The sequence below is a fragment of the Ramlibacter sp. GCM10027632 genome, from assembly GCF_042675325.1.
In the GTDB taxonomy this organism is placed as follows: domain Bacteria; phylum Pseudomonadota; class Gammaproteobacteria; order Burkholderiales; family Burkholderiaceae_C; genus Ramlibacter.
Map to the genome: position 1 here is coordinate 278196 of NZ_JBHTGW010000002.1, position 219566 is coordinate 497761.

The window sequence follows — 219566 nt, forward strand, 5'->3', positions numbered from 1 at the left end:
CGCGCCGGGACACGGCCCGCGCGATCGCGCGGGCGGGCAGCTGCCAGGGTTGCGTCATCGCCTCGCTCCCGTCACGTGGGTTGCCACAGCGGGCCGCGGTGGCCGCGCCCGCGCACCTGCGCGGGGGCCGGGCGGTCGCAGGCCAGGAACTGGCCATGGCCCTCGCGGCCCAGGTACTGGCCGTCCTTCCAGACCACGGCGCCGCGCGACATCGTCAGCGCCGGCCAGGCCTTGACCTCGATGCCCTCGTAGGGCGTGTAGTCGACCGCGTGGTGCAGCTGCTCGTTGCGGATTTCACGCGGGCTGTCCATGTCCCAGATCACCAGGTCGGCGTCCGAGCCGACGGCGATCGTGCCCTTGCGCGGGAACAGGCCGTAGATCTTGGCGGCGTTGGTGGCGGTGAGGGCGACGAAGCTGTGGATGTCGATGCGGCCGTCGATCACGCCGTGCGACATCAGCAGCGGCATGCGCGTCTCCAGCCCGGGGATGCCATTGGGCACCTCGCTGAAGGGGGCGTCCTTGCCGTGGACCTGCTTGCCGTTCGGGCCGGCGAAGGCGAAGGGCGCGTGGTCGGAGGAGAACACCTGGAAGGTGCCGTTCTCCAGGCCGCGCCAGATCACTTCCTGGTTGGCCTTGTCGCGGGGCGGCGGGCTGCAGATGCACTTGGCGCCCTCGAAGCCTTCGAGGTCGAGGTTCTCCGCGGTGAGGAACAGGTACTGCGGGCAGGTCTCGCCGTAGACCTTGAGGCCCAGGCCCTGCGCGGCGCGGATCTGCTCCACCGCCTCGCGGCCGGAGACGTGGACGATCAGCACCGGCACATCGGCCAGTTCGGCCAGGGCGATGGCGCGGTGCGTGGCCTCGCGTTCCACCAGCATCGGGCGGGCATGGGCGTGGTAGCGCGGCGCGGTGAGGCCGGCGTCCAGCATCTGCTCGGTGAGCCAGGCGATGCAGTCGCTGTTCTCGGCGTGGATCATGACCATCGCGCCCTCGCGCCGGGCCACCGCCAGCAGGTTCAGGATCTGGCGGTCGCCGAGCTTCATGTCGTCATAGGTCATGTAGACCTTGAACGAGGTGTAGCCCTCGCCCACGAGCCGCGGCAGTTCCTCCTTCAGCACCGCGGGCGTGGGGTCGCTCACGATCAGGTGGAAGGCGTAGTCGATGGCGGCCTTGCCCTCGGCGCGGGCGTGGTAGTCGTCGACCGCGGCCTGCAGGCTCTGGCCCTTGAACTGGCAGGCGAAGGGGATGAGGGTGGTGGTGCCGCCGCAGGCCGCCGAGCGTGTGCCGGTGAGGAAGTCGTCGGCCATCTTCGAGCCGTCGGACATGGGCTGGTCCAGGTGGCAGTGGGCGTCCACGCCGCCGGGGGTGACGAGGCGGCCCGCGGCGTCCAGCGTCTCGCGGCCCGGGCCCAGGTCCTGGCCGATGGTGACGATGCGCCCGCCGCGGATGCCGATGTCGGCCAGGTAGCGGTCGGTGGCGGTGGCGATCTCCGCGCGGCGGATCACGGTATCGAATTCGGTGTTCACGTGACTTCCTTGAAAAGGCGGCCCCAGGCCTGGATGCGGCGGGTGTCGATGCCCGCGAGCTGCAGCGCCTTCCACACCACGGTGGCCACGCTGTCGTAGACGGGGATGCCGAGTTCGGCCTCGAGCTCGGGTACCAGCGGGCCGCCGCGCAGGTTGGTGCACAGGATGGCGATGGCGTCGGGCCGGGCCTGCGCCACCTCTTGGCACATGGCGCGCAGCTGGCCGGCGGTGACCTCGCTGAAGGAGAAGTTGTCCTCCAAGCCCAGATGGCGCTCGGCCACCACCTCGATGCCGGCGGCGGCGTAGTTGGCGATGATCTTCGCCTGCACGTCGTCCAGGTAGGGCGTGACCAGGGCCAGGCGGCGCGCGCCGGTGCGCGCCAGGATCTCGTTGAGCGCCAGCACCGAGGTGCAGCCCCTGGCGCCGGTCTCGGCCTCGATCGCCTGCACCAGGCGCTCGTCGGCGTCGAACCCGAGCCAGGAGGAGGAGGTGCCGCTCCACCCGATCACCTGGCAGTGCGCGTGCGAGAGCAGGGTGGCCGCCTGCATCACGCCCGGGGAGGCGAACTGGGCGAGGGCGCCCTCGCTCAGGGCGATGCGGGTGACGGCGAAGCGGCCGAAGTGCGCGCTGGCCTCGGGCACTTCCCGCAGCATGTCGCAGGTGACCGGCTCCAGCACCGTGTTGGACGAGGGGGTGAGCATGCCCAGCAAGGTGCGGGTCATGAAACGTCTCCTTGAAATGTGGGCTGTCTTCTCGCAATCTTCGAGCCAGCGCGTCTTCGGGCGCCGTCCCGCCCCCAAGGCACGGAGTTGGTGCGGACGCCCTGGATTGGGGACATTCCTTGGTGCATTTTGGACGCAAGCCACTTTAAATCTTGTATCCAAAATCTGCAAACCCTGTATCCTGCCTGCAGCGGCGCCGGAACACGGGGTCCGGTTGCCTGGCATGCGAGTTGCAAGAGAGGAACCATGGGATCCACCCGAACCGAATCCGCTGAACGACCGGCCGCACGCGCCGAGGGGGGCGATGTCGCCGCCCGCACCCAGCGCATGTATGACCAGATCGTCTCTGGCCTGACCGAGCACCGCATCGCGCCCGGCACCCGCCTGCGCGAGGAAAAGCTGGCCGGCCTGTTCGACGTGAGCCGCACCCAGGTGCGCAAGGTGCTCCTGCGCCTGGAGCACGAGGGCCTGGTCGAGCGCCAGCCCCATCGCGGCGTGACCGTGGTCGCGCCCGACATGGACGAGACCCGCGAGATCTTCGAGGCGCGCCGCCTGATCGAGCCCTGGGTCGTCGCCCGCCTGTGCTCCCACTGCACGAAGAAGGGCGCGCTGGGCCTGCGCCGCATCGTGCGCGAGGAGCAGAAGGCCCACGAGGCCGGCGACCGCCGCACCGCGGTGCGCCTGTCCGGGGAGTTCCACCGGGCGCTGGCGCAGGCTGCGGGCAACCGCGCCATCGCCAAGTCCATGGACGAACTGACCCTGCGCACCTGCCTGGCCATCCTGGCCAACCAGGCGCCCACGCCCGCCACCTGTCGCGACGACGAGCATGACCGGATCATCGAGGCCATCGAGCAGGGCGATGCGAAGCTCGCCGCCCGCCTGATGGTCAGCCACCTGGAGCACATCGAGTCCTCGCTCGAGGCGCCGATGGAATCCGCCGCCGGCGACAGCCTCGATGCGCTGTTCGCCGAACTCTCCACCCCCGCCCCGCGCAAGCGTCCCGCCAGGAAGCAGCCATGAACGCGCCCGACAAGCTCCAGACCGCCGCCTACGACCTCACGCTGGATGGCATCGTCCAGCGCTATCGTGGCGCGCCGGTCGCCGCCGTCGACGGCGTCACCCTGGAAATCAAGGCCGGCGAGCTGGTCGCCCTGCTCGGTCCCTCGGGCTGCGGCAAGACCACGCTGCTGCGGATCATCGCCGGCTTCGTCGAGCAGACCGAGGGCCGCGTCGTGGTTGGCGGCCGCGCCATCGACGACCTGCCGCCCAGCGCGCGCGAGGTCGGCGTGGTGTTCCAGAACTACGCGCTGTTCCCGCACATGACCGCGCTGGACAACGTGGCCTACGGCCTGGCCTGCCGCGGCGAGCCGCGCGCCAAGCAGGTGGCCCGCGCCAGGGAGATGCTGGAGATGGTGCAGATGTCGCACCTGGCCGAGCGCCTGCCGCGCGAGATGTCCGGCGGGCAGCAGCAGCGCGTGGCGCTGGCCCGCGCGCTGGCGGTGAGCCCGCGCATCCTGCTGCTGGACGAGCCCTTCGCCGCCCTGGACAAGAGCCTGCGGCTGGACATGCAGATCGAGGTCAAGCGCATCCAGCGCATGGCCGGCATCACCTGCATCATGGTCACGCACGACCAGGAGGAGGCCCTGTCCATGGCCGACCGTGTGGCCGTGATCAACAAGGGCCGCCTGGAGCAGTGCGCCCCGCCCAACACCGTCTACGACGAGCCGGCCTCCCTGTTCGTGAACCAGTTCGTGGGCACGGCCAACAGCCTGGCCGGCCGCGTGGCCGGCCCCGGCGAGGTGGAGGTGGGCGGCACCCGGCTGCCAGCGCGCCTGGTCACGCCGGGCCTGAAGGCCGGCGACGCCGTCACCGTCTGCATCCGGCCCGAGCACCTGGCCCTGGTGGCCGACGGCGCCGGCCTGCCCGGCGAGCTCGAACTGAGCCTGCCCCAGGGCGCCCACATCATCCAGGACGTGCGACTGGCCGGCGGCGACGCGGTCAAGGTCGTGCAATCGCGCAGCGCCGGCGCGCCGGCCCTCGAGCCGGGCGCGCGGGTGCGCGCGCAGCTGTGCCCCGGCGCCCTGGTCAACGCGTTCGCGGCCTGACGACCGCAGACATTCCCCTCGTCCTCAAGGAGCCTCCCATGACCTCACGTCGTCAACTACTCCAGGCCAGCCTGACGCTGGGCGCCATGCACCTGTTCCCGGGCATGAGCCACGCGCAGGCCAAGCGCCTGGTCTTCGCCACCTTCACCGGCAGCTGGGAGGAGGCGCACAAGGCCGTCCTCGTGCCGGCGTTCCGCGCCGCCACCAAGGCCGACATCACGCTGGACCCGATGCTCTCGGTGGACCAGATCGCCAAGGTCAGCGCCGCGCGCAACAACCCGCCGATCGACGTGATGCTGCATGACCCGGGCCCGGCCCTCACCGCCATCGGCCAGGGCCTGACCGAGGACTTCCCGGTGGCCCAGAGCCGCAACTACAAGGACCTGATCCCCGAGGCGCAGGAGGCCACCGGCCCGGCCATCTTCTTCCAGGTGGTGGGCCTGACCTACAACCCCGAGAAGATCAAGACCGCGCCCACTTCCTGGCGCGACCTGTGGAAGCCCGAGTTCAAGGGCCGCGTGGGCATCACCAACCTGAACTCCACCCTCGGCACCGGCTTCCTGGTGGAGATCGCCCGCATGTTCGGCGGCAACGAGGGCAACGTGGAGCCCGGCTTCAAGGCGCTGAACGACCTCAAGCCGAACCTGGCCGCCGTCGCCGCCAACCCGGGCGCCCTGGCGACGCTGTTCCAGCAGGGCCAGATCGACATCTCCCCTGGCAACTTCAACGCCATCCAGATCCTCAAGGCGCGCGGCGTGCCGGTGGAATTCGTCACGCCCAAGGAAGGCGCCATCGCCTTCAAGACCACCATCCACGTGGTCAAGAACGCGCCGAACCGCGACCTGGCCGTGGCCCTGATCGAGGCCGCCATCTCGCCCGAGGTGCAGGCCAAGCTGATGGACAGCCCCTTCCTCATCGTGCCGACCAACTCCAAGGTCAAGATGGCCGGCGAGATCGCCAAGGTGCTGGCCAAGGACCAGGCCGACATGAAGAAGCGCTTCGTCTTCCAGGACTGGAAGAAGATCAACGAGCACCGCGCCCAGTGGATCGAGCGTTTCAACCGCGAAGTCAAGGTCTGACGAAAAGGTGAGCCCCATGCTGCGTCGACTGCCCGTCACCGCCTACTCCCTCTGGCTCGCCTCGCCGCTGGCCGTGGGCATGATGCTGTTCTTCCTGGCGCCCCTGGGCATGCTCGGGGTGGTCAGCTTCTACGGCGACGCGGCGATGACGCAGTGGGGCTCGCTCGCCCAGTGGTCCAAGATGTTCGACGCGTTCGGCCTGCTGGTGCTGGCCGACACGCTGTGGCTCGGGATCCAGGTCACGCTCCTGAGCCTGGTGCTGGGGTACGCGCTGGCCTGGGTGTTCGTGCGCATGCCGGCGCGGCTGCAGCCGGTGGTGATCTTCATCATCATGCTGCCGCTGCTCACGAGCGTGGTGGTGCGCACCTTCGCCTGGATCGTGATCCTGGGCCGCCAGGGCATCGTCAACGGCGTGCTGATGAACCTCGGCTGGATCGAGGAGCCGCTGAAGATGCTCTACACCCGCGGCGGCCTGGTGGTCGCCCTGGCCAACGTGCAGCTGCCCCTGATGGTGCTGCCCCTGATCAACGCGCTGCAGAAGGTGGACGTCAACCTCGCCGACGCCTCCGCCTCGCTGGGCGCCAGCGAGTGGCAGACCTTCCGCAAGGTGACCCTGCCGCTGTCCCTGCCCGGCATCGTGGCCGGCTCGCTGCTCACGTTCGCGGCGGCGATCACCGCCTTCATCTCGCAGTCGCTGATCGGCGGCGGCCAGATGCTGTTCATGCCGATGTACCTGTACCAGCAGGCCTCGGCGCTCTCGAATTACCCGTTCGCCGCCGCCATCGCGCTGACCTTCCTGGCCACCGTGATCGTCTGCGTCAGCGCCTTCAACATGCTGGGCCGCGCCTCCCGCGTGCCGACGAACTGAGGAGGGGACCATGGCCCGCCGAATGACCCTGTCCACCGTCATCTTCCGCGGCTCGCTGGGCCTGCTGGCGCTGGTGACGCTGCTGCTGCTGGTGGCGCCCACCCTGGTGGTGGTCACCGTCTCCTTCACCGACAGCTACTCGCTCAAGTTCCCGCCCCCGGGCTACTCGCTGCGCTGGTATGCCGAGCTGCTGGAGTCCGAGCAGCTGCACTTCGCCGCCTGGAACAGCCTGAAGGTGGGCGTGGCCACCACCGTGCTCTCGGTGGTGCTGGGCGTGGCGGCCTCGCTGTCCATCGCCCGCTCGCCCACGCGCAGGGCGCGGGTGCTCGACTCGCTGTTCATGTCGCCGCTGGTGCTGCCGGCGCTGGCCTTCGGCATCGCCGCCCTCATGGCCTTCAGCGCCGCGGGCCTGCCGGTGTCCACCGCCACCCTGGTGATCGGCCACACCGCCGTCTGCGTGCCCTACGTGATCCGCACCACCACCGCCGCCCTGGCGCAGATGGATCCCTCGCTGCTGGAAAGCTCGGCCAGCCTGGGCGCCTCGCGCTGGTACGGCTTTCGCCGCGTCACGCTGCCCCTGATCCGGCCGGGCGTGCTGGCGGGCGCCTTCATCGCCTTCATGTCCTCGTTCGACAACGTGCCGGTGTCCCTGTTCCTGCGCGACGCCCGCACCGACATGCTCCCGATCCGCATGTGGCAGGACCTGGAGGGCAAGCTCGACGTGACCATCGCCGCGCTCTCGGGCGTGACCATCCTGGTCACCCTGGTGATGATGATCGTGATGGAGCGGGCCACCGGCCTCTCGCGCCGCCTGCGGGGCTGAGCGGGGTCCGCCCGTGAGCCACGCCGGCCGCTCCAGCCTGCCCGTGGCCGCCTGGCTCGGCGCGGTGCTGGCCGCCTGCTCGCTGTCCCTCATGGGCGTGGCGGCGCTGGCGCCGCGCATCGCCGCCGACACCGGCCTGTCTCGCGAGGCGGTGGGCCTGTTCTCCGGCCTGGTCTGGAGCTCGGCCCTGCTCGCCTCGCTGGCCACCGGCGCGCTGGTGCAGCGGGTCGGCCCCTGGGCGGTGGCCCGGTTCGCGCTGGCCGGCTGCGCGCTGGGCCTGGTCGCGATCGCGGCGGGCGAGCCGGCGCTGTTCTGGGGGGCGGCGGTGTGCATCGGCATCGGCCATGGCTTCGAGGCGCCGCCGGCCTCGCAGCTCCTGGGGCACCATGTGCCGACCGAGCGCCGCCCCTTCTACTTCTCCCTCAAGCAGACCGGCGTGCAGGTCGGCGCGGTGACGGCCTCGCTGCTGCTGCCGGCGCTGGCGCTGTGGGGCGGCTGGCGGGCGGCGGTGCTGGGCGTGGCCGGCCTGCTGGCGCTGCTGGCCCTCGCCCTGGCCGGGCCCTCGCGCCGGCATGCGATGCCGGTGGCCGCGCCGCCTGCGGGCGCGGGCGCGGCGCATCCGCTGCTGTCGTGGGTCTCGGTGCTGCGCGGGCGTGCCGACCTGCAGCGCCTGGCCCTGGCCGCCGCCGCCTTCGGCGCCACGCAGGTGTGCATGAACACCTTCCTCGTGACCTGGATGGTGGCGGTGCGCGACGTGCCCCTCACCACCGCCGGCGCGCTCGCCGCCACCGCGCAGGGCGCGGGCCTGGTGGGCCGGCCGCTCTGGGGCTGGGTGGCGAGCCGCTCGGGCGGCGCGATCCGGGTGCTGCGGGGCCTGGGCGCGCTCATGGCCGTGTGCGCGCTGGCGCTGGGGCTCACCGGGGCCAGCCTGCCGGGGCCGGCCCTGGCGCTGCTCGCGGCGGCCTTCGGCCTGAGCGCCAGCGGCTGGAACGGCGTCTTCCTGTCCGAGGTCGCCACGCGCAGCGGCGGCGAGGGCATCGCCGCGGCGACGGCGGCGGCCATGGTGCCGATGTACCTGGGGCTGGTGGCTGGCCCGGTGGCCTTCGCGGCGATCAGCCGCGGGCTGGACCTGTCGGCCGGGTTCGTGGTGCTGTCGGCGGCGGCGGCCGTGGGCGCGCTGCTGGTGCCGGCGGCGCGCCGGTGAATTCAACTTCGAGGAGCGAAGCGATGGCGGGTGGCATTTCCCTTCACGCGGTCGATGTGGCCGCAGGCGTTCCGGCGGCCGGCATGCGGGTGCGCCTGCTGCGGCTGGAGGCGGGGTCCTCCCGCTGCATCGCCGAGGGCGCATTGGGCGCGGGCGGGGCGCTGGACCATCCCGTCACCACCGGGGCCGGCGTCGAGGCCGGCACCTACGAGGCGCACTTCCACCTCGGCGACTGGTGGCGCGAGCGCGAGGCCACCCAGGAGCGCTTCTTCCAGGAGGTGGCGGTGTTCCGCTTCGAGGTGCTGGACGTGGCGCAGCACTACCACCTGCCGGTGAAGTTCACGCGCTGGGGGCTGGCGCTGTTCCGCGGGGCGTGAGGGGATGGGGTCAGGTCTTGCATCAACGCGACCATACCGACATTACAGGCGCCTCTCGGCGCCGCAGGTCAACTGCCGCGTTGATGCAAGACCTGACCCCTTGCCCTTGCCCGCTTCGCCTTCGCCGCCTTCGCGGGGTACTGCTGTCGGGCCCGCTCCAGCCACTGCAGCGACTCCACCTGCGCGAGGAAACGGCGCAGGTAATCGGGCGAGAGGGCCCGCATCACGGCGAGCGACTGCAGCACCAGCGCGTGCGAGTTCAGCGGGCCGGCATTGGCCGGCTTGCGGGCCACGGCCTGTTCCACGCGCTCGAGGCTGCGCTGGCTGGTCCAGGTGCGCCGGAAACGACGCACGCTGGCCAGCTCGTCGCGGCGCGCCGGCTCGCCCGTCGCCTGCGCCTCGCGCAGGGAGGGCGAGGCCTCGCGCAGCCAGGCATTGAGCTGCGCCAGCGGCTCGCAGCCCGCGGGCTGCGCCGCACGGGCCGCGAGGCGGCGCACGCCGTGCACGTCCCCGGTGGCCTGCAGGCGGCGCAGCTCGCGGGCCAGCGCCGGCTGCTTCGCCGCCACGCGCGCGGCCTCCTCGCCGGATTGCCGGCGGGCCTGCGCGAAGCGCTGCGCGTAGTCGTCCACCCCCGCCAGCAGGCGCGCCAGCAGCGCGGCCTGCACCGCCTCGGGTTGCGCCGGCAGGCGGCGGGCCAGCGCCTCCAGGTAGCCGAAGCGTGACGGGTCGAGCCGCCAGGCGCCGTCGCGGCGCAGGTCGGCCAGGCGCGCCTGGGCGGCGGCGGCGTCCTGCAGTGCGGCAGCTTCGGTGCCGGCGGCGTCGGGAGCGGTCATGGCCTGGCGGCCGCCCCGGCGGCGCGCGGCACGGGCGCGATCTCCACGCGCCGGTTCTTCGCGCGGCCGCCCTCGCTGTCGTTCGGGGCCACCGGCTGCTCCGCGCCGAAGGCGGCGGCAAAGACCTGCGAGGCCGGCAGGCCCTCGGCGATCAGCGCGCGGGTCACGGTGAGGGCCCGCTGCGCGGACAGCTCGAGGTTGTCGTCGAAGCGGCGGTTGCCGCCCTGGATCGGCTTGTCGTCGGTGAAGCCGCTGACCATCAGCACCTCGCCGCGCTCGCCCAGGTACACCTGCAGCGGCTGCACCAGGCTTTTCAGCAGCTGCCGGCCCTCGGGCCGCAGCTGGTCGGAGTTGAGGGCGAACAGCACGCTGCCGCTGATGCCGATGCGGCCGTTGGCCAGCGTCACCCGGCCCGAGGCCAGCGGGATCGCCAGCGCCTTCTCCAGCGCCATGCGGCGCTGCTCCTCGACGCGGCGCTTCTCCACTTCGGACTTGAGGCTGGCCACCAGGTCCATCTGCACCACCAGCACGCCGGCCAGCACCAGGACGAAGGCGCCGAGCAGGCCCGCCATCAGGTCGCCGAAGACGGCCCAGACCGGGGCGACCTGTCCCCCGTCGTCGTCGCCGTCCGCGAACTCCGGGCCTGTCATGCCCGCGCCCCTTCCGCCAGCGCCGGCTGCAGCTGCCGCAGGTTCTCCACCAGGCCCTGCTGCGAGGCGATGCTCAGGTCGATGACCTCGCGCGCCTGCGCCACGTAGTAGGCGAGCTGCTCGTCGCTGCGCGCGCTGGACTGGGTGATGGAGGCCTCCAGCCGCTCGAGGCTGTCGACCAGGCGGTCGTTGGTGGCCTGGAAGGCCTGCACGCCCTGGCCGAAGGCCTCGGCCAGGCTGGCGAGTTCGACCGCGCTGGCGCCCACCTGGGTGGACACGCCGGCGGTGTGCTCGGCCTGCGCCTGCAGCGCCTGCGCGAAGCGCTCGCCCGCCTCACCCAGCACCGAGGCGGCCGAAGCCACCAGGGTCTCGATGGCGGCGCGCTGCTCGCCGGTCGCGGCCTGCACCGACTGCAGCAGCTGCGCCAGCTGCGAGAGCAGGGCGGTGCGCTCGTCCAGCGCCGCGTTGTCCCGCTCGGACATCCTCGCCATTTCCTCGCGCAGCTGGGTGATCACGCCGGCCGCGGCCTGCGGCACCTCGGCGGCGGAGGCCAGCAGGCGCGACAGCGGCGCCTCGAGCGCCGCGCCCAGTGTGGCCAGGTGCTGGCCGACGGCCGACTCGAGCTGGCCCAGGCGCTCGACGGCGGCCTGGCCGCGCGCGGCTTCCTCGCCGCGCAGGGCGGACAGCTCGCTGCGCCAGAGGCCGGCGAGTTCGTCCATGCGCCGGCCCTGGTCCTCGGTCCAGCGGGCTTCGGATTCGACCCGCGAGCGGACCAGTTCCTCGCTGCGCGCCACGAGCTGCGCGGCGTCTTCCAGCGTGCGGCCGGCCTGCGCGCCGACGCGGGCGGTGATGTCGTCGGCAGCCTGTTGCAGCGACTGGCCGATGGCCTGCTGCTGCGCGAGGGCCAGTTCGCCGGCCTGCTGCCACCGGGCCTGCAGGTCGGCGGCCAGGGCCTGCAGCGCGCCGGTCCAGGCCTGCAGGCGCTGTTCGTCGGCGCCGGCCTGGGCGCTGGCGCGGGCCGCGGCCTGGTCGGCCACCTGCTGCAGCGACTGGCCGATGGCCTGCTGCTGCGCGAGGGCCTGCTCGCCGGCCTGACGCCACTGCGCGTGGACGTCGGCGGCCAGGGCCTGCAGCGCGCCGGTCCAGGCCTGCAGGCGCTGTTCGTCGGCGCCGGCCTGCGCGCTGGCGCGGGCCGCCATCTGGTCGGCCAGCTGCTGCAGCGACTGGCCGATGGCCTGCTGCTGCGCGCGGGCGAGTTCGCCGGCGCGTTGCCACTGCGCCTGCAAGTCGGCGGCCAGGGCCTGCAGCGCGCCCGTCCAGGCCTGCAGGCGCTGCTGCTCGCTGTCGGCATGCAGCGCCTGCGAGCGGGCCATGCTGTCGTTCACCGCGGCGACCAGCGCCGTGCCGCGCTGCTCGAAGCCTGCGCTGAAGCCGGCCAGGGCCTGTTGCAGGTCGGCGGCCAGCGCCTGGCTGGTGCGGGCATGCGCCTGCAGCGCGGACTGCCAGCCGGTGGCCACCTCGCGCGCCGAGCCCTCCAGCCGCTGTGCCAGGGCATCGGCCTGCGCCTTCGCGGCGTCGCCCAGGCGGGCATGCAGGCCCTGCGTGTCCTGCGCGATGCGGGCCATCGCGGCCTCCACCACCGGGGTGATGCTCTCGCCCGCGGCGCGCGCGCCGGCGGCCAGGCTGTCCCGCAGCGACGCGCCCACCGACTGCGCCAGCTCGCCGTAGGCGCGGGAGGCGCCCTCCTGGAAGCGGGCCTGCCGATCGAGCAGCTGTTCGTCGAGCTGCTGGCTGCGCTGCTCGATGCGGTCCATCAGCGCCTCGAGCCGGCGGGCCACCTCGGGCAGGGCGCCGGCCTGGGCCTGCAGCGCGCGCAGGGCCTCCTCGCGCTGCGAGGTGGCGGAGAAGGCGCGCAGCGCGCCGGCGGTGCGGCCGTCGAGGGCGCGGCCCGCCTCCATGCGCTCGCGCCGGCAGATCGCCGACATCAGGCCCAGCATGGCCGAGGCGGCCACGCCGGCCACCGAGGTGCCGAATGACAGGCCCAGGCCCCGGATCGGCTCGGCCAGCGCCGAACGCATGGCCTGCAGGTCGCCCGAGCCTTCGAGCGCGAAGACGGTGCCCTTGAAGGTGACCACCATGCCCAGGAAGGTGCCCAGCATCCCCAGCATGACCAGCAGGCCGACCAGGTAGGGGGTGAGGGCCGGCGCGGGCAGCGCGACGCGCTCGCCCTCGACGCGCAGGCGCACCGCGTGGCGCAGCGAGGCCGGCACGCGATCGAGCCAGTCCGACAGCCGCTCCAGCGGTTGGGGGATGTCGTCGAGCGCGCCGGCCAGGGCGGCGGTGGCGGCGCGGTACTGCCGCAGCTCCCAGGCGCCCGCCAGGTAGGCGCCGCCGATCACGAGGGTGATGGCCAGGGCCAGCCCGTTGTTGCCGGCGAAGCCCAGGCCCACCCAGGCCACGGCCGCCAGGCCGGCCGCGAAGGCGGCGATGAAGGATCGCTTGTTCATGCTTGTTGCTTCGATGCGTTGTCCAGGGCCTCGACCAGGCCCTTCACGGGTTCCAGGCGCAGGTCCACCTCGGCGAGCAGGGCTTCGCGCCACTGCGGCTCGAAGGCGGCCAGCCAGCCGCCGGGCGCGCGCCAGCGGGCCGGGTCGTCCGGCGCGCCCGCGGCGTCGAGGGCCTGGCGGTGCGCCTGGCGGAGTTGTTCGAACCGCCGCTGCAGCAGGCCGGCCGTGGTGGGCATCAGCGCCTGCTCGCGCGCGGCGAGGGTCTGCTCCAGGGCGGCGTCCAGCGCGGCGAGCTGGCGCAGCGCGGTGGAGGCCCGGGAGATGGCCTGGCGGACGTGGTCACGCAGGCCGGAAATCAGTTGCTCCATCTGGCGCTGCAAGGCCAGGTGGCGGTGGTGGTAGGGCTGGAAGCTGCCGTCCTCGGCCTCGGCCAGGTCCAGCGGGCTGGGCGACTGCGCGATGGCATGGGCCAGCGCGCCGCGCACGCGCTGCACGTCCGCCGCCAGGTCGGCGGCGGTGGGCGCGCGCCCGCTGCGGGGGCGCGCCGGCGCGGGCGCGTCGATCGCGCGGATCGCCTGGTGCGCGGCTTGCAGGCCGATGGCGTCGAAGGCGTTGAGCCACAGGCTCAGGCGCTCGGCGAAGTCCATCGCCGACGCGTCCGCCTCCACGGGCGTCCAGTCGCCGAGCAGGCGAACGAGCGTCGAACTGCCGAAATCGCTGCGCAAGAAAACTTCCTTCGCACCGCGCGGGTGCTGGCCAGGGTGGAGGGGCGGGACGGGGAGCGGTTCGCACCCGCGGGGGGCCGCGGAACGGGCCGCGGACGGTGCGCCGGGCGGGCCGCAGGCCGAAAGGCGGCGCCGCGGCCTGCGGCACGACCCGCTATTTTAAGAAGGCCCGGCCGCCCGCCCCGAAGTTACCCACGGCGCCTGTGGGCGAGGCTGTGGATAGAAGTGGGGGCAACTCGCGCAAGCCGCGCCCCGCCTGGGTTTGCGGGCGATGCCTAAAAAACGGGCAGGCTCCGGGCGGCCCGACGTTCACGATCGGGAAACATCGGATTTCGCCGGCGAACCCTGGCGCCCGGAGGGCGACTTCCATAATCGCCGGCCATGCCCAGCCGCCCTTGCCTGCCTGTTCCCCGCACCGTCGACGGCTGCTTCAGCGTCGAGGACCTGCGCAGGCTGGCCCGCCGGCGCCTGCCGCGCGCCATCTTCGATTTCTATGACGGCGCCGCCGAGGACGAGCGCACCCTCGCCGCCAACCGCGAGGCCTACGCGCACCACCGCTTCGCCCCGCACGTGCTGGTGGACGTGAGCGCCCCGCGCCTGGGCACCACCCTGTTCGGCCGGCCGATGGGCCTGCCCCTGGCCATCGCCCCCACCGGCGCGGCCGCCTTCGGCTGGCGCGACGCCGACCTGCACCTGGCGCGCGCCGCTGCGAAGCATGGCGTGCCCTTCACCCTCTCGAGCAGCGGCACCGCCTCGATCGAGGCGGTGGCCCGCGAGGCGCCGGGGCGCCTGTGGTTCCAGGCCTATGTGCTGAAGAACCAGGACTTCTTCTGGAACATGATCGCGCGCGCCCAGGCCGCCGACTACGAGGCGCTGGTGATCACCGTGGACCTCGCGGTGGGCGGCAAGCGCGAGCGCGATTTCCACAACCGCTTCTCGGTGCCGTTCCGCCTGACGGCCCGCAGTGCGCTCGACTTCGCGCTGCACCCGCGCTGGACGCTGGACCTGCTGCGCCGCGGCATCCCCGCCTTCGAGAACCTGCGCGGGCTGGAGCTGGCCGCCAAGAGCGCCACCGCCATCGCCTCCTCGGTGGGCCGCAATTACGACCCGGCCTTCGACTGGGACCGGCTGGCCCGGGTGCGTGAGCGCTGGTCGCGCCGCCTCATCGTCAAGGGCGTCTGCCGCGGCGACGACGCGCGCCGGCTGGTGGCGCTGGGCGCGGACGCGATCGTGGTCTCCAACCACGGCGGCCGCCAGCTCGATGGCGCGGTGGCCACGCTCGACGCGCTGCCCGAGGTGCTGGAGGCGGTGGGCGGGCGCGTGCCGGTGCTGCTCGATGGCGGCATCCGCCGCGGCGGCGACATCGCCAAGGCCCTGGCCCTGGGCGCGGCCGGCGTGCTCACGGGCCGCGCCACGCTGTATGGCGCGGTGGCCGGCGGCGGGCCCGGCGCGCTGCGCGCGCTCGACATCCTGCGCGACGAATTCCAGCGCACCCTGCAACTGTGCGGGGTGCCCGGTGCCGAGGGGTTGCGGACCGACCTGCTGCGACCGGTCAGGTAGCGGCAGACGACAGATCGACAACAGACAGACAACATTCCAGGAGACAAGACATGAACCGCATCCATCGCGCCGTGAAGGCGCTCGTCGTCGCGGGCGCCGCACTCGCCGGCCCCCTGGCCATGGCGCAGGACGCCTTCCCGAGCAGGCCGGTCAAGCTGGTCGTGGGCTACGCCGCCGGCGGCCCCACCGACGTGATCGCCCGCGTCGTCGGCCAGGACATGAGCGCCACGCTGGGCCAGCCGGTGGTGGTGGAGAACCGCGCCGGCGCCAACGGCAACATCGCCACCGAGGGCGTGGCGCGCGCGCCGGCCGACGGCTACACCGTGATCGTGAACACGCTCTCGCACAACGTGAACGCGCTCCTCAGCCCGGACAAGGTCAAGTACGACCCGGTGAAGAACTTCGCCCCGGTGAGCCTGGCCGTGGTGCTGCCGCAGCTTTTGGTGGTGGGCTACAACTCGCCTTACCAGACGCTGGGCGACCTGGTGAAGGCCGCGAAGGCCGCCCCGGACTCGGTGAGCTACGGCTCCGCGGGGACCGGCGGGTCCGCCCACCTGGCCGCCGAGCTGCTGGCGCAGCGCGCCAGCGCGAAGATGACCCACGTGCCGTACCGCGGCAACGCGCCCGCGATGACCGAGGTGATGGCGGGCCGCGTGAGCTTCATGTTCTATCCCATGATCGGCGTCAACGCCTTCGTGGCCGACAAGAAGGTCCGCATCCTGGCCGTGACCACCGCGGCGCGCCACCCGGACTACCCCACGGTGCCCACCATGGCCGAAGCCGGCTACCCCGGCTTCGAGGCCTATGTCGGCCCGGTGGGCTTCATGGCCCCCGCCGGCACGCCGCCCGCCGCGGTGCAGAAGCTGGCCGGCGCGATCCGCACCGCCCTGGCCAAGCCGGCGATCCGCGACCAGCTGGTGAACCTGGGCGGCGTGGTCGTGGGCTCCACCCCCGACGAGTACCGCGACTGGCTGCGCGGCGACGCCGAGCGCTGGGCCCAGTTGATCAAGGCCGCCGGCATCAAGGGCGAGTGATTCAGGGCTGGGTCGCCCCCGCGGGCGCCCAGGCCGGCGGCCGGGCCGCCCAGTCCTTGAGGAACTCCAGCAGCGCCCGCACCCGGGTGGGCATGTTGCGGCGGGTCGAGAAGACCACGCTGATGTCCAGCTGCTGCGGGCGGTACCCGGGCAGCACCACCGCCAGCGCGCCGCTGCGAAGCTCCTCGGAGACCATGTAGTACGGGTGCAGCGCGATGCCCGCACCCAGGAGCGCGCCCTTCTTCAGGACCTCGCCGATGTTGGAGCGCAGCGTGCCGCGCACCCGCACGTCGCGCGGCGTGTCGCCCTCGAAGTGCCAGATGTTCCCTGACGACTTGATGGTGTGGACCAGGCAGTTGTGCCGGCGCAGGTCCTCCACCGAGCGCGGCGTGCCGGCGCGCGCCAGGTAGGCCGGCGAGGCCACCAGCACCTGCGGCGCCTTCATCAGCGGGATGGCGATGAAGCTGGCATCGTCCAGCTGCGGCGCGATGCGGATCGAGAGGTCCAGCGCGTCGCCCGCGGCCGGCGTGCGGCCGTCGTCCAGGACCACCGTGACCTCGATGTCCGGGAAGCGCTCGGTGAACTGCGCCACCACCGGCGAGAGGTGGTGGATGCCGAAGGCCGGCGGCGTGCCCACGCGGATGCTGCCGCGGGGAAGGTTCACCGAATCGCGAACGTCGGACTCCAGGCGTTCGTAGCGCTCCAGCATCTCCTGGGCGCCCTCCAGCACCCGCGCGCCCGCCTCGGTCAGGGTCACCTGCTTGCTGTTGCGATTGAGCAGCTGGGAGCCCATGTTCTCCTCGAGCCAGGCGATGTGCTTGGTCACCGTGCCCTTGGACAGCGAGAGCTGCCAGGCCGCGCGCACGAAGCTGCGGCAGCGCGCAACCTCCGAGAAGATCTGCAGGCAGCGCAGGCGGTCCATGGGGGTCTCCGGTTTCTTGTTTGGAAACCTCGGATTATCGATCGGCGTGTCCCGCCCGCGCCGCGCGTTCCTACACTGCCCGCCATGACCACGACCCTGGTGACTGCCTCCTGCGCGGGCGAACTCACCCAAGCCCTCCACGCCTTCATCAGCCACCTCGACGAGCGCCGCTACGACGAGCTCCTCGCCGCCTTCGCCCCGCAGGGCCGCTGGCTGCGCCAGGGCCGCTGGCTCGAGGGCCGCGACGCCATCCTGCAGGCGCTGCAGGCCCGCCCCGCAGGCATGCGCGTGCGCCACGTCATGAGCAATGCCTGGGCCTGGCACGGCGAGGGCGGGGTGGTGCACCAGGAGGCCTACATGACGGCCTTCCGCCAGCTCGAGGGCGAAGCCGTGGCCTCGCTGTTCCGGATCAACCGCGTCACCAGCGTGTGGCGCCGTCGCGGCGAGGGCTGGGAACTGCTCGAGCAGCAGCTCCTTCCCGACCTGGAGTTCGGCGCATGAGTGACGCCGCTTCGACCCCGCGCGTGGCCCCCTTCGTCCAGCGACTGCCGCTGATGCGCGTGATCCTGCGCGAGGGCGCCGTCGACGCGCTGGGCGCCGAGCTGGCCCTGCTGCGTGCCAGCCGGCCCCTGCTGGTGTGCAGCGGCAGCGCCCGCCGCAGTGCCACCTTCGCCCGTGTGCAGCGCCAGCTCGAGGGCCTGGCGGTGCTGGCCGGCGACGACGTGCCGCCGCACTCCGCCACCGACCTCGTCACCGGCCTGGCCGGGCGCGCCGCGCAGCATGGCGTGGACTGCATCGTCGCCTTCGGCGGCGGCAGCGCCTCCGACACCGCCAAGGCGGTGGCGATCCTGCTGGGGGAGGGCGGCCGCCTGGAGGACCACGCGGCCCGCTTCACGCCGCCAGCCACGCTGCACGTGCCCTCGCTGACGAAGCCCAAGGTCCCCATCGTCACCATTCCCTGCACCGCCTCGGGCGCCGAGGTCTCGGCCGGCCTGGGCGTGCGCACGCCCGAGGGCCACAAGCTGCTGTTCACCGATTTCCAGGTGGCCAGCCGCGTGGTGCTGCTGGACCCGGTGGCCAACCTCGAGGTGCCGGCCGGCGTGATGCTCTCCACCGGTATGAACGGCCTGGCGCATTGCCTGGAGGGCCTGTACTCGCTGGAGCGCGCGCCGCTGGGCGAGACCATGGCGCTCGACGCGATGGCCCGCTTCGCCCGCGCCCTGCCCGCGGTGCGCCGCGACCCGCAGGACGTGGCCGCCCGCGCCGACCTGCTCTACGCCGCCCACCTCTCGGGGCTGGTGATGATCAATGCCCGCACCGCGCTGCATCACGCCATCTGCCATGTGATCGGCTCGGTCACCGGCGTGCCGCACGGCGAGGCCAATGCGGTGATGCTGCCCTACGCGCTGGAATTCAACCGGCCCGTGGTCGCCCCGGCGCTGGAGCGCGCCGCGCTGGCCCTGGGCGCCGCGAGCGCCGACGCCGTCGCCTGCATCGAGGCCGTGCGCGGCCTGGGCCGCTCGCTGGGCGTGCCGCAGCGGCTGCGCGACATCGGCGTGCCGCGCGAGGCCCTGGCCCGCATCGCCGAGAAGGCCATGGGCGAGCGCGGGCTGTACTTCAACCCGCGCCGTGTGGCCGGCCCGCACGAGATCCTGGCGCTACTCGAGCAGGCGTACTGAGAGGCGCGTCGAGCGCCGCCCCCTTCCCCTTCCACGGAGAGACACCATGACCTTCCAGATCATCCCGAACGACGCCACGCTGGGCGCCCGCGTCGAGGGCCTCGACCTGTCGCAGCCGCTGTCCGACGCCGACCTGGCCACCCTGATCGAGGCCCTGGGCCGCCACGGCGTGCTCAAGTACCCCAAGCAACAGCTCACCGCGCGCCAGCTGCGCGACTTCTCGGCCCGCTTCGGCGAGCTGGAGGTCAACGTGGCCAATGCCTACCAGGAGCCGGGCCTGCCGGAGGTGATGATCCTCTCGAACATGGTGGAGAACGGCAAGCCGCTGGGCCTGTCCGACGCCGGCCAGGACTGGCACACCGACATGTCCTACAGCCGCATGATCGCCTTCACCAACGTGCTGTATGGCACCGTCATCCCGCACCGTGACGGCAAGTCCCTGGGCAACACCGAGTTCTGCAACATGCATGCCGCCTACGAGGCCCTGCCCCAGGCCTGGAAGGACCGCCTCGAGGGCTGCACCGCCACCCACGACTTCAACAAGTTCTGGGAGATGATGCGCCGCGAGCGGGGCAGCTCTCGCCCGCCGCTCACCGAGGCCCAGCGCGCGGCCAAGCCGCCGGTCTCGCACCCCGTGTTCCTGACCCACCCCATCACCGGCAAGAAGGTGCTCTACGCCAACCCGGGCTATGCCATGCACATCGACGGCTGGTCCCAGGAGGAGAGCGACGAGGCCCTGGCCTTCCTGTTCGCGCACCAGCTGCGTCCCGAATTCCGCTACGCCAACAACTGGGAGGTGGGCGACGTGCTGATGTGGGACAACATGGGCACCATCCACAACGCCGTGGCCGACTACCTGCCGCACGAGCACCGCTACATCAAGCGCTGCCAGGTCGCCGCCACCCGCTTCTTCCACGCCGACGGCAGCCCGCGCGAGCGCGCGGCGGCCCTGGCCTGAGCCTTTCCTCCATGAAGCTGCTTCAATTCGAGATCCCCGGCCACGACACGGGCCGCCGCGCCGGCGTGCTGCACGAGGGCCGCATCGTCGACATCACCGACCTGCTCGCCGGGCTGGCCCTGCCCACCGAGGCCGCGCAAGCCCTGCGCGTCCGCGGCATCGAGCCCGCGGCCGGCGGCCTGGTGCGCTGGCTGCAGGCTGGCCCGGCCGCCCGCGCCGCGCTGGCGCCGCAGATCGCGCAGCGCCTGGCCTCGCCGCAGGCCGTGCGCCACGACCCGGCCGCCGTGACCTTGCGCGCGCCGGTGGCGCGCCCCGGCAAGGTGGTGGCCATCGGCCGCAACTACGCGGACCATGCCAAGGAGACCGGCGTCCAGCCGTTCGAGAAGCCGCGCATCATCTCCAAGCTGCCCTCCTCGGTGACCGACCCGGGCACCGTGGTGCGCAAGCCGCCGCCCGTGACCAAGTTCGACTTCGAGGGCGAGCTGGGCGTGGTGATCGGCAGCTTCGCCCACGCGGTGGACGAGGCCCGCGCCCTGGACCACGTGGCCGGCTACACGCTGCTCAATGACCTGAGCGCGCGCGAGTTCCAGTTCGACATCAGCCCGGCGCAGACCACCTTCGCCAAGAGCATGGACGGCTTCTGCCCGCTGGGCCCGGTGCTGGTTTCGGCCGACGCCATCCCCGACCCGCAGGCGCTGGACCTGAGCACCCGCGTCAACGGGGTGGAGGTGCAGCACGCCACCACTGCGGACATGCTGTTCCCGGTGCGCACGCTGATCGCCTACATCAGCCAGTACATGACGCTGGAGCCGGGCGACGTGATCGCCACCGGCACGCCGGCGGGCATCGGCGCCTTCCGCACGCCGCCGGTGTGGCTGGCGGCGGGCGACCGCATCGAGGTCACGATTCCCCAGATCGGCACGCTGGAGACCCGCATCGGCTGACGCGGGTCGGGTGGAGGTTCAGTCCACCCGCAGCAGCACCTTGCCGGTGACGCGCCCGCTCTCCACCTGCTCGTGGGCGGCGGCGATCTCCGCCAGCGGCAGGCGCGCCGCCACCTGGTGCTGCAGGCGGCCGCGTGCCAGCATTTGCGCCAGCACGCCCTCGGCGCGCTCGCGGTCGGCCGGCGCGAGGTTGTAGACCACGAAGAACTTCAGCTGGATGTTCTTCTGGATCAGGGGGAAGAAGGGCAGCGGCATCGGCGTGGCGCCGCTGCCATAGACCACGCATTCGCCGCCGGTGCGCAGCATCTCTAGGTTGGCGGCGGCGTTGGCCGCCATGTCCACCTCGATGATGCGGTCCACGCCGCGCCCGCCCGTGAGTTCGGCCACGCGCCGGGCCAGGGGCTCGGTCTTGTAGTCCACCACGTCGTCCGCGCCGGCCTCGCGGGCCAGGGCGGCCTTGGCCTCGCTGCTGGTGGTGGCGATCACGCGCGCCGCGCCGAGCTGGCTCGCCATCTGCACCGCGTAATGGCCCACCGCGCCCGCGCCGCCCGAGACCAGCACCGTCTTGCCGGCGACGCCGCCATCCATCAGCACCGCGTGCAGCGCGGTCAGCGCCGGCACGCCCAGGCAGGCGCCGACCTCGTCGTCCACCGCGTCGGGCAGGAGGACGGCCTGCGCCTGCGGCACGCACACGCGCTCGCAGGCCGTGCCGTGCGCGCGCTTGAAGGCGGTGTTCCACAGCCACACGCGCTGGCCGATGCGCGCGGCCGGCACGCCGTCGCCCACGGCATCGACCACGCCCATGCCGTCGCTGTGCGGGATCACGCGCGGGAAGGGCATGACGGGGTTGCGCAGGCCCACGCGGGACTTCACGTCGGAGGGGTTCACGCCCGACCATCGAATGCGCACGCGCACCTCGCCCGGGGCGGGCACGGGATCGGGCAGGTCGGCGATTTGCAGCACCTCGCGCGCGGGGCCGAGGCGGTCGTAGAAGGCGGCTTTCATGCGGGCCAGTCTATCGGCCGACGCCGCGGGCCGCAGTCACGGACGGGTCTTCCCGTCCGCGCCGCCTCACTCGGCCTTCGCGCCGGAGTAGCGGATCGGCCCCGCGCGCGAGGCCAGCTCCTGGCGGATGTGGCGCGCCAGCTCCTGCGGCGTGCCGGCCACCAGGTCGTAGCCCTTGGCATCGACCTCGCGCTCCTTGAAGCCGGGCTCGCGCAGCACCGCCGTCACGTCGCGGTGGATGCGGTCCACCGCGGCGGCCGGCATGGCCTTGGGCGCGAACAGGCCCACCCACACGTTGGCATCCACCTCGGGGAAGCCGAGCTCGCCGACGGTGGGCACGTCCGGCAGCGCGGGGTGGCGCACCTTGCCGCCATAGGCCAGCGCCTTGATGCGGCGGGTCTGCAGGTGCGGGCGGGCGGAGGGGATGCCGGCCCACGTGAGCTGCACCTCGCCCGAGACCACCGCCGTCACCGCCTGCGGGATGCCGCGGTACGGGATATGGACGATGTAGAGGCGCGCCTTCTGCTTCAGCGTCTCGGTGGCGAGCTGCGGCTGGCTGCCCGGGCCGTAGGAGGCATAGGCCAGCTGGCCGGGCGACTTGCGGGCCAGGGCCACCAGCTCGGGCAGGGTGGAGGCCGGCAGCGAGGCGGGCGCGACCAGCAGCTGGCTGAAAGACACCATCCGCGTCACCGGCGCGAAGTCGCGCTCCAGGTCGTAGGGCAGCTTCGCGTACAGGTGCGGGTTGATGGTGAAGGTGGCGTCGGTCGTGAACAGCAGGCTGTGGCCGTCGCCGGCGCGGGCCGCGGCTTCTGTGCCGACCACCGTGTTGGCGCCGGGGCGGTTGTCCACCGTCACCGGCTGCTGCCAGGTCTCCTGCAGGCGCTGGGCGAGGGCGCGCGCCAGCACGTCGACGCCGCCGCCGGCGGGGTACGGTACGATCAACCGCACCGGGCGCGTGGGCCAGTCCGCCGCGTGCGCGGCGGCCGGAAGGCCCAGGCCCGCGACGAGCAACGACAGCAGCAGGCCCTGGATCCGACCCCGATGTTTCACTCCATGCTCCTCGTGTATTGAGTCGCGGGGATTCTATGCACGCCGAACCGACCGCTTTCCGCGTCCCTCCCGCGTGGCCCGCGCTGCCCGAGCTGCAGCTGGCCCGCATTCCCACCTCCGCCGCATCGCGCTACCTCGGGGATCGCTGGTCCTTCCTCGAGGCCGGCCCCGCCGATGCGCCCTGCCTGCTGATGCTGCATGGCATCGGCGCTTGCGCCGACTACTACCGTTTCCAGCTCGCGGGGCTGTCCGGGCGCTGGCGCGTGGTCGCCTGGAACGCGCCCGGCTACGGCCTCAGCGACGCGCTGCGCACCGAGTCGCCCGGCTGGACGGACTACGCCCAGGCGGTGGCCGATTTCCTCGACGCGCTCGCCATCCCTCGCTGCGTGGTGGTGGGCAACTCCTTCGGGTCCGCCGTGGCCCAGGCCTTCGCGATCGCCCACCCGGCGCGCGCCGCCGGCCTCGTGCTCACGGGGACCGGCATCGGCCAGCGCGCGCTGGAGCCCGCCCGGCGCGAGGCCTATGAGGACCGCATCCGGCGCATCCGCCTGGGCGGCTACCAGTACGGCGACCGCGGCTCGGACCACCTGGTGGGCGAGGGCGCTTCGCCCGCGCTGCGCGCCTGGCTGACCCGGATCTCGCGCAGCCTGCGCGCCGAGGGCGTCGAGCGCGCCGCGGCCTTCCGCACCAGCGATTTCTTCAGCCCCGACCACGCGGACCGCCTGCGCCTGCCGGTGCTGATGGTGCAGGGCGACCGGGACCGCGTGAACCCGCGCGAGCAGAACGCCGACCTCCTGCGCGAGGCGCTGCCGCACGCGCGCCTCGAGGCCTGGCCCGGCATCGGCCACCTGCCCGACGTGGAGGACCCGGCCCGCTTCAACCAGGCCTTGTCGGACTTCGCGCAAGGCCTGGAGGGCTTCGGCCCATGACGGTCGACGCCAGCGCCACCGGGGTCTGGCAGGGCCTGGACCAGGCGGCCCTGGACCGCGCCTACGACCAGGCCGCCTGGGCGCCGAACATGCACGCGGTGCTGGCCCGCTATGCGCAGCGCAGCCAGGCCGCCCGGGAGCGCCTGGGCGAGCCCCGGCGCATCGCCTATGGCGCCGGGGTGAACGAGGCGCTGGATTTCTTTTCCTGCGGCGGCCAGGGCGCACCCCTGGTGGCCTTCATCCACGGCGGCGCGTGGCGCAGCGGCAAGGCCCGCGACTACGCCTTCGTGGCCGAGCCCCTCGTGCGCCGTGGCGCGCACGTGGCGATCCCGGACTTCGACTGGGTGCAGGACCGCGACGGCGATCTCGCTGTGCTGGCCGACCAGGTGGTGCGTGCCCTCGCCGCGCTGCTCGGACAGGCGCATGTCCTCGGCATCGACCCGGCCCGCGTCCACCTCGTGGGCCACTCCTCCGGCGCACACCTGGCCGCGCTGGCGGCCACGCGCGCGGGCGAGCCGGGCCTGCCGGCCGGGGCGGTGCGCAGCCTCGTGTGCTGCAGCGGCCTGTACGAGCTGGAGCCGGTGCGGCGCTCGGCGCGCAGCCGCTACCTGCGCCTGGACGATGCCGCGGTGGAGGCGCTGAGCCCGCTGCGCCGCACGCACCGGCTGCAGGCTGCGGTGCGGGGGGTGTGCGGCGCGCTGGAGAGCCCGCAGTTCCTCTGGCAGGCGCAGGCCTGGGCGCAGGCCGTGCAGGCCGCCGGGCTGCCCGTGACGCACGAGGTGGCCGCGGGGCTGAACCACTTCGAGGTGCTGGAGGCGCTGGTGGATGCGGCGCATCCGCTCGGCGCGCGGCTGCCCGGGTGGCTGGGGCTGCCGGCCTGACGCCTGCGCGTCACCGGCCGCGGGTCACCCGAACCGCGCCGGCGCGTACGGCGCCGGGTCGACCACCGTCGCCTCGCCCTCGATCAGCTCCGACAGCAGCCGCCCGCTCACCGGACCCAGCGTGAAGCCCTGGTGCGCGTGGCCGAAGTTGAACCACAGGCCGCGGTGCCGCGGCGCGGCGCCGATCACCGGCAGCATGTCGCCGGTGCAGGGCCGGGCGCCGAGCCAGGGCCGGGCCTCCACCGGCTCGGGCAGCTCGAACAGCTGGCGCGCCAGCACCTGCGCGCGATCGAGCTGCACCGGCGTGGGCGGCGCGTCGATCAGGGCGAACTCGGCGCCGGTGGTCAGGCGCACGCCCTGGACCATGGGCGCCAGCACGTAGCCGGCGTCGGCATCGAGCAGGGGCAGGCGCGGCGCGACGCCGCCGCGGTAATGGCGGTGGTAGCCGCGCTTGACGAACAGGGGGTAGCGGTAGCCCAGGGACCGCAGCAGCGCGTCGGACCAGGGACCCAGCGCGATCACCGCATGCTCGGCCTCCACCTCGCCCGCCTCGGTGCGCACGCGCCAGCCCGCGCCGGCCGGCCGCAGCGTCGCGGCATCCCCTGCCAGGAAGCGGCCGCCCTCGCGGGTGAAGAGGCCGGCGTAGCGCCCGCCCACCAGCTCGCCGGGGTCGCTCACCGTCCAGGGATCCAGCCAGTGCAGTCCGCCCGGCAGGCGCAGGCGCAGGCCGGGCTCGGCGTGCGCCAGGGCGTCGGCGTCCAGCACCGCAAGGCGCAGCCCGTGCAGGTCGGCCAGCGCCTGCGCGTGGGCCACGGCGTCGCGCATCGTGGCAGCCTCGCGGAAGACGAAGCGGAAGCCCTCCCGGCGCACCAGGTCGTCGGCGCCGGCGCGGGCCACCAGCGCCTGGTGCTCGGTGAGCGCATGCGCGATGAGGCAGGCGTAGGCCCGGGAGATCGCGGCATGGCGCTGCGGCCGCGAGTTGACCCAGTAGCGGGCGAGGGCGCGGGCCTGCGGCAGCAGCGCGCCCAGGTGGTAGCTCACCGCGGCGCCGCGCTTGAACGCCGCGCGAGCGACCTGGGCCCACGCCTGCGGGAAGGGGTAGGGCTCCACCGCCTCGCGCTGGATGATGCCGGCGTTGCCGTAGGAGGTTTCGCGCCCCGGCTCGCGGCGGTCCACCAGCGTGACCGCATGCCCGCGCAGCGCCAGGTGCAGCGCGGTGCAGGTGCCCACCATGCCCGCGCCGAGCACGATCACGCTGCGGGAACGGGCGGGTGCGTCGCCTGCGATCATGGCGCGGCTCCCGGCGCCGCGGCCGCCCGCGTGCCTGCCAGCACCTGGGCCGCCATGGCGCGGGCCAGTGCGGTCTCGCCCACCAGCACGGTGGCGCCGGTGTCGCGGGCCAGCTGCTGCGCCTCCTCCTCGTTGTGGCTGCGGAGGATCACCGCGACCCCGGGGTTCAGCGCCCGCGCGGTGTCCACCATGCGGCGCATGTCGGCGGCCCGCTGCGTGGCGACCACCAGCAGGCGGGCCCGCGCGATGTGGGCCTGCACCAGCGTCTCGGGCTGGGCTGCGTCGCCGAACACGGCGGCCTGCCCGTCGCGGCGCAGGGCCTCGACCTGCTCGCGGTTGTCGTCCACCACAACGAAGGGCAGACCCTGCTCGCGCAGCACCTGCGCAATGACGCGGCCCACGCGCCCATGGCCCACCAGGACCACCTGGCCGGCGAGGAAGCGCTCGTCGGTGGACATCGGCAGTTCCGCCAGCGGGTCGGCGCGGCGCTCCAGGTCCCGCGCCAGCTGCGAGCGTTCACCGAGCCAGCGCTGCGCCGGCCCGATGGCGGAGAACAGCAGCGGGTTCAGCGCCATCGAGATCAGCGCGCCCGCCAGCACCAGGCTGTGGCCCGCCTCGGGCAGCAGGCCCAGGCCCATCCCCAGGCCGGCGAGGATGAACGAGAACTCGCCGATCTGCGCCAGGCTGGCGCTCACCACCAGGGCGGTATTGAGCGGGTACTTCATCAGCAGCACCAGGGCCGCCGCGGCGAGCGACTTGCCCACCACGATGATGGCCACCACCAGCAGCACCCGCAGCGGCTCGTCGACCAGCACCATCGGGTTGAACAGCATGCCCACCGAGACGAAGAACAGCACCGCGAACGCGTCGCGCAGCGGCAGGCTCTCCTCGGCGGCGCGGTGGCTGAACTGCGACTCGCGCAGCACCATGCCGGCGAAGAACGCGCCCAGCGCGAAGGACACGCCGAACAGGTGGGCCGAGGCGAAGGCGATGCTCACCGCCGCGGCGACCACGCACAGCGTGAACAGCTCGCGCGAGCCGGTGCGCGCCACCTGCCACAGCAGCCAGGGGAAGACGCGCCGGCCCACGCCGAGCATGAGGGCGATGAAGCCCGCCACGGCCAGCACGGTGGTGCCCAGCGAGGCCCACAGCGACCGCCCTGGCTCGGCGGCGGCGTGGCCGCCGAGCACGCCGGCCAGGGGCGGCAGCAGCACGAGCACCAGCACCATGGCGAGGTCCTCCACCACCAGCCAGCCGACGGCGATGCGGCCGTTGCCGGTCTCGAGCGCGCCGCGCGCCTCCAGCGCCTTGAGCAGGACCACGGTGCTGGCCACCGACAGCGCCAGCCCGAACACCACCGACTCGCCCGGCGACCAGCCCCAGGCCAGGCCGGCGGCCAGGCCCATCGCGGTGGCGGCGCCGATCTGCAGCAGCGCGCCGGGCACGGCGATGCGCCGCACCGCCATCAGGTCGGCCAGCGAGAAGTGCAGGCCCACGCCGAACATCAGCAGCATCACGCCGATCTCGGCGAGCTCGGAGGCGACCTGCATGTCGGCCACGAAGCCGGGCGTGGCCGGGCCGATCACGATGCCGGCCAGCAGGTAGCCCACCAGCGCCGGCAGCTTCAGCCGGACGGCGACGAAACCGAGGGCGAGCGCCAGCGCGAACGCGGCGGCCAGGGTGGTGATGAGGGGAATGGCGTGGGGCATCGACGCCCTAGCGTAACCGCAACGGGCATCGGCGTGAGGTCATGCCCGGCGGCGCGCGAGGGCTTGGGCGCGGGCATGAAAAAGGCCCGCCACGCGAGGATGGCGGGCCTTGGAGGCCGGCGGACTGCGGCGCCGGCGCGGGGCTCAGGACTTGGGCGCGGAAGCGGCCTGCTTGGCCTCGCCCTTGGACGTCTTCTTGTCCTTGCCCTTGGCCTCCTTGGTCTCCTTGGCCTTGCCCTTGGCATCGCCGTCCTTCTTGGCGTCGGCCTTCATGTCGGCCTTGGCGGAAGCGGCGGCGGCGGGAGTGGCAGGCGTTGCCGGCGTGGCCGGTGCCGCCGCCGTGGCGGGAGCCGCCGGGGTGGCGGGCTTGGCAGGGGTGGCCGGCGTGGCCTGTGCGAATGCGCCCGCAGCGAAGAGGCCGGCGATCAGGGCGGAGAGGAGCTTGTTCATGGTCGAGCCTTTCAGGATAGTCGAGGTTTCTGGATCTCGTGATCGCTGCGCAGCGGCACGCTCCTATAACTGCCCATCCATGAACTCGGTTGACACGCAGCCCCCCTGGAAATTTGTGTCAAGGTGCGTCGCCGGGCGGGCCCCGCCGGCCCGGCCAGTGTTGTGGCATCGCGGCAACGTCACGCTGCTGCCAATTGATTGTCAATGTAAGATTGATATTCGGATTGACCATTAATTGAAGACCACAGACTGGAGAAACGCATGAAGAAGAAACTCTCGGTGATCCTGGTTGCCCTGGCCGGGTTCGGCTCGGCCCACGCGCAGCAGGCCTCGTCTCCCTGGTACGGCGAGCTCGGCTACACCGCCACCACGATCAAGGCCGAAGGCTACAAGCTCAAGCCCGGGATGCTCCGCGGCATCATCGGCTACGACGCCCACCCGAACGTGGCCATCGAGGGCATGGTCGGCGTCGGCGTGAAGGACGATTCCATCAACATCCCCATGTTCGGCACCACGGTGAACCTGAACGGCGAGATCAAGCACGCCTACGGCCTCTTCGTGAAGCCGAAGGTCGCGGTCTCCCCGGCCCTGGAATTGTTCGCCCGCCTCGGCTACACGGAAACCAAGGTCAAGGCCACGGCGAGTGCGCTGGGCGTCAGCCAGTCCGAGTCCGACAGCGATGGTGACGTGTCGTACGGCGTCGGCGCGGCGTACAAGTTCTCCAAGGCCGGCTTCGCCACCCTCGATTACATGAACTACTACAAGAAGGACGGGGTCAAGGCCTCCGGCATCACGCTGGGCGTCGGCATGCGCTTCTAAGCTGCCGGTACGCTGGATCTACCGCCAAGGGGGCGCGGCCATCCGGGATGGTCGCGCCCCCTTGTCACGTCCAGGCCCGTGGACTCGGGGCACCGCCTGCCGCGGGGCCGGCAAGGCAGGCGACCGGAGCGATCGTTCACGCAGACGGCATGGACCCCGGGCCAGGGAAGCCCTGCGGGTAAGTCCCGAACCCTTGGTCAGGTTGCTCATGGAAGATGTCGGCTCCCGATCCCCGCCCCCAAGGAGTCCGCCGCATGCGCAAGCGCCCCTTCCTCCAGGCCCTCGGTTCCAGCCTGCTGCTGTCCGCCCTGCCTGCCGCCGTGCGCGCGCAGGCCAGGCCCGTGGTGGTGGGCAGCACCCTCTCGCTGACCGGCCCGCTGGCCGGCACGGCGGTGATGCACCGGCTCGCCGGGGAGATCTACCTGGAACAGGTCAATCGCCGGGGCGGCTGGCTCGGGCGCCCGGTCGAATGGCGGATCAAGGACGACCAGTCCAAGCCGGACATGGCGCGCACGCTGTACGAGCAGATCGTCACCGCCGACAAGGCCGACCTGCTGATGGGACCCTACGCCACCGCCAACAGCCTGGCCGCCATGGGCGTGGCCCAGCGCTATGGCAAGGTGCTGGTGACCAACTCCTTCGGCATCCCCTCGCTGGCCAAGTACGAGATGCACTTCCCGGCCTACGTGATGGGCGCCGACCCGGGAACGACCGCGCCCAACACCCTCCTCGACGCGCTGCAGGCCGGCGGCGCCCGGCCCCAGACCGTGGCCCTGGTGACCAGCAAATTCCCCTCGGTGCACTTCATGTCGCTGGGCGCGCGCGAGGTGTTCCGCAAGCGCGGCCTGCGCGAGTCGCTCTGGCTCGAGTGGGAGTTCGGCAACCGCGACTTCGGCCCCATCGCCTCGCGCCTGAAGGATGCCAACGCCGACTTCCTCTGGCTCGGGACCATCGGCCCGGAGAGCCTGCAGCTGCTCGACGCGATGAACAAGATCGACTACCGGCCCAAGCTGCACTTCCACCTCTACCCCACGCCCGGGCCGCTGGCGCAGTCGCCGCTGGCCGCGAACGCGCTGTCGCTCACCACCTTCGAGCAGCATGCGCCGTTCACGAACAACCCGGTCCACGCAGAACTGATCAAGACCTACAACCAGCGCGCGACCGCGGCCAACTTCCCCGACCCGGCCTTCGAGCTGCAGGCGGCCAATGCAGTGGCCGGCTGGCAGATCCTGGAGGCCGGCATCGTCGGCTCGGGCAGCTTCGAGGACAAGAAGATCGCCGACTGGCTCAGGAAGAACCGCGTCGACACCCTGGTCGGCAAGGTGCGCTTCGACGGCCCCAACAACTATGGGGACGACTTCAACCGCGTCAAGCAGCTGCAGGGGGGCAAGTGGGTGGTGATCCACCCCAGGGACATGGCCCTGCCCGGCAGCCGCATGGCCCTCTGACAACACCAACGAACGGATCCAGGAGACTTCATGACACGCAATCCCGTCGAGCATGTCTACGACGCCAGTGACCTCATCACCCAGGAGGTGCTCAAACGCTACGAGAGCACGCCCGACCCGCGCCTGCGCGAGATCATGCTCTCGTTCATCCGGCACATGCACAGCTTCGTGCGGGACATCAAGCTCACGCCTGACGAGTGGATGGCCGCCATGAACCTGCTGCAGGAGACCGGCAAGTGGTGCGGCCCGGGGCGCAACGAGTTCATCATCTTCTCCGACGCGATGGGCATTTCCATGCTCACCATCACGCAGGACTACCAGCGCCCGGCCCACGCCACCGAGCCCACGCTGATCGGCCCCTTCCACCTCGAGGATTCGCCGAAGTTCGAGATGGGCGCCGACATCAGCGCCGGCGCGCAGGGCACGCCGATGTACGCGTGCGGCCGGGTCCTGGACCTGGACGGCAAGCCGCTGGCCAACGCGGTGATCGATGTCTGGCACAGCGACGACCGCGGCCTGTACGACGTGCAGGAGGACCTGGCCACCAAGGGCCCCTGGGCGCGCGGCACCCTGACCACGGGGCCCGATGGCGGCTACAGCTTCTGGTCGGTTCTGCCGGTGGACTACCCGGTGCCGCAGGACGGCACGGCGGTGACCATGCTGCGGGCCACCACGGGCCGCGGCTGGCGGCCGGCGCACCTGCATTTCCGCATCCAGGCGCCGGGCCAGCGCGAGCTGGTCACGCACATCTTCGACCGCAACAGCAAGAACCTGGACGCGGACGCCGTGTTCGGCGTGCGGCCCTCGCTGGTCGGCGACTTCGTGCGCCACGAGGCCGGCACTGCCCCCGACGGGCGCGAAATGAAGCAGCCGTTCTACACGCTGGACTACGACTTCGTGATGGTGCCGCCCAGGGATTGAGGCGCGGGAGGTCCAAAGAAAAAGCCCGCTATGAATTCCATAGCGGGCTTTCCTTTATCGGGTTGGTGCCGGTGAGATGAATCGAACACCCGACCTTCTCATTACGAATGAGCTGCTCTACCGACTGAGCTACACCGGCAACCGAAGCCTCGCATTATAGCGGGGCTTCAGGGCTCATTTACCGAGGTGGTAGCCGGTGACCCGTTCGACCTCGTTTTTCGACCCCAGGATCACGCTCACGCGCTCGTGCAGCTGGGTGGGCTGGATGTCGAGGATGCGCTGCTTGCCGTTGGTGGCCGCGCCGCCGGCCTGCTCGACCAGCCAGCCCATGGGGTTGGCCTCGTACATCAGGCGCAGCTTGCCGGGCTTGTTCGGCTCGCGCTTGTCCCAGGGGTACATGAAGATGCCGCCGCGGGTCAGGATGCGGTGCACGTCGGCCACCATGGAGGCGATCCAGCGCATGTTGAAGTCCTTGCCGCGCGGGCCTTCCTTGCCGGCCAGGCACTCGTCGACATAGCGCTTCACCGGGGCGTCCCAGTGCCGCATGTTCGACATGTTGATGGCGAACTCCTTGGTGTCGGCGGGGATCTGAACGTGCTCCTGCACCAGCACGAAGGAGCCCTGCTCGCGGTCCAGGGTGAACATGGCCACGCCGTCGCCCACGGTCAGCACCAGGGTGGTCTGCGGGCCGTAGATGCAGTAGCCGGCGGCCACCTGCCTGTTGCCAGGCTGCAGGAAGTCCTGCTCGCTCACGCCGGGGTGCTCGTCGGACTTCTTCAGCACCGAGAAGATGGTGCCGATGGAGACGTTGACGTCGATGTTGGAGGAGCCGTCCAGGGGATCGAACAGCAGCAGGTACTCGCCCTGCGGGTAGCGGTTCGGGACCATGTAGATCCCGTCCATCTCCTCGGACGCCATGGCCGCCAGGTGGCCGCCCCATTCGTTGGCCTCGATCAGCACCTCGTTGGCGATGATGTCCAGCTTCTTCTGGACCTCGCCCTGCACGTTCTCGCTGCCGGCCGAGCCCAGCACGCCACCCAGGGCGCCCTTGTTCACGGCGTGGCTGATGCTCTTGCAGGCGCGGGCCACCACCTCCAGCAGCAGGCGCAGCTGCGAGGGAATGTGGCCCTGCTCGCGCTGCTGCTCGACGAGGTAGCGGGAAAGGGAAATCTTGTTCGACATCGTGGGTTCCTTCAGTCGGGGCCTCAGTCGGCCAGCGCGCGGGTGACGACCTCGCGCACGTCGTTGGACAGGTCGGGCTTGGCGGCGACGCGGGCGATGGCCTCGCGGGCGGCGCTGCGCAGGGCGGGCACCAGCTTCTTCCAGCGGTCCAGTGCGCGGGCCAGGCGCGCGGCGACCTGCGGGTTGATCGCGTCCAGCTCGATCACGCGCTCGCTCCAGTACACGTAGCCGGCGGCGTCGGTGCGGTGGAAGGCGCCCGGGTTGGCGCTGCAATAGCTGAAGATCAGGCTGCGCGCGCGGTTCGGGTTGCGGATGTTGAAGTCGGGGTGCGCCATCAGCTGGCGCACCACCGGCAGCACGTCGCCGCCGCGGTCCGGCGCGCCGGCCTGCAGGGCGAACCACTTGTCCAGGACCAGGGCCTCGTCCTTGAACAGCGCATGGAACCGCTCCAGCGCCGGCGCCGCCAGCTCATGGCCGCTGACCACCAGGGCCGACAGCGCGTTGAAGCGGTCGGTCATGTTGCCGGCATCCTTGAAGCGCTGGTAGGCGCGGCCCGGCCAGACCGGGTCGCCGCTGTTGCGGGCGGCCAGGCACAACTGGGTGAGCGCCAGGCCGGCCAGGGCGCGGCGGCCGCTGGAGACCGCGTCGGGCCGGTAGCCGCCGTTGTCCTTGTGCTGCTCGAAGGCCCACTCCCAGTCGTGGCGCAGGGCAGCGGCCAGCTGCTGGCGCATGGCCTCGCGCACCGCGTGGATACGCTGCGGGTCCACCTCGTCGAGCTGCTCGGCGATGTAGGTCTCCGAGGGCAGGGTGAGCACCAGCTCCTTGAAGGCGGCATCGAGCTGCGGGTGGCGCAGCACGCCGCGCATGGCTTCGATGAAGGGCGCGTCGAGTTCGACCACGGCGCCGTTCTTCACATAGTGCAGGGCGCGGTGCATCGCCAGGCGCTGCGCCGCCTCCCAGCGGTTGAACGGGTCGGTGTCGTGCGCCAGCAGGATCAGGAGCTCGGTGTCCTGGTAGTCGTACTCCAGCACCACCGGCGCGCTGAAGCCGCGCAGGATCGAGGGCACCGGCTCGCCGGCCAGGCCGCTGAAGGTGACGGTCTCGCTGGCCTGCGTGAGCACGTGCAGGCCCTCGCTGACCTGCGCGCCATTGGCGTCCAGCAGGCCCAGGCGCACCGGGATCACGAAGGGCTCCTTGGTCGGCTGGCCCGGCGTGGCGGGGCAGGACTGGCGCAGGGTGAGGCTGTAGGTGCCGGTGGCCGCGTCCCAGTGCGAGCTGGCGTGCAGGCGCGGCGTGCCGGCCTGGCTGTACCAGCGCTTGAACTGCGGCAGCAGGGCGGCCAGCGGAGAGCCGGGGTTGGCGTCGGCGATGGCCTGGGCGAAGTCGTCGCAGGTCACGGCCTGGCCGTCATGGCGCTGGAAGTAGAGCGCCATCCCCTTGGCGAAGCCCTCGCGCCCCAGGGGATCGGACTCACTTGCGGTGAGGGTCTGCATCATCCGCACGACCTCCGCACCCTTCTCGTAGATCGTGACGGTGTAGAAGTTGTTGATCTCGAGGTACTGGTCGGGCCGCACCGGGTGCGCCATCGGGCCGGCATCCTCGGGGAACTGGGCGGTGCGCAGCACGCGCACGTCCTCGATGCGCTTGACGGCCCGGGCCGATATGCCGGGGGAAGGGGCCCCGGCATGGCCGGGTCCTTCACCCGCCAGGTCCTGCGAGAACTCCTGGTCGCGGAAGACGGTGAGGCCCTCCTTGAGCGAGAGCTGGAACCAGTCGCGGCAGGTGACCCGGTTGCCCGTCCAGTTGTGGAAGTACTCGTGGCCGACCACGCTCTCGATGTTGGCGTAGTCGGTGTCGGTGGCGGTGGCCTGGCTGGCGAGGACGTACTTCGTGTTGAAGATGTTCAGGCCCTTGTTCTCCATCGCGCCCATGTTGAAGTCGCTGGTGGCGACGATCATGAAGCGCTCCAGGTCCAGCGGCAGGCCGAAGCGCGCCTCGTCCCAGGCCACGGAGGCGATGAGGGAGTTCATCGCGTGCTCGGTCTTGTCCAGGTCGCCCGGGCGCACGTAGACCTGCAGCAGGTGCTCGCCGCCGCTGCGCGCCTTGATGCGCTGCTCGCGCGCCACCAGCTTGCCGGCCACCAGCGCGAACAGGTAGCAGGGCTTGCGGTGCGGGTCCACCCAGCGGGCGAAGTGGCGGCCGTCGTCCAGCGTGCCTTCCTCGACCAGGTTGCCGTTGGACAGCAGCACCGGGTACTTCGCCTTGTCGGCGCGCAGCGTGACGGTGTAGCTGGCCATCACGTCAGGACGGTCCAGGAAGTAGGTGATGCGCCGGAAGCCCTCGGCCTCGCACTGCGTGAAGAACGACTCGTTGCTCACGTACAGGCCCATGAGCTTGGTGTTCTTCGCCGGCGCACAGGTGGTGAAGATCTCCAGGTCGAAGGGCTCGTGGCCCTCGGGCAGGTTCTCCAGCACCAGCTGGCTGCCCTCGAGCTTGAACGAGGTGCCCTGGCCGTTGACCATCACGCGGGCGAGGTTCAGCTCCTCGCCATCGAGCTTGAGGGGCTGGGCCGGCACGTCCGGGTTGCGGCGCAGGCGCATGCGATTGAGCACGCGGGTCTTGGCCGGGTCCAGGTCGAAGGTGAGGTCGACGCTGTCGATCCAGAAGGCCGGGGCCTGGTAGTCCGCGCGGTGGATCACCGCGTTCTGTCCTTCACGCATGATGACTCCCTTGCTTGTTGTTGGATGCCTCAGACGCCCTGCTTGAGCGAGGCCTCGATGAACGCATCGAGGTCGCCGTCCAGGACCTTCTGGGTGTTGGAGATTTCGACGCTGGTGCGCAGGTCCTTGATGCGGCTCTGGTCCAGCACGTACGAGCGGATCTGGTGGCCCCAGCCCACGTCGGTCTTGGTCTCTTCCAGCTTCTGCTGTTCTTCCATGCGCTTGCGCATCTCGTGGTCGTACAGGCGCGAGCGCAGGCGCTGCCAGGCCACGTCGCGGTTGGAGTGCTGGCTGCGGCTGTCCTGGCACTGCACCACGATGCCGGTGGGGATGTGGGTCAGGCGGACCGCCGAGTCCGTCTTGTTGATGTGCTGGCCGCCGGCGCCGGAGGCGCGGTAGGTGTCGGTGCGCACGTCGGCGGGGTTGATGTTGATCTCCACCGAGTCGTCGATCTCGGGGTAGACGAACACCGAGGCGAAGCTGGTGTGGCGGCCGCCCGAGGAGTCGAACGGCGACTTGCGCACCAGGCGGTGAACGCCGGTCTCGGTGCGCAGCAGGCCGTAGGCGTACTCGCCCTCGATGCGGATGGTGGCGCTCTTGATGCCGGCCACGTCGCCGGGGGTCTCGTCCTCGACGTTGGCCTTGAAGCCCTTGCGCTCGGCGTACTTCAGGTACTGGCGCAGCAGCATGCTGGCCCAGTCGCAGGCCTCGGTACCGCCGGCGCCGGCCTGGATGTCCAGGAAGGCGTTCATCGGGTCGGCCGGCTTGTCGAACATGCGGCGGAACTCCAGCGCCTCGACGTCCTTGGTCAGGCGGGCCGCGTCTTCCTCGATCGTGAGCAGGCCGGCCTCGTCACCGTCCTCCTTGCTCATGTCATAGAGCTCGAGGTTGTCGGCGAGGTCGCGGTCCAGGTTCTGGATGGTGACGACGATGTCGTCCAGCTGCTTCTTTTCCTTGCCCAGTTCCTGGGCTTTCTTCGGGTCGTTCCACACCGCCGGGTCTTCCAGCGATGCGTTCACCGTCCTCAGTCGTTCAGCTTTTGCATCGTAGTCAAAGATACCTCCGTAGGTCCGCGGTGCGAACCTGGAGGTCGGAGAGGGTGCTGCCGATGGCGTTGATGCGTTCTGCGTCCATGTCTGTGCTCGGTGTCTGGGGTGTCAACCTTGCATTTTCGCACGGGGCCGCTCGCCGGCAGCCCCGGCCTCAGCGCATGCCCGCCAGCCGCGCCTGGGCGTTGCGGTGCCCCGCGCCGGCCGCCTGCTCGAACCAGCGGATCGCCCGCGCCCGGTCGGGCGCCGGGGCCGTCACGCCCTCCAGCCAGGCCACGCCCAGGAAGTAGCTCATTTCGCCGCGCCCCTGGCGCACGCCGTCGTCGGTGGACTTGCCCGAGCGCCGCACGATGGCGGGCACGTCGCCCCGGCCGCTGGCGTAGGCGTCCATCTGGTCCAGCGTCGCGGCGAAGAAGCGGTCGCGGGCCGCCGTGGCCGCCGCCCGGGCCGGCTCGGGCTCGGCAGCGACGAGCTCGTCGGCCAGCACCGGCAGCGCCTCGAACGGGGTCATGCCCCCGCGCATGCGCGGGGAGTACCAGGCCCGCAGCATCACCCGGTCCAGGGGCAGCAGGGCATCGACCCGGGTCGGGAAGTAGCTCAGGACCGTGCGCCCGCCGGGATGCCCCCGCACCCCCATCACGTGCATGGCCTCGTGGTGGGCGCAGCGCCAGACGTCGCGCCCGCGCATCTGCATGCGGGCCGAGTCGATCCGCGTTTCCCGGCGGAACTCGAGCATCGTCACGCAGGGCTGGCTGTCCTCCAGGGCGGTGTCGGGGGTGATCTCCACGTCCAGGTTGGCGGGCTGGCCGGGCTGATCGGTCACGTCGACCAGGCGCACGCCGGCCTCCTGGGTCACCGCGCGCATGGCCTTGAGCACCGACTCGCGGTGCGCCGCCAGGTTCACCCCGCGCACCCGCACCTGGATGTCGCCCTCCCAGCGCACCACCCGGGTCGGCACGCCGCTCTGGTGCCACAGCACCTCCCACAGGGTGGCCAGGCCGTCCTCCACCTCGTCCCCGGCCCGGGCCGGTCCCGCGCCCAGAACCCCGAGCGTCCCCAGCGCGAGCAGGGCGCACACCATTCGCTTGTTCACTGCGATCACCTCAGCATTCGGAGGCCGCAGCGTACGGGTAGGAGCGCTCCTACGGGGCGCCATTCCCGCTTCCTACGTGAAGCTCAGCGCGTTTCCGAGAAGAAAGTCTCGATCGCGTGGGCCACGGCGGCCGGCTGGTCGTGGTGCAGCATGTGGCCGGCGTCCTCGACGCGGCGGCGCCGGAGGTTCGGCACGGCGTTCAGGCGCAGTTCGACCTCGGCCTGGACGGCCGGGGCCTTCCACCAGCGGGAGCCCGCGTCACCCTCGTCGCCGCTGGCCTGCACCCACAGCACCGGGGCGGTGATCTGGCGGTACACCTCCATCACCTCGTCCGCCCGGAACAGGTGGGCGCTGACGATCTTGTGCGCGGGCTGGCCGAGGATGTGCCAGGCGCCGTCCCGCTCGCGGGCCCAGTGGCGGGCCAGCCACTGGGCCTTGTCCTCGGGCAGGCGGCGGTTGTTCTTCATGAGGCGGTGCGCCACCGCCTCGGCCGAGGGGTAGGGGCGCAGGCCGCCCTCGCCGCGGTGCAGGGCGCGCACCTCGTCGAGCCAGCGGGCGTAGCGGCCGGGGGCCTGGGCCGGCCGGGTGGGCGGCATGCCGAAGCCCTCCAGGTTCACCAGCCGGCGGATGCGGTCCGGGCGCACGCCCGCGTACTGCATGGAGGCGATGCCGCCCATGCTGTGGCCCACCAGGTCCACCGGGGTGTCGGGCAGGTAGTGATCGAGCAGGGCGTCGAGGTCGGCCAGGTAATCGGGGAACCAGAAGCTGTCGGCGCCGGGCACCTCGGTCAGGCCGAAGCCGCGCCAGTCGGGGGCGATCACGTGCCGGTCCCGGGCCATCGCATCGACCACGAACTGCCACGAGGCCGACACGTCCATCCAGCCATGCACCAGGACCAGCGATGGTTGCGCGGGCGACGGCGTGCCCCAGGTGCGCACGTGGTAGGTCAGGTTGCGAATGGGGACAAATTCGGAGTGGGATTCGCGCCGGGGTTGATACATTCGGCTGATCATAAGGAGACGCCCGATGGTCGCCCGTCACGCGAAGGACAAGCCCCAGGACGCCAACGCCATGGACCCCGCCCCCCTGCAGGACCGCCACGCGGCGATGCACGCCGGCTTCGGCTGGGAGGTGCCACCGGACTTCAACATCGCCCAGGCCTGCTGCGCGCGCTGGGCCCAGGCCCCCGACGCCGCCACGCGCACCGCCGTCATCGCCCACGGCACGCCGGCGCCGCAGCAGCGGCTGTCCTACCGCGAGCTGCAGGCGCGGGCCAATCGCCTGTCCAACCTGCTGGCGGCGCTGGGCGTGCGCCGCGGCGACCGCGTCGCCATCGTCCTGCCCCAGCGCTTCGAGACCGCGGTGGCCTACATGGCGGTGCTGCAGATGGGGGCGGTGGCCATGCCGCTGTCCATCCTGTTCGGGCCCGAGGCGCTGCAGTACCGGCTGCAGGATTCCGAGGCGGTGGTGGCGATCTGCGACGAGAACGCGGTGGGCGCCCTGGTCTCGGTGCGCGCCACCTGCAGCCACCTGCGCTCCCTGGTCGGCGTGGGCGCCGCCGCCCTGCGCGCCGACCTGGATTACGAGGTCGGCCTGTCGGCCCAGAGCGACCGCTTCCCGCTCGTGTCCACCACCGCGGACGACCCCGCCGTCCTGATCTACACCAGCGGCACCACCGGCGCGCCCAAGGGGGCGCTGGTGCCGCACCGCGCCCTGGTGGGCAACCTGCCGGGGTTCGTGTGCAGCCAGAACTGGTTCGGGTTCGACCCCGCTGGCGGTGCCCGGACTCCCTCCCCCGTGAGGGGGAGGGCTGGGGTGGGGGCGGGCCCAGGACGGGCAGGGCCCAGCGCCGGGGGCCAGAACACGCCAGTGTTCTGGTCCCCGGCGGACTGGGCCTGGACCGGCGGGCTGATGGACGCCCTGCTGCCCACCCTCTACTTCGGCCGCCCCATCGTCGCCTTCAACGGCCGCTTCTCCCCCGAGCTGGCCTTCACGCTGATGCAGCAGCACGGGGTGACCCACACCTTCCTGTTCCCCACCGCGCTCAAGGCCATGATGAAGGCCTTTCCCTCGCCGCGACGCCAGTTCCGCCTGAAGCTGCAGGCGATCATGAGCGCGGGCGAGGCGGTGGGCGACGCGGTCTTCGGCTGGTGCCGCGACGAGCTGGGCGTCATAGTCAACGAGATGTTCGGCCAGACCGAGATCAACTACATCGTCGGCAACTGCGCGATGAACCACCGCGCGGCCCCGGTCGGCTGGCCCGCGCGCCCCGGCAGCATGGGACGGCCCTACCCGGGCCACCGCGTCGCGGTGATCGACGACGAGGGCAACGAGTGCCCGCCCGGCGTGGCCGGTGACGTCGCGCTGCACCGCTTCGACGTGCACGGCCGGCCCGACCCGGTCTTCTTTCTCGGCTACTGGAAGCGCGACGAGGCCACCGCCGCCAAGTTCACCGGCGACTGGTGCCGCACCGGAGACCTGGCGGTGCGCGACGCCGACGGCTACCTCTGGTACCAGGGCCGCGCGGACGACGTCTTCAAGGCGGCGGGCTACCGCATCGGCCCGGGCGAGGTCGAGAACTGCCTGGTCAAGCACCCCGCCGTGGCCAACGCCGCCGTGGTGCCCAAGCCCGACGCCGAGCGCGGCGCGGTCGTCAAGGCCTACGTGGTGCTCGCGCCCGACGCGCTGACCCAGCGCGCCCGCGAGGCCGACGCCGCAGCCTGGGACGCCCGGCTGGTGGCCCAGCTCCAGGCCCATGTGAAGGGGCGGCTGGCGCCCTACGAGTACCCCAAGGACATCGAGTTCATCGAGCAGTTGCCCATGACCACCACCGGCAAGGTGCAGCGCCGCGTGCTGCGCCTGCAGGAAGAGGCGCGGGCCCGGGAGGGCCCGCGGGAAAGAGCCGCCGCATGACCCACGCCGCCCCCGCCTTCACCCCGGCCACCGGCCGCGCGCTCCTGCGAGACCTGTTCGATGCCGCCCTGCGCGCGGTCGACCCGCTGTTCTCGGTGCCGCGCCACCTGCCGCCGCGGCCGCGAGGGCGCACCGTGGTGGTGGGGGCGGGCAAGGCGGCGGCACGCATGGCGCTGGCGCTGGAGCAGGCCTGGGACGGCCCGCTGTCCGGCCTGGTCGTCACGCACCGCGGCCACGGCGAGCCGTGCCGGCGCATCGAGGTCCTGGAGGCCGACCACCCGGTGCCCGACGAGGCCGGCGTGCAGGCCGCGCACCGCATCCTCACGCAGGTGCAGGGGCTGGGGCCCGACGACCTCGTGATCGCCCTGGTCTCCGGCGGCGGCTCGGCCCTGCTCGCCGCACCGGCCGAGGGACTGACCCTGGCGGACAAGCGCCGGGTCACCAGCGCGCTGCTGCAGTCCGGCGCCACCATCGCCGAGATGGACTGCGTGCGCCGGCACCTGTCCGCGGTCAAGGGCGGCAAGCTGGCCCAGGCCTGCGGCCCGGCCATGGTCTGGACGCTGGTGCTGTCCGACGTGCCCGGCGACGACGCCCGCACGGTGGCGGCCGGCCCCACGCTGGCCGACGGCTCCACGCCGGCCGACGCGCTCGACGTGCTGGCGCGCCATGGCATCGCGCTGCCGCCCGCGGTGGCCCGGGCGCTGCAGGCGCCCCCGGCGGCGGCCTATGCCGGCCCCGTGGGCGAGCGCCACTGGCGCGTGATCGGCACCGCCCAGGGCGCCCTGGAGGCCGCCGCGGCCCTGGCGGCCGCCCGCGGGCTGCGCGCGCTGATCCTGGGCAACGCCATCGACGGCGAGGCCCGCCATGTCGGCCGGGTGCAGGCCGGCATCGCGCGGCAGGTGGCGCGCCACGGCCAGCCGGCGCCGGCGCCCTGCCTGCTGCTGTCGGGGGGGGCGACCACCGTCACCGTCACCGGCCCCGGGCGCGGCGGGCGCAACGCGGAGTTCCTGCTGGGGCACCTGGTCGGCGTCTGCGAGCCGGGCGCGAACGCGCACCGGTTCTGGGGGCTGGCGGCTGACACCGATGGCGTCGACGGCAGCGAATCCAACGCCGGCGCCGTCTTCGGGCCGGACAGCTGGCAGCGCGCCCAGGCCCTGGGCCTGTCGGCGCAGGACATGCTGGCGCGCAACGACGCGTTCAGCTTTTTCGAGGCGCTGGGCGACCTGGTGGTCACCGGCCCCACGCGCACCAGCGTCAACGACTTCCGCGCCACCCTGGTCGCCTGAGTCGCCGCCCCCGCGGCCGTAAACTCCCGGCCCATGAAACCCGTCCGCCTCGGCCAGTCCGACCTCCACGTCAGCCCCATCTGCCTGGGCACCATGACCTTCGGCGAGCAGGTCGCCGAGCCCCTGGCCCATTCCATCCTCGACCGCGCCGTGGAGCGCGGCATCGACTTCATCGACACCGCCGAGATGTACTCGGTGCCGGCCCGCGAGGCCACCTACGGCGCCACCGAGACCTTCATCGGCAACTGGTTCGCCAGGAATCCCGCCGCCCGGTCCAAGGTGACCCTGGCCACCAAGGTCGCCGGCCCCTCGCGCGGCATGCCGTGGATCCGCGAGGGCGCGGGCATGACGGCGCAGGACATCGTGCGCTCCTGCGAGGCTTCGCTGCGCCGCCTGCAGACCGACGTGATCGACCTGTACCAGATCCACTGGCCCGAGCGCCACGTGCCGATGTTCGGCAACCTCTACTACGACCCGGCCAAGGAAACCAGCCGCACCCCCATCTTCGAGCAGCTCGAGGCGCTGGACCGGCTGGTGCGCGACGGCAAGGTGCGCGCCATCGGCCTGTCCAACGAGACGCCCTATGGCGTGCACGAGTTCGTGCGCCTGGCCGAACAGCATGGCCTGGCCCGCGTGGCCACCGTGCAGAACGTCTACTGCCTGATCAGCCGCCACCTGGAAAACGGGCTGGACGAGACGATGCACCGCCTCGGCGTGTCCCTGCTGGCGTACTCGCCGCTGGGCTTCGGCCTGCTCACGGGCAAGTACGACGCCAGCGGCACCCAGGGTCCCGGCGCGCCGCAGGATGCGCGCATCGCGAAGTTCGAGTCGGTGCGCGCCCAGCGCTGGGGCCGCCCCGACTCGCTGGCCGCGGCCCGCCGCTACAACCAGCTGGCCCGCGACCACGGCCTCACGCCCACGCGCCTGGCCCTGGCCTTCTGCTACACCAAGTGGCAGGTCGCCAGCACCATCATCGGCGTGACCTCGCTGGCGCAGCTGGACGAGGACATCGACGCCTGGGGCACCACGCTGTCGCCCGAGCTCCTGGCCGAGATCGACAAGATCCGCTGGGAGATGCGCGACCTCGCCAACTGACGCGCCGGCCCGCACCGCGCCGATGGCGAAGAAGCCCCACGTCAGCGAGACCCCGGCCACCGCCTTCCTCAGGGCGAACGGGGTCGCGTTCACCGAGCACCCCTACGAGTGGCTGGAGCATGGCGGCGCGCAGCACAGCGCGCAGGTGCTGGGGCTGGACCCGTTCACCGTGGTCAAGACCCTGGTGATGGAGGACGAGAAGGCCCGGCCCCTGATCATCCTGATGCACGGCAACCGTACCGTCTCCACCAAGAACCTGGCGCGCCAGATCGGCGCCAAGTCGGTGGCGCCGTGCAAGCCCGAGGTGGCCAGCCGCCACAGCGGCTACCTGGTGGGCGGCACCTCGCCTTTCGGCACCCGGCGCGAGATGCCGGTGTACGTGGAGGAGGCCATCCTGTCGCTGCCCCGCATCGTGCTCAATGGCGGCCGGCGCGGCTACCTCGTGGGCATCGACCCGCAGGTGCTGGTGCGGCTGCTCGATGCCAGGCCGGTGAACTGCGCGCTGGCCGAGTGAGCCGGCGCTGACGGCCCGGTGAACGCCCGGTGGCGGGGCAGGTCCTTGGGGCAGAATCCCGGCCCATGCAGAACGCCTTTCCCCTCCTGGCCGCCGCCGGCGCCTACCTCCTGGGCTCGCTGGCCTTCGCGGTGATCGTCAGCCGCCTCATGGGCCTGTCCGACCCGCGCACCTTCGGCAGCGGCAACCCCGGCGCGACCAACGTGCTGCGCTCGGGCAGCAAGGCGGCTGCCCTGGTCACGCTGCTGCTGGATGCCTGCAAGGGCCTGGTGCCGGTGCTGCTGGTGCGCGCCTACGGCGGGCCGCTGGGCCTGGGCGAGGGTACGGTGGCGATGGTCGCCCTGGCGGCCTTCCTGGGCCACCTGTACCCGGTGTTCTTCCGGTTCCGCGGCGGCAAGGGCGTGGCCACCTTCATCGGCGCCGTCTTCGGCATCCACCCGCTGCTGGGCCTGGCCACCGGCGCGACCTGGCTGATCATCGCGTACTTCTTCCGCTACTCCTCGCTGGCCTCGCTGGTCTCGGCGGTCTTCGCGCCGGCCTACTTCCTGCTCGGCGACCGCATCGCCTGGCAGGCCGAGGCGCCGGTGGTGATGGCGCTGGCGGTGATGGCCATGCTGCTGGCGTGGCGGCACCGCGAGAACATCGCCCGGTTGGTGGCGGGCACGGAATCGAGGCTGGGGTCGAAGAAGAAGGCCTGAGCGCCGGCCGGCCCGGCGCGTCAGTCCTGTTCGATCACGTAGCGCGTCACCCGGGGCGGCTCCTCGCCCAGGTGGAAGGACATGCGGCGGTCACGCAGCTGCGCGTCGTCGGCGCTGATGCGGTCGAACCGGCGCAGGTGCTCGGTCCAGGACTCGTCGATGATCTGCTCCACGTAGCGGCCCGGCTCGGCCACGTCGTGCAGCAGCTGCCAGGCCAGCGCGCCCTGGCGCAGGCGGCTGCTGCGGCTGTCGTTCATCAGCGCCATGAAGTCCTCGGCGCGGGCCGGGTCGATGCGGTACTCCACCCGCGTGAGGATGCGGCCCGATCCCGGGCGCACCGGCACTTCGGGCAGCACCAGGCGCTTGGCGGGGCTGAGGTCCTCCTCGGTGCCGCGGTCGGGGGTGAGGCGCTGGGCCGTCACCATGAGCACCACCGACGTGACCGCCGCGATCTCCAGCGCCGCGGTGATTCCCAGCCAGGTCGCCACCTGGCCCCAGAGCGCCGCGCCGAGCGCGGTCGAGCCCATGATGGCCATCTGGTACATCGACATGCCGCGCGCGCGCACCCAATCCGGCAGCGCCATCTGGGCGGCCACCGTGTTGGTGTTGGCCACCGAGATCCAGGCGACGCCGCAGACGAACATGCCCACCGCCGCCACCGCGGCATGGGGCGACCACGCCACGGCCACCGCGCTGAGCGACTGCACCACGGTGCCGGTGATCACCAGGCGGTCCCCCGGCAGCGCCTGGCGCAGGCGCGGCATGAACAGCACGGCGACGATCGCGCCCGAGCCCATGGAGGCGAGCAGCAGGGTGAAGGTGCCGGCGTCACCGCCCGGCAGGCCCTTGGCCACCAGGGGCAGCAGCGCCAGCAGCGCGGTGCAGTGCAGGAAGAACAGCGAGATGCGCGCCAGCACGCCGCGCATGCGGTGGGACTCGCGAACGAACTGCAGGCCCACACGGATCGCGCTGCCCAGGGGCTCGCGGCCCAGCGGGCTCTCCTTGTGCTCGCGGTGCCAGCGCATCACGCCATAGGCCGCCATCAGCGACAGGAGGGTGTTCAGGACGAACACCCAGGCACTGCCCAGGCTGGCGATGATCGCGCCGGCCACCAGCGGGCCGATGATGCGCGCGCCATTCATGCTGATGCCGTTCAGGGCCAGGCCCTGCGCCAGCAGCGGCCGCGGCAGCACCTCGGGCATGATCGCGGCGAATACCGGCCAGCGCAGCGCCAGGCCGATGCCGTTGAGGAAGGTCAGGGCCAGCAGCAGGGGGGCGGTCATCCACCCCAGGAGCACCGTGGTGCAGGTGATGGCGGCGATGGCCGCGAGCCACAGCTGGGTCGCCAGCAGGAAGCGGCGCCGGTCCACGATGTCGGCCAGCGCGCCGCTGGGAAGCCCGAGGAAGAACACCGGCAGCGTGGAAGCCGCCTGCACCAGCGCCACCCACAGCGGGGAGGGCGCCAGCGAGGTCATGAGCCAGGCGCCCGCCACGTCGTTCATCCACATCGTGGTGTTCGCGGCGAACCACGTGAGCCACAGCAGCCGGAACACCGGCAGCTGCAAGGGAGCGAGTGCGGTCGGGAGCGTGGCCAAGGGCGGCGGCGTCAGTCGCGGAAGTTGTTGAACGACAGCGGCAGGTCGGAGATGTCCTTGCGGATCAGGGCCATGGCGGCCTGCAGGTCGTCGCGCTTGGCGCCGGTGACGCGCACCGCGTCACCCTGGATGGCGGCCTGCACCTTGAGCTTGCTGTCCTTGACGATGCGCTGGATCTTCTTGGCGGCCTCGCTCTCGATGCCGTTGCGCACCTTCACCACCTGCTTGACCTTGTCGCCGCCGACCTTCTGCACGTCGCCGGTGTCGAGGAAGCGCACGTCGACGTTGCGCTTGGTCAGCTTGTTCACCAGGATGTCCATCACCTGCTGCAGCTGGAAGTCGGCGTCGCCGAACAGGGTGATCTCCTTGTCCTTGATCTCGATCGCGGCCGAGGTGCCCTTGAAGTCGAATCGGGTGCCGATCTCCTTGGCGGCGTTGTCGACGGCGTTCTTGACCTCGACGAGGTTGGGTTCGCAGACGGTGTCGAAAGAAGGCATGGATGGATCTCCCGGGGAGGCGCCTGGGGCGCAAGGTGTTGGTCTCGAATGCGACAATTCTCCCATGATCGTCGAGCACAACGTGCCCCTGCAGGCCCACAACACCTTCGGCATTGTCGCGAAGGCGCGGGAGTTGGTGCGCGTGCGCTGCGACGACGACCTGCGCGCCGTGCTGTCCGACCCGCAGCGAGCCGGCGCGCCCAAGTTCGTGCTCGGGGGCGGCAGCAACATCGTGCTGACCGGCGACGTCAAGCCGCTGGTCCTCAAGATGGAGATCCCGGGCATCCGGGTGCTGGAGGACGGCCCCAGGGCCACTGTCGTCGAGGCTGGCGCCGGCGTGCCCTGGCACGACTTCGTCACCTGGACGCTGGATCACGACCTGCCCGGGCTGGAGAACCTGGCCCTGATCCCCGGCAGCGTGGGCGCCTCGCCGGTGCAGAACGTGGGCGCCTACGGGGTGGAGGTGCAGGACCGCTTCGAGTCGCTCGACGCGATGGACCTGGCCACCGGCCGCATCTTCACGCTGGACGCCGCCCAGTGCGCCTTCGGCTACCGCGACTCGGTGTTCAAGCACGCCCCGGCGCAGGAGGGCGACTTCGGCCTGGCCGGCCGCGCCGTGATCCTGCGGGTGCGCTTTCGCCTGCCCCGGCCCTGGAAGCCGGAACTGGGCTACCTCGACCTGCAGCGGCGGATGGAGGAGGCGAGGGTCTCGCAGCCCACGGCGCGCCAGGTCTACGACTGGGTCTGTGCCATCCGCCGCGCCAAGCTGCCCGACCCGCGCGTGATCGGCAACGCCGGCAGCTTCTTCAAGAACCCCACGGTTACGCCGGAGCAGTGCAGCGACATCATCGCCCGCGAGCCGAACATCGTGCACTACCCCATGCCCGATGGCAGCGTGAAGCTGGCCGCGGGCTGGCTGATCGACGCCTGCGGCTGGAAAGGCAAGACGGTGGGCCATGCCGGCGTCTACGAGAAGCAGGCGCTGGTGCTGGTGAACCGGGGGGGCGCCACGGGGGGCGAGGTGGTCACGCTGGCCCGGGCGATCCAGACCAGCGTGTACGAGCGCTTCGGCATCCGGCTGGAGCCGGAGCCGGTGGTGGTCTGAGCCACCACGGGGCGCGGGCCGTTGCGGCCCGCGCGCGGGGACCGGGTTACTCCTTGGTGCCGGTCAGGCGCAGCAGGTGCGCGCCGTCGCCGGCGGCCAGCAGGCCGGTGCTGCTGTAGACGCCCAGCTTCTCGCGGGTGTCCACGATGTCCAGGTTGCGCATGGTCAGCTGGCCGATGCGGTCACGCGGCGAGAACATCGACTCGCCCTTTTCCATCGTCAGGCGCTCGGGCTTGTACGTGAGGTTGGGGGACTCGGTGTTCAGCAGGCTGTAGTCGTTGCCGCGGCGCAGCTCCAGGGTCACCTCGCCGGTGATGGCGCGGGCCACCCAGCGCTGGGCGGTCTCGCGCAGCATCAGGGCCTGCGGGTCGAACCAGCGGCCCTGGTACAGCAGGCGGCCCAGCTTGCGGCCGTTCTCGCGGTACTGCTCGATGGTGTCCTCGTTGTGGATGCCGGTGACCAGGCGCTCGTAGGCGATGTGCAGCAGCGCCAGGCCGGGGGCCTCGTAGATGCCGCGGCTCTTGGCCTCGATGATGCGGTTCTCGATCTGGTCGCTCATGCCCAGGCCGTGGCGGCCGCCGATGCGGTTGGCCTCCAGAATGAGTTCGACCGGGTCGGCGTACTCGCGGCCATTGAGGGCGACGGGCACGCCTTCCTCGAAGCGCACGGACACTTCCTCGGCCTTCACGACCACGTCGTCCTTCCAGAAGGCCACGCCCATGATCGGGTTCACGATGCGGATGCCGGAGTTCAGGTGCTCCAGGTCCTTGGCCTCGTGGGTGGCGCCCAGCATGTTGGAGTCGGTGCTGTAGGCCTTCTCCACGGACATCTTGTAGTCGAAGCCGTTGGCGATGAGGAACTCGCTCATCTCGGTGCGGCCGCCCAGCTCGTTGATGAAGGTCTGGTCCAGCCAGGGCTTGTAGATCTTCAGCGAGGGGTTGGTCAGCAGGCCGTAGCGGTAGAAGCGCTCGATGTCGTTGCCCTTGAAGGTGCTGCCGTCGCCCCAGATGTGGACGTCGTCCTCCTTCATCGCGGCCACCAGCATCGTGCCGGTGACGGCGCGGCCCAGGGGCGTGGTGTTGAAGTAGGTCACGCCCGCGGTGGAGATGTGGAAGGCGCCCGATTGCAGGGCGGCGAAGCCTTCCTGGGCCAGCTGGCGGCGGCAGTCGATCAGGCGGGCGAGCTCGGCGCCGTAGGCCGAGGCCTTGCGCGGGATCTCGTCGTAATCGGGCTCGTCGGGCTGGCCGAGGTTGGCGGTGTAGGCGTAGGGCAGGGCGCCCTTCTTCTTCATCCACAGCAGGGCCGCGGAGGTGTCCAGGCCGCCGGAGAAGGCGATGCCGACCTTCTGGCCGACGGGGACGTTTTCGAGGATGGTGCTCATCGCGGGCTCCGCGGGATCAGCCGAAGTGGCAGATGTAGTGGTAGGCCTCGGTCACGCGGATCTCGAACTTCGAGTTGCCGGGAACCGAGAACTTCTCGCCGGGGCCGGACTTCTGCCAGGCCTCGGTGCCGGCCATGCGCCACTCGCACGAGCCCGCCACGCACTCCATGATCTCGGGCGCGCCCGTGCCGAAGGTGAGGGTGGAGGGCAGGATGACGCCGACGGACTTCTTCGTGCCGTCGGCCAGCGTGATGCCATGGCTCACGCACTTGCCGTCGAAATAGACGTTGGCCTGGGTGTTGACGGAAACGCCGTCGAATTTTTCGGTGGTCATGTCGATGTCCGGTTGGGCGCGCGCGTCCGGCGAAGGCGGCGCGGTGGAAAACCGGACATTTTAGGCGGTGGCGGGCGGGCCGCCGCCCGGGCGTTCAGCGCCAGTGCCCGTGGACGTGGCCGCCGTGGCTCCAGCCGCGGTGGTGCGAGGCGCCGATGAAGCCGGGCGCCACCACCGGGTAGCCGGCGGGCGGGCCGTAGAAGACGGGCGCGGCGGCCACCACCACGGCGGGCGCCTGGCTCACCGGGCGCACCGGCAGGGGCGAGGGGATCACGGCCGGCTGCGGCGTGGCGGCCGGCAGCACCGGGGTGACCTGCACGCGGATCGTCGGGCCCGGGTCGCTGGGCGTCTGCACCTGGTACTGCCTGCCGGCGTACTCGTAGGTCACGTTGTAGCCCACGGTGCGGTTCTCGTAGACGGTCTGGGTGGTGCAGGTGGTCTGTTCCTGCATGCGGGCGGCGGGCTGGCCCTCGATGTTGTTGCCCAGCATGGCGCCGCCGATGACACCGGCCATGGTGGCGACGGCGCGGCCCGAGCCGCCGCCGATCTGGTTGCCCACGGCGCCGCCGGCCACCGCGCCGAGCAAGGCGCCGGCGCCGGACCGGGGCTGTTCGACCATCACCTGCTGGGTGGTGCAGACCTGGCGGGGCACGCCCACCTGCTGGATCATGGGGATGCTGGAGACGACGCGGGCCACTTCCTGCGCGTGCAGGGAGGGGGCGGCGAGGGCGAGGGCGGCGACGCCGCCGGCGATCAGGGATTGCTTCATGGGACCTCCGTTGAGGTTAACGGTGCCATTGTCCGCCACGTTGACGCGGCGGCCGGGGCGAAAAAGTAAACCAGCCGTAAAGGGTCAGGCCCGCGCGGCGCGGGCTTCCCAGGCGGCCGGGTCGAACCCCACGGTGATGCCGTCGTCCCACTCCACCACCGGGCGCTTGATCACGCTGGGCTCGCGCAGCATCAGCGCCTGCGCGCTGGCGTCGTCCTGCACCGCGGCCTGGTCCGCGGGGGCGAGCTTGCGCCAGGTCGTGCCCTTGCGATTGACCAGGGTGCCCCAGCCCGCCGCGGCCAGCCAGGCGGGCAGCCGCCCGGCGTGCACGCCCTCCTTCTTGAAGTCATGGAAACGGTGCTCGACGCCGCGTTCGGCCAGCCAGGCGCGGGCCTTCTTCACCGTGTCGCAGTTGGGGATGCCATACACAACGATCATGGTCCGATGGTAAGGCCCGACAATCACGCCCGATGAACGCCGACAACATGACCCTGCAGGACTGGCTGGCCCACTGCGAGCGCCTGCACCCCAAGACCATCGACATGGGCCTGGACCGCGTGCGCGAGGTCGCCGGCCGCATGGCGCTGCGCTTCGATTGCCCCGTCATCACCGTGGCGGGCACCAACGGAAAGGGCTCGACCTGCGCCATGCTGGAGGCCATCGCCCTCGAGTCGGGCTGGCGCACCGGCGTCTACACCTCGCCGCACCTGGTGCACTTCGAGGAGCGCTGCCGCCTGCACGGCGAGATCTGCGAGCCCGGCGAGCTGGTGCCGCACTTCGCGCGGGTCGAGAAGGCCCGCCAGGACGTGCCGCTGACCTACTTCGAATTCACCACGCTGGCCATCCTGAGCCTGATGGCCACCGCCGGCTTGGACGTGGCCATCCTCGAGGTGGGCCTGGGCGGGCGGCTGGACGCGGTCAACGTGGTCGACGCCGACTGCGCCATCATCACCAGCGTGGACCTGGACCACATGGAATTCCTCGGCCCGGACCGGGAAACCATCGGGCGGGAAAAGGCCGGCATCCTGCGCGCCGGCCGCCCGGCCGTGGTGAGCGACCCGGTGCCGCCGCAAAGCGTGATCGACCGCGCCAACGAGCTGGGCTGTGACCTGTGGCTGCTGGGGCGCGACTTCAACTTCTCCGGCGACAAGCAGCAGTGGGCCTGGGCCGGCCGCGGCCGGCGCTACGCGGGCCTGGCGTACCCGGCGCTGCGCGGTGCGAACCAATTGCTCAATGCCTCGGGCGTGCTGGCGGCCCTCACCGCCCTGCGCGAGCGCCTGCCGGTGACGGCGCAGGCGGTGCGCAACGGTCTGGCGCTGGTCGAACTGCCCGGGCGCTTCCAGCTCGTGCCCGGCCAGCCCGCCCTGGTGCTGGACGTGGCCCACAACCCGCACGCGGTGGGCGCCCTGGTGGCGAACCTGGATGCCATGGGCTTCTACCCCACCACCCACTTCGTCTTCGGTGCCATGGCCGACAAGGACCTGGACGCCATGTTCCGGCGCCTGGCCCCGCTGGCCGATCGCTGGTACTTCTGCGACCTGCCCACCGCGCGCGCCGAGACCGGCGCCGGCCTGCTGGCGCGCTGGCAGGCGGTGGCGTCCTCGCTGCCCCCGCGCGAGGTGGCCGCCAGCGTGCATGCCAGCCCGCGCGCGGCCCTGGAGGCGGCCGCGGCCGCTGCCGACCCCGCTGATAGAATCGTGGTCTTTGGTTCGTTCTTCACGGTGGGCGGCATTCTCGAGGGCGGTGTGCCCCGTCTGCAGGCCCAGCACCTGCGCCCCGGGGCCTGACCCGGACGCACCTGAATCCACCGGGCACGACGCAGTTCCATGGCCTTCTTCAAGTTCCGCAAGGGTGGCGAGGATCCCTCCGCCCCGTCCCCCCAGTCCGGCCAGCCCGAGAGCGTGGAGGCGATGCGCCGCCGCGCGCGCCAGCGCCTGATCGGCGCGGCCGTCCTGGTGCTTGCGGGCGTGATCGGCTTCCCGCTGGTGTTCGACACCCAGCCCCGCCCGATCGCGGTGGACATCCCCATCGACATCCCCGACCGCGCCAAGTCCAAGCCGGCCGGCGCCGCCGCGCCCGCGGCCACGCCCGCTGCCGGCCTGGTCGAGGCCGCGCCGCCGGTGCCCGCCAAGGCCGAAGCTGCCGTGCCCGCGCCTGCCGCGCCTGCCGCGCCTGCGGCGGCCGTCGCGCCCGTGGTACCGGCGGTGTCCCCCGCTGCGTCGGCGCCTGCCGCGGCGCCCGTCGCCAAGGCGGCCTCGAAGGCCGAGGCACGCGTGGACCCCAAGGACCACAAGGATCCCAAGGCCGATGCCGCCCACAAGCCGTCCGGCGACGGCGATCGCGCCAAGGCACTGCTCGAGGGCAAGCCGGCCGCCGCCGCGCCCGCCGCCGCGGCCTCCGCCGCGGACGCCCGCTTCGTCGTCCAGGTCGGCGCCTTCGCCGACCCCGCCAAGGCCGCTGCCGCGCGCAGCAAGCTGGAAAAGGCCGGGCTCAAGACCTATACCCACGTGGCCGAAACCAAGGAAGGCAAGCGCACCCGCGTGCGGGTCGGCCCGTTCGGCACGCGCACCGAAGCCGACAAGGCCGCTGCCAAGGTCAAGGGCCTGGAATTGCCGGCCTCGGTCCTCACCCTGTAAGCTGAGGCCGCGTGATGACGCTGGCCCCGCTGGACTGGGTCTTCCTTGCCGTGCTGGCGCTGTCGATGGCGCTGGGCGCCTGGCGCGGCCTGGTGTACGAGGTGCTGTCGGTGGCGGGCTGGGTGGCCGCCTTCGTGCTGGCCCAGTGGCTGGCGCCCGACATGGCGGCCTGGCTGCCGATGGGGCAGTCGACTTCCGAAGTGCTGCGGTATGCCGCGGGCTTCGTGGTGGTGTTCGTGGGTGCGCTGTTCGCGGCGGGCCTGCTGGCCTGGCTGGCCAAGAAGGTCATCGAGGCCGTCGGCCTGCGGCCGGTGGACCGCGTCCTGGGTGCGGCATTTGGCCTGGTTCGCGGCGTGGTGATCGCGCTGGCCGCCACAGTGGTGGTCCAGATGACGCCGCTGAAGGACACTGCGGCATGGAACGAGTCGGCCGGCGCGGGCATCGCGTCCCGGCTGCTCAAGGGATTGAAACCGATACTGCCCGAGCGATTCGGCCAGTATCTACCGGGGTAACAGGGAATGTGTGGAATCGTCGGCGTCGTCAGCAACGCCCCCGTCAACCAGCTGATTTATGACGCGCTGCTGCTCCTGCAGCACCGCGGCCAGGATGCGGCCGGCATCGTGACCCAGCAGGGGCACAAGTTCTTCATGCACAAGGCCAAGGGCATGGTGCGTGACGTGTTCCGTACCCGCAACATGCGCGCCCTGCCGGGCAGCGTGGGCCTGGGCCAGGTGCGCTACCCCACCGCCGGCAACGCGTACAGCGAGGAAGAGGCGCAGCCCTTCTACGTGAACGCGCCCTTCGGCATCGTGCTGGTGCACAACGGCAACCTCACGAACGCGCAGGCGCTCAAGGCCGAACTGTTTTCCACCGACCACCGCCACATCAACACCGAGAGCGACTCCGAGGTGCTGCTGAACGTGTTCGCGCACGAGCTCGATCGCGCCACCCGCGGCGTGCCGCTCAAGCCCGAGGACATCTTCACCGCCGTGGGCAACGTCCACAAGCGCGTGCGCGGCTCCTACGCCGTGATCGCGCTGGTCGCCGGCTACGGCGTGGTCGCCTTCCGCGACCCCTACGGCATCCGCCCGCTGTCGCTCGGCCGCGGCAAGGACGGCACCGTGATGGTGGCCAGCGAGTCGGTCACGCTCGAGGGCACCGGCCACCAGCTCGAGCGCCACGTGGCGCCGGGCGAGGCGGTGTTCATCGACCTGCAGGGCCAGGTCCATGCCCGCCAGTGCGCCGAGAACCCGAAGCTCATGCCCTGCATCTTCGAGTACGTGTACCTGGCCCGCCCGGACTCGGTGCTCGATGGCATCTCCGTCTACCAGGCCCGCCTGAACCTCGGCGAGACGCTGGCCAAGCGCGTGGTCTCCACCGTGCCGCCCAGCGAGATCGACGTGGTCATCCCCATTCCCGAGTCCAGCCGCCCCAGCGCCACGCAGCTGGCGCACCTGCTCGGCATCCCGTACCGCGAGGGCTTCGTCAAGAACCGCTACGTGGGCCGCACCTTCATCATGCCGGGCCAGGGCGTGCGCAAGAAGTCGGTGCGCCAGAAGCTCAACGTGATCGGCAGCGAGTTCAAGGGCCGCAATGTGCTGCTGGTCGACGACTCCATCGTCCGTGGCACCACCAGCCGCGAGATCGTGCAGATGGCGCGCGACGCGGGCGCCCGCAAGGTCTACATGGCCAGCGCCGCGCCGCCGGTACGCTTCCCCAACGTCTACGGCATCGACATGCCCACCTCGAAGGAACTGGTCGCCTATGGCCGCACCCTCGAGGAGGTGCGCGAGATCATCGGCTGCGACGCCCTGATCTACCAGGACGTCGATGCGATGAAGCGCGCCGTCAGCAGCCTCAACCCGTCGCTGGACGGCTTCGACGCTTCCTGCTTCGACGGCGTCTACGTCACCGGCGACGTCAGCCCCGAGGACATCACGCGCCTGAACGAGGGCCGCGTGGGCCAGGAAGAGGCCGAGTCCGACACCTCCCGCCTGGCGCTGCCCAACGCCCAGGAGGCCTGAGTCCCATGACCCGCAAGCTGCCCGAGGGCCTGCACCTCGACACCCTGGCGGTGCGCGCCGCCGTCGACAAGAGCCAGTACGGCGAGAACGCCGAGGCCCTGTACCTCACGTCCTCCTTCACCCAGCCCGATTGCGAGACGGCCGCGCGCCGCTTCGCCGGCGAGGAGGAGGGCTTCATCTACTCGCGCTTCACCAACCCGACGGTGGCCAGCATGGAGATGCGCCTGGCCGCCCTCGAGGGCACCGAGGCCTGCGTCGCCACGGCCAGCGGCATGGGCGCGATCCTGCTGCTTTGCATGGGGCTGCTGAAGGCGGGTGACCATGTGGTGTGCTCGCGCTCGGTGTTCGGCTCCACGATCAAGCTGATCGCCTCCGAGTTCGGCAAGTTCGGCGTACAGAGCACCTTCGTCTCGCAGACCGACCTCGCCGAGTGGCAGGCCGCGGTCAAGCCGAACACGAAGCTGTTCTTCGCCGAGACGCCGACCAACCCGCTCACCGAGGTCTGCGACATCCGCGCCCTGGCCGACATCGCCCACGCCGCCGGCGCGCTGCTGGCAGTGGACAACTGCTTCTGCACCCCGGCGCTGCAGCGCCCGGCGGACCTGGGCGCCGACATCATCATCCACTCGGGCACCAAGTACCTCGACGGCCAGGGCCGCGTCATCGCCGGCGCGCTGTGCGCCAGCAAGGCGCTGGTCAAGGACAAGTTCATTCCCGTCATGCGCAGCGCCGGCATCACGCTGTCGGCCTTCAACGCCTGGGTGGTGCTCAAGGGCCTGGAGACGCTGGGCATCCGCATGGAGGCGCAGTCGGCCCGCGCGCTGGAGCTGGCCCGCTGGCTCGAGGCGCACCCGAAGGTCGAACGCGTCTACTACCCCGGCCTGGAGAGCCACCCGCAGCACGCGCTGGCCATGAAGCAGCAGCGCGGCCTGGGCGGCGCGGTGCTGTCGTTCGACGTCAAGGGCGACACGCCCGAGGCCGCGCGGCGCAACGCCTTCACGGTGATCGACTCCACGCTGCTGATGTCCGTCACCGCCAACCTGGGCGACGTGAAGACCATCATCACCCAGCCCGCCAGCACCTCGCACGGCCGCCTCACCGAGGAACAGCGCCAGGCCGCCGGCATCCGCCAGAACCTGGTCCGCGTCGCCGTGGGCCTGGAACACCTCGATGACCTCAAGGCCGACCTCTCGCGCGGCCTGGACCTGCTCTGATCCCCACGTGAAAGTCCGCACCCGCTTTGCCCCGTCGCCGACGGGCTTCATCCACCTGGGCAACATCCGCTCGGCGCTGTACCCCTGGGCCTTCGCGCGCTCGCAGGGCGGCGACTTCATCCTGCGCATCGAGGACACCGACCTGGAGCGTTCCTCGCAGGCCGCGGTCGACGTGATCCTCGAGGGCATGTCCTGGCTGGGCCTGGACCACGACGAGGGCCCGTTCTACCAGATGCAGCGCATGGACCGTTACCGCGAGGTGCTGGCCCAGATGAAGGCGCAGGGCCTGGTCTACCCCTGCTACATGTCGGTCGCCGAGCTCGACGCGCTGCGCGAGCGCCAGATGGCCAGCAAGGAGAAGCCCCGCTACGACGGCACCTGGCGCCCCGAGGAGGGCAAGGTCCTGCCGCCGGTGCCCGAGGGCGTGCAGCCGGTGCTGCGTTTCCGCAACCCGAAGGAGGGCGTGGTCGCCTGGGACGACAAGGTCAAGGGCCGCATCGAGATCGCCAATGCCGAACTCGACGACCTCGTGATCGCCCGTCCCGACGGCACGCCCACCTACAACTTCTGCGTGGTCGTCGATGACATCGACATGGCCATCACCCACGTGATCCGAGGCGATGACCACGTGAACAACACGCCGCGGCAGATCAACATCTTCCGCGCCCTCGGCAAGGAGCCGCCGGTGTACGCGCACCTGCCCACCGTGCTGAACGAGCAGGGCGAGAAGATGTCCAAGCGCAATGGCGCCAAGCCCGTGACGCAGTTCCGCGACGAGGGCTTCCTGGCCGACGCCGTGGTGAACTACCTCGCGCGCCTGGGCTGGTCCCATGGCGACGACGAGATCTTCTCGCGCGAGCAGTTCCTGCAGTGGTTCGACCTGGACCACCTGGGCCGCAGCGCCGCGCAGTTCGACGAGGCCAAGCTGCGCTGGGTGAACGCCCAGCACATGAAGGCCGCGAGCGACGGGTCGCTCGCGCAGCTGGTGGAGGCGCAACTCGCCGCGCGCGGCATCGCCGCCGACGCGCGCCTGCCCGCCATCTGCGGCCTGTTCAAGGATCGCTGTGACACCACCGTGATCCTGGCCGACTGGGCCGCGAAGTTCTACCGCGAGGTCCGGCCCGACGCCGATGAACTGGCCAAGCATGTGACCGAGGGCGTGCGTCCCGCGATCTCCATGCTTGCGAAGATGCTCGAGACCTGCGAGTGGGACAAGGCGGCGATCAGCGAGGCCATCAAGGAGACGCTGCGCGCCACCGGCCTGAAGATGCCGCAGCTGGCCATGCCGGTGCGGGTGCTGGTCATGGGCACCGCGCAGACGCCGTCGCTCGATGCGGTGCTCGCACTCGTCCCGCGAAAAGAAGTTTTGGATCGGTTGTCGAGCAGCCAAAAAACGTTGTAGAATCTCGTTCTCGACACCGGACGGGGGTATAGCTCAGCTGGGAGAGCGCTTGCATGGCATGCAAGAGGTCATCGGTTCGATCCCGTTTACCTCCACCATCCACTGTGTCGACGGATGAAAATCCAAGGTTTTGACCCTATCGTCTAGAGGCCTAGGACATTACCCTTTCACGGTAAGTACCGGGGTTCGAATCCCCGTAGGGTCGCCAGAGTTTGGTTGCACTTGATTCCTGCATCTGCAGGGCGAAGCAACCCCGACGCGGAGTGGTAGTTCAGTCGGTTAGAATACCGGCCTGTCACGCCGGGGGTCGCGGGTTCGAGTCCCGTCCACTCCGCCAAGAGTTTGACAAAGGTTTGCTTCAGGGCAGGCCTTCGTTGAAGCAGAACACCCGGGGGGTATAGCTCAGCTGGGAGAGCGCTTGCATGGCATGCAAGAGGTCATCGGTTCGATCCCGTTTACCTCCACCACGTGTTCTGGTTCAACAGTCCGTCCAGGTTTGACCCTATCGTCTAGAGGCCTAGGACATTACCCTTTCACGGTAAGTACCGGGGTTCGAATCCCCGTAGGGTCGCCAGAGTTTGGTTGCACTCGATTCCTGCATCTGCAGGGCGAAGCAACTCCGACGCGGAGTGGTAGTTCAGTCGGTTAGAATACCGGCCTGTCACGCCGGGGGTCGCGGGTTCGAGTCCCGTCCACTCCGCCAACGAATTTCAAAGGCCTCCTTCGGGAGGCCTTGTCGTTTTCCCCTGTTCCCTTCTTTGCTAAGACGGCTAAGATCGCCCATCTTTTTTTGAACGTATGTGCAGGAAGGTGGCAGCGGTGATGGCAGTAACGACCGGGTGCGGGCTTTGCTTGGCCCTTCAGGTAGCGGATCTTTGAGCCGCTGGATGCACCATGTCGAAACGTCTTGCACAGACTTCTCCTTCCGTTGCCTACCTGCGATTCCTGAGCCAGCTCAGCGCGGCGAAAGGTGGTGATCGCCTGCCGGACCTCGTGCCGGACGAGCGGGAAATCATCGAGGTGCTGGCCACCTACTGGCTCAACCAGCAGAACATCACCGTGGTCGGCCTGATGCGCCACCCGGCCCTGTCCCGCTCCGCGAGCACGGTACACCGCCGGGTCAAGGGCTTGATCGAGCGCGAGATGATCGCGCTGCAGACCTCCACCGCCGATTCCCGGGTGAAGTTCGTCATGCCGACCAAGAAGGCCTTGCGCTACCTCGACCAGCTGGGCCGCTGCCTGCTTGCGAGCGTCGGCGCCAGCGAGCTCGAGGCGTCCTGACGGGGCGGAGCGGGCATCCCCGAGGTGCCCGCGTGTCGCGCATGCGACACTTCGGCGATTCCACGGGGCTTGTCGCCCGTCGGTGATCCGAAGACAATGGTCAAATCGCTTAACATTTCCATTAAGCGATAAGCGTCAACGCCGACCTGGACGGACCACCTCCCATGCAGACCCGCTGCAGCCCTGGCTCTCTTGCCCTGGTGATCGCCGAGCATCCTGGATGCGAGGGCAACATCGGCCGGGTCGTCGAGGTTCTCGGGCCGCTGGAGTCCGATGACGGCCGGCCCTGCTGGCACATCCAGCCGTCGCAATCCGCCCCCTGGCTGATCCTCGAACGCGATGGCACCGTTTCCTGCGAGCGGGTGACCTGGGCCTCGGGGGTGATCCATCCGGATGCCTGGCTCACGCCGCTGGGCGAGGCCGATGAAGCCGTCGAGGCGGCGGCCGCCGGCGCGGCGCGCCCGGCCCGCGCGGACGCCCAGGCCTCGGGCGCCACCGCTCCGCGCTGACCCGCTCGCTTCCCCAACGAATTCACTACCCGCCGCGGTGCCCTCGTGACAGCGGGTGGCACGCGGATTGCGATATGGTTGCGCCATGAACGCACCGATCCCTTCCTCCGCCCTGCGAAGCGCGCGCGCCGCCGACCTCGCGGCGCTTCCCCTGATCGAGCAATGGGTGGCCTTCGCCTCCGTCTCGCGTGACAGCAACCTGCCCCTGATCGACTGGACCGAGGCACGCCTGCGCGCCCTCGGCCTCGAGTGCCGCCGCACCTACGATGACAGCGGCAAGAAGTGCAACCTCTGGTGCACCATCCCCGCCGCCGACGGCGAGACGAAGGTGGGCGGCATCGTCCTGTCCGGCCACACCGACGTGGTGCCGGTCGACGGCCAGCCCTGGGACACCGACCCGTTCAAGGCCCAGGTGATTGGCAACAAGCTGGTCGGCCGTGGCGTCACCGACATGAAGGGCTTCGGCGCCACCGCCCTGTGGCTGGTCCCCGAACTGGTGCGCCGCCGGCTCAAGCGCCCGGTGCACCTGGCCTTCAGCTACGACGAGGAGGTGGGCTGCATCGGCGTGCGCCGCCTCATTGCCGACATGGTGGAACAGGGCTACCAGCCCGCCGGCTGCATCGTGGGCGAGCCCACCGGCATGCAGGTCGTGATCGCCCACAAGGGCAAGCACGCCTTCAAGACCACGGTCCAGGGCTTCGAGGCGCACTCCTCGCTCACGCCGCTGGGCGTGAACGCGGTGGAGATCGCCTGCGAGTTCGTCGCCAAGCTCAAGTCGATGCACCGCCGGCTCGCGGCCGACGGCCCGTTCGATCCGGTGTACGACGTGCCCCACACCAGCGTGCACACCGGCGTGATCCAGGGGGGCACTGCGCTGAACATCATCCCGCGCCTGTGCGAGGTGACCTGGGAGATCCGCCACCACCACCTGGACGACCCGCAGGTGTTGTTCGCCGAGGCCCGGGCCTTCGCCGACAGCCTGGTCCCCGCGATGCGGGCCGTCGCGCCCGACACCGGCATCACGCATGAAGTGAAGTCGGTCCTGCCCGGCTTCGCCACCGCCCCCGACAGCGAGATCGCGCAGCTGTGCTTCCACTGCGCCGAGCTCGACCCGGCCAGCGGCGCGGGCAAGGTGTCCTTCGGCACCGAGGCGGCGCTGTTCCACCAGGCCGGCGTGCCCACCATCGTCTGCGGCCCCGGCCACATCGCGCAGGCCCACCAGCCCAATGAATGGGTGGCCCTGGAGCAGCTCGCCTGGTGCGAGCGCTTCATGCGCCGCCTCGCCGACCAGATCTGCATCGACTGACTCCAGGAAGGAAGCAAGCTCCCATGATCCAACGCCGACAGCTCCTGGCCACCGGCCTCGCCGCCGCCGTCCTCCCCGCCGTGGCGCAGGTGCCCTCGGGCAAACCCATTCGCATCATCGTGCCCTTCGCCGCAGGGGGCGTGCAGGACATCCTGGCGCGCTCGCTGTCCACCGAACTCGGGCAGGCCCTGGGCCAGACGGTGATCGTCGAGAACCGCGCCGGCGCGGGCGGCACCATCGGCACCGGCTTCGTGGCCAAGGCCGAGGCCGACGGCACGGTGATGGTCATGGCCGCGGCCAGCCACAACATCGCGGCCCACCTTTACAACAAGCTGCCCTACGACCCGCAGAAGGACTTCACGCCCTACGCCCATGTGGGCCACGCCAGCTATGTGATGATGGTCCACCCCGACGTGCCGGCGAAGACGGCCGCCGAGTTCATCCGCCATGCCAAGGCCAACCCCGGCAAGATGAACTACGCCTCGGCCGGCATCGGCAGCGCCACGCACCTGGCCATGGCCTCGTTCTGCGGCAAGGCCGGCATCGACATGGTGCATGTGCCGCTCAAGGCCACGGGCGAGGCGATCAACGAGGTGATCTCGGGCCGCGCCCAGGCCGTGATCGCCGCCAGCATCGGCGCGCTGGCCTTCGCCAAGGACAGCCGCCTGCGCCTGCTCGGCGTGACCTCGCCCAAGCGCAGCAAGCACATCCCCGAGCTGCCGACGCTGTCGGAGACGGGGCTGCCCGGCTACGAGTTCGATTCCTGGTTCGGCCTGCTCGGCCCGGCCGGCACGCCGGCGGCCGCCGCCAACCGCATCAACGCCGCGATGGCGAAGCTGCTGGTGGATCCGGTGATCCTCGAGCGCCTGGACAAGCAGGGGATCGAGCCGCACGCCGTCAGCAACGGCGACTTCGCCAAGCTGCTGGCCGCCGACTACCAGCGCATGGCCGGCGTGGTGAAGGCCGCGGGCACCAAGCTCGACGCCTGACCCCCAAGGGGGCGGCTGCCCCCGGCGCCGGCCCGCGCCTGTGCCCGACGTGACAGCCTGCGGGTAAGCCCGGTGCCGGCGGCGGCGCCCGGCTTCCTAAGCTCGCGGCAACCCACGTTGCCCGCGAGCCTTCCTTGAACGCCTCCCCCGCCCGCAGCGGCGCCCACCACTTCCTCGAGGGCCTCGCCGACCTCGACATCCAGTACGTCTTCGCCAACCTCGGCACCGACCATGTGTCGCTGATCGAGGAGCTCGCGCGGCGCGACCGTGAGGGCCTGCCGCATCCGCAGCTGGTGCTGTGCCCGCACGAGAACGTGGCCATGCACATGGCCGCCGGCTATGCGGCCGTCACCGGGCGCGGGCAGGCGGTGATGGTGCATGTGGATGCCGGCACCGCGAATGCGGCCATGGGCATGCACAACCTGTTCCGCGGCCGGTTGCCGGTGATGCTGGTGGCGGGCAAGGCACCCTACACCCTGCGTGGCGAGATGCCCGGCTCGCGCGACAACTACGTGCACTTCGTGCAGGACCCGTTCGACATCGGCAGCCTGGTGCGGCCCTATGTGAAGTGGGAGTACACCCTGCCCACCGGCCGCATCGCGCCCGAGGTGCTGCGGCGCGCGCACTCGGTGATGCACAGCGACCCGCCCGGTCCGGTCTACCTCACGCTGCCGCGCGAGGTGCTGGCCGAGGACATCGACGCACCGGTGCAGGCCTTCGGCGCGCCGCGCTACGGCCCGGTGGCCGCCGGCGGCCTGGACGCGCAACGCGTGGACGAACTGGCGCAGCGCCTTCTGCAGGCCGAGTCGCCCGTGGTCGTCACCTCCTACCTGGGCCGCAAGGCCGAGGCGGTGAAGGCGCTGGAGGACCTCGCGCTCCTGTGCGGCCTGCGTGTCGTGGAGTTCATGCCGAGCCACCTCGCGATCTCGCGGGAGCACCCGTGCTTCGCCGGCTTCGACCCGGCCAAGGGCCTCGAGGGCGCCGACCTCGGCCTGCTGCTCGATGTCGACGTGCCCTGGCTGCCCAAGTTCGTGCAGCCGTCGCCCCAGACCTGGTGGGCGCAGGTCGACGTGGACCCGATCAAGCAGGACTTCCCGATGTGGGGCTTTGCCACCGACTGGCGCGCCCAGGCCGACTGCGCCACCGCGCTGCGGCAGGTGGCGGCGCGCGTGCGCGAACTTGCCGACGACGCCTTCCATGCGCGCGTGGTCGCGCGCATCGCCGGCTGGGGCGAGACCCGCACCGCGCGGCGCAAGGCGGTCGCCGCGGCGGCCGCGGAGGCCGGGCGGCGTGGCGCGGTCTCCGCCGCCCATGTGTGCGCTGCGCTGGGCCGCGCCATCGATGCCAAGGACATCGTGATCAACGAGGCGATCCGCAACTCGCCCGCGGTGCTCACGCAGATCCCGCGCAGCGAGCCGCTCACGCTCCTGTGCGGCGCGGGCGGCGGACTGGGCTTCGGCGGCGGCATGGCCCTGGGGGCGCGCCTGGCCTGCCCGGACCGGCGCGTGGTCCATGTGGTGGGCGACGGCAGCTTCCACTTCTCCACCCCGACGTCGGTGTACGCCACGGCGCAGCGCTACGGCCTGCCGGTGTTCACCGTGGTCCTGGACAACGGCGGCTGGCAGGCGGTGAAGGAAGCGGTGCTGCGCGTCTATCCCGACGGCGAGGCGGCCAAGGCCAATGAATTCCAGGCCCGCCTGCAGGGGCAGGAGCGCCGCTTCGAGAAGGTGGCCGAGGCCTTCGGCGCGCATGGCGAGTATGTGGACGACCCCTCGCAGCTCGAGGGCGCGATCGCGCGCTGCCTGCGGGCCGTCGATGCCGGCCGCAGCGCGGTGATGAACGTGCAGGTCGGCCTGCAGTGACGACAACCAGACCAAGGAGACGACGATGAACGCAAGACGACGACTTCACCTCCTGCTGGCCGCCGCGGGCACGCTGGCCGCCGGCGCGATGCCGCTGGCCGCGAGCGCCCAGGCCTGGCCCTCGAAGCCGGTCACGATCGTGGTCGGCTATGCCGCCGGTGGCGGCGTGGATGCGACCGCGCGCATCGTCGCCGAGAAGCTGCCAGCCCTGATCGGCCAGCCCGTGGTCGTGGAGAACCGCCCCAGCGTGGGTGCGGTGGTCGGCTCGGCCTACGTGGCCAAGGCCAGGCCCGATGGCTACACGCTGATGATGGGCGCGCCCGGGCCTGTGATCTTCAACCACGCCCTGGGCGGCAACCTGCCGTACGGCCCGAACGACTTCACCCCGATCTCCTGGGTCAGCAACTCGCCGCTGGTGCTGCTGGTGAACGCCAACAACCCGGCGAAGACCGTGCAGGAGCTCGCGGCCCAGGCCAAGGCCAACCCGGACAAGGCCAACTACGCGGCGAGCTCGGCCTCGTTCCAGCTCATTACCGAGCTGTTCAACCGCAAGGTCGGCGCGAAGTTCGCGCACATCCCCTACAAGGGCGCCAACGAGTCGGTGATGGCCGTCATGACCGGCGACGTCACCATGGCCCTGGCCGATGCCGGCCCGGCCTCGGTGGGCCTGCAAAGCGGCCGGGTGAAGGCGCTGGCCGTCACCACCGCGGAGCGCCTCAAGCAGCTGCCCAACGTGCCCACGCTGGCCGAGCAGGGCATCGACCTCAAGGTCTCGCTGTGGATCGGCCTGCTCGCGCCCGCCGGCACGCCGGCGGACATCGTGAAGAAGCTCGAGGACGCGGTGGCGAAGATCGTCGCCATGCCGGACGTGCGCGCGAAGCTGGAGGGCATGTCCGTCATCCCGCAGGCCACCACCTCGCAGGACTTCGCCCGCCTGATCGCCGCCGAGATCCCGATGTGGCGGCAGGTGGCGCAGGACAACAACATCAAGGCCAACTGACGCTGCGGTCCTGTCCGCAGGGTCAGACCAGCACGATGCGGCCCTTGGCGCGGCCCTCGTTCAGCATGTAGACGGCCTCATTGGCGCGGTCCTTCTCCATGCGGGTGATCGGCAGCGCCTTGAGCTTGCCGCTGCGGGCCAGCTCGGCGACATCGCGCAGGTCCTGCGGGTTGCCGGTCATGCTGCCCATGACCGTGCGGGGCCGGAAGATCATGCCGGCCAGCGACACCATCAGCTCGCCGCCGCCCACGCCCACCAGCACCAGCCGGCCGGACTTGCCGAGGATCTCCAGGCCGACGGTGGCCGTGGAGGAGATGTTCACGAAGTCCATCGCCGCCATCACCGGCCCGCCGGTGACGGCATGGATCGCGGCCACCAGGTCCGGCGCGTTGCCGTCGACGACGGCGGTAGCGCCCATCTCCAGGGCGGCCTCGCGCTTGTCCGCGCCGATGTCCACCGAGACGATGCGACGGTGCCCCAGGGCCTGCAGCATGCAGATCGCCGCCAGGCCCAGGCCGCCGGCGCCGAACAGGACCACCGGCGTGTCGGGGTCCATGGGCATCAGCTTGCGGATCGCGGAGTACACGGTGATGCCGGAGCAGGCGAGGGTGGCGGCGAAGGCCGGGTCGATGTCGCCGAAGTCCACCAGGAAGCGCGGATGCGGCACCTTCACCTCCTTGCCGTAGCCGCCGTCCTGGCGCACGCCAAGGGCGCAGGGCTGGTTGCACAGGTTGTCCTGTCCCGCGCGGCACACCTCGCACTGTCCGCAGCCAAGCCAGGGAAACACAATGCGGTGGTCACCCACCTTCACGCCCTGCGCGTCGGGGCCGACGCGCACCACCCGGCCCACGATCTCGTGGCCCGGCACGCGCGGCAGCGTCACGCCGCGGTCGGCCAGCATCATCCGCTTGCCGCCGCCCATGTTGTAGTAGCCGTGCCAGAGATGGAGGTCGGAATGGCAGACGCCGGCATGCGTGACCTCCAGCACCACCTCGCAGCCCTGCGCCTGCAGCGGCGCCTGTTCGATCGGTTGCAGTGGTTCGTTGTTGGCAACGATGGCCCAGGCGCTCATGGGATGTCTCCTTCTCGGTGGGGGATGGGGAATGGATTTTTTACGTAGCCATTCATATGATATGGTAGCGAACTAACTTGATGCAATCCCTGGAGAAACCATGAGTGCGACCCCCCTGGCCGGCCTGAAGGTGCTGGACATGTCGAAGGTGCTGGCCGGCCCGCTGTGCGCCCAGTACCTCGGCGACATGGGCGCCGAGGTGATCAAGGTGGAACCGATCGAGGGCGGGGACGACACCCGCCAGTGGCCGCCCCTGCGCAAGGTGGACGATGCCGCCCCGACCGGCGCCATCTTCCTGAGCGCCAACCGCAACAAGCGCAGCATCGCGCTGGACCTGCGCAGCCCCCATGGCCGCGAGGTGGTCGACCGCCTGATCAAGCAGGCCGACGTGATCATCGAGAGCTTCGGCCCCGGCGTGGCCGAGCGCCTCGGTGTCGGCGCGCAGCGCCTGGCCGAACTCAACCCGCGCGCGGTGTGCTGCAGCATCAGCGGCTTCGGCAGCGTCGGCCCGATGAAGGAGGGCAAGGGCTACGACGTGATCCTGCAGGCCTACTGCGGCATGCTGTCCATCACCGGCGAGCGCGGCGGCAAGGCGGTGCGCAGCCCCTTCTCGCCGGTGGACCAGGCCACCGGCCTGCATGCCCTGATCGGCATCCAGGCGGCCCTGCTGGAGCGCGAGCGCACCGGCCTGGGCGGCCGCGTGGAGGCCTCGCTGTTCGACACCGCCACCGGCTTCCTCGGCTACTTCCTCCAGAGCTTCTGGGAGCGCGGCACCGAGCCCGAGCGCCCGGGCTCGGGGCACGAGTCGCTGTGCCCCTACGAGGCCTTCGAGACGCAGGACCGGCCCCTGATCCTGGGCGTGGCCAACGAAACCCTGTGGCGCGCCTTCTGCGAGGTCGCCGGCCTGCAGGACATGGTGGATGACCCGCGCTTTCGGACCAACCCCGACCGCGTGGCGCACCGCGCCGAGACCGTGGGCCGCGTGCAGGAGGTGCTGCGCACCCGCCCGCGCGACACCTGGATCGAGCAGCTCTCGGCCAAGGGCATTCCGTGCTCGCCGCTGCACTCGCTGGGGGAGCTGTCCGCCAACCCGCACACCGAGGCCAGCGGCATGGTGTACGGCTACCAGCACCCGCAGCTGGGTGCGCTGCGCTCGGTGGCGCAGCCGGTGCGCCTGGACGGCGAGCGCACGAAGCTGCGCCGCCCGCCGCCGATGCTGGGCCAGCACTCGGCGGAGATCCTGCGCGAGCTGGGCTTCGGCGAGGCCGAAGTCCAGGCGATGGCGCAGGCCGGGTCAGTACGACTTGGGTAGGCCCAGCGCCTTCTCCGCGATGTTGCACAGGATCAACTGCGGGGAAATCGGCGCGATGCGCGGGAGCATGGCCTCGCGCAGGTAGCGCTCCACGTGGTATTCCTTGGCGTAGCCGAAGCCGCCGTGCGTGAGCACCGCGGTCTCGCAGGCGGTGAAGCCGGCCTCGGCGCACAGGTACTTGGCGGCGTTGGACTCGGGGCCGCAGGGCTGGCCCTGGTCGTACAGCCAGGCGGCGCGCTGGTACATCAGGCGGCCCGCTTCCAGCTCCACCCAGCGCTGCGCCAGCGGGTGCTGCACGCCCTGGTTCTTGCCGATGGGGCGGTCGAACACCACGCGCTCGTTGGCGTAGCGGGTGGCGCGGCGCAGCGCCGCCACGCCCAGGCCGATGGCCTCGGCGGCGAGCAGCACGCGCTCCGGGTTCAGGCCGTGCAGGATGTAGTCGAAGCCGCGGCCCTCTTCGCCGATGCGGTCCTCCACCGGGATCTCCAGGCCGTCGATGAACAGCTCGTTGGAGTCCACCGCCTTGCGGCCCATCTTCTCGATCTCGCGCACCTGCACCTTGGTGCGGTCCAGGTCGGTGTAGAACAGGCTCAGGCCATGCCGCGGGTTCTTCACGTCCTCGATCTTCGTGGTGCGCGCCAGCAGCAGGATCTTGTGCGCCACCTGCGCGGTGGAGATCCAGATCTTCTGGCCCTTGACCACATAGCGGTCGCCGCGGCGCTCGGCGAAGGTCTTGAGCTTGAGGGTGTTCAGGCCGGTGTTGGGCTCGGTCACGCCGAAGCAGGCCTGCACCTCGCCGCGGATGATGGGCGGCAGCCAGCGCTTCTTCTGTTCCTCGGTGCCGTACACCACCACCGGGTGCAGCCCGAACACGTTCATGTGGATCGCGGACGCGCCCGACATGCCCGCGCCCGAGCCCGAGACGGCCTCCATCATCATGCAGGCCTCGAGGATGCCCAGGCCCGCGCCGCCGTACTCCTGCGGCATGGCGATGCCGAGCCAGCCGGCGCCGGCCATGGCGCGGTAGAAGTCCATCGGGAAGCCGCCTTCGCGGTCACGCTCCAGCCAGTAGTCGTCGGTAAAGGTCTTGCAGATGTCTTCGACCGCGGTGCGGATCGCGGTCTGGTCTTCGGTCTCAGCGAAATTCATGGGTACGGTGAATGGGGTTGCAGGGAAATCAGTCCGCCTCGGGCACGGTGGACAGGGCGAAGCCGGCATAGCCGTCGCGGGCGATCTCGTCGCACTTGCGGCGGAACACGCCGACGCCGCCCATGTAGGGCATGAACACCCGGGGCTTGCCCGGGATGTTGGCGCCGACATACCAGGAGGCGGTGTCCGGCAGCAGCGACCGGCTGGCCAGCTCGTCGACATGCCGGCCCCAGTCCTCCTGCGCCTGCGCGGTCGCCTCGATCCGGTTGATGCCTCGGGCCTTCAGGTTCTCAAGGCAGTCGGCGATCCAGTCCACATGCTGCTCGATCGAGACCACCACGTTGCTCAGGACGGAGGGGCTGCCCGGGCCGGTCACCATGAACAGGTTCGGCAGGCCGGCGGTCATCAGGCCCAGGTAGGCGCGCGGGCCCTGGGCCCAGGCGCTGCGCAGGTCGCCGCCGCCCTTGACCCGCATGTTCACCGAGAGCAGGGCGCCGGTGATGGCGTCGAAGCCGGTGGCGAAGATGATCGCGTCCAGGTCGTGGTGCGCGTCCTTCGTGCGGAGGCCGGTGGGCGTGATGGCCTCGATCGGGTCGGCCTTGAGGTCGACCAGGGTGACGTTGTCGCGGTTGTAGGTCTCGAAGTAGCCGGTGTCGCCGCACAGGCGCTTGGTGCCGATCGGGTAGGTGGGCGTGAGCTTCGCGCGCAGCGCCGGGTCGCGCACCGGCGCGAGCATGCGCGGGACCACGAACTCGCGGGCGATGCGGTTGGCCTCCTCCTTGAACAGCACGTCGTTGAAGGTGCGGGTGAAGCCGATGCCGCCGAAATCCCAGCGGGCCTGGAAGGCCTTCTCCACCTCCTCGGGCGGCGTCTCCAGCACGCCGCGGGTGGGGACGGTGAAGCCGGCCACGCCCGAGGGGCTGGTGCGGGCCTGCTGCCGCACCTCGGCGTAGCGGCGCTTGACGGCCTGGTCGGCCTCGTCGGTCAGCGGGCCGTTGCGCAGGGGAATGCTGTAGTTCGCCGTGCGCTGGAACACGGTCAGGTGCGCGGCCTGCCTGGCCACGATCGGGATCACCTGGATGCCGGTGGAGCCGGTGCCGACGATGCCCACGCGCTGGCCGGTGAAGTCCACGCCCTCCTTCGGCCAGAAGCCGGTGTGGAACCAGCGGCCCTGGAAGCTGTCCAGGCCGGGGAACTTCGGCACCTGGGCGTTGGACAGGCAGCCGGTGGCCATGACGCAGAAGCGCGCCTGCAGCACCTGGCCGTTGCCGGTGGTGACGGTCCAGCGGTTCGCGGCGGGGTCGAACTCGGCGTCGGTGACGCGGGTCTCCAGGCGGATGTCGCGGCGCAGGTCGAAGCGGTCGGCCACATGGTTGATGTAGCGAAGGATCTCGGGCTGGGCGGCGTAGCGCTCGCTCCAGCGCCACTCCTGCTGCAGCGCCTCGTCGAAGGAGTAGGAGTACTCCAGGCTCTCGACATCGCAGCGCGCGCCGGGGTAGCGGTTCCAGTACCAGGTGCCGCCGACGTTGTCGCCGGCCTCCAGCACGGCCACCTTCAGGCCCTGCTTGCGCAGGCGGTGCAGCAGGTACAGGCCGGCGAAGCCGGCGCCCACGACCACGACGTCGAAGCGCTCGGTCCGGGGTGCATTCATGGGGGTCTCCTCGTGTTGTCGGTCGGTCTGTCGGTCAGGGGGCGGCGCAGCGGCGGCGGATCTCGGCGGCGGCCCGGGTCACCACGGCGTCGGCCTCGGGAATCAGGTTCAGCATGCGGGCGAAGCCGTGCGGCAGGCCGTCCGCGCGCTCCAGGGTGACGGGCACGCCCGCGGCGCGCAGGCGTTCGGCATAGGCCACGGCTTCGTCGTGGAGCACGTCGTACTCGGCGACCGCGATCCAGGCCGGGGGATGGCCCGCGAGGTCGTCGCGGCGCACCGGGGCGATGTCGGGGTGCTGCCAGAGCGACGGCGGCGCGTAGTGGCGGAAGAACCAGTCCATGTCGGCATCCGTCAGGGGCATGCCCTGGCTGTGCGCGCGGTAGCTCGGGCGGGTGAAGTCGCTGTCGGCCACGGGGTAGAAGAGGCACTGCAGGGCCACCTGCGCGCGCCCGGCCAGGCGGGCCACGGCCACGGTGGCCAGGTTGCCGCCCGCGCTGTCGCCGGCCACGGCCAGGCGGCCAGGGCCGCCGATCAGGCTGGCGAGGTGGTCGTGGGCCCAGGCGATCGCGTCCTGCGCATCCTCCAGGCCGGCGGGGAAGGGGTGCTCCGGCGCGAGGCGGTAGTCCACCGACAGCACGGCGCAGCCCGACTTGTCGACCAGCGCGCGGGTCAGGACATCGAAGTCGTCCACCGAGCCGCAGACCCAGCCGCCGCCGTGGAGGTAGACCACCAGCCCGGGCTCGGACCCGCCGGCGGCCCGGTACAGGCGCGCCGGCACCTCGCCGGCGCGGGTGGGAATGCGCAGGTCTCGCACCTCGCCGACCTGGGGCCCGGCGCCCAGCGCGGCGCGGGTGGTGGCGACCAGCTCTCGCGACTGCTGCGGCGTGCCGGCCGACAGCGCCGGGCGGCCGGCGGCGCGCGCCGCCTCCAGCATCTTCTGCACGAAGGGATGTAGTGCCATGGGGGACTCCGCGTGGCGGCGCCGGGGCACGGTCGCCCGGCAAGCCGATGGGGTGGGATGCTATCGACAAACTCGTATGCATGTCAACGATATGCATGTGGTCTAAATCAGGGATAACACCTGATAGGCCGTATTGAAGCAGACGATATGCTTCGCCAAAATTCAACCCGCCCCTCAGGAGACACCCATGAACGCAAGAGACGCCCAGGCCTACCCCGTGGTCCGGCAGTACATCGCCGGCGCCTGGCGCGCGGGCGGGCAGGGCGTCGCCGGCGAGGTCCGCAACCCGGCCACTGGCGAGGTGCTGGCCGAGGTGCCGCGCGCCAGCGCGCAGGACCTGGACGATGCCCTGGCCGCGGCCGCGGCGGGCTTCGAGCTGTGGCGGCTGAAGTCGCCGCAGGAGCGCGCCGCGGTGCTGATGCGGACCGCCGCCCTGGTGCGCGAGCGGGTCGAGGACATGGCCCGCCTGATGACCCTGGAGCAGGGCAAGACCCTGGCCGAGTCGCGCCTGGAGTTCACCCTCAGTGCCGAGACCTTCGAGTGGTACGCGCAGGAGGCGCTGCGCTCCTATGGCCGGGTGATCCCGGCGCGGGTGCGGGGCACCCGGCAGCTGGTGATCCCGCAGCCGCTGGGCCCGGTGGCGGCCTTCACGCCCTGGAACTTCCCCGCCATCCTGCCGGCGCGCAAGATCGCGCCGGCGCTGGCCGCCGGCTGCAGCGTCGTCATCAAGCCCTCGGAGGAGACGCCGCAGTCGACGATGGTGCTGGCGCAGGCCCTGGCCGACGCCGGCCTGCCCGCCGGCGTGCTGAACGTGGTGTTCGGCGTGCCCGCCGAGGTCTCGTCCCACCTGATCACGTCGCCCGTGATCCGCAAGGTCACCTTCACCGGCTCCACCGGCGTGGGCCGCGAGCTGGCCCGCCTGGCGGCGGTGGGGCCCAAGCCCTGCACGCTGGAACTGGGCGGCCATGCGCCGGTGCTGGTCTTCGACGACGCCGACCTCGAGCGCACCGTGGCCACCTGCGTGCAGGGCAAGAGCCGCAATGCCGGCCAGGTCTGCACCTCGCCCACCCGCTTCCTGGTGCAGGAGGGCATCCACGACGCCTTCGTCGCCCGCTACGCGCAGGCGCTGGACGCGCTCAAGGTCGGCCCCGGTCTGGACCCCGCCAACCAGATGGGCGCGCTGGCGAACACGCGCCGGGTCGAGGCGATCGAAGGCCTGCTGGCCGACGCCGTGGCCGGCGGCGGCCGCGTGGTGGCCGGCGGCAGCCGGGTCGGCGACCGCGGCAACTTCTTCCGTCCCACCCTGGTGGCCGACACGCCCGAGTCCGCGCAGGCCCTGCGCATCGAGCCCTTCGGCCCGCTGGCCCTGGTGCGCCGCTTCTCCACGCTGGAGGAGGGCCTGGCCCGCGCCAACGATACGCCCTACGGCCTGGCCGCCTACGCCTTCACCCAGTCCGCCGCCACCGCGGTGGCGGTGGGCGACGAGCTGCAGGCCGGCGGCATCGGCATCAACACCTTCTCGGTCTCCGCCATCGAGGCGCCCTTCGGCGGCCTCAAGGACAGCGGCTATGGCCAGGAAGGCGGCCCCGAGGGCCTGGAGAGTTACCTGCACAGGAAGTACGTGCACCACGCCTGAGGCCCCACCCGCAGCCGACCGCGAACGTTCACCCCCGAGTTCCCACCCGCGTCACGGAGACATGACCATGAAGAAGACCCCGACCACTGCCCTGGGCCGCGCCTCGCGCCGCTTCACCCTCGCGGCCTGCGCCGCCGCCTCGCTGGCCCTGGCCGCCCCCGGCGCCTGGGCCCAGGCCGCCAACCCGCTGAAGATCGGCATCCTGACCGACATGTCGGGCTTCGTGGCCGACCTCTCCGGCCCGGGCTCGGCGGTGGCCGCCAAGATGGCGATCGAGGACTTCGGCGGCCGCGTGCTGAATCGCCCCATCGAGCTGCTGGAGGGCGACCACCTGAACAAGCCCGACACCGGCCTGACCATCGCCCGCCAGTGGTACGACTCCGGCGTGCGTGCCATCTTCGACATCGGCATCACCACCGTGGCCCTGGGCGTGCAGGACCTGGCCAAGGAGAAGAACCGCATCGCCATCTTCAACAGCTCGGCCAGCTCCGACATCACCGGCAAGAACTGCTCGCCCAACGGCATCCACTGGACCTACAACTCCTACTCCCAGAGCCTGGGCGCGGTGAAGGCCACCCTCGATGCGGGCGGCAAGACCTGGTACTTCGTCACGATCGACTACACCTATGGCAAGAACGTGCAGCGTGACACCACCGGCATGATCGAGGCCGGCGGCGGCAAGGTGGTGGGCTCGACCACCCACCCGGTCAACTCCTTCGAGTTCTCCTCGCAGCTGCTGCAGGCCCAGGCCTCCAAGGCCGACGTGATCGCGATGGCCACCACCACCTCCCACGCCGCCGCCATGATCAAGCAGGCCGAGGAGTTCGGCCTGCGCAAGCGCGGCCAGCGCCTGGCCGCCCTGAGCCTGACCCTGCACGACGTCAAGGCCCTGGGCCTGAACAACGCGCAGGACCTGTTCGTGACCGAGCCCTATTACTGGGACCAGAACGACCAGACCCGCGCCTTCGCCAACCGCTACAAGGCCCGCTTCGGCAAGATGCCCAACTTCGTGCAGGCCTCGGTCTATGGCTCGGTGCAGCACTACCTGAAGGCCGTGGCCGCCGCCGGCACCGACGACACCGCCGCGGTGCTGGCCAGGATGAAGTCCACCCCCATCAACGACATGATGACCAAGAACGGCTTCATCCGCGAGGACGGCCGCGTGATCCGCGAGGGCTACGTGTTCCGCGTGAAGAAGCCCGCCGAGTCCAAGAACGAGTGGGACCTGTACACCCTGGCCGCCACCATCCCGGCGGCCCAGGCCTTCGCGCCGGCCGACAAGACGGTCTGCCCGCTGGTGAAGTGAGGACCGGGTGACGGCGAGCGTTTCCAGCGCCGACACCCTGGTGGAAGTGCGCGGGCTGCGAAAGCAGTTCGCGGGCTTCACCGCGGTCAACGGCGTCGACCTGAGCGTCAGGCGCGGGCACATCCACGCGCTGATCGGACCCAACGGCGCAGGCAAGACCACCTGCTTCAACCTGCTGACGAAGATGCTCGAGCCCACCTCGGGCAGCATCACCTTCAAGGGGCGTGACATCACGCGCCTGCCGCCGGCGAGGGTGGCGCAGCTGGGGATGGTGCGCAGCTTCCAGATCTCGGCCATCTTCCCCACGCTCACCGTCCTGGACAACGTGCGCGTGGCGCTGCAACGCAAGCAGGGCGGCTCGATGCAGTTCTGGCGCTCGGACAAGTCGCTGGCCGGGCTGGAGGCGCCGGCGATGGCGCTGCTCGCCGATGTCGGCCTGCAGGACGCGGCGCAGGCCGTGGCCGGCGACCTGTCGTACGGCCGCAAGCGCGCGCTGGAGATCGCCACCACCCTGGCGCTCGATCCCGAGATGCTGCTGCTGGACGAACCCACCTCCGGCATGGGCCTGGAGGACGTGAGCGCCACGGCGGCCCTGATCCGCCGGGTCTCGAAGACCCGCACCATCCTGATGGTGGAACACAACCTCGGCGTGGTCGCCGACCTGGCCGACCGCATCACCGTGCTGGCCGCCGGCGAGGTGCTGACCGAGGGCAGCTACGACGAGGTCTCCCGCGACGAGCGCGTGATGGCGGCCTATATCGGCCGGAAGGCGACTGCATGACCGCGAACCCACCCACCGTCCAGGTCAAGCCCGCCCTCGAGGTGCGCGACCTGCACGGGCACTACGGCCCCTCCCACGTGCTGCATGGCATGGACTTCAGCGTGCCCACCGGCCAGGTGGTGACCCTGCTGGGGCGCAACGGCGCCGGCAAGACCACCACGCTGCGCGCCATCATGGGCCTGCTGCGCCAGCGCACCGGCTCCATCCGCGTCAACGGCACCGAGACCGTGGGCCTGCCGCCCGAGCGCATCGCGCCCCTGGGCATCGCCTACTGCCCCGAGGAGCGCGGCATCTTCCCCTCGCTCAGCGTGCGCGAGAACCTGATGCTGCCGCCGGTGCTGGCGCCCGGGGGCTTCACCACCGAGGAAGTGTTGGCGCTGTTCCCGCGCCTGGCCGAGCGCCATGCCAGCCCGGGCACCAAGCTCTCGGGCGGCGAGCAGCAGATGCTGGCCATCGCCCGCATCCTGCGCACCGGCTGCCGCATCCTGCTGCTGGACGAGCCCACCGAGGGCCTGGCCCCGGTGATCGTGCAGCACATCGGCCAGGTGCTGCAGGAACTGAAGCGGCGCGGCTACACCGTGCTGCTGGTGGAACAGAGCCTGGACTTCGCGATGTCGGTGGCCGACCACCACTACGTGGTCGAACACGGGCGCGTGGTCGACCAGCTCTCCAACGACGACCTGCGCGCCGCGCCGGATCGCCTGCAGAACTACCTGGGCGTGTAATGACCGACATCTTCGGAATCCCGCTGCCCGCCCTGATGGGGCAGCTGACCCTCGGCCTGATCAACGGGGCGTTCTACGCCGTCCTGAGCCTGGGCCTCACGGTGATCTTCGGCATGCTGCGGGTGATCAACTTCACCCATGGCGCGCAGTTCACGCTCGGCGCGTTCGGCTCCTGGATGCTCCTGAACTACCTGAAAGTGCCGTACTGGGCCAGCCTGCTGCTGGTGCCGGCGGCGATGGCGCTCCTGGGCGCGCTGGTGGAGCGCGCGCTCCTCAAGCGCCTGTACGAGATGAACCACCTGTTCCAGCTGCTGCTCACGTTCGGCCTGGCGCAGATGATCGAGGGCACGCTGTCCGTGATCTACGGCTCCTCCGGCAAGCCCTACGACAACCCCATGCCCGGCGGCATGGACCTGGGCTTCATGTTCCTGCCGTACTACCGCGGCTGGGTGGTCGCCGCCTCGCTGGCGGTGTGCCTGGGCACCTGGTGGGCGATCGAGCGTACGCGCCTAGGCGCCTACCTGCGGGCGGCCACCGACAACCCGGACCTGGTGCGCACCTTCGGCATCCCGGTGCCGCGGCTGATGACGCTGACCTATGCCTTCGGCGTGGGGCTGGCGGCGCTGGCCGGCGTGCTGGCCGGGCCGATCGACCAGGTCAAGCCCTCGATGGGCTCGGGCCTGATCATCACCGTGTTCGCGGTGGTGGTGATCGGGGGCATGGGCTCGATCCTGGGCTCCATCGTCACCGGCTTCGCGCTGGGGCTGCTGGAGTCGCTGACCAAGGTCTACTACCCGCCCGCCTCCAGCGTGGTCATCTTCCTGGTGATGGCCGCCGTGATCCTGGTCAAGCCGGCCGGCCTGTTCGGTCGCCAGGCCTGAGCGCCGCATCCTTCCACGAGGCTCTTCCATGCGTCATCGTTCCAAGACGGTCTTCCTGGTGCTGGCAGCGGTGCTCGCCGTCGCGCCGCTCGTGATCTACCCGATCTTCGCGACCAAGCTCCTGTGCTTCGCGCTGTTCGCGGCGGCGTTCAACCTGCTGTTCGGGCAGGCGGGGCTGCTGTCCTTCGGCCATGCGCTGTTCTTCGGCGGCGCCGCCTACCTGACCGGCCATGCGCTCAAGGCCTGGGGCTGGCACACCGAGTGGGCGGTGCTCCTGGGCGTGGTGTTCGCCACGCTGTCGGGGCTGGTGGTGGGCCTGGTCTCCATCCGCCGCCAGGGCATCTACTTCGCCATGATCACGCTGGCGCTGGCGCAGATGTTCTTCTTCTTCTGCGTCAATGCCCCCTTCACCGGCGGCGACGACGGCATCTCGGCGATCCCGCGCCGGCCGGTGTTCGGCGTGATCGACATCACCGACGACCGCACGCTGTACTACGTGGTGGCGGTGGTCTTCTTCCTGGCCTTCGCGCTGATCTTCCGCATCATCCACTCGCCCTTCGGGCAGGTGCTGCGCGCCATCCGCGACAACGAGCCGCGCGCGATCTCGCTGGGCTACGCGGTGGACCGCTACAAGCTCGCCGCCTTCGTGATGTCGGCCAGCCTCGCCGGCCTGGCCGGCGCGCTCAAGGTGCTGGTGTTCCGCCTGGCCTCGCTGGTGGACGTGGGCTGGGGCGCCTCGGGCGAGGTGATCCTGATGACGCTGGTGGGCGGCATCGGCACCGTGTTCGGGCCGCTGGTGGGCGCGGGCTTCATCCTCACCATGCAAAGCTACCTGCAGGGGTATGCGCAGTGGGTGCCGGTGATCCAGGGCCTGGTGTTCGTGGTGATGGTGATGCTGCTGCCGCGGGGCGTGGTGGGCGAGTTCATGGCCCGCGTCTTCAAGGTGCAGCCGGCCGCCGTGAAGTGAGCCCGGCATGAGCGAAGCGCGCGAATTCGACGGTCGCATCGCCTGGATCTCGGGCGCGGCCTCCGGCATCGGCCTGGCGACCGCCCGCCTGCTGGCCCGCGGCGGCGCGCGGCTGGCGCTGGTGGACATCAACGGCGAGGGCGTGGAGCGCGTGGCCGGCGAGCTGCGCGCCGGCGGCGCCGAGGCCCGTGCCTGGCAGGCCGACCTCACCGACGCCGCGTCGGTGGAGCGCACGGTGGATGCGGTGGCGGCGGCCTTCGGCGGGCTGCACCTGGCGGTGAACAACGCCGGCGTGAGCGGCGCCCGGGTGCCGCTGGCGCAACAGCCCATGGACGACTGGCACCGCGTCATCGACACCAACCTGCACGCGGTGTTCTACGCCATGAAGTTCCAGATCCCGCACCTGCTGCAGGCGCAGGGGGGCGGCGCCATGGTCAACCTGGCCTCGGTGCTGTCGCAGGTGGCCTCCGCGCAGTCGCCGGCCTACACGGCGGCCAAGCACGCGGTGGTGGGCATGACCCGCAGCGCCGCCATCGCCTACGCGCCCCAGGGCCTGCGGATCAACGCCGTGGGGCCGGGCTACATCGACACGCCGCTGCTGCAGGTGCTCACGCCGGGCGAGCGCGAGGCGATCACCGCCGCCCACCCGGCGGCCCGCCTCGGGCAGGCCGAGGAGATCGCGCAGGCCATTGCCTTCCTGCTGTCGCCGCGCGCGAGCTTCTCGTTCGGCGCGGTGCTGATGGCGGATGGCGGCTTCACCATCCGCTGAGCCTCAGCCGCCCTGGGCCAGGGCGGCTTCGCGCTTCGCCGCGTAGTCGGCGTACCAGGCGAAGGCGCCCGGGTTGGCGCAGGCGTCCGGGTTCACCACCTCGCGCAGCGCGCGCCCGAGCATCAGCTTCTTCACCGGCAGCTCCTGCTTCTTGCCGGTGAGCGTGCGCGGGATCTCCTGCACCTGCACGATCTCGTCGGGCACGAAGCGCGGCGAGAGGTCGGCCCGCACCCGCTGGCGGATGCGGTCACGCAGGGGCTCGTCCAGCACCAGGCCGGGGCGCAGCACCACGAACAGCGGCATCCAGCTGGCGCGGCCCAGGTATTCCAGGTCCACCACCAGGCTGTCCATGACCTCGGGCAGGTCCTCCACCACGCGATACAGCTCGCTGGTGCCGAGGCGGTGGCCGTGGCGGTTCAGGGTGGCGTCGCTGCGGCCGTAGACCACGGTGCTGCCGGTGGGCGTGATCTTGAGCCAGTCGCCCTGGCGCCAGGTGCCGGGGTAGGTGTCGAAGTAGCTGTCGGTGTAGCGGCGCATGCCCTCGTCGCCCCAGAAGTACAGCGGCATCGAGGGCATGGGCTGCACGCACACCAGCTCGCCCACCTCGCCCAGCAAGGGGCGGCCGGCCTCGTCCCAGGCCTGGATGTCGGCGCCCAGGGCGCGTGACTGCATCTCGCCATGCACCGTGGGCAGCTCCGGCGTGCCGGCGAGGAAGGCGCTGGCCAGGTCGGTGCCGCCGCAGACCACGCACCACCAGAGGCCGTCGCGCACCGCCTCCTCGCCCCAGGCATAGGCCTGCGGCGAGAGCGGCGAGCCGGTGGAGCCCAGCGAGCGCAGGTGGCGCAGGGCCAGGGTGTCGCGCGGGCGCAGGCCGGCCTTCAGGCAGCTGGCGTAGTACGCCGCGCCGGCGCCCACGAAGCTGAGGCCGACCTCGTCGGCGAGCCGCCACAGGGTGTCCGGCTGCGGGTAGGAGGGGTGGCCGTCGTAGACGCACACGGTGGTGCCCAGGAGCAGGGCGCTGGTCGAGAGGTTCCACATCACCCAGCCCGAGCTGGAGTACCAGAGGAAGCGCTCGTCCCCCGTGTCCCGCTCGGCGCTGGGGTGCAGGTCCAGGTGGAAGGCGTGGAGCTTGAGCATCTCCAGCATCACGCCGCCATGGCCATGCACGATGGGCTTGGGCAGGCCGGTGGTGCCGCTGGAGTAGAGGATCCACAGCGGGTGGTCGAAGGGCAGGGGCTCGGGCGCCACCGGCGCGGCATGGGCCACGGCGTCGGCCCAGCGCACGCGGCGGCCGCCCCAGCCGGCGGGGGCGAGGTCGCCGCCGCCTTCGGGCGCGCCGGCCTCGCGCAGGTAGTCCACCTGCACCAGCACCTGCAGCGTGGGCAGGGTCTCCAGCAGCTCGCCCACCAGGGCGCGGCGGTCGGCCACCTTGCCGCCGTAGACCGAGCCGTCGCAGGCGATCAGGGCCTTGGGGTCGATCTGGCGGAAGCGGTCCCGCACCGTGCCCACGCCCATGTCGGGCGCGCACAGGCTCCACACCGCGCCCAGGCTGGCGCAGGCCAGCAGGCCCACCACCGCCTGCGGGATGTTGGGCAGGTAGGCGGCGACGCGGTCGCCGCGGCCCACGCCGTGGTCACGCAGTGTGGCGGCCAGGGCGCCGGCCTGGCGCGCGAGCTCGGCCCAGGTCCAGGCCTCGGTGCGGCCCTCGGCCTGCAGGCGCTCGTTGCGGAACACCAGGGCCGGCGCGCCGGCGGCGTCGCTGGCGGCCAGGTGCTGGAAGACATGGCTGGCGTAATTGACCTGCGCGCCCTCGAACCACCGCGCGCCGGGCATGCGCGCCTCGGACAGCACCCGGGCATGCGGGGTGGGCGACTGCACGCCGAAGCGGTCCCACACGGCCTGCCAGAAGTCCTCGACATGGTCGACGGACCATTGCCGCAGGGCTTCGTAGTCGCCCAGCGACAGGCCGTGGCGGGCGTTGATCCACTCGCGGAAGGCGACGGTATTCGGGGTGGGGCGGGAGCGGGAGTTTGTAGATGGTTGCATATCGTACGCAGGCATACCATAATCCCCATCGCAGCTTCACGTCAAGCCACAAGGGGGTTCCGAATGACTCTACCCGCGACCGGACGGCGCGTGGTCCTCGCCTCGCGCCCGGTGGGCATTCCGCAGGCCGATCATTTCCGCATCGAGACCGTGCCGGTGCCCGAACCCGGGCCGGGCGAGTTCCTGGTGCGCAATGAATACCTCTCGGTCGAGCCCGCCATGCGGGGCTGGGTGAATGCCGCGGCCAACTACTCGGCGGCGGTGGGCATCGGCGAGGTGATGCGCAGCTTCGCCGCCGGCCGCGTGGTGGCCTCGCGCCATCCCGCTTACCGCGAGGGCGACGCCGTCATGGGCATGCTCGGGTGGCAGGAGTACGCGCTGAGCGACGGCCACGGCATCCGCCGCAAGGTGCGCGAGGACGACCTGCCGCTCTCGCTCTCGCTGGGCGTGCTGGGCATCAACGGCGTCACCGCCTACTTCTCGTTCAAGGAGATCGCCCGCGCCATGCCGGGCGACACCGTGGTCGTGTCCACCGCTGCCGGCGGCGTGGGATCGGCCGTGGGCCAGATCGCCAAGCTCGCGGGCTGCCGCACGGTGGGCATCGCCGGCGGGCCCGCCAAGTGCGCGCAGTGCGTGGACGAATTCGGCTTCGATGCCGCCGTCGACTACAAGGCGCCCGACTTCGCGCAGCGCCTGGCGCAGGCCTGCCCCGAGGGCGTGGACGTGTACCACGACAACACCAGCGGCGCGATCACCGACGCGGTGATGCGCCTCCTGAACAAGAACGCCCGCGTGGTGGTGTGCGGCACCGCCTCGGTGGCGAACTGGGACGACTGGCCGCAAGGCCCGCGGGTGGAGCGCCACCTCCTGAACAAGTCCGCCTCGATGCAGGGCTTCCTGGTCTGGGACTACGAGCACCGCTACGAGGAGGCGGTGGCGCGCCTGGCCGCCTGGGTGCGCCAGGGCCGGCTGAAGTACCGCGAGGACATCGTCGAGGGCATCGAACGCGCGCCCGGCTCCATCGCCGACCTCTACGCCGGCAGCAACTCGGGCAAGCGCCTGGTCCGGCTGGCCTCCCCCGGCGGCGCGGCGTGAAGGCGCTGGTCTGCGAGCGCTGGGACGGCTGGCGCGGCCTGCGCCTGGCCGACGTCGAGCGGCCGGCGCTGCGTCCCGGCTGCGTGCGCATCGCGGTGGCCTATTGCACCGTGGGCTTCGCGCTCACGCTGGTCACCGCGGGCCGCTACCAGCGCAAGCCGCCGCTGCCCTTCGTGCCGGGTACGGAGGTGAGCGGCGTGGTGCTCGAAGTCGCCCCCGGCGTCACCCGTTTCAAGCCCGGTGACCGGGTCGCGGCGGCCCTCGACTGGGGCGGGTTCGGCGAGGAGGCGATCGCCACCGCCGAGACGGTGTGGCATGTGCCCGAGGGCGTGCCGCTGGACAGGGCCTCGATCGTCCCCACGACCTATGGCACCGCGCATGCCGCGCTGCACTGGCGCGCCGGCATCCGGCCCGGGCAGACCGTGGTGGTGCTGGGCGCGGCGGGCGGTGTCGGCATCCCCGGGATCGAGATCGCCCGCGAGGCCGGGGCCACCGTGATCGCGGTGGCGCGAACGCCCGAGCGCTGCGCGCTCGCGATGGCCCATGGCGCGCACCACGCCATCGCCTGCGGCAACGACGACGTGGACACGCTGGCCGAGCGTATCAAGGCGCTCACTGGCGGCGAAGGCGTCGACCTGGTGTTCGACCCCGTGGGCGGCGCCCAGTTCGACCAGGCCTTGCGCTTCGTCGCGCCCGAGGGCTGCATCCTGCTGATCGGGTTCGCCAGCGGCCAGGTGCCGCAGATCCCGGCCAACCTGCTGCTGGTGAAGAACATCGAGGTGGTGGGCTTCAACTTCGGCTGGTACCTGGGCTGGAGCCCGGTCGATGCGCGCAGGCGCTACGAGCAGCCGCTGCGCGAGATGATGGACACCCTGTTCGCCCAGGTGCTCGCGGGCACGCTGCGGCCCGAACCGGGCGCCTGCCACACGCTGGACGACTATGCCGCGGCGTTCGAGGCGGTGGAGGAGCGCCGCTCGACGCGGCGGGTGATCGTCCGTGTCGCGGAGGTGGCCTGAGCCTTGCCATTCCCGGTAAGCCAGCATCTAATATCCATGCATACGAGTTCGAGAAGAACCGCATCCCGCCTGAAGGCGGTATCCCCGGACCAAGGAGACAAGCAATGAAGTTCAAGCGGATCGCGGCCACCCTGGCCTGGATGTTGGCGGCCTGTGCCGCCCCGGTGTCGGCGCAGGCGCAGGCCTGGCCGGCCAAGCCGGTGAAGATCGTCACCGCCTTCGGCGCCGGCAGCGCCAGCGACATCGTGGCGCGCATGATCGCGGAGGACCTGCAGGCCGCGTTCAAGCAGCCCTTCGTGGTGGACAACAAGCCCGGCGCTTCGGGCATCCTGGCCGCCGAGATGGTGGCCAAGTCCGCGCCCGACGGCTACACGCTGTTCCTCACCACCAACACCGCGCACTCGGTCAATCCCTTCCTGTTCAAGACCCTGCCCTACGACCCGATCAAGGACTTCACCCCGATCGCGCGCGTGTGCTACTTCCCCTTCGTGCTGGCGGTGAACGGGCAGGGGCCGGTGAAGACCATCCCCGAGCTGCTCGCCTACGCGAGGAACCCGGCGAACAAGACCAGCTATGCCTATGGCAACAGCACGGGCCAGATCGCCGGCGCGGCCTTCACCAACCTCACCCGGATCGGGTCGGTCGCCGTCCCCTACAAGAGCACGCCGCAGGCCCTCACCGATCTCATTGGCGGGCAGGTCACCTTCCTGTTCGTGGACCTGGCCTCCAGCCGCCCGCACCTGCAATCGGGCCGCATCCGCGCGCTGGGCGTGACGGTGGAACAGAAGGGGGCGCTCACGCAGGACCTGCCCTCGGTGGCTTCCGCCGCGCAGCTGCCCGGCTTCGACCTGGCGGCCTGGGTGGGTGTGGTGGGCCCGGCGGGCGTGCCGCCGGCTATCGTGAACCAGGTGAGCGAACGCATCAACCAGATGCTGGCGCGCAAGGAGGTGGTGGAGAAGCTCACTGCCCTCGGCGCCGACGTGGCGCCGGGCAACGCCGCCGAACTGGGCGGCTACATGAAGTCGCAGCTGGAGCTGTGGGGCCGCAAGGTGCGCGAGGCCGGCATCCAGCCTGAGTGAGGCGGGCCGGGCGGGCCTGGCGCCCGCCCGCGGAGCCGGTCACTCCTCGTCGTCGTCAGCCGCCGCGGCGGACTGGCCGCGGATCGCCACCAGGTTGCGCTTCACGAGCATCAGCATGTCCGCCAGGCGATAGCGGTCCTCGGTGGACAGGCCCTCGAGGATGCGCTCGCTCATGTCGTGGTTGTGCCTGACCATTTCCTTGACCAGGTGCGCGCCGCTGTTGGACAGGAAGATGCGCTTGACCCGGCGATCGAGCTCGTCGGAGCGGCGCATGATGAAGCCGCCGGCCTCCAGCCGGTCGATCAGGCCGCCGAGAGCGGCCTTGCCCAGCTCCAGCACGTTGGCCAGGTCGCTCTGGATCATGCCGTCGTGGCGCGAGAGGTAGGCCAGCACCCACCACTGGGAGCGGGTCACGCCCAGGGGCTTCATGAACTCGTCGAACACGCTGCGGCGCAGGCGCGAGACGTCGTGCATCAGGAAGCCCAGGCGGGCATCCCAGTTCTCCTCCTCGGCGGCGCGGGCCTTGGCGGAGCGGGTGTTCTTGCTGGTGGCGGATTGCGTCATCGGATGCGGTTTCCCTCAGGAGGGCGCTCGGGCCTGTCGGCCGAATGCGCTCGGAACATCGATTTTATCTCTCCTGACCGTAGAATACCGTATGGTATGCTACCGTATCAATAAACCTGCCTCATGCCGATGCTCCGATCCCTCCTCTTCGTTCCCGGCGACAGCGACAAGAAACTGGCCAAGGCCGAGACCTCGGCTGCCGATGCCCTGATCCTCGACCTGGAGGACGCGGTCGCCATCGACCGCCTGCCGGTGGCGCGCGGCATGGTGCAGGACTACCTTCGCGCCCGCGGCGACCGCAGTCGCCAGCAGCTGTGGGTGCGCATCAACCCGCTGGCCACGCCGCTGTCGCTGCCGGACCTGGTGGCCATCCTGCCGGGCCGGCCCGACGGGATCCTGCTCCCCAAGTCCACGCCGGCCGATGTGGCGCAACTGGACCACTTCCTCACCGCGCTCGAGGCCCGCGAGGGCCTGTCGGTGGGCAGCACGCGCATCATGTCGGTGTCCACCGAGACCCCGGGCGCGGTGTTCGCGCTGCAAGGCTTCGCCGGCTGCAGCCCGCGCCTGGCGGGCCTGACCTGGGGCGCGGAGGACCTGTCCACCGCGATCGGCGCCTCCACCAACCGCGACGAGTCCGGCGAGTTCGACCTCACCTTCCGCATGGCCCGCTCGCTGTGCTTGCTGGCGGCTGCCAACGCCGGCGTGCAGGCCATCGACACGCTCACCGCCGACTTCCGCGACGACGACGTGCTGGCCCGCGAGGTGCGCCGCGCGCGCCGCGCCGGCTTCACCGGCAAGATCGCCATCCACCCGGCGCAGGTGGACGGCATCAATGCCGGCTTCACGCCCGACGAGGCCGAGCTCGCGCATGCGCAGCGGATCGTCGACGCCTTCGCCGCTGCGGGCGGCGCGGGCGCGGTGCAGGTGGACGGGAAGATGGTGGACAAGCCCCACCTCACGCAAGCAATCAACGTGCTGGCCGCCGCGCGCGCCGGCCGCAAGGGAGACTGAGATGGCCGGACTGTATTTCGAGGAATTCACCGTGGGCCAGGTGTTCCAGCACGCCATCCGCCGCACCGTGACCGAGATGGACAACGTGCTGTTCTCCGCGATGACCCACAACCCCGCGGCGCTGCACATCGACGAGGAGTACTGCCGCGAGCACACCGAGTTCGGCCAGCGCATCGTGAACAGCGCATTCACGCTGGGCCTGGTGGTGGGCATCTCGGTGGGCGACACCACCCTGGGCACCACGGTGGGCAACCTGGGCTGGGACGAGGTGCGCTTTCCCAAGCCGGTCTTCCACGGCGACACGGTCCGGGTGGAGTCCGAGGTGCTGGAGATCCGCGCCAGCAAGTCCCGCCCGGACAACGGCATCGTCATCTTCGCGCACCGCGGCTACAACCAGCGCGGCGAGCTGGTGGCCACCTGCAAGCGCTCGGCGCTGATGATGCGCAAGCCGGGCTGAGGGAGCGGGGTCAGGTCTTGCATTGACGCGGCCGTGCGCGCCTTCTCCGGCAAGGTTCGCGGCGCGGGGCCGGCAGGTGGGCTCCTCCCGGGGGCCTGGTGCACTCCCGTGCACGGGCCCACGGGTCCCTCCGCCCACCCGCCAGCCCCACGCCGCTCACGCTGCAAAGGTGAAGGCTTCGCGCCGGAAAGGTGCGCTCCGTCTTCTCCGGCCCAAGTGACCGAGTCGAGTACGACTTCGAGCGAGTGTCGGCCGCTTCTCTGAGCGAGCGTTCGTGCGAAAAATGACGCGTGATCTTTCCGGCGCGAAGCCTTCACGTGTTCGTGCGCGATGCGCGGGTGGGGGCGGCAGGCGGAGGGACCCGTGGGGCCGTGCGCGGGAGCGCACCAGCCCCCCGGGAGGAGCCTGCTGCCCCCGCCCGTGCAGCGCGCCCGGCCGGACGAAGCCGGGGGAGGCCGAGATAACCAGTCGCGTTGACGTAAGACCTCGCCCCCCGGCCCCCACCTAGGGAAAACGCCGGTTCTTCGCCGCCGTCATGTTCAGTATGCTGATTCACGTTCCGTTCACTGAATGTGGATCGGGCATCGCACACCCAGAAAGACACCGGAGACCTCCATGACCTCTCGCCGCACCGTGCTGGCCGCCGCCGCGCTCGCCGCCGCCCTCAGCCCCGCCGCCTTCGCGCAGGACGCCGCCTTCAAGGTCGGCCTCATCCTGCCCATGACCGGCCCCTTCGCCTCCACCGGCCGCCAGATCGATGCCGCGGTGAAGCTCTGGCAGGCGCAGAACGGCACCACGGTCGCCGGCCGCAAGGTGGAAGTGATCCTCAAGGACGATGGCGGCCAGCCCGAGAACACCCGCCGCATCGCCCAGGAACTCGTGGTCAACGAGAAGGTGGGCGTGCTCGCCGGCTTCGGCCTCACGCCCCTGGCCCTCACCGTGGGGCCGCTGGTGACGCAGGCCAAGGTGCCGGCGGTGATCATGGCCGCCGCCACCTCCAGCATCGTCGCCACCTCGCCGTACTTCGTGCGCACCAGCTACACGCTGCCCCAGACCTCGGCCACCATGGCCGAATGGGCAGCCCGCAACGGCATGAAGAAGGTGGTCACCCTGGTCACCGACTACGGCCCCGGCATCGACGCCGAGAAGAGCTTCAAGGAGGCCTTCACCGCCAAGGGCGGCCAGGTCGCCGCCGAGCTGCGCGTGCCGCTGCGCGACCCGGACTTCGCCCCCTTCCTGCAGCGCGTGCGCGATGCCAGCCCCGAAGCCCTGTTCGTCTTCGTGCCCTCGGGCCCCGGCGCGGCGCTGATGAAGCAGTTCCGCGAGCGCGGCCTGGACAAGGCCGGCATCCGCATCATCGGCGACGGCGGCATCACCGACGACGACATCCTCAACGAGATGGGCGACACCGCCCTGGGCGCGGTCACCGCCTTCCACTACGCCACCGCCCACCCCTCGGCCCTGAACAAGCGCTTCGTCGACGGCTTCAAGGCCGCCAACAAGGGCATGCGCCCCAACTTCATGGCCGTGGGCGGCTACGACGGCATGCGCGTGATCTACAAGGCGCTGGAAACCACCAAGGGCGCCGGCGGCGGCGACGCGCTGCTGGCCGCGATGCGCGGGCAGTCGTTCGAGAGCCCGCGCGGCCCCATCGCCATCGACGCCCAGACCCGCGACATCGTGCAGGACATCTACATCCGCCGCGTCGAACGCCGTGACGGCGAACTGCACAACGTGGAGTTCGACACCTTCAAGGCGGTGAAGGACCCGGGCGCCAAGCCCTGACCCTTGCCGGCTGAACGCGCCATGCCCCGCGCCGCAGCGGCCCGAAGGAAGGCCGACGACGAACTGCTGATGGACCTGTACGACCAGCCGGGACACCTGATCCGGCGGGCGCAGCAGATCGCGGTGTCCATGTTCCACGAGGTCATGGGCACCCAGGTCACGCCCACGCAGTACGCGGTGCTGCGCATGCTGCAGGAGGCGCCGGGCATCGACCAGCTCACGCTGGCCGGCCTGGTGGCCCTGGACACCTCCACCACCGCCGACATGTGCGTGCGGCTGGAGGCCAAGGGCTGGATCCACCGCGAGCTGATGGCGCGCCGCCAGCGCCGGCTCACCCTCACGCCCGAGGGCGAGAAGGTGCTGGCCACGCTGGTGCCCGCGGTCCACGAGCTGCGCCACCGCATGCTGGACCCGCTCACCCCCGCCGAGCGCGCCGAGTTCGCCCGGCTCCTCACGAAATTCGTCCACTTGAACAACGAGCAGAGCCGCGCGCCCCTGCAACCCCGACAAGGAAAAGACGCATGAACACCGTTGCCGCCCCCGCCGCCGTGATGGCGCGCGCCAACCCGTTTCCCCTGGACCGCTGGTACGTGGCCGGCTTCTCCTGGGAGCTGAAGGACCAGCCGGTGGCCCGCACCCTGCTTTCGCGGCCCATGGTGCTGTTTCGCACCGAAGACGGCGTCGCCGCGCTGGAGGACCGCTGCTGCCACCGGGAGCTGCCGCTGTCGTGCGGCACGCTGGAGGGCGGGCGCCTGCGCTGCGGCTACCACGGCCTGCTGTTCGACGGCTGCGGCGTGTGCGTGGAGATCCCGGGGCAGGACCGCATCCCCTCCAAGGCACGCGTCAGGTCCTACCCCCTGCGCGAACGCGACCAGATCCTGTGGGTGTGGGTCGGCAGCACGCCCGACTCGCAGCCCGATCGCGACCCGCCCGCCTACCGCTGGCACCAGGACCCGGCCTACAAGTTCGGCGGCGACGTCTTCCACTACGACGCGCCCTGGCAGTTGATCCACGACAACCTGCTGGACCTGAGCCACCTCGGCTACGTGCACCTCAAGACCATCGGCGGCAACGCGAAGATCCACATGAACGCCAAGTTGACCGTCACCGCCGACGAGGAGACGGTGAAGGTGGTGCGCCTCATGCCCGAGTCCGACCCGCCGCCCACCTACTCGGCGGCCTGGCCCTTCAAGGGCAAGATCGACCGCTGGCAGGAGGTGGTCTGGCACACCTCGCACTGCGAGATCTGGACCGGGGGCATGGACACGGGCACCGGCTCCTACGACGACCCCGACCGCCACGGCTTCCACATGCGCGGCTTCCACGGCGTGACGCCGGAGACCGAGACCACCTGCCATTACTTCTGGACCATCGCGACCAACCCGCAGCCGGGGCAGCAGGACATCACGCCCCTGGTGGTGCAGCAGACCGCCGCCACCTTCATGGAGGACAAGGTGGTGATCGAGGCGCAGTTCAACAACCAGGTGCGCTTCCCGGTGCCGCAGCAGATCGACATCCATGTCGACGTCGGCCCCAACCGTGCACGGCGCATCCTGCAGAAGCTGTGCGAGCGCCAGCCGGCCTGACGCATGCCCCCAAGAAGAACACGAGGAGACACCCCATGAAGATTGCCCGCACCCTGAAGCTCGCAGCGCTGTCCCTGGCGCTGGGCCTCACCGCCCTCGCGCCGGCGCAGGCGCAGGACAAGGTCACCCGCCTGGTCGTTCCGTTCAGCGCTGGCGGCGGCGTCGACGCGCTGGCCCGCCTGCTGGCGCGCAAGCTGCAGGCCGACCTGGGCGAGACCGTGCTGGTGGAGAACAAGCCGGGCGCCGGCGGCAACCTGGGCCTGGACTTCGTGGCCGCAGCCGCGCCCGATGGCCGCACCCTGGCCATCATCACCAACAGCCTGGTGATCAACCCCATCCTCACGCCCGGCACCAAGTACGACCCGCACAAGAGCTTCGCCCCGGTCTCCATGCTGGCCTACTCGCCGGTGGTGCTGGTGGCCAAGAACGACCTGCCGGTGAACACGCTGCCCGAGCTGCTGAAGTACGCGAAGTCGCGCCCGGGCAAGCTGGCCTACGGCTCCTGCGGCAACGGCGGCATCCACCACCTGGCCGCGGAGATGATGAAGGCCATGGCCAATGTGCACATCGTCCACGTGCCCTACAAGGGTTGCAGCGGCGCCTCCACCGACGTGGCCGGCGGCCAGATCGACCTGGCCATGATGTCGGTGAACTCGGTGGCCGGCTTCATCGACAGCAAGCGGGTGAAGGCCCTGGGCGTGACCAGCGAGAAGCCCTCGACCCTGCTGCCCGCCGTGCCCACCATCGCCTCGGCCGGCCTCAAGGGCTACGGCCTGGAGGGCTGGTACGCCGCCTTCGCCCCGGCCGGCACGCCCCCGCCGGTGGTGGAGCGGCTCAACGCCGCCTTCGCCCGAGCCCTGAACGACCCCGAGGTGCGCAAGGCGCTGACCACCGGCTACTTCGAACCCCAGGCCAGCACGCCCGCCGCCCTGGGCGAGTTCATCGCCCGCGAGACCGCCAACTACCGCAAGCTCGTCACCGCCCAGGGCATCAAGGGCGACTGAGGTGGCGTTTCTGCGCAACTGCTGGTACGCGGCCGGCTTCAGCCACGAGGTGGGTGAGGGCCTGCTGGCCCGCACGATCCTCGGCGAGGCCGTGCTGCTGTATCGCACCGGGGCCGGCCAGCCGGTGGCCATGCAGGACCGCTGCCCGCACCGCGGCGTGCCGCTGTCCATGGGCCGGCGCATCGGCGACCTGGTGCGTTGCGCGTACCACGGCCTGCGCATCGACCCGCAGGGCCAGTGCCGCGAGATCCCGTGCCAGGAGCGCATCCCCGCCCAGGCGAAGGTGCGCACCTGGCCGCTGGCCGAGCGCCATGCCATGGTCTGGATCTGGATGGGGGACCCCGCGCTCGCCGACCCGGCGCTGGTGCCCGACGTGCACTGGTTCGACGACCCCGCGTGGGCCGCCTGCACCGGCTACCACCGCATCGAGGCCCACTACCAGCTGCTCACGGACAACCTGCTCGATCTCTCGCACGAGTCCTACCTGCACGAGCACACCATCGGCAACGAGGCGGTGGCCCGCGCGCCGGTGACCACCACGGTGGAGGGCGGCACGGTGCGGGTGCACCGCGACATCCTGAATTGCGACCCGCCGCCGTTCTACGTGAAGGCCACCGGCTTCACCACGAAGATCCACCGCTGGCACACCACCATCTTCCGGCCGCCCGCGTTCAACCTGATCGAGAACGGCTCGTACCCCGTGGACAAGGATCGCTCCGAGGCGCTGGAGCGCCGCGTGATCCACATCGCCACGCCCGAGACCCCGGGCAGCACGCATTACTTCTGGGGCATCGCCCGCCAGTACCAGCGTGACGACGCCGGGCTCACCGAATTCATCCGCGTGCAGTCCGCGCGCACCTTCGACGAGGACAAGGTGATGCTGGAGGCGCAGCAGCGCGCGCTGGGCGAGGAGGGCGGTTCGGCCTTCCCGGTGGCCCTGGTGACCGATGCCGGCCCGATCCAGGCGCGCCGCCTCCTGCAACGACTCATCGACCAAGAACAGAAATGAAACTCCCCCTGACCATTGCCTGCTGGGACTACGACCGCACCGCCCGCCTCATGAACGGCGAGGTGCCCATCGAAGGCTGCGACCCCAACTTCCTCAACCTGCCGGTGGAGGAGACCTTCTTCCGCGCGCTGCGCGGCACCGAGTTCGACGTGGCCGAGCTCTCCATGAGCAGCTACACCATGCTGCTCTCGAAGGGCGCCAGCCCCTACGTGGCGCTGCCGGTCTTCCTCTCGCGCGCCTTCCGCCACTCCGCGATCTACGTGCGCGAAGGCAGCGACATCAAGACCCCGCAGGACCTGGTGGGCCGCCAGGTCGGCGTGCCCGAGTACCAGCTCACCGCGCCGGTGTGGGTGCGCGGCATCCTGGAGGACGAATACGGCGTGCGCCCGCGCGACATCCGCTGGCGCACCGGCGGCGTGGAGGCTCCGGGCCGCCACGAGAAGGTGGACCTGAGCCTGCCCGCCGAGATCGACCTGCAGCCCATTGCCGAGGGCCGCACGCTGAACGAGATGCTGCTGTCCGGGGAGATCGACGCCCTGGTGGCGCCGCGCGCGCCGAGCAGCTTCCACCTGCCGGGGCGGCCGGTGAAGCGGCTGTTCGAGGACTTCCGCTCGGTGGAGAGCGCCTACTTCGCCAAGACCGGCATCTTCCCGATCATGCATGTGGTGGGCGTGCGCCGCAGCCTGGTGGAGGCCAACCCCTGGCTGCCCATGAGCCTGCTCAAGGCCTTCACCCGCGCCAAGGACCTGGCCCTGGCCGAACTCGGCGAGGTGGCCGCCCTCAAGATCAGCCTGCCCTGGGCCCCGGCCGAACACGAGCAGACCGTGGCCGCCATGGGCGAGGACTTCTGGAGCTACGGCGTGGGGCCGAACGAGAAGGTGCTGGACACCTTCCTGCGCTATCACCACGAGCAGGGGCTGTCGAAGCGGCGGGTGACGGTGGACGAGATGTTCGCGGCGGGGACGCGGGAGAAGTTCGTGATCTGACGGTTGCTGAACCGTAAACGTCGGCCTGTTACGAAGCTCCGGGCGGGCCATGTCCGCCGGGGGACGACTTTCATGATCCATGGCGCGACGTTCAAGGTCCAGGAGCTGGTGTCCCAGCATGTCCAGACCGACTTCAAGGACAGCCCCGTCGGGCGGTTCGGCGAGCACTCGATCGCCCAGGCACCGGCCGCGGCCCCGCGTGCCACGGGCTTCAGCCTGTCGGCGCTGGCGTCGGCCATCAAGCGGTTGTTCTCTTCCGCCCCTGCGCCCGTGCCCCGAGCGGAGGCGTCGGCGCGGGCGACGGCGATGGAGGCCAGTCGGCATGCCGGTGACCTGCTCGGAGCGATCTCGCGCACCGATACGGTCGCCGTGCAAGGGATCCCCGCCTCGGTCGGCGCACTGATGGATGCCTGCGCGAAGCTCGGTGGTGGCGGGACATCGCCCTCTGCCGAGCCCTCGCCCGGGCTGGCCTTGGGCATCGCGGCGCAGCGCATTGGCATCCATGTGCGCAACATGTCCAGTGAGCAGCTCGACTCGCTCATGCTGGGGCTCAGTCGCCACTTGGCCGCGCCCGATCCATCGCCCGAAATCGCGGCCGTGATGGCGCAAGTGCGCCAGGAGGCCACCGACCGGGTGGCGAGCAGCGCCTACAAGACCCTGGCTTCATTGCCTGCCTCGCCGGGACCGGAACGCAATACCCAGCTGGCCCGCCTCGGCGCTGACCTGGGCCGCCTGGTCCGGGTCCCGACCGAGGGTGCGTCGGTCCCTCGCTTCAACCTTCCAGCCATGAGTCCCGCGGACCTTGCCCACGTGGCGCGCGGGATGGGCCCGGGCCTGCCTGCGCTGGCTTCACGTGCCGACGTCTTGCCCGCCAACCTGCAATTGGCCTGTAGTGCCCAAGCACTTGTCGAAGCGCTGAGTCCCGTCCAGGGGCATGCTCCCAAAAACGCCGCCGTCAGTGCGGCGGCCAGCCGGCTGGGTGAACTGGCACCGATGTCCACAGGAGAGGGGGGGGCGGCTGATGCGATATCGACAATCAATGCCCGCTTGGGCATTCAAATCGCCGCGTTGACGATGCGGGAGGCGAGGACCTTGCACATGGGCCTGTCCGGGTGGTCGGCCTCTGCCGACACCACACCGACGATACAGAATACCGTTGATCTGGCTCGGATCAGCCTGCGCGAACAGGTTCAGGGGAAAGCGGAGGCTGCCACGCAGGCTTGGCAAGCAGCCAAGGACGCCGGCGGCGCGCGGGCGAAAGATGCCGCGACGCGTGAGCTCGGGCAGTGCCTGGCCTTGCAGGCGATGGTAGATCCTGGGGCGACATTGGATGCAGGCGTGGCCGCTCGCATGGACCTCTCAGACGTCGGAGCGCTTGCTGAAGGAGGCGATAAGGAGCTGTTTGCGCTTGGATCCATAACGCAGGTGATCCTGGAAAAGATCGATACCGAGGCCAGCGAATGCAGCCTATTGACCACAGAACGATTCGCCGAGGCCTTGCAGGCTAACGTGGACAACACCACGTCCGAGGAGCTGGTGCCAAATCAACTCGGCCTTGCGTCTGGGCGCACTGACGGTGCCATCCTGCCGATTACAGTCGCGATGGCCAAGGACTGCCAACGCAGCCAAGTCTTTGGACGCGGGGCAGACGGAGCCCGTTTCAAGCTGGACTTCAAGACCGACATGGAGGCTGCGTGCGAGTCCCTGTTGACCCGTGTCGCTCAAGGCAATCGCGAACTCGCGTTGGCGGCGTCGAAGCTGACCTACCAGGGGGTGTTTGCCTTGCTGGGTGCCGACTTGCCAGACGAGGGGGCGGGGGCGCAGGCCATCCCCCGCGAAGACAGCCCCTTCGCCTATGACGGGGGCTTTGCCCTACTGGGTAGTCCTGTGGCGCCCTGCGATTTTGAAATCGCGAGCGACGGGGCTGGCGGGGTCACTGTCCGTGGGCGCCTCGCCATCCTTGTAGCCAAGAGTGCTACCGTCATGGCAGTCAGGGATGACGGCGGTGGCAGCCGCAAATTCGATCAAGATGCGACCAAAGCCTTGGTCGGGCTCGATCCATTGACCTCCAGGTCTTACCAGTCATTCGAGGCCCGTTTGACGCCCCGCGAAGGCGGCGGCTTCACGGTGGCTGTCACGACGCCCCCGAAAGCCTCGCTACGTGTGGCCTTTCCCGAATAAGGCTTCCCGCCTCACTCCGGCTTGATATTCGCCGACTTCGCCAGCTGCGCGTACCTCGCCAGGTCCGCCCGAATCAGCTTCGTGAGGTCGTCCGCGCCCCCGGACAGCGGCTCCACCCCCGCCGCCGACAGGGCCTCGCGCACGGGGGCCTCGGCCAGCACCTTGCGCACGTCGGCCTGCACCTTGGCCACCACGTCGGCCGGCATCTTCGCCGGGCCCATGAGGGCGTACCAGATCGAGAAATCGAGCGGCTTCAGGCCCTGCTCCTCGAAGGTCGGCACGTCGGGCATCAGCGCGTAGCGGCCGGCGGTGGACACGCCCACCGCCTTGAGCTTGCCGGTCTTCGCGTGCGGCGCGATCAGGTTGGCGCTGACGATGGCCAGCGGGATCTGCCCGCCCAGGACATCGGCCACGCCCGGCGAGCAGCCCTTGTAGCCCACGTGCGTGGCGTCCACGCCGGCGCGCTGCTTGACCAGCTCCATCACGAAGTGCTGCGGCGTGCCGATGCCGCAGGAGCCATAGCTCAGGGGCTTGGCCTTGGCCTGCGCCACCAGCTCCTTCACGTTGGAAATGTTCGCCGACGGGTGCGCCGCCAGGCCGATGGGGGTGAGCCCCAGCAGCATGATGGGCGTGAGGTCCTTCTCGGGGTCGTAGTTCAGTTTCGTGCCCAGCGCCGGCACCACCACCATGGTGCTGTTTTGCAGCAGCAGGGTGTAGCCGTCGGCGGGCGAGCGCACCACCGCCTCGGTGCCGATGTTGCCGGAGGCGCCGGCGCGGTTGTCCACCACCACGCCCTGGCCCCACAGCTGCTGCAGGCGGGCGCCGACCTGGCGCGCCAGGATGTCCGAGCCGCCGCCGGTGGCGTACGGCACGATGATGCGCACCGGCTTGCTCGGGTAGTTGTCGGCCCGGGCCGGGGCCGAGCCGAAGGCGGCGCACGCGAGGGCGGCGGCGAGGAGGGTGAGGCGGCGGGTCATTCGCATGGCAGGTTCTCTCCAGGGGGGGTCACTCGATGGCGCCCACGCGCTGGGCCCACAGGTTCCAGGAGCGCGGGATCTGCGTGTCGTTGGTGTCGGAGCCCAGCTGCGCCTCCTGCGGGGTGAGGAACTGCACCTCGCCCAGCGAGTGGGCCTGCAGCTGCAGGTTGGCATTCACCTCGGCGTAGATGGCGCGGAACACCACCTGTTCGACCGAGACGCCAACCGTGGTGGAGCCGTGCCCCCGCATCAGCACGCAGGTGTGGCGGCCCAGGCACTCGGCCAGCGAGCGGCCCAGCTCCGGGCTGCGAATCAGCATGTCGGTCTCGCCGTGCTTCTCGCGGATGTCGAACAGCGCCGAGCCCTCGCCCAGGAAGCCGGACATGTGGAAGATCGGCCGCAGCTGCCGGCGCGCCGCGCCGAAGGGGATGACGCTGGGCGAGTGGCTGTGGACCACGGCCATCACGTCGGGCCGGGCGCGGTAGATCTCGCCGTGGATGAAGCGCTCCAGGTAGGGGCGCTCGCTCGTGTCGGAGACGGTGTTGCCGTCGAAGTCGTAGCAGGTGATGTCGGCGCGCTTGACCATCGCCGGCGCGCGGTTGCACGAGAGCAGGAACACCCCCGGCTCGGTGGGATGGCGCGCGCTCACATGGCCCAGCCCGTCGACCACGCCCTGGTCGTAGAGGATGCGGTTGGCGAGCACGAGCTTGTCCACCAGGTCGGCGGGCGGGGTGAGAAGGCGCTGGGCCACGGTGGTTCTCCTGGAGACGGTCAATATTCTTTGGTGCATAAGGATACGGCGCTTGCCCGGGACCGGGCGGCGGGGTTTTCCCCCGGGGCGGGGCGCCGCCGAGCCACCTTTGTTTCAGTTCCGGTACACCTGCGCGAGGGACCGTTTCCTAGGATGCGCCTTCGTGGCGTCGCCATGCCCTCATCCTCCCGGAGGCCCGATGGAAACGACGGAGAAACCCCTGCGCTACACCCGGGCCGAGTACGCCCGGATCGTCGCGGCCCAGAAGGAGGTGCAGCGCGCCGAGGCCGACTACCAGCGCTTTCGCGCGGCCTACCTCGAGCTGGCGCGTGACGAGCCGGGCCACGAGGTGGCGCTGGCCATGGTCGGCGCCGACATGGACCGCGCCCACGCGCGGCTGCAGTCCCTGATCGGCCTGCCGCGGCTGCCCTTCACCCACGAACCGAGCACCGTCATGCGGCGCGAGGCCCGGCGCATCGCCGAGGAAAACACCTGACATGCCGGGAGCGGATCCGCCGTGCCCATTCCCTACGCGATCGATCCGAGCCTGCACCACGGGCCGCCGGTATGCAGCGGCGTCGGTGACGGCTTCTCGCCCCCGCCACGGCCAGCGCGCGGGGGATGGCGCGCCGCCACGATCCCCATCGAACCCGAGCCGCCGCAGCCCATGCCCGACGACGCCGAGCCCAACACCTCGCGGCTGCCGGTGGAGCCGGAGTTCGCGCCGGAGTGGCGCCCGGCCGAGCCGGAGGACCCGGGCGCGAAGCCGCGGCTGCCATGACCGCACCACCGTCCGGCGACCTGCCCGTGCCGCCCCGGGGCCAGCCCTGGAGCCCAGGCCTCGAGCACGAGGAACCGGAATTGGCCTACGAGGCCGACCTGCCCGAGTCCGAGCCGTCGCACGACGACCTCGGCGCGCCGCCGGCAGCGGAACCAGCACCAGCACCAGCACCAGCACCAGCACCAGCACCAGCACCAGCACCAGCACCAGCACCACAGCCGCAGCCGCAGCCGCAGCCGAAGCCGCAGCCGCAGCCGCAGCCGAAGCCGCAGCCGCAGCCGCAGCCGCAGCCGCAGCCGCAGCCGCCCGGTCCGGGCGATCAGCCGCCGTCGTCGAGCGGCACCAGCACGCCCTGAGCCTCGGCCTGCCCCGGCAGTTCCAGCGGCGTGGCCTTGGCCAGCGCCATCCACACCGTGAAGGGCAGGCCGCTGCGCGGATGCGGCGTCGCCGGGCGGGCCACCTGGAGGCGGTCGCCGGTGGCCATGATCACGCCGCACTCGGCGGGCACCTCGTCGGGCTCGCCGATGGGGCGACCCTTGGCATCCTGCCCCAGCACGTACCAGCACTCGCCCAGGTGCAGGTAGGCCGCGCGCTTGGCCGGCCGGCGCAGGTCGCCGAGCAGGTCGGCGCGGCGCACCTTGACCTCGTGGACCACCGGCTCGACGTACTCGGCCACCGAGGTGTTGCGGATCGAGAAGACGTCCGGCTTGGCGAGGACCCACTTCAGCGCGTCGGGCGCGTCGCCCGGCACCTGCGCGCGCAGCTTCAGGCCGCGCCAGGCGATGCGGCCGGCCCGTGCCGCCTGCTGCGCCACCCGCTCCACCAGGGCCTCGTGCGCGTCGAAAGCGGCGCGGTTGCTCGCCATCTGCCGGGCCACCAGGGCAATGCCTTCGTCGGTCAGGCGCAGGGTCTCGTGGCCACCGTCGCTGCGCACCCGCTGCAAGAGGCCGGCCGCCAGCAGCTCCAGCTCGACGCCGTCCTGGCAGGGCCAGCCCGCCGAGCGATAGACCTCGCGCAGGCGCTGCGCATGGACCTTGCCGATCACGGGCGGGGCGGGGCGGTCGGAGTCGGTCACGGCGGGGGCGGCAGGCGCGGGGGACGGGGCAGGGGGGCGCCAGTGTACGCCGCGGGCCGCGGCCTGCGCGGCAATGGCTGCGCCAGCCGCCGACACCTGGCCGAAGCGGGCGCCTACAGGGGCGCGCTGTCCGGCTCGCGCAGCATCCGTCCCCAGTCGCCGACCACCGCCCGCCCCGCCATGCACCCGCCCGCCGCCCCCACCGATGCCGATGCCGATGCCGACCCCTCGCAGTTCCTGCACGTGGCCTCGCTCGGCGCGGGCCTGGCCTCGCACGAGGCGCTGTGGCGGTGGCTGGCCGGGCCGGTCCAGGGCCTGCTGCCGCACGAGCTGATGCTGGCCGCCTGGGGCGACTTCCGCTGCGGCGTGCTGCAGGTCGACCTGGTCTCCAGCCTGCCCGGCCTGCGCACGCAGGACGGCCTGGGCCCGCGGCTGCGCCCGCTGGTGCACTACCTGCGCGATTGCTGGGTGGCGGCGCGCCAGGCGCCCTGCTGCGTCGACGTGCAGGGCTGCCTGCGCCTGTGCGGCGAGGGCGGTGCGGCGCCCGCGGCCCTGGGCTGGATGCGCAGCGCCGTCGTCCACGCCACGCCCGACACCGGCCAGGGCGGCGAGCGCCTGTTCGCCCTGCTCTCGGGCCGGCCGCGTCCCGGCGAGGCCGAGCCGGCGCTGCTGCGGCTGCTCGCGCCCTTCATCGACACCGCGCTGCGGCGCCTGCCGCTGCTGCGCCACCCGCTCGCGCCGGCGGGCGACGCGGTGGCCTCGCTGGTGGCGCCGGTGGGCGTCCTCAGCGGCCGTGAGCGGCAGATCATGGCCTGGGTCGCGCTGGGCAAGACCAACCCCGAGATCGGCTGCATCCTGCGAATCAGCGAGTTCACGGTGAAGAACCACATGAAAAGCATCTTCAGCAAGCTCGACGTGACCAACCGCGCCCAGGCCGTGGCCCGGCTGACCCGCCTGGCGGCCCATGCCTGACGCCGCTTCGCCGCGCCAGCCCGCCGCCCTGCTGCCCGCGCCCCCGGGCAGCGACAGCGGCCTGGTGCGACTGCTGGAAGCCTGGCTCGAACCGCTCGCGGCGGTGCTCTCGCTGTGGGCGCTGGCGGCCTGGCGCGAGGGCGCGCTCACGCTGCCCTGGGCCTTCACCGGCGTGCTGGCGTTCGCGCTGGCCTATCCCGCGCCGCCGCGCCTGCGCCAGCCCTGGCGGCAGGCCCTGGGCGGGCTGCTGGGGGGCTGGCTGCTGGCGAGCGGCTTGCTGCTGTTTGCGGCCGCGGCCACCGGCGAGATCCACCGCCTGGCCCCGGGCGTGCTGCTGCCGTGGCTGGCGCTCGCGCCCGTGCTGCAGGTGGCGGCGCACCTGGCGCTGCGCCGCGCCGCGCCGCGCCTGGCGCGCCTGGAGGGGCCGCCGCTGCGCGCGGTGGTGGTGGGCCTGAACCCGCAGGGCCGCGCCCTCGCCGAGCGCCTGGCGCGCACGCGGGACGCCGGCGTCACGCTCGTGGGCTGGTTCGACGACCGCGCCGGCGAGCGCGTGCCCACCCGGCCCGGCTACCTCGGCCGGCTCGACGACGTCGCGGCGGTGGTGACGGCCCGGCGCGTGCACCTGATCTACCTGTCGCTTCCCATGGCGTCGCAGCCGCGCGTGCGGGCCTTGCTCGAGGCGCTGGAGGACACCACGGCCTCGGTGTATTTCGTGCCGGACCTGTTCGTGACCGACCTGATCCAGGGCCGTGCCGACACCATCTGCGGCCTGCCCGTCATCAGCGTCTGCGAGACGCCGTTCCGCGGCGCGGCCGGCGCCCTCAAGCGCGCCAGCGACCTGGTGCTGGCCTCGCTGATCCTGCTGCTGCTCGCGCCGCTGATGCTGGCGGTGGCCGCCGCGATCCGCTGCACCTCGCGCGGGCCGGTGATCTTCCGCCAGCGCCGCTACGGGCTGGGGGGCGAGGAGATCGTGGTGTGGAAGTTCCGCAGCATGACGGTGGCCGAGGACGGCCCGCAGATCGCGCAGGCCCGGCGCGGCGACGCGCGCATCACGCCCCTGGGCGCCTTCCTGCGTCGCACCTCGCTGGACGAACTGCCGCAGTTCTTCAACGTGCTGCAGGGGCGAATGAGCATCGTCGGCCCGCGACCTCACGCGGTGGCGCACAACGAGCTGTACCGCGCCCGCATCCGTGCCTACATGGTGCGGCACAAGGTGCGGCCGGGCATCACGGGCTGGGCGCAGGTCAACGGCTTTCGCGGCGAGACCGACTCGCTGGACAAGATGGAGGGCCGCATCCGGCTGGACCTGGAGTACCTGCGGCGCTGGTCGCTGGGGCTGGACCTGCTGATCATCCTGCGCACCATCCGGCTGGTGTTCTTCGACCGCGCGGCGTATTGAGCACGCGCGCGCCCCGACCCCCCCGAACGAGCCATTGCCTCGGCACGCTCGCCAACCCGACCATCGTTCCCCCTGGTCCCCGAGGAGCCTGCGTGAACCCCTGTTGCCGTCCGCCGACCGCCTTGGCCCCAGCCGTCACTGCGGCCACCCCGGCCACCCCGGCCCTCATTGCCGCCACGGCCCTGGCCGTCCTCGCTACGGCCACTGCCGCGCGCGCGCAGGACGAGCCGGCCGGCCCGGTGCTGCAGTGGCGCGCCTCGGCCGGCCTGGAGCGTGACTCCAACGTGCTGCGCGCCCCGCAGGCCACCGCCGACGAGGCCGCGGTGCTGGCCGCCGGACTGCACCTGGACAAGCGCTGGAGCCTGCAACGGCTCACGCTCGACGCCGAGGCCCGCCGCTGGCACTACCGCGACTTCGCCAACCTCGACTACCGCACCCTGGCCTACGAGGCGGCGTGGAACTTCCGCGTCACGCCGCGGCTGGAGGGCGTGCTCAGCGCGCAGCGCCGCCAGTACCGCGACATCACCGACGCCACCCCCGGCGCCGGCAGCGTGTTCCGCCGCACCGAGCGCGACGAGCTGGCCCAGGCCACCTGGCTGGGCGCCGGCGGCTGGCGCGCGCTGGCCGGCCTGTCGCGCCGCAGCAGCCGCAGCGACGACCCGCGCGCGCTGGAGTCCAGCCCGCGGGTGGACAGCGCCCGGCTCGGCGGGGGCTACGAGTTCGCCTCGGGCGCGCGCGTGCTGGCCTGGCTGCGGCGCGGCGACGGGCACTACGAGGACCGCGTCGCGCCCGATTTCCGCGAGACCGAGCCCACCGTCTCCCTGCACTGGCCCGCGACCGAGGGCACCACGCTGGACCTGCGCGTGGGCCGCCTGCGGCGCGCGCACGACGCCGAGCCGGGGCGCGACTTCGAGGGCACGGTGGGCAGCCTGGAGGCCGGCTGGCGCTACTCGCCCAAGACGCGGGTCGACCTCGGCCTGGCGCGCGACCTGGGCAGCTACGAGTTCGCCGGCGGCGGCCACGTGCGCGGCTGGCGCGCGCATGTCTCGCCCACCTGGCACGCCACCGCCAAGCTCACCCTGCGCCTGCGGCTGGCGCGCGAGAAGCGCGCCTGGCAGGTGGCCGCGGCGGCCTCGCCCGACGCCGGCCGTGACGACCGCCTGCGCCAGGTCTCGCTGGGCCTCGACTGGGACGTGATGCGCGCCCTGCGCGTCTCGGCCTCGGTGCGGCGCGAATGGCGCGACTCGAGCCTGCCGTCCCACGACTTCCGCGCGCGGCTGGTGTCGCTGGCCGCGCGCCTGGCCTTCTGAACGACCCTGCGGAGCCTGCCATGTCCCCTGTGCTGAACCTCGTGCCGATCCTCCTGCGCGCCATCGCCCTCCTGGCCTGCGCGTTGCCCGCGCTCCCGTTCGCCGCGGGCGAGTACCGCCTCGGCCCCGGCGATGCGATCCGCGTGCAGGTGTTCCAGAACCCCGACCTCAGCGTCGAGGCCCGCGTCTCCGAGGCGGGCGCCATCAGCTACCCGCTGGTGGGCAGCGTGCAGGTGGGCGGGCTGTCGCTGGGCGAGGCCGAGCGCCGCATCGCCGACGCGCTGCGGCAGGGGCGCTTCCTCAAGTCGCCGCAGGTGAACATCAACCTCGTGCAGGTGCGCGGCAGCCAGGTCGCGGTGCTCGGGCAGGTGGCGCGGCCCGGCCGCTTCCCGCTGGAGACGGCCAACGTGCGCGCCAGCGAGATGCTGGCCTCGGCCGGCGGCGTCACCCCGCTGGGGGACGACGTGCTGGTGGTCACCGGCACGCGCGGCGGCCAGCCCCTGCGCCGCGTGATCGACATCCCCTCGCTGTTCTCCGGCGCCGCTGCGCAGGACGACCTGGTGCTGGCCGCCGGCGACGCGCTGTACGTGCCGCGCGCGCCGGTCTTCTACATCTACGGCGAGGCGCAGAAGCCCGGGCCCTACCGCGTCGAGCGGCAGATGACCGTGATGCAGGCGCTGGCCGCCGGCGGCGGCCCCACCGCGCGCGGCAGCCAGCGCCGGCTGCGCCTGCACCGCGCGGGACCCGACGGCAAGGTGGCCGAGTCCAGCCCCGAGCTGACCGACCTGGTGCAGCCGGGTGACGTGATCTACGTGCGCGAGAGCCTGTTCTGAGGCCGCCGCGATCGAGCCGGGGAGGGCGCCATGACGCTGATGCAGTTCCTGTCCATCCTGCGGGCCCGCTGGGCCTGCGCGGGCCTGATCGTGCTGGCCACGCTGGCGGCGGCCCTGGCCTGGGTGCTCCTGCGGCCGGCCTGGTGGAGCGCGCGCGCGCCGGTGCTGGTCGACGTGCAGGCCAGCGACGTGGGCGGCGGCTACTCGCCCGCGCTGCTGGCCAGCTACATGGCCACGCAGATCGACGTGGCGCGCAGCGACCGCGTCGCCGAGCGCGCGCTGGACCAGATCGTCGCCGACGAGGTGCGCCGCAACCCCGACGCGCCGCCCCTGGGCGAGGCCCGCCGGCGCGAGCGGCTGCAGGCCCTCAAGGCCGGCCTGGAGGTGAAGCCGGCGCGCGAGAGCAACATCATCCACATCGGCTGGACCGGCCGCAGCCCCGGCGAGGCGGCGCGCGTGGCCAATGCGTTCGCGCGCGGCTTCGTCGAGGTGAGCCTGGACCTGCGCACCGGCCCGGCCAAGCAGGACGCCACCTGGTTCGACGAGCAGGTGCGCCTGTCGCGGCGCAAGCTGGAGGAGGCGCAGCTGCGGCTCTCGGAGTTCCAGCAGCGCGCCGGCCTGGTCAGCGAGGGCCAGGCCGACCACGAGATGGCGCGCCTCAACGCGCTGGCCACCCAGCTCGCCGCGGTGCAGGCGCAGACGACGGACCCGCAAAGCAAGCGCGGCGCGGCGCGCGAGACGGTGGCGGAGGTGATGCTCAGTCCCCTGGTCAACGGCCTGAAGGCCGACATCGCCCGCACCGAGGCGCGGCTGCAGGAGGCCTCGGCCACGCTGGGGCCGCGCCACCCGCAGATGCAGCGGCTGCAGGCCGAGCATGACGCGCTGCAGGCGCGGCTGGCGGGCGAGACGGCCCGCATCGGGCGCAGCCTGGAGGCCAGCTACGAGGCCGGCAAGGCGCGCGAGCGGGACCTGGGCGCGGCGCTGGCGGCGCAGCGCACGCGGGTGCTGGACCTGAACCGGGACCGCGCCCACCTCGCGCTCCTCAAGCAGGACGTGGACGCGGCGCAGCGCGCCTTCGAGGGCGTGAGCACCAATGCTTCCAAGACCCGGCTGCAGAGCCTGACCACGCAGACCAACCTGCTGCTGCTGGCGCCCGCGCTCGAGCCGCAGCAGCCGGCCGGCCCGAGCACGCGGCAGGCGCTGGCGGTCGCGGTGCTGGCGGGCCTGGTCCTGGGGGTGGTCGGCGCGCTGGGCCTGGAGCTGGCGCGCCGGCGCGTGCGCTCGGCGGACGACATCGTGCTGGGGGCGGACCTGCCGCTGCTCGCCAGCGTCCCGCCGGCGCTGCCCGCGCCGTCGCGGCCGGCGCGGCGGATGCTGTCGCTGGCGCCCGGAGGTGCCGCATGACCTCCCGTGTCCTGCCGATGCCGCGTGACGGCGACAACCCGCTGGCGCTGGCCTCGCGCCAGGCCGGCCTGCCGATGGGGGCGCTGCTGGTCGACCTGGGCCGCCTGGCGCCGCCCGACGCGCAGCGGATCCACGAGCACCAGGCCCGCTCGGGCCAGCTCTATGGCGAGGCCGGCATGGCGCTGGGCCTGCTGACGCCGCAGGACGTTCGCGCCGCGCTGAGCCTGCAGTTCGGCCACGTGAGCCCGCCGCGCGACGCCGGCCTCGGCCCCGAGCTGGTGGCGGCGTGGCAGCCGGAGAACGAGGCCGTGGAGCACCTGCGCTCGCTGCGCAGCCAGTTGATGCTGCGGTGGTTCGAGAACGATGCGCGTCATGCCGCGCTGGCTGTGGTCAGCCCCGGTCGGCGGGAGGGCCGCAGCTATGTCACGGCCAACCTGGCGGTGCTGTTCTCGCAACTGGGCAAGCGCACCCTGGTGATCGATGCCGACCTGCGCCACCCGCGCCAGCACCGGTTGTTCGGCGTGGCCGGGCGGCAGGGGCTGTCGGGGGTGCTGGCGGGCCGCCTGGGCACCGACGCGGTGGTCGACATCCCGGCGCTGCCCGGGCTGTCCCTGCTGCCCGCGGGCACCGCGCCGCCGAACCCGCAGGAGCTGCTGGCGCGTGGCGCCTTCACGCGGCTGCTGTCGTCGCTGCGTTCGAGTTACGAGGTGATCCTGGTCGACACGCCGGCCTTCGGCGGCTGCGCGGACGCCGGCACCGTGGCCGTGCGCGCCGGCGCCGCGCTGGTGCTGGCCTGCCGCGACGCCAGCTCGCTGCCGGGGCTGGCGGGCCTGGCCGGCTCGCTGCGGGAGTTCGGCGTGACGGTGGTCGGCGCGGTCCTCAACGCCACGGGCCGCGCGTGAGTGAGCCGCCCTGGCACGGGCGCTGGCTGCGCCTGGTGCGCGCGCTGTCGGTGGTGCATGGCGAGGCGGGGTGCGGGCAGCTGCTGGAGTGGCTGGACCGGCCGGCGGGCCCGCACGTGCTGGCCTTTGCCAACGCCCACGCGCTGAACCTCGCCGCGCGCGACGCCGCGTTCGCGCGCGACCTGCTCGTGGCCGACACGCTGCTGCGCGACGGGGTGGGCGTGGGGCTGTTCATGGCGCTGGCCAATCGCGCGCCGGGCCTGAACCTGAACGGTACCGACCTGATCCCGCGGCTGCTGCGTCGCCACGCGGGGGCTTCCATCGCGTTGCTTGGCACGCGCGAGCCGTGGCTGTCGCGGGCGCGGGCGGTGGTGGAGGGCGAATGGGCGCCGGGCGCGCGCTGCGTGGTGGCGCACGGGTTCCTGCCGGTGAACGACTATGTCCGCCTCGTGCGTGAGCACCGCCCGCGGCTGGTGGTGCTGGCCATGGGCATGCCGCGCCAGGAGGCGGTGGCGCGGGCGCTGCGCGACGCACTGCGGCACCCCTGCCTGGTGGTGTGCGGCGGCGCCATCCTCGACTTCCTCGCGGGCCGGACGGTGCGCGCGCCACGGCCGCTGCGGGCCGCGGGCCTGGAGTGGGCCTGGCGCCTGGCCTGCGAACCACGTCGGCTGTTCGGGCGCTACGTGGTGGGCAATCCGGTCTTCCTGGCACGCGCGCTGGGCTGTGCGTGGCGGGACTGGCGGGGGGCAGGGGGTCAGGTCTTGCATTAACGCGACAGTTTGTTTGTCGATCGGGTTTGCGTGGCGCTGTTGCCTGTCTTTCTCCGGCGAGGTTCGCGTCGCCAAGTTGAAGGCTTCGCGCCGGAGAGATCACCTCCGTCTTGTCCGGCCGAGGTATTTCGGAGGGGCGGCTGCAAGCGAGCGAGGGGCGACTTCGAACGCGCATTGCTCACGCGTGCGAGCGGACCGTGGCGTGAAAAACGACCCGTGTTCCTTCCGGCGCGAAGCCTTCGCGTGTTCGTGCGTGATGCGCGGGCGGGGGCGGCAGGCGGAGGGACCCGTGGGGCCGTGCGCGGGAGCGCACCAGCCCCCCGGGAGGAGCCTGCTGCCCCCGCCCGTGCAGCGCGCTTAGCCGGGGGAAGCCCGGGGAGACCGAGACAACCCGTCGCGTTGCTGCAAGACCTGACCCCAGCCCCCTTACGCCACCCACCCCGCCCGGGTAGGCGCCGCCCGCTGCGCCAGCCACCAGGCCGCGCCCTGGTGCAGCGACGTCGGGTAGGCGGTCCAGGTGAGGCCGAGCTGGCGGGTGGCGGCGGTCGCGTCCAGCCGCAGCTGGCGGGCGAACAGCGCCGGCAGGCCCGGCGACACCGGCCAGGGGCCGCGACCGCGCAGGCGCCGCAGCGCGTGCAGCGGCGCGCCCGCCAGCCAGGCATCCAGCCTCAGCCTCGACGCGGGGACGCGGCGCAGCGGCGTCGCGCCGATGGCCAGCGCCAGGTCGCAGAACCAGGCGTTCCAGCGCGGGCTGTCCGGCGCCGCGAGGTTGTAGACACGGGACCGCGCCGCGCGGCCGCTGCTGCTGGCATCGGCGTCGGCATCGGCATCGGCCCGCAGCGCCGCGAGCGCTGCGCGGGCCACGTCGTCCACATGCACGCCGTTGCTCCAGCCATCGCCACCCGCGCCCAGGTCGCCCAGGCGGCCCGCCACCAGCAGGCCGGCGATGCGCTCCACCCAGAGCCGGCTGCCAGGCCCCCACACACAGCCCGGGCGCAGCACGGTGACGGCGGTGCCTGCCTGCGCCAGCGGCAGCAGCGCCGCCTCGGCCTGGCGCTTGGCCCGCGCGTACCACCCGGTGGCCGGCGCCGACAGCGGCGCGGACTCGTCCACCTCGCCCTCGAGGTCGCCATACACCGCCAGGCTGCTCACATGCACCAGCTGCCGCAGGCCCACCGACCGCGCGGCCCGCGCGAGCGAGGCCGCGCCGGCAGCGATCGCGCCCGGCCCGCCGGCGACGCAGTTGACCACGGCGTCCACCCGCCGCAGCGAGGCGCGCAGCGCCGCCTCGTCGCGGATGTCCAGCCCCAGCGTGCGGCCGCCGGCGCGGCGCCCCGCCGCCACCGGCGCGTGGCCCGCGTCCGCGAGCAGGGCGCACAGGCGTGCGCCGATGAAGCCCGTGCCTCCGAGCACCAGCACTCTCATGTCATGACCTCCAGGTGAGGGGGACGCCGCGGCGCGAGCGCCTGCGCCAGGTGCCGGCCCAGGCGCAGCGACAGCGCCACCAGGGTCAGCGTGGGGTTGGCCTGGCCCGAGGTGGGGAACACCGCGCTGCCGGCCACGTACAGGTTGGCCACGCCGTGCACGCGGCACTGCGCGTCGACCACGCTGGTGCGCGGGTCGCGCCCCATGCGGGTGGTGCCGATGTGGTGGCCGCCGTACGCGCCATAGCGCATCAGGTCCTCGGCCAGGGTCTCGCGCCGGTAGCGGAAGCGACCCGCGCCGCTGCGCGCGAACTCGGCGGCGAAGGCGTCCAGCGTGCGGCCGGCGGACTCGATGTCGGCCTCGCCGTGGCGCCAGTCCACCCGCACGCGGCGCAGGCCCAGCGGGTCCACCGCATCGGCCAGCATCACCCGGCTGTCCGGCCGAGGCTCCTGCTCGCCCTGCACCTCCAGGCTGAAGCGGTTGCCGCGCGGGCGCAGGATCACCGAGGGGAACTTGCGCGCCGCCAGCGTGCGCCGCGCCAGCCAGTGCGCCAGGAAGGCGGTGGCGGCCGGCGCGTCGCGCGCCAGGTTGGCCAGGTGCCGCAGGTGCAGCGCCAGCGTCGGCGGTGTCTCGTCATGCAGGCGCCGGCCGTACTCGTAGGAGACGAGCCGGCGCGCCAGGTACAGCCCCGAGAGCACGCCGCTGCCATGCGCCGGGTCGCTGATGCGCGGGAAGTGCAGCCGAGCCACCGCGTTGAGGACGCCCAGCTCGCGCTGGCGCTGCGCGGGCAGCGAGAGGCGGCGGCGGCAGTAGACGCCGTCGGGCGACACCTCGTAGCCGTGTCGCACCTCGCCGGCCCCCGCCTGCACCTGCAGCTCGCCCACGCTGCCGGCGATGTGGCACATGTAGTAGCGCCCCACCACGCCGTGGCGGTTGCCCACGCCGGCGGGCTGCACGTCGTCCGAGGCGAGCAGCAGGCGCGGCGTCTCCAGCCCGCCGCAGGCCAGCACGTAGGCGCGTGCGCGCACCCGCAGCGGATGCCCCGAGAGCGTGGCCACGTCGAGGCGCTCCACCGCCGCGCCCTGCGGCGCCAGCCGCACCCCGGTGCACACCGCCCCCTGCAGCACGCGCAGGTCGCGCGCCAGCTCGAGGCGGCGGCGGTAGCGGCGGCCGAAGTCGGTGGGGCAGGAGAAGCGCTCCAGCGAGTCGGTGCGCAGAGCCTGCGGGTCCACGCCCGCCACCAGCGGCGCCAGGCCGGGGAACACCTCGCGCGAGGAGTAGGCGAACTCGCCGGCCTCGCACAGCGCATTGGCCTCGCGGTAATGCGGCAGCAGCTCCTCCCACGCGAGCGGCCAGCCGGAGTGCGGCACCCAGGCGCGCGCCTCCAGGTCGATCGGGTCCAGCGGCATGCAGCGCCCGCCCCAGATCGCGCTGGAGCCGCCGAGCCCGCGCAGGCGGTAGCGGTCGGGCGGGCTGTGCCCGCCATTGGCCAGCTCGCCCGCGTAGAGCGCCTGGGCCTGCGGGTCGGCACTGTGGCGGCCGGCCTCCAGCAGCAGCACCTGCAGCCCGCGGCCGGCCAGCGACAGCGCCAGGGCGATACCGGCCGGCCCGCCGCCGACGATGCACAGGTCGGCCCGCAGGACGCTGCCGGCCGGCACGCGATCGGCGTCGCCGATCATGCGGGCTGCTCCCGGCGCACCGCGCCCGAGGTCGGCCGCGCGCCCGACGGCCCCGGCACCGGCCCGGCGCCCGGGACGGCGAGGGCCGCGGCGACGCCGAAGTGGCGGCGGTGCACATCGGCCACCTGGGCGAAGAAGCGCGGCATGGAAAAGGCCCGCAGGTACAGCGCCCGGCCGCGGGCGCGCAGCGCCTCGCGCAGCGCCGCGTCGCCCAGCACCCGGGCCAGCCCGCGGGCCAGGGCCGCCGGGTCGCCCGGCGGCACGAACCAGGCCTCGCGCCCGTCGGCCAGCGCCAGCGGGATCTCGCCCACCGGGGTGCACACCACGGGCACGCCGCGCGCCAGCGCCTCGAGCACCGCCAGCGGCAGGCCCTCGTCGTGCGAGGGCAGGACCAGCGCGTCGGCCCCGGCGAGCAGGCGGGCCACTTCGTCCTGCGCCGCCCAGCCGGCGAAGCGCACCCGCGGGCCCAGGCCCAGCGCCCGCGCCATCGCCTGGTAGCGCGAGGCGTCGCCGCCGCCGGCCAAGGTGAGTTCCACCGCCATCGAGGCCAGCTCGGGCCGCGCCATCGCCTGCAGCAGCTCGGGCACGCCCTTGCGGTCCGACAGGTTGCCCACGAACAGCAGGCGCAGCGGCCCGCTGGCGGCGGGCCGGGGGCGGGCCGGCGCGGGCCCCGGCTCGGGCACGCCATTGGTGACCACCTCCACCCGCGACGCCGGCACGCCGAGCTCGCCGGCCACGAAGGCGGCGGCGTTGTGGCCCAGGACCACGCAGCAGCGCGGCAGGGCGAACACGCGGCGCACCAGCGCCTGCGCCGGCGCCGGCAGCCGGGGCCAGCCGCGATGCAGCTGCGCGGCGTGCAGGTGCAGCACCACCGGCACGCCCAGGCGGTGGCAGGCCACCACCAGCAGGCACTTGCGCACCAGGCTGAGGCGCTCGGCCAGGTTCACGTGCACGCCGGCCAGGCCCTCGTGGCGGGCGCGCGTGACCTGGGCGACGGCGCGCGCCAGCACGCCGAGCGAGGCCGCGGCATGGCCCGCGCCGCGGGTGTCCAGCGGGCGCAGGCGCGCATGGCCCGGCGGCGGCGGGTCGGCCTGCGCCTGGATCAGGTAGTCGGCGACCTTGAACATGCCGCCGCCCACGGGCGACCAGGGGCAGGCGACGAGGATGGTGGGCGGGGTGTCCATGTCGGGGGGCGTCCTCACGAGCGGTGCATCCAGGGCGGGCGGGGGCGGGCGGGCGCGACCGGGGCGATGCCGTCGATGCAGGCGCCGCCCTGCGGCTCGCGCAGCACCCGGCTGGCGATGCGCGCCTGCGGCGGCCGGCGCGGCCTCAGCAGGCCGCGCGCCAGGCCCGCCGCGTTCACGCACCACGAGGCCAGCGCATAGCCGCCGCGCGCCAGCGAGCGCTTGCGCGCCGACACCGCCAGCAGCGGCCCCGCGGCGAGAGCCGCCAGGCCGGCCTGCGCCGGCGCCTGCCAGGCGGCCGGCCAGGGCGCGGCCGCCACCGCCGCCATCGCGCCCCACCAGGCCCACACGCCGGCGTACAGCCGCAGCTCGCCCAGATCGTGCAGCACCAGCCGCAGCCAGGGCCGGCCCAGCGCGGCGCGCAGCACCTCGCCGCTGCCGCAGGCGTAGCCGGTGGTCCAGCGCCGCCACAGCAGGCGCAGGGCGGGCGTGCGGTGGCCCTCGTGGCTCACCGCATCGACCGGCAGCCGCCACAGCTTCCAGCCGCGCACGCGCAGGCGCGCCGCGAGGTCCAGCTCCTCGTAGCTGTGGAGGTTGCGGTCGGAGAGGTAGCCCACCTCGCGGATGGCGCGGCGGCGGTACAGGGCGCCGCCGTCGAGGCGGTCGACCGCGCCGGGCTGGCGGTGCGCCTCCTGCGCCTGCATGCGGCGGGTGCGCTCGCGGTACTCCAGGTTCTGCTGGTTGCGCTCCACCACCCGCCCGCCCACGCCGGCCACCTCGGGATGCTGCGCCAGGAAGGCCAGCGCCTGCTCGAGGAAGCCGGGGGCCAGGCGCATGTCGCCGTCCATGAGGTAGACGTACTCGCCGCGCGCGTGCTGCAGCCCCAGCTGCGGGCCGATGCCGCAGCAGCGCTCGCGCGGGTCCAGCAGCTGCACGATGCGCACCGGGTAGGCGGCGGCGACCGGTACGGTGCGGTCGCGGCTGCACGAGTCGGCCAGCACCACCTCGCCGCCGCCGGCGGCCTCCACCGCGAGCAGCGCGCTGCGGATGGCGCCGGCCACATGGGCCTCCTCGTCCAGCGCCTTGATGATCACGGAGAGCAGGCAGGGGGTGTCCGTCATGGCGCGCACTCCTCGCCGATGTACAGGTCGGCCTCGGCGTTGCGCACCCGCCACCGCTGCCAGCGACCGGCCAGGCCGGGGGGCAGGCACAGCGCCATCGCCAAGGTCAGGAGCCAGCGCCGGTGGGTGCAGCCGTGCCGCGCCTCGAGCAGCCAGCGCAGGGCCAGGCCGCGGCGGCCGGCGGCCAGGGCCTGGCGCGCCAGCGTCACCTGCTGCTGCGCCACGAACCACAGCGCCGAGTCGCGGTGGTGCGCGGGGATGGTGCCGTCCAGCGCCTGCGCGCGCATGCGCACCAGGAACGGCGGGAGGCCGCGCCGCTCGCGCTCGCCGCGCTCGCTGAGGCTGCCCGGTACCCCGCCGCGGATGGTGGCGTACGGCGCGTCCACCACCGCCACCGGCGCCAGGTCGCCGAGGCGGAACCACATGTCCAGGTCCTCGCCGTAGGACTCGCCCTCGGCGAAGCAGGCGTCCAGGGCGTGCAGGCGGGCGGCGCGCACCGCGGCGCTGCTGCTGCACAGGGGGGTGTTGCGCATCCAGCGCTGGCGCAGGTCGTCGATCACCTCCACCTCGCGGAAGCTGGCCGGCACGCGCCAGGCGGGCAGGGGGCCGCCGCCGGCGTCGTTCACCGTGCGAAAGCGGGTGCCCAGGAGGTCGGCGCGCGGGCAGGCGGCATGGGCCCGCGCCAGCGCGGCGAGCATGCCGGGGTGCCAGGCGTCGTCGGCGTCGAGGAAGGCGATCCAGTCGCCGCGCGCCAGCGCGATGCCGCGGTTGCGGGCGGCCGAGACGCCGGCATTGGCCTGGCGCACCAGCCGCAGGCGCGTGTCGCGCAGGGCGCTGACGGCGGCGGCGCTGCCGTCGGTGGAGCCGTCGTCGACGACGATCACCTCCAGCGGCGGCAGCGACTGCGCCAGCGCCGAGGCCACCGTGGCCGGGGCGAAGCGCGCCTTGTTGTACAGGGGGATGACCACCGAGAACTTCATGCCGCAACTCCTGGTCGCAGGGACAGGGGCGCCCGTGCCGCGCGGGCCCGTGCGCCGGGGCCGGCCGCCGCCAGCGTCGCCAGCAGCAGCAGGTGCGTGAACAGCTCGGTGTCGGTGCTTCGCAGCAGCAGCGGCACCTCGCTCACCGAGCGCAGTGCGATCGCCAGGAACAGCGCCAGCGACAGGCCCTGCGTGGCGCGGGCCCGGCGCACCGAGAGCACGGCGAGCACCAGGCCGTAGGCCACGAGGGCGAGCGCGCCCACGCTGCCGGCGCGCGCGGCGTCGTCCATGAACTGGTTGTGGGCGTGGGTGGCGTTGGGCAGGCCGATGCCGGCGCGGTACGCCGGGTCCCACAGCGACAGGCCGTAGCCGAACACCGGGTGCGCGCGCCACTCCTGCGCCGCGGCGGCCCAGATGCGGTCGCGGCCGGTGAGCGAGACCAGCTGCGCGCCCTGCTCGCTCTCCAGGAGGTCCTCCAGGCGCGCGCCGGCCTCGCCGGAGAGCACCCACAGGGCGGTGGCGGCGGCGAGCGTGGCGAGCGCGGCGCACACCGCCACGCCGAAACCCTGGCGGCGCGGGTCGGACAGGCGCCGCCAGAACATGCCGCCGAGGCGCACGCCGGCCATGGCCAGGCTGCACACGAGGAAGGCGACCCAGGCGGTCTTGGACTGCGCGATCACCAGCACCCCCAGCGCCAGCGCCCAGGCCGCCTGGCGCACCCGGCGGCGGGCCGGCGGGCAGGCCCACAGCAGCAGCAGCGCCACCAGCGCCAGCAGGCCCTGCGTGACCGGGTGCGACGCCAGCCCGGCGAAGCGCGGCACGCCGGGCAGCAGGCCGTCGGCGTAGCTCAGGTCCATCACCAGGACGGGGCGCAGCGGCGCCAGCAGCAGGCCGGCGGCCATCAGGGCCAGCAGCGTGTCGCGGGACAGGCGCAGCAGGCGGTCCTTCTCCGCGGGGCTGGCCAGGCAGGTGGCGATGCCGGCCGCCGGTGCGTACAGCAGCTCGTGGCCCACCTGCGGGTGCGCGCCGAACACCGCCGGCGCGGCGATGGTGGCGAGCCAGTAGCCGATGAAGGCCGCCAGCAGCCCGCGCGAGCGCGCCGGCACGCGCAGCGCGAAGTGGTTGGCGACCTGCTCGATCGCGGCGAGCAGCAGCAGCAGCGAGACCACGCGCTGCGCCCAGGCCGCCAGCGGCGGGCGCGGGGCGGGCGCGGCGGCCTGCAGCTGCGCGAAGTGCTCGGCGAGGTCGCGGCCGCCGGCCAGCACGTCCAGCGCGCCGACCAGCAGCATCGCCGGGAAGACCCAGGGCAGCAGCCCCAGCGAGCGCCGCGGCGCCGTCATGGACTGCCTCCGGGCGCGGGCTGCGGCCGCAGGGGGCGCAGCTGGCGCAGCGCCGTGCGCGCCTCCTCGCCGAGCAGGGCCGGGCGCAGGCCGACGAGGCCGGCGGCCGCCGCCAGCGCGCCCAGTCCCCCCAGGGCCAGCGAGGCGGCGGCCTGGACGGCGCCTCCTGCGGCGCCTCCCGCGGCGCCATCCCCGGCGCCAAAGCCGGCGCCGCCAGGCGCGGCGACCGTGGCAAGGGCCAGGCCCGCGGCGGTGCCCGCGCCGCAGGCCAGCGCCAGCCCCGCGCCGCGCAGCGCCAGCGGCAGCAGGCGCGCGCCGGGCAGGGACAGGGCCTGCAGCGCCGCCCGCACGGTGGCCAGGGCGCGCAGGTGCAGCGCCAGCGCCGTCACCGCCGCGACGGCGGCCAGCCCCTGCGGTGCGAGCCACCACCACGCGGGCAGGGCCAGCGCCAGCACCGGCCACTGCAGGCGGGCCTCGAGCCGGCGCCGGCCGGTGTGCCACAGCACCGGCGTCGACAGGCCCCACAGCGCCCAGGCCGGCAGGCAGGCCAGGAGGAGCGCGAGCACGGCGCCGGCCGGCGTCCACGCCGGGCCATAGAGCAGCCGCACGAGCGCGGGGGCCAGCAGCGCCAGCACCGTCGCCGCCGGCACCAGCAGCACCAGGGCGCAGGCCACGGCGGCGAGCCAGCCGCGGGCCAGCGCGCGGGCGTCTCCCGCGAGCTTCGCGCCGGAGGCGAGGAAGGCGGGCTGCACCGCGCCGAGCAGCAGCGTCACCGGGATCTGGGCGAGGTTCCAGGCCAGGGTGTACAGGCCCACGCCGTGCGCCTGCAGGGCGCGGCCGATGACGAGGCGGTCCAGGTTGGCGAGCAGCCAGTTGGCGAGGTTGGTGATGAACACGGCGCGGCCGGTGTCCAGCGCCTGGCCGCCGTCGTCGTGCCGCAGCAGCGGGCGCACCGGGTGCGGGCGCAGCCACCAGGCGCCGGCCAGGGTGGCGGCGGCCTGGGCGACGGCGGCCATGGCCAGGGCCTGCGCGCCCCAGCCGGCCAGGGCCAGGGGCAGGCCGCAGGCGAGGTAGCCGGCGGCGTAGGCCGCCAGCTGCAGCAGGCCGAGGCGGCGGAAGTCCAGCGCGCGCTGCAGCAGGCACAGCGCGGTGCCGCTGGCGGCGGTGAGCACGCAGGCCAGGGCCAGCCAGCGCAGCACCGGGGCCAGCGCGGGCGTGCCGAAGAAGGCGGCGGCGGCCGGCGCGCCCAGCGCCATCGCCAGCGCGCAGGCTGCGCCGGCGAGCAGCTGCCAGGTGAAGGCCAGGCGGATGTCGGCTTCGCCCACGCGGTCGCGCAGCACCAGGCTGTGGCTGAAGCCGGTGCCGGCGAGGAAGCCGGCGAAGGTGAGCACCGCGATGCCCAGGCCGTAGGCGCCGTAGGGGCCGGGCCCGAGCAGCCGGGCCAGCGCCACCTGGGCACCCAGTTGCAGCGCGAAGCGCGCGGCGGTCGTCAGCGCGCTCCAGCGGACGGCCCGTGCGGCGCGCGCGGCGAGGCTGGGGCCGGTAGGGTCCATGGGCGCGCCGCCTGCGTCATCGCGTGCCGCTGGCATGGCGCCGCCAGGCGATGCCGGCCATGAGCGCGGCGCCCGCGAGCAGCAGGTCCAGCGGCCGCGGCGGCGGCGCCGCGGCCTGGCCGAGCGCGGCCGGCGGGAGCAGGCCGGCCAGCAGGGCCAGCGTGGCGGCGAGGGTGGCGTTCATGGGTTCGTCCTGGCATCGGGGTGTCTGCGGACGGCATGGTGGATTCCGCCCTCGAGCAGGAGCGTCGGAAAACGCCGCCTTGCGATGGCTCTTTCAGGCTATCGGGTCTCCGGGGCCCTGCCCGAAGCGCGACCCGCGTCCAGCGGCCCTTGCGCCTGCTGCGGCCTCCCGGCCCGGGGCGCGATCCCGGTTCAGCGGCGCGGCAGCTTGACCACGCCGGTGGACAGCGCGGTGCCCAGCACGATCACCACGCCGCAGGCCAGCATCCAGGCGCTGACGGATTCGCCCAGGAAGACGACGCCGTAGACCACGGCGAAGACCGGCACGACGAAGGGGACGGCCAGGGCGCGCGCCGGGCCGAGCCGCTCGATCAGGCGGAAATACAGCACATAGGCCAGGCCGGTGCACAGCACGCCGGCGGCCAGTGCCGCGATCCAGGCGGTGGCGCCGGGCAGGCGCGGCGGGGCGAACCACAGGGCCGGCAGCAGCAGGCCCAGCGTGGCCCCCAGCAGGCTGCCGGTGGCGGTGACCAGGGGCGGGATGCCGGTCAGGTACACCTTGGTGAAGCTGGCGGCGATGCCGTAGCACAGGCAGGCGCCGAGGCAGGCGAGCACCGCCCAGGCCGGTGCGACGCCCGAGGCGCCCGGGGCGATGCCGGTCTTCTCGCCGGCCAGCAGCGCGACGCCGGCGAAGCCGATCGCGAGGCCGGCCAGGCGTGAGCCGTCGGGCCGGTCCTTGAGCCAGAGCCAGGCCACCAGCGCGCCGAACATGGGGGTGGTCGCATTGAGGATGGACGACATCCCGGTGCTGATCGAGCGCAGCGAGAAGGCGTAGAGCGTGAAGGGGATGCCGGAATTGAGCAGGCCGACGAAGAAGCTGGCCTTCCAGTGCCGGCGCAGCACGCCCAGGTGGCCGCGCAGGGCTACCACGGGAAGCAGCACCGCGGCGGCGATGACCACGCGCATCAGCGCGGTGCCGAGCGCGCCGAATTCGCCGACGGCCAGCAGCATGAACAGGAAGGACGCGCCCCAGAGGGCGGCCAGCAGGATGAATTCGGCGAGGACGGACAGGGGCATGGGGCAGGGCGGGGAGGGCGCCGCCTCATGCCCGGCTTGCGGGGCTCAGTGCAGCACGCCTTCGAGGCGCAGCAGCGCCGTCTTGCGTTCGAGCCCGCCAGCATAGCCGGTCAGTGCGCCGCCGACACCGAGCACGCGGTGGCAGGGGACGACGATGCTCACCGGGTTGCGGCCGACGGCGGCGCCCACGGCGCGGGCCGCTGCCGGCACGCCCAGGCGGGCGGCGAGGTCGCCATAGCGCACGGTGGCGCCGGAGGGGATGGCCTGCAGGGCCTGCCAGACGCGGGCCTGGAAGGGCGTGCCGCCGGCGAGGTCCAGCGGCAGGTCGAAGGCCTGGCGGCGGCCGGCGAAGTAGTCGTCCAGCTGGCGGCGGGCGGCATCGAAGACGGGCAGGCCGGGGTGCGGGGACCACTGCCTGGCGGCGTCGGGCCAGTGCTTCTGCCCTTCGAACCACAGGCCGGCGAGTCCGCGCGGGGTGGCCGCGAGCAGCACCGGGCCGAGGGGGCTGTCGTAGGACGCGGTGTGGCGGGGGGCGGGGGAGGGCATGTCGGGCTCCTGGGGCAGGTGGGGCGAGCGGGCCATGATAAGCAGACGGGTTGCCGCTGGGGGTGGAATCCCTGCCGGGGGGCGGGTTGGGGTCAGGTCTTGCATCAACGCGACGGGTTGTCTCGGCCTCCCCCGGCTTCGTCCGGCCGGGCGCGCTGCACGGGCGGGGGCAGCAGGCTCCTCCCGGGGGGCCGGTGCGCTCCCGCGCACGGCCCCACGGGTCCCTCCGCCTGCCGCCCCCACCCGCGCATCACGCACGACCACGTGAAGGCTTCGCGCCGGAAGGATCACGCGTCATTTTTCGCCCGAACCTCACCGGAGAAGGCGCGCAAGGCCGCGTTGATGCAAGACCTGACCCCCGATCACCCCGGCGCCACGCCCCCCAGCCGGGTGGTGATTTCCCGCGCCGCCTCGCGTACCGCCTGGGCCGCAGGGCTGGACCAGGCGGCCGGCAGGCGGTCCTGGTGGTCGGTGGCGGTGATCACCAGGACCGGGTTGCCCTCCAGGTCGAACACCGGCGCGCTGAACGCGTTCACCCCCGGGATCGGGCTGCCCATGGCGCGGCTCACGCCATGCCGCTGCGCCTCGGCGCGGATGTCGTCGAGCTCGGCCAGGCGCTGGCGGAACTGCGACGCCGGCATGGGCTCGCCCAGCGCGCCGGCGATGGCCTGCTTGAGCCGGTCGGCCGGCATGGCCGTGGCGAAGGCACGGCCGGTCGCCGTGTCGAAGATGGACAGCACGCTGCCGATGCGCAGCGACACATGCAGCGGCTGGCTCGCCTCGATCAGCCGCACCACCGTCGGCCCGAAGTTGCCCCACACCGATACCGCCACCGCATGCCCCGTGCGCGTCGCCAGCGCCCGCACCACCGGCTCGGCGGCCTGCAGCGGGTCCAGCCGGCGCAGGCAGGCCAGGCCCACCCGCAGGGCCGCGGGACCGAGGTCGTAGCGGCCCGTGGCGTCCTGCTCGATCAGGCCCAGGCGGGCATAGCTCACGAGGTAGGGGTGGGCGCGCGAGGGCGTCATGTCGGCGCGGGCGGCCAGGTCCTTGAGGCTCAGGGCGCTGCCGCTGTCGGCCAGGGCCAGCAGCAGCCGGCCGCCAACCTCCACCGACTGCACCGCGCGCTGCGACTTGTCCTCGGCCTCGTCGGCGGCCGGGGAGACGGAATCAGGGTTTCTTCGCATGGGACAAACGAGTTTGACACAAACGGATGGTGTCCGTATATTTGCAATAAGCGAATGCGTTCGCAAAAAACAAATCCGGGACGGGCCGCCGTCCCCCAGCTCCTGAAGGACCCCCATGGCCAAGACCTTTGCCTCCGCCGCCGACCTCGAACAGAAGAAGGTCAGCTTCACCCAGATTTCCGAGCACGCCTGGGCCTACACCGCCGAGGGCGACCCCAACACCGGCATCATCATTGGCGACGACGCCGTGCTGGTGGCCGACACCCAGGCCACGCCCGCCATGGCCGCCGACGTGATCCGCCGCATCCGCGAGGTCACCGACAAGCCGATCAAGTACGTGGTGCTCACGCACTACCACGCGGTGCGCGTGCTGGGCGCCAGCGCCTATGGCGCGCAGCAGGTGCTGGCCAGCCAGGACACCTACGACCTGATCGTCGAGCGCGGCGAGCAGGACAAGGCCAGCGAGATCGGCCGCTTCCCCCGCCTGTTCCAGAACGTGGAGACCGTGCCCGCCGGCCTGACCTGGCCGACCATGACCTTCACCGGCAAGATGACCGTGTGGCTCGGCAAGCTGGAAGTGCAGCTGCTGCAGGTCGGCCGCGGCCACACCAAGGGCGACACCGTGGTCTGGCTGCCCGGCGAGAAGACCCTGCTCTCCGGCGACCTCGTCGAGTTCGACGCCACCCCCTACGCCGGCGACGCCTACTTCCAGGACTGGCCGCAGACCCTGGACAACATCGCCGCCCTGGGCCCCAAGGCCCTGGTGCCGGGCCGCGGCCCCGCCCTGATCGGCGAGCCGCAGGTCCAGGCCGGCCTGGAGGGCACCCGCAGCTTCATCAGCGACCTGTGGGCCGCGGTCAAGCCCGGCGCCCAGGCCGGCAAGCCGCTGCGCGCCGTCTACGAGGAGGCCTTCAAGGCCATGCAGCCGAAGTACGGCGACTGGGTCATCTTCAACCACTGCATGCCCTTCGACGTGACCCGCGCCTACGACGAGGCCACCGCGCACCGCGACCCGCGCATCTGGACCGCCGAGCGCGATCGCCAGATGTGGGAGGCCCTCGAGGGCTGATCCCGCCCCGGACCCGACGCAACCCGCAGGAGACCGCGCGATGAAGCCCAACGACATCCCCGCCTACGCATTCCGCGGCACCGGTGAAGCGGTGCAGGCGATCCAGTTCCCCTACCGCCGCAGCGCCGACCAGGACGCCACGCAGCCAGTCCACCACCCGGTGGTCATCGTCGGCGCGGGCCCGGTGGGCCTGTCCCTGGCGATCGACCTGGCCCAGCGCGGCCAGCCCGTGCTGCTGGTGGACAACGACGACAAGCTGTCCATCGGCTCGCGCGCCCTGTGCTTCGCCAAGCGCGCCCTGGAGATCTGGGACCGCCTGGGCGTGGGCGACCCGATGGTGGACAAGGGCGTGTCCTGGAACGTCGGCAAGGTGTTCCTGCAGGACCAGCAGGTCTACCAGTTCAACCTGCTGCCCGAGGATGGCCACGAGCGCCCGGCCTTCATCAACCTGCAGCAGTACTACTGCGAGGCCTACCTCGTCGAGCGCGCGCTGCAGCTGCCGAACATCGAGATCCGCTGGAAGAACACGGTCACCGGCATCGCGCCGCGCGAGGACGGCGCGCTGCTGACGCTGGACACGCCCGAGGGCGCCTACCAGGTCGACGCCGGCTGGGTGATCGCCTGCGACGGCTCGCGCTCGCCGGTGCGCAACCTGATGGGCCTGGACAGCAAGGGCCGCATCTTCAAGGACCGCTTCCTCATCGCCGACGTGAAGATGAAGGCGGATTTCCCCACCGAGCGCTGGTTCTGGTTCGACCCGCCGTTCCATCCCGGCCAGAGCGTGCTGCTGCACCGCGAGCCCGACGATGTCTGGCGCATCGACTTCCAGCTCGGGTGGGATGCCGACCCGGAGACCGAGAAGAAGCCCGAGAACATCATCCCGCGCGTGCAGGCCCTCCTGGGCAAGGACACCGAGTTCACCCTCGAGTGGGCCAGCGTCTACACCTTCGCCTGCCTGCGCATGGACAAGTTCGTGCACGGCCGGGTGGTGTTCGCCGGCGACAGCGCGCACGGCGTCTCGCCCTTCGGCGCGCGCGGCGCCAACAGCGGCGTGCAGGACACCGACAACCTGGCCTGGAAGCTGGACTGGGTCCTCAAGGGCCGCGCCCCCGTGGCCCTGCTCGAGACCTACGGCCCCGAGCGCCAGTACGCGGCGGACGAGAACATCCTCAACTCGACGCGCGCCACCGACTTCATCACGCCCAAGAGCGAGATCAGCCGCCTGTTCCGCGACCAGGCGCTGGGCCTGGCGCGCGACCACGACTTCGCCCGCCGCATCGTCAACAGCGGCCGCCTCTCGGTGCCCGCCACGCTGCACGGCTCGCCGCTGAACACGCCCGACGCCGACAGCTTCCAGGGCCGCATGGTCCCGGGCGCTCCCCTGACCGACGCGCCGGTGCAGCGCGAAGGCCGCGACACCTGGCTGCTGCGGTCGCTCGGCCCCGAGTTCACCCTGCTGGTGTTCGGCGACGCGCCGGCCTGGGCCGCGGGCCTGCCGAACGTGACCGTCCTGTGCGTGGGCGCCGACCTGCGCGATACGCGGGGCCTGGTCGCCCAGCGCCTGGACGCCACCCCCGGCACCGCCTACCTGCTGCGCCCCGACCAGCATGTCTGCGCCCGCTGGCGCCAGCCCACCGAGGCCGGCGTGCGCGCCGCCCTGGCGCGGGCCACCTGCACCGCCGCCATCCTGGCCTGAACCCGAGGAGACCCCCGATGCTGAACACGCAACCGAACATGGCCTCGTACGACGACTTCTACGAGGCGCTGATCTCCGCCCACCAGGGCCTGTCCACCGCCGAGAGCCACGCCATGAACGCGCGCCTGGTGCTGCTGCTGTCCAACCACATCGGCGACCTGGCGGTGCTGCAGGAGGCCCTGCGCATCGCCCGCGGCCAGCCGGCCGCCGCCGAGTCCGCCTCGCTGGCGGGCCGCGCCGCCATCACCCCGGTCGCGCCCTCGCACGCGGCGGCCTGACCGATCCCCCTTCCCACCCGACGTCCACCGAAGGAGACAACCATGATCAACCGCAAGCAATTCATCGCCCTCGCGGCGTCCGCCCTGGCCCTCGTGTCCGGCGCGGCCCAGGCGCAGGCCCAGGCCAAGCCCGTCGAATGGGTGGTCGGCTACCCCGCCGGCGGCGGCTCCGACATCGTCGCGCGCACCATCGCCGAGGCCATGGGCAAGAGCCTGAACCGCCCGATCGTGGTCAGCAACAAGCCCGGCGCCGGCACCAACATCGCTGCCGACTACGTGGCCCGCTCCAAGGACTTCGGCAACATCGTCTTCACCGCCGACTTCGCCACCCTCGCGGCCAACCCCTTCCTGTTCTCCAAGCTGACCTACGACGCGCAGAAGGACTTCCAGCCGGTCGGCCTGCTGGTGCGCTTCCCGATGTTCCTGGTGGTCAACCCCGGCATCCCCGCAGCCAACTACAAGGAGTTCGCCACCTGGGCCAAGGCCCAGAAGGACCCGGTGCCCTGGGGCTCGGCCGGCCCGGGCAGCCCGCACCACCTGGTGGGCGAGCTGTTCCGCGAGTCCAGCGGCCTGAAGCTGCAGCACGTCGCCTACCGCGGCGCGGCCCCGGCGATCCAGGACGTGGTGGCCGGCCAGATCCCGGCGATGTGGATCGACAGCGCCACCGTGCTGCCCTTCATCGAGGGCAAGAAGGTCAAGGTGATCGGCGTGGCCTCGGCCAAGCGCCTGAACCTGCTGCCCGAGGTGCCGACGCTCAACGAGCAGGGCCTCAAGGGCTTCGAGGGCTACGCCTGGCAGGGCCTGGTGGTGCCCACCGGCACGCCGGCCGACGCCGCCGCCGGCTTCGCCAAGGCGCTGCAGGACGCCCTGGCCTCCACCCCGGTGAAGGCCCGCATGCAGGCCCTGGGCGTGGAGCCCATGCCCGGCACGCCCGCCGACATGGCCAGCTTCTCCCGCACCGAGCGCGAGAAGTGGGGCGGCGTGATCACCAAGGTCGGCGTCAAGCTCGACTGACGCCGCTCGCGGCGGGGCCGGTCGGGGGCCGCCCGATTTCGTCTCCCGATCGATCCGCGCCGAGGCTGCGCGGCAGCCCGCGCCCGCCCCTTGCGCGAGGCGGCTTCCTGCTACGATCCCCGCGCCGCGCCCTTCACGGCGCCGCGGATCCCGCAGGAAACCACCCATGCCTCTGTCCCCCTCGATCTTCAAGGCCTACGACATCCGGGGCATCGTCCCGTCCACCCTCGACGAGTCGGTGGCCGAGTCGCTGGGCCGGGCCTTCGCCGCGGCGGCCCGGGCCGCCGGCGAGTCCTGCGTGGCGGTGGGGCGCGACGGTCGCCTGTCCGGCCCGGCGCTGTCCGCCGCCCTGGTGCGCGGGCTCACCGCCGGCGGCGTCGACGTGCTCGACGTCGGCATGGTCACCACCCCGATGCTGTACTTCGCCGCGAGCACCGAGTGCCGCAGCGGCATCCAGGTCACCGGCAGCCACAACCCGCGCGACTACAACGGCTTCAAGATGGTGCTGGCCGGTCGCGCCATCTTCGGCGAGGAGATCCGGGCCCTGCGCCGCGCCATGGAGGGCGCGCAGCCCGACGCGCCGCGCCGCGGCGCCGTGCGCACGCTGGACATCTTCCCGGCCTACCGTGAGCGCATCGCCTCGGGCGTGCGGCTCGCCCGCCCGATGAAGATCGTGGTCGACTCCGGCAACGGCATCGCCGGCGCCTCGGCCCCGGCGATCTTCCGCGCGCTGGGCTGCGAGGTGGTCGAGCTGTTCTCCGAGGTGGACGGCAACTTCCCCAACCACCACCCCGACCCGAGCAAGCCCGAGAACCTGCGCGACCTGATCGCCGCGCTCCAGGCCACCGGCGCCGAGCTGGGCCTGGCCTTCGACGGCGACGGCGACCGCCTGGGCATCATCACCCCCAGCGGCGCCAACATCTTCCCGGACCGCCAGATGATGCTGTTCGCCCGTGACGTGCTCTCGCGCGTGCCCGGCGGCGCCATCCTGTTCGACGTCAAGTGCACGCAGCGCCTGGCCCCCGCGATCCGCGAGGCCGGCGGCGTGCCGATGATGTTCAAGACCGGCCACTCCCTGATCAAGGCGCGCATGAAGGAGGTCGACTCTCCCCTGGGCGGCGAGATGAGCGGCCACATCTTCTTCAAGGAGCGCTGGTACGGCTTCGACGACGGCACCTACGCCGGCGCCCGCCTGCTGGAGATCCTCTCGCGCGAGGCCGACCCGGGCGCCGTGCTGGAGGCCCTGCCCTCCAGCTTCTCCACCCCCGAGCTGAACGTGGCCTGCGCCGAGGGCGAGCCGCACGCGCTGGTCGAGCGGCTGGTGGCAGGCGCGACGTTCGCCGCGCCTGCCGAGGTCTCCACCATCGACGGCCTGCGCGTCGACTGGCCCGACGGCTTCGGCCTGATCCGCGCCTCCAACACCACGCCGGTGCTGGTGCTGCGTTTCGAGGGCCACACCGAGGCGGCGCTGCACCGCATCGAGGCGGACATGCTGGCGCTGCTTCGCAGCGTCAAGCCCGATGCCCGCGTCGGCGAGGCCGCGCATTGAGGGTCCTCATCGTCAAGCTGTCCTCGCTGGGGGACGTGGTGCAGACGCTCCCCGTGCTGCACGACATCCAGGGCCAGTTCCCGCAGGCGCGCATCGACTGGGTGGTGGAGGAGGCCTTCGCCCCGCTGGTGCGGCGCGCCGCGCGGGTCGACCGGGTGCTGCCCATCGCCCAGCGCCGCTGGCGCAAGGCCCGGTTCGACCCCGTCCACCGGCAGGAGCGCCGCGCCTTCTTCGAAGCACTGCGTGCCCAGGCCTATGACGCGGTGATCGACTGCCAGGGACTGCTCAAGTCGGCCCTGGTCGCGCGGCGCGCGCGGCTGGCGCCGGGCGGTTTCTCCGCCACCTTCGGCAACGCCAGCGAGCTGTGCGGGTACGAGTGGCCCGTGCGCTGGCTGCTGCAGCGGCCCCTGCCCATGCCCGCGCGGATCCATGCCGTGGCCCGCACCCGGCTGCTGGTGGCCCAGGCGCTGGGCTATGCCGGCCTCGGCGTGCTCGAGCAGCCGCCCACCTATCCCTGGCGCCGCCGGGCGCCGGCCGGCGTGCCGCAGGTGCTGCTGGCGCACGGCACGACCCGCGCCGACAACGAATGGCCCGCCGCCCACTGGGCCGAGATCGGCCGCCGGCTCACCGCGCAGGGCTGCGAGGTGCAGCTGCCGCAGGCGAGCGACGCCGAGGGGGCGCTGGCCGACCGCATCGCCCGGGAGATCGGCGCCAGCGCCCGGGTGCTGCCCCGCATGGGCCTGCCGGCGCTGCTGGAGCACATGGAGGGCCTGAGCGGGCTGGTCGGCGTGGACTCCGGCGTGGCCCACATGGGCGTCGCGCTGGACCTGCCGGTGGTGGAAATCTTCAGCCAGCCGCGCGCCTGGCGGGCCGGGCCGGTGGGCCGCCCGCACCAGTGCGCCGTGGGCGGCGAGCGCGCGCCGTCGCCCGACGAGGTCTGGAACGCATGGCAGGCCTGCTGGCAGGCGCGCCCCGACGTCGAGGCGGGCTGAGCCATGGCCCTGGCGCGTGCGCTCTACTCGCTCGCCACCGGCGCGGCCCAGCCCCTGCTGCGCCGCAAGTTGCGCCGGCGCGGGGTGGCCGAACCCGGCTACCTCGAGGCCGTGGAGGAACGCTTCGGCCGGTACGCGCAGCCGGCCGAGCCCGGCGCGCTGTGGATCCATGCGGTCTCCCTCGGCGAGACGCGGGCCGCCGCCATCCTGGTCCACGCGCTGCGCGAGCGCGCGCCCGGCCTGCGCCTGCTGCTCACGCACGGCACCGCCACCGGCCGCGCCGAGGGCGCCCGCCTGCTGCGCCCCGGCGACCGGCAGGCCTGGCTGCCCTGGGACACCCCGGGCGCGGTGCGCCGCTTCCTCGCGCACCACCGGCCCTGCGCCGGCGTGCTGATGGAGACCGAGGTCTGGCCCAACCTGGTGGCGCTGTGCGCGCGCCAGGGCGTGCCGCTGGCGCTGGCCAACGCGCGGCTCTCCGGCAAGTCGATGGCGCAGGCGCTGAAGTGGCCCGCGCTGTCGCGGCCGGCCTATGGCGCGCTGGCCGCGGTGTGGGCGCAGACGCAGGCCGACGCCGAGCGGCTCGCGCGCGTCGGCGCGCGCGTCGACGGCGTCTTCGGCAACCTCAAGTTCGACGCCCGCCCCGACCTCGCGCAGCTCGAACGCGGCCTCACCTGGCGCGCGCAGGTCGATGCGCCGGTGGTGATGTTCGCCAGCTCCCGCGAAGGCGAGGAGGCGGCCTTTTTCCGCGAGGTCGCGGCGCGCCGCGGCCAGGGCCTGCGCTGGCTGGTGGTGCCGCGGCACCCGCAGCGCTTCGACGAGGTGGCGCAGCTGGCGCAGGCCGCCGGCCTGTCGGTCTCGCGCCGCAGCGCCTGGGGCGAGGGCGGCCCGGCGCAGGCCGATGTCTGGCTCGGCGATTCGCTGGGCGAGATGGCGCTGTACTACGGCCTGGCCGATGCGGCCCTGCTCGGGGGCAGCTTCGAGCCGCTGGGCGGGCAGAACCTGATCGAGGCCGCGGCCTGCGCCTGCCCGGTGGTGATGGGCCCCCACACCTTCAATTTCGCCGAGGCCGCGGACAACGCGCAGGCCGCCGGCGCGGCCCTGCGGGTGGCCGGCCTCGGGGAGGGCGTGGCCCGCGCCGCCGCCCTCGCGGCCGACGCGACCGCCCGCTCGGCGATGGCGCAGGCGGCGCAGGATTTCGCCGCCGCCCACCGCGGCGCCGCCGCCCGTACGGCCGACGCGGTGCTCGCGCTGGCGGCGCGCCGAGGCGCCCGCTAACCTCGCCCGCCACACCGCCACCGCCCGGCGGGCCGAGGAGGGCGTCCCCCATGCAGCCGAAGCCAACCGCCGGGAGCCCTGCCTCCTGGTCCCCCGCGCCGCTCATGCACGCGCTGGCGCAGCACCCGCTCCCGCCGCCGACGCCTGCCTTGCCGGAGGGCCCGGACCTCGCCGTCGGCCTGTCGCCGCCGAACCTGCGGGGCCTGGCCGGGCGGGGCCGCCTGGACGGGCGCGACGTGGCGGCGGGCACGCCGGGGCAGGCGCGCAGCGGCGCGCTACAGGGCGGCGCGGGGCCCGGCGAGGTCCCGCCGGCCGTCGCCGGCGGCGGCCCCGGGCCGGCGCCCGCCGAGACCTTCGACCACCGCATGGCGAGCGCGCTGTCCGGCCTGGTCCGCACCTCGTCGGCCTGCACGCCCGAGGCCCAGGCGGCCCACGCCGCCCAGGCGGCGGCGCTGATCGGCGTGGCGGGGCTGGCGCCGGCCGGGCGCGAGGCCCTGGCGCGCCGGGTGGCCGAGGCCTGCCTGGAAGGCGTGCCGGGCGTCACGCTGATGGGCACACCCGGCCCCACGCCAGGCCCCACGCCAGGTACGACGCCCTTCACCACCGTCGAGGTGCCGGTGGCCACGGCAACCGCGCTCATGCGCGCCATCGTGCAGGCCCTGCCTGCGGGCGCCGCCCGCGAGGCCTGGTGCGAGGCGCTGCACCGGCACGCGCGCGACCTGATCGCCACCCGCAGCCCGCCACTGGCGTGGGTCGACCGCTTCGCCCGCGCGCTGGGTGACCTGCACGGCGGCCGGCAGATGCCGGTACCCACGCTGCGCGCGCTGGTCAGTCCCCTGGTGCGCGAAGCCTCCCGCCTGCCGGCGACCAGCCTGCTGGCCTTTGCGGAGGGCCTGTCGTACAGCCTGGGCGAGCCCCGCATCGCACCCGGGGCGCTGCGCGAGTTGCTGCGGCTGCCGCTGGCCCTGGTACCGCTGCGCGACCCGGCGGACATGGCCGGCGCGATGTGGCTGTTCACCCGCGGCGCCGGCGGGTCCTGGCTCTCGTCGGCGCAGGCCGAGGTCCTGATGGGCGGCCTGCTGGAGGCCGACGACCTGCCGCCCGAGTCCCTGGGCTACATGGCCTGGGCCCTGGCCCGCGCCCGCCTCGCCGGCGTAGCGCCGATGTCGCCCGAGGCGCCGATCCATGCGGACGACCCTCCGCCCGCAGCCGACCTGCTGCTGGTCATGGCCCGGCAGGCATCACCCGCCGAGACCGGCCGGCTGCTGATGGCGGTGGGCGTGGCGCTGCGGTCCGAGGACCAGGTGGCCGGCTGGGTGCAGACCCTGCTGCCCCGGATGGTGGCCATGCACGGCGCCTGGACGCCGCTGCAGGTGGCAGCAGCGGCCTGCGGGCTGGCCGTCGGCATCTCCGATGGCGCGCTGCCGCGCCCGATGGAGGGCTCGCTGCAAGCCGTGCTCAAGCTGACGCGGGGCGGTCCCTGGGGCGCGCCCCGGGGCCTGGCACCGGCGCAGCTGGGCGTGGCGCTGGCCGCGCGGCCCCTGCAGGTACTGGCGGAGCCCGCGCTGTCGCCCGGCGACCAGATGGCGCTGCTGGAGGCGGTCTTTTCCATCCCGCGGGTGCTGGATGGCCGCAGCGTCCCGGCGCTGTTCAGCCAGGTCCTGGCCCTGGACCTGCCCACCGAACGCAAGGCCGAGGTGCTGGCGATGCTGATGCGCCTGGGCTCGGCGCATGTCACGCCGCAGATGCTGGAAGCGGCGCGCGCGCTGGGTCCCGACGCGAAGGGCGGCGCGGCGGGCCCCGGCGGGGTGGCGCGAGGCGCGCCGGGCCCGGGCGGGACTTAGCGCGCCAGCAGCCCGTTGATGGCGTTCAGGTCCTCGGCCTGCAGCGAGCCGTTGGCCTGGCGCAGCTTGAGCTGGCCGAGCAGCACGTTGTAGCGGGCCACGGCGAGGTCGCGCTTGGTCTGGAACAGCTGGCTCTGCGCGTTCAGCACGTCGATGTTGATGCGCACGCCCACCTGGTAGCCCAGGCGGTTGGCGTCCAGCGCGCTCTGGCTGGAGGCCTCGGCGGCCTCCAGCGCCTTGACCTGGCCGGCCCCCGAGACCACGCCGAAGTACGCGGTGCGGGTGGCCTGCGCGACGTCGCGGCGGGCCTTGTCGAGGTCGGCCTGGGCCTTGTCTTCCAGCGACAGGGTCTCGCGCACGCGGTTCTGCACGGCGAAGCCGGCGAACAGCGGCACGCTCAGGGTGACGCCGAACTGGTCGACCGTCGAGCGCGAGCTGGTGCCGACGGTGACGTTACCGTTGATGTTGCGGGTCTGGCTGCGGCTGGCGGTGAGGTCCAGCGTGGGCAGGTGGCCGGCCTTGGCCTTGGTCGTCTCCAGGCGGGCCACCTCGAGGTTGAGGCGGGCCTGCTGGATCGCGGGGCTGATGTCCTCGGCCTGGCGCACCCAGGCCTCCGGGTCGGCCGGCTGCGGCTGGGGCAGGGCCAGCGGCGATGCCAGCGGCGCGGGCTGGGCGTCGGTCTTGCCGGTGACGGTGTCCAGCGCCAGCTTCTTGACCCGCAGGTCGTTCTCGGCGGCGATCTCCTGCGAGACCACCAGGTCGAAGCGGGCCTGCGCCTCGCGGGTGTCGGTGATGGTGGCGGTGCCCACCTCGAAATTGCGGCGGGCCGAGGCGAGCTGCTCGCTCACCGCGGCCTTCTGGGCGCGCACGAAGGCCAGCGTGTCCTGGGCGGCGAGCACGTCGAAGTAGGCCTGGCTCACGCGGATCACCAGGTCCTGGCTGGCGACGGTGAGCTGCGCGCGGGCGGCCTCGGCCTGGCGCCGGCCCTGCTCGTAGGCCGCCAGGTTGGCCGGCCGGTACAGCGGCTGGGAGGCCTGGATCGCGGCGTTGCGGGTGCCGAACTCGCGGTTCGTGGTGGTGGCGCCGGACTTGCTGGTCAGGTCGGACTCGCTGGCCGTGGCGCTCAGGCCCACCGTGGGCAGCAGGCCGGCGCGGGCCTGGTCGGCGCGGTACTGGGCCGCCTCGAAGCTGGCGCGGGCCGACTGCCAGGCCGCGTCGTGCGCGCGGGCCGACTCGTACAGCGCCTGCAGGCTCTGGGCCTGGGCCGCGCCACCGAGGAAGGCCAGGCCGAGGGCCAGGGGCAGGGGCAGCAGTCGCAGCGAGTTCATCATCCGTCCGTCCTCTTGGGTGTTGTCGTGGGTTCTTCGGTCCCGGCGCCGGCGGGGCCGGTCAGTAGCGGGGCACGGCGGGGTCGCGCTCCATCGACCAGGCGTCGATGCCGCCGGCGACGTTGGCCACATGGTCGTAGCCGTTGCGCGCCAGGAACGCCGCCACCTGGTAGCTGCGCATGCCGTGGTGGCACAGGCAGGCCACCGGGCGCTGCGGGTCGATCTCGGCCAGGCGCGCGGGGATCGACTGCATCGGGATCTGCAGCAGCTCGAAGCCCTCGGGCGTGACGCTGGCGAAGGCGGTCTCCACCGGCTCGCGCACGTCCAGCAGCAGGGGCGCGCCCTCGGCATCCTGGCGGGCGAACCAGTCGGAGAGCTGGGCGGGGCGGACCTGGTCGATCATCCGGCGGGGCTCAGAACGAGAAGCGCGAGGGCTCGGAGAAGCCCTGCAGGCGCGGCGCCACCGTGTCCCAGCGCTGGGCGGTGGTGTAGGCGGTCTCGCCGGTGCGGGTGACCAGGGTGGCGCGCATCATCGGCTCGCTGCCCACGATGGCGATCAGGCGGCCGCCGACCTTGAGCTGGGCCAGCAGGGCCTGGGGCACCTCGGCCACCGAGCCGCTGAGCACGATCACGTCGAACGGGGCTTCGCCGGCCAGGCCCTTGGCGCCGTCGGCCACGCGCACTTCCGCGTTCTCCACACCGGCCTTCTTCAGGTTCTCGCGGGCCTGGGCGGCCAGCTGCGGGTCGAGCTCGAGGGAGATCACCGAGCGGGCGCGGCCGGCCAGCAGGGCCGCCATGTAGCCCGAGCCGGTGCCCACTTCCAGCACCTTCTCGTGGGGCTGGGGCGCGACGTCCTGCAGCAGGCGGGCCTCGACGCGGGGCGCCAGCATGCTCTTGCCGGGGGCCAGCGGGATCTCCATGTCGACGAAGGCGAGGGCCTTGTGCGCCTCGGGCACGAAGTCCTCGCGCTTGAGGACGGACAGCAGCTCCAGCACCTGGGGGTCCAGCACGTCCCAGGGGCGGATCTGCTGCTCGATCATGTTGAAGCGGGCTTGTTCGATGGACGCGGGCAGGGTCATGGTGTGTTCTCGATCAGGGAGGGTCGGGAAGGCCTGGATTCAGGAGTCAACCCGCGATTTTAGGAGGCGCGGGTGAACGGCCTGCAAAGCGCCGGGCCCAGGCGGCGAAGTCGTCCAGCAGGCAGTAGGCCACCGGCACCACCACCAGGGTGAGCAGGGAGGAGGTGATGACCCCGCCGATCACTGCCTGGCCCATGGGCGCGCGCTGCTCCGCGCCCTCGGACAGGGCGAACGCCAGGGGCACCATGCCGAAGACCATGGCCAGCGTGGTCATGAGGATGGGGCGCAGGCGCACCCGCGCCGCCAGCAGCAGGGCCTCGGCCCGGTCCATCCCCTCGGCGCGGGCGCGGATGGCGAAGTCCAGCAGCAGGATGGCGTTCTTGGTCACCAGCCCCATCAGCATGACGATGCCGATCACCGAGAACATCGAGAGGGTGGAGCGGAACATCATCAGCGCCAGCACCACGCCGATCAGGGTCAGGGGCAGCGAGGTCATGAGGGCCAGCGGCTGCAGGAAGCTGCGGAACTGGCTGGCCAGGATCATGTAGATGAAGATCACCGCCATCGCCAGCGCGGAGACCGCGTAGCCGAAGGACTCGGCCATGTTCTTGGTGGAGCCGCCGAACTGCCAGCGGTAGCCCGGGGGCAGGGCGATGCCCTCCAGCGCGGCGCGGATGTCGGCCGAGACCTCGCCCGCCGAGCGGCCGTAGGCGTTGGCGCTCAGGGCGACCTCGCGGGACAGGTCGCGCCGGTTGATCTGGTGGGGGCCGGTGGCCTCGCGCACCGAGGCCACCTGGCCCACCCGCAGCACGCGGGGGCTGCCGTCGGCCGCGGCGCCGGCCACCAGGGGCAGTCGCTCGAGGTCGGCCGGGGTGCGGCGCGCCTCGGGAGCCAGCCGCACGTTGACGTCGTAGGTCTGGTCGTCGGGGGCGCGCCAGTTGCCGACGGTCTGGCCGGCCACCAGGGTGCGCAGGGGCGAGGCCACCTGGGCGACCGACAGGCCCAGGTCGCTGGCCAGGTCGCGGCGCACCGCCACGTCGACGGTGGGCTTGTCGGGCTTGAGGCTGGTGTCCAGGTCCACCAGGCCGGCGATGGGGCGCAGGCGCTCCATCGCCAGCTGGGAGAGGCGGCCGAGTTCGCGCAGGTCCGGCCCCTGGATGGACAGCTCGATCTGCTTGTTGCCGCCCACCGAGTCCAGCAGGCCGGCCTGGGTGACGGTGATGCCCGGCACCGAGCGCAGGCGCTCGCGCAGCGCCGCGGCCATCTGGTCGACGCTGCGGGTGCGCGCCTTGCGGTCCACCAGCCGCACGTAGACCGAGGCGTAGATCTTGCCCTGGGCCGCGCCGGTGTTGATGGTGGCCACGGTGTAGCGGGTCTCGGGGAACTCGCGCAGGATGGCGTCGACCTGGCGGGCCTTGGACTCGGTCAGCTCCAGCGAGGAGCCCACCGGGGTGTTGAAGTTCACCGTGAGCTCGGAGTAGTCGGCCTTGGGAACGAACTCGGTGCCCACCAGCCCGAGCATCGCCACGCTGGCCGCGAAGATCGCCAGCGCGCCGAGGACCGTGGCGAGCTGGTGGCCCAGGGACCAGCGCAGGATGGACTGGTAGGCGTCGGCCAGGCGCTCGGTGCCGCGGTCGAAGGCGCCGGTGACCCGGCCGATGGTGCGCTCGTACAGCGTGCGCGGCGCGTGCGGGTGGCGGTGCGCCTCGATCTCCGGGTCATGCCACACCGAGGACAGCATCGGGTCCAGCGTGAAGCTCACGAACATCGAGATCAGCACCGCGGCCACGATGGTCACGCCGAACTCGTGGAAGAACTTGCCGATGATGCCGCCCATGAATCCGATCGGCAGGAACACCGCCACGATGGAGAAGGTGGTGGCCACCACGGCCAGCCCGATCTCCTGCGTGCCCGAGAGCGAGGCCTCGTAGGGCCCTTTCCCCATCTGCACGTGGCGCACGATGTTCTCGCGCACCACGATCGCGTCGTCGATCAGCAGGCCCACGCACAGCGACAGCGCCATGAGCGTCACCATGTTCACGGTGAAGCCGAAGGCGTGCATGAACAGGAAGGTGCCGATCAGGGCGATGGGCAGCGTCAGCCCGGTGATGACGGTGGAGCGCCAGGAGTTGAGGAACAGGAAGACGATCAGCACGGTGAGCACCGCGCCCTCGATCAGGGTCTGGCGCACGTTGGCCACCGAGACACGGATCGGCCGGGAGGCGTCGATGATGGGCTCGAGCCTGACGCCCGGCGGCAGTTGCGGGCGCATCTCGCGCAGCACCGCGTCCAGGCCGTCGACCACCTGGATGGTGTTCTCGTCCTGCGCCTTTTGCACCGACAGCAGCAGCATGCGCTGGCCGTTGTACAGCGCCAGGCTCTCGACCTCGGCGGCGCCGTCCACCACCCGCGCGACCTGGCCGAGGTAGACCGGCACGCCGTTGCGCCGGGCGACCACCAGCCGCGCGAAATCCTCGGGCCGCTGCAGGCGCGCCTGCAGCTGCACCACCCGCTCCTGGCCGGCGTTGCGCAGGGCGCCCACGGGCTGGTCCTGGTTCTCGCCGCGCACGGCGGCCACCACCTGCTCGGGCGTCACGCCCAGGGCCTCGAGGGCCGCGGGGTTGAGGTACAGGTTGATTTCGCGCTCGGTGCCGCCCACCAGCGAGACCGAGCCCACGCCGCGCACGTTCTCCAGCCGCTTCTTCAGGACCTGGTCGGCCCAGTTGGTCAGCTCGATCGCCGACATGGCGCGGCCCGACCCGGGGTCCGGCAGCACCGCCACCGACCACACGGCGCGGCTGGCCGGGTCGAAGCGCAGCACGCGCGGCTCCTTGACCTCCTCGCGCAGGGTGGGGCGCACGGCCGCCACCTTCTCGCGCACGTCCTCGGCGGCCTTGCGGCCCTCCACCGTGAGCTGGAACTCGATGATCACCACCGACTGGCCCTCGTAGCTGCGCGAGGTCAGGGCGTTGAGGCCGGCGATGGCGTTGACCGCCTCCTCGATCTTCTTGGTGACCTCGCTCTCCACGATCTCGGGCGAGGCACCCGGGTATTCGGCGGTGACCACCACCACCGGGAAGTCGATGTTGGGGAACTGGTCGACCTTCAGCCGCTGCAGCGAGAACAGGCCCAGGACGACGAGGGCCAGCATCACCATCGTGGCGAAGACGGGGTTGCGCAGGGCGACGCGGGTGAACCACATGGTGCGGGGTGCCTGGGCGCTTCAGGGCGCGGGGCGGGTGAACCGCACCGCCGTGCCTTCGCGCAGCGCGCCCACATGGCCCAGGAGCACCGAGGCGCCCTCGGCCAGCCCGTCCACCGCCACCAGCGCCTCGCCGGCGCGCTCGCCGCGCGCGCCCGGCGTCACCGGCCGGTGCACCACCCGGTCGCCCTCGACCAGCTGCAGGTAGGGCGCGGGCTTGTCGGTGCGCAGCGCCGACAGCGGCACTGCCACCGCCCGGGTGCGGCCGGCGGCGATCTGCCCCTGCGCGAACAGGCCCTGACGCAACCCCGGCGCGGGCGCCACCGTCAGGTAGACCGGCACGCTGCGGGTGCCCGCCAGCGCGCTCGGATTGATGCGCGCCACCGTCGCCGTCACCGGCTGCGGCAGGCCTTCGATGGCCAGCTGCGCGGCCTGGCCGGGCCGCACCCGCACCGAGTCGGCAGCGCTGACCGTGCACTCCAGCTCCAGGCGCGAGGGATCGACGATCTCGAGCACCCGGGCATCCACCGCCAGCCGCTCGCCCGGCTGCGCCAGCCGCTGCGACACCAGGCCGGCGATGGGCGCGACCAGGGTGGTGTCGTCCAGCGCCTTGCGGGCCGAGTCGACGGCGGCCAGTGCCGCCTGGTGCGTGGCCGACGCTCCGGCCAGCGTGCTCTGCGAGCTCTCCAGCGCGGTGCGGGAGATGAAGCCCTGGTCCACCAGGGCCTGGTTGTTGTCGTACTGGCGCCGGGCGATCTCGACCTGGGCGCGCGCCGCGTCGGCCTGCTCGCGCGCCTGGCGCAGGCGGGCCTGGGCCTCGGTGGGGTCGATGCGCGCGAGGGTCTGGCCGGCGCGCACCGCATCGCCCTCGCGCACCGCCAGCCCCTGCAGCTCACCGGCGGCGCGGGCCTTCACGAAGGCGCTGTTGACGGCGCGCAGCGCGCCGGTCACGGGCAGGCCCAGCGTCAGTTCGGCGGTTTCGGCGCGCACCACGTCGCCTGCAGCCAGCTCGACGACGGCTTCGGCCCGCGGCGCGGAGGCCGGGGCCGACGGGCCGCCGGCGCCTTGGCGCGCGCGCAGCGCCGCGCCGGCGGCGGCCAGCACCAGGAGGGCCACGGCCACCCGGGCCAGGGTCTTGCGGGTCATGGGGATTCCTTGGCGGGCAGCGACAGGCCCAGGATCAGGATGTCGGCCAGCATATCGATGAAGCGCTCGGGGTCCATCGGCCGGTCGTCCGGGACGCAGACGCTGGTCGAGTGCCGGCTCAGCATTAGGTAGACCATGGGGCCGATCACGACATGGATGGCGTGGTCCAGGTCCACCGGGCGGAACTCGCCGCGGTCGATGCCGCGCTGCAGGACGCGGCGCACCAGGTCCTGTCCCGGCCGCACCACCTCGCGCTGGTAGAACTCGGCCAGCTCCGGGAAGTTGCGGGCCTCGCTGAGCATGAGCTTGGTGATGCCGCAGGCCCGGGTGGCCCCGATGCGTTCCCACCAGCTGCGCAGGCAGTGGCGCACCATGTCGGCGGTCGGGCCGGTATAGGTGGCGAACTCGGCGTCCCACTCGGCCATGCGGCCCGCGATGGTCTCGGACACCACCGCCTTGAACAGGTCCACCTTGCTCGGGTAGTAGATGAACAGCGTGCCCTTGGAGACGCCGGCCCGGGCTGCCACCTCTTCGACCCGGGTGGCCGCATAGCCCTTCTCCACGAACAGCTCCAGCGCCGCGCCCAGCAGCTCGCCGGGGCGCGCCTGCTTGCGGCGCTCACGCTTGACGTGGCCGTCGTCGGCCGGGGTGTCCATGGGGTGGGGCTGGGGGGACTGGGTTACTGACTGGCGGGTTATTAATGTAGCCAGCCGGCCCTGCCAGCGTCAAGGTGGCGAGAGGCGGAGGTACTGTAAGGCCAACCACTCCCGCAGCACCTGTCGCGAGGCCGACAGGCCGTAGGCGGTGGGCAGCCATTCCAGGGCCGGGCGCTCCTGGGGGAAGGGCAGGCCGGTGGGCGCGGGCAGCACCTCGAAGCCGGCGGCGCGCAGCTCGATCGTGGCGCGAGGCAGGTGCCAGGCGTCGCTGACCAGGGCGATGCGCCGCACGCCGCCCGCCGCACGCGGGCGCAGCAGCTCGGCCAGGCGCTGGGCGTTCTCCCGGGTGTCGCGCGAGCGGTCGTCCACCCAGCGCAGCTCCACGCCGAAATCGCGCCGGGCGGCCATGCGGGCGGCCTCGGCCTCGCTGGCCAGGCTGCGGCCCGACCAGCCCATGCCGCCGGCGAAGGCCAGCGGCAGGCCGGTGGCGCGCGCCAGCCGCGCCCCCTGGCGCAGCCGCCCGAGGGTGGCTGCGGAGGGCTGGGGCTCGCCGTATTCGGGGGCCTGCGCCAGCACGCCGCCGCCCAGGACCACGATGGCCTGGGTGCGGTGGCGGGCCAGGTCGGCCAGGCCGGCGGGCGGGGGCGGCGGCACGAGGTGGCGTGACAGCTGCAGCGCGATGCCATGGGTCGACAGGGCCCACAACGCCGCCAGCCCGAACGCCACCAGCGCCAGGCCGAGCCGGCGCCAGGCGATGCAGAACACCAGCCCGAGCAGGGCGAGCAGCAGGGGGCCGGCCGGGGGCAGGAGCAGGGCCGAGAGGAGTGCCTTGTAGTCGCCGGCTTGCATGTGGGGGGGATGGTAGCGATACAGTGCCGGTCTGCGAATCAAGATCGACCCTCATGAGCTCACTCCAGACCCTGGTCCTCGGCGGCGGCTGCTTTTGGTGCACCGAAGCCGTCTATGTGAAGGTGCGCGGCGTGGCCGACGTGGAGTCCGGCTACTGCAACGGCCAGCTGGCCCGCCCGACCTACGAGCAGGTCTGCACCGGCGCCACCGGCTGCGTGGAAGTGGTCAAGCTGACCTATGACCCGGCGCAGGTCTCGACCCGCCAACTGCTGGAGATCTTCTTCGCCGTCCACGACCCGACCCAGTTGAACCGCCAGGGCAACGACCTGGGCACGCAGTACCGCAGCGGCATCTACTTCACCACGCCGCAGCAGCAGGCCGAGGCCGAGGCGCTGGTCGCCGAGCTGCAGCGCGAGGACGCGTTCGGCGCGCCCATCGTCACCGAGGTGCTCCCGCTGGCCGACTACTGGCCGGCCGAGGACTATCATCAGGACTTCTTCGAGCGCAACCCCTACCAGGGCTACTGCCTCGCGGTGGCGGCGCCCAAGGTGGCGAAGTTCCGCCGCGCCTTCGCCGACCTCGCCCGCGACTAGTCGCCCCACCGATCCCGCGCCGACCCCGCGACTGCTCCTTCCGCCATGCGCCTGCCTGCCGCACGCACTGCACGACCCGCGCAACGCGCCCAGCCCGCCCCGGCCCGACGGCCCGGCGGCGCGCGCGCCTGGGCCGCGGGGCTGCTGCTGGCCTGCCTGCTGCTGGCGCAGGCGCTGGCCCTGGTGCACCGGGTGGTGCACGTGGCGCCGGGCGCCGCGGCGCACTCGGCAGCCCCCGTGGCCGCGGCGCATGCGGACCCGGCAGCGGCGTCGTCCCTGGCCCGCCTGTTCGCCGGCCATGCGGACGACGCCGGCTGCCGCCTCTACGATGCCCTGGCCCATGACGGCCTGCCCTGGGCGGCGCCCGTCGCCCCGGCCCTGGCCGTGGCCCTGGCGCTGCCGCCGGCCGCGCCCGCCGGGTGCGTCCCGGCCCTTGCCACGGCCTTCGACGCGCGCGGCCCCCCGGCGCTGAACTGAGCCCCCGAACGCCAGGCCGCCGCACGACCCCCGGGTCCGTGCGGCCGGCCTCGTCTCATCGCCAGTTTCATTCCGCGCCATGTCCCATCCAAGAATTCCCTTTTCCCGCGGCGCCCTCGCCGCGGCCCTGGCCTGCCTGGGCCTGCCCGCTGCCGCACAGCCGGCCGCCACCCTGCCCGAGGTCACCGTCACCGCCAACCCGCTGCGCAGCGCCGAGCGTGTCTCCCCCGTCGACCGGCTCGAAGGCCCCTCCCTGACCCTGCGCAGCCAGGGCAGCCTGGGCGAGACGCTGGACCGCCTGCCCGGCGTCTCCAGCACCTACTTCGGCCCCGCCAGCAGCCGCCCCGTGATCCGCGGTCTGGACGGCGATCGCATCCGTCTGCTGCAGAACGGCGGCGCCAGCCTCGATGTCTCCGGCCTGAGCTTCGACCACGCCGTGCCGATGGACCCGCTGGCCGTCGACCGCATCGAGGTCCTGCGCGGCCCGGCCACCCTGGTCCATGGCGGCAGCGCCCTGGGCGGGGTCGTCAACCTGATCGACAACCGCATCCCGCAGGAGCGCCTGCGGGGCGTGACCGGCCGCGTCGATGCCGGCCTCGCCAGCGGCTCGCGCGAGCGCCGCGGCGCCGCGATGGTCGAGGGCGGCAACGACCGCTACGCCCTCCACGTCGATGCCTTCAGCCGCCACGCCGGCGAGGTGCGCGTGCCGGCGGCCCTGGACTGCGAGCAGGCCGGGGCGGCCCGCACGGCGCGCCGCATCTGCAACTCGCAGGCGCGCGCCGACGGCGGCGCCATCGGCGGCACCGCCTTCTTCGAGCGCGGGCAGCTGGGCGCCTCGGTGGCCAGCTACCGCAGCGGCTACGGCTCGCCCGCGGAGGACGAGGTCACCGTCGGCATGCGCTCGGACCGCTACGCCTTCGACGGCCAGTGGCGCCCCGCCGCCGGCCTGGTGGAGCAGGTGCGCGTGCAGGGCAGCCGCACCGAGTACCGCCACACCGAGTTCGACGCCGGCGCGCCCGGCACCGTCTTCCGCAATGACGGCAGCGACCTGCGCGTGGAGGCGCGCCACCGGCCGCTGGGGCCGCTGTCCGGGGTGGTCGGCCTGCATGCCGAGGCCTCGCGCTTCGCCGCCGAGGGCGACGAGGCGTTCGCGCCGCCGAGCCGCACCCGCCAGCGCGCCGTCTTCCTCTACGAGGAGCTGGCGACCGGGTGGGGCCGGCTCTCGCTGGGCGCGCGGCGCGAGTCGGTGCGGGTGGCCTCGCCGGGCGCCGAGGGCATCGACCGCTTCGTGCCCGGCGAGCGCGCGTTCGCGCCCCGGGCCTTCGCGGCCGGCGCGCTGTGGCGCCTCACGCCCGCCTGGCAGCTCACCGCGAACCTGGCGCGCAGCGAGCGCGCGCCGCGTGACTACGAGCTCTTCGCCAACGGCCCGCACGTGGCCACCGGCGCCTGGGAGCTGGGCAACGCCACCCTCGGCACCGAGCGCTCCACCAACCTGGACATCGGCGCGCAGTGGCGCGACGGGCCGCAGCACGCGCGCGTGGCCCTGTTCGCGAACCGGTTCGACCGCTTCATCGCGCTGCTGCCCACCGGCTCGCAGCGCACCGACGACGGCGGCGAGCCGATGCCCGAGTACGCCTACCAGGGCGTGCCGGCGCGCTTCACCGGCCTGGAGGCCGCCGGCACCGCCCGCCTCGCGCAGCGCCCCGGCACCTGGGACCTGGAGTGGCGCGGCGACCTGGTGCGCGCCAGCCGGCGCGACACCGGCGAGCCGCTGCCCCGCATCGCCCCGGCCCGCGTCGGCGCCACGCTGGCCTGGAGCCTCAAGCCCTGGGGGGCGCGCCTGGGCTTCGACCACGCGGCCCGCCAGGACCGCGTGCCGGCCGGCGACCGGTCCACGCCGGCCTACACGCTGTGGCATGCCGCGCTCACCCGCAGCTCCCGCGCCGCCGGCGCCGAGCTGCTCTGGTACGCGCGCCTGGACAACGCCGCCGACCGCCTCGCGTACAGCGCCAGCTCCATCCTGACGCAGACCGCGCCGGGCCGGGTGCCGCTGCCGGGGCGCAGCCTGCGCGTGGGGGTGCGGGCGGACTTCTGACCCGCGCCCGGGCGGGAGGCGGGCGGCCGATAGACTCGGGCCCTTTCGCCGAGCCCGACCGCCCGTGGACCACCCCGTCATCGCCGCCCTCCTGCCCGTCCTCGGGGTCATCGCCGTCGGCCTCCTCGCCGGCCGCCGGCGCTGGGTGGGGCAGGCCGGCGTGCGGGACCTGTCGAACCTCGTCTTCCTGGTCCTCACGCCCTGCCTGCTGTTTCGCACCATGAGCCGGGTCCAGGCGCAGGCGCTGGACTTCACGCCGGTGGCGGCCTACTTCGCCGGCGTCGGCGTGGTCTTCGCCGCCACGCTGGCGGCCCGCGGCATCAACCGGCGCGCCACGGTGCTGGCCCTGGCCGCCACCTTCAGCAACACCGTGATGATCGGCATTCCCCTGGTCGGCCTGGCCTTCGGCGAGCAGGGGCTGGTGACGCTGTTCACCCTCTACACCCTGCACACCGTGGTGCTGCTCACGCTGGCCACGCTGCTGATGGAACTGGCCGCCCAGCGCGAGGCGCGCGCGGCCGAGGGCGGCCCGCCGCTGCGGGCGGCGCTGGCCACCGCGGTGCGCAAGTCGCTGCTGCACCCGGTGCCGCTGCCGATCCTGGCCGGGCTGGCCTTCGCCCAGACCGGCCTGGCCCTGCCTGCCGTCGTCGACAAGCCGCTGCAGATGCTCGGGTCGGCCCTCGGGCCGATGGCGCTGCTGCTGGTGGGCCTGAGCCTGGCCCACCTGAAGCTGGCGCGGGAGCTGCGCGGTGCCCTCGGCCTGGTGCTCGCCAAGAACCTGGTGATGCCGGCGCTGGTGGCCGCTGCCGGCGTGATGCTGGGCGTCACCGGGCTGCCGCTGGTGGTCGTGGTGGTCGTCGCCGGCCTGCCGGCGGGCGCCAACTCGCTGCTGTTCTCGCAGCGTTACCAGGTGGCCGAGGACCAGGTCACGGCGACGGTGGGACTGTCCACCCTGTGCTCGCTGGCCACCGTGCCCCTGGTGATGGCGGCGGCGACCTACCTGGCCGGGCGATGACCGCCTGCGCCGGGCGCGCGGCGGGCCGCGCCCGCGCTTGAAACGTCCCGGCGCCTGCCTACGATGGGGCCATGGGTCCCTTCCGCTTCCGTCGCGTGCCTTGCCTGCTGGCGCTGTCGGCCCTGCTCGGGGGCGCGCTGGAGGCCGCCGCCGAGCCGGCGCCGCAAGGCGTCCTGGCGGATTGCGGCGGGACGCTGGCGCCGCCCGATCCCTGGTCGGCCCGGGAGGCGGCCATCGCCGCCTACGCCCGGGTGCCGCCGGCCTGCCTCAGGTCGCTGGTGCGCGCGTGCAGCGAGGCGGCGGCCGCGTCCTTCCTGGACGGCGGCACCGCGGCGGTCTGTTCGGTCCGCTACGAGGCGCTGCTGCGGCACGGGTTCGGCGGCGATTTCCGCGCGCTGCTGGCGTGGTGGCACGAGGGGCGTTGAGGCGCGCCGGGGAACGCCGCGGGCGAGGACCGCCTCAGGGTGCCAGGCGCTCGCGCACCCAGCTCCCCGCGGGTTGGCCGTCCTGCTGCCGGTACCGCAGCCGGTCATGCAGGCGGCTCTTGCGGCCCTGCCAGAACTGCCACTCCTGCGGCACCAGGCGGTAGCCGCCCCAGTGCGGAGGGCGCGGCGGGTTCAGCAGGAACTGCGCGCCGTACTTCGCGGCGTTGGCCACCAGCACCGAGCGGCCGGTGATCACCTGGCTCTGGGGGCTGGCCCAGGCGCCGATGCGCGAGTCCAGCGGCCGGCTGTGGAAGTAGGCGTCGCTCTCCTCGGCGCTGGTCTTCTCCACCCGGCCCTCGATGCGCACCACGCGCTCGAGCTCGACCCAGTGGAATTGCAGCGCCGCGAACGGGTTGCCCGCCAGCTCGAGGCCCTTGCGGCTCTCGTAGTTCGTGTACCAGACGATGCCGCGCTCGTCGTACCCCTTCACCAGCACCACCCGCGTGCTGGGACGCAGGTCGCTTCCGACGGTGGCCACGGTCATCGCGTTGGGCTCGGGGACCTGGGACTTGATGGCCTCGGTGAGCCACTGGTCGAACTGCTTCAGCGGGTCGGCGTGGCTGGCGTCCTCGCTCAGCTCGGCGCGCTCGTAACTCTTGCGAAGGTCGGCCAGTTCTCGGGCGGTGGTGCTCATGGCGCTCGATATTACAGTCGGCGCATGACCGAGACCGCGAGCGCCACCTCCCCGCAACCCGTCGTGATCGTGCTGGCCTCGGGCCGCGGCGAGCGCTTCGCCGCCTCGGGCGGCACGGTGCACAAGCTGCGCGCGCCGCTGGAGGGGGTGCCGGTGCTGGAGCGAACCCTGGCCGCCGTGCGCGCCAGCGGGCTGCCCTGGCACCTGGAGGATGCCGGCCACCCCGGCATGGGCGACTCCATCGCCGCCGCCGTGCGCGCCACCCGCGGCGCGCCGGGCTGGCTGGTGCTGCCCGGCGACCTGCCCCTGGTACAGCCGGCGACGCTGCGCGCGGTGGCCGCCGCGCTGGCCGGCGCGCCCGCGGTGGTGCCGGTCTTCGAGGGCCGGCGCGGCCACCCGGTGGCCTTCGGCCCGGCCTGCGGCGCGGCGCTGGCCGGCCTGTCGGGCCCGCAGGGCGCCGCGGCCGTCCTGCGGCCGCTGGCGGTTCGCGAGCTGCCGGTGGACGACATCGGCTGCGTCACCGACATCGACACGCTCGACGACCTCGCCGAGGCCGCGCGCCGGCTCAGGACCCGCGGTCCGGGCGCGCCAGCCTGACCAGCCGCTCCAGGTGGCGGTCGCGGATCTCCAGCCGCCGCAGTTCCTCCAGCGTGCGCTCGGCGTACTCCAGCGTGGTGCCGTAGCGGCCGCAGGCCGTGGCGAAGATGCGGCGGTACTCCTCGTCGCTGAGGGTGCCGGTGTGGTTGGGGCTGCGCCGCGAGAGCGTGAAGGCCAGCGCGGTCACCGGGCCGTGCGGCGTGGTGCAGGGCAGCCAGCGCGGGTCGTACACGCCGGTGGGCATCTCGCGCGCCCACAGGCGCGTGAGCTCCCCGGCGGCCACCGCATGCGGGATGCGCACCACCATGCCCTGGCAGCTGCCGCCTGAGAGCAGGCCCAGCACCAGCCCCGGGCACTCGGGCGTGCCGCGGTTGACGCGGCTCCACATCTTGAGGGCGCGGTGCCAGCCGTGCACCCGCGCGGCGCGGCGCTCGGTGAACTCGACGTCGGGCTTCCACAGCAGGGAGCCGTATCCGAACAGCCACAGGTCGCTGTGCCCGCCCCATTCGCGCAGGGCGCGTTCGAGCATGGCCGCGGGGTCGCGGTGGGGCAGGGGGGCAGGCAGGGGTCCCATGCGCAAAACTGTAGCAAGCCCGGTCCCCGGTGCCGAGGCCCGGCGCGGTGCGTCGTTCGTAACCTGTTCGTAACCCCGGGGCGTCCGCACGAGGGTGTAGCGACTACCATGCCCCATTGCTGAAAACGTCACACCCATGAGCCTTCATCCCGTGGTGGCCGCCGTCACCGACCGCATCCGCGAGCGAAGCCGCGAAGCCCGCGAGGCCTACCTGGCGCAGGTCGACGCGCTGGCGAACCGCCCCCGCGGCAGCGACCGACTGGGCTGCGCCAACGTCGCCCACGCCTTCGCCGCGCTGCCCTCCAGCGACAAGTTCAAGGTGGTGGCCGAGCGCGCGCCCAACATCGCCATCGTCACCTCCTACAACGACATGCTGTCGGCGCATGCCCCGTTCGCCGGCTACCCCTCGATCATCAAGGACGAGGCCCGCCGCCACGGCGCCACCGCCCAGGTGGCCGGCGGTGTGCCCGCCATGTGCGACGGCGTCACCCAGGGCACGGCCGGCATGGAGCTGTCGCTGTTCTCGCGCGACGCCATCGCCCAGGGGACGGCCATCGGCCTGTCGCACGACGTCTTCGACGCGGCGCTGATGCTCGGCATCTGCGACAAGATCGTTCCCGGCCTCCTGATCGGCGCGCTGCACTTCGGCCACCTGCCCACCGTCTTCGTGCCCGCCGGCCCCATGGCCAGCGGCCTGTCCAACAGCGAGAAGGCCAAGGTGCGCGAGCAGGCCGCCAAGGGCGAGGTCGGCCGCGAGGCCCTGCTCGACGCCGAGCAGAAGGCCTACCACGGCCTGGGCACCTGCACCTTCTACGGCACCGCCAACAGCAACCAGATGCTGATGGAGGCCATGGGCCTGCACGTGCCGGGCACCGCCTTCGTCCACCCGGCCGACGACCTGCGCGAGCACCTCACCCGCGAGGCGGTGCGCACCGTCCTGGGCATCACGAGACAGCAGCACTTCACCCCGATCGGCCGGCTGGTCGACGAGCGCTGCATCGTCAACGCCATGGTGGCCCTGATTGCCACCGGCGGCTCGACCAACCACCTGATCCACTGGGTCGCGGTGGCCCGCGCCGCCGGCCTCACCATCGACTGGGACGACTTCGCGCAACTCTCCGCGGTGGCGCCGCTGCTGGCGCGCGTCTACCCCAATGGCAGCGCCGACGTGAACCAGTTCCAGGCCGCCGGCGGCCCCGGCTTCGTGATCCGCGAGCTGATGGACGCCGGCCTGATGCACGACGACGTGGCCACCGTGCGCCCCGCCGGCCTGCGCGAGTTCGGCGCGGTGCCCTCGCTCGATCGCGGCGCGCTGCGCTGGACGCCCACCGGCCCCAGCGGCGACGAGTCCGTGGTGCGCCCCGTGGCCGCCCCGTTCTCGCCCACCGGCGGCCTCAAGCTGCTCGAGGGCAACCTGGGCCGCAGCGTGATCAAGGTCTCGGCCGTGCCCGAGGACCGCCACGTGGTCGAGGCGCCCGCCCGCGTGTTCGACAGCCAGGAAGCCCTGATGGCCGCCTTCGACAGCGGCGAGCTGGCCCGCACCTGCGAGGCCAACGGCCATGGCGGCCTGGTCTGCGTGGTGCGCTGGCAGGGCCCGCGCGCCAATGGCATGCCCGAGCTGCACAAGCTCACGCCGCCGCTGGCGGTGCTGCAGGGGCAGGGCTTCCGCGTGGCGCTGGTCACCGACGGCCGCATGAGCGGCGCCTCGGGCAAGGTGCCCGCCGCCATCCACGTCAGCCCCGAGGCCGCCTCGGGCGGCCCGCTGGCCCGCCTGCGCGATGGCGACGTGGTGCGCCTGGACGCCGTCGCCGGCACCCTGCAGGCGCTGGTGGCCGAGGCCGACTGGGCCGCGCGCACGCCCGCCACGATTCCCGCCGCGCAGCACGCGGCCAACCAGGTCGGCCTGGGCCGTGACCTGTACGCGAATTTCCGGCGCAACGCGCTGTCCGCCGAAGAAGGAGCCTGCACATGGCTGTGACCACCGACTCGCTGTCCGCCCTGCAGGTGATGCAGGACGCTCCCGTCATTCCCGTGATCGTGCTCGAGGACGTGGCCCAGGCCGTGCCGCTGGCGCGCGCGCTGGTGGAGGGCGGCATCCGCATGCTGGAGGTGACCCTGCGCACGCCCGCGGCGCTGGCCTGCATCGAGGCGATCGCGCGCGAGGTGCCGGGTGCGGTGGCCGGCGCCGGCACGGTGCGCAGCGTGGCCGATGCCCGCGCCGCCCGCGACGCGGGCGCCCGCTTCGCGGTGAGCCCCGGCTACACCCAGGCCGTGGGCCGCGCCTGCCGCGAGCTCGGCCTGCCGCTGCTGCCCGGCGTGGCCACCGGCAGCGAGATCATGGCCGCCGCCGAGGATGGCTACACCGAACTGAAGTTCTTTCCCGCCATGCAGGCGGGCGGGCCGGCCATGCTCAAGGCCTGGAGCGGCCCGTTCACCGACACGCGCTTCTGCCCCACCGGCGGCGTGTCGGCGGCCAACGCGAAGGAGTTCCTGGCGCTGCCCAACGTGGTGTGCGTGGGCGGCTCCTGGCTCACGCCGGCCGACGCGGTGAAGCAGGGCGACTGGGCGCGCATCACCCAGCTGGCGCGCGAGGCCGCGGCCCTGCGCGCCTGACGCCCGGCGTCACCCGGCAGGCTGGCCGCCGCCTGCCTGATCGTGGTCAGAATGAACTATAAATCGCTCCTCGGCGCGAAGGAGCGATGATATGGCATGGCATCTCGGGCGGGTGGCTGCGGGTTTCGGCGTGGTGATCGGGGCCGGCCTGGCGCAGGCGGCGCCGGCGGACGAGGAGTTCGGCGAGGCCGCCAACCTCTATCGCGCCGAGCGGATGTTGGCGGCCTATGCGCGCTTCGTGGCGCTGGCCAACCGCGGCGACCGGGACGCCGCCCGCATCGCGCTGTTCATGCACCGCTACGGCCCCACGCTCTATGGCCGCTACTGGGATGCGCAGGTGGACGAGGTGGAACTGTGGACCCGCCTCGCCCAGCAGCCCCAGGGGCGCACGCCGCCCGCGTACCGGCCGCCCCGCCAGCACTGAGGGGCCGAGCGCGGCGCGGCGGCTGCGGGTCGCGCCCGCGGCCCTTACTTGACCAGCATCACCGGCACTTCGGCACCGGTCACCACCTTCTGGGCGACGCTGCCCAGGAGGGCGCGACCCAGGATGCCGTGGCCGTGGGTGCCCATCACGATCATGTGGGCCTTGGCCTTCTTGGTGGCCTTGAGGATCTGCTCGTCGGGCACGCCGACCGAGGCTTCGCAGCGGAACTTGATGTCGTGCTTGTCCAGGAACTTGCGGATCGGGGCCAGCACCTTCTCGGACTCGTCCTGCTGGTACTCCTTGACCACGTCGGCGCCGACGGCGGTGCGCACGCGCGGGGGCAGCTGGGGCTGCACGTTCAGGACGATGACTTCGTCGTCGGGGCCGGCCAGGCTCTCGTGGGTCACGAGGAAGGCGAGGGCTTTCTTGGTGTACTGGCTGCCGTCGGCGGCGAGGACGATCTTCATGGAGTGTGTTCCTTGCTGTTGTTGTCGATGGGGTTGGTCCTGGCCCGGATGGTACCGTCAACGCGCGTCAGCGCAGCACGAGCACCGGGATGGCGCTGTGCGTGAGGACCTTCTGGGTCTCGCTACCCAGGAGCATGCGCCGGACGCCGCGGTGCCCGTGGGAGGCCATGACGATGAGGTCGCAGCCGTGCTTGCGCGCGGCGGCGAGCACCGCGTCGGCGACATGGTCCGAACGCGCCAGCACGCCGCGCGCCGCCACGCCCAGGGCGCCGGCGGCCTCGACGACCCCGTCCACCACGGCCTGGCCGCGCGAGCAGCCCTCGTCCTCGATGCGCGCGACTTCCTCCGGCGGCATGGAGTCGCGGCCCTCGAACAGGCTCAGGGGATAGTCCGGCACCACGTGCACCGCCACCAGGCTCGCGCCGGTGCTCGCGGCCAGCCCGATCGCGGCCTGTTCGGCCTTGCGCCCGAGCGCCGAGGCGTCGGTGGCGACGAGGATGCACTGGTACATGGTGAAAGCTTATCGCCTGCGGCGGCTGCTGGCGTTGATGCCAGTCAATCCCGCGGCCTGCCGGATGGGGTAGCCTCCGGCCATGGCGTCTCCTGCCCCGCTGGCCCCGTCGTTCCCGTCCGCTGCCGAGGCGCCTGCCGATGCGGCCTGGGCGGCGCTGGACGACGCCGCCGAGTGGTCCGCGTTCGGGCGGCCGCTGCCGGGCCGCGAGGGCTGCTGGGAGTCGTACCTGGCGATCGAGGGCATGCACTGCGCCGCCTGCACCCTGGCGGTCGAGGACGCGCTGGGCCGCGTGCCCGGGGTCGAGGCCGTCGAGGTCAATGGCCCGGCCGCCACCGCCCGCGTGGTCTGGCATGCGGGCCAGGCCCGGCCGTCCCAGTGGCTGGCCTCGCTGCGCGCCGCGGGCTACGGCGCGGTGCCCGCCGGCGACCTGCTCGACGCCGAGCCGCGCCGCCGCGCCCAGCGCGTGCTGCTGTGGCGGTGGCTGGTGGCCGGCTTCGGGATGATGCAGGCCATGATGTACTCGTGGCCGCTGTACATCGCCGCGCCCGGCGACATCACGCCCGACATCGAGGCCCTGCTGCGGTGGGGCGCCTGGATGATGACGGTGCCGGTCATGGTGTTCTCCTGCTGGCCCTTCCTCGCCGCGGCGCTGCGCGACCTGCGCCATCGCCGCGTCGGCATGGACGTGCCCGTCGCCCTGGGCCTGGCCATCGCCTTCGCCGCCAGCACCGCCGCCACCTTCGACCCGTCCGGTCCCTGGGGCCGCGAGGTCTGGTACGACTCGGTGACCATGTTCGTGTTCTTCCTGCTGTCCGGCCGCCTGCTGGAGCAGCGCCTGCGTGACCGCACCGCCGGCGCGCTCGAGGCCCTGATGCGGGCGCTGCCGGCCAGCGTCGAGCGCTGGGCCGAGGTTGCCGGCGCCTGGGAACGGGTGCCGGTGCGCCGGCTGGCGGTGGGCGACCGTGTGCGGGTGCTGCCCGGCGAGGTGTTTCCGGCCGACGGCCTCGTGGAGGCCGGCGAGAGCCGGGTCGACGAGGCCCTGCTCACGGGCGAGTCGCAGCCGCTGGCGCGCCGTCCCGGCGACGCCGTGATCGCCGGCAGCCACAACCTGGCCGCCTCGCTCGAAGTGCGGGTGGAGCGCCTGGGCGAGGACACCCGTTACGCCGGCATCGTCGCCCTGATGGAGCGCGCCTCGGTGGACAAGCCGCGCCTGGCGCGGCTGGCCGACCGCATCGCCAGCCCCTTCCTGCTGGCGGTACTGGCCGCCGCCGCGGTGGCGACCGCCTGGTGGTGGCCCTCGGGCCCGGCCCACGCGCTGTCGGTGGCCGTGGCGGTGCTGGTCGTGACCTGCCCCTGCGCCCTGTCGCTGGCCACGCCGGCCGCCATGCTCGCCGCCGCCGGCGCGCTGGCGCGGCGCGGCGTGCTGGTGCGCCAGCTGCAGGCGCTCGACGGGGCGGCCGCGGCCGACACCGTGGTGTTCGACAAGACCGGCACCCTCACGCGCGACGCCATGGGCGTGGCCGCCACCCGCTGCCGCGAAGGCGCCGACCCGGCCGAGGTCCTGGCCGCGGCCGCCGCCCTGGCGGCGCATTCCCTGCACCCCGCCTCGCGGGCCCTGGTGGCGGTGCACCCCGCGCCGGTGGCGGTGGCCCAGGCGGTGCGCGAGCACCCGGGCGAGGGCCTGGAGGGCCGGCCGGCGGCGGGTCCCTTCGCCCGGCGCCTGCTGCGCCTGGGGTCGGCCGCCTTCTGCGGCGCGCCCGCGCAGTCCGGTGATTCGGCCCAGGTGCACCTGGCCGACGAATCCGGCTGGATCGCCAGCTTCGACCTGGCCGAGACCCTGCGCCCCGACGCCGAGGCCGCGGTGCGCGCGCTGCGCGCCCTGGGGCTGGAGGTGCGGCTGCTGTCCGGGGACCGTGCCCCGGCGGTGCAGCGCCTGGCGGCGCGCGCCGGCATCGACCACTGGGATGCCGGCTGCAGCCCCGAGGACAAGCTGGCCCGGGTGCAGGCGCTGCAGGCCCAGGGCCGGCGCGTGGTGATGGTGGGGGACGGCATGAACGACGGCCCCGTGCTGGCGCGCGCCGACGTCTCGGTGGCGATGGGCGAGGGCGTGCCCCTGGCCCAGTCGCGCAGCGACGTGGTCGCCCAGGGCGGGCAGTTGTCCGCGGTGGCGACCCTGGTGGCGCAGGCCCGGCGCACCCGCGCGGTGGTGCGCCAGAACCTGGCCTGGGCGGCGGTCTACAACGCCGCCTGCGTGCCGCTGGCCATCGCCGGCCTCATGCCGGCCTGGCTGGCCGGCCTGGGCATGGCGGCCAGCTCCCTGCTGGTGGTGATGAATTCCGCGCGCCTGGCTGGCGTGCCCTCCGTGGAGTAGGCATGGACATTCTTTTCGTACTCATTCCGCTGTCCATCGTGCTGGCCCTGTTCATCCTGGCGGGCCTGGGGTGGGCGGTCTGGCGTGGCCAGTTCGAGTCACTCGACGCCGAGGGCGAGCGCATTCTTCACGGGGATTGACCTGAATCAAGGGTTATCCCCGAGAAGCGCCAGAGACTGCGTGGGTATCCAAAAAGGCGATTTACCCATGACGACGGACTCTCTCGCTCCCGCTCGCTACCACGACACCGTGGTCCGGCAGTTCTCCCTCATGGCCGTGGTCTGGGGGGTGGTGGGCATGCTGGTTGGCGTGTTCATCGCCGCCCAGCTGGCCTGGCCTGAACTCAATTTCGGCATCCCGTGGCTCTCCTATGGCCGCCTGCGGCCACTGCACACGAATGCGGTGATCTTCGCGTTCGGCGGCTGCGCGCTGTTCGCCACCAGCTACTGGGTGGTGCAGCGCACCTCGCACGTGCCGCTGTTCGCGCCCAAGCTGGCCGCCTTCACCTTCTGGGGCTGGCAGGCCGTCATCGTGGCCGCCGCCATCTCGCTGCCCCTGGGCTACACCTCGGGCAAGGAGTACGCGGAGCTGGAGTGGCCGATCGACATCCTGATCGCGCTGGTCTGGGTGGCCTATGCGGTGGTGTTCTTCGGCACCGTGGGCATGCGCAAGGTGCGCCACATCTACGTGGCCAACTGGTTCTACGGCGCGTTCATCATCGCCGTGGCCCTGCTGCACATCGTCAACAGCGCCGCGGTCCCCGCCGGCCTGATGAAGTCCTATTCCGCCTACGCCGGCGTGCAGGACGCGATGATCCAGTGGTGGTACGGCCACAACGCCGTGGGCTTCTTCCTCACCGCCGGCTTCCTGGGGATGATGTACTACTTCATCCCGAAGCAGGCCGAGCGCCCCGTCTACAGCTATCGCCTGTCGATCGTCCACTTCTGGGCGCTGATCTTCACCTACATGTGGGCGGGCCCGCACCACCTGCACTTCACCGCGCTGCCGGACTGGACCCAGTCGGTGGGCATGCTGTTCTCCCTGATCCTGCTGGCGCCCTCCTGGGGCGGCATGATCAACGGCATCATGACCCTCTCGGGGGCCTGGCACAAGCTGCGTGACGACCCCGTCCTGCGCTTCCTGATCGTGTCCCTGTCCTTCTACGGCATGAGCACGTTCGAGGGCCCGATGATGTCCATCAAGACCGTCAACGCCCTGAGCCACTACACCGACTGGACCGTCGGCCACGTGCACTCCGGCGCCCTGGGCTGGGTGGGCCTGATCTCCATGGGCTCGCTGTACTACCTGATCCCGCGCCTGTTCGGCCAGAAGAAGATGTTCAGCAACAAGGCCATCGAGGTCCACTTCTGGGTGGCCACCATCGGCATCGTGCTGTACATCGCCGCCATGTGGATTGCCGGCGTGATGCAGGGCCTGATGTGGCGCGCCATCAACGCCGACGGCACCCTGACCTACACCTTCGTGGAGTCGGTCAAGGCGACCTACCCCTTCTACGTGATCCGTGTCCTCGGCGGCGTGCTGTACCTCGCCGGCATGCTGGTGATGGCCTGGAACGTCTGGATGACGGTGGCCAACGGCCGCGCCGTCCACGCCAATGTCCCGGCGCCCGCCCACGCCTGACGCGAAGGAAGTTTCGACATGAGCAACGCAAATCAGAGCACCGGCTTCTCCCACGAGAAGGTGGAGACCAGCAACTTCCTGATGATCGTCCTGATCCTGCTGGTGGTCGCCATCGGCGGCCTGGTGGAGATCGTCCCGCTGTTCTTCCAGAAGTCCACCACCGAGGCGGTGCAGGGCGTCAAGCCCTACGCCCCGCTGCAGCTGGCCGGCCGCGACATCTACCTGCGCGAGGGCTGCTACAACTGCCACTCGCAGATGATCCGCCCGTTCCGCGCCGAGACGCTGCGCTATGGCCACTACTCGGTGGCCGGCGAGTTCGTCTACGACCACCCGTTCCAGTGGGGCTCCAAGCGCACCGGCCCGGACCTGCACCGCGTGGGCGGCAAGTACTCGGACGAGTGGCACCGCATCCACCTGGTCAACCCGCGTGACGTGGTGCCCGAGTCCAACATGCCGGCCTACCCCTGGCTCGAGAAGAACACGCTGGATCCGGCCAGCATCCAGCCCCGCATGAAGGCGCTGCGCGCCGTGGGCGTGCCGTACTCCGAGGAGGAGATCGCCAAGGCGCCCGAGCAGCTCAAGGGCAAGACCGAGATGGACGCCCTGGTGGCCTACCTGCAGGGCATGGGCCTGGCCCTCAAGTAAGGAGGAACGCCCCATGGACATCACCACCGCGCGCATCGTGGCCACGCTGGTTTCCCTCGGCACCTTCCTGGCCATCGCGGCCTGGGCCTATGCCCGCCGCAACAAGAGCCGCTTCGAGGATGCGGCCTCGATCCCGTTCCAACAAGATTAAAGGCGCCCACCATGAGCGACTTCACCTCGAATTTCTGGTCGGTCTTCGTGGCCGCCATCACCCTGGCGGGCATCTTCGGCTGCCTGCTGCTGCTGTGGGTCACCGCCCGCAAGAAGGTCGTGGCCGCGACCGACAACACCACCGGTCACGTCTGGGACGAGGACCTCACCGAGTTGAACAACCCGCTGCCGCGCTGGTGGATGTGGCTGTTCGTCATCACCATCGTCTTCTCGCTGGGCTACCTGGTCGCCTACCCGGGCCTGGGCAGCTACGCCGGCAAGCTGGGCTGGACCACCGCCGGCCTGCATGCCGCGGAAGTGGAGAAGGCCAAGCAGGAGCTCGCGCCCCTGTACGCCCAGTTCACGTCCAAGAAGGCCGAGGACCTGGCCGGTGACCCGCAGGCCATGGCCATCGGCGAGCGCCTGTTCATGAACAACTGCGCGCAGTGCCACGGTTCCGACGCCCGCGGCAGCAAGGGCTTCCCCAACCTGACCGATGCCGACTGGCTGCACGGCGGCTCGCCCGACAAGATCGCCGAGACCCTGACCAAGGGCCGCATCGGCAACATGCCCCCCATGGCCGCCGCCGTCGGCAGCCCGGAGGACGTGCGCAACGTCGCGCACTATGTCCTGAGCCTGTCCAACGCGCCGCACGACTCGGTGCGCGCGCAACTGGGCAAGTCCAAGTTCGGCGCCTGCGCCGCCTGCCACGGCATGGACGGCAAGGGCAACCCGGCCCTGGGCGCGCCGAACCTGACCGACGACACCTGGCTGCATGGCTGGGGCGAGCAGGCGATCGTGAACATCGTCAACAACGGCAAGGTGAACGCGATGCCGGCCCAGGAGGGCAAGCTCACCCCCGAGCAGATCCACGTGCTGGCCTCGTATGTGTGGGGCCTGTCGAACAAGCCCGCCCCCACGCAGGCGGCGGCTGCGCCGAAGCCCTAAGCTGTCCGAATGCCTGATCACGCGCCGAAGCCCAAGGTCATCCCCATCACGCCGGTCCCGGCGGACGATGGGGACGTCTACCAGTCCCTCTACGAGGCGCAGAAGAAGATCTACCCGCGTTCCGTCACCGGCCGGTTCGTCAACTGGCGGTGGCTGTTCGTGTGGCTCACGCAGATCGTCTTCTACGGCCTGCCGTGGCTGCAGTGGGGCGAGCGCCAGGCGGTGCTGTTCGACCTGGCCGCCCGGCGCTTCTACATCTTCGGGTACGTGCTGTACCCGCAGGACTTCATCTACCTGACCGGCGTGCTGGTGATCAGCGCGCTGTCGCTGTTCCTGTTCACCGCGGTGGCCGGTCGCCTGTGGTGCGGCTTCGCCTGCCCGCAGACGGTCTACACCGAGATCTTCCTGTGGATCGAGCGCCACGTGGAGGGCGACCGCCCCCAGCGCATGAAGCTCGACGGCGCGCCGATGTCCCTGGAGAAGCTGGTCAAGAAGTGGTTCAAGCACTTCCTGTGGATCGGGTTCTCGATCTGGACCGGCTTCACCTTCGTGGGCTACTTCACGCCCATCACCGAACTGGGCATGGAGTTCCTGCAGACCCGCATGGGCTCGTGGGAGGTGTTCTGGGTGTTCTTCTACGGCTTCGCCACCTACGGCAATGCCGGCTGGATGCGCGAGCAGGTGTGCAAGTACATGTGCCCCTACGCCCGCTTCCAGAGCGCGATGTTCGACAAGGACACCCTGATCGTCAGCTACGACACGGCGCGCGGCGAGCCGCGCGGCACGCGCGGGCGCAAGGACGATTTCAAGGCCAAGGGGCTGGGGTCGTGCATCGACTGCGGGCTGTGCGTCCAGGTGTGTCCCACCGGCATCGACATCCGCAACGGCCTGCAGTACGAGTGCATCGGCTGCGGCGCCTGCATCGACGTGTGCGACAGCGTGATGGACAAGATGCAGTACCCGCGGGGGCTGATCTCCTTCACCACGCAGAACGCCCAGTCCCAGGGCTGGGACCGCGCCCGCATGTGGCGGCGGGTGCTGCGCCCGCGGGTGCTGCTGTACACGGTGATCCTGGGCGCCCTGACCTTCGGCGTGGCCCTGAGCCTGGCGCTGCGCACGCCGCTGAAGGTGGACGTGGTGCGTGACCGCGCCGCGCTGGCGCGCATCGTTGCCGGCGGCAAGATCGAGAACGTCTACCGGCTGCAGGTGATGAACGCCACCGAGAAGCCCCAGACCTACCGCTTCACCGCCGAGGGCCTGCCCGGCCTGGTGGTAGCCTCGGAGGCCGAGGCCGACGTGGAGCCCGCGCAATCGCGCTGGGTCGCCCTGCGCCTGCAGGTGCCGTACGGCAGCGCCGCGCCGGGCTCGCACAAGATCCGCTTCCACATCGCCACTGTTTCCGGCGACGCGCAAGTGACCGAGAAATCCGTCTTCCTGATGCCCCGGCAGTGACCGGGAAGGAGCCGCCATGGACCGCCGTCCCCCCGCTTCCGACACTTCCCCCGCCACCCCTTCGCGCCCGTGGTGGGCCCATGGCCACGTGTGGCTGCTGATCGCCGGCCCGGCGGCCGTGATCGTGGCCGGCGTCATCACCCTGGTGCTGGCCCTGCGCACGCCCGACCCGCTGGTGGCCGAGGACTACTACCGCCGCGGCCTGGAGATCAACAAGACCCTGGCCGAGCGCGAGGGCGGCAAGGCGATGATGCCGGCCGTCCAGGGCCGCAACCACGCGCTAACCCCTAGCGCGGCGAACTGAGTCCGGGTCCACAATCGTTTCACAGGAGGACGCAACCCGATGTGGAGCAAATTGATCATGGCCGTGGCCTGGCCCGCCTTCCTGGCTGCCTGCCTGCTGGAGGCGGCCGTCTTCGCTGTCGTCGACCCGCTGGACCTGAGCTGGGCGGGGGACCCCCTGGGCTGGTCTCGCCAGGCCGTCTACACGGTGGGCTTCTTCGTCTTCTGGGCGGCCTGCATCGCCTCGAGCGTGACGGCCCTCACGCTGGTCTCCCACGACACCCACGGGCCGGCGCACGCGCACGAGTGAGGGGGGCGCGCCCGGGGGGACGGGCCTTGTGCTGTAATTTGCGAAGTCGCCACGACCGCAGTACTCCGTGCCCCCTTTTTCATCGCTGAGCGTCCCCGACGCCGCCGAGCGCCTCGCCGCGCTGCTCGAAACGGCCATGGATGCCATCATCAGCATCGATGACGCCGAGCGCATCGTCCTGTACAACCGCGCCGCCGAGCAGATCTTCGGCTGGCGCGCCGACCAGGTCATGGGCAAGCCCTTGTCCATGCTCATTCCGGAGCGTTTCCGCGCCAGCCACGCCGACCATGTGCGCCGCTTTGCCGCGACCGGCGTGACCTCGCGCCGCAAGGGCGGCAGCGACGGCATCGTCCTGTGGGGGCTGCGGGCCGACGGCACCGAGTTCCCCATGGACGCCTCGATCTCCCAGATCGACACCGACCACGGCAAGGTCTTCTCCGTGATCCTGCGTGACGTCACCGAGCGGATGCGGGCGCGGCAGGACCTGGCGCGCTTCGCCACCGAGGCCTCCGCCATCCGCGAGCAGGAGAAGAGCCGGGTCGCGCGCGAGCTGCACGACGAGCTCGCGCAGTCCCTGACCGCGCTCAAGATGGACGCCATCTGGCTGCGCGACCACCTGGCCCGCGACCCCGAGGCTGCGGCGGCCAAGGTCAGCGGCATGCTGCAGATGCTGGACGCCAGCGTCGCCGCCACCCGCCGCATCGCCGCCGACCTGCGCCCGCTGGTGCTGGACGACCTGGGCCTGGTGCCCGCCATCGAGTGGCTGGCCCAGAGCTTCACGCAGCGCCATGGCGTGCACTGCGAGCTGGACCTCGACGAGTCCCTCGAACTGGAGGAGCCCTACGCCACGGCCGTCTTCCGCATCGTGCAGGAGTCTCTGGCCAACGTCGCCAAGCATGCCCGGGCGCGGACCGTGTGGGTGCGCGTGGCGCGCGCTGGCCGGCAGATCGTGATCGAGGTGCGCGACGACGGCGTCGGCTTCGACACCGGCGCCGGCCGCAAGCCGCAGTCGCTGGGACTGATCGGCCTGCGCGAGCGGGCCCAGCTGCTGGAGGGCACGATGTCCATCGAGTCCACCCCGGGCGAGGGCACGCGGGTCGCGGCGCGCATCCCGGCGCCGGCGGGGCAGGGGGCCGGCACATGATCCGCGTCGTCCTGGCCGATGACCACGCCATCGTGCGCGAGGGCCTCAAGGGCATCCTCGCGCGCGTGCCCGATTTCCAGGTGGTGGGCGAGGCCGCCGACGGCGCCCAGGTGCTGCAGCGGGTGCGCGAGGCCGAGTTCGACCTGCTGGTGCTGGACCTGTCCATGCCCGGGCGCAGCGGCATGGAGCTGATCAAGCTGGTGAAGGCCGAGCGGCCGCGCGTGCGCATCCTGGTGCTGTCCATGCACCACGAGACCCAGTACGCGGTGCGGGCCATCAAGTCCGGCGCCAGCGGCTACCTGACCAAGGAAAGCGCGCCCGCCGAGCTGGAGCAGGCGCTGCGCAAGATCGCCGACGGCGGCGCCTACGTCACCGCCGAGGTGGCCCAGCAGCTGGCCCTGGGGGCCATGCCGGGCCGCGAGGCGGCGCCCCACGAGGCGCTGTCGGCCCGCGAGTTCGAGGTGTTCCAGCAGCTCGTGGCCGGCGCCTCGGTCACCGCGATCGCCGAGCGCATGAGCCTGTCGGTCAAGACAGTGAGCACCCACAAATCCAACCTGATGCACAAGCTGGGCCTGGGCAACCCCAGCGACCTGGTGCGCTACGCCATCAAGCACGGGCTGGCGGACGCCACCGAGATCTGAGCGCCGCCCTGGCGGCCTAGGACGAGTCCTAGGCCGCGTTCCAGACGATTCCTAGCCAGCAATTCAGCTCTTACTGATGGGCAAGAGCCGGCGGACGCGGCACAGTCACGTCCATGGCACCCAGCTCCCATCCCCGCGTCTTCCTGGCCGACGACTCCGGCCCGATCCGCTCGCGCGTGGCCAACCTGCTCGGCGAGCACGACATGGAGGTCGTCGGCGAGGCGGCCACGCCGCAAGGCTGCATCGAGGGCATCCTGGCCAGCCGGCCGGAGGTGGTCGTGCTCGATGTCCAGCTCGAGGGCGGCACGGGCCTGCAGGTGCTCAAGGCGGTGCGCGAGGCGGCCCCGGGCATCGCCTTCGTCGTCTTCAGCAACAACGCCGCGCCCGCCTACCGCAAGCGCTACCTCGGCGAGGGCGCCGCGAGCTTCCTGGACAAGAGCAGCGACTTCGAGCAGCTGCCCGACGCGATCGCCGATGCCGGCAGCCGCGTCCATCACTGAACACCCCACGAGAGAGACCCCCGCATGAACCACGAACACGCCATCGCTCCCGTCCGCGTCGTGCCGCGCCGCTCCGTGACGGAGTCTTCGGAGGGCGCCGGCTGCGGCGCCGCGCCGCTCAAGACCCTGTGCTCCAACTGCCACCTGAAGGACCTGTGCCTGCCCTGCGGCCTCAGCGGCGCGGACCTGCAGCGCCTGGACGGCCTGCGCTTCGGCCGCCGCCGCGTGCGCACCGGCGAGGAGCTCTATCGCGGGGGGGACAAGTTCCAGTTCATCTACGCGGTGCGCAGCGGCACCTTCAAGTCCAGCCTGATGCTGGTGGACGGCCGCGAGCAGGTCTCCGGCTTCCACATGGCCGGGGAGCTGATGGGCCTGGACGGCGTCGCCCACGGCCGCCACGCCAGCGCCGCCACCGCGCTGGAGGATGCCGAGGTCTGCGCCATCCCCTACACCCACCTGAGCGAGCTGGCCAGCGGCAGCGCCGACATCCAGATGCTGATGGCCCGCCTCATGAGCCGCGAGATCGTGCGTGAGCACAGCCTGATGATGCTGCTCGGGAGCATGAACGCCGAGGAGCGCCTGGCGGCCTTCCTGCTGAACCTCTCGCAGCGCCTGAAGGCGCGCGGTTACTCGGCCAGCGAGTTCCACCTGCGCATGTCGCGCGCCGAGATCGGCAGCTACCTGGGCATGAAGCTGGAGACGGTGAGCCGCACGTTCTCGGCCTTCCAGCAGCAGCGCCTGCTGGAGGTGGACAAGCGCCACATCCGCATCCTCGACCTCGAGGCCCTGGGACGGGCCTTCGACAGCCGGGTGCACTGAGCTTGGCTCAGGCGGTCTCGGCCAGCGACTGGCAGCGGATGCAACGCAGCGCCGTCGGCAGCGCCTCCAGCCGGCGCAGCTCGATGGGCTCGCCGCACGCCAGGCACTGGCCGTACTGGCCGCGCGCCAGCCGCAGCAGCGCCGCCTGCACCGCCTCGAGTTCCTGCACCGCGTGCGTGTGCTGCATCTCGTGCACCGCGGTGCTGGTCTCGGCGTCGGCCAGGTCCTTGAAGTCGGTCACCGCTTCGCCCGGCTCGCGCGCCTGCGCCTCGGCCTGGTCGCGGGCCGATTCCTCGGCCAGCAACGCGCGCAGCTCGGCCTCGCGCCGCTCGAGCAGCTGCTGGAAGCGGGGCGTCATCTCGGCTTGGAAGGTGGTCATGGTCGTCGGGCCTTTCAGTCGGGGCGATACGGTCAGATGGAGCCGATTCTGTGGCCTGCAAGCGACCTGTCAATTGACCCGAATCAACCACGGCGGGAGCATCCCGTCGCATCATCCGCCAACACGTCACTTCCCCTGAGAGGTCACACCATGTTCAAGCGCATCCTCCTGGCCACCGACGGCTCGGCCGCCTCGGACCACGCCGCCACGCTGGCCATTTCCCTCGCCCGCACCCATGGGGCGACGCTGACCGCGCTCTACGTGGTCGACCCTTATCCCTACCTGGGCATCGGCGAGGCCAACCCCATGGGCTTCAACGCCTACATGGAGGCTGCGCGCGTGCACGGCGCCGAGGCCCATGCCCGCGTGGCCCGCATGTCGGCCGAGGGCGGCGCCCCGGTGCCCCTGGTCACCCGCCTCGTCGAGGATGTCTCGGTCATCGAGGGCCTGCTCGAGACCGCCCGCGACACCCAGGCCGACCTCATCGTCATCGGCTCGCACGGCCGCACCGGCATCGCCCGCGTAGTGCTGGGCAGCGTGGCCGCGAAGGTCGTCGCGCAATCGCCGGTGCCGGTGCTCGTCACCCGCTGAGGAATCCGCAGGACGCCATGAACACCATCTCGCCCGAGCTGTTGCAGCGCTTCGACATCAACGGGCCGCGCTACACCTCCTACCCCACGGCCGACCGGTTCGTCGAGGCGTTCACCGCCGGCGATTACGCGCAGGCCCTGCGCCAGCGCGGGCAGCAGCCCTCGTCCCTGCCGCTGTCGATCTACGTGCACATCCCGTTCTGCGCGTCCCTGTGCTACTACTGCGCCTGCAACAAGATCATCACCAAGCACCATGAGCGCGGCGCGGAGTACCTCGAGTACCTGGCGCGCGAGGTGGCCCTGCATGTCGCCGAACTCGGGCGCGGGCAGTCGGTGAGCCAACTGCACCTGGGCGGCGGCACGCCCACCTTCCTCAGCGACGCCGAGCTGGGCCAGCTCATGGCCATGCTGCGCGCCAACTTCGCGCTGGTGCCCGGCGGCGAGTATTCGATCGAGGTCGACCCGCGCACGGTGGACGCCACCCGCCTGCAGGCGCTGGCCGACCTGGGCTTCAACCGCGTCAGCTTCGGCGTGCAGGACTTCGACCCCGACGTGCAGAAGGCGGTGCACCGCATCCAGCCCGTGGAGCAGGTCTTCGCGCTGGTGGACGAGGCGCGCCGCATCGGCTTCGAGTCGGTCAACGTGGACCTGATCTACGGCCTGCCGAAGCAGACCTCGGAGTCGTTCGCGCGCACGCTGTCGCAGGTGGCGCAGCTGCGGCCCGACCGCATCGCGCTCTATGCCTACGCGCACCTGCCGGAGCGCTTCAAGCCGCAGCGGCGCATCATCGCCATCGACCTGCCCTCGGGCGCCAGCAAGGTCGGCATGCTGGCCTCGGCGCTGGCCGCCTTCGAGAAGGAGGGCTATGTCTACGTGGGCATGGACCACTTCGCGCTGCCCGACGACCCGCTGGCCGTGGCCAAGCGCCAGGGCCGCCTGCACCGCAACTTCCAGGGCTACAGCACCCAGCCCGACTGCGACCTGATCGGCCTGGGCGTCTCCGCCATCGGCCGCGTCGGCGCCACCTACAGCCAGAACGCCAAGACGCTGGAGGAGTGGACCGACCTGATCGACCAGGGCCAGCTGCCCGTGACGCGCGGCCTCGCGGTGAACCGCGACGACCTCACGCGCCGCGCGGTGATCATGGCCCTCATGTGCCAGGGCCAGGTGCTGTTCGAGTCCATCGAGCTGGCCTGGATGATCGACTTCCGCCGCTACTTCGCGCCCGAGATGGCGCAGATGGAGGAGCTGGCGCGCCAGGGCCTGGTGACCATCGACGCGAACGGGATCCAGGTCACCGCCGAGGGCTGGTACTTCGTGCGCGGCGTGGCCATGGTCTTCGACCGCTACCTGCAGGCCGACCGCAGCCGTGCCAGGTTCTCTCGCATCATCTGAGCCGCCGTGAGCGAATCCACCCTTTCCGCGCAGGCCCGAGGCCTTCCCCGCCACCGAGCATGTCCCTGACCCTGGCCCTCACGGCGCTCCTGATGGGGCTGGCCGGCGGCCCGCACTGCGCCGCCATGTGCGGCGCGGCCTGCGCGGGCATCGCCCGGGCCGGCGCGCAGCCCGTGTCGCGGTCCGTGTGGACCTTCCAGGCCGGGCGCCTGGCCGGCTACACGCTGGCCGGCGGCCTGGCGGCGGGCATGGTGCAGAGCTTCGCCTGGCTGACCACGCAGGCCGCCGCGCTCAAGCCGGCCTGGACCCTGCTGCACCTGCTGGTGCTGGCCTGGGGCCTGAGCCTGCTGGTGCTGGCGCGCCAGCCGGCCTGGGCGCAGCGTGCCGGGCTGGCAGCCTGGGGCCGCATCCGCCCGCTGGTGCAGCGCACCGGCGCGGCCGGCGTCTTCGGCGCCGGCGCGCTGTGGATCTTCATGCCCTGCGGGCTGCTGTGGTCGGCGCTGCTGGTGGCCTCGCTGGCCGGCGGGCCGCTCGACGGCGCGCTGGCGATGGCGCTGTTCGCCGCCGGCAGCAGCCTGGGGCTCATCGCCGGGCCGGGCCTGCTGGCGCGCGTGCGCGAGGCCGGCAACCGGCTGCGCAACGACTGGGGCACGCGCCTGGCCGGCGCGCTGCTCGCGGCCACCGCGGTCTTCGCGCTGTGGATGGACCTGGTGGAGCGCGCCGCGCCGTGGTGCCTCGCGCCCTAGGGGGCCTGCGGGTCATGCCGCGGAATGCGGCGGATCAGGGCGGCCATGGAGGCCTTCGCGGTCTCCAGGTCGTAGTGGTTCTGGAGGTTCAGCCAGCTCTGGGCATCGGTGCCGAAGTAGGCGGCCAGGCGCAGCGCCGTGTCCACCGTGATGCCGCGCTTGCCCAGCACGATCTCGTTGATGCGGCGCGGCGGCACCTCGATGGCCTGCGCCAGGGCGTACTGGCTCAGGCCCAGCGGCTTGAGCCAGTCCTCCAGCAGGATTTCGCCGGGGTGGACCAGGGGAACGTCACGACGGGCCATGGCCAGCTCCTGGGTCAGTGGTAATCGACGATGGCCACGCGGTGGGCGTGGCCGTCTTCCCAGTGGAAGCACAGGCGCCACTGGCCGTTGATGCGCAGGCTCCATTGCCCGTCGCGGTCGCCGCACAGCGGCTCGAGCCGGTTGCCCGGCGGCATGCGCAGGAAGGACAGCGTGACCGCCGCATTCAGCGGCTGCAGGCGCCGCAGGGCCACCGACTCGATGTTCCTGAACCGCGCACAGCGACGGCCCTCGAACAGGGCCTGCGTGTCCCTGCACGCGAAGCTCACGTTCACGAAGCATAACGATCGACGTTATTAACGTCAATCGTTAACACGCGTGGAAAGGATGGATGGTTCGCTGGGTCCACTCGGGCCTCCCTCGGTCGTCCGCGGACGCCGACCGTAGCGGGAGGGCCGGGGGCCGGCCCATCCAAGGGAGCCGGGCGGTCTGTAAGCCGGTCAGCCGGCCTCGGCCGGGCGCTCGATCAGCTCGATCTTGTAGCCGTCGGGGTCCTGCACGAAGGCGATCACCGTCGTGCCGCCCTTGACCGGTCCCGCCTCGCGGGTGATGGTGCCGCCGGCCGCGCGGATCTTCTCGCAGGTGGCGGCGACGTCGGGCACCCCCAGGGCGATGTGGCCATAGGCCGTGCCCGGGTCGTAGCGGTCGACGCCATAGTTGTAGGTCAGCTCGATCTCGGCATGGTCGGGGTTTGTGCCGTAGCCGACGAAGGCCAGCGAGTACTTCTGGTCGGGCCGGTCGGTGGTGCGGATCAGGGTCATGCCCAGCACGCGGGTGTAGAAATCAATGGCGCGCTGCAGGTCGCCGACGCGCAGCATGGTGTGGAGGATTCGCATGCCGCGGATCATAGGCGCCACCACCGGAACCGCACCCGCTCACGGGTTACCACGGATGAGCGAGCAACTGCAGAGCTCGTTCAGGAGCGCCCGTGCATCCCGTCCGCCTCCACCTGCCTGCGGGCATGGCGCCGCCGCCGTCCCCCCGCAGCGATCCCGTCGCCCACGCCCATCGCAGCCTCGGCGCCGCCCTGTCCGAGTACGTCATGCCCGGCGAGGAGGCCGAGGCGGCGCGTGCGCTGCTCGCCTGCGTGGACGGCGGGCGGCTGGACCTGGCCGGCCTGGACGAGGCCTACGCGCACCTGCCGTTCGTGATGGAGGTGCCGGCCTGGAAGGCGCTGCGCGAGGCGGTGGCCGCGCTCTCGCTCGGGCCGGTGACCGAGGTCCATGCGGGCCAGGCCGACAGCGAGGCCGAGTTCAACCTCCTGGCCATCGGCCTGGGCCTGCTGCGGGAGCTGCGCGAGGTGTACCTGTCCGTGCCCCGCGAAGGATCGAACCTGCGCCTGACCGGCCTGCACCAGGAGCCGCCGCCGCGCGTGCACCTCGACTGCCCGCGCGCCAACGGGCTGCTCGTCACCGCGCGGGAGGGGCTGGTGCTGGAGACCTCGGGCGAGGCCTTCATCGGCCAGATCTACATGGACCGGCCCGAGCGCATCACGGTGGACGCGAAGGGCCGGGAGGTGGCGCGCGAGCCGCTGGCCGGGGCCCAGTTCTTCACGCCGCCGCCGCCCGAGGCGCTGGTGGCCGGGGGGGACCGGCATGCGGCGCAGGAGATCCTCGTCGAGACCGACCTGAACCTGCGCCGCCCGTTCCCCGACACGCCCGAGGCCCGGCGGCTCGGGCTGGTCGATACCCCGCAGGCCTGCCGGCACTTCGCCCTGGCGTACGGCTGCGCCCAGCAGGCCTATGAGCGGGAGCAGGCCCACCTGCCGCCGCAGGCGCGCCGGCCGTTCTCGCTGGTGCCGGCGGGAGACAGCAAGGGCATCTGCGTGGCTGACCCGCCGCCCTGGACCGAGCGCGCCTACCGCGAGGTGATGGCGACCCAGGCGGTGGCCCTCGCCAGCGACGCCGGCTTCGGCAGCGCGATGGCCCACCTGTGCGACACCCTCGCGCCGTCGCAGGCCCGGGTGTTCGTGGTGCGGGCGTTCGACCACCTGATGGCCCTCAAGCTGGCGCGCGCCCCCGGCCCGACCCCGCTGTTCCAGGTCAGCTTCTACGACCCGTGCCGCACGCTCACCGACCAGGGGCTGTGGGTGCGCGCCAGCGCCGACCTGGAGCGCCTCTCGCTCGCCGACTTCCTGCCGGACTGGGACCTCGAGGCCCAGGGCTGGGACCCCGAGATCGCCGTGATCTACGACTGCCCGGCCGAGCCTCTCGAGTCCTCCGGGACGGCCGGGACGCCGCCGGCGCGCGGGCCCGGCCCCGCCGCGCCGCAGCCGCTGGGCCTGTTCGGCCCCTTCCTGGTGGACGAGCCGCAGGCCGACTGGCTGTCCTTCCTAGTGCCGGCCAATGCCATCGTGCCCGTGATGCGGGCCGTGGGCGCGGTGCCCGAGCCCGGCTCCGAGGCGGGCCTGGCGGTGCTGCAGGCCGGCGCCGACGCGGGCTATCCAGCCCTGCACGTGGCCTGCCGCCGGGGCGCGGCCGACGGGGTGGCGGCCTATGTGGCGGCCGTCCTCGCCATCCCCCCCGAGGGCCTCGGCCAGGCGGACCGGGTGGCCCTGCTGCGGGGGATCATCGAGGACGACGAGGCCCATCCCGCCCTGTACCACGCGTTCGAGCGGTCGCCGCGCGCGGTGGCGATGTTCGCCCGCGGCGTGCTCACCGCCCCGGCGGCGGTGCTGGACGCCTCCGGCAAGCGGGCCCTGGTGGCCGCCTCGGACGAGGCGGGGCATGCGCGCGAGGTGGTGCTGGCGATCGAGGGCTCGAGGGGCCGCAGCGAGGCGGACCGCGAGCGGGTGGCCGCCGGCGTGCTGGCCTGGGCCCATGAAGTGCTCGCGGCCACCGCCTTGCCGTTGCCCGTGCTGCGCGAGCTCCTGGCCGCGGCGGGCGTGTCGGCGCAGGTGGCGATGGCGCCCGCCCCCCGTGACGGCAAGCACGAGGTTTCCGGCGACGCCCGCGAGACCGGCGACCCGACGCCGGCCGCCGCCCTCCTGTGCGCGGTGCTGGAGTCGCCGCTGGCCCCGGCGCAGCGTGCCCAGGTCCTCGAGGCCACCGGCCTGTCGCCGGTGGCGGTGGCCGAGGCGCTGGCCGCGCAGACCGACGCGCGGGCGCCGCAGGCCCTGGCCCGCCTGCTCGACGCGCTGCCGGCCAGCGGCCTGCCGGCGGGCGAGGTGCGGGCGCTGCAGGACAAGTACGCGGACCTGCGCAAGGCCGCAGCCGCCCGGGCCGGCGGCCCGGGCCTCCAGACGCTGCGCGAGGCCGGGCCGGGGCTGTCAGTGCGCGGGCTGCCGGTCACGCCGGCGCAGTGGGCCGCCACCGGCCTGCAGGCGCAGGGACCCGACGCGAACCCGGACTGGATGCGGTGCACCGCGAAGCAGCCGCTGGACGACCTGCAGCCGTTCCGGCTTGCGCCTGGCGTCCGCCGGGGGGCCGCGGTGGCGGACGACGCGGTGTGCTACCTGCTGCCGGTCGACCGGCTGGAGTTGCCGCCGGCGCACGGGCCGACGGCGCGCGAGTCGAAGGCCGCCTCCTGAGGCCGGGGCCTCACGCCGGCGTCACCGGCACGGTGTAGTTCAGGGTCATGCGCCCGCCGTCCACCACCACGATCTCGCCGGTGACGTAGCTGGCCGCATCGCTGGCCAGCCAGGCCACGGCGTCGGCGATCTCGGCGGGCGTGCCCAGGCGCTTCATCGGCGTGCGACTCATGATCTTCATGCGGGCCTCCTCGCTGGTGAGGACGGCCTTGGCCGCGAGCTCGGTGGCGATGGTGCCCGGCGCCACCGCATTGACGCGGATGCCGTGGTCCGCCAGCGACAGCGCCATCACCCGTGTGAGCTGGTTGATGCCGCCCTTGCTCACGTTGTAGCTGGCGATGTTGGGGATGGCCAGCATGCCGTTGACCGAGCTCATGTTGACGATGCTGCCGCCGCCCGAGCGTGCCATCTCGCGCGCGGCGGCCTGGCCCATGAGGAAGGCGCCCTTGAGGTTGACGCGCAGCACCGCATCGAAGTCGGCCTCGGTCACCTCGAGGAACTCCGCCGCCTTGAAGATGCCGGCGTTGTTCACGAGGATGTCGAGGCGCCCGTGCAGGGCGATCACCTGCGCGATGCAGGCGTCGGCCTGGGCCTTGTCGCCCACGTCGCAGTGCACGTAGGTGGCGCCGACGTCGGCCGCGACGGCCCGGCCGCGGTCGTCGTCGATGTCGGCGACGACGACGAAGGCGCCGTCGGCGGCGAAGCGCCGCGCGCAGGCCTCGCCGATGCCCTGGGCTCCGCCCGTCACCAGGCAGACCCGGCCGCCGAGGCCGAAGGAGATGGGGGGGGTGGGGGTGGGGCGCTTCGTGGTCATGGCCGCATGGTAGTGCGGGCCGTGGCGCCGGGCCAGCCGGCGCGTGCGCCGTCGGCCCGTGCGCCGTCGGCGCCCCTCAATCCAGCGGGAAGCGCTTCGCCAGCCCCGTGAAGCGCTCGTCCTCCTTGCGCACCTGGGCGGCGAATTCCTCGGGCGTGTTGACCAGCGGGATCGCGCCGGCGCCCGCGATCGCCTTCTGCAGTTCGGGGTTGCGCATCACTTCCTTCACCGCGGCATGGATGCCCTGGGCCGCCGCGGGCGGCGTGTCCTTGGGCGCGAACAGGCCGAACCAGGTCGTGTACTCGTACTGGGGCATGCCGGTCTCGCCGACGGTCCTGATGTCCGGCGCCGCGGGGGCCCGCTGGGTGCCCTGGCTCGCCACCACCTTGAGCGTGCCGGCCTTCTGGTGGGGGATGGCGGCGGTGATCCCGGTGACGGCGAAATTCACGTTGTTCGCGATCATGTCCGTGATGATCGCCGCCGTGCCCTTGTAGTTGACCACGATCAGGTTGGGGAGCGACTCGGCCTGCAACTGCCGCCCGAACAGCTTGGCGACGTTCTCTCCCGTGCCCATGGAGCAGGGCGTGGCCGCCGCCTTGCAGTAGGCGATCAGCTCCGGCAGCGTGCTGGCCGGGATCCTGGCGTTGGCCACGATGACGCCCGGCGAGTAGGCGATGTTGGTCACCGGCTTCAGCTGGGCGAGCGGGTCGGTGCCCTTGAAGGCCGGCGCGTGCTTGGTCAGGACGATGGCAGGCGTCTGCAGCAGCAGGGTGTGGCCGTCGGCGCGCGCCTCGATCACCCGCCGCCCGCCGATCAGGCCGTCCGCGCCGGGCACGTTCTCCACCAGCACCGGCTGGCCCCAGAGCTCGCCGAGGAGCTTGGCCGTGGCGCGCGCGGTGGTGTCGGTCCCGCCCCCGGGCACATAGGGCACGACGATGGTCACGGGCCGGCTGGGTTTCCACGTCGCCGGCGACTCCGCACGGGCCGCGGCGGCGAGTGCGCACAGGCCGGCGAGGGCCAGGGGAGGGACGACACGCGTCCACGGGAGGGAGTTCGACGACATCTGCATCCTTGTCTGTTTCATGGCCAGGGTGGGGGCCCGGCTCCACCTGCTTCACCTGCTTGGCCTGCCATGCTCGTGTGCAACACCTGTGCAAACCATCGGGGGCTGCCCTCGCGGGTCAGCGGCTCGCGGCGCCGGTCGTGCCGCGCCGGATCAACTCGATCGGGAGCACGTCGTGCGCCGGCGGGCTGATCGCATGCCCCGGGCGCATGCGATCGAGCAGGCGCCGTGCGGCGGTGCGCGCCATGGCCTCCACCGGCTGCCGGATGGACGTCAAGCCCACGATGGGCGAGCCCGCCAGCGGCATGTCGTCGAAGCCGATCACCGAGAGTTCGTCCGGCACCTTGCGGCCGCACCGGCGCGCGGCCTCGAGCACGCCCAGGGCGATGGTGTCGTTGCCCGCCACGATGGCCGTCACCGGCTGGGGCGCGGCCAGCAGGCCCATCGCCCGCGAGTAGCCCATCTCGGAGGTGTACTCGCCCCACGCCACATGGGCCGGTTCCGGCTCCAGCCGGGCCTCCCGCAGGGCCTGCAGCGCGCCAGCCATGCGGTCCCGGCTGGTGGAGGTGTTCTGCGGCCCCATGAGGAAGCCGAGCCGGCGGTGGCCCAGGTCGAGGAGGTGGTGCACCGCCTCCTGGCCGGCGCGGAAGTTGTCGACCTCCACGATGTCCACGTCGACGTCGTCCACGCTGCGCACCACCAGCACGGTGGGGATGCCCCGGCGGCGGACCTCCGCGACGATGGGCGAATCCAGGGTGGCGGTCGCGAAGATCAGGCCGTCCAGGTAACTGTCGATCAGCGGGCGCAGGGCGAGCAGCGGCTCGGGCTCGGTCATGGGGTCGATCAGCAGCACCACCTGGTAGCCCGCGCCCTGCAGGGCGTCATGCAGGTGCTGCAGCAGCAGGGTCATGAAGGTGTTCTGCAGCGCGCCCACCACCACGCCCACCAGGCGCGTGCCGCCGACCCGCCCGCGCGACTGCGTCGGGAAGCGGTAGCCCACGAGCGTGGCCGCCGCGATGACCGACTCCCGGGTGCGCACGCTGATGGCGGGGTGGCCGGACAGCGCGCGCGACACGGTGGAGACCGACAGGCCCAGCCGCCCGGCGATCTCGCGCAGCGTCCCCGGGCCGCCGCGCGACGCGTTGCCCGGCTCGCTGCGGTTCACGGCTGCGAGTCGAAGACCACCACCTGGCGGATGGCCCGGCCTTCGTTCAGCGCGTCGAAGGCCTCGTTGATGTCGTCCAGCTTCACGGTGCCGCTCAGCAAACGGTCCACCGGCAGCCGGCCCTGGCGGTACAGGCTCAGGTAGCGCGGCACATCGCGCACCGGCACGCAGGTGCCGATGTAGCTGCCCTTGAGCGTGCGCTCCTCGGCGACCAGGCTGACCGCCGGGACCGGCAGCACGGCGCTGGCCGGGGGCAGGCCCGCGGTGACCGTGGTGCCGCCGCGCGCCGTGATGCCATAGGCCAGTTCCAGCGCGCGCACCGAGCCCGCGAACTCGAAGGCGTACTCGACGCCGCCGCCGGTGAGCTCGCGAATCTGTTCCCGCGCATCGGGCTGGCTGGCCAGCACGGTGTGGGTCGCGCCGAGCGCTTGCGCATGGGCGAGCTTGTCCGGCGAGAGGTCGATGGCCACGATCTGCCGCGCGCCCGCGGCATGGGCGCCGAGCAGGGCGGCCAGGCCCACGCCGCCCAGCCCGACGATCGCCACCGAGGCGCCCGCCGGCACCTGCGCCGTGTTGATCACCGCGCCCACGCCGGTCAGCACGGCGCAGCCGAAGAGGGCGGCCTCGACCAGCGGGATGTCGCGGTCGATGCGCACCAGCGAGTGGCGGGAGACCACCGCATGCTCGGCGAACACCGAGCAGCCCAGGTGGTGGTTGACCGGGTGGCCCACGTGGGAGATGCGGCGGGCGCCGGACAGCAGGGTGCCGGCGCCGTTGGCGGCTGCCCCGGGTTCGCACAGGGCCGGTCGGCCCGAGGCGCAGGGCAGGCAGTGGCCGCAACTGGGCATGAAGACCACGACCACGTGGTCGCCGGGCTGCAGGTCGGCGACGCCCGGGCCGGCCTCGACGACGACGCCCGAGGCCTCATGGCCCAGGGCCATCGGCATCGGCCGCGGCCGGTCGCCGTTGATGACGGACAGGTCCGAGTGGCACAGGCCGGCGGCGGCGATGCGAATCAGCACCTCGCCCGGTCCGGGCGGGGCCAGCTCCACCTCCTCGATGCGAAGGGGGCGGCTCGTGGCGTAGGGCGCGGCGGCGCCCATGGCGGTCAGGATGGCGGCGCGTGTCTTCATGCGTGTCATGGCTCAGCGAGCCCAGCGTTTCTCGAATTCCCAGACTTCCTCGAAGCCGATCAGCTTACAGAACTCGCCGAAGTCGAACATGTCGATGCCGGGCTTCTGGCTCAGGCCCTCGTCCTTCAGCGTGCGCAGCGCCTTCTCCATGGCGGCGGCCGCCACCAGGCTGGTCATCGAGGGATAGATCGCGAGGGCGTAGCCGATTTCCTGGAGCACCTTGGCCGGCAGGATCGGCGTCTTGCCGCCGTCCGCCATGTTGGCCAGCATGGGCTTGTCGAAGGCCTCGCAGGCGCGGCGCATTTCCTCCTCGGACTGCGGCGCCTCGAAGAACAGGATGTCGGCGCCGGCCTTGGCATAGGCCTCCATCCGGCGCATCGCCTCGTCGACGCCCAGCCCGGCGCGGGCATCGGTGCGGGCGATGATCAGGAAATTCTCCTTGTCCTCGCGCGCCTCGGCGGCGACCTTGATCTTCTCGACCATGTCCTCGGTCGGCACGCAGCGCTTGTAGGGCGTGTGGCCGCACTTCTTGGGGAACTCCTGGTCCTCGATCTGGATGGCGGTGACGCCGGCCTCCTCGTAGCCGCGAACGGTGTGGTGCACATTGAGCAGGCCGCCGTAGCCGGTGTCGGCGTCCGCGATCACGGCGCTGCCGCTGGTGCGCACCACCGTGCGCATGCGGTCCACCATTTGCGTGTAGGTGGCGATGCCGGCATCGGGCAGCCCCAGGCAGGAGGCGGTGAGCCAGTAGCCGGTGCCGTAGACGATGTCGAAGCCGACCTTGCGGGTCATGGCGCTGGCGATCATGTCCTGCACGCCGGGGATGACGAGGAATTCGCCGGCGGCGAGCTTCTCGCGGAGGATGGGATTGGCCATCTGGAGGGTCCTGTGGTTCGAATGAAAAAGCGGGGCGAGGGCGGTCAGGCCAGCGATGCCAGCCAGGGCTGGCGCTGGCGGACCTGGTCCTCGTAGGCGCGCAGGGCGGCGTCGTGGCGCAGCGTGCGATCGACCTCGTCTTCCGACGAGAGCAGCTCCTGCGCATGGCCCTCGGCGAGGCGCACGGGCAGCAGCGCGCCGTCGGGCAGGCGCAGCTGGCTGGCCGCCACGTCCAGGCACAGCTCGCCGTCGGGCGAGCGCGCCAGGGCCTGCAGCAGGGCCGCATGGTCCGCCGGGGTCACCGCGGCGGCCACCAGCCCGTTCTTCGCGCAGTTGTTGCGGAAGATGTCGCCGAACGACAGGGCCACGACGGCCTGCACGCCGTGGTCGGCGAGGGCCCAGACCGCGTGCTCGCGCGAGGAGCCGCAGCCGAAGTTGTTGGCGCCGACCAGCAGCCGCACGGGCTCGGGCCGCTGCATGAAGGCGACCTCGGGCCGGCCCTCGGCGCGCCAGTCGGCGAACAGGTGCGCGCCCATGCCGTCACGCTGCGTGAGCCGCAGGAAGCGGCCGGGGAAGATGGCGTCGGTATCGATGTCGTCGCGCTGCATCACGGCGGCGCGGCCCGACACGCTGGCGGTGACGGCCTTCATGCGAGGAACTCCCGGGGGTCGGTCAGGGCGCCGCGCACGGCGGAGGCGGCCACGGCGGCCGGGCTCATGAGGTGGGTCCGTCCTCCCTGGCCCTGGCGGTTCTCGAAGTTGCGGTTGGAGGTCGAGGCGCAGCGCTGGCCGGGCGAGAGGCTGTCGCCATTCATGCCGATGCACATGGAGCAGCCGGGCTCGCGCCATTCGAAGCCGGCCTCCACGAAGATCGCGGCCAGGCCCTCGGCCTCCGCCGCGCGCTTGACGCTGCCGGAGCCCGGCACCACCAGGGCGCGCACGCCGGGGGCGACCCGGCGGCCGCGCGCGACTTCGGCGGCGGCGCGCAGGTCCTCGAGCCGGCCATTGGTGCAGGAGCCGATGAAGGCCACGTCGATGGCCACCGAGGACAGCGCCTGCCCGTGCCGCAGGCCCATGTAATCCAGGCCCTTCTCGATGCGGCTGCGTTCCGCCGGGTCGGCCGGCGTGACGCCGTCGCCGACCTGGCCATCGAACGCCGCGCTCTCGGCCGGGGTGGTGCCCCAGGTGACGCGCGGGCTCACGCCGGCGGCGTCGAACCGGACCAGGCGGTCGAAGTCGGCCGCGTCGTCCGTGCGCAGCGAGGCCCAGGCCTGGACGGCCTGCTCGAAGTGCGCGCGCGCCGCCCCCTGCACGCGCTCGCGCAGGTAGGCCACGGTCGTGGCGTCGGGCGCCACCAGGCCGAAGCGGGAGCCGGCCTCGATGGTCATGTTGCACAGCGTCAGGCGGCCTTCCATCGACAGCGCCGAGATTGCGGGACCGAAGTACTCGATGCCGTGGCCGACGCCGCCGCGGGTGCCGATGTGGTGGATCAGGGCCAGGGCCAGGTCCTTGGCATGGACGCCCCGGCCCAGCGCCCCGCAGACCTCGAGGCCCAGGGTGCGCGGCTTGCGCATCCACAGGCTCTGGGTGCTCATCACGTGGGCCACCTCCGAGGTCCCGACCCCCCAGGCGAGCGCCCCCAGGGCGCCCAGCGTGGCCGTGTGGGAATCACCGCAGACCACGGTGCTGCCGGGCAGGACGAAGCCCAGTTCGGGCGCGATCACGTGCACGATCCCCTGCAGCGGGTCGTCCAGGTCCAGCAGGCGCATGCCGGTGGCCTGCGCGTTGCGCCTCAGGGTGGCGATCTGCTCGGCGCTCTGGGCGTCGGGGATGTTCGTCAGCCGGTCGGCGCTGGTGGGCACGTTGTGGTCCTGCACCGCGATGTGGCGGGCGGGCGAGCGCAGGCGGTGGCCGGAGGCCTTCATGCTGGCGAAGGCCTGCGGGCTCGACACCTCCTGCACCAGGTGCCGGTCGATGTAGACCAGGTCGTCGCCGGCCTCGTTGCGGGCCACCGCGTGGGCGGCCCAGATCTTGTCGAAGAGGGTGGTCATCTCGCCGCGCCGCGCCTCATTCGATCCTGATGTCGGCGGCCTTCACGATCGCCCGGTTCTTGGCCAGGTCGCGCGCGATCTCCTCGGCGAAGGCCGCCGGCGTGCCAGGCTGGGCCACGATGCCCAGCTTGGCCAGGCGCTCGCGCATCTCCGGCGTAGCGAGGACCTTGTTCAGGGCCTGGTTGAGCCTCGCCACCACGGCGGGCGGCGTGCGGGCCGGCGCGGCCAGGCCGACCCAGGAGTTGATCTCGAAATCCTTCAGGCCCGACTCGATGAAGGTGGGCACGTCCGGCAGCGAGGCCACGCGCTGGCGCGAGGCCACCGCGATCGGGGTCAGCTGCTTGCTCTGGATGAAGGGCATGGCGCCCGCAACCGCCGTGAAGTTCATCGGCAGGACCCCGCTCACCACGTCGCCCATGGCCTGGCCGCCGCCCTTGTACGGCACGTGGACGAGGGTCATGCCGGTGCGCTGCTTCAGCATCTCCCCTGCGAGATGGGTGGTGCTGCCGGTGCCGGCATTGCCGTACGACAACCCGCCGGGCGTCGCGCTGGCCACCGCCTGCAGCTCGGACAGCTTGCTGGCCGGGACCTTGGGGTTGACCACCACGATCAGCACGGCGTCGCCGATCTTGCCGATGGGGGCGAAGTCCTTGAGGGTGTCGAACGGCACCTTGGGATACACGCTGGGGTTGATGACGAGCGTGCCGTCATAGGCGAGCAGCAGCGTGTAGCCGTCCGGCTCGGCGTTGGCCACGATCTGGGTGCCGATGTTGCCGGCGGCGCCGGGCTTGTTGTCCACGATGACCTGCTGGCCCAGTTCCTGGCCGAGTTTCTCGGCCACGATGCGCGCGCTGGTGTCGGTCACGCCGGCCGTGGCGAAGGGCACGACCAGGCGGATCGGCTTAGAGGGGTAGTTGCCCTGGGCGTGGGCGGCGGGCAGGGCGGCGGCGGCCAGGGCGAGGGCGGCGGCCAGCAGACTGCGGCGGGAGGAGAGGCGTTGGAAGTTCACGGTCGGTGGTGGGTGGTTCGTGGTTGTGTCTTTGGGGCGCGCGGCTCACTCGGGCTTGATGCCGCCGCGCTGGGCGACGGCGGCCCACTTCGCGGCCTCGCTGCGCACGAAGCGATCGAGGTCCGCGGGGCTGCTCAGCACCATCTGGGCGCCCTGCTCGCGCAGGCGCGTCGCCACGGCCGGGTCGGCGCTGACGGCGCGCAGGTCACGGCCGATCTGCTCCACCAGCGCCGGCGGCATGCCGGCCGGCCCGAACATGCCGTACCAGCTCAGGGATTCGACGCCCTGCACGCCGGCTTCCGCGAAGGTCATCGCGTCCGGGAACACGGCCAGGCGCTCCTTCGCGGCCACACCGACCACCCGCAGGGTGCCCGCCTGCACATGGGGCAGGGCGGTCAGCACGCTGGTGAAGCCCATGGGCAGGTGTCCGCCGATGATCTCGACCATCATCGGCGCGCCGCCCTTGTAGAAGACCTCCACCGTCTTCAGGCCGGCGGCCTGGCGCAGCAGTTCGCCCGTGAGCCGGGTCTGGCCTTCCGAGTTGCCGATCCCCAGCTCCTGGCTGCGCGCGGCCTTCAGCAGGTCGTTGAGGTTCTTGTAGGGGCCGTTGGCGGCGACGACCAGGACCATCGGCGAGGTCGCCACGTTCGTGATCGGGGTGAAGGCCGTCACGGTGTCGTAGGGCAGCTTCTTCATCAGCACCGGGTTGACCGCGTGCGAACCCACCACCAGCAGCAGGGTGTAGCCGTCCGGCGGCGCCTTGGAGACCAGGCTGGAGCCGATCACGCCGTTGGCGCCGGTGCGGTTGTCCACCACCACGCTCTGGCCCCAGCGGTCGCTGAGCTTCTGGGCCAGCTGCCGGCCCACGATGTCGGTGCCGCCGCCGGGCGCGTAGGGCACGACCAGGGTCACCGGCTTGGCCGGAAAGCTGTTGGCCAGGCCGGGCCGCGAGAGCGTGAGGGCGGCCAGTCCGCCGAGGGCGGTGCGTCGGTTGAATGCGCCGGGCGTGGCGCGCAGGGGGCGTTGCAAGCGTGTCTCCTCGGGTTGGCGGGTCCGGTCGCCGTCGATGCGGCAATCCACCGGCCTGGTTTGCAGAAGCCGTGCCAGCCAGTCCGTTCGCGCAAGTGCTTGATTCCTATGGCGGCCGGTGTCGCATCGCGGCGGTCATGTCGCACGGCCGTGCAACAATCGCGTCTCACCATGAGACATCGCTGAAACATGACGCCGGATCTCCTCGGCCCGGGCGCCCGGTTGCCTCGCCTGTGCTTCCTCGGCTACCGGCACCTGCGGGAGTTTTCCGCGCCGGTGATCGAGCAGTACCGCGACCGCGCCGAGATCGAGCTGGTCGATTGCACGGTGAGCCAGGCCGTGGCGCTGGCCCGCCAGCGGGTCGACCAGGGCCGGGTGGATGCCTTCATCAGCGCCGGCGCCAATGGCGGCCTGCTGCGGCGGCAGGTCCGGGCGCCCGTGGCCACGATCCAGCTGGCCGGGCTCGACATCCTCCAGGCCCTGATCACCGCGCGCCGCAGCTCACGGCGGGTCGGCGTGGTGGTGTACGGCCAGACCCTGCCCGACCTCGAGGCCGTGAAGGACCTGCTGCGCATCGAGATCGCGCAGTTCGCCTACCAGACGCCCGACGACGCGCGCCGCAGCGTCGAGGCGCTGCGCTCGGCCGGGTTCTCCGTGATCGTGGGCTCCAGCATCGTGGTGGAGCTGGCGGAGGCGGCGGGGCTGTGCGGGCTGCTGGCCTACTCCCCGGCCAGCATCCGCCAGGGCTTCGAGGACGCCATCGAGCTGGCCCGCGTGGCCCGCATGGAGGCCGAGCGCCATGCGCAGCTCGGCGCCGTGCTGCACACGCTGGACGACGCGGTCCTGGCGGTGGACCGGACCCACCAGGTGATCGCGGCCAATCCGCCGATGCAGCGCATCCTCGGCGCCGACGCCGCCAGCCTGCTGGGGCGCGACCTGGCCAGCCTGCAGCCGGAGCTGTCCCTGCGCGAGACCCTGAGCAGCGGCGCGTCCGACGGGACCCAGGTCCTGCGCCTGGGGCGGCGCAACTGGGTCGCCAAGCGGGCGCCGGTGCGGGTGCGCGGCGAGGTCGTGGGCGCCGCGCTGACGCTGTACGACGCCCGCTCCATCCACGAGGCCGACACCCGCCTGCGCATCCAGCAGCGCCGCCAGCAGGCGGCCGCGCGGCACAGCTTCGAGGACCTCGAGGGCCAGAGCCCCGCCCTGCTGCGGGCCGTCGCCAGCGCGCGGCGCTTCGCCCGCACCGACCTGACCATCCTCATCGCCGGCGAGAGCGGCACCGGCAAGGAGCTGTTCGCCCAGGCGATCCACAACGAGAGCGGCCGCGCGGACAAGCCCTTCATCGCCGTCAACTGCGCGGCCTTCCCCGAGAGCCTGCTGGAGAGCGAGCTGTTCGGCTACGAGGACGGGGCCTTCACCGGCGCGCGGCGCGGCGGCAAGCGGGGCCTGTTCGAGGCGGCGCACACCGGCACCCTGTTCCTCGACGAGATCGGCGACATGCCGACCTCGCTGCAGACCCGCCTGCTGCGGGTGCTGCAGGAGCGGGAGGTGCTGCGCGTGGGCAGCGCCGTGCCGGTGCCGGTCGACGTGCGCGTCATCGCGGCCACGCACCAGCCCCTGGCCGAGATGGTGACGCAGCGCCGTTTCCGGCAGGACCTCTACTTCCGCATCAACACCCTGCTGCTGTCACTGCCGCCGCTGCGCGAGCGCGCCGGCGACATCGCCCTGATGGCGACGCGCCGCGTGCAGCGCTGCCTCGCCCGGCTCGGGTCCACCCGGCCCGTCGAGCCGGCGCTCCAGCCCCTGATGCCTCGCCTGCTGGCGCATGACTGGCCGGGCAATGTGCGTGAGCTGGAGAACCTCTGCGAGCGGCTGGCGGTGTTCCTGCTGCAGTTCGATCCCGGCGAGCCGGTGGACTGGAGCGGCCTGCCGCAGGACTGTCCCGAGCTGTTCCCGGGGATCGCGCAGGCCGGCGTGCCTGCGGCGCCGGCGGAGATGCCTGCCCGGACACGGGCCCGGATGGCAGCCGAGATGGCGGCCGGGATGACGGCCGGGATCCCGGCCGAGATGCCTGCCCCCGCGGTCGACATGCGGCCGTCCCTGGTGCGGCAGGCGCTGCAGCAGCATGGCGGCAACCGGCAGGCGGCCGCGCGCGCCCTGGGGGTCAGCCGTAGCACGCTGTGGCGCTGGCTGCGGCAGGACCCGGCGGGCTGAACGGGGCCGGCCTCAGCCGGGCGGGTCGGCCTGGCGCCGGGCCGCGAAGGCCATCAGGCGCTCGTCGCGCCAGGCGCGGCGGGCCTCGAGGTCCGCGTGGGCCAGGTGTTCCCGGCGCTGCGCCTCCACCTGCCGGATCAGCCCCTCGTCCCAGGGCGCCTCGTGGCGGCGTGAGTCGGCGATGCGCTGGTACAGCGGGCCCAGGCGTTGCGCGTAGTCGGCCACGCCGCCGGGGGCGTTCAGGTCGATGGTCTCGAACGGGCCCATGAACGACCAGCGCCAGCCCAGGCCGTCACGGAGGGTCTTGTCGATGTCCTCGCAGCTGGCCACGCCGTCCTCGACCAGCGCCCAGGCCTCCCGCAGCAGCGCCGCCTGCAGGCGGTTCAGCACGAATCCCTCGACCTCCTTGCGCACGTGCACCACGGTCTGGCCGACCGCCTGCATCAGCGCGTCGGCGAAGGCGACGGTCTCCGGCGCCGTCGCGGGCGAGGGCACCAGCTCCACCACCGGCACCAGGTAGGGCGGGTTGACCGGGTGCACGATCAGCACGCGGGGCGAGAGGTCCAGGCCGAGCGCGAAGGCCGAGCCCGGGATGCCGGAGGTGGAGCTGCCGACGATCAGGTCCGGGCCGGCCAGGGCCTCCAGCTCGAGCATCAGCTGCCGCTTCACGTCCACCCGCTCCAGGACGGATTCCTGCGCGTAGCAGGCGCCGTCGACCGCCTCGGCCAGCGTGGCCACCGGCGTGATGCGCGCCAGGATGGCCGCCGGCTCCTCGGCGACGAGGCCGTGCCGGTGCAGCCCGGCCAGCTGGCTGGCGATCAGGGGCAGGGCGGCGCGGGTGACGTCCGGGTTCCGGTCGAACAGCCTCACCGGCAGGCCGGCGCGGGCATAGACGATGGCCCAGCCTGAGCCCACCAGCCCGGCGCCGACGATGGCGACGGGACGGCGCCCCGTGAGTTCCGCGAGTGCGGTCATGCGTTTGTCTCCTTGTGTTGTACGGTCCCGCGCTCCACCAGCCGGCAGGGGACGGTCACGCAGCGCGCGGTGACCTCGCCCTGGATCTGGTCGAACAGCAGGTCGCAGGTGGCTTCCACCATCCGGTCCACGTCCTGCTGCACCGTGGTGAGGTCGTAGGACGGCCAGCCGGCCTGGGGGACGTTGTCGAAGCCGACCACCGAGACGTCCTGCGGCACGCGCAGGCCCAGGTCCGTGCGCAGCGCCTCGAGGGCGGCGATGGCCATGTGGTCGTTGGCCGCGAAGAGGGCGTCGGGCCGGCGGGCCGGGTCGCTGAACAGGTCCAGCGTCGCCTGGCGCGCGGCGGCGAAGTCGTAGTGGCCGACCGCCCGGCCCTGCAGCCTGAGGCCGGCGGCGGCCAGCGCCTCGCACAGCCCGGCCTCCCGCTCGAGGCTGGTCGATGCGTTGGCCAGGCCCGCCAGCCAGGCGATGCGCCGGTGCCCCGTGCGCACCAGCATCTCCCCGACGAGCCGGCCGCCCTCGCGGTTCTGCGAGGTGACCGAGCTGGTCGCGAAGCGCCCGAGCGCGCCGAGCTGCGCGACCCGGTTGAACAGCACCACCGGGATGCCGGCCTCGGCGCAGTCGTGCGCGAGCCCGGACGACAAGGTGGTGGACGCCATCACGATGCCATCGACCTGGTAGGGCAGGATGTCGGCCAGGATGGCGTCGGCATCGACGGTCTCGCTGATGAACAGCAGCACGTGCCAGCCCTTGCGCTGCAGCGCTTGCGACAAGCGCTCGATCACCATCGGGTAGAACTGGTTGTCCAGGTGGCTCATCACCAGGCCCACCATGCCGCTGCGCCGCGTGATGAGCGTGCGGGCGATGGCATTGGGCCGGTAGCCCAGCTCGGCGGCGGCCGCCAGGATGCGCTGGCGGGTGTCGGGGGCCACGCTGGCGCCCGGGGTGAAGGCGCGGCTCACCGCCGACTGCGAGACGCCCGCCAGCCGGGCCACGTCATGCGCGGTGGGCTTGGGCTTCATGCGGCGGTCCAGCCCCCGTCCAGCATCAGGGCGCTGCCCGTCATGAGGCTGGAGGCCTCGCTGGCCAGGAACACGATGGGGCCCATCACTTCCTCGACCCGGCCGATGCGGCCCAGCGCGATCCGGTCGACCACGAAGTCGCGGAAGGCCGGGTCGGCGAACATCGGCGCGGTGAAGGCGGTCTCGATGAAGGTCGGGCAGATCGTGTTGACGCGGATGCCCGCCGGCCCCAGCTCCCAGGACAGCGCCTGGGTCAGGCCCTCGACCGCGTGCTTGCTCGCGCAGTACACGGTGCGGCGCGGGCTGCCCACATGGCCCATCTGCGAGCTGACGTTGATGATCGAGCCCTGCTCGCCCGCCTCGACCATGCGCCGGGCGACGGCGCGGGTGACGTAGAAGGTGGCCTTCACGTTCAGGTCGAAGATGGCGTCGATGTCCTCGTCGGTCGTGTCGGCCAGCAGCTTGGGGCGGTTCATGCCGGCGTTGTTGACCAGGATGTGGAAGGCTGGCCGCTCGGCCAGGGCCGCGGCCACCGCCTCCGAGTCGGTCACGTCCAGCGCGACCCAGTCGGCGCGTCCCCCGTGGGCCCGGATCGCCTCGCAGGCTGCCTCGAGCTCCCCGGCGGAGCGGGCCGCCAGCGTGACCGCGGCGCCGGCCTGGGCCAGCGCGTGGGCCGCCGCGAGCCCGATCCCGCGGCTGGCGCCGGTGACCAGGGCCCGCTTGCCGTCCACCCGGAAGCCGGGGAAGGCGGGCAGCTGCGTGCTCACCGGGCGCCCCCGTGCGCGCGGGCGCGTCGCAGTCGCGCGGCGCTCATGCGTCCAGCGCCGGCACCGGCTGGTACCACGGCACCTCCTCGCGGGTGCCGTAGCGGCGCACGCGGATGTTGGCCTGCTCGCCGTGCCCGGCGAAGTTCTCCATGTGGCACAGGCGGGAGCAGTACTCGCCGATGAGGGCGCTGGCCTCGTCGGTCTCGACCCGCTGGAAGGTGCAGGTCTTGAGGAATTTGCCGACCCACAGGCCGCCGGTGTAGCGCGCCGCCTTGTTGGTCGGCAGGGTGTGGTTGGTGCCGATCACCTTGTCGCCGAACGCGACGTTGGTGCGGGGGCCGATGAACAGGGCGCCGTAGTTGGTCATGTGGTCCAGGAAGAACCCCGGGTCGCGGGTCATCACCTGCACGTGCTCGGAGGCCAGCTCGTCTGCCTTGCGCAGCATCTCCTCGCGCGTGTCGCAGACGATGACCTCGCCGAACTCGGCCCAGCTCTGCGCGGCGATGGCCGCGGTGGGCAGGACCTTCAGCTGGCGCTCGATCTCGGCCAGGGTGTCGCGCGCCAGGGCCTCGCTGTCCGTCAGCAGCACCGAGGGGGAGGTGGGGCCGTGCTCGGCCTGGCCCAGCAGGTCGACCGCCACCAGCTCGCCGTCGACCGAGTCGTCGGCGATGACCAGGGTTTCGGTGGGGCCGGCGAACAGGTCGATGCCGACGCGGCCGAACAGCTGCCGCTTGGCCTCGGCGACGAACATGTTGCCCGGGCCGACCAGCATGTCCACCGGCTTCAGGCTGGGCGTGCCGACGGCCATGGCGACCACGGCCTGCACGCCGCCCAGCACCAGGATCTCGTCGGCGCCGGCCAGGTGCATGGCGGTGACGATGGCCGGGTGCGGCGCGCCCTGGTACGGGGGGGCGGTGGAGACGATGCGCTTGACGCCGGCCACCTTGGCGGTGAGCACGCTCATGTGGGCCGAGGCGATCATGGGGTACTTGCCGCCGGGCACGTAGCAGCCGACCGCGTTGACCGGGATGTGGCGGTGTCCGAGGAAGACGCCGGGCCGGGTCTCCACTTCCACGTCACGCATGGAGTCGCGCTGGACCTGCGCGAAATGGCGGATTTGCGCCTGCGCGAAGCGGATGTCCTCCAGCTCGCGCGCCGACAGGCTCTTCATCGCCTGCTCGATCTGCGCCTGGGTCAGGCGGAAGTCCTGCGGGTCCCAGTTGTCGAACTTGCGGCTGTACTCGCGCACCGCTTCGTCGCCGCGCTGTTCGATGTCCTGGATGATGCCTTCGACGGTGGCGCGCACCTTGGCGTCGTCCGCGTTCCGGGCCTGGGCGTCCCGGCCGCGCTTGAGGTATCTGATCATGGGGTTCTTCCTGGTTGAGGCTTTGCATTCGTATGCAGCGCCCGCAGTCTTTGGGGCTTGCATTCGTATGCAATTAGGTGTTTTCCCTGGGGTGTGCGGCAGCGCCCGGCCGCCGGGGCGGATCCGGGCGCTCGCCGCGGGGGCGTTCAGGCCGGGACGGGTTCCTGGGCCAGGGCCCGGGACTCGGCCACCAGGCTGAAGTACTGCGCCATCGCCGCCGCGGCGCCGTCGCCGTCGCGCGCGCGCAGGCACTCGAGCACCCGCCAGCGCAGGGGGTTCAGCGCCGGCAGGTAGATGGCCTGGGCGCGCGACTGCGCGACCTGCGCGGACACCACGTACTCCAGCATGGTGCTGAGCGATTGCGCCACCACGGCCAGCATCTCGTTGTGCGCCGCGGTGGTCAGCTGCTTGAAGAAGGTGATGGCCGCCTCGGCGCGGCGGACCATGTCGCCCTCCTGCGCATGGCGGTCCAGCCGCCGCAGGTTCTGCTCGATGGCGTCGAAGTCTTCCTCCCGACCCGCCGCGCTGGCCAGGCGCACCAGGCTCACATGCACGGCCGCGCGGGCCTGGACCAGTTCCGCCTCGGAGGCCGGGCCCCGGGAGGCCAGGGCCCGCAGCGACTGCGCGAGCATCATGTAGGCCCCCTTGTAGAACACCAGCGCGTCCTCGTCGCTGCTCTGCTCGAAGGCTTCCACCTGGCCGACGAAGATCACATGGTCGCCCGCGTCGTGCTGGGCGAAGACGCTGCACTGGAAGTTGGCGATGCAGTCGCGCAGCACCGGCGCGCGGCCCCAGCCGCGGGTGTAGGCCACGCCGTCGAACTTCTCCGCCATGCTCTTGCTGCTGCTGGCGAAACGGCCGGAGAGGTCGTCCTGTCGGTGGGACAGCACGTTGATGGCGAACTGCTGCGTCTGCCGGAAGATGTCGATGGACTTGCTGTTCTTGCGCAGGCTCCAGAGCACCAGGGGCGGCTCCAGCGAGACCGAGCTGAAGGAGTTGCAGGTCAGCCCGACCGGCTGGTCCTGGGCATCCACGGTGGTGATGACGGCCACGCCCGTCGGGAAGCACCCGAGGGCCTGGCGAAAACTCTGGGAGGTGGGGGCTTGCTGCGTCTGGCTCATGGCTGGATTCCTTGGATCACTGGTTCGCTGGCGAAAAAGTGTAGGAGCCGGCCCCGAGCGAGAAATGCATAGCAGTTATCGACCCGCCGCCTCCCGTTCGCCCCGGGCGGGGGGGCGGAACTGCCAGACCTGCGCCTCCAGCAGCTTGCCGACCTCCTCGCGCACACAGCGGAACAGCTGTTTCATGGCCGGCGTGGCGGGCCGTTTGGTCGACATGGCGACCGACAGCACGCTGGGAATCGTCGGGTTGACGATGGGACGCACGCTCAGCAGGCCGCGCGACACGAGGTGGGCCACCGCGCCGTAGGGCAGGAAGGTGTAGCCGTACCCCTCTTCCGCAAAGCGGATGAGGGAGTTCATGCCGTCGATCTCCAGCGTCACGTTGGGCCGTGCGCAGATATCGGCGGCGGCCGAGTCGATCACTTCCCGCAGGCCGTGCAGCGGGCTGGGCAGCACCAGGGGCAGCTTCAGGGCCTCGGCCAGGTCGATGGGCGCGTCGGTGTCCATCACGCCATGGCCCGCCGCGCCAACGAGCATCAGCTCGTCGGAGATCAGGGTGTCCAGCGCCAGCTTGGCCCGCTTGGGCGCGTTGTAGATCACCGCCACGTCGACCTGGCCGGTCACCAGCCATTCGAGCACGTAGCCGCTGACGGCGTCCCGCACCCGCAGCGACACCGCCGGGAAGTCCTCGTTGAACCGCGTGACCAGGGGCACGAGCAGGAATTCGGCGAGCATGGGCGGGATCCCCAGCACCACGCTGCCGGCGGCGGTCTTGCGCAGCGCCTGCATCTCGTGCACGGCCGCATCGGCGCGGTCCACGATGTCGGTCGCCAGGCTCAGGAAGCGCTCACCGGCCTCGGTCAGCGCCACCCCGTGGCCCGTGCGACGCAGCACGGGCGAGCCGAGCTCCTCTTCGAGCAGCTGCAGCTGGCGGGTCAGGGCGGACTGGGTGACGCCGACGAGGGTCGAGGCGCGCGACAGGCTCTCGGAGGAGGCGATGGCGATGAAATAGCGAAGCTGGCGCAGGTCCATGGAACGAGAGGCGGGAGACACCGGCCGTCATGGCCGGGAAAGGGGGGGGCCTTGGGCGGCGGCAGCATAGCACTGATACCTGTTATTCATTGTCCGGGCCGGGCGCCCGCGGGATAGTTACCGCACTCTTATTTCGCCCACAGCCTGATGCAATGAATCCCACAAGAGACAAGACGACGGACAAGGAAGTCCGCCTGCTGGCGGTCACCTCGATCCTGGGGTACGGCTTTCCTGAAATCGCGCTGCAGCGAGGCATGGAGGCCAACCCGCACCTGATCGGTGCGGACGCCGGCAGCACCGACCCCGGCCCTTACTACCTCGGCGCGGGCAAGCCCTTCTGCTCGCGCCTGGCCATCAAGCGCGACACCCGCCTGATGCTGCTGGCGGCCGTGCCGCGCGGCATCCCGGTGGTGATCAGCACCTGCGGCGGCGCCGGCGGCGAGCCGCACCTGCAGTTCATGGCCGAACTCGTGCGCGAGATCGCCCGCGAGGAAAAGCTCGACTTCAAGCTGGCCCTGATCCACTCCGAGCAGGACAAGGGCTTCATCAAGCGCCAGCTGGCCGCGGGCAAGGTCAAGCCGGCGTCGCAGCGACCGCCCCTCACCGCGCAGCAGGTCGATGACGCCGAGCGCATCGTCGGCCTGATGGGCCCCGAGCCCATCATGAGCGCCCTGGAAGGCGGCGCGCAGGTGGTCCTGGCGGGCCGCGCGACCGACCCGTCGATCTGGGCCGCGGGCGTCCAGCGCGCCGGCCTGCCGCCCGAGATGGGCTGGTACGCCGGGAAGATGCTGGAGTGCGGCGCCGAGCCCGCCGCGCCCAAGCGCGACGGCTGCCTGCTGGCCCGCGTCCACCGGGACTACATCGACCTCGAGCCGACCAACCCGGAGCAGGCCTGCACCCGCCTCTCGGTGGCCAACTTCGCGCTGCACGAGAACCCCAGCGCCATCCACCACTACGAGCCGGGCGGCATGCTCGACACCTCGGAGTGCCGGTTCGAGCAGCTGACCGATCGCATCGTGCGCGTCAGCGGCATGAAGTGGCACCCCGCCGACGTCTACACCGTGAAGATGGAAGGCGTGCAGCGCGTGGGCTTCCGGGCCATCGCCATGTGCGCCACCCGCGACCCGGTGCTGATTCGCGGCATCGACGACTACCTGGTGCGGGTCCGCGCCATCGTCGACGAGAAGACCCGCAACTTCGGCGTCCCCGCGGGCGGCTACCAGCTGGCGATCCGCTGCTACGGGCTGAATGGCGTGATGGGCGAGCGCGAGCCGCTGAAGGCCACCGCGGCCCATGAGCTGAGCTTCATCATCGAGGCGATGGCGCCGACGCAGGAGGTCGCCAACGCCGTCGTCGCCATCTCCCGCACCACCATGCTGCACGCCGACTTCCCCGGCCGCCTGTGCAAGGAGGGGAACATGGCCATCCCGTTCTCGCCGGCCGACGTGGAGCTGGGGCCCAGCTACGAGTTCAGCGTCTATCACATCGTCGACGCCGAAGACCCGTACCACCTGTTCCCCATCGAATACGCCGACGTGAAAGGCCAGCCATGACCTGCATCCGTGAACTCGCCAGCGTCTGCAAGAGCAAGAACGCCGGCCCCTTCGAGCTGACCATCGACGTGATCTTCGGCTCGGACGAACTCTTCGAGCGCGTCGCCGCCACCGGCATCCTGAGCGCCGCCCTGTTCGCCCGCCTCTACCACGTGGAGGAGTCGCAGGTGCTGTTCATGCCGTACCCGCCGGCGCGGGCCTTCAAGGCCACCCTGCCGCGGCTCATCCCCGCCGGCGCCTTCGGCGACAGCGACGTGTACGGCGCGCAGCAGCATGCGCCCCTCCTCGAGGTCGACATCCCGGTCTGACCGGCGCCCTTCGAACCTCCCCTCGCCCCGAGAACACCCCCGCAAGAGACCTCCATGACCCAAGACCGCAAGATGAGCCTGATCGGCTTCCTGCAGGCGCAGAACTGCTCCACCTACCCGGGCAGCTGGCGCCATGTGGGCAGCGACCCCGGCTATCTCACGCCCGAGTACTACCAGTCCATCGCCCGCACGCTGGAAGCCGGCATGTTCGACATGGCCTTCTTCGACGACCGCCTCGCCATGCCGGACATCTACTCCGGCGACCATTCGCAGACGGTCGCGGCCGGCGTGCGCGCCATCAAGCTCGACCCGCTGGTGGTGCTGTCCGCCATGGCCGCGGTGACGACCCGCCTCGGCCTGGGCGCCACCTACTCCACCACCTACTACGAGCCCTACCACGTGGCCCGCACCTTCGCCACGTTCGACCTCATGAGCAAGGGCCGCGCCGCCTGGAACGTGGTGACCTCGCTGAACGACTCCGAGGCCGCCAACTTCGGCAAGGACGAACACCTGGAGCACGACCTGCGCTACGACCGCGCCGACGAGTTCCTGGAGACCACCCTGGGCCACTGGGACACCTGGGAGGAGGGCGCGCTGGTCCAGGACAAGGAGACCGGCGAATTCGCCCGTCCCGAGAAGGTCAAGCGGCTGGACCACCAGGGTGAGTTCTTCAAGTCGCGCGGTCCCTTCACCGTGCCGCGCTCGCCGCAGGGCCAGCCGGTGCTGATCCAGGCCGGCCAGAGCGGCCGCGGCCGGGCCTTCGCGGCGCGCTGGGGCGAGCTGCTGTTCGTGGTCTACCCCAACCTGAACCTGGCCAAGAAGCAATATGCCGAGATGAAGGCCGCCGTCGCCGCCGCCGGCCGCGACCCGGCCAAGGTGCGGATCGCGACCGCCTGCCACGTGGTGGTGGGCGAGACCGACGAGATCGCCCGCCAGAAGTTCGAGTACATGGACGCCCTGGCCAAGCCGATCGATGGCCTGACGCTGATCTGCGAGGTCCTGAACACCGACTTCTCCACCCGCGACCTGGACGCGCCCTTCTCGGACGAGGAGATGGCCGGCATCTCCGGCTGGCAGACCTTCCGTGACCGGGTGGTCGCCCTGTCGGGCAAGAAGAATCCCTCGGTCCGCGACTTCGTCGAGTACTCCAAGCGCGCCCGACTGCGCGAGTTCAACGTCTTCATCGGCTCGCCCAAGACGATCGCCGACGAGATGGAGCAGTGGTTCAAGGAAGGCGGCTGCGACGGCTTCGTGCTCTCGCCCACCCACATGCCCGGCAGCTACGAGGACTTCGTGCGCATGGTCGTGCCCGAGCTGCAGAAGCGCGGCCTGGTGCGCACCGCGTACGAGAGCGACACCCTGCGCGGCAACCTGGGCCTGGACATTCCCCTGGCCGGCGACTGGAAGGCGGAGAGCGGCCCCGACTCGCGCGCCGCCGCCATCAAGGGCGTCTGACCGGGCCATGGACCAGCCTCGCCCGCCTCTCACGATCGAACGCCCGGTGCGTCTCGCCATCCTCTGCTCGTCGTGGCACGCCGACATCGTCCACCGGGCCCGCGACAGCGCGCTGGCGGAATTCGAGCGCCACGGGGTGCCGCGGGAGCAGGTCGACCTGTTCCAGGTTCCCGGCGCGTTCGAGATCCCGCTCCTCGCCCAGAAGCTGGCCACCCGCCAGCGGTACGACGCGATCATCGCGATCGGGCTGGTCGTCAATGGCGGCATCTACCGGCACGAGTTCGTCAGCACCGCGGTCATCGATGCGCTGATGCGCATCCAGCTCGACACGGAGGTGCCGGTGATGTCGGCCGTCCTGACGCCGCGGGACTTCCATGACCACGACGACCACCTGCGCTTCTTCTCGGAGCACTTCGTCAAGAAGGGCATCGAGGTGGCGAGGGCCTGCCTGGGAACCCTCGCGCTCCACCACGCGCTGGAGGACACCGCCGCCGTGTGACGGCGCCGGTGCCGCCGCTTCCCGTCGTCCCCGACGTCACGGGGGGCGCGCGCTCCCTCAGAGCCGATAGAAGTGCCTGGCGGTGCCGAGGAACAGGGCCTGGCGCTCGTCCTGCGAGCAGGCTGCGGCCACCCGCTTGAACGCATTCCAGAGCGTGCCGTAGCTGCACACGCCCTTGTCCACCGGGAAGTTGCTCTCGAACATGCAGCGCCCGGGGCCGAAGGCCTCGATGCAGGTCTCGAGGTAGGGCCGCCAGGCCGCAGCCAGTTCCTCCGACGACACCGGAACGTCGGTGGAGGCGAAGGGGAAGCCCGCGCGGGGCATGCCCAGGCCACCGAGCTTGACGCAGACATGGCCGTGCCTCGCGAGAGCCGCGATGGCCTCGCGCCAGGCCGCGAAGACCTCGGCGCGATGACCTTCGAAGGGGCCGATGCCCAGGGGGCCGCCGACATGGTTCAGCACGATCGGCGTGTCCGGGCAGTGCCGGGCCAGCTGGATCGCGTCGTCCAGCTGCGTGTGGTAGACCCACAGGTCCAGGCTCAGGCCCAGGCGGCCCACCGTCCTCACCCCCGCCTGTACCACCGGGTCCAGGAGCATCCCGCGCGGCGGGCCGTCGGCCGGGCCCGCCAGCGCCGGGTGGTCGCTCCAGGCTGCGCGGCACCGGATCCCGCGGAAGCGGCCCTTCCCGGCTTCGGCATGGGCCTGCAGCACCTCCTCGACCCGGGCCCCCAGCTGCAGGTCGGCCCAGCCCACGATGCCCTGGCACAGGGCCACGCCCCGTCGGGCGGCGAGTTCCGCCTGGGCCACCGCGAACTCGGTCTCGCCGACCGGGCGCAGGTGCTCCGGGCCCTGCGCCCGGTAACGCGCCTTGCACTCGACCAGGACGGTCGCCTCGACGGCATGGCCCGCCTGGAGGTCGTCCAGCAGGTCGCCGGCGTGGTAGGGCGAGGACTCCTCATCCCAGAAATGGTGGTGGGAATCCACGATGCGCTGCCCGGGGTCCAGCACCGCCTCGCGGCGCAGCGCGAGCCAGTCGGGGCGGACATGCGGGAAATTCGCTTTCTTGTATGAGGGGTTGAAGGCGTGCATGGGGCTGGAAGGGGTTGCGGCTCGCCGGGGACGGGCCACGCCGCGTCATTCTTGCCCGCGCACCGCAGTCTCGACTTCGGCGCGAGACGCATATCTGGTATCCGAACTTTCGCAAGGGTGCTTCTTCATACTTGCCCGGCCGCGTGTGCAGCACGGCCCTACAAAACAAGAGACGGAGACAAGCCACCATGAAGAAACTCAAGATCGCCGTCGCCTCGGCGCTCCTCCTGCTGGGATCACTGGCGCAGGCCAACGGGTACCCCAACAAGCCCATCAAGATCATCGTGCCCTATGCGCCGGGGGGCTCGTCGGACCTGTCGGCGCGGCTGCTGGCCGAAGGACTCACCGCACGCCTGAAGACCCAGGTCCTCGTCGAGAACATGCCGGGCGCGACGGGCAACATCGGCACCCGGGCGGTCGCCAAGGCCAAGCCGGATGGCTACACGCTGCTCCTGGGCTACGACGGCACCCTGACCATCAACCCCTGGGTCTTTCCCAGCGCCAACTTCGACACCCTGAAGGACTTCGTGCCGGTCAGCAAGATCGCCGATTCCACGCTGATCCTGGTGGCCAACAACGACCTGCCGGTGAAGAACGTGAAGGAGATGATCGACCTGGCCAAGGCCCGGCCCAATTTCCTGGACTACGCCACGACGGGCGTCGGCAGCACGCCGCACGCGGCCGGCGAGATGATGAACCAGCAGTTCGGCATCAACCTGCGCCACATTCCCTACTCGGGTGGCGCGCCCGCCATGACGGCCGTCATGGGCGACCACGTGAAGATGGTCTACACGGCGGTCGGCACGGCCGTCACCTTCATTCAGTCGGGCAAGATGAAGGCCCTGGGCGTCTCCGCTCCCAAGCGCGCGGCCGCCCTGCCCGACGTGCCCACCTTCACCGAGCAGGGCGTGCCCGGCTTCGACCTGAACTCGTGGTTCGGCATCCTGGCGCCCGCCGGCACGCCCAAGGCCATCGTCGACCAGCTCCAGCGCAACATCAAGGCCGTGGTCGAGAGCCCGCAGTACCGTGAGCGCTACATCGCCGCCGGCCTGGAGCCGGTGGGCAACACGTCGGAGGAGTTCGGCGCCCAGATCAAGGCCGACCTGGCCCGCTGGGGCGCCATCGTCAAGAAGGCGAAGATGGTGGCGGAGTGACGGGACCGGGGCGCCGGCGGTCCATGCCGGCGCGAAACCCTCCACCGCAATGAAAAAGGGGCGCCTCGCGCCCCTTTTTTTCGTCAGGTCCGACTCGCTCAGCGCCAGGCGCCCTTGTTGCCGCCGAAGCCGCCACCGCCGCCACCGCTGCGGCCGCCACGGCCACCGCCACCGCCGCCGCCGCCACCCCGGCGGCCGCGGCCGCCCATGCTGTCGACGCTGGTGCGCAGCGGGTCGGGCTGGCCGTCGTTGCCGCGCTTCACATGCTCGGCGTCGCGCAGCACGAAGGGGCTGTTCTTCTGGTGGGCGCCGGCGCGGGGCTGGGCGTCGTCGTCGAAGCGGCGGGGCTGCTGCGAGCGGTTGCCCTGGCCACCCTGGCCACCGTGACCGCCGCCGCCATGGCCGCGACGGCCCTGGCCGCCGTTGCCGCCGTTGCCGCCCTGGCGCGGGCCCTGCTGGGGCTTGGCCTGCTGCGGGCGGGGCTGGCCGTCACCGCCGCCCTGGCCGTCGCCGCGGGCCTTCTGGCCGCCACGGCCGCCGCCGTTGCCGGCCTTGTTGGTGCGGATGCGCTCCATCATCTCCTGGCGCGCGGCCTTGGCGGCCGCGGCCATGACCTCGCGGCTCGGCGGCTTGCCGGCGCCGCCCCAGATGGTCTGGCGGCCCATGGCGATGGGCTCGGCGCGCTCGCCTTCCTCGGGGCCGAAGCCCTCCACCGGCTGCACCGGGATCTGCTGCTTGGTGAAGCGCTCGATCTCCTGCATGAAGCCTTCTTCATCGAGGCACACCAGGCTCACGGCCTGGCCTTCCTTGCCGGCGCGGCCGGTGCGGCCGATGCGGTGGACGTAGTCCTCGGGCACGTTGGGGATCTCGTAGTTCACCACGTGCGGCAGGTCGTCGATGTCGATGCCGCGGGCGGCGATGTCGGTGGCCACCAGGGCGCGGATCTCGCCGCTCTTGAAGCCGGCCAGCGCCTGGGTGCGCGCGCCCTGGCTCTTGTTGCCATGCAGGGCCATCGCGGTGATGCCGTTCTTCTCGAGGAATTCGGCCACGTGGTTGGCGCCGAACTTGGTGCGGGTGAACACGAGCACCTGGCTCCAGTCGTTGGTCTGGATGATGTGCGCCAGCAGCGCCTTCTTCTTCGTGCGGCCCACCGGGTGGACCACCTGGGTGATGCGCTGCACCGTGGTGTTGCGCGGCGTGACCTGGATGCTTTGCGGGTTCTTCAGCAGGCCATTGGCCAGGTCGCGGATCTCGTCGCTGAAGGTGGCGGAGAACAGCAGGCTCTGCTTGTCCTTCGGCACCAGGGCCAGCACCTTCTTCACGTCGTGGATGAAGCCCATGTCCAGCATGCGGTCGGCTTCGTCCAGCACCAGGATCTCGACCGTGGTCAGGTCCAGGTGGCCTTGCTGTGCCAGGTCCAGCAGGCGGCCGGGGGTGGCCACCAGGATGTCCACGCCCTTGCGGATGCGGTCGATCTGCGGGTTCATGCCCACGCCGCCGAAGATGACGGTGGAGGTCAGCGGCAGGTACTTGCCGTACAGGCGGATCGACTCCTCCACCTGGGCGGCCAGCTCGCGCGTGGGCGTGAGCACCAGGGCGGCGATGCCGTCCTTGCCGAACTTGTTGGTCTTGCTGTGGCCCTTGGAGAGCTTGTGCAGCAGCGGCAGGGTGAAGGCCGCGGTCTTGCCGGTGCCGGTCTGGGCGCCGGCCAGCAGGTCATGGCCCTCGAGCACGGCCGGGATGGCCTGGGCCTGGATGGGGGTGGGCGTCTCGTAGCCCTGTTCGCGCACGGCCTGGAGGATGGCGGGTGCCAGTTGGAGTTCTTCGAAATTCATGAATGGGTGCGCCTGTATCCATGGCGCAAGGGATCGGCCCGAACGGTGCCAAGGAAGGCGACCGAGCCAGTCAGGGGGCAGATCGTTTCAGGGTTGGGAGCTGGCGGCAGGTTCGCTGGGTGGAAGGCCGCACCGTCCCCGGCAGGAATGCCGGCGCCACGCCAACTGGATGCGTGGACAGCGCGGATTGTCGCACGGATCGCCGGCGTGCGGGGCGTTCCCGGCCCGGCGGCCTGATAATCAGGGGTTTTCCGCGGGCCGCCACGCCGGCCCGGCGCATCGCCGGTGGCCCCTTGCAGGGGCCTGCACGGTCCCCAGTTTCGAACATCACAGGCTACGAGAAGCACATGGCGCAATACGTCTATTCCATGAACCGGGTCAGCAAGACTGTCCCGCCCAAGCGGCAGATCCTCAAGGACATCTCGCTGTCGTTCTTCCCCGGCGCCAAGATCGGCGTGCTGGGCCTGAACGGCTCGGGCAAGTCCACGCTGCTGAAGATCATGGCCGGCATCGACAAGGAGATCGAGGGCGAGGCCATCCCCATGGCCGGCCTGAAGATCGGGTACCTGCCGCAGGAGCCGCAGGTGAACGCGGAGAACACCGTCCGCCAGGAGGTCGAGGAGGCCCTGGGCGAGGTGAACACCGCCAAGGCCAAGCTCGAGGAGGTCTACGCCGCCTACGCCGAGCCCGACGCCGACTTCGACGCCCTGGCCGCCGAGCAGGCCCGCCTGGAGGCCATCATCGCCACCTCCGGCACCGACTCCGAGCACCAGCTGGAGATCGCCGCCGACGCCCTGCGCCTGCCGCCCTGGGACGCCAAGATCGGCCTGCTGTCCGGCGGTGAGAAGCGCCGCGTCGCCCTGTGCAAGCTGCTGCTGTCCAAGCCCGACATGCTGCTGCTCGACGAACCCACCAACCACCTGGACGCCGAATCGGTCGACTGGCTGGAGCAGTTCCTGCAGCGCTACCCCGGCACCGTGGTCGCCATCACCCACGACCGCTACTTCCTGGACAACGCCGCCGAGTGGATCCTGGAACTGGACCGCGGCCACGGCATTCCCTACAAGGGCAACTACAGCACCTGGCTGGAGCAGAAGGAAGCCCGCCTGGAGCAGGAGCAGCGCACCGAGGACGCCCGCACCAAGGCCATGAAGAAGGAACTGGAGTGGGCGCGCCAGAACCCCAAGGGCCGCCAGGCCAAGAGCAAGGCCCGCCTGGCCCGCTTCGAGGAGCTGAGCGACTACGAATACCAGAAGCGCAACGAGACGCAGGAAATCTTCATCCCCGTCGCCGAGCGCCTGGGCACCCAGGTCATCGAGTTCAAGAACGTCACCAAGTCCTTCGGTGACCGCGTCCTGATCGACAACCTGAGCTTCAACATCCCGGCTGGCGCCATCGTCGGCATCATCGGCCCCAACGGCGCGGGCAAGTCCACGCTGTTCAAGCTGATCGCGGGCAAGGAGAAGCCGGACTCGGGCGAGGTCGTGATCGGCCAGACCGTGAAGATGGCCTACGTCGACCAGTCGCGCGATGCCCTGTCCGACGACAAGACCGTGTGGGAAGACGTCTCCGGCGGCCTGGACATCCTCAACGTGGGCAAGTTCCAGATGGCCAGCCGCGCCTACTGCGGCCGCTTCAACTTCAACGGCGGGGACCAGCAGAAGAAGGTGGGCATGCTCTCCGGTGGTGAGCGCGGCCGCCTGCACCTGGCCAAGACCCTGATCGCCGGCGGCAACGTGCTGCTGCTGGACGAACCGTCGAACGACCTCGACGTGGAAACCCTGCGCGCCCTGGAAGACGCGCTGCTGGAGTACGCCGGCAGCGTGCTGGTCATCTCCCACGACCGCTGGTTCCTGGACCGCATCGCCACCCACATCCTGGCCGCCGAAGGCGACAGCCAGTGGGTGTTCTTCGACGGCAACTACCAGGAGTACGAGGCCGACAAGAAGCGCCGCCTGGGTGAAGAAGGCGCCGCGCCCAAGCGCGTTCGCTACAAGGCGCTGAAGTAAGCCGCTTCAGGCTTCCAGCGCTGTCAGAGATCGAGGGCTGCGGGCAACCGCAGCCCTTTTTCATTGAGGCCCTTGGCGGCCAGCACGGCGCGCAGCGTGGCCCGGGCCACCGCCTCGGCGGCCATCACCGACAGCACCAGCATGCCGGGGTGGCTTGCGGCCTTTCCGGTGGCCAGGGCGAACAGGGTGTCGCCGTCGGCCACGGTGTGCACCGGGTTGATGGTGCGCGCCAGCCCGTCGTGGCCGGCCTGGGCCAGGCGGGTGGCCTGGGCCTTGTCCAGGGCGGCGTCGGTGGCGACGATGCCGATCGTGGTGTTGGTGCCGGCGAGCATCGCCATCGGGGCCTCGCCCGCGAGCAGCGCGCGGCGGGTGTCGCGCAGCGCGGCGCCGTCGGCCGTGCGCGCGCCGGCGACCAGGCGGCCGGTGGCCGGGTCGACCACGTCGCCCATGGCGTTGCAGGCCACCAGGGCGCCCACCGTCACGCCGCCCAGGCGGACCGAGGCGGTGCCGATGCCGCCCTTCATGGCGAACTGCGGCCCGAAGACCTTGCCCACCGTCGCGCCCGCGCCGGCGCCCACGCAGCCCTCGGCCAGCGGCCCCGGGCCGGCCGCTTCGCAGGCCGCGAAGCCGGCCGCGGCGTCGGGCCGCACCGCGGGGTCGCCCACGCCGAGGTCGAACAGCACCGCCGCCGGCACGAGGGGCACGCGCACCGGGCCCACCGGCAGGCCGATGCCGCGGCCCTCCAGCCAGCGCACCACGCCCGAGGCGGCGTCGAGCCCGAAGGCGCTGCCGCCCGTGAGCAGCACCGCATGCACCTGCTGCACGGTGTTCAGGGGCGAGAGCAGGTCGGTCTCGCGGGTGCCCGGCGCCGCGCCGCGCACGTCGACGCCGGCCACCGCGCCCCCGCGGGCGATCACCACGCTGCAGCCGGTGGGCCCGCGCGCGTCGGTGAAGTGGCCGGCCTCCAGGCCGGGGACGTCGGTGAGGGCGCCGGCCGGGGCGGCGAGGAGGGCGGACAGGTCGTTCGTCATCTCAGTCGCTGCGCCACTGCGGCAAGGTGAAGCCGGAGGCCAGCGCCAGGGCGCGCAGGCCGGTGGCGGTGGCGGCGCCAGCGAGCAGGGCCACGCCGGCCGGGGCGCCGAAGGCCTGCGCGCCCACCAGAACCCAGCCGCCCAGGAAGCCGCAGACCGCGTAGGGCTGGTGGTCGCTGAAGGCCCTGGGGATCTCGTTGCACACGATGTCGCGCAGCACCCCGCCGAAGACCGCGGTGATCATTCCCATGAGGACCGCCACGATCGCGGGCATGCCCTGGGCCAGCGCGATCTGCGTGCCGTGCGCCGTGAACAGGCCCAGGCCGATGGCGTCGGGCCACTGCGCCGCGCGCAGGGTGGGGGAGAGGTGGCGGGCGCGCATGAAGGCCATCGCGCCCACCGTCAGCCCCAGCAGGATCCAGAGCCAGCCGGCATGCTCCACCCAGAAGAAGGGACGCCGGTCGAGCAGCACGTCCCGCATGGTGCCGCCGCCGAAGGCGGTGAGGCCCGAGACCACGCACACGCCCACCGCGTCCATGCGCTTGCGCACGGCCTCGACCAGGCCCGACAGCGCGAAGGCGAGGGTGGCCGCCGCCTCGAAGGCGGTCTGGACCAAGGTGAGGGTGAACCAGCTGGACGTTTGCATGCGGCGATGAAGGCCGCAGTATCGCCGAGCCGGCCGGGGCTCATTTCTTCAGCTCGGTCTTGTGGCTGATGATGCGGCCCACCAGGCCGTAGGCGATGGCCTCGTCGGCCGAGAGCCAGCGGTCACGCTCGATGTCCGCGATCACCGCCTCCAGCGGCTTGCCGGTCTCGCGCGCGATGGTGCGGGCGATGCGCTCGCGCGCCTTGATGATTTCCTGCGCGTGGATCGCGATGTCGCTGGCCTGGCCGCCCGCGCCGCCCGAGGGCTGGTGGATCAGGAAGCGGGTGTTGGGCAGGCAGAAGCGCCGCTCGCGCGGCACCGCCAGGTACAGGTGGGTGGCGGCGCTGCCCACCCAGCCCGTGCCGATCATGCGCACCGGCGCGGTGATGAAGCGGATGATGTCGTGGATCGCGTCGCCCGACTCGAGGTGGCCGCCGGGCGAACTCACGAACATGTCGATGGGGGCGGGCGAGTCCGCGTCCAGCGCGATCAGGCGGCGCGCGACATCGCTGGCGGCCACGTCGCTGATCTCGCCGAACACCAGCACCGTGCGCGACTTGAACGCCTTCTCCTCGAGGAAGGCGTTGCGCGGCTCGGCGGTGGAGGGCGCATGGGATTCGGTTTCCAGGCTGTGCGGGCGGTGCATGCGGGACATGGGGCCTCCGTGGCGATGCGCGCATGATGCACCCGGCCGCGGCCCGGCGCACCCCCGGGCGCCGCGGCAGACGCCCGTCAGCGGCCGTGTCCTACAGGGGGGCGCGCCCGCCGGAGGACAGGCCGGCATCGCTGGGCTTTCTAGAGTGGGCCGGGCGCCGGCGCGGTGCCGGCGGGCCAGACCCACCACCCAGGAGGCTCCATGATCGATGACCCCATCAGCGAATCCCCCTTCCCCGCCAGTGGCGCGTCCGCGGGGGCGGGCACGGCCACCACCGGCCTGGGCGGCATGGGCCTGGCGGGCGGCGCGGCCGAGGTCGACGCGCAGGGGCGCGTGCAGCGCGTGGCCCAGAAGGCCCACGAGGCCGTCGACCGGATGGAGCAGGCCATCGGCGTCGGCAGCGAGCGCATGATGGACTGGCAGCAGGAGTGGAGCGAGTCCGCCCGCGAGCAGGTGCGGGCCAGCCCGCTGGCGGCGGTGGGCGTCGCCTTCGTCGCCGGCATCCTGTTCAACAAGCTGTTCATGCGCTGAGGCGAGGGCCCGGCGCCACGCGCACCCGCGACGGACGCGGCGCGCCGCCGCTCAGTCGTGCAGCGAGGAGAGGAACTGCTTCAGCTCCGGCGTGCGCGGCTGCGAGAACAGCTCCTCGGGCGGGCCCATCTCGTGCACCCGGCCCTGGTGCATGAAGATCACGCGGTCGCTGACCTTGCGCGCGAAGTTCATCTCGTGCGTGACCATCAGCAGGGTCATGCCCTCGTCGGCCAGGCCCTCGACCACGCGCAGCACCTCGCCCACCAGCTCGGGGTCGAGCGCGCTGGTGATCTCGTCGCACAGGAGCACCCCCGGCTCCATGGCCAGCGCGCGGGCGATCGCCACGCGCTGCTGCTGGCCGCCCGAGAGCTGGTCGGGCATGGCGTCGAACTTCTCGGCCAGGCCCACGCGGGCGAGCAGCTTGCGCGCCTGGGCCCGGGCTTCGGCGCCGTCCTTCTTCTTCACCAGCGTGGGCGCCAGCATCACGTTGCGGCCCACGCTCAGGTGCGGGAACAGGTTGAACGACTGGAAGATCATGCCCACGCGCTGTCGCAGCGCGCGCATGGCGGCGGGGTTGTCGTGCAGCAGGGGCTGGCCGTCGACGGTGAGGGCGCCGTCGTCGAAGGTCTCCAGGCCGTTGATGCAGCGAAGCAGGGTGCTCTTGCCCGAGCCGCTCTTGCCGATGATGGCGATCACCTCGCCGGGGGCGACCTTCAGGTCGATGCCCTTGAGGACCTCGTTCGGTCCGAACGACTTGCGCAGGGCGGCGATGTCAACGATGGGCCGCATGAAGCTTCTTCTCCAGGGTATGGGCGTACAGGCTGATGGGGTAGCACAGCGCGAAATAGAGCAGCGCCACGCAGGTGTAGACGACGAAGGGCTTGAAGGTGGCGTTGGTGATCATGGTCCCGGCCTTGGTCAGCTCCACGAAGCCGATCACCGAGGCCAGGGCCGTGCCCTTGACCACCTGCACCAGGAAGCCCACGGTGGGCGGCACCGCGATGCGCAGCGCCTGCGGCCCGATCACCCAGCGAAGCTGCTCGGTGAAATCGAGCGCCAGGCTGCGCGCCGCCTCCCACTGGCCGCGCGGGATCGCGGCCACGCAGCCGCGCCAGATCTCGGTGAGGAAGGCGCTGGTGTACAGCGTCAGGGCCACAGCCGCCGCCACCCAGGGCGAGGTGTTGATCCCGAACAGGGCGATACCGAAGTAGGCGAGGAACAGCTGCATCAGCAGGGGCGTGCCCTGGAACAGCTGCACGTAGCCGGCGACGGCGCGCTGCAGGCCGCGTCCGCCGCGCAGGCGCGCCACCAGCAGCAGCGCGCCGACCAGGCCGCCGCCGACGAAGGCGATGAGGGAGAGGGCGACGGTCCAGCGCGCGGCCAGCAGCAGGTTGCGCAGGATGTCCCAGAGGGAAAACTCGATCATGCGTTCACCGCCCGAAGATGAAGCGCGGGCCGGCCCAGTTCAGGAGGCGGCGCACGGCGACGGCCAGCGCCAGGTACAGGGCGGTGGCGATGATGAAGGACTCGAAGGCCCGGAAGTTGCGGCTCTGGATCAGGTTGGCCGCGTAGCTCAGTTCCTCGGTGGAGATCTGGCCGCACACGGCCGACCCCAGCATGACGATGATGATCTGGCTGACCAGCGAGGGCCACACCTTGCGCAGCGCCGGCGGCAGCACCACCCGCAGGAACACCTGCGTGCGGGTGAGGGCCAGGCTCACCGCCGCCTCGACCTGGCCGCGCGGCGTGGCCGCGAGGCCGGCGCGCACGATCTCGGTGGCGTAGGCGCCGAGGTTGATCATCATCGCGATCACCGAGGCGGCCTCCGGCGACAGGCGAACGCCCGCCGCCGGCAGCCCGAAGAACACGAAGAACAGCTGCACGATGAAGGGCGTGTTGCGGACCACCTCGACGTAGCCGCCGACGACCCACCGCAGCCAGGCCGGGCCGTGCTGGCGGGCCCAGGCGCCGGCCACGCCGACGGCCAGGCCGACGAGGCTGGCGATCGCGGTGAGGGCCAGCGTCCAGGCCACGCCCCTGGCGAGCAGGGGCCACTGTTCGAGGACGGCCAGGAAGTCGAGCGTGATGCGCATGCGTGCGGTGTCCGTGGCGCGTTACTGGGGCAGGTCGCCGGCCGGGCGGCCCAGCCACTTCAGGGCCATCTTGTCGAGGTCGCCCGACTTCTTGCCCTCGGCGATGATCTCGTTGACCTTGGCGCGCAGCTTGTCCTCGCCCTTGCCCACGCCGATGTAGTTGGGCGAGTCCTTCAGCACGAACTTGAACTCGGTGCCCAGTTGCGGGTTCTTGGCCATCATCGCGCCGGCCACCTGCGCGCCGGCGGCGAGCAGCTGCACCTGGCCGGCCACGTAGGCGGAGATGGTGGCGTTGTTGTCCTCGAAGCGGCGGATCTCGGCGCCCGAGGGGGCCAGCTTGGTCAGCTCCATGTCCTCCACCGAGCCGCGGGTGACCGAGAGCGACTTGCCGGCCAGGTCCGCGGGCGCCTTGACTGCGGCGGCCTTGGGGCCGAACACGGCGAGGAAGAAGGGCGAGTAGGCGGCGGTGAAGTCGATCACGCGCTCGCGCTCCGGGTTCTTGCCCAGGGTGGAGATCACCAGGTCGGCCTTCTTCGTCTGCAGGTAGGGGATGCGGTTGGCGCTGGTCACCGGGACCAGTTCCACCTTCACGCCCAGCTTGGCGCCGATGTAGTGGGCCATGTCGATGTCCAGGCCCTGGGGCTTGAGGTCGGTGCCGACGAAGCCGTAGGGCGGGAAGTCGGTGGGGATGGCGACCTTGATCTCCCTGGCCTTGACGATGTCGTCCAGGGCGGACTGCGCGTGGGCGGTGCCGGCGGCGGCCAGGGTCAGGGCCGCCAGGCCCAGGGCGAATTGGCGTTTGTTCAGGGTCATAGCACTTCTCCGAGGTAGGTCGATCCGGCGGACCGGGGTTTGCGGGGGGAAACTCGTTCGGCCTTGCTTGTATGCAAGTCTTGTGCCCCAGGGCTCACGGGGGCGAGGGCGGCGCGCAGCCGGCCCAGCGGGTCGGCCGCCTCGGGCGGGCGCAGCTTGGCCGACCAGGTGCGCAGGTGGTCCACCATCAGCGCCTCGGCGCGGGCCCGGTCGCCGGCGGCCAGCGCCTCGACGATCTGCACGTGCTCGGCGCACGACTGGGCCGCGTCCTCCGGCGTCTGCCAGCGCATCGCGATGAGGGTGGTGCGCGCGGTGAAATCGCGCAGGGTCTCGGCCAGCAGGCCGTTGCCCAGGCACTCGGCCAGGCAGACATGGAAGTCACCGAGCAGGAAGCTGCGCAGGCCCACGTCGGCGCCGGCCACGGCGGCCTGCTCGCGGGCGATGTGGTCACGCAGCGTGCGCAGGGCCTGCGCGTCGGGCAGGGGCAGGGTGCGGATCAGGCCGGTCTCGATGACGCGGCGCGCCTCGAAGGCCTCACGCGCCTCCTCGGGCGAGTGCTCCACCACGTACCAGCCGCGGCGGGCGCTGACGGTGACGATGCCGCGCGCGGCCAGCCCGGTGAGGGCCTCGCGCACGATGGTGCGGCTGCAGTCGAACAGCAGCGCCAGCTGCTGCTCGCCCAGGCGGGAGCCGGGCGGCAGCTTCTGCGCCATGACGGCTTCGAGGATGCGGTCGCTGATGTCGCTGGCCTGGGGCATGGCCAGCGTGTATGCATCAGGCGTGCCAGCTTGTATGCAAGGCTGGTGCACCTCGGGCGGGCGCGCCGCGGTCCTTCAGCGGCGCCCCTGCACCAAGCGGGAGCCGGTGCGCGTCGCGCCGCGCACCGGCACGGCGCATTGGGGAACTTGCGTGTTCGCCGGTCAGGCCGTGAGGGCGACCCGGCCCAGGCCGGCCACCTCGCCTTCCACGCGGGCGCCGGCCGGCGCCAGGATCAGGCCGGTGCAGGTGCCGGTGGTGATCACCTGGCCGGCGCGCAGCGGCAGGCCGCGCGCCTGCGCGTGGCGGGCCAGCCAGGCGATCAGGCGCATCACGTCGGGGGCCACGTGGCCGCCGGTGGTGTCGGCCACGCACTGGCCGTCGAACCACAGCTGCGTGCGCAGGGTGCGCAGGTCGATCGCGCGCAGGTCCGCCTTCACCGGGGCGCCGAGCACCAGCGCGCCGTGGCTTTGCAGGTCGGCCAGCTTGGCGGGCACGGGGGCGTTGCGGCCCTCGGCCAGGCGGGTGTCGACGATCTCCAGGGCCGGCATCACCGCGTCGATGGCCGCGGCGATCGCCTCCGGCGGCAGCAGCGCGTCGCCGGGCAGCAGGTCGGCGCCCAGGCGCACCGCCACTTCCAGCTCCATGCCGCGCAGCGAGCGCGCCGGCACGGCCACCGGCGTTCCCTGGCTCACGACCACCGAGGCCGGCAGGGGCGCGCAGTTCGGCTCGGCCTGGTCGTTGGCGGCGCCGACCTTCCAGCCGGCCACCGGGCCGAGCCGGGCGATCAGCTGGTCCTGCACGGCGTAGGCCTGGGCCGCGTCGGCCACGGGCACCTCGGCGTTGGCGAGGCGGTCGGCGCCTTGCCAGGCGCGGGCCAGGGCATCGGCGATGGGGAGGGGGGCGAAGGCAGTGTTCATGGCCGCGCGATCATAGAGGGCGGCCGGGCGATTGCCCCTGGCGACCGGCCCCGTGCGCGACACCGCCTACACTCGCCGCGCAAACCAATCCCCGGGAGACAGGCTGTGCGAATCCTCATGACCGGCGCCACCGGCTTCATCGGCGGCGCCCTGGCGCGGGCCCTGCTGGCGCAGGGCCACGAGCTGGTGTGCGCGGTGCGCAACCCGGCCCGGCTGGACCTGGGCCCTGGCGCCTGGCGCGCCCTCCAGGCCGACCTGGAGTCCGTGCCTGCCGCCGCCTGGTGGCAGCCCCACCTGCAGGGCGTGGATGCCGTGGTCAACGCGGTGGGCATCCTGCGCGAGGGCAACGGCCAGTCCTTCGAGGCGCTGCATGCCCGCGCGCCCATCGAGCTGTTCATGGCGGCGGCCGCGGCCGGCGTGAAGGCGGTGGTCCAGGTCTCGGCCCTGGGCGCCGACGACGAGGCGCAAAGCCGCTACCACCTCTCCAAGAAGGCCGCCGACGACATCCTGCGCGCGCTGCCCGTGGCGGGTGCCGTGGTCCAGCCCTCGGCGGTCTACGGCCCCGGCGGCTCCAGCGCCATGATGTTCAACACGATGGCCCTGCTGCCGGTGCTGGCCCTGCCCGGCGCGGGCGGCATGGCCATGCGCCCGGTGCACGTGGACGACGTGGTGGCCGGCATCCTCGCCGTGCTGGCGGCGCCGCCCCGGCCGGTGGCCACCATCGCCTTCGTCGGCCCGAAGAACCTCACCCTGGCCGAGTACCTCCACGAGCTGCGCGGCGCGCTGGGCGGACGCACCTGGCTGCCCGTGGTGCTGTCGATGCCGCGCGCCGTCTTCCTCTACGCCGCGCGCCTGGCCGCCTTCGTGCCGGGCAGCGCGCTCGACGCCGATACCGCCGGCATGCTGCTGCGGGGCAACACCGCCCCGGTGGAGGCCTTCCAGCGCCTGCTGCACCGCCTGCCGCGGCCGGTCTCCCAGTTCATCCCGCCGGGGCAGGCCGCCGCCGTGCGCGGGCAGACGCTGCGCGGGCTCGCCCGGCTGGCGCTGCGCGTCGCGCTCGGCGTCCTCGCCGTCGCCGCCATCTTCGCCGCCGCCTGGTTCATCTGATCGCGTTGCCATGCCGTCCCTCAAGCTGTCCGTCCTCGACCAGTCCGTGGCCCGCGTGGGCCAGCCCCAGGACCAGTCCATCCGCGATACCCTGGCCCTGGCCGAGCGCTGCGAGGCGCTGGGCTACGAGCGCTTCTGGGTCAGCGAGCACCACAGCATCCCCGCCCTGGTGGGCACCGCGCCCGAGGTGCTCATGGCCGCCATCGCCGCGCGCACCCGCCGCATCCGCATCGGCAGCGCCGGGGTGATGCTGCCGCACTACGCGCCGTTCAAGGTGGCCGAGCAGTTCCGCGTGCTGGACGCGCTCGCCCCGGGCCGCATCGACCTCGGCGTGGGCCGCGCGCCCGGCGGCGACATGCGCACCGCGCGCCTGCTCAATCCGCGCAGCGCCGCCAGCACCGGCGACGACTTCCCGCGCCAGGTGATGGAGCTGCAGGCCTGGGTCGACGGCGAGGCCATGCCGCCGGGCCACCCCGGCCACGGCGTCAACATGCTGCCCATGTCCGACACCGCGCCCGAGGTCTGGATGCTCGGGAGCTCGGGCTACGGCGCGCAGCTCGCGGCGCACCTGGGCCTGCCCTACGCCTTCGCCTGGTTCATCACCGACGGCGACGGCGCGCGCGAGGCGCTGGACCTGTACCGCGCCACCTTCCGGCCCGGCGTCATCGACCGCCCCCGCGCCACGTTGTGCCTGTGGGCGCTGGCGGCCGAGACCGAGGAGGAGGCCTGGTTCCAGTTCCGCAGCCGCGAGCGCGCCCGCATCGACCGGCTCACCGGCCGCTTCGGCCCGCTGCTGCCGCCGCAGCAGGCCCAGCGCGAGTACGCGCCGGCCGAGCGCGCGCAGGCCGAGGACCTGCGCCGGCGCTCCTTCGTCGGCAGCGCCACGCAGGTGCGGGACCGGCTGCTGGCCCTGGCCGAGGAGCTGTCGCTCGACGAGCTGGTCATCGTGACCTGGACCTGGGACCCGGCGGTGCAGCGCCGCTCCTACGAGCTCCTGGCCGAGGCCTTCGCGCTCGCGCCGGGCTGATCGGGGGCCGCCTGCGGGCATGCCGCTTGCCGGCGGGAAGGTTTCGACCTTTACCGCCAAGGAGCGCCATGACCATCAACCTCTTGCAAGACCGGGGAACCGCGCTGGACGACCAGCGCTTCACCTGGAAGGAACTGGTGCGCAAGCCCCTGTCCAAGCTGGACGACGACGCCTTCTCCCGGGTGCGCGTGATCCTCATGAACGGCGTCGAGCTCGACGCGCTGCGCCTGCAGCAGGTGCTGCTGCGGATGCTGCGCGAGGGCCGCGAGGACATCGCCCGCCTCATGCGGGTGGAGCACCTGCAGGCCACCGCGATCAACTGGATGCTCTCGGCCGACCACTCGCCGCTGGAGACCACCATCGCCTACGAGCAGGTAGCCATCGAGGTCACGGCCTCGGTGGCTCAGCTCGAGCCGGACCCGCGCATGGCGCAGGGCTACCGCTTCGGGCTGCTGGAGGACTTCGACCACCTGTATCGCTACGCCGCGCTGCTCGATCGCCTCGAGGGGCGGGACGCCAACAACATCCTCCAGGGCTACACCGACATCGTCCCCGGCCGGCCGACGATGGTCCACCACCGCTCGCCCGAGAACGACCTGATGGCGCCCTATGGCAGCGACGCGCCCCTGGCCACCCGCCTGCACGCCATCACCCTGGTCGGCGGCGAGTACCAGACGCACGACTACTACATGGTCGCGGGGCCGCAGTTCACCGACCCGGTGGCGCGGCTGCTCTATGCCGAGATCGCCTCGGTCGAGGCGCAGCACATCACCCACTACGGCAGCATGCTCGACCCGGACGAGACGCCCCTGCAGAAGCTGCTGCTGCACGAGGCGGCCGAGGTCTGGAACTACCAGGCGTGCGCACAGCAGGAGAGCGACAGCGCCCTGCGCGCGCTGTGGGAGCGGTTCCTGGACTACGAGCTGGGCCACCTCCAGGCGGCCATCGCGCTGTTCAAGGACGTCGAGCGCCGCGACCCGGCCGAGGTGCTGGGCGACGGGCGACTGCCGCCCGGCATCGCCTATCGCAGCCAGCGCGAGTTCGTGCGCCAGGTCCTGGCCGCGGAGGTGCCGCTTCGCAAGGACGGCGTGCGCTTCGTCGACGAGGACCAGGAGGCGGTGGCGTCCATCCGCTGGCGCAACCACCTGAATGCGCAGGGCTCGCCCTCGCAGCGGGTCTCGGCCGGCTACCAGTGGGCGCCCGGCACCGAGCTCAATCGCGACCTGGCCGGCGCCGGCCAGGCCGCCGTCGTCTGAAGGAGCGGATCATGGAGAACACCGTCGAGACCGGCCTGAACCGCACGGGCCTGGACATGGCGCCCGGGAGCAAGGACGAGATGGTCCGCTTCGCCCGCGACGCCGCCACGCAGGAGCCGGCCGCCGCGGCCGGCGCGCAGGCCCTGGCCGGCCTGCGCCGCGACTACGCGATGGAGGCCGACCGCATCGGCTCGGTGCCGGTGCCGATGCGCCTGCGCGGGCTGGCCACCGCCGCCGCCGACACCCTCCAGGGCCACCACGGCGCGGTGCTGGTCGACAAGCTGGGCGAGCGCCTGGCCTACGAGCGCACCGGCGTGCGGCTGTACGAGGCGATGGAGGTCAAGGTGCGCGCCGCGCGCGGCGGCGCCCTGGTGGAGGTCGAGGCCCTCGCGCGCATGCGCGACGACGAGGAATCCCACTTCCACCTGGCCTCCCGCTGCCTGGTGAGCCTCGGCGCGGACCCGACGGCGATGACGCCCTGCGCCGACACCGCCGGTGTGGCCGGCTCCGGCCTGCTGCAGGTGGTCTGCGACCCGCGCACCACGGTGGCCCAGGCGCTGAACGCGCTGCTGCTGGTCGAGCTGGGCGACGGCGCCGGCTGGGAGCTGCTGGTCGAACTGGCGCAGGAGGGCGGCCACCCCGACATGGCCCAGGCCTTCACCGTGGCCCTGGACACCGAGCAGCGCCACCTCGCCCAGGTGCGGGGCTGGCTGCGGCAGTCCGTGCTCGAGGAGGCGCGCTGACCCGCGTGCTGACGGACTTGTCCTACAAGCGGCGACCGCCGGCCGCCCTACAACAAGGGGATGCAACCTGGACGCTGGCGTACGGTGAGGTCCCACAGCCTGGCCCTGGCGGCGCCGCTGTCGGCCGAGGACCAGTGCATCCAGTCCATGCCCGACGCCAGCCCGGTGAAGTGGCACCTGGCCCACACCACCTGGTTCTTCGAGGCGATGGTGCTGCAGCCGCACTGCCCGGGCTACAGGGTGTTCGACGATCGCTTCGCCTTCCTGTTCAACTCCTACTACGAGTCGCTCGGGCCGCGCCACCCGCGGCCGCAGCGCGGTCTGCTCACGCGGCCCGCGCTGGAGCGGGTGCTCGAATGGCGTTCGCACGTGGACCACGTGATGCTGGACTACCTGCCCGAGGCCGGCGAGGTCTCCGCGCTGATCGAGCTGGGCCTGCAGCACGAGCAGCAGCACCAGGAGCTGATGCTCACCGACGTCCTGCACGCCTTCGCCTGCAACCCGCTGCTGCCCGCCTACCGCGAGCGCACGCCCGCGCCCGGCGCGGCGCCGGCCCTGGAGTGGCTGTCGCACCCCGGCGGGGAGGTGGCCATCGGCCACGCCGGGACCGGCTTCGCCTTCGACAACGAGGGGCCCTCGCATGGCGTGCTGCTGCGGCCCTTCGCCATCGCCAGCCGGCTGGTGACCTGCGGCGAGTGGCTGGCGTTCATGGCCGATGACGGCTACCGCCGCCCCGAGCTGTGGCTGTCCGATGGCTGGGCGCTGGCCCGGTCCGAGGGCTGGAGCGCCCCGGCCTACTGGATCCCGCCGGGCGACCCGCGCGCGCCGGCCGAGGCCTGGCAGGTGTTCAGCCTCGACGGCGTCCACCCGCTGGATGCCGAGGCGCCGGTGCGGCACGTGAGCTTCCACGAGGCGGCGGCCTATGCCGAATGGGCCGCCGCCCGCCTGCCCACCGAGGCCGAGTGGGAGGCGGCCTGCGGCCTGCCCGGCTTCGCGCAGCGGGACGATCAGGCCTGGCAGTGGACCCGCTCGGCCTACGAGCCCTATCCCGGCTTCCGGCCGCTGGCCGGCCCGGCCGGCGAGTACAACGGCAAGTTCATGGTGGGCCAGCAGGTGCTGCGCGGCGGCAGCCTGGCCACGCCGCTGGGGCACGCGCGCCCGACCTACCGCAACTTCTTCCCGCCGGCGGCGCGCTGGCAGTTCACCGGCCTGCGGCTGGCGCGGGACGCGGCATGACGGCCGCGGCCGCGCGCCCGGCACCCTGGGCCGCAGCCCCGCCCGCCCCCATGCAGGCGCCGGAACCTGCCCCGGGCCACGCTCCCGCCGCGGGCTGGGAGCAGGGCTTCGGCCGGGACCTGCGCCGGGCCTTCGCCGCCCGCCCGCGCGCCATCTCGCCCAAGTACTTCTACGACGCCGAGGGCTCGCGCCTGTTCGACCGCATCTGCGAGTTGCCGGAGTACTACCCCACGCGGGTGGAGCTGGGGCTGCTGCGGCGCCATGCCGGCGAGATGGCCCGGCTGGCGGGGCCGGGCGCCGAGGTCGTCGAGTTCGGCGCCGGCGCCTGCGAGAAGGTGCGCCTGCTGCTCGACGCGCTGGAGGCCCCGGCCGGCTTCCGCCCGGTGGACATCTGCGCCGAGGCCCTGCACGCAGCCTGCGCGCGGCTGCGGCGCGACTACCCGGGCCTGCCCCTGGCGCCGCTGGTGGCCGACTGCAGCGAGCGCCTGCTGCTGCCGCCGCCCCTGGCGGGCGCGCACCGGCGGGTCGGCTTCTTCCCGGGCTCCACGCTGGGCAACTTCGCGCCGGCCGCGGCGCTGCGCTTCCTGCGACGGGCCTGCGGCCTGCTGCGCGGCGGCGGGCTGCTGCTCGGGGTGGACCTGGTCAAGGAGCCCGCGGTGCTGCATGCCGCCTACAACGACCGCGACGGCGTCACCGCCGCCTTCAACCTGAACCTGCTGGCCCGCGCCAACCGCGAGCTGGACGCCGGCTTCGACCTGGCCCGCTTCGCCCACTGCGCCTTCTACAACGCGCCGCTGCAGCGGGTGGAGATGCACCTGGTGAGCCGCTGCCGCCAGCGGCTGGACCTGGGCGGGCAGGCGCACCTGATCGGCGAGGGCGAGAGCCTGCACACCGAGAACTCGCACAAGTTCACCGTCGAGGGGCTGCGGGCGCTGGCGGCGCGGGCCGGCTTCGTGCCCGGCGCGGTGTGGGTCGACCCGCAGCGCCTGTTCAGCCTGCACTGGCTGGCGGCGCCCGCCCGGCGGGGGGCGGCTGGCGAGGAGCGACAATAGCCGGATGAAAGCAACCTGGAACGGCAAGGTCATCGCCGAGAGCGACGACATCGTGATGGTCGAGGGCAACCACTACTTCCCCGAAGCATCGCTGGACCGCCGCTACGTCACCTTCAGCAACCACCGCACCACCTGCGCCTGGAAGGGCCAGGCCAGCTACTACTCCCTGCTGGTCGACGGCGAGCTCAATCCCGAGGCCGCGTGGTACTACGCCGACCCCAAGCCCGAGGCCGAGGAGGTGCGCGGCCGCGTCGCCTTCTGGAAGGGCGTGAAGGTGGAGGCCTGATGCTGGCGCCGCCGCTGACCGCGCCCGCGCAGCTCGACGCGCAGCTGCGCGAGCAGGGCTTCGCGGTGCTGTCCGCGCAGGCCGTCTGCGAGCTCGCCGGCTGCACGCTGGCGGACCTGCAGGCCTGGGCCCCCGGCTGGAACGGCCTGCCGCCGGACAACTACCTGCGTGACGGCGGCCGCTACCGCCGCCGCCGCCACGCCAGCTTCGTCATCGACGGCGAGCGCGTCGTCCCCGTGCCGCACCGCGCGCACTGGCAGCCGGTCTCGTACAACGCGCTGCATGGCGGCATGGAACGCTGGTTCGAGCCGATGCTGCCGGAGGTCACCGGCGCGCCGGCGTGGCAGCGCCTGATGGCCGCCCTGGGCCGCCTGTGCAGCGGCCTGCGCGGGGCGCAGCCCTGGTACAGCGAGGCCCACCAGTTCCGCATCGACACCGCCGGCGGCATCGGCCGGCCCACGCCCGAGGGCGCCCACCGTGACGGCGTGGACCTGGTGGCCGTGTTCCTGGTGGCCCGCGAGGGCGTCAAGGGCGGCGAGACCCGCGTCTTCCAGGCCGACGGCCCGGCGGGCATGCGCTTCACGCTGACCGAGCCCTGGAGCCTGATGCTGCTGGACGACGAGCGCGTGATCCACGAGACCACGCCGATCCAGCCGGCCGGCGCCGGCGGCTACCGTGACACGCTGGTGGTGACGCTGCGCCGCGGCAGCTTCCAGGACCCCTGAGGTCCTGGCCGGTCCGCGGCGGGCCTCGCGGCCTGCGGCGGCCGGCCCGCGCCGCCTACTTGTCCCGGACGTCGCCGACCGGGTTCGCGCCGAAGTCCGGCCGCGCCAGGTAGGCCAGCACCCGCTGCGCCGCGTCCTGCGGCGACATCAGCATCCCCTGCGCCTTGAGCTCGGCGAAGTTGCCCTGGTCGGGGAACCGCCCCGGGTCGGCGCCGCGCAGCTGCCGCTGCATGTCGGTGTCGATCACGCCCGGCGCGAGGGAGCACACGCGCGCGCCATTGGGCCGCAGCGCCTCCTCCAGCGCCACGCAGCGGGTGAAGTGGTCGAGGCCCGCCTTGGCGGCGCAATACGGCGCCTGTGAGGCCATCGCGCGCCGGCCCAGGCCGGAGGAGATGTTCAGGAGCTTGCGCACGCAGGGCCAGCCGGAGGTGGCCTCGAGGAAGGCGCCAGCCAGCAGCATCGGCGCTTCCAGCCCCACCCGCAGGGCCCGGGCGGCGTCGCTGGCGGGAATGCCCCCCAGCGGCGCGATCGCGGGGATCACGCCGGCGTTGTTGATCAGGGTCACGCTCGCCAGGCCGTCGGGGCCCCGGGCGGCGAGCCAGGCGGCCAGGCGTGCCGCCACCGGCGCCGGGTCGGCCAGGTCCACCGGCCATTGCTCGCAGCGGCGGCCCAGGTCGCCGGCCCGGGCGGTGAGCTCCGCGCTGGCATGGCGCGAGAGGCCCAGCAGTTCGTGGCCTTCGCGCAGGAGCTGGTCGGCCATCGCCAGGCCCATGCCGCGCGAGGCGCCGGTGAGGATCGTGAGGTGGGCTGCGGTCATGGGGGGATCGTAGCCCGCGCGGGCTGCCGCCGCTCAGAACGGCGGCGGGCAGTCGAGCGCCAGGGGTTCGCCCGTGGCCGGGTGCGCCAGGCGCAGCGCGCAGGCGTGCAGCAGCAGCCGCGGCGCCCGGTCGCGGACCGCGGGCGGGGCATACAGCGTGTCGCCCAGGATCGGGTGGCCCAGCGCCAGCAGGTGGACCCGCAGCTGGTGGGAGCGCCCCGTCAGCGGCTCGAGCTCGACCCGGGTGGTGTCGCCCTCGTGGCCCAGCACGCGCCAGCGGGTGCGGCTGGGGCGGCCGTGGACCGGGTCCACCTTCTGCAGCGGGCGATTGGGCCAGTCGGCGGCCAGGGGCAGGTCGACCAGGCCCCAGCCATCCGCCGTGTCCGGCGGCGCCAGCCGGCCGGACACCACCGCGACATAACGCTTGTCCACCCGGCGCGCCTCGAAGGCCATGGACAGCGCCCGCTGCATCGCCGGGCCCCGCGCCATGAGCCACAGGCCGGAGGTGGCCATGTCCAGGCGGTGCACCACCAGGGCGTCGGGCCAGCCGGCCTGCACCCGGGCGGCCAGGCAGTCCTGCTTGCCGGGGCCGCGCCCGGGCACGCACAGCAGGCCGGACGGCTTGTCCAGGGCCAGCAGGGCGGGGTCGGCATGTAACACAACGGGCGCGCGGCCGCCAGGGCCCGCGGACGGTACACTGCCGTCCGTCATGAAACCGTCACAGGGCCGGCGTACGCCTGCCCGGGAAAGAGAGAACGCATGCTGTTTGGCAAGCTGCTGCCGCGCGAAGGCAATTTTTTTGAAATGTTCAACCAGCACGCGGAGCGCATCGTGGAGGCCGCACGCGCCTTCTCGCAGCTGGTGGCCAACTATAGCGACCCGCACCTGCGCGAGCAGTACAACCGCGACGTCGACAACGCCGAGCGCGCCGCCGACCGCGTCACCCAGGAGGTGAACCGGCTGATCCACCGCACCTTCATCACGCCGATCGACCGCGACCAGATCCACCAGTTGATCAACACGATGGACGACGTGGCCGACCTGCTGCAGGACTGCGCCGAGACCATGGCGCTGTACGACCTGCGCACGGTGAACGAGGAGATCACCCGCCTGACCGACCTGTGCGTCAAGTGCTGCGAGCGACTGAAGGACGCCGTGGCCCTGATCGGCAAGCTGGCCGACCCGGCCACCGCCGAGGCCGCCCTCAAGACCTGCGAGGAGATCGACCGCCTCGAGTCCGACGCCGACCGCGTCATGCGCAGCGCCATGAGCAAGCTGTTCCGCGAGGAGCCGGACGTGCGCGAGGTCCTCAAGCTCAAGGCCGTCTACGAGCTGCTGGAAACCGTCACCGACAAGTGCGAGGACGTCGCCAACGTGATCGAGGGCATCGTCCTCGAGCAGTCCTGATCCGCCGGAGCTCGCGACGATGGATACCGCAACGACCGTCCAGGCCGCGCTCTGGGTGGTGATCCTGCTGGTGGCGCTGGCCCTGGCGTTCGACTTCATGAACGGCTTCCACGACGCGGCGAACTCGATCGCCACCGTGGTGTCGACCGGCGTGCTGCGGCCCACCCAGGCCGTGCTGTTCGCCGCCTTCTTCAACTTTGTCGCCATCTTCATCTTCCACCTGAGCGTGGCGGCCACCGTGGGCAAGGGCATCGTCCAGCCCGGGGTGGTGGACACGCACGTGGTGTTCGGCGCCCTGGTGGGCGCCATCACCTGGAACGTGATCACCTGGTACTACGGCATCCCCTCCAGCTCGTCGCACGCCCTGATCGGCGGCATCGTGGGCGCGGTGATCGCCAAGGGCGGCACCAGCGCGCTGCTGGCCGCGGGCATCGGCAAGACGGTGCTGTTCATCTTCGTCTCGCCGACCCTGGGCTTCATCCTGGGCTCGCTGATGATGGTGATCGTCTCGCGCCTGTTCCGCCGCGCCACGCCGCGCAAGGTGGACGGCTGGTTCCGCCGCCTGCAGCTGCTCTCGGCCGGCGCCTACAGCCTGGGCCACGGCGGCAACGACGCGCAGAAGACCATCGGCATCATCTGGATGCTGCTGATCGCCACCGGCTACACCGCCGCTTCCGACAAGTCGCCCCCGAGCTGGGTGATCGTGAGCTGCTACGTGGCCATCGCCGCCGGCACCATGTTCGGCGGCTGGCGCATCGTCAAGACCATGGGCCAGAAGATCACCAAGCTCAAGCCCGTGGGCGGCTTCTGCGCCGAGACCGGGGGCGCGCTGACGCTGTTCCTGGCGACGGCCCTGGGCATCCCGGTGTCCACCACCCACACCATCACCGGCGCCATCGTCGGCGTGGGCTCCACGCAGCGCGCCAGCGCCGTGCGCTGGGGCGTGGCGGGCAACATCGTCTGGGCCTGGATCCTGACGATCCCGGCCAGCGCCTTCGTGGCGGCCATCGCCTACTGGGTCAGCCTGCAGATGTACTGACCCGGGCGCGCCTGACGGCCCGCTCCAGCAAGAAGGCCACCGCGAGGTGGCCTTTTTTCATGCGCCGGGGGGTTCGCTCAGTCCAGCGTCGCGCCCGAGCGCTTGACCAGCTTCGCGTGCTTGTCCAGTTCGCTGCGGAAGAACGCGGGGGCCTGGGCCGGGGCGATGTCGACCAGCGAGATGCCCTGGGCCGCCATGGCCTCCTGCACCACGGGCTCGGCCATCGCCTTGCGCAGGTTGGCATAGGTGTCCTGCACCACGCGGGCCGGCAGGCCGGCCGGGCCGACCATGGCGATCCAGGGCTCGAAGGCGTAGCCCGGCAACCCGGTCTCGGCCAGCGTGGGCACCTCGGGCAGCACCGCCGAGCGCTGCTTCGTCGACACTGCGATCGCCCGCAGTTTGCCCGCGCGCACCTGCGGCGCCGCCGCCGTCACCGAGACGAAGGCCATCTGCACCTGGCCGCCTACCAGGTCGGTGGTCAGCGGCCCGGTGCCCTTGTAGGGAATGTGGCGGATGTCGGTGCCGGTCTCGCTGGCGAGCATCTCCGCGGCCAGGTGCAGGGTGCTGCCGTTGCCGGCGGAGCCGTAATTGAGCTTGCCGGGCTGGGCTTTCATCAGGGCGACGAGTTCCGCGGTGTTCTTCGCCGGCACCGAGGGGTGGACCACCAGCACCAGCGGCACCGCGCCGACCACCGCGATCGGGGTGATGTCGTTCATGTGGTCGAACAGCACGGTCTTGTAGATCGCCGGATTGATCACGTGGTTCGAGGAGACCAGGGCCAGCGTCATGCCGTCCCGGGCCGCCTTGACCACCTGCAGGGTGCCGGTCATGCCGCCGGCGCCAGGAAGGTTCTCCACCACCACCGGGTGCCCGGTGGCCTTGGCCAGGGGCGCACTGATGGTGCGTGCGATGGCGTCCACGGTGGATCCGGTGGTCAGCGGCACGACCAGACGCAGCGGCCGGTCGGCCTGGGGCTGGGCCAGCGCCAGCGGCGCGGCCAGGGCGAGGAGGGCGGCGGCCAGCAGGTGGCGGCGGTGGGGAAGGGCGGGGCGAAGCATGGTGTGTCTCCTGGTTGTCGTGTCTCGGGGGTGCCTCCGGCGGCAGCGGGTCAGGCGTGCTGCGCCTGCAGCTCCGCGAAGGACACGAGCCGGCCGGCGATCGCGCTCGCGGCCACGGTGGCGGGGCTGGCCAGCCAGACCTGGCCCGGTCCCGATCGGCCGGGGAAGTTGCGGTTGATGGCGCTCACGGTCACCTGCGAGGCCTCGGTCGACGAGCCGGGGCCGCAGTTGGCGCAGGCGCCGCACGAGGGCTGCAGGATCTGCGCGCCCACCTGCGCGAAGGCCCGCAGGTAGCCGCGCTCCGTGCAGTAGTCGCGCACCGCGGTGGTCCCGAACTGCAGGTACAGCCGCAGGCCCTCGGGCACGCGCAGGCCGCGCGCGGCAGCCCAGGCCAGCACAGCGTGGTACTGGTCGAAGTCCTCGCGTTTGCCGGCGGTGCAGGAGCCGCCGTAGGCAATGTCCAGGCACGGGCGCTCGGCGGCAGGCAGGTCGGCCAGGGCGACGCCGTTGCCCGGGTCACCGGGTCGGGCCACCCGGGGCGTGAGGGCGCTGCAGTCCACGCGGATCACGCCGGCGTAATCGGCGCCCGGGTCGGAGCGCATCCAGGGCTCGAGACGGAAGTCGAGGCCGCGGCGCTCGCGCAGGAAGCGCAGCGTCTCGGCGTCGGGCTCGACGATGCCGGTGAAGCCGCCGAGTTCGGCGGTCATGTTGGTCAGGGTGGCGCGTTCGTCGGTGGCGAGCGAGCGCACCACCTGGCCGGCGAATTCGAAGACCTTGCCCACGCCTTCGCCGGCGCGGATCGCGGGCAGGGCCAGCAGGTATAGCACCACGTCCTTGGTGCTCACGCCCGGGGCCAGCGCGCCCTCCAGCTCGATGCGCAGGCTGCGCGGCACCGTCACCCGCACCGCGCCGGTGACGAAGGCGTTGGCCATGTCGGTGGTGCCCACGCCGAAAGCCACGCAGCCCAGGGCGCCGCTGTGCGGGGTGTGCGAGTCGGTGCCCACCACCACCTGCCCGGGCAGTGCGTAGTGCTCGGCCACCATCGCGTGCGAGATTCCGGCGACGTGGCGGCCGTCGTCGCGCGCAGCCTCGTCCTCGGTGAGCGTGCGGTGCAGGCGCAGGCCGTAGTCCTGGGCGAACTCACGCTGGGCGCGGCACATCGCGGCGACGTTGGGGACCAGGCCGCCCTTCACGTGCGCGGGGCTGTCCGCCACGTAGGAGGTGTGGTCCTCGAACACCACGACCGAGGCCGGGTCCACCAGCGCCAGCGGCCGGCCGAACGCGGCGTGCAGCATGTGCGCGCACATGCCGGTGTAGTACTCGTGGATGAAGCGCAGGTCGGCGCGCACGAAGCCGCCCTCGCCGGGACGCAGGCCGGCGCCGGTGACCTCGGTGCGCATCGCGTGGCGTGCGAGGATCTTCTCGAACAGGGTGCGGGGGCGCTCGTCGCTCGCGGCCGGGGAGGGCGCCACGCCCTGCAGGAAGCGCCGGCCGAACTTCAGCAGGCCGCCGGCGCGCAGGATGGCCGCGGCCAGGGCGTCGCGGCCCTCGAGCAGCTCGTCGACGGTGATCGCCTCGCCGCGCCCGAGGCGCTCCACCAGCCCCAGGTCGGTGGAGGTGAACAGGCCGATGTTGTCGGCGTTCTGCCGGTAGATGCGCTCGAAGCTGCGCGCCACCACCAGGCGGATGCCGGCCAGCTTCTCGGCGGCGGGGCTGTGCTCGCGCGATGAGCCCTTGCCGTAGCGGTTGCCGGCCACCAGCACGCTGAAGCCGCCCTCGCGCAGGGCGCGCGGTGCGAAGGGGCGCCGGCCCCCGGCACTGAAGCCGGTGTGTGCGTAGTCGCCCAGCCTGTCGTCGTAGTGGGTGAGGATGGGGACCGGGGTGATCTCGTCAGTCGAGACGTCATCGGCCAGGTCGTCGAGGCGGGCCGGGCGCACGGTCTCGCCGCGCAGCTGGCGCGCCAGGTCGTCGGCCGCGCGTGTGAGGAACAGGAGGCGGCCCGGGAGGTGGAGGGTGTCCATGGCCGCGACTCTAGGCCGCGACCTGCGCGCAGGGTCATGCTGTCTGGGCGGCGGGGCCATCGCGCGGCGCGATGGCCGGGGTGCCTCAGGCGCCCGGCTGCAGCAGCTCGATCAGCGCCTCGACCGCCCGCGACCGCGGCTGCTTGCGCAGGGCGTACAGGCGCAGCTCGCGCGGCGCCCAGGCCTCGTCCAGCGGGCGCCGCTCGAAGCGGGCGCTGCCAGCGAAGGCCGCCGCCGCGCTGGTGGGGACGATCGCGACGCCCAGCCCGGCCTCGACCATGCGGCAGGCCGCGTCGAAGCTCTCGACGCTGACCCGGGGCTGCAGCGCGGCGCGGGCGGACTGGGCCTGCTCCCGCAGCAGCTGGTCCAGCGAGCCGCCGGACTGGATGGTGACCAGCCCGTGGCCCAGCACGTCGCGGAACTTCAGCCTCGCGGCCTTCGCCAGCGCGTGCCCGGCGGGCATCAGCACGATCAGCGGGTCGTCGGCGAAGTGCCAGGAGTCCAGGCCGGCGACGGCGTCCTGGGCCACGGCCACGCCCACGTCGGCGCGGTCGTCCAGGCAGGCGCGCAGCACCTCGCGGCTGCGGTGCTCGCCCAGTTCCACCGCCACCTCGGGGTAGCGGTCGCAGAAGGCCCTCAGGCGCTCGGGCAGGAAACCGACCACCGCCGAGGGGTTTGCGAACAGCCGAACGCTGCCCGTCACCGCGCCGCTGACGGCCCACATGTCCTGCACCAGCGAGGCCAGCTCCTGCTCGATGCGGTGGCCGCGGTCGAACAGGTACTGGCCCGCCTCGGTCAGCCCGACCCCGCGCGCCGAGCGCACCAGCAGCGGCACCTTCAGCGCGCGCTCCAGGTCGGCGAGGCGGCGGCTCAGGGCCGAGGCGGCGAGGTGCTCGCGTTGCGCCGCGCGCGCGATCGAGCCCTCCCGGGCGACCGCGATGAACAGCCGCAGGGTGTAGGTGTCGAGGCGGGGCAGGCCGGGCGTGTTCACTGCGAGATCTTGCGGCCCTCTTCGATCTGGTACTCGAAGTAGTGCTGGAAGCTGAAGGCGATGCTCGCCATCAGCACGCCGGTGCCGATCATGAGCGAGGCTGCCAGGCCGAACACCGTGAGCCAGTTGGTCGCGCCGGCCGGGGCCTCGGGGTCGGCGCCGGGGTTGAAACGGGCGTTCCACTTGGCCGGCGGCATCAGGCCGTAGACGATGGCATTGAGGGCGCAGCCCGCGAAGGTGAACCCCAGCAGCGGGATCAGGACCCAGCTGGTCTTGTCGTCGAGCCCGAACTGGCCGACGCGCTGGATGCCGTAGACGCCCAGCGCGGTGGGAATGGGCAGCAGCCAGCCGACCAGGTCGCCCAGCCCGTGCAGGTAGAAGCGGTGCAGGCCCAGCGGGCCGCCGAAGAAGGTGAGCCAGGTGGCGAGGGTCTTGTTTTTCATGTGGCAGGGGACTCCGTCGTGTCGGGGGCGCTGCGGTCGCCGTCGCCCAGGGTCTTTTCCATCAGCACGATGTCCAGCCAGCGGCCGAACTTCCAGCCGCAGGAAGCGATCACGCCGACCCGGGTGAAGCCCAGGGCGGTGTGCACGCCGATCGAGCCGGCGTTGCCCGAGTCGCCGATGACCGCGATCAGCTTGCGCAGGCCGGCCCGCTCGGCCTCGTCGGCCAGGGCGGCGAGCAGCAGTCGGCCCAGGCCGCGGCCGGTGGCCTCGGGGTGCAGGTAGATCGAGTCCTCCGCCGAGTAGCGGTAGGCCGGGCGGGGCTTGAACCAGTTGCAGTAGGCGAAGCCCAGCACTCGGCCCTCGTCCTCGGCCACCAGGTAGGGCAGGCCCTTGGCCAGCACGTCGGCCCGGCGCGCGGCCATCTCGGCCTCGGTGGGCGGCGTGGTCTCGAAGGTGCCGGTTCCGTGCAGCACGTGGTGGGCGTAGATGGCGGTGAGGGCAGGCAGGTCTGCCTCGCCGGCGGGGCGGATCAGGGGCATCGGGCTCGGGGGGCTATAATGGCCGGCTTTTCAGCGTGTCGCTGGCCGGGTGGCCAGTCGCGTGTCTCAAACGCCGAAAGAAAACTCCAGGGGTTGCCCGCAAGCAAAAAGTCGCAGGCACCCTCCACCCGAAGGATAAATCATGGTCGTGATCCGACTCTCCCGCGGCGGCTCCAAGCATCGTCCGTTCTACAACATCGTCGTCGCTGACAAGCGCGTGCGCCGTGACGGCCGCTTCATCGAGCGCATCGGCTTCTACAACCCCACCGCCAAGGGCGGCGAGGAAGGCCTGCGCATCGCCCAGGACCGCCTGACCTACTGGCAGGGCGTCGGCGCCCAGGCGTCCCCCACCGTGGACCGCCTGATCAAGCAAGCCGCCAAGGCCGCTCCCGCAGCCTAAGGCCGCCGCACCAGGATGAACCTGCCGCTGGATCCCGCGGAACTGCCCGCGGACGCCGTCGAAGTCGGGCGCATCCTGGATGCCTGGGGCATCAAGGGCTGGTTCAAGGTCCTGCCCCATAGCGCTTCCCCGGAAGCGCTTTTTTCTTCCAAGCGCTGGTTCCTCCAGCCCGCCGAGAAGGGCGCCAAGACCTTCTCCGGCACCGTGCTCCTGAAGGTGCGCGAGGCCAAGGACCACTCGGACAGCGTCGTCGCCTGCGCGCAGGACATCGACGACCGCAACGCCGCCGAGGCCCTCAAGGGCGCACGCATCTTCATCCCCCGTTCCAGCTTCCCCACCGCCGGGGACGACGAGTACTACTGGGTCGACCTGATCGGCCTGGCTGTCGTCAACCGCGAGGGCGCGGCCCTGGGCCAGGTGACCGACCTGCTGTCCACCGGCCCCCAGACCGTGCTGGTGGTGGGCTACGAGGAAGAGGGCAAGGCGCGTGAGCGCATGATCCCCTTCGTGGCCGCCTACGTCGACGGCGTCGACCTGCCGGGCAAGCGCATCACCGTCGACTGGCAGGCCGACTACTGACCGGGTGAGGAGGCCATGCGCTTCGACGTCATCACCCTGTTCCCCGAACTCTTCGCGCCCTTCCTCGAGAGCGGCGTGACCCGCCGTGCCTACGAGTCGCGGCAGGTCGACGTGCGCCTGTGGAACCCGCGCGACCACGCCGAGGGCAACTACCGCCGGGTGGACGACCGCCCCTTCGGCGGCGGCCCCGGCATGGTCATGATGGCCGAGCCGCTCGAGAAGTGCCTGGCCGCCATCCGCGCCGACCGCGGCGAGGACGGCTGCCCGGTGGTGCTGTTTTCCCCCATCGGCCGGCGCATCGACCATGCCCTGGTCGAGGCCGAGGCGGCGGGCCCGGGCGCCATCCTCCTGTGCGGGCGCTACGAGGGCATCGACCAGCGCTTCATCGACCGCCATGTCACCGCCCAGATGAGCCTGGGCGACTTCGTCCTGTCGGGCGGCGAGCTGGCCGCCATGGCCCTGCTCGACGCGGTGGCCCGGCTGCAACCCGGCGTGCTCAATGACGCCGGCAGCCACCAGGAGGACAGCTTCAATCCCGCGCTCGACGGCCTGCTGGACTGCCCCCACTACACCCGCCCCGAGGAATGGAACGGCCAGCGCGTGCCCGAGGCCCTGCTCTCGGGCCACCATGCCAACATCGAGCGCTGGCGCCGCGAGCGCCGGCTCGAGGCCACCGCCCGCCTGCGCCCGGAGCTGGTCGAGGCGGCCCGCCAGGCTGGCCGCCTGAGCAAGGCCGACGAGGCCTTTTTGAGGAAATTGCCGGCCGGGCTATAATGGTGGGCTTTCCGATCCTCTGTCCGGCCGCCCCACAGGTAGAAACCACCGGGGCCCCTAGTGCAGCGCGGGCAAGATCCCAGAGGTAAACATGAACCTGATCCAGACTCTCGAGCAAGAAGAAATCGCTCGCCTTGGCAAGAACATCCCCGAGTTCGCCCCCGGCGACACGGTGATCGTCAACGTGAACGTGGTTGAAGGCAACCGCAAGCGCGTGCAGGCCTACGAAGGCGTCGTGATCGCCAAGCGCAATCGCGGCCTGAACAGCGGCTTCACCGTCCGCAAGATCTCCAGCGGCGAAGGCGTCGAGCGTACCTTCCAGACCTACAGCCCGCTGATCGCCAGCATCGAAGTCAAGCGCCGCGGCGACGTGCGCCGCGCCAAGCTGTACTACCTGCGTGACCGCAGCGGCAAGTCGGCCCGTATCAAGGAAAAGCTGTCCTTCAAGGCGGCCGCTCCCGCCGCCCAGTAAGGCCTTGCAGCCTTCACATCAAACCGCCGCCGGGCTCGCGCCCTCGGCGGTTTTTTGTTGCCTGTGCCCGTGGCGCCTCCTCGTCCAACCCTGAACCGGATCCCCACGTGACGTCCCAGCCCCCACCGCAGCCGGAATTCATCCCGCTGTCCAAGCTGCCGAATTTCAATCCCCACGCCGTGCCGGTGTCGGGCATCGATTCGCACCTGCCGGCCGTGCCCCTGGACGCCCTGGCGCCCCAGGCCCTGCGTGCGCGATTCGCCGCGCCGCCGGCCTGGGTGCCCGAGGTGCGCGAGGAGCCGCGCTTCCACGACCGCAAGACGGCCCACGCCTCGGTGCTGGTGCCGCTGGTGATGCGCGAGCAGCCCACCCTGTTGCTCACGCTGCGCACCGCCCACCTGTCCACCCATTCGGGCCAGATCGCCCTGCCCGGGGGCAAGCGCGACGAGACCGACCGCGACGCCGCCGACACCGCGCTGCGCGAGGCCGAGGAGGAGATCGGGCTGGCGCGGGTGCATGTGGAGGTGATCGGCGAGCTGCCCACCTACACCACCGGCACGCGCTACATCGTCACCCCGGTGGTGGCCCTGGTCGACCCCGCCCACCAGCTCGCCCTGAATGCCGACGAGGTGGCCGACGCCTTCGAGGTGCCGCTGGCCTTCCTGATGGACCCGGCCCACCACCGGCGCCACACGGTCGACGTCATGGGCCGGCCGCGCGAGTTCTTCTCCATGCCTTGGCAGGACGGGCCGACCGAGCGCTTCATCTGGGGCGCCACGGCCGGCATGCTGCGCAACCTGTACCGCTTCCTCGCGGCCTGAGGCGGCCCGAGGCGGCCCGAGGCGGCCTCCTGGCCCCGCAGGGCCTGCCACGCGCGGGCCGGCTCCGGCCGGCCGCGGCCTGAGGTTCTCCCGGGGCGGCGGCCCGGCCCCCCGGGCTATCATGCCGGGATGAGTTTCTTCGCCATCCTGTTCGCGTTGCTCATCGAGCAGGTGCGGCCCCTGGCCCGCCACAACCCGGTGCACGGGGGGCTGCGGCAGTGGGCGCGCTGGGTGAGCCGCAACTTCGACGCCGGCAAGCCGCACCATGGCTGGGTCTGCTGGTCGATGGCGGTGCTGCTCCCCACCCTCGCGGCGGCGGGCGTGCACTGGCTGCTGCTGGCGTTCCTCGGCTGGCCGCTGGCCCTGGTGTGGAGCGTGGTGGTGGGCTACTACACCCTGGGCTTCCGCCAGTTCAGCCACCACTTCACCGCCATCCGCGATGCGCTGGACGCCGGCGACGAGGCCCAGGCCCGCGAGCTGCTGGCGCAGTGGCAGCAGGTCGAGGTGGCGGACCTGCCCCGCAGCGAGCTGCTGCGGCATGTCATCGAATACTCCGTGCTGGCCGCCCACCGCCATGTCTTCGGCGTGCTGGCCTGGTTCTCGGTGCTTGCGGCCATCGGCTTCGGGCCCGCGGGCGCCATCCTCTATCGCATGGCCGAATTCGCCGGCCGCTACTGGCCCAGCCCGCGCCGCAGCCAGCCGGTGAGCCCCTGGCTGCAGGAGGCCTCGGTGCGCGCCTGGCACGCGATCGACTGGCTGCCGGCGCGCATGACCGCCATGGCCTTCGCGGTGGTCGGCAGCTTCGAGGAGGCCATCGACTGCTGGCGCAACCACGCGCAGCGCTTCCCCAACGACAACGACGGCGTGATCCTGGCTGCCACCTCGGGCGCGGTCAACGTGCGCCTGGGCGGCGAGGCCCTGCGCTCCGCCTTCGCCTCGCCCAGCGCGCCGGGCTACATGGCCGCCGACGTGCTGCCCGCGGACAGCGAGAGCACCCCGGGCCGCGAGGCCGAGCCCGGCCACCTGCGCAGCATCGTGGGCCTGGTGTGGCGCTCGGTGGTGCTGTGGATGGTGCTGCTGGCGCTGCTCACGTTCGCCCGCCTGATCGGGTGAACGGCCGGCGCCGCAGGCCTCACCAGCGGGGCTGCGACAGCTCCGAGAACAGCTCGCCGTAGAGGCGGTGCCGGTTGGGGCTGATGGCCCCTTCGCCCTCGGCGCCGACATGCGCCATCACCCCGCAGCCCGGCTCGTGCAGGTGGGTGCAGTTGTAGAAGCGGCACTCGCCCAGGTGCCGGCGCAGGTCGGGCATCAGGCCGGCGAGCTGCGTCGGCTCGATGTGGTGCAGGCCGAATTCCTGGAAGCCGGGCGAGTCGATCAGCGCGGTCGTGCGGCCTTGGTCGACCCAGTACCAGGTGGTGCTGGTCGTGGTGTGCTTGCCCGAGTTCAGCGCCTTCGAGATCTCGCCGGTCTCGGCGAGCGCGCCGGGCACCAGCAGGTTGATCAGCGTGCTCTTGCCCGATCCGGAGGGGCCCAGCACCAGGGTGGTCTTGCCTTGCAGGTGGCGCATCAGGTGCTCGCGGTCCACCTCGCCGGACAGCCGCAGCGACAGCGGCATCACCCCGTAGTGCATGCGCTGGTACGGCAGCAGCCGGCCCCAGGCCCGCTCGAAGGGCTCGACCAGGTCGCTCTTGTTCAGGGCGATCAGGGGCGTGATGCCGGCGGCCTCGGCGGCGATCAGGGCGCGCGTGAGCTGCGCCTCGGAGAACTCGGGCTCGGCGGCGATCAGCACCAGCACCTGGTCGAGGTTGGCCGCGAAGGACTTGGTGCGGATCTCGTCCTGCCGGTAGAACAGGTTGCGCCGCTCCTCGATCTTCTCGATCGTGCCCTCGTCGTGGCTGCCTTGCCAGAGCACGCGGTCGCCGACCACGGCCTGGTTCTTCTTGCCGCGGGGGTGGCAGATCAGGCGCTCGCCCTCGGGCGTCTCCACCAGCACGTGGCGGCCGTGGCTGGCGACCACCAGGCCGCGGTCCAGGGTGGCGCGCTCAGGCAAGGGGGACCGCCTTCATCGGGGCCTGCATGCCGGCCTTCATGCGACCAGCGCGTCGACCATCGCCGCGCAATCGAAATCGGACTCGGAGATGCCGCCCACGTCGTGCGTGTTGAACCGCACGACGCAGCGGCTGTAGTGGACGGACAGGTCGGGGTGGTGGTCCTGCGTGTGGGCGATGAAGGCGACCGCGTTCACGAAGGCCAGGGTCTCGTGGTAGTTGGCGAAGGTGAAGGTCTTCTCGATCGCCACCTGGTCGCCGTCGCCGGCGAGCTTCCAGCCCGGCGCGGTGATCAGGCGGGTGACCAGCTCGGTGGGCGTGAACGCGCGGCGCTTCACCTTCGACCAGTCCTTCTTGCGCAGCATCGATGTCGTCATGCGGCCTCCTCCAGCCTCAGCCCCAGCCGGGCCAGCCGCTGCGCGGCGGGCGGGTGGGAGTAGTAGAACCCGACGAAGACCGGGTCCGGCGTGAGCGTCGAGGCGTTGTCCTCGTACAGCTTCAGCAGGGCCGCAGCCAGGTCATGGCCGTTGGTGTGGGCGACGGCGTAGGCGTCGGCCTCGAACTCGTGGCGGCGCGACATCATCGCCAGCAGCGGCGAGATGAAGAACGAGAACACCGGCACCGCCAGCAGGAAAAGCAGCAGCGCCAGCGCGTCGTTCGCGCCGGTGAGGCTGGGGCGCACCCCCAGCCCGGTGTAGAACCACACCTGGCTGGACAGCCACCCGAGCAGCGCGAAGCCCGCCAGGCTCATCGCGAACAGGGCGACGATGCGCTTGATGATGTGCCGGTGCTTGAAATGCCCCAGCTCGTGGGCCAGCACCGCGTCCACCTCGCCGGGCGACAGGCGCGCCAGCAGGGTGTCGTAGAACACCACGCGCTTGGCCGCGCCGAAGCCGGTGAAGTAGGCGTTGGCATGGGCGCTGCGGCGGCTGCCGTCCATGACGAACAGGCCCTTGGCGGAAAAGCCGCAGCGCTTCATCAGCGCGGTGACACGGGCGGCCAGGGCCTCGTCCTCCAGCGGCTTGAACTTGTTGAAGATCGGCGCGATGAAGGTGGGGTAGACCACCAGCAGCAGCAGGTTGAACCCCATCCAGGTGCACCAGGCCCATAGCCACCAGGCCGGGCCGGCCGCGCCCATGAGCCAGAGGATCAGGGCGGCGATCGGCAGGCCGATCACCGCGCCCACCAGCGCGCCCTTGGCCAGGTCGGCCAGCCACAGGCCCAGGGTCATCTTGTTGAAGCCGAAGCGCTCCTCCACGACGAAGGTGCGGTACCAGGCGAAGGGCAGGTCCAGCAGGCCGCTGACGACGGCGAAGGCGGCCAGCAGGGCCAGCTGCTGGCCCATGCCGGGGCCGAGGGCGGCGAGCAGGGCCTGGTTCAGGAGGTCCAGGCCTCCCAGCAGCGTCCACCCGAGGAGGAGGGCGGCGCCCACCGCCATCTCGAGCAGGTCGACGCGGGCCTTGGCCAGGGT

219 protein-coding genes and 7 tRNA genes (2 of these 226 cut by a window edge) are annotated in these 219566 nt (G+C 72.1%); 130 read left to right on the forward strand and 96 right to left on the reverse strand.

What is annotated here, in order from left to right:
• The 3 genes in view from ACFQZY_RS04710 to ACFQZY_RS04720 are tightly spaced (at most 13 nt apart) and all read right to left on the reverse strand, a layout consistent with a single transcriptional unit that may run on beyond the window.
• Positions 1-58, reverse strand: partial view of an amidase gene (locus tag ACFQZY_RS04710; RefSeq protein ID WP_377413267.1) — the 5' end (the start) only. The gene continues 1358 nt to the left of window position 1, outside the view; the window shows 58 of its 1416 coding nt (coding positions 1-58); it begins with the start codon at positions 56-58; the stop codon falls past the left edge of the window.
• Positions 59-71: 13 nt separating this feature from the next.
• Positions 72-1523: a dihydropyrimidinase gene (gene hydA, locus ACFQZY_RS04715; RefSeq protein ID WP_377413269.1), complete on the reverse strand. Its 1452-nt coding sequence runs from the start codon at positions 1521-1523 to the stop codon at positions 72-74.
• A complete protein-coding gene (locus ACFQZY_RS04720; protein ID WP_377413271.1) occupies positions 1520-2245 on the reverse strand; it encodes an aspartate/glutamate racemase family protein in 726 nt (241 codons plus the stop codon). Before ACFQZY_RS04720 ends, hydA begins: the two co-directional genes overlap by 4 nt.
• A 246-nt stretch (positions 2246-2491) precedes the next feature.
• Here ACFQZY_RS04720 and ACFQZY_RS04725 point away from each other — a divergent pair, with 246 nt between their 5' ends.
• Genes ACFQZY_RS04725 through ACFQZY_RS04755 form a run of 7 tightly spaced genes read left to right on the forward strand, consistent with a single transcriptional unit; the run spans position 2492 to position 8701 of the window.
• Positions 2492-3265, forward strand: a complete 774-nt coding sequence (locus ACFQZY_RS04725) for a GntR family transcriptional regulator (RefSeq protein WP_377413273.1) — start codon at positions 2492-2494, stop codon at positions 3263-3265.
• The gene (locus tag ACFQZY_RS04730) at positions 3262-4350 is read left to right on the forward strand and encodes an ABC transporter ATP-binding protein (RefSeq protein ID WP_377413275.1); all 1089 of its coding nucleotides are present in this window, start codon (positions 3262-3264) and stop codon (positions 4348-4350) included. The genes ACFQZY_RS04725 and ACFQZY_RS04730 overlap by 4 nt, the downstream gene beginning before the upstream one ends.
• 38 nt (positions 4351-4388) lie before the next feature.
• Entirely contained in the window at positions 4389-5429 is a 1041-nt protein-coding gene (locus ACFQZY_RS04735) for an ABC transporter substrate-binding protein (RefSeq protein ID WP_377413277.1), read from the forward strand.
• 16 nt (positions 5430-5445) lie between these two features.
• Positions 5446-6297, forward strand: coding sequence for an ABC transporter permease (locus ACFQZY_RS04740; protein WP_377413280.1), 852 nt, complete (start codon positions 5446-5448; stop codon positions 6295-6297).
• A 10-nt stretch (positions 6298-6307) separates the two neighbouring features.
• On the forward strand, positions 6308-7120 hold the full coding sequence (locus ACFQZY_RS04745; protein WP_377413284.1) for an ABC transporter permease: 813 nt from the start codon (positions 6308-6310) through the stop codon (positions 7118-7120).
• 13 nt (positions 7121-7133) lie between these two features.
• Positions 7134-8324 (forward strand): MFS transporter, encoded by a 1191-nt coding sequence (locus tag ACFQZY_RS04750; RefSeq protein WP_377413286.1) that lies wholly within the window; start codon positions 7134-7136, stop codon positions 8322-8324.
• 23 nt (positions 8325-8347) lie between these two features.
• A complete protein-coding gene (locus tag ACFQZY_RS04755; protein ID WP_377413288.1) occupies positions 8348-8701 on the forward strand; it encodes a hydroxyisourate hydrolase in 354 nt (117 codons plus the stop codon).
• A gap of 68 nt (positions 8702-8769) precedes the next feature.
• Here ACFQZY_RS04755 and ACFQZY_RS04760 read toward each other — a convergent pair whose 3' ends face one another.
• The 4 genes from ACFQZY_RS04760 to ACFQZY_RS04775 are packed head-to-tail and all read right to left on the reverse strand — an operon-like array spanning position 8770 to position 13416.
• Complete coding sequence (locus ACFQZY_RS04760) at positions 8770-9534, reverse strand: DUF2894 domain-containing protein (RefSeq protein WP_377413290.1); 765 nt, start codon at positions 9532-9534, stop codon at positions 8770-8772.
• A complete protein-coding gene (locus ACFQZY_RS04765) occupies positions 9531-10184 on the reverse strand; it encodes an OmpA family protein (protein ID WP_377413292.1) in 654 nt (217 codons plus the stop codon). The genes ACFQZY_RS04760 and ACFQZY_RS04765 overlap by 4 nt, the downstream gene beginning before the upstream one ends.
• The gene (locus ACFQZY_RS04770) at positions 10181-12691 is read right to left on the reverse strand and encodes a DUF802 domain-containing protein (protein WP_377413295.1); all 2511 of its coding nucleotides are present in this window, start codon (positions 12689-12691) and stop codon (positions 10181-10183) included. The genes ACFQZY_RS04765 and ACFQZY_RS04770 overlap by 4 nt, the downstream gene beginning before the upstream one ends.
• Entirely contained in the window at positions 12688-13416 is a 729-nt protein-coding gene (locus ACFQZY_RS04775; protein ID WP_377413297.1) for a DUF3348 family protein, read from the reverse strand. The genes ACFQZY_RS04770 and ACFQZY_RS04775 overlap by 4 nt, the downstream gene beginning before the upstream one ends.
• A gap of 381 nt (positions 13417-13797) precedes the next feature.
• On the opposite strand from ACFQZY_RS04775, the gene ACFQZY_RS04780 reads away from it, so the two are divergent.
• Together ACFQZY_RS04780 and ACFQZY_RS04785 are read left to right on the forward strand one after the other, a co-directional pair.
• Entirely contained in the window at positions 13798-14976 is a 1179-nt protein-coding gene (locus ACFQZY_RS04780; protein WP_377413299.1) for an alpha-hydroxy acid oxidase, read from the forward strand.
• Between the two features lie 50 nt (positions 14977-15026).
• Positions 15027-16010, forward strand: a complete 984-nt coding sequence (locus ACFQZY_RS04785) for a Bug family tripartite tricarboxylate transporter substrate binding protein (RefSeq protein WP_377413301.1) — start codon at positions 15027-15029, stop codon at positions 16008-16010.
• A 1-nt stretch (position 16011) separates the two neighbouring features.
• On the opposite strand, the gene ACFQZY_RS04790 is transcribed toward ACFQZY_RS04785, so the two are convergent.
• On the reverse strand, positions 16012-16932 hold the full coding sequence (locus ACFQZY_RS04790) for a LysR family transcriptional regulator (RefSeq protein WP_377413303.1): 921 nt from the start codon (positions 16930-16932) through the stop codon (positions 16012-16014).
• A gap of 84 nt (positions 16933-17016) precedes the next feature.
• Between ACFQZY_RS04790 and ACFQZY_RS04795 the strand changes: the two genes are divergently transcribed.
• Genes ACFQZY_RS04795 through ACFQZY_RS04810 form a run of 4 tightly spaced genes read left to right on the forward strand, consistent with a single transcriptional unit; the run spans position 17017 to position 20513 of the window.
• Positions 17017-17433 (forward strand): nuclear transport factor 2 family protein, encoded by a 417-nt coding sequence (locus ACFQZY_RS04795; protein WP_377413305.1) that lies wholly within the window; start codon positions 17017-17019, stop codon positions 17431-17433.
• Positions 17430-18611 (forward strand): iron-containing alcohol dehydrogenase family protein, encoded by a 1182-nt coding sequence (locus ACFQZY_RS04800; protein WP_377413308.1) that lies wholly within the window; start codon positions 17430-17432, stop codon positions 18609-18611. The genes ACFQZY_RS04795 and ACFQZY_RS04800 overlap by 4 nt, the downstream gene beginning before the upstream one ends.
• 46 nt (positions 18612-18657) lie before the next feature.
• On the forward strand, positions 18658-19569 hold the full coding sequence (locus tag ACFQZY_RS04805; protein ID WP_377413310.1) for a TauD/TfdA dioxygenase family protein: 912 nt from the start codon (positions 18658-18660) through the stop codon (positions 19567-19569).
• 11 nt (positions 19570-19580) lie between these two features.
• On the forward strand, positions 19581-20513 hold the full coding sequence (locus ACFQZY_RS04810; RefSeq protein ID WP_377413312.1) for a fumarylacetoacetate hydrolase family protein: 933 nt from the start codon (positions 19581-19583) through the stop codon (positions 20511-20513).
• A gap of 18 nt (positions 20514-20531) precedes the next feature.
• Here the strand turns inward: ACFQZY_RS04810 and ACFQZY_RS04815 are convergent, their stop codons facing one another.
• Both ACFQZY_RS04815 and ACFQZY_RS04820 read right to left on the reverse strand, forming a co-directional pair.
• The gene (locus ACFQZY_RS04815) at positions 20532-21518 is read right to left on the reverse strand and encodes an NADPH:quinone reductase (protein ID WP_377413315.1); all 987 of its coding nucleotides are present in this window, start codon (positions 21516-21518) and stop codon (positions 20532-20534) included.
• Between the two features lie 66 nt (positions 21519-21584).
• On the reverse strand, positions 21585-22568 hold the full coding sequence (locus ACFQZY_RS04820) for a Bug family tripartite tricarboxylate transporter substrate binding protein (protein ID WP_377413318.1): 984 nt from the start codon (positions 22566-22568) through the stop codon (positions 21585-21587).
• A gap of 35 nt (positions 22569-22603) precedes the next feature.
• Here ACFQZY_RS04820 and ACFQZY_RS04825 point away from each other — a divergent pair, with 35 nt between their 5' ends.
• Positions 22604-23497 carry an alpha/beta fold hydrolase gene (locus ACFQZY_RS04825; protein ID WP_377413321.1) on the forward strand — a complete coding sequence of 298 codons (894 nt, stop codon included), beginning with the start codon at positions 22604-22606 and terminating at the stop codon, positions 23495-23497.
• Entirely contained in the window at positions 23494-24378 is an 885-nt protein-coding gene (locus tag ACFQZY_RS04830) for an alpha/beta hydrolase (protein ID WP_377413324.1), read from the forward strand. Before ACFQZY_RS04825 ends, ACFQZY_RS04830 begins: the two co-directional genes overlap by 4 nt.
• A gap of 24 nt (positions 24379-24402) precedes the next feature.
• Here ACFQZY_RS04830 and ACFQZY_RS04835 read toward each other — a convergent pair whose 3' ends face one another.
• The 3 genes from ACFQZY_RS04835 to ACFQZY_RS04845 form a co-directional block, all read right to left on the reverse strand.
• On the reverse strand, positions 24403-25668 hold the full coding sequence (locus ACFQZY_RS04835; protein WP_377413327.1) for an NAD(P)/FAD-dependent oxidoreductase: 1266 nt from the start codon (positions 25666-25668) through the stop codon (positions 24403-24405).
• Positions 25665-27377, reverse strand: a complete 1713-nt coding sequence (locus tag ACFQZY_RS04840; protein ID WP_377413329.1) for a cation:proton antiporter — start codon at positions 27375-27377, stop codon at positions 25665-25667. Before ACFQZY_RS04840 ends, ACFQZY_RS04835 begins: the two co-directional genes overlap by 4 nt.
• Positions 27378-27521: 144 nt before the next feature.
• Positions 27522-27827 (reverse strand): hypothetical protein, encoded by a 306-nt coding sequence (locus tag ACFQZY_RS04845; protein ID WP_377413331.1) that lies wholly within the window; start codon positions 27825-27827, stop codon positions 27522-27524.
• Between the two features lie 261 nt (positions 27828-28088).
• Here ACFQZY_RS04845 and ACFQZY_RS04850 point away from each other — a divergent pair, with 261 nt between their 5' ends.
• The 3 genes from ACFQZY_RS04850 (at position 28089) to ACFQZY_RS04860 (ending at position 31015) form a co-directional block, all read left to right on the forward strand.
• Entirely contained in the window at positions 28089-28646 is a 558-nt protein-coding gene (locus ACFQZY_RS04850) for a porin family protein (protein WP_377413333.1), read from the forward strand.
• Between the two features lie 254 nt (positions 28647-28900).
• Entirely contained in the window at positions 28901-30094 is a 1194-nt protein-coding gene (locus ACFQZY_RS04855) for an amino acid ABC transporter substrate-binding protein (protein WP_377413336.1), read from the forward strand.
• Positions 30095-30124: 30 nt separating this feature from the next.
• The gene (locus ACFQZY_RS04860) at positions 30125-31015 is read left to right on the forward strand and encodes a dioxygenase (protein ID WP_377413338.1); all 891 of its coding nucleotides are present in this window, start codon (positions 30125-30127) and stop codon (positions 31013-31015) included.
• Between the two features lie 63 nt (positions 31016-31078).
• On the opposite strand, the gene ACFQZY_RS04865 is transcribed toward ACFQZY_RS04860, so the two are convergent.
• From ACFQZY_RS04865 to ACFQZY_RS04890, 6 genes are all read right to left on the reverse strand, one after another.
• Positions 31079-31154: transfer RNA gene (locus tag ACFQZY_RS04865), tRNA-Thr, on the reverse strand.
• 35 nt (positions 31155-31189) lie between these two features.
• Positions 31190-32197: a class 1 fructose-bisphosphatase gene (locus ACFQZY_RS04870; protein WP_377413341.1), complete on the reverse strand. Its 1008-nt coding sequence runs from the start codon at positions 32195-32197 to the stop codon at positions 31190-31192.
• Between the two features lie 23 nt (positions 32198-32220).
• Complete coding sequence (gene pepN / locus ACFQZY_RS04875) at positions 32221-34917, reverse strand: aminopeptidase N (protein WP_377413343.1); 2697 nt, start codon at positions 34915-34917, stop codon at positions 32221-32223.
• A gap of 29 nt (positions 34918-34946) precedes the next feature.
• Positions 34947-36051, reverse strand: a protein-coding gene (prfB, locus tag ACFQZY_RS04880; RefSeq protein WP_377413345.1) for a peptide chain release factor 2 whose coding sequence is annotated in 2 segments (ribosomal slippage) — positions 34947-35969 and positions 35971-36051 — 1104 coding nt in all. Because the reading frame shifts where the segments join, the coding sequence is not laid out codon by codon here.
• Between the two features lie 69 nt (positions 36052-36120).
• Positions 36121-37059: a DUF2927 domain-containing protein gene (locus ACFQZY_RS04885; RefSeq protein WP_377413347.1), complete on the reverse strand. Its 939-nt coding sequence runs from the start codon at positions 37057-37059 to the stop codon at positions 36121-36123.
• An 83-nt stretch (positions 37060-37142) separates the two neighbouring features.
• Complete coding sequence (locus tag ACFQZY_RS04890) at positions 37143-38060, reverse strand: alpha/beta fold hydrolase (RefSeq protein ID WP_377413350.1); 918 nt, start codon at positions 38058-38060, stop codon at positions 37143-37145.
• Positions 38061-38130: 70 nt separating this feature from the next.
• Between ACFQZY_RS04890 and ACFQZY_RS04895 the strand changes: the two genes are divergently transcribed.
• The 5 genes from ACFQZY_RS04895 to plsY all read left to right on the forward strand — a co-directional run bounded on the left by ACFQZY_RS04895 (position 38131) and on the right by plsY (position 43565).
• Positions 38131-39972: an acyl-CoA synthetase gene (locus ACFQZY_RS04895; protein ID WP_377413894.1), complete on the forward strand. Its 1842-nt coding sequence runs from the start codon at positions 38131-38133 to the stop codon at positions 39970-39972.
• Positions 39969-41258, forward strand: coding sequence for a glycerate kinase (locus ACFQZY_RS04900; RefSeq protein ID WP_377413352.1), 1290 nt, complete (start codon positions 39969-39971; stop codon positions 41256-41258). The genes ACFQZY_RS04895 and ACFQZY_RS04900 overlap by 4 nt, the downstream gene beginning before the upstream one ends.
• Positions 41259-41291: 33 nt before the next feature.
• The gene (locus ACFQZY_RS04905) at positions 41292-42353 is read left to right on the forward strand and encodes an aldo/keto reductase (protein ID WP_377413354.1); all 1062 of its coding nucleotides are present in this window, start codon (positions 41292-41294) and stop codon (positions 42351-42353) included.
• A gap of 22 nt (positions 42354-42375) precedes the next feature.
• On the forward strand, positions 42376-42867 hold the full coding sequence (locus ACFQZY_RS04910) for an aminoacyl-tRNA deacylase (protein WP_377413356.1): 492 nt from the start codon (positions 42376-42378) through the stop codon (positions 42865-42867).
• Positions 42868-42932: 65 nt separating this feature from the next.
• Positions 42933-43565, forward strand: coding sequence for a glycerol-3-phosphate 1-O-acyltransferase PlsY (gene plsY, locus ACFQZY_RS04915; RefSeq protein WP_377413359.1), 633 nt, complete (start codon positions 42933-42935; stop codon positions 43563-43565).
• Positions 43566-43585: 20 nt separating this feature from the next.
• On the opposite strand, the gene ACFQZY_RS04920 is transcribed toward plsY, so the two are convergent.
• Positions 43586-45160, reverse strand: coding sequence for an MFS transporter (locus ACFQZY_RS04920; protein ID WP_377413360.1), 1575 nt, complete (start codon positions 45158-45160; stop codon positions 43586-43588).
• 11 nt (positions 45161-45171) lie between these two features.
• Positions 45172-45657, reverse strand: a complete 486-nt coding sequence (locus ACFQZY_RS04925; protein ID WP_377413362.1) for a YajQ family cyclic di-GMP-binding protein — start codon at positions 45655-45657, stop codon at positions 45172-45174.
• A gap of 64 nt (positions 45658-45721) precedes the next feature.
• Here ACFQZY_RS04925 and murB point away from each other — a divergent pair, with 64 nt between their 5' ends.
• Complete coding sequence (murB, locus tag ACFQZY_RS04930; RefSeq protein ID WP_377413364.1) at positions 45722-46762, forward strand: UDP-N-acetylmuramate dehydrogenase; 1041 nt, start codon at positions 45722-45724, stop codon at positions 46760-46762.
• Positions 46763-46808: 46 nt separating this feature from the next.
• On the opposite strand, the gene argG is transcribed toward murB, so the two are convergent.
• The 4 genes from argG to ACFQZY_RS04950 form a co-directional block, all read right to left on the reverse strand.
• On the reverse strand, positions 46809-48143 hold the full coding sequence (gene argG, locus ACFQZY_RS04935; RefSeq protein ID WP_377413366.1) for an argininosuccinate synthase: 1335 nt from the start codon (positions 48141-48143) through the stop codon (positions 46809-46811).
• Between the two features lie 16 nt (positions 48144-48159).
• Positions 48160-48477: a pyrimidine/purine nucleoside phosphorylase gene (locus tag ACFQZY_RS04940; protein ID WP_377413369.1), complete on the reverse strand. Its 318-nt coding sequence runs from the start codon at positions 48475-48477 to the stop codon at positions 48160-48162.
• A 94-nt stretch (positions 48478-48571) separates the two neighbouring features.
• A complete protein-coding gene (locus ACFQZY_RS04945; RefSeq protein ID WP_377413371.1) occupies positions 48572-49246 on the reverse strand; it encodes a glycine zipper 2TM domain-containing protein in 675 nt (224 codons plus the stop codon).
• Positions 49247-49330: 84 nt separating this feature from the next.
• Entirely contained in the window at positions 49331-49684 is a 354-nt protein-coding gene (locus ACFQZY_RS04950; protein WP_377413373.1) for an arsenate reductase, read from the reverse strand.
• A gap of 32 nt (positions 49685-49716) precedes the next feature.
• Here ACFQZY_RS04950 and folC point away from each other — a divergent pair, with 32 nt between their 5' ends.
• The 18 genes from folC (at position 49717) to ACFQZY_RS05040 (ending at position 63469) form a co-directional block, all read left to right on the forward strand.
• Entirely contained in the window at positions 49717-51033 is a 1317-nt protein-coding gene (folC, locus tag ACFQZY_RS04955; RefSeq protein WP_377413375.1) for a bifunctional tetrahydrofolate synthase/dihydrofolate synthase, read from the forward strand.
• A 39-nt stretch (positions 51034-51072) separates the two neighbouring features.
• Positions 51073-51882: an SPOR domain-containing protein gene (locus ACFQZY_RS04960; protein ID WP_377413377.1), complete on the forward strand. Its 810-nt coding sequence runs from the start codon at positions 51073-51075 to the stop codon at positions 51880-51882.
• Between the two features lie 20 nt (positions 51883-51902).
• Complete coding sequence (locus tag ACFQZY_RS04965) at positions 51903-52394, forward strand: CvpA family protein (RefSeq protein WP_377413897.1); 492 nt, start codon at positions 51903-51905, stop codon at positions 52392-52394.
• Between the two features lie 6 nt (positions 52395-52400).
• Positions 52401-53906: an amidophosphoribosyltransferase gene (gene purF / locus ACFQZY_RS04970; protein WP_377413379.1), complete on the forward strand. Its 1506-nt coding sequence runs from the start codon at positions 52401-52403 to the stop codon at positions 53904-53906.
• Between the two features lie 5 nt (positions 53907-53911).
• On the forward strand, positions 53912-55120 hold the full coding sequence (locus ACFQZY_RS04975; protein ID WP_377413381.1) for an O-succinylhomoserine sulfhydrylase: 1209 nt from the start codon (positions 53912-53914) through the stop codon (positions 55118-55120).
• Complete coding sequence (gene gltX / locus ACFQZY_RS04980; protein ID WP_377413383.1) at positions 55077-56522, forward strand: glutamate--tRNA ligase; 1446 nt, start codon at positions 55077-55079, stop codon at positions 56520-56522. Before ACFQZY_RS04975 ends, gltX begins: the two co-directional genes overlap by 44 nt.
• A gap of 22 nt (positions 56523-56544) precedes the next feature.
• Positions 56545-56620, forward strand: a tRNA-Ala gene (locus ACFQZY_RS04985).
• 34 nt (positions 56621-56654) lie between these two features.
• Positions 56655-56730: transfer RNA gene (locus ACFQZY_RS04990), tRNA-Glu, on the forward strand.
• A gap of 52 nt (positions 56731-56782) precedes the next feature.
• A tRNA-Asp gene (locus ACFQZY_RS04995) sits at positions 56783-56859 on the forward strand.
• A gap of 54 nt (positions 56860-56913) precedes the next feature.
• Positions 56914-56989 (forward strand) — tRNA-Ala (locus ACFQZY_RS05000).
• A gap of 31 nt (positions 56990-57020) precedes the next feature.
• Positions 57021-57096 (forward strand) — tRNA-Glu (locus ACFQZY_RS05005).
• A 52-nt stretch (positions 57097-57148) separates the two neighbouring features.
• A tRNA-Asp gene (locus ACFQZY_RS05010) sits at positions 57149-57225 on the forward strand.
• A 191-nt stretch (positions 57226-57416) separates the two neighbouring features.
• On the forward strand, positions 57417-57803 hold the full coding sequence (locus tag ACFQZY_RS05015; protein WP_377413385.1) for a hypothetical protein: 387 nt from the start codon (positions 57417-57419) through the stop codon (positions 57801-57803).
• A gap of 164 nt (positions 57804-57967) precedes the next feature.
• Complete coding sequence (locus tag ACFQZY_RS05020; protein WP_377413387.1) at positions 57968-58312, forward strand: hypothetical protein; 345 nt, start codon at positions 57968-57970, stop codon at positions 58310-58312.
• An 85-nt stretch (positions 58313-58397) separates the two neighbouring features.
• On the forward strand, positions 58398-59618 hold the full coding sequence (gene argE, locus ACFQZY_RS05025) for an acetylornithine deacetylase (protein WP_377413389.1): 1221 nt from the start codon (positions 58398-58400) through the stop codon (positions 59616-59618).
• Between the two features lie 23 nt (positions 59619-59641).
• Positions 59642-60607, forward strand: coding sequence for a tripartite tricarboxylate transporter substrate-binding protein (locus ACFQZY_RS05030; RefSeq protein WP_377413391.1), 966 nt, complete (start codon positions 59642-59644; stop codon positions 60605-60607).
• A 134-nt stretch (positions 60608-60741) separates the two neighbouring features.
• Entirely contained in the window at positions 60742-62469 is a 1728-nt protein-coding gene (locus ACFQZY_RS05035) for a thiamine pyrophosphate-requiring protein (RefSeq protein WP_377413393.1), read from the forward strand.
• A gap of 25 nt (positions 62470-62494) precedes the next feature.
• The gene (locus ACFQZY_RS05040; protein ID WP_377413395.1) at positions 62495-63469 is read left to right on the forward strand and encodes a Bug family tripartite tricarboxylate transporter substrate binding protein; all 975 of its coding nucleotides are present in this window, start codon (positions 62495-62497) and stop codon (positions 63467-63469) included.
• A gap of 22 nt (positions 63470-63491) precedes the next feature.
• On the opposite strand, the gene ACFQZY_RS05045 is transcribed toward ACFQZY_RS05040, so the two are convergent.
• Positions 63492-64541: an alcohol dehydrogenase gene (locus ACFQZY_RS05045; protein ID WP_377413397.1), complete on the reverse strand. Its 1050-nt coding sequence runs from the start codon at positions 64539-64541 to the stop codon at positions 63492-63494.
• Between the two features lie 100 nt (positions 64542-64641).
• Between ACFQZY_RS05045 and ACFQZY_RS05050 the strand changes: the two genes are divergently transcribed.
• Positions 64642-65853, forward strand: a complete 1212-nt coding sequence (locus tag ACFQZY_RS05050) for a CaiB/BaiF CoA transferase family protein (RefSeq protein ID WP_377413400.1) — start codon at positions 64642-64644, stop codon at positions 65851-65853.
• Here the strand turns inward: ACFQZY_RS05050 and ACFQZY_RS05055 are convergent.
• The 3 genes from ACFQZY_RS05055 to ACFQZY_RS05065 are packed head-to-tail and all read right to left on the reverse strand — an operon-like array spanning position 65836 to position 69614.
• Positions 65836-67002, reverse strand: a complete 1167-nt coding sequence (locus ACFQZY_RS05055; RefSeq protein ID WP_377413402.1) for an acyl-CoA dehydrogenase family protein — start codon at positions 67000-67002, stop codon at positions 65836-65838. The two genes, ACFQZY_RS05050 and ACFQZY_RS05055, sit on opposite strands and share 18 nt — an antisense overlap.
• 28 nt (positions 67003-67030) lie before the next feature.
• A complete protein-coding gene (locus tag ACFQZY_RS05060) occupies positions 67031-68653 on the reverse strand; it encodes a flavin-containing monooxygenase (RefSeq protein ID WP_377413404.1) in 1623 nt (540 codons plus the stop codon).
• Positions 68654-68687: 34 nt separating this feature from the next.
• Entirely contained in the window at positions 68688-69614 is a 927-nt protein-coding gene (locus ACFQZY_RS05065) for an alpha/beta hydrolase (protein ID WP_377413406.1), read from the reverse strand.
• Between the two features lie 187 nt (positions 69615-69801).
• Between ACFQZY_RS05065 and ACFQZY_RS05070 the strand changes: the two genes are divergently transcribed.
• The 7 genes from ACFQZY_RS05070 (at position 69802) to ACFQZY_RS05100 (ending at position 76679) form a co-directional block, all read left to right on the forward strand.
• Positions 69802-71250: an NAD-dependent succinate-semialdehyde dehydrogenase gene (locus ACFQZY_RS05070; RefSeq protein WP_377413408.1), complete on the forward strand. Its 1449-nt coding sequence runs from the start codon at positions 69802-69804 to the stop codon at positions 71248-71250.
• Positions 71251-71317: 67 nt separating this feature from the next.
• Complete coding sequence (locus ACFQZY_RS05075; RefSeq protein ID WP_377413410.1) at positions 71318-72556, forward strand: ABC transporter substrate-binding protein; 1239 nt, start codon at positions 71318-71320, stop codon at positions 72554-72556.
• A gap of 7 nt (positions 72557-72563) precedes the next feature.
• A complete protein-coding gene (locus ACFQZY_RS05080; protein WP_377413412.1) occupies positions 72564-73337 on the forward strand; it encodes an ABC transporter ATP-binding protein in 774 nt (257 codons plus the stop codon).
• On the forward strand, positions 73334-74062 hold the full coding sequence (locus ACFQZY_RS05085; protein ID WP_377413415.1) for an ABC transporter ATP-binding protein: 729 nt from the start codon (positions 73334-73336) through the stop codon (positions 74060-74062). The genes ACFQZY_RS05080 and ACFQZY_RS05085 overlap by 4 nt, the downstream gene beginning before the upstream one ends.
• Positions 74062-74943, forward strand: a complete 882-nt coding sequence (locus tag ACFQZY_RS05090) for a branched-chain amino acid ABC transporter permease (protein ID WP_377413417.1) — start codon at positions 74062-74064, stop codon at positions 74941-74943. Before ACFQZY_RS05085 ends, ACFQZY_RS05090 begins: the two co-directional genes overlap by 1 nt.
• 28 nt (positions 74944-74971) lie before the next feature.
• Positions 74972-75910, forward strand: a complete 939-nt coding sequence (locus ACFQZY_RS05095; protein WP_377413419.1) for a branched-chain amino acid ABC transporter permease — start codon at positions 74972-74974, stop codon at positions 75908-75910.
• A 7-nt stretch (positions 75911-75917) separates the two neighbouring features.
• Positions 75918-76679, forward strand: coding sequence for an SDR family NAD(P)-dependent oxidoreductase (locus ACFQZY_RS05100; protein WP_377413421.1), 762 nt, complete (start codon positions 75918-75920; stop codon positions 76677-76679).
• A 3-nt stretch (positions 76680-76682) separates the two neighbouring features.
• Here the strand turns inward: ACFQZY_RS05100 and ACFQZY_RS05105 are convergent, their stop codons facing one another.
• Positions 76683-78725 carry an acetoacetate--CoA ligase gene (locus ACFQZY_RS05105; RefSeq protein ID WP_377413423.1) on the reverse strand — a complete coding sequence of 681 codons (2043 nt, stop codon included), beginning with the start codon at positions 78723-78725 and terminating at the stop codon, positions 76683-76685.
• 63 nt (positions 78726-78788) lie between these two features.
• On the opposite strand from ACFQZY_RS05105, the gene ACFQZY_RS05110 reads away from it, so the two are divergent.
• The 3 genes from ACFQZY_RS05110 (at position 78789) to ACFQZY_RS05120 (ending at position 81915) form a co-directional block, all read left to right on the forward strand.
• Complete coding sequence (locus ACFQZY_RS05110) at positions 78789-79820, forward strand: NADP-dependent oxidoreductase (protein WP_377413426.1); 1032 nt, start codon at positions 78789-78791, stop codon at positions 79818-79820.
• Positions 79817-80836 (forward strand): NADPH:quinone oxidoreductase family protein, encoded by a 1020-nt coding sequence (locus ACFQZY_RS05115; RefSeq protein ID WP_377413429.1) that lies wholly within the window; start codon positions 79817-79819, stop codon positions 80834-80836. Before ACFQZY_RS05110 ends, ACFQZY_RS05115 begins: the two co-directional genes overlap by 4 nt.
• A 104-nt stretch (positions 80837-80940) precedes the next feature.
• A complete protein-coding gene (locus ACFQZY_RS05120) occupies positions 80941-81915 on the forward strand; it encodes a Bug family tripartite tricarboxylate transporter substrate binding protein (protein WP_377413431.1) in 975 nt (324 codons plus the stop codon).
• Between the two features lie 39 nt (positions 81916-81954).
• Here ACFQZY_RS05120 and ACFQZY_RS05125 read toward each other — a convergent pair whose 3' ends face one another.
• Positions 81955-82479 (reverse strand): MarR family winged helix-turn-helix transcriptional regulator, encoded by a 525-nt coding sequence (locus tag ACFQZY_RS05125; RefSeq protein WP_377413434.1) that lies wholly within the window; start codon positions 82477-82479, stop codon positions 81955-81957.
• A 129-nt stretch (positions 82480-82608) separates the two neighbouring features.
• Between ACFQZY_RS05125 and ACFQZY_RS05130 the strand changes: the two genes are divergently transcribed.
• From ACFQZY_RS05130 to ACFQZY_RS05170, 9 genes are all read left to right on the forward strand, one after another.
• The gene (locus ACFQZY_RS05130) at positions 82609-83490 is read left to right on the forward strand and encodes an HpcH/HpaI aldolase/citrate lyase family protein (RefSeq protein WP_377413436.1); all 882 of its coding nucleotides are present in this window, start codon (positions 82609-82611) and stop codon (positions 83488-83490) included.
• A gap of 1 nt (position 83491) precedes the next feature.
• The gene (locus ACFQZY_RS05135; RefSeq protein WP_377413438.1) at positions 83492-83947 is read left to right on the forward strand and encodes a MaoC family dehydratase; all 456 of its coding nucleotides are present in this window, start codon (positions 83492-83494) and stop codon (positions 83945-83947) included.
• A gap of 615 nt (positions 83948-84562) precedes the next feature.
• The gene (locus tag ACFQZY_RS05140; protein ID WP_377413440.1) at positions 84563-85732 is read left to right on the forward strand and encodes an ABC transporter substrate-binding protein; all 1170 of its coding nucleotides are present in this window, start codon (positions 84563-84565) and stop codon (positions 85730-85732) included.
• Between the two features lie 21 nt (positions 85733-85753).
• Positions 85754-86257: a MarR family winged helix-turn-helix transcriptional regulator gene (locus ACFQZY_RS05145; RefSeq protein ID WP_377413442.1), complete on the forward strand. Its 504-nt coding sequence runs from the start codon at positions 85754-85756 to the stop codon at positions 86255-86257.
• Complete coding sequence (locus tag ACFQZY_RS05150) at positions 86254-87318, forward strand: Rieske 2Fe-2S domain-containing protein (protein WP_377413445.1); 1065 nt, start codon at positions 86254-86256, stop codon at positions 87316-87318. Before ACFQZY_RS05145 ends, ACFQZY_RS05150 begins: the two co-directional genes overlap by 4 nt.
• Before the next feature lie 35 nt (positions 87319-87353).
• Positions 87354-88322 carry a tripartite tricarboxylate transporter substrate binding protein gene (locus ACFQZY_RS05155; protein ID WP_377413447.1) on the forward strand — a complete coding sequence of 323 codons (969 nt, stop codon included), beginning with the start codon at positions 87354-87356 and terminating at the stop codon, positions 88320-88322.
• A 1-nt stretch (position 88323) separates the two neighbouring features.
• Positions 88324-89331 (forward strand): Rieske 2Fe-2S domain-containing protein, encoded by a 1008-nt coding sequence (locus ACFQZY_RS05160; protein ID WP_377413449.1) that lies wholly within the window; start codon positions 88324-88326, stop codon positions 89329-89331.
• On the forward strand, positions 89328-90317 hold the full coding sequence (locus ACFQZY_RS05165; protein WP_377413451.1) for an ABC transporter substrate-binding protein: 990 nt from the start codon (positions 89328-89330) through the stop codon (positions 90315-90317). The genes ACFQZY_RS05160 and ACFQZY_RS05165 overlap by 4 nt, the downstream gene beginning before the upstream one ends.
• Before the next feature lie 72 nt (positions 90318-90389).
• Positions 90390-92498 carry a hypothetical protein gene (locus ACFQZY_RS05170; protein WP_377413453.1) on the forward strand — a complete coding sequence of 703 codons (2109 nt, stop codon included), beginning with the start codon at positions 90390-90392 and terminating at the stop codon, positions 92496-92498.
• 11 nt (positions 92499-92509) lie between these two features.
• Here ACFQZY_RS05170 and ACFQZY_RS05175 read toward each other — a convergent pair whose 3' ends face one another.
• Together ACFQZY_RS05175 and ACFQZY_RS05180 are read right to left on the reverse strand one after the other, a co-directional pair.
• Positions 92510-93481 carry a Bug family tripartite tricarboxylate transporter substrate binding protein gene (locus ACFQZY_RS05175; RefSeq protein ID WP_377413455.1) on the reverse strand — a complete coding sequence of 324 codons (972 nt, stop codon included), beginning with the start codon at positions 93479-93481 and terminating at the stop codon, positions 92510-92512.
• A 22-nt stretch (positions 93482-93503) separates the two neighbouring features.
• A complete protein-coding gene (locus tag ACFQZY_RS05180) occupies positions 93504-94226 on the reverse strand; it encodes a class II aldolase/adducin family protein (RefSeq protein WP_377413457.1) in 723 nt (240 codons plus the stop codon).
• Positions 94227-94425: 199 nt separating this feature from the next.
• Here ACFQZY_RS05180 and ACFQZY_RS05185 point away from each other — a divergent pair, with 199 nt between their 5' ends.
• Genes ACFQZY_RS05185 through ACFQZY_RS05195 form a run of 3 tightly spaced genes read left to right on the forward strand, consistent with a single transcriptional unit; the run spans position 94426 to position 95363 of the window.
• The gene (locus tag ACFQZY_RS05185) at positions 94426-94722 is read left to right on the forward strand and encodes a hypothetical protein (protein ID WP_377413459.1); all 297 of its coding nucleotides are present in this window, start codon (positions 94426-94428) and stop codon (positions 94720-94722) included.
• A gap of 21 nt (positions 94723-94743) precedes the next feature.
• On the forward strand, positions 94744-95007 hold the full coding sequence (locus tag ACFQZY_RS05190) for a hypothetical protein (protein ID WP_377413460.1): 264 nt from the start codon (positions 94744-94746) through the stop codon (positions 95005-95007).
• Positions 95004-95363, forward strand: coding sequence for a hypothetical protein (locus ACFQZY_RS05195; RefSeq protein WP_377413462.1), 360 nt, complete (start codon positions 95004-95006; stop codon positions 95361-95363). Before ACFQZY_RS05190 ends, ACFQZY_RS05195 begins: the two co-directional genes overlap by 4 nt.
• Here ACFQZY_RS05195 and ACFQZY_RS05200 read toward each other — a convergent pair.
• The gene (locus ACFQZY_RS05200) at positions 95327-96082 is read right to left on the reverse strand and encodes a hypothetical protein (RefSeq protein WP_377413464.1); all 756 of its coding nucleotides are present in this window, start codon (positions 96080-96082) and stop codon (positions 95327-95329) included. The genes ACFQZY_RS05195 and ACFQZY_RS05200 overlap by 37 nt on opposite strands.
• A gap of 42 nt (positions 96083-96124) precedes the next feature.
• On the opposite strand from ACFQZY_RS05200, the gene epsA reads away from it, so the two are divergent.
• The 7 genes from epsA (at position 96125) to ACFQZY_RS05235 (ending at position 103672) form a co-directional block, all read left to right on the forward strand.
• A complete protein-coding gene (gene epsA / locus ACFQZY_RS05205; protein ID WP_377413467.1) occupies positions 96125-97054 on the forward strand; it encodes an XrtB/PEP-CTERM-associated transcriptional regulator EpsA in 930 nt (309 codons plus the stop codon).
• Positions 97047-98453: an undecaprenyl-phosphate glucose phosphotransferase gene (locus ACFQZY_RS05210; RefSeq protein ID WP_377413470.1), complete on the forward strand. Its 1407-nt coding sequence runs from the start codon at positions 97047-97049 to the stop codon at positions 98451-98453. The genes epsA and ACFQZY_RS05210 overlap by 8 nt, the downstream gene beginning before the upstream one ends.
• A 122-nt stretch (positions 98454-98575) precedes the next feature.
• The gene (locus tag ACFQZY_RS05215) at positions 98576-99763 is read left to right on the forward strand and encodes an outer membrane beta-barrel protein (protein ID WP_377413473.1); all 1188 of its coding nucleotides are present in this window, start codon (positions 98576-98578) and stop codon (positions 99761-99763) included.
• A gap of 20 nt (positions 99764-99783) precedes the next feature.
• On the forward strand, positions 99784-100596 hold the full coding sequence (gene epsE, locus ACFQZY_RS05220; protein WP_377413476.1) for a polysaccharide export protein EpsE: 813 nt from the start codon (positions 99784-99786) through the stop codon (positions 100594-100596).
• Between the two features lie 30 nt (positions 100597-100626).
• Positions 100627-102000: a chain length determinant protein EpsF gene (locus ACFQZY_RS05225; protein ID WP_377413478.1), complete on the forward strand. Its 1374-nt coding sequence runs from the start codon at positions 100627-100629 to the stop codon at positions 101998-102000.
• Positions 101997-102902 carry a chain length determinant protein tyrosine kinase EpsG gene (gene epsG / locus ACFQZY_RS05230; RefSeq protein ID WP_377413481.1) on the forward strand — a complete coding sequence of 302 codons (906 nt, stop codon included), beginning with the start codon at positions 101997-101999 and terminating at the stop codon, positions 102900-102902. The genes ACFQZY_RS05225 and epsG overlap by 4 nt, the downstream gene beginning before the upstream one ends.
• A complete protein-coding gene (locus ACFQZY_RS05235) occupies positions 102899-103672 on the forward strand; it encodes a WecB/TagA/CpsF family glycosyltransferase (RefSeq protein WP_377413483.1) in 774 nt (257 codons plus the stop codon). Before epsG ends, ACFQZY_RS05235 begins: the two co-directional genes overlap by 4 nt.
• Positions 103673-104098: 426 nt before the next feature.
• Here ACFQZY_RS05235 and ACFQZY_RS05240 read toward each other — a convergent pair whose 3' ends face one another.
• The 11 genes from ACFQZY_RS05240 to ACFQZY_RS05290 form a co-directional block, all read right to left on the reverse strand.
• Positions 104099-105097 (reverse strand): NAD-dependent epimerase/dehydratase family protein, encoded by a 999-nt coding sequence (locus ACFQZY_RS05240; protein WP_377413485.1) that lies wholly within the window; start codon positions 105095-105097, stop codon positions 104099-104101.
• A complete protein-coding gene (locus ACFQZY_RS05245; RefSeq protein ID WP_377413488.1) occupies positions 105094-106776 on the reverse strand; it encodes an FAD-dependent oxidoreductase in 1683 nt (560 codons plus the stop codon). The genes ACFQZY_RS05240 and ACFQZY_RS05245 overlap by 4 nt, the downstream gene beginning before the upstream one ends.
• Positions 106773-107960, reverse strand: a complete 1188-nt coding sequence (locus ACFQZY_RS05250) for a glycosyltransferase family 4 protein (RefSeq protein ID WP_377413491.1) — start codon at positions 107958-107960, stop codon at positions 106773-106775. The genes ACFQZY_RS05245 and ACFQZY_RS05250 overlap by 4 nt, the downstream gene beginning before the upstream one ends.
• Positions 107961-107974: 14 nt before the next feature.
• Positions 107975-109081: a glycosyltransferase family 2 protein gene (locus ACFQZY_RS05255; protein WP_377413493.1), complete on the reverse strand. Its 1107-nt coding sequence runs from the start codon at positions 109079-109081 to the stop codon at positions 107975-107977.
• Positions 109078-110061: a glycosyltransferase family 2 protein gene (locus ACFQZY_RS05260; RefSeq protein ID WP_377413495.1), complete on the reverse strand. Its 984-nt coding sequence runs from the start codon at positions 110059-110061 to the stop codon at positions 109078-109080. Before ACFQZY_RS05260 ends, ACFQZY_RS05255 begins: the two co-directional genes overlap by 4 nt.
• Positions 110058-111401, reverse strand: a complete 1344-nt coding sequence (locus tag ACFQZY_RS05265; RefSeq protein WP_377413497.1) for an O-antigen ligase family protein — start codon at positions 111399-111401, stop codon at positions 110058-110060. Before ACFQZY_RS05265 ends, ACFQZY_RS05260 begins: the two co-directional genes overlap by 4 nt.
• Entirely contained in the window at positions 111398-112954 is a 1557-nt protein-coding gene (locus ACFQZY_RS05270) for an oligosaccharide flippase family protein (RefSeq protein ID WP_377413499.1), read from the reverse strand. Before ACFQZY_RS05270 ends, ACFQZY_RS05265 begins: the two co-directional genes overlap by 4 nt.
• A 16-nt stretch (positions 112955-112970) precedes the next feature.
• A complete protein-coding gene (locus tag ACFQZY_RS05275; RefSeq protein ID WP_377413501.1) occupies positions 112971-113138 on the reverse strand; it encodes a hypothetical protein in 168 nt (55 codons plus the stop codon).
• Between the two features lie 191 nt (positions 113139-113329).
• A complete protein-coding gene (locus ACFQZY_RS05280) occupies positions 113330-114214 on the reverse strand; it encodes a DMT family transporter (protein ID WP_377413503.1) in 885 nt (294 codons plus the stop codon).
• Positions 114215-114259: 45 nt separating this feature from the next.
• On the reverse strand, positions 114260-114760 hold the full coding sequence (locus ACFQZY_RS05285) for a methylated-DNA--[protein]-cysteine S-methyltransferase (protein WP_377413506.1): 501 nt from the start codon (positions 114758-114760) through the stop codon (positions 114260-114262).
• A gap of 362 nt (positions 114761-115122) precedes the next feature.
• The gene (locus ACFQZY_RS05290; RefSeq protein ID WP_377413509.1) at positions 115123-115944 is read right to left on the reverse strand and encodes an IclR family transcriptional regulator; all 822 of its coding nucleotides are present in this window, start codon (positions 115942-115944) and stop codon (positions 115123-115125) included.
• A gap of 115 nt (positions 115945-116059) precedes the next feature.
• Here ACFQZY_RS05290 and ACFQZY_RS05295 point away from each other — a divergent pair, with 115 nt between their 5' ends.
• The 8 genes from ACFQZY_RS05295 (at position 116060) to ACFQZY_RS05330 (ending at position 125661) form a co-directional block, all read left to right on the forward strand.
• Positions 116060-117013 carry an MBL fold metallo-hydrolase gene (locus ACFQZY_RS05295; RefSeq protein ID WP_377413512.1) on the forward strand — a complete coding sequence of 318 codons (954 nt, stop codon included), beginning with the start codon at positions 116060-116062 and terminating at the stop codon, positions 117011-117013.
• Positions 117014-117053: 40 nt separating this feature from the next.
• Positions 117054-118709, forward strand: a complete 1656-nt coding sequence (locus ACFQZY_RS05300; RefSeq protein WP_377413514.1) for an FAD-dependent oxidoreductase — start codon at positions 117054-117056, stop codon at positions 118707-118709.
• Between the two features lie 17 nt (positions 118710-118726).
• Positions 118727-118987 (forward strand): DUF2783 domain-containing protein, encoded by a 261-nt coding sequence (locus ACFQZY_RS05305; RefSeq protein WP_377413516.1) that lies wholly within the window; start codon positions 118727-118729, stop codon positions 118985-118987.
• Positions 118988-119029: 42 nt separating this feature from the next.
• Positions 119030-120001 carry a Bug family tripartite tricarboxylate transporter substrate binding protein gene (locus tag ACFQZY_RS05310; protein ID WP_377413518.1) on the forward strand — a complete coding sequence of 324 codons (972 nt, stop codon included), beginning with the start codon at positions 119030-119032 and terminating at the stop codon, positions 119999-120001.
• Positions 120002-120167: 166 nt separating this feature from the next.
• Positions 120168-121550: a phosphomannomutase/phosphoglucomutase gene (locus ACFQZY_RS05315; protein ID WP_377413520.1), complete on the forward strand. Its 1383-nt coding sequence runs from the start codon at positions 120168-120170 to the stop codon at positions 121548-121550.
• Entirely contained in the window at positions 121547-122542 is a 996-nt protein-coding gene (gene waaC, locus ACFQZY_RS05320) for a lipopolysaccharide heptosyltransferase I (protein WP_377413522.1), read from the forward strand. The genes ACFQZY_RS05315 and waaC overlap by 4 nt, the downstream gene beginning before the upstream one ends.
• A gap of 3 nt (positions 122543-122545) precedes the next feature.
• On the forward strand, positions 122546-123817 hold the full coding sequence (locus ACFQZY_RS05325) for a 3-deoxy-D-manno-octulosonic acid transferase (protein WP_377413524.1): 1272 nt from the start codon (positions 122546-122548) through the stop codon (positions 123815-123817).
• A 50-nt stretch (positions 123818-123867) separates the two neighbouring features.
• The gene (locus ACFQZY_RS05330; protein WP_377413526.1) at positions 123868-125661 is read left to right on the forward strand and encodes a hypothetical protein; all 1794 of its coding nucleotides are present in this window, start codon (positions 123868-123870) and stop codon (positions 125659-125661) included.
• Here the strand turns inward: ACFQZY_RS05330 and ACFQZY_RS05335 are convergent.
• The 7 genes from ACFQZY_RS05335 to ACFQZY_RS05365 form a co-directional block, all read right to left on the reverse strand.
• Positions 125658-126989 carry a TolC family outer membrane protein gene (locus tag ACFQZY_RS05335; protein ID WP_377413528.1) on the reverse strand — a complete coding sequence of 444 codons (1332 nt, stop codon included), beginning with the start codon at positions 126987-126989 and terminating at the stop codon, positions 125658-125660. The two genes, ACFQZY_RS05330 and ACFQZY_RS05335, sit on opposite strands and share 4 nt — an antisense overlap.
• Positions 126990-127050: 61 nt before the next feature.
• Positions 127051-127392 carry a rhodanese-like domain-containing protein gene (locus tag ACFQZY_RS05340; RefSeq protein WP_377413530.1) on the reverse strand — a complete coding sequence of 114 codons (342 nt, stop codon included), beginning with the start codon at positions 127390-127392 and terminating at the stop codon, positions 127051-127053.
• Between the two features lie 10 nt (positions 127393-127402).
• Positions 127403-128068: a protein-L-isoaspartate O-methyltransferase gene (locus ACFQZY_RS05345; RefSeq protein WP_377413532.1), complete on the reverse strand. Its 666-nt coding sequence runs from the start codon at positions 128066-128068 to the stop codon at positions 127403-127405.
• Positions 128069-128114: 46 nt separating this feature from the next.
• A complete protein-coding gene (locus ACFQZY_RS05350) occupies positions 128115-131270 on the reverse strand; it encodes an efflux RND transporter permease subunit (protein WP_377413534.1) in 3156 nt (1051 codons plus the stop codon).
• 21 nt (positions 131271-131291) lie between these two features.
• Positions 131292-132416, reverse strand: coding sequence for an efflux RND transporter periplasmic adaptor subunit (locus ACFQZY_RS05355; protein WP_377413536.1), 1125 nt, complete (start codon positions 132414-132416; stop codon positions 131292-131294).
• The gene (locus ACFQZY_RS05360; RefSeq protein ID WP_377413538.1) at positions 132413-133072 is read right to left on the reverse strand and encodes a TetR/AcrR family transcriptional regulator; all 660 of its coding nucleotides are present in this window, start codon (positions 133070-133072) and stop codon (positions 132413-132415) included. The genes ACFQZY_RS05355 and ACFQZY_RS05360 overlap by 4 nt, the downstream gene beginning before the upstream one ends.
• Before the next feature lie 69 nt (positions 133073-133141).
• Positions 133142-133921 carry a YdcF family protein gene (locus tag ACFQZY_RS05365; RefSeq protein WP_377413540.1) on the reverse strand — a complete coding sequence of 260 codons (780 nt, stop codon included), beginning with the start codon at positions 133919-133921 and terminating at the stop codon, positions 133142-133144.
• 53 nt (positions 133922-133974) lie between these two features.
• Here ACFQZY_RS05365 and msrA point away from each other — a divergent pair, with 53 nt between their 5' ends.
• From msrA to ACFQZY_RS05390, 5 genes are all read left to right on the forward strand, one after another.
• Entirely contained in the window at positions 133975-134514 is a 540-nt protein-coding gene (msrA, locus tag ACFQZY_RS05370; protein ID WP_377413542.1) for a peptide-methionine (S)-S-oxide reductase MsrA, read from the forward strand.
• 45 nt (positions 134515-134559) lie between these two features.
• On the forward strand, positions 134560-134991 hold the full coding sequence (locus ACFQZY_RS05375) for a hypothetical protein (protein WP_377413544.1): 432 nt from the start codon (positions 134560-134562) through the stop codon (positions 134989-134991).
• A gap of 79 nt (positions 134992-135070) precedes the next feature.
• Positions 135071-137086, forward strand: a complete 2016-nt coding sequence (locus ACFQZY_RS05380) for a TonB-dependent receptor (protein ID WP_377413546.1) — start codon at positions 135071-135073, stop codon at positions 137084-137086.
• 64 nt (positions 137087-137150) lie between these two features.
• Entirely contained in the window at positions 137151-138101 is a 951-nt protein-coding gene (locus tag ACFQZY_RS05385) for an AEC family transporter (RefSeq protein ID WP_377413549.1), read from the forward strand.
• Between the two features lie 71 nt (positions 138102-138172).
• On the forward strand, positions 138173-138526 hold the full coding sequence (locus ACFQZY_RS05390) for a hypothetical protein (protein ID WP_377413551.1): 354 nt from the start codon (positions 138173-138175) through the stop codon (positions 138524-138526).
• Positions 138527-138560: 34 nt separating this feature from the next.
• Here the strand turns inward: ACFQZY_RS05390 and pdxH are convergent, their stop codons facing one another.
• Positions 138561-139220, reverse strand: a complete 660-nt coding sequence (gene pdxH / locus ACFQZY_RS05395) for a pyridoxamine 5'-phosphate oxidase (RefSeq protein ID WP_377413553.1) — start codon at positions 139218-139220, stop codon at positions 138561-138563.
• Positions 139221-139244: 24 nt separating this feature from the next.
• Between pdxH and ACFQZY_RS05400 the strand changes: the two genes are divergently transcribed.
• Positions 139245-139817, forward strand: a complete 573-nt coding sequence (locus ACFQZY_RS05400; RefSeq protein ID WP_377413556.1) for an NTP transferase domain-containing protein — start codon at positions 139245-139247, stop codon at positions 139815-139817.
• Here ACFQZY_RS05400 and ACFQZY_RS05405 read toward each other — a convergent pair.
• Positions 139786-140391, reverse strand: a complete 606-nt coding sequence (locus ACFQZY_RS05405) for a gamma-glutamylcyclotransferase (RefSeq protein ID WP_377413558.1) — start codon at positions 140389-140391, stop codon at positions 139786-139788. The genes ACFQZY_RS05400 and ACFQZY_RS05405 overlap by 32 nt on opposite strands.
• Positions 140392-140527: 136 nt before the next feature.
• Here ACFQZY_RS05405 and edd point away from each other — a divergent pair, with 136 nt between their 5' ends.
• The 3 genes from edd to ACFQZY_RS05420 all read left to right on the forward strand — a co-directional run bounded on the left by edd (position 140528) and on the right by ACFQZY_RS05420 (position 143428).
• Entirely contained in the window at positions 140528-142369 is a 1842-nt protein-coding gene (gene edd / locus ACFQZY_RS05410; protein ID WP_377413560.1) for a phosphogluconate dehydratase, read from the forward strand.
• Positions 142360-143004, forward strand: coding sequence for a bifunctional 4-hydroxy-2-oxoglutarate aldolase/2-dehydro-3-deoxy-phosphogluconate aldolase (eda, locus tag ACFQZY_RS05415; protein WP_377413562.1), 645 nt, complete (start codon positions 142360-142362; stop codon positions 143002-143004). The genes edd and eda overlap by 10 nt, the downstream gene beginning before the upstream one ends.
• Before the next feature lie 91 nt (positions 143005-143095).
• Positions 143096-143428, forward strand: a complete 333-nt coding sequence (locus tag ACFQZY_RS05420) for a hypothetical protein (RefSeq protein ID WP_377413564.1) — start codon at positions 143096-143098, stop codon at positions 143426-143428.
• 44 nt (positions 143429-143472) lie between these two features.
• On the opposite strand, the gene ACFQZY_RS05425 is transcribed toward ACFQZY_RS05420, so the two are convergent.
• Positions 143473-143895 carry a universal stress protein gene (locus ACFQZY_RS05425; protein ID WP_377413566.1) on the reverse strand — a complete coding sequence of 141 codons (423 nt, stop codon included), beginning with the start codon at positions 143893-143895 and terminating at the stop codon, positions 143473-143475.
• 67 nt (positions 143896-143962) lie between these two features.
• Complete coding sequence (locus ACFQZY_RS05430) at positions 143963-144406, reverse strand: universal stress protein (protein ID WP_377413568.1); 444 nt, start codon at positions 144404-144406, stop codon at positions 143963-143965.
• An 82-nt stretch (positions 144407-144488) separates the two neighbouring features.
• Between ACFQZY_RS05430 and ACFQZY_RS05435 the strand changes: the two genes are divergently transcribed.
• The 13 genes from ACFQZY_RS05435 to fnr all read left to right on the forward strand — a co-directional run bounded on the left by ACFQZY_RS05435 (position 144489) and on the right by fnr (position 155312).
• On the forward strand, positions 144489-146780 hold the full coding sequence (locus tag ACFQZY_RS05435) for a heavy metal translocating P-type ATPase (protein WP_377413570.1): 2292 nt from the start codon (positions 144489-144491) through the stop codon (positions 146778-146780).
• Positions 146781-146782: 2 nt separating this feature from the next.
• On the forward strand, positions 146783-146920 hold the full coding sequence (gene ccoS / locus ACFQZY_RS05440) for a cbb3-type cytochrome oxidase assembly protein CcoS (RefSeq protein WP_377413572.1): 138 nt from the start codon (positions 146783-146785) through the stop codon (positions 146918-146920).
• A 67-nt stretch (positions 146921-146987) separates the two neighbouring features.
• Positions 146988-148421, forward strand: coding sequence for a cytochrome-c oxidase, cbb3-type subunit I (gene ccoN / locus ACFQZY_RS05445; protein WP_377413574.1), 1434 nt, complete (start codon positions 146988-146990; stop codon positions 148419-148421).
• 18 nt (positions 148422-148439) lie between these two features.
• Positions 148440-149066: a cytochrome-c oxidase, cbb3-type subunit II gene (ccoO, locus tag ACFQZY_RS05450; protein WP_377413576.1), complete on the forward strand. Its 627-nt coding sequence runs from the start codon at positions 148440-148442 to the stop codon at positions 149064-149066.
• Between the two features lie 13 nt (positions 149067-149079).
• The gene (locus ACFQZY_RS05455; protein ID WP_377413578.1) at positions 149080-149217 is read left to right on the forward strand and encodes a cbb3-type cytochrome oxidase subunit 3; all 138 of its coding nucleotides are present in this window, start codon (positions 149080-149082) and stop codon (positions 149215-149217) included.
• 11 nt (positions 149218-149228) lie between these two features.
• Positions 149229-150164: a cytochrome-c oxidase, cbb3-type subunit III gene (ccoP, locus tag ACFQZY_RS05460; protein ID WP_377413581.1), complete on the forward strand. Its 936-nt coding sequence runs from the start codon at positions 149229-149231 to the stop codon at positions 150162-150164.
• Between the two features lie 9 nt (positions 150165-150173).
• Positions 150174-151616, forward strand: a complete 1443-nt coding sequence (gene ccoG, locus ACFQZY_RS05465; protein WP_377413584.1) for a cytochrome c oxidase accessory protein CcoG — start codon at positions 150174-150176, stop codon at positions 151614-151616.
• Between the two features lie 16 nt (positions 151617-151632).
• Positions 151633-151920 (forward strand): FixH family protein, encoded by a 288-nt coding sequence (locus ACFQZY_RS05470; RefSeq protein WP_377413587.1) that lies wholly within the window; start codon positions 151633-151635, stop codon positions 151918-151920.
• 39 nt (positions 151921-151959) lie between these two features.
• Positions 151960-152208, forward strand: a complete 249-nt coding sequence (locus ACFQZY_RS05475; protein ID WP_377413590.1) for a hypothetical protein — start codon at positions 151960-151962, stop codon at positions 152206-152208.
• A gap of 67 nt (positions 152209-152275) precedes the next feature.
• Positions 152276-153352, forward strand: coding sequence for a PAS domain-containing sensor histidine kinase (locus tag ACFQZY_RS05480; protein WP_377413593.1), 1077 nt, complete (start codon positions 152276-152278; stop codon positions 153350-153352).
• Entirely contained in the window at positions 153349-153993 is a 645-nt protein-coding gene (locus tag ACFQZY_RS05485) for a response regulator (RefSeq protein WP_377413596.1), read from the forward strand. Before ACFQZY_RS05480 ends, ACFQZY_RS05485 begins: the two co-directional genes overlap by 4 nt.
• A gap of 113 nt (positions 153994-154106) precedes the next feature.
• The gene (locus tag ACFQZY_RS05490) at positions 154107-154493 is read left to right on the forward strand and encodes a response regulator transcription factor (protein ID WP_377413599.1); all 387 of its coding nucleotides are present in this window, start codon (positions 154107-154109) and stop codon (positions 154491-154493) included.
• 24 nt (positions 154494-154517) lie between these two features.
• Positions 154518-155312 (forward strand): fumarate/nitrate reduction transcriptional regulator Fnr, encoded by a 795-nt coding sequence (gene fnr, locus ACFQZY_RS05495; protein ID WP_377413601.1) that lies wholly within the window; start codon positions 154518-154520, stop codon positions 155310-155312.
• A 7-nt stretch (positions 155313-155319) separates the two neighbouring features.
• Here the strand turns inward: fnr and ACFQZY_RS05500 are convergent, their stop codons facing one another.
• A complete protein-coding gene (locus ACFQZY_RS05500; RefSeq protein ID WP_377413604.1) occupies positions 155320-155691 on the reverse strand; it encodes a TraR/DksA family transcriptional regulator in 372 nt (123 codons plus the stop codon).
• Positions 155692-155841: 150 nt separating this feature from the next.
• Between ACFQZY_RS05500 and ACFQZY_RS05505 the strand changes: the two genes are divergently transcribed.
• From ACFQZY_RS05505 to ACFQZY_RS05515, 3 genes are read left to right on the forward strand one after another with little or no spacing between them, the layout of a single operon-like run.
• Positions 155842-156282 carry a universal stress protein gene (locus ACFQZY_RS05505; protein WP_377413607.1) on the forward strand — a complete coding sequence of 147 codons (441 nt, stop codon included), beginning with the start codon at positions 155842-155844 and terminating at the stop codon, positions 156280-156282.
• A gap of 17 nt (positions 156283-156299) precedes the next feature.
• Positions 156300-157676 carry an oxygen-independent coproporphyrinogen III oxidase gene (gene hemN, locus ACFQZY_RS05510; RefSeq protein ID WP_377413610.1) on the forward strand — a complete coding sequence of 459 codons (1377 nt, stop codon included), beginning with the start codon at positions 156300-156302 and terminating at the stop codon, positions 157674-157676.
• Between the two features lie 59 nt (positions 157677-157735).
• Positions 157736-158422 (forward strand): sulfite exporter TauE/SafE family protein, encoded by a 687-nt coding sequence (locus ACFQZY_RS05515; protein WP_377413612.1) that lies wholly within the window; start codon positions 157736-157738, stop codon positions 158420-158422.
• On the opposite strand, the gene ACFQZY_RS05520 is transcribed toward ACFQZY_RS05515, so the two are convergent.
• The 3 genes from ACFQZY_RS05520 to gloA all read right to left on the reverse strand — a co-directional run bounded on the left by ACFQZY_RS05520 (position 158419) and on the right by gloA (position 159578).
• A complete protein-coding gene (locus tag ACFQZY_RS05520; RefSeq protein WP_377413615.1) occupies positions 158419-158724 on the reverse strand; it encodes a HigA family addiction module antitoxin in 306 nt (101 codons plus the stop codon). The two genes, ACFQZY_RS05515 and ACFQZY_RS05520, sit on opposite strands and share 4 nt — an antisense overlap.
• 14 nt (positions 158725-158738) lie before the next feature.
• Positions 158739-159017 (reverse strand): type II toxin-antitoxin system RelE/ParE family toxin, encoded by a 279-nt coding sequence (locus ACFQZY_RS05525; protein ID WP_377413618.1) that lies wholly within the window; start codon positions 159015-159017, stop codon positions 158739-158741.
• Between the two features lie 165 nt (positions 159018-159182).
• Positions 159183-159578 (reverse strand): lactoylglutathione lyase, encoded by a 396-nt coding sequence (gloA, locus tag ACFQZY_RS05530; protein WP_377413621.1) that lies wholly within the window; start codon positions 159576-159578, stop codon positions 159183-159185.
• A 92-nt stretch (positions 159579-159670) separates the two neighbouring features.
• Here gloA and ACFQZY_RS05535 point away from each other — a divergent pair, with 92 nt between their 5' ends.
• Entirely contained in the window at positions 159671-162271 is a 2601-nt protein-coding gene (locus tag ACFQZY_RS05535) for a hypothetical protein (protein ID WP_377413624.1), read from the forward strand.
• Between the two features lie 10 nt (positions 162272-162281).
• On the opposite strand, the gene ACFQZY_RS05540 is transcribed toward ACFQZY_RS05535, so the two are convergent.
• From ACFQZY_RS05540 to ACFQZY_RS05580, 9 genes are all read right to left on the reverse strand, one after another.
• On the reverse strand, positions 162282-163085 hold the full coding sequence (locus tag ACFQZY_RS05540) for an SDR family NAD(P)-dependent oxidoreductase (RefSeq protein ID WP_377413627.1): 804 nt from the start codon (positions 163083-163085) through the stop codon (positions 162282-162284).
• A gap of 76 nt (positions 163086-163161) precedes the next feature.
• A complete protein-coding gene (locus tag ACFQZY_RS05545) occupies positions 163162-164169 on the reverse strand; it encodes a tripartite tricarboxylate transporter substrate binding protein (RefSeq protein WP_377413631.1) in 1008 nt (335 codons plus the stop codon).
• Between the two features lie 97 nt (positions 164170-164266).
• A complete protein-coding gene (locus ACFQZY_RS05550) occupies positions 164267-165313 on the reverse strand; it encodes a LacI family DNA-binding transcriptional regulator (RefSeq protein ID WP_377413633.1) in 1047 nt (348 codons plus the stop codon).
• The gene (locus ACFQZY_RS05555) at positions 165310-166446 is read right to left on the reverse strand and encodes a zinc-dependent alcohol dehydrogenase family protein (protein ID WP_377413636.1); all 1137 of its coding nucleotides are present in this window, start codon (positions 166444-166446) and stop codon (positions 165310-165312) included. Before ACFQZY_RS05555 ends, ACFQZY_RS05550 begins: the two co-directional genes overlap by 4 nt.
• Before the next feature lie 12 nt (positions 166447-166458).
• Complete coding sequence (locus ACFQZY_RS05560; RefSeq protein ID WP_377413639.1) at positions 166459-167322, reverse strand: oxaloacetate decarboxylase; 864 nt, start codon at positions 167320-167322, stop codon at positions 166459-166461.
• A gap of 44 nt (positions 167323-167366) precedes the next feature.
• Positions 167367-167972, reverse strand: a complete 606-nt coding sequence (leuD, locus tag ACFQZY_RS05565) for a 3-isopropylmalate dehydratase small subunit (RefSeq protein WP_377413641.1) — start codon at positions 167970-167972, stop codon at positions 167367-167369.
• Positions 167969-169372 (reverse strand): 3-isopropylmalate dehydratase large subunit, encoded by a 1404-nt coding sequence (gene leuC / locus ACFQZY_RS05570; RefSeq protein ID WP_377413644.1) that lies wholly within the window; start codon positions 169370-169372, stop codon positions 167969-167971. Before leuC ends, leuD begins: the two co-directional genes overlap by 4 nt.
• A 16-nt stretch (positions 169373-169388) precedes the next feature.
• Positions 169389-170381, reverse strand: coding sequence for a Bug family tripartite tricarboxylate transporter substrate binding protein (locus ACFQZY_RS05575; protein ID WP_377413647.1), 993 nt, complete (start codon positions 170379-170381; stop codon positions 169389-169391).
• 45 nt (positions 170382-170426) lie between these two features.
• Complete coding sequence (locus ACFQZY_RS05580; RefSeq protein WP_377413650.1) at positions 170427-171410, reverse strand: tripartite tricarboxylate transporter substrate binding protein; 984 nt, start codon at positions 171408-171410, stop codon at positions 170427-170429.
• Positions 171411-171599: 189 nt separating this feature from the next.
• On the opposite strand from ACFQZY_RS05580, the gene prpR reads away from it, so the two are divergent.
• A complete protein-coding gene (gene prpR, locus ACFQZY_RS05585; protein ID WP_377413653.1) occupies positions 171600-173624 on the forward strand; it encodes a propionate catabolism operon regulatory protein PrpR in 2025 nt (674 codons plus the stop codon).
• A gap of 12 nt (positions 173625-173636) precedes the next feature.
• Here the strand turns inward: prpR and ACFQZY_RS05590 are convergent, their stop codons facing one another.
• The 6 genes from ACFQZY_RS05590 to ACFQZY_RS05615 all read right to left on the reverse strand — a co-directional run bounded on the left by ACFQZY_RS05590 (position 173637) and on the right by ACFQZY_RS05615 (position 179907).
• On the reverse strand, positions 173637-174599 hold the full coding sequence (locus ACFQZY_RS05590) for a 3-hydroxyacyl-CoA dehydrogenase (protein WP_377413656.1): 963 nt from the start codon (positions 174597-174599) through the stop codon (positions 173637-173639).
• Positions 174596-175621, reverse strand: a complete 1026-nt coding sequence (locus ACFQZY_RS05595) for a LacI family DNA-binding transcriptional regulator (RefSeq protein ID WP_377413661.1) — start codon at positions 175619-175621, stop codon at positions 174596-174598. Before ACFQZY_RS05595 ends, ACFQZY_RS05590 begins: the two co-directional genes overlap by 4 nt.
• Positions 175618-176388 carry an SDR family NAD(P)-dependent oxidoreductase gene (locus ACFQZY_RS05600; RefSeq protein ID WP_377413664.1) on the reverse strand — a complete coding sequence of 257 codons (771 nt, stop codon included), beginning with the start codon at positions 176386-176388 and terminating at the stop codon, positions 175618-175620. The genes ACFQZY_RS05595 and ACFQZY_RS05600 overlap by 4 nt, the downstream gene beginning before the upstream one ends.
• Positions 176389-176431: 43 nt before the next feature.
• Positions 176432-177754: a histidinol dehydrogenase gene (gene hisD / locus ACFQZY_RS05605; RefSeq protein ID WP_377413667.1), complete on the reverse strand. Its 1323-nt coding sequence runs from the start codon at positions 177752-177754 to the stop codon at positions 176432-176434.
• 146 nt (positions 177755-177900) lie between these two features.
• Positions 177901-178875, reverse strand: coding sequence for a flavin reductase (locus ACFQZY_RS05610; RefSeq protein WP_377413669.1), 975 nt, complete (start codon positions 178873-178875; stop codon positions 177901-177903).
• A 75-nt stretch (positions 178876-178950) separates the two neighbouring features.
• The gene (locus tag ACFQZY_RS05615; protein WP_377413672.1) at positions 178951-179907 is read right to left on the reverse strand and encodes a LysR family transcriptional regulator; all 957 of its coding nucleotides are present in this window, start codon (positions 179905-179907) and stop codon (positions 178951-178953) included.
• 152 nt (positions 179908-180059) lie between these two features.
• On the opposite strand from ACFQZY_RS05615, the gene ACFQZY_RS05620 reads away from it, so the two are divergent.
• The 4 genes from ACFQZY_RS05620 to ACFQZY_RS05635 are packed head-to-tail and all read left to right on the forward strand — an operon-like array spanning position 180060 to position 183722.
• Entirely contained in the window at positions 180060-181460 is a 1401-nt protein-coding gene (locus ACFQZY_RS05620) for an acyclic terpene utilization AtuA family protein (protein ID WP_377413675.1), read from the forward strand.
• Positions 181457-181768, forward strand: a complete 312-nt coding sequence (locus ACFQZY_RS05625) for a DUF4387 domain-containing protein (RefSeq protein WP_377413678.1) — start codon at positions 181457-181459, stop codon at positions 181766-181768. The genes ACFQZY_RS05620 and ACFQZY_RS05625 overlap by 4 nt, the downstream gene beginning before the upstream one ends.
• Positions 181769-181822: 54 nt before the next feature.
• Positions 181823-183223: an LLM class flavin-dependent oxidoreductase gene (locus tag ACFQZY_RS05630; protein WP_377413681.1), complete on the forward strand. Its 1401-nt coding sequence runs from the start codon at positions 181823-181825 to the stop codon at positions 183221-183223.
• A 7-nt stretch (positions 183224-183230) separates the two neighbouring features.
• Complete coding sequence (locus tag ACFQZY_RS05635; RefSeq protein ID WP_377413684.1) at positions 183231-183722, forward strand: 6,7-dimethyl-8-ribityllumazine synthase; 492 nt, start codon at positions 183231-183233, stop codon at positions 183720-183722.
• Positions 183723-183779: 57 nt separating this feature from the next.
• Here ACFQZY_RS05635 and ACFQZY_RS05640 read toward each other — a convergent pair whose 3' ends face one another.
• Positions 183780-184811 carry an amidohydrolase family protein gene (locus tag ACFQZY_RS05640; protein WP_377413687.1) on the reverse strand — a complete coding sequence of 344 codons (1032 nt, stop codon included), beginning with the start codon at positions 184809-184811 and terminating at the stop codon, positions 183780-183782.
• Positions 184812-184999: 188 nt separating this feature from the next.
• Between ACFQZY_RS05640 and ACFQZY_RS05645 the strand changes: the two genes are divergently transcribed.
• Positions 185000-185965 carry a Bug family tripartite tricarboxylate transporter substrate binding protein gene (locus ACFQZY_RS05645; RefSeq protein WP_377413690.1) on the forward strand — a complete coding sequence of 322 codons (966 nt, stop codon included), beginning with the start codon at positions 185000-185002 and terminating at the stop codon, positions 185963-185965.
• Positions 185966-186063: 98 nt separating this feature from the next.
• On the opposite strand, the gene ACFQZY_RS05650 is transcribed toward ACFQZY_RS05645, so the two are convergent.
• Positions 186064-187800: a DEAD/DEAH box helicase gene (locus tag ACFQZY_RS05650; protein ID WP_377413692.1), complete on the reverse strand. Its 1737-nt coding sequence runs from the start codon at positions 187798-187800 to the stop codon at positions 186064-186066.
• A gap of 347 nt (positions 187801-188147) precedes the next feature.
• Here ACFQZY_RS05650 and ettA point away from each other — a divergent pair, with 347 nt between their 5' ends.
• Positions 188148-189809, forward strand: coding sequence for an energy-dependent translational throttle protein EttA (gene ettA, locus ACFQZY_RS05655; RefSeq protein WP_377413695.1), 1662 nt, complete (start codon positions 188148-188150; stop codon positions 189807-189809).
• A gap of 23 nt (positions 189810-189832) precedes the next feature.
• Here the strand turns inward: ettA and ACFQZY_RS05660 are convergent, their stop codons facing one another.
• Genes ACFQZY_RS05660 through ACFQZY_RS05670 form a run of 3 tightly spaced genes read right to left on the reverse strand, consistent with a single transcriptional unit; the run spans position 189833 to position 192141 of the window.
• Positions 189833-190840 (reverse strand): P1 family peptidase, encoded by a 1008-nt coding sequence (locus ACFQZY_RS05660; protein WP_377413698.1) that lies wholly within the window; start codon positions 190838-190840, stop codon positions 189833-189835.
• 1 nt (position 190841) lies between these two features.
• Positions 190842-191486, reverse strand: a complete 645-nt coding sequence (locus ACFQZY_RS05665; protein WP_377413701.1) for a trimeric intracellular cation channel family protein — start codon at positions 191484-191486, stop codon at positions 190842-190844.
• Positions 191487-191526: 40 nt separating this feature from the next.
• Positions 191527-192141 carry an ATP-dependent Clp protease proteolytic subunit gene (locus tag ACFQZY_RS05670; protein WP_377413703.1) on the reverse strand — a complete coding sequence of 205 codons (615 nt, stop codon included), beginning with the start codon at positions 192139-192141 and terminating at the stop codon, positions 191527-191529.
• Positions 192142-192342: 201 nt separating this feature from the next.
• Between ACFQZY_RS05670 and ACFQZY_RS05675 the strand changes: the two genes are divergently transcribed.
• Entirely contained in the window at positions 192343-192672 is a 330-nt protein-coding gene (locus ACFQZY_RS05675) for a hypothetical protein (RefSeq protein ID WP_377413705.1), read from the forward strand.
• Between the two features lie 51 nt (positions 192673-192723).
• Here the strand turns inward: ACFQZY_RS05675 and ACFQZY_RS05680 are convergent, their stop codons facing one another.
• The 6 genes from ACFQZY_RS05680 to ACFQZY_RS05705 all read right to left on the reverse strand — a co-directional run bounded on the left by ACFQZY_RS05680 (position 192724) and on the right by ACFQZY_RS05705 (position 197254).
• The gene (locus tag ACFQZY_RS05680; RefSeq protein WP_377413707.1) at positions 192724-193461 is read right to left on the reverse strand and encodes an amino acid ABC transporter ATP-binding protein; all 738 of its coding nucleotides are present in this window, start codon (positions 193459-193461) and stop codon (positions 192724-192726) included.
• Positions 193445-194098: an amino acid ABC transporter permease gene (locus tag ACFQZY_RS05685; RefSeq protein ID WP_377413710.1), complete on the reverse strand. Its 654-nt coding sequence runs from the start codon at positions 194096-194098 to the stop codon at positions 193445-193447. Before ACFQZY_RS05685 ends, ACFQZY_RS05680 begins: the two co-directional genes overlap by 17 nt.
• A gap of 4 nt (positions 194099-194102) precedes the next feature.
• Entirely contained in the window at positions 194103-194765 is a 663-nt protein-coding gene (locus ACFQZY_RS05690; RefSeq protein WP_377413712.1) for an amino acid ABC transporter permease, read from the reverse strand.
• A 21-nt stretch (positions 194766-194786) separates the two neighbouring features.
• Complete coding sequence (locus ACFQZY_RS05695) at positions 194787-195578, reverse strand: transporter substrate-binding domain-containing protein (protein ID WP_377413715.1); 792 nt, start codon at positions 195576-195578, stop codon at positions 194787-194789.
• Positions 195575-196336: a GntR family transcriptional regulator gene (locus tag ACFQZY_RS05700; RefSeq protein ID WP_377413717.1), complete on the reverse strand. Its 762-nt coding sequence runs from the start codon at positions 196334-196336 to the stop codon at positions 195575-195577. Before ACFQZY_RS05700 ends, ACFQZY_RS05695 begins: the two co-directional genes overlap by 4 nt.
• 162 nt (positions 196337-196498) lie before the next feature.
• Positions 196499-197254 (reverse strand): 2-keto-4-pentenoate hydratase, encoded by a 756-nt coding sequence (locus tag ACFQZY_RS05705; RefSeq protein ID WP_377413718.1) that lies wholly within the window; start codon positions 197252-197254, stop codon positions 196499-196501.
• A gap of 105 nt (positions 197255-197359) precedes the next feature.
• Between ACFQZY_RS05705 and ACFQZY_RS05710 the strand changes: the two genes are divergently transcribed.
• The 8 genes from ACFQZY_RS05710 to ACFQZY_RS05745 all read left to right on the forward strand — a co-directional run bounded on the left by ACFQZY_RS05710 (position 197360) and on the right by ACFQZY_RS05745 (position 204686).
• Positions 197360-198361 carry an NAD(P)H-binding protein gene (locus tag ACFQZY_RS05710; protein WP_377413720.1) on the forward strand — a complete coding sequence of 334 codons (1002 nt, stop codon included), beginning with the start codon at positions 197360-197362 and terminating at the stop codon, positions 198359-198361.
• 10 nt (positions 198362-198371) lie between these two features.
• Positions 198372-199388 (forward strand): LLM class flavin-dependent oxidoreductase, encoded by a 1017-nt coding sequence (locus ACFQZY_RS05715; protein WP_377413723.1) that lies wholly within the window; start codon positions 198372-198374, stop codon positions 199386-199388.
• Between the two features lie 68 nt (positions 199389-199456).
• Positions 199457-200644, forward strand: coding sequence for a hypothetical protein (locus tag ACFQZY_RS05720; protein ID WP_377413726.1), 1188 nt, complete (start codon positions 199457-199459; stop codon positions 200642-200644).
• Positions 200645-200655: 11 nt separating this feature from the next.
• On the forward strand, positions 200656-201387 hold the full coding sequence (locus ACFQZY_RS05725; RefSeq protein ID WP_377413729.1) for a ferritin Dps family protein: 732 nt from the start codon (positions 200656-200658) through the stop codon (positions 201385-201387).
• A 60-nt stretch (positions 201388-201447) separates the two neighbouring features.
• Entirely contained in the window at positions 201448-202623 is a 1176-nt protein-coding gene (gene egtB, locus ACFQZY_RS05730) for an ergothioneine biosynthesis protein EgtB (protein WP_377413732.1), read from the forward strand.
• 50 nt (positions 202624-202673) lie between these two features.
• Complete coding sequence (gene egtD / locus ACFQZY_RS05735) at positions 202674-203675, forward strand: L-histidine N(alpha)-methyltransferase (protein ID WP_377413736.1); 1002 nt, start codon at positions 202674-202676, stop codon at positions 203673-203675.
• A 4-nt stretch (positions 203676-203679) separates the two neighbouring features.
• Entirely contained in the window at positions 203680-203961 is a 282-nt protein-coding gene (locus tag ACFQZY_RS05740; protein ID WP_377413739.1) for a DUF427 domain-containing protein, read from the forward strand.
• Entirely contained in the window at positions 203961-204686 is a 726-nt protein-coding gene (locus tag ACFQZY_RS05745; RefSeq protein WP_377413742.1) for a 2OG-Fe dioxygenase family protein, read from the forward strand. Before ACFQZY_RS05740 ends, ACFQZY_RS05745 begins: the two co-directional genes overlap by 1 nt.
• A gap of 55 nt (positions 204687-204741) precedes the next feature.
• Here ACFQZY_RS05745 and ACFQZY_RS05750 read toward each other — a convergent pair whose 3' ends face one another.
• A complete protein-coding gene (locus ACFQZY_RS05750) occupies positions 204742-205503 on the reverse strand; it encodes an SDR family NAD(P)-dependent oxidoreductase (protein ID WP_377413744.1) in 762 nt (253 codons plus the stop codon).
• Between the two features lie 33 nt (positions 205504-205536).
• Entirely contained in the window at positions 205537-206214 is a 678-nt protein-coding gene (locus ACFQZY_RS05755) for an RluA family pseudouridine synthase (RefSeq protein ID WP_377413746.1), read from the reverse strand.
• Between the two features lie 48 nt (positions 206215-206262).
• Between ACFQZY_RS05755 and ACFQZY_RS05760 the strand changes: the two genes are divergently transcribed.
• Both ACFQZY_RS05760 and ACFQZY_RS05765 read left to right on the forward strand, forming a co-directional pair.
• Entirely contained in the window at positions 206263-206910 is a 648-nt protein-coding gene (locus ACFQZY_RS05760; RefSeq protein WP_377413748.1) for a DUF47 domain-containing protein, read from the forward strand.
• Between the two features lie 19 nt (positions 206911-206929).
• Entirely contained in the window at positions 206930-207949 is a 1020-nt protein-coding gene (locus tag ACFQZY_RS05765; RefSeq protein ID WP_377413751.1) for an anion permease, read from the forward strand.
• Between the two features lie 77 nt (positions 207950-208026).
• On the opposite strand, the gene ACFQZY_RS05770 is transcribed toward ACFQZY_RS05765, so the two are convergent.
• The 5 genes from ACFQZY_RS05770 to ACFQZY_RS05790 all read right to left on the reverse strand — a co-directional run bounded on the left by ACFQZY_RS05770 (position 208027) and on the right by ACFQZY_RS05790 (position 213001).
• On the reverse strand, positions 208027-209007 hold the full coding sequence (locus ACFQZY_RS05770) for a tripartite tricarboxylate transporter substrate binding protein (RefSeq protein ID WP_377413753.1): 981 nt from the start codon (positions 209005-209007) through the stop codon (positions 208027-208029).
• A gap of 50 nt (positions 209008-209057) precedes the next feature.
• Positions 209058-211028 (reverse strand): aconitase family protein, encoded by a 1971-nt coding sequence (locus tag ACFQZY_RS05775; protein WP_377413755.1) that lies wholly within the window; start codon positions 211026-211028, stop codon positions 209058-209060.
• An 85-nt stretch (positions 211029-211113) separates the two neighbouring features.
• A complete protein-coding gene (locus ACFQZY_RS05780; protein WP_377413757.1) occupies positions 211114-212019 on the reverse strand; it encodes a LysR family transcriptional regulator in 906 nt (301 codons plus the stop codon).
• Complete coding sequence (locus tag ACFQZY_RS05785; RefSeq protein WP_377413759.1) at positions 212016-212462, reverse strand: hypothetical protein; 447 nt, start codon at positions 212460-212462, stop codon at positions 212016-212018. Before ACFQZY_RS05785 ends, ACFQZY_RS05780 begins: the two co-directional genes overlap by 4 nt.
• The gene (locus tag ACFQZY_RS05790) at positions 212459-213001 is read right to left on the reverse strand and encodes a GNAT family N-acetyltransferase (RefSeq protein ID WP_377413762.1); all 543 of its coding nucleotides are present in this window, start codon (positions 212999-213001) and stop codon (positions 212459-212461) included. Before ACFQZY_RS05790 ends, ACFQZY_RS05785 begins: the two co-directional genes overlap by 4 nt.
• A 142-nt stretch (positions 213002-213143) precedes the next feature.
• On the opposite strand from ACFQZY_RS05790, the gene rpsP reads away from it, so the two are divergent.
• The 6 genes from rpsP (at position 213144) to ACFQZY_RS05820 (ending at position 217160) form a co-directional block, all read left to right on the forward strand.
• Complete coding sequence (rpsP, locus tag ACFQZY_RS05795; protein WP_377413765.1) at positions 213144-213401, forward strand: 30S ribosomal protein S16; 258 nt, start codon at positions 213144-213146, stop codon at positions 213399-213401.
• A gap of 15 nt (positions 213402-213416) precedes the next feature.
• Positions 213417-213980 carry a ribosome maturation factor RimM gene (gene rimM / locus ACFQZY_RS05800; RefSeq protein ID WP_377413767.1) on the forward strand — a complete coding sequence of 188 codons (564 nt, stop codon included), beginning with the start codon at positions 213417-213419 and terminating at the stop codon, positions 213978-213980.
• Between the two features lie 15 nt (positions 213981-213995).
• Positions 213996-214754, forward strand: a complete 759-nt coding sequence (gene trmD, locus ACFQZY_RS05805; protein ID WP_377413770.1) for a tRNA (guanosine(37)-N1)-methyltransferase TrmD — start codon at positions 213996-213998, stop codon at positions 214752-214754.
• Positions 214755-214845: 91 nt separating this feature from the next.
• The gene (gene rplS, locus ACFQZY_RS05810; RefSeq protein ID WP_377413773.1) at positions 214846-215226 is read left to right on the forward strand and encodes a 50S ribosomal protein L19; all 381 of its coding nucleotides are present in this window, start codon (positions 214846-214848) and stop codon (positions 215224-215226) included.
• Between the two features lie 107 nt (positions 215227-215333).
• Positions 215334-216047 (forward strand): CoA pyrophosphatase, encoded by a 714-nt coding sequence (locus tag ACFQZY_RS05815; protein ID WP_377413776.1) that lies wholly within the window; start codon positions 215334-215336, stop codon positions 216045-216047.
• A gap of 129 nt (positions 216048-216176) precedes the next feature.
• Entirely contained in the window at positions 216177-217160 is a 984-nt protein-coding gene (locus ACFQZY_RS05820; RefSeq protein ID WP_377413779.1) for a CobD/CbiB family protein, read from the forward strand.
• Between the two features lie 19 nt (positions 217161-217179).
• Here ACFQZY_RS05820 and rsgA read toward each other — a convergent pair whose 3' ends face one another.
• The 3 genes in view from rsgA to ACFQZY_RS05835 are tightly spaced (at most 36 nt apart) and all read right to left on the reverse strand, a layout consistent with a single transcriptional unit that may run on beyond the window.
• A complete protein-coding gene (gene rsgA, locus ACFQZY_RS05825) occupies positions 217180-218097 on the reverse strand; it encodes a ribosome small subunit-dependent GTPase A (RefSeq protein WP_377413782.1) in 918 nt (305 codons plus the stop codon).
• A gap of 36 nt (positions 218098-218133) precedes the next feature.
• Entirely contained in the window at positions 218134-218472 is a 339-nt protein-coding gene (locus ACFQZY_RS05830; RefSeq protein ID WP_377413784.1) for a 4a-hydroxytetrahydrobiopterin dehydratase, read from the reverse strand.
• Positions 218469-219566, reverse strand: partial view of a M48 family metallopeptidase gene (locus ACFQZY_RS05835; protein ID WP_377413786.1) — the 3' portion only. 177 nt of this gene lie beyond the right edge of the window; the window shows 1098 of its 1275 coding nt (coding positions 178-1275); its start codon lies beyond the right edge, outside the window; the stop codon is at positions 218469-218471. Before ACFQZY_RS05835 ends, ACFQZY_RS05830 begins: the two co-directional genes overlap by 4 nt.

Bases quoted from the DNA above. Each gene is read 5' to 3' on its own strand.
- ACFQZY_RS05270 (WP_377413499.1), bottom strand. From the start codon at position 112,954: ATGGACCCTACCGGCCCCAGCCTCGCCGCGCGCGCCGCACGGGCCGTC.
- ACFQZY_RS05475 (WP_377413590.1), top strand. From the start codon at position 151,960: ATGTGGAGCAAATTGATCATGGCCGTGGCCTGGCCCGCCTTCCTGGCT.
- egtD (WP_377413736.1), top strand. From the start codon at position 202,674: ATGCAGGCGCCGGAACCTGCCCCGGGCCACGCTCCCGCCGCGGGCTGG.
- ACFQZY_RS05140 (WP_377413440.1), top strand. From the start codon at position 84,563: ATGACCTCTCGCCGCACCGTGCTGGCCGCCGCCGCGCTCGCCGCCGCC.
- ACFQZY_RS05630 (WP_377413681.1), top strand. From the start codon at position 181,823: ATGACCCAAGACCGCAAGATGAGCCTGATCGGCTTCCTGCAGGCGCAG.
- ACFQZY_RS05185 (WP_377413459.1), top strand. From the start codon at position 94,426: ATGGAAACGACGGAGAAACCCCTGCGCTACACCCGGGCCGAGTACGCC.
- ACFQZY_RS05490 (WP_377413599.1), top strand. From the start codon at position 154,107: ATGGCACCCAGCTCCCATCCCCGCGTCTTCCTGGCCGACGACTCCGGC.
- ACFQZY_RS05225 (WP_377413478.1), top strand. From the start codon at position 100,627: ATGACGCTGATGCAGTTCCTGTCCATCCTGCGGGCCCGCTGGGCCTGC.
- ACFQZY_RS05375 (WP_377413544.1), top strand. From the start codon at position 134,560: ATGCGCCTGCCTGCCGCACGCACTGCACGACCCGCGCAACGCGCCCAG.
- ACFQZY_RS04745 (WP_377413284.1), top strand. From the start codon at position 6,308: ATGGCCCGCCGAATGACCCTGTCCACCGTCATCTTCCGCGGCTCGCTG.
- ACFQZY_RS05775 (WP_377413755.1), bottom strand. From the start codon at position 211,028: ATGGACACCCTCCACCTCCCGGGCCGCCTCCTGTTCCTCACACGCGCG.
- ACFQZY_RS05390 (WP_377413551.1), top strand. From the start codon at position 138,173: ATGGGTCCCTTCCGCTTCCGTCGCGTGCCTTGCCTGCTGGCGCTGTCG.
- ACFQZY_RS05015 (WP_377413385.1), top strand. From the start codon at position 57,417: ATGTCGAAACGTCTTGCACAGACTTCTCCTTCCGTTGCCTACCTGCGA.
- ACFQZY_RS05275 (WP_377413501.1), bottom strand. From the start codon at position 113,138: ATGAACGCCACCCTCGCCGCCACGCTGGCCCTGCTGGCCGGCCTGCTC.
- ACFQZY_RS04765 (WP_377413292.1), bottom strand. From the start codon at position 10,184: ATGACAGGCCCGGAGTTCGCGGACGGCGACGACGACGGGGGACAGGTC.
- ACFQZY_RS05150 (WP_377413445.1), top strand. From the start codon at position 86,254: ATGAACACCGTTGCCGCCCCCGCCGCCGTGATGGCGCGCGCCAACCCG.
- ACFQZY_RS05645 (WP_377413690.1), top strand. From the start codon at position 185,000: ATGAAGAAACTCAAGATCGCCGTCGCCTCGGCGCTCCTCCTGCTGGGA.
- ACFQZY_RS05360 (WP_377413538.1), bottom strand. From the start codon at position 133,072: ATGGACACCCCGGCCGACGACGGCCACGTCAAGCGTGAGCGCCGCAAG.
- ACFQZY_RS05745 (WP_377413742.1), top strand. From the start codon at position 203,961: ATGCTGGCGCCGCCGCTGACCGCGCCCGCGCAGCTCGACGCGCAGCTG.
- pepN (WP_377413343.1), bottom strand. From the start codon at position 34,917: ATGCGTGAAGGACAGAACGCGGTGATCCACCGCGCGGACTACCAGGCC.
- ACFQZY_RS05400 (WP_377413556.1), top strand. From the start codon at position 139,245: ATGACCGAGACCGCGAGCGCCACCTCCCCGCAACCCGTCGTGATCGTG.
- epsE (WP_377413476.1), top strand. From the start codon at position 99,784: ATGTCCCCTGTGCTGAACCTCGTGCCGATCCTCCTGCGCGCCATCGCC.
- ACFQZY_RS05040 (WP_377413395.1), top strand. From the start codon at position 62,495: ATGAACGCAAGACGACGACTTCACCTCCTGCTGGCCGCCGCGGGCACG.
- ACFQZY_RS05500 (WP_377413604.1), bottom strand. From the start codon at position 155,691: ATGACCACCTTCCAAGCCGAGATGACGCCCCGCTTCCAGCAGCTGCTC.
- ACFQZY_RS05300 (WP_377413514.1), top strand. From the start codon at position 117,054: ATGAAGCCCAACGACATCCCCGCCTACGCATTCCGCGGCACCGGTGAA.
- ACFQZY_RS05285 (WP_377413506.1), bottom strand. From the start codon at position 114,760: ATGCCCTCCCCCGCCCCCCGCCACACCGCGTCCTACGACAGCCCCCTC.
- ACFQZY_RS04790 (WP_377413303.1), bottom strand. From the start codon at position 16,932: ATGGACCGCCTGCGCTGCCTGCAGATCTTCTCGGAGGTTGCGCGCTGC.
- ACFQZY_RS04855 (WP_377413336.1), top strand. From the start codon at position 28,901: ATGCGCAAGCGCCCCTTCCTCCAGGCCCTCGGTTCCAGCCTGCTGCTG.
- ACFQZY_RS05110 (WP_377413426.1), top strand. From the start codon at position 78,789: ATGACTCTACCCGCGACCGGACGGCGCGTGGTCCTCGCCTCGCGCCCG.
- edd (WP_377413560.1), top strand. From the start codon at position 140,528: ATGAGCCTTCATCCCGTGGTGGCCGCCGTCACCGACCGCATCCGCGAG.
- ACFQZY_RS05380 (WP_377413546.1), top strand. From the start codon at position 135,071: ATGTCCCATCCAAGAATTCCCTTTTCCCGCGGCGCCCTCGCCGCGGCC.
- ACFQZY_RS05310 (WP_377413518.1), top strand. From the start codon at position 119,030: ATGATCAACCGCAAGCAATTCATCGCCCTCGCGGCGTCCGCCCTGGCC.
- ACFQZY_RS05290 (WP_377413509.1), bottom strand. From the start codon at position 115,944: ATGCGAAGAAACCCTGATTCCGTCTCCCCGGCCGCCGACGAGGCCGAG.
- ACFQZY_RS05725 (WP_377413729.1), top strand. From the start codon at position 200,656: ATGGAGAACACCGTCGAGACCGGCCTGAACCGCACGGGCCTGGACATG.
- ACFQZY_RS05695 (WP_377413715.1), bottom strand. From the start codon at position 195,578: ATGACCCTGAACAAACGCCAATTCGCCCTGGGCCTGGCGGCCCTGACC.
- ACFQZY_RS04795 (WP_377413305.1), top strand. From the start codon at position 17,017: ATGACCACGACCCTGGTGACTGCCTCCTGCGCGGGCGAACTCACCCAA.
- ACFQZY_RS04810 (WP_377413312.1), top strand. From the start codon at position 19,581: ATGAAGCTGCTTCAATTCGAGATCCCCGGCCACGACACGGGCCGCCGC.
- ACFQZY_RS04905 (WP_377413354.1), top strand. From the start codon at position 41,292: ATGAAACCCGTCCGCCTCGGCCAGTCCGACCTCCACGTCAGCCCCATC.
- ACFQZY_RS05540 (WP_377413627.1), bottom strand. From the start codon at position 163,085: ATGACCACGAAGCGCCCCACCCCCACCCCCCCCATCTCCTTCGGCCTC.
- ACFQZY_RS04825 (WP_377413321.1), top strand. From the start codon at position 22,604: ATGCACGCCGAACCGACCGCTTTCCGCGTCCCTCCCGCGTGGCCCGCG.
- ACFQZY_RS04760 (WP_377413290.1), bottom strand. From the start codon at position 9,534: ATGACCGCTCCCGACGCCGCCGGCACCGAAGCTGCCGCACTGCAGGAC.
- ACFQZY_RS05280 (WP_377413503.1), bottom strand. From the start codon at position 114,214: ATGCCCCTGTCCGTCCTCGCCGAATTCATCCTGCTGGCCGCCCTCTGG.
- ACFQZY_RS05135 (WP_377413438.1), top strand. From the start codon at position 83,492: ATGGCCGGACTGTATTTCGAGGAATTCACCGTGGGCCAGGTGTTCCAG.
- ACFQZY_RS05125 (WP_377413434.1), bottom strand. From the start codon at position 82,479: ATGACGCAATCCGCCACCAGCAAGAACACCCGCTCCGCCAAGGCCCGC.
- ACFQZY_RS05325 (WP_377413524.1), top strand. From the start codon at position 122,546: ATGGCCCTGGCGCGTGCGCTCTACTCGCTCGCCACCGGCGCGGCCCAG.
- ACFQZY_RS04740 (WP_377413280.1), top strand. From the start codon at position 5,446: ATGCTGCGTCGACTGCCCGTCACCGCCTACTCCCTCTGGCTCGCCTCG.
- ACFQZY_RS05085 (WP_377413415.1), top strand. From the start codon at position 73,334: ATGACCGCGAACCCACCCACCGTCCAGGTCAAGCCCGCCCTCGAGGTG.
- ACFQZY_RS05715 (WP_377413723.1), top strand. From the start codon at position 198,372: ATGCCGTCCCTCAAGCTGTCCGTCCTCGACCAGTCCGTGGCCCGCGTG.
- ACFQZY_RS05720 (WP_377413726.1), top strand. From the start codon at position 199,457: ATGACCATCAACCTCTTGCAAGACCGGGGAACCGCGCTGGACGACCAG.
- ACFQZY_RS04890 (WP_377413350.1), bottom strand. From the start codon at position 38,060: ATGTATCAACCCCGGCGCGAATCCCACTCCGAATTTGTCCCCATTCGC.
- argG (WP_377413366.1), bottom strand. From the start codon at position 48,143: ATGAGCACCATCCTCGAAAACGTCCCCGTCGGCCAGAAGGTCGGCATC.
- ACFQZY_RS05545 (WP_377413631.1), bottom strand. From the start codon at position 164,169: ATGAAACAGACAAGGATGCAGATGTCGTCGAACTCCCTCCCGTGGACG.
- ACFQZY_RS04815 (WP_377413315.1), bottom strand. From the start codon at position 21,518: ATGAAAGCCGCCTTCTACGACCGCCTCGGCCCCGCGCGCGAGGTGCTG.
- ACFQZY_RS05155 (WP_377413447.1), top strand. From the start codon at position 87,354: ATGAAGATTGCCCGCACCCTGAAGCTCGCAGCGCTGTCCCTGGCGCTG.
- ACFQZY_RS04845 (WP_377413331.1), bottom strand. From the start codon at position 27,827: ATGAACAAGCTCCTCTCCGCCCTGATCGCCGGCCTCTTCGCTGCGGGC.
- ACFQZY_RS04960 (WP_377413377.1), top strand. From the start codon at position 51,073: ATGGCCTTCTTCAAGTTCCGCAAGGGTGGCGAGGATCCCTCCGCCCCG.
- ACFQZY_RS05340 (WP_377413530.1), bottom strand. From the start codon at position 127,392: ATGATCGACCAGGTCCGCCCCGCCCAGCTCTCCGACTGGTTCGCCCGC.
- ACFQZY_RS04850 (WP_377413333.1), top strand. From the start codon at position 28,089: ATGAAGAAGAAACTCTCGGTGATCCTGGTTGCCCTGGCCGGGTTCGGC.
- ACFQZY_RS05075 (WP_377413410.1), top strand. From the start codon at position 71,318: ATGAAGAAGACCCCGACCACTGCCCTGGGCCGCGCCTCGCGCCGCTTC.
- ACFQZY_RS05485 (WP_377413596.1), top strand. From the start codon at position 153,349: ATGATCCGCGTCGTCCTGGCCGATGACCACGCCATCGTGCGCGAGGGC.
- ACFQZY_RS05050 (WP_377413400.1), top strand. From the start codon at position 64,642: ATGAGTGCGACCCCCCTGGCCGGCCTGAAGGTGCTGGACATGTCGAAG.
- ACFQZY_RS05265 (WP_377413497.1), bottom strand. From the start codon at position 111,401: ATGACGGCGCCGCGGCGCTCGCTGGGGCTGCTGCCCTGGGTCTTCCCG.
- rpsP (WP_377413765.1), top strand. From the start codon at position 213,144: ATGGTCGTGATCCGACTCTCCCGCGGCGGCTCCAAGCATCGTCCGTTC.
- rimM (WP_377413767.1), top strand. From the start codon at position 213,417: ATGAACCTGCCGCTGGATCCCGCGGAACTGCCCGCGGACGCCGTCGAA.
- ACFQZY_RS05255 (WP_377413493.1), bottom strand. From the start codon at position 109,081: ATGACGGACACCCCCTGCCTGCTCTCCGTGATCATCAAGGCGCTGGAC.
- ACFQZY_RS05750 (WP_377413744.1), bottom strand. From the start codon at position 205,503: ATGACCGCAGCCCACCTCACGATCCTCACCGGCGCCTCGCGCGGCATG.
- ACFQZY_RS05355 (WP_377413536.1), bottom strand. From the start codon at position 132,416: ATGACCCGCAAGACCCTGGCCCGGGTGGCCGTGGCCCTCCTGGTGCTG.
- ACFQZY_RS05145 (WP_377413442.1), top strand. From the start codon at position 85,754: ATGCCCCGCGCCGCAGCGGCCCGAAGGAAGGCCGACGACGAACTGCTG.
- ACFQZY_RS05685 (WP_377413710.1), bottom strand. From the start codon at position 194,098: ATGATCGAGTTTTCCCTCTGGGACATCCTGCGCAACCTGCTGCTGGCC.
- ACFQZY_RS05070 (WP_377413408.1), top strand. From the start codon at position 69,802: ATGAACGCAAGAGACGCCCAGGCCTACCCCGTGGTCCGGCAGTACATC.
- ACFQZY_RS05120 (WP_377413431.1), top strand. From the start codon at position 80,941: ATGAAGTTCAAGCGGATCGCGGCCACCCTGGCCTGGATGTTGGCGGCC.
- ACFQZY_RS05170 (WP_377413453.1), top strand. From the start codon at position 90,390: ATGATCCATGGCGCGACGTTCAAGGTCCAGGAGCTGGTGTCCCAGCAT.
- ACFQZY_RS04805 (WP_377413310.1), top strand. From the start codon at position 18,658: ATGACCTTCCAGATCATCCCGAACGACGCCACGCTGGGCGCCCGCGTC.
- ACFQZY_RS04860 (WP_377413338.1), top strand. From the start codon at position 30,125: ATGACACGCAATCCCGTCGAGCATGTCTACGACGCCAGTGACCTCATC.
- ACFQZY_RS05315 (WP_377413520.1), top strand. From the start codon at position 120,168: ATGCCTCTGTCCCCCTCGATCTTCAAGGCCTACGACATCCGGGGCATC.
- ACFQZY_RS05250 (WP_377413491.1), bottom strand. From the start codon at position 107,960: ATGGACACCCCGCCCACCATCCTCGTCGCCTGCCCCTGGTCGCCCGTG.
- ACFQZY_RS05620 (WP_377413675.1), top strand. From the start codon at position 180,060: ATGAATCCCACAAGAGACAAGACGACGGACAAGGAAGTCCGCCTGCTG.
- ACFQZY_RS05055 (WP_377413402.1), bottom strand. From the start codon at position 67,002: ATGAATTTCGCTGAGACCGAAGACCAGACCGCGATCCGCACCGCGGTC.
- ACFQZY_RS04870 (WP_377413341.1), bottom strand. From the start codon at position 32,197: ATGTCGAACAAGATTTCCCTTTCCCGCTACCTCGTCGAGCAGCAGCGC.
- ACFQZY_RS05555 (WP_377413636.1), bottom strand. From the start codon at position 166,446: ATGAAGACACGCGCCGCCATCCTGACCGCCATGGGCGCCGCCGCGCCC.
- ccoG (WP_377413584.1), top strand. From the start codon at position 150,174: ATGCCTGATCACGCGCCGAAGCCCAAGGTCATCCCCATCACGCCGGTC.
- ACFQZY_RS04785 (WP_377413301.1), top strand. From the start codon at position 15,027: ATGAACCGCATCCATCGCGCCGTGAAGGCGCTCGTCGTCGCGGGCGCC.
- ACFQZY_RS05345 (WP_377413532.1), bottom strand. From the start codon at position 128,068: ATGACCCTGCCCGCGTCCATCGAACAAGCCCGCTTCAACATGATCGAG.
- ACFQZY_RS05045 (WP_377413397.1), bottom strand. From the start codon at position 64,541: ATGAGCGCCTGGGCCATCGTTGCCAACAACGAACCACTGCAACCGATC.
- ACFQZY_RS05520 (WP_377413615.1), bottom strand. From the start codon at position 158,724: ATGGCCCGTCGTGACGTTCCCCTGGTCCACCCCGGCGAAATCCTGCTG.
- ACFQZY_RS05665 (WP_377413701.1), bottom strand. From the start codon at position 191,486: ATGCAAACGTCCAGCTGGTTCACCCTCACCTTGGTCCAGACCGCCTTC.
- ACFQZY_RS04835 (WP_377413327.1), bottom strand. From the start codon at position 25,668: ATGATCGCAGGCGACGCACCCGCCCGTTCCCGCAGCGTGATCGTGCTC.
- leuD (WP_377413641.1), bottom strand. From the start codon at position 167,972: ATGAAGGCCGTCACCGCCAGCGTGTCGGGCCGCGCCGCCGTGATGCAG.
- fnr (WP_377413601.1), top strand. From the start codon at position 154,518: ATGAACCACGAACACGCCATCGCTCCCGTCCGCGTCGTGCCGCGCCGC.
- ACFQZY_RS05030 (WP_377413391.1), top strand. From the start codon at position 59,642: ATGATCCAACGCCGACAGCTCCTGGCCACCGGCCTCGCCGCCGCCGTC.
- ACFQZY_RS05090 (WP_377413417.1), top strand. From the start codon at position 74,062: ATGACCGACATCTTCGGAATCCCGCTGCCCGCCCTGATGGGGCAGCTG.
- ACFQZY_RS05690 (WP_377413712.1), bottom strand. From the start codon at position 194,765: ATGCGCATCACGCTCGACTTCCTGGCCGTCCTCGAACAGTGGCCCCTG.
- ACFQZY_RS04975 (WP_377413381.1), top strand. From the start codon at position 53,912: ATGACCCGCAAGCTGCCCGAGGGCCTGCACCTCGACACCCTGGCGGTG.
- ACFQZY_RS05785 (WP_377413759.1), bottom strand. From the start codon at position 212,462: ATGAAAAACAAGACCCTCGCCACCTGGCTCACCTTCTTCGGCGGCCCG.
- ACFQZY_RS04755 (WP_377413288.1), top strand. From the start codon at position 8,348: ATGGCGGGTGGCATTTCCCTTCACGCGGTCGATGTGGCCGCAGGCGTT.
- ACFQZY_RS05435 (WP_377413570.1), top strand. From the start codon at position 144,489: ATGGCGTCTCCTGCCCCGCTGGCCCCGTCGTTCCCGTCCGCTGCCGAG.
- ACFQZY_RS04720 (WP_377413271.1), bottom strand. From the start codon at position 2,245: ATGACCCGCACCTTGCTGGGCATGCTCACCCCCTCGTCCAACACGGTG.
- ACFQZY_RS04800 (WP_377413308.1), top strand. From the start codon at position 17,430: ATGAGTGACGCCGCTTCGACCCCGCGCGTGGCCCCCTTCGTCCAGCGA.
- ACFQZY_RS05830 (WP_377413784.1), bottom strand. From the start codon at position 218,472: ATGACGACATCGATGCTGCGCAAGAAGGACTGGTCGAAGGTGAAGCGC.
- ACFQZY_RS05590 (WP_377413656.1), bottom strand. From the start codon at position 174,599: ATGACCGCACTCGCGGAACTCACGGGGCGCCGTCCCGTCGCCATCGTC.
- ccoP (WP_377413581.1), top strand. From the start codon at position 149,229: ATGAGCGACTTCACCTCGAATTTCTGGTCGGTCTTCGTGGCCGCCATC.
- ACFQZY_RS04780 (WP_377413299.1), top strand. From the start codon at position 13,798: ATGCCCAGCCGCCCTTGCCTGCCTGTTCCCCGCACCGTCGACGGCTGC.
- ACFQZY_RS05455 (WP_377413578.1), top strand. From the start codon at position 149,080: ATGGACATCACCACCGCGCGCATCGTGGCCACGCTGGTTTCCCTCGGC.
- folC (WP_377413375.1), top strand. From the start codon at position 49,717: ATGAACGCCGACAACATGACCCTGCAGGACTGGCTGGCCCACTGCGAG.
- ACFQZY_RS05670 (WP_377413703.1), bottom strand. From the start codon at position 192,141: ATGTCCCGCATGCACCGCCCGCACAGCCTGGAAACCGAATCCCATGCG.
- gloA (WP_377413621.1), bottom strand. From the start codon at position 159,578: ATGCGAATCCTCCACACCATGCTGCGCGTCGGCGACCTGCAGCGCGCC.
- ACFQZY_RS04735 (WP_377413277.1), top strand. From the start codon at position 4,389: ATGACCTCACGTCGTCAACTACTCCAGGCCAGCCTGACGCTGGGCGCC.
- ACFQZY_RS05295 (WP_377413512.1), top strand. From the start codon at position 116,060: ATGGCCAAGACCTTTGCCTCCGCCGCCGACCTCGAACAGAAGAAGGTC.
- ACFQZY_RS05195 (WP_377413462.1), top strand. From the start codon at position 95,004: ATGACCGCACCACCGTCCGGCGACCTGCCCGTGCCGCCCCGGGGCCAG.
- ACFQZY_RS05650 (WP_377413692.1), bottom strand. From the start codon at position 187,800: ATGAATTTCGAAGAACTCCAACTGGCACCCGCCATCCTCCAGGCCGTG.
- gltX (WP_377413383.1), top strand. From the start codon at position 55,077: ATGACCTCAAGGCCGACCTCTCGCGCGGCCTGGACCTGCTCTGATCCC.
- trmD (WP_377413770.1), top strand. From the start codon at position 213,996: ATGCGCTTCGACGTCATCACCCTGTTCCCCGAACTCTTCGCGCCCTTC.
- ACFQZY_RS05680 (WP_377413707.1), bottom strand. From the start codon at position 193,461: ATGCGGCCCATCGTTGACATCGCCGCCCTGCGCAAGTCGTTCGGACCG.
- ACFQZY_RS05675 (WP_377413705.1), top strand. From the start codon at position 192,343: ATGATCGATGACCCCATCAGCGAATCCCCCTTCCCCGCCAGTGGCGCG.
- ACFQZY_RS05755 (WP_377413746.1), bottom strand. From the start codon at position 206,214: ATGACGGACGGCAGTGTACCGTCCGCGGGCCCTGGCGGCCGCGCGCCC.
- ACFQZY_RS05790 (WP_377413762.1), bottom strand. From the start codon at position 213,001: ATGCCCCTGATCCGCCCCGCCGGCGAGGCAGACCTGCCTGCCCTCACC.
- ACFQZY_RS04940 (WP_377413369.1), bottom strand. From the start codon at position 48,477: ATGACCACCGAAAAATTCGACGGCGTTTCCGTCAACACCCAGGCCAAC.
- ACFQZY_RS04895 (WP_377413894.1), top strand. From the start codon at position 38,131: ATGGACCCCGCCCCCCTGCAGGACCGCCACGCGGCGATGCACGCCGGC.
- ACFQZY_RS05060 (WP_377413404.1), bottom strand. From the start codon at position 68,653: ATGAATGCACCCCGGACCGAGCGCTTCGACGTCGTGGTCGTGGGCGCC.
- ACFQZY_RS04830 (WP_377413324.1), top strand. From the start codon at position 23,494: ATGACGGTCGACGCCAGCGCCACCGGGGTCTGGCAGGGCCTGGACCAG.
- epsG (WP_377413481.1), top strand. From the start codon at position 101,997: ATGACCTCCCGTGTCCTGCCGATGCCGCGTGACGGCGACAACCCGCTG.
- ccoN (WP_377413574.1), top strand. From the start codon at position 146,988: ATGACGACGGACTCTCTCGCTCCCGCTCGCTACCACGACACCGTGGTC.
- ACFQZY_RS05820 (WP_377413779.1), top strand. From the start codon at position 216,177: ATGAGTTTCTTCGCCATCCTGTTCGCGTTGCTCATCGAGCAGGTGCGG.
- egtB (WP_377413732.1), top strand. From the start codon at position 201,448: ATGCAACCTGGACGCTGGCGTACGGTGAGGTCCCACAGCCTGGCCCTG.
- ACFQZY_RS04730 (WP_377413275.1), top strand. From the start codon at position 3,262: ATGAACGCGCCCGACAAGCTCCAGACCGCCGCCTACGACCTCACGCTG.
- ACFQZY_RS04910 (WP_377413356.1), top strand. From the start codon at position 42,376: ATGGCGAAGAAGCCCCACGTCAGCGAGACCCCGGCCACCGCCTTCCTC.
- ACFQZY_RS04945 (WP_377413371.1), bottom strand. From the start codon at position 49,246: ATGAAGCAATCCCTGATCGCCGGCGGCGTCGCCGCCCTCGCCCTCGCC.
- ACFQZY_RS04770 (WP_377413295.1), bottom strand. From the start codon at position 12,691: ATGAACAAGCGATCCTTCATCGCCGCCTTCGCGGCCGGCCTGGCGGCC.
- ACFQZY_RS05765 (WP_377413751.1), top strand. From the start codon at position 206,930: ATGGATACCGCAACGACCGTCCAGGCCGCGCTCTGGGTGGTGATCCTG.
- ACFQZY_RS04840 (WP_377413329.1), bottom strand. From the start codon at position 27,377: ATGCCCCACGCCATTCCCCTCATCACCACCCTGGCCGCCGCGTTCGCG.
- ACFQZY_RS05515 (WP_377413612.1), top strand. From the start codon at position 157,736: ATGTCCCTGACCCTGGCCCTCACGGCGCTCCTGATGGGGCTGGCCGGC.
- rplS (WP_377413773.1), top strand. From the start codon at position 214,846: ATGAACCTGATCCAGACTCTCGAGCAAGAAGAAATCGCTCGCCTTGGC.
- ACFQZY_RS05635 (WP_377413684.1), top strand. From the start codon at position 183,231: ATGGACCAGCCTCGCCCGCCTCTCACGATCGAACGCCCGGTGCGTCTC.
- ACFQZY_RS05065 (WP_377413406.1), bottom strand. From the start codon at position 69,614: ATGGCACTACATCCCTTCGTGCAGAAGATGCTGGAGGCGGCGCGCGCC.
- ACFQZY_RS05020 (WP_377413387.1), top strand. From the start codon at position 57,968: ATGCAGACCCGCTGCAGCCCTGGCTCTCTTGCCCTGGTGATCGCCGAG.
- ACFQZY_RS05615 (WP_377413672.1), bottom strand. From the start codon at position 179,907: ATGGACCTGCGCCAGCTTCGCTATTTCATCGCCATCGCCTCCTCCGAG.
- ACFQZY_RS04900 (WP_377413352.1), top strand. From the start codon at position 39,969: ATGACCCACGCCGCCCCCGCCTTCACCCCGGCCACCGGCCGCGCGCTC.
- ACFQZY_RS05660 (WP_377413698.1), bottom strand. From the start codon at position 190,840: ATGACGAACGACCTGTCCGCCCTCCTCGCCGCCCCGGCCGGCGCCCTC.
- ACFQZY_RS05365 (WP_377413540.1), bottom strand. From the start codon at position 133,921: ATGCAAGCCGGCGACTACAAGGCACTCCTCTCGGCCCTGCTCCTGCCC.
- ACFQZY_RS05165 (WP_377413451.1), top strand. From the start codon at position 89,328: ATGAAACTCCCCCTGACCATTGCCTGCTGGGACTACGACCGCACCGCC.
- ACFQZY_RS05700 (WP_377413717.1), bottom strand. From the start codon at position 196,336: ATGCCCCAGGCCAGCGACATCAGCGACCGCATCCTCGAAGCCGTCATG.
- eda (WP_377413562.1), top strand. From the start codon at position 142,360: ATGGCTGTGACCACCGACTCGCTGTCCGCCCTGCAGGTGATGCAGGAC.
- ACFQZY_RS05430 (WP_377413568.1), bottom strand. From the start codon at position 144,406: ATGTACCAGTGCATCCTCGTCGCCACCGACGCCTCGGCGCTCGGGCGC.
- ACFQZY_RS05595 (WP_377413661.1), bottom strand. From the start codon at position 175,621: ATGAAGCCCAAGCCCACCGCGCATGACGTGGCCCGGCTGGCGGGCGTC.
- msrA (WP_377413542.1), top strand. From the start codon at position 133,975: ATGAGCTCACTCCAGACCCTGGTCCTCGGCGGCGGCTGCTTTTGGTGC.
- ACFQZY_RS05240 (WP_377413485.1), bottom strand. From the start codon at position 105,097: ATGAGAGTGCTGGTGCTCGGAGGCACGGGCTTCATCGGCGCACGCCTG.
- ccoS (WP_377413572.1), top strand. From the start codon at position 146,783: ATGGACATTCTTTTCGTACTCATTCCGCTGTCCATCGTGCTGGCCCTG.
- ACFQZY_RS05330 (WP_377413526.1), top strand. From the start codon at position 123,868: ATGCAGCCGAAGCCAACCGCCGGGAGCCCTGCCTCCTGGTCCCCCGCG.
- ACFQZY_RS05760 (WP_377413748.1), top strand. From the start codon at position 206,263: ATGCTGTTTGGCAAGCTGCTGCCGCGCGAAGGCAATTTTTTTGAAATG.
- ACFQZY_RS05130 (WP_377413436.1), top strand. From the start codon at position 82,609: ATGCTCCGATCCCTCCTCTTCGTTCCCGGCGACAGCGACAAGAAACTG.
- ACFQZY_RS05505 (WP_377413607.1), top strand. From the start codon at position 155,842: ATGTTCAAGCGCATCCTCCTGGCCACCGACGGCTCGGCCGCCTCGGAC.
- ACFQZY_RS05610 (WP_377413669.1), bottom strand. From the start codon at position 178,875: ATGAGCCAGACGCAGCAAGCCCCCACCTCCCAGAGTTTTCGCCAGGCC.
- ACFQZY_RS05100 (WP_377413421.1), top strand. From the start codon at position 75,918: ATGAGCGAAGCGCGCGAATTCGACGGTCGCATCGCCTGGATCTCGGGC.
- ACFQZY_RS04950 (WP_377413373.1), bottom strand. From the start codon at position 49,684: ATGATCGTTGTGTATGGCATCCCCAACTGCGACACGGTGAAGAAGGCC.
- ACFQZY_RS05640 (WP_377413687.1), bottom strand. From the start codon at position 184,811: ATGCACGCCTTCAACCCCTCATACAAGAAAGCGAATTTCCCGCATGTC.
- ACFQZY_RS05335 (WP_377413528.1), bottom strand. From the start codon at position 126,989: ATGAACTCGCTGCGACTGCTGCCCCTGCCCCTGGCCCTCGGCCTGGCC.
- ACFQZY_RS05245 (WP_377413488.1), bottom strand. From the start codon at position 106,776: ATGATCGGCGACGCCGATCGCGTGCCGGCCGGCAGCGTCCTGCGGGCC.
- ccoO (WP_377413576.1), top strand. From the start codon at position 148,440: ATGAGCAACGCAAATCAGAGCACCGGCTTCTCCCACGAGAAGGTGGAG.
- leuC (WP_377413644.1), bottom strand. From the start codon at position 169,372: ATGACCACCCTCTTCGACAAGATCTGGGCCGCCCACGCGGTGGCCCGC.
- ACFQZY_RS05560 (WP_377413639.1), bottom strand. From the start codon at position 167,322: ATGGCCAATCCCATCCTCCGCGAGAAGCTCGCCGCCGGCGAATTCCTC.
- ACFQZY_RS04925 (WP_377413362.1), bottom strand. From the start codon at position 45,657: ATGCCTTCTTTCGACACCGTCTGCGAACCCAACCTCGTCGAGGTCAAG.
- prpR (WP_377413653.1), top strand. From the start codon at position 171,600: ATGACGCCGGATCTCCTCGGCCCGGGCGCCCGGTTGCCTCGCCTGTGC.
- ACFQZY_RS05305 (WP_377413516.1), top strand. From the start codon at position 118,727: ATGCTGAACACGCAACCGAACATGGCCTCGTACGACGACTTCTACGAG.
- ACFQZY_RS05740 (WP_377413739.1), top strand. From the start codon at position 203,680: ATGAAAGCAACCTGGAACGGCAAGGTCATCGCCGAGAGCGACGACATC.
- hemN (WP_377413610.1), top strand. From the start codon at position 156,300: ATGAACACCATCTCGCCCGAGCTGTTGCAGCGCTTCGACATCAACGGG.
- ACFQZY_RS05625 (WP_377413678.1), top strand. From the start codon at position 181,457: ATGACCTGCATCCGTGAACTCGCCAGCGTCTGCAAGAGCAAGAACGCC.
- ettA (WP_377413695.1), top strand. From the start codon at position 188,148: ATGGCGCAATACGTCTATTCCATGAACCGGGTCAGCAAGACTGTCCCG.
- ACFQZY_RS05175 (WP_377413455.1), bottom strand. From the start codon at position 93,481: ATGCGAATGACCCGCCGCCTCACCCTCCTCGCCGCCGCCCTCGCGTGC.
- ACFQZY_RS05405 (WP_377413558.1), bottom strand. From the start codon at position 140,391: ATGGGACCCCTGCCTGCCCCCCTGCCCCACCGCGACCCCGCGGCCATG.
- plsY (WP_377413359.1), top strand. From the start codon at position 42,933: ATGCAGAACGCCTTTCCCCTCCTGGCCGCCGCCGGCGCCTACCTCCTG.
- ACFQZY_RS05210 (WP_377413470.1), top strand. From the start codon at position 97,047: ATGCCTGACGCCGCTTCGCCGCGCCAGCCCGCCGCCCTGCTGCCCGCG.
- ACFQZY_RS05350 (WP_377413534.1), bottom strand. From the start codon at position 131,270: ATGTGGTTCACCCGCGTCGCCCTGCGCAACCCCGTCTTCGCCACGATG.
- ACFQZY_RS05420 (WP_377413564.1), top strand. From the start codon at position 143,096: ATGGCATGGCATCTCGGGCGGGTGGCTGCGGGTTTCGGCGTGGTGATC.
- ACFQZY_RS05260 (WP_377413495.1), bottom strand. From the start codon at position 110,061: ATGAAGTTCTCGGTGGTCATCCCCCTGTACAACAAGGCGCGCTTCGCC.
- argE (WP_377413389.1), top strand. From the start codon at position 58,398: ATGAACGCACCGATCCCTTCCTCCGCCCTGCGAAGCGCGCGCGCCGCC.
- ACFQZY_RS04725 (WP_377413273.1), top strand. From the start codon at position 2,492: ATGGGATCCACCCGAACCGAATCCGCTGAACGACCGGCCGCACGCGCC.
- ACFQZY_RS05105 (WP_377413423.1), bottom strand. From the start codon at position 78,725: ATGCAACCATCTACAAACTCCCGCTCCCGCCCCACCCCGAATACCGTC.
- ACFQZY_RS05705 (WP_377413718.1), bottom strand. From the start codon at position 197,254: ATGAACACTGCCTTCGCCCCCCTCCCCATCGCCGATGCCCTGGCCCGC.
- ACFQZY_RS05095 (WP_377413419.1), top strand. From the start codon at position 74,972: ATGCGTCATCGTTCCAAGACGGTCTTCCTGGTGCTGGCAGCGGTGCTC.
- ACFQZY_RS05770 (WP_377413753.1), bottom strand. From the start codon at position 209,007: ATGCTTCGCCCCGCCCTTCCCCACCGCCGCCACCTGCTGGCCGCCGCC.
- murB (WP_377413364.1), top strand. From the start codon at position 45,722: ATGATCGTCGAGCACAACGTGCCCCTGCAGGCCCACAACACCTTCGGC.
- pdxH (WP_377413553.1), bottom strand. From the start codon at position 139,220: ATGAGCACCACCGCCCGAGAACTGGCCGACCTTCGCAAGAGTTACGAG.
- hisD (WP_377413667.1), bottom strand. From the start codon at position 177,754: ATGATCAGATACCTCAAGCGCGGCCGGGACGCCCAGGCCCGGAACGCG.
- ACFQZY_RS05470 (WP_377413587.1), top strand. From the start codon at position 151,633: ATGGACCGCCGTCCCCCCGCTTCCGACACTTCCCCCGCCACCCCTTCG.
- purF (WP_377413379.1), top strand. From the start codon at position 52,401: ATGTGTGGAATCGTCGGCGTCGTCAGCAACGCCCCCGTCAACCAGCTG.
- ACFQZY_RS05425 (WP_377413566.1), bottom strand. From the start codon at position 143,895: ATGAAGATCGTCCTCGCCGCCGACGGCAGCCAGTACACCAAGAAAGCC.